We start from the raw sequence: 230686 nt of genomic DNA on the forward strand, positions 1-230686 counted from the left end.
CGCCACTTCGTGCGGCCGACAAATCTCGTGACGGATCGCTGGCCCGGCGGTAAATCACCGCATCATGACTGGACTTACCCTTCGCCACGCCCTCCTCCCCGCCCTCCTGCTCGCCGCTTGCGGGGGCAAGCCCGGCAGCACCGACGCCACGAGCGATGCCACGGACGCCACCACCGACGCCACCACGGAGCTCGCCACCACCGCCCCGACCGCGACCGACACCGGCGCCCCCACGACCACCATGACCAGCGACGTCGGGGGCAGCACGACCAGCGCGGCCACCACCGACGCGACCACCACGATCGGCGTCGAGACCCTCAGCTCCAGCGACACCGGCAGCGAGAACCACCACCAGCACCACCAGCACCACCGGCGTCGACACCACCACCGGCGGCGACTTCGGCGGCGACGCGGCCATCTACAACGACTGCGCCCCCAACGACGGCCCCGCCTTCCGCGTCGAGGTCGGCCTCACCGCCGCGATGTGCAAGGCCACCTGGCCCGGCGACGAGAAGCTCCTCATCCACGTCTACACGATGGTCCCCGCGGCGCCCGGCGAATACCCCCTCGTGTTCCCCAACGAGGGCGACGCCCAGTACGACAACGGCTCCGGCAATCTCATCCAGGCCACCGAGGGCACCCTCGTCCTCGAGTCCTGGGCCAACGACGTCGTCAGCGGCACCTACGACCTCAGCTTCGACGGCGGCCTCCACTTCGTCGGCGCCTTCTCGGGCCCCTACTGCGCCGGCCCGGCGCTGTGCGGCTAGCGTCGCTCATGAGCCGATCGGGCGGGTCTCCTCGGCAACCCACCCTCGACCCTTACCAGACCAGGCAGAGCCCGAGCGTCTCCCTGAACGGATCCTCACCGTACGGGGTCGGGTGCAACGCGACCCACATCGGGTCGAGGTACGGCACGCACTGCTGATTCGCGGCCGGGCAGTTGTTGGCCAGCGACGTGTCGCAGAACGGGGTGCAGCAGCCCACAGACCCCGGATCGCAGCCCGCCCCGACGATGGCCGTGTCGACGCACGCGAGGCCAGGATCACACACGTTGACAAACTCGCACGGATCGAATGCCTGCCCACTATCATAGGGCGCCGCATCGACAACGCAGAGGAAACTGTCCAATCCCCCCCACGCGATGCACACCTCATTCGCACCACAGTCGTCCGCGAGGGGGTTGCAGTCGGGGAGACAGAGGTTGAGCACGCCGTCGTTCTCGGTGATGGGGGAGGTGCCCGGCTCACAACTCGGAGCCTCCGGGCTGCCCGAGCTCTGCGCGACGCAGGTGCCGTTGCCGTCCATATCGACGTTCCAGCACATCGCGCCCTCGACGCAGCTATCGCTGCCGCTGGCGATATCATCGGTGTGGCACGGGTGACCAACTTGGTCCATGCCGGTCACGGCGACGCACTTGTTCGCGTTCCACGCGGGCCCACCGTCGTCGATGAACGGGGCGCACTTCTGGCCTTCCGGGCAGTCCTGCTGATACGCATCGCACTCCATGCTGAGGGTCGACACTGGCCGCGGCTGGAGGTCGTTCGACGCCGATGGGCGCTGCCGCTGGGCGGGATTCACGGTGAACGGCGCCAATGCAGTGATCGAGAGGGTATCCAGCGTCGTATGCTCGGGCCCTTCGGGGACGTCGCAGGCGCCGGAGAACACCAGGGTGCCGCAGAGGATGCTCAGGAGGTTCAAGGTGGAGCTCTTCATGACCGTGGTCTTCTTTCTGCGAGCGGCCTCCGTGATTGAGGGACCGTGTCGCTCTTGTCCTGGTAGCGACGCGACGCGGGAGCGGGATTATTACGGCCCATTACAGGCCGGACGCGCAGCATCGGCGGCGAGCCGCTCGCGGTCGCCCCCGGCGGCCTGCTTCACCGCCCCCAAAGCTACCTGTCCCGCAGGACAGGTAGCTTCATCCGGCGGCCGTACCGCGGTTGGCGCCCCGCGCAGACCCGGGTATAGACCGATCGCTGCCATGTGGAACCACCCCTCGATCGGCGACGCGCAGCACCTCGCCGAACTCCCGATCCTCCCGCTCACGCGCGTGGTCCTCCTGCCAGGCATGACCCTCCCGGTCAACCTGCACACGCCCGCCGACTGCGCCCTCGTCGACCACGTGCGCAGCCACGGCGATCACCTCGGCGTCCCCCTCGCCCTCCAGGGCGCCGCGCTGCCGCACGTGTTCACGCTGGCCCGCCTCCTCTCGAACGTCCACCTCGCCGGCGATCGCCGCCTGATCCGCGTCGAGGGCCTCGGCCGCGTCGAGACCGTCGCGGAGCGGCCCCAACGCCACCTCTTTCGCGAGTTCTCCGTGCGCCCGCTCGGCGAGCCAAGGCCGCAGGACCGCCGCCAGCTCGATATCCTCCGCGCCCAGGTCGAGCGCATCCTCGCCGACGGCGGCGAGTCCGGCGTCGACCTCCGCACCCTCCTCAACGTCCGCGACGACCGCGTCTTCCTCTACGCCCTCACCGCCTGCCTCCCCGTGCTCGAGCTCCTGCCCCACCGCGACGCCGAGCTCGACCTCGACGAGCTCGCCGCCGTCCAGCAGCAGAGCCTCGCCGCCGCCACCGCGGACGACCGCGCCGCCGTGCTCGTCGTCCGCACCGCCACGATCCTCCGGACCCTCACTCGCCCGCGCCGCGAGCTCCTCAACTGATCGACGGCATGTCCCTTGCGACATGTCTATGAGGACAGATGCGGCCCTGCGGCACCAGCGACGAGGCCCTGCGACCTTTCTGGAGTTAAGCCGAACGCGCCACCCACGGACCCCCCCAGGCCGCGGCCCCGCGGCCGGAGAAACGCCGATACGCCGCCGATCTGGGCGTCCCCCTGCGCGCGCGCTTGCACGCCCCCGTGAAGCTCGCCACCCTCGCGGGCGATGGCCCTCATGCTCGTGCACACCCTCGCCGTCCTGCTCGCCACCCCGGTCGCCGCTGCGCCGCCCGCAACTTCTTCGGCCCCGACCACGCGGGCCCCCACCGCGCGAGCGAACGCCGGCAAACCCGCCCAGCCGATCGCGCTCGACTGGCGCGCCCGCCTCGCCATCGCGATCAAGGCGCTGCAGGCCGCCGACCCCGACCGCCTCGCCCGCCTCGACAAGCTGCAGCCGACCCGCAGCGGTCGCGACGACGACCTGTCCTTCGGGCAAGCCGAGCTGCAGGACCCGCGCGCCGCCGCGGTGCTGCTGCGCCGCCTGCTGCGCGGCGAGGAGCCGATCGCCGTCCGCTGCGCACTCGTCGACGCCCTGCCGACGACCGGCGGCGACTGGCAGGAAGGCGCCGCCGCCCTCGTCGGCATCGACGCCGCCCCGCAGGTACGCAAGCGCCTGGTCGAGATCATGCGCTACGCCGACGCACCCCACAGCGTCCACGGCCTGCGCCTCGGCTTCAAGGACGAAGACCCCGAGATCAAGGTCGCCGCCGCCCGCACCGCCGGCTTCAGCCGCCAGGGCCCGGAGCTCTTCACCGAGCTCTACTCGAGCACCTTCGACACCGACTGGGACCTGCGCGCCGCCGCCGTCCAGGCGCTCGGCATGCTGAAGCTCCCCCAGTCGCGCGAGGTGCTGCTCAAGGCCCTCTACGACGAGGAGCGAGATGTCCGCCTCCAGGGCCTCCTCGCGCTCGAGCAGCTCGACCCGGACGGCGTCATCTACCTCCCCGAGATCGACCGCCTCGCCCGCGACCGCAAGAGCCACCGCATCGCCCGCACCGCCGAGCTCATGCTGCAGCGCCGCCGCGCCGCCCTGAAGGCCGGCAAGGCCCCGGTCGTCACCGCCGCCGCCCCCTGATCTACTTGTCCTCGACGCACGCAACCGGCACCCACGGCGCCGCCAGGTTGTCGCAGTGGGCCTGCTTGTTCTCGAGGTTCATCGGTCCCACCACCGTCACGGTGCCGTCCTTCTGCTCCACCCGCAGCAGCTCCGCCGGGTTCGAGCACGCGAAGATCTCGTGCGTCTTCGGGTGCCACTCGATGCCGACGCTGCCGAAGTTGTAGTTCGTCTGCACCAAGAACGTCGCCTTCCCGGTCAGGTGGTTGATCGTGTACAGCCGGTCGTCGGTCCCGTTGATCGCGAAGGTGTCCTTCAGGTCATCCGACCACGTCAGCCCGCCGGTCCCCCAGTCGATCCCCAGCGGCCCCACCGCGCTCGCGTTGCCGTTCACCGTGCTGATCACCATGAACTGGTCGACCGTCGTCTCGAGCCCGTAGAGCCCGAGCGCCTGGTCGGTCGTGATGCCCGGCAGCGCCGCCACGTTGGTCGGCCCGATCACCGTCCGCGCGCAGGTGCAGGGATCGATCGACTCGAGGTTCTTGGTGACCGCGTTGGCCGCGTAGAGCGTCCCGTCGCGCCCGAAGGTGCTCGTGTTGTAGTCGTTCGTGGTGTCGAGCGAACACAGCAGCGTCGCGTGCCCGTCCAGCAGATCGATCTTGTAGAGCCGCGTCGGGCTCGAGGTGTCCTCGAGCATGATCAGCCACAACCCCTCCACCGGCCCCATCTCGGTGTCCGTATCCACGACCCCCGTGCTCCCCGACCCAGTGCTCTCCGCACCCGTGCTCTCCGCACCCGTACTCCCGGTGTCCGCCGCACCCGTGCTCTCCGCCCCGGTACCCCCCGTGTCGGTCGCCGACACCCCCGCGGTCGTCTCACCGACGCCACCGCTCGACGCCACGTCCGTCGTCGGCCCCGATCCCGTACTCGCCGCCCCGGTGCCTGACTCGGCCCCTTGCGTCGCCCCGCCCCCTGTCTCGCTCGCGCCAGTCGGCGAACCGCTGGTCGGCACCCCGCTCCCGCTGGTCGTCAGCTCCGACCCGCTGCTCCCGCTGCCGCTGCTGCTCCCCGAGCTGCCACTCGAGCCGCCGCCGCACCCCACCACCGCCAACGCCACCATCCACCCCGTCCAGCGTGCCACCATGGCGCCACTCTACCCGCCCGCCTGCCCGACCGCATCGACCTCGACTCACACCCCGCGCGCGCGCCCGCCCGACCTGCCAGCGCGATAAGCCGCACCCGACACCTGCCCTCGCCGACTCGCCGGGACCGCGATCGCGATCCCAGGAGCACCCATGAACCACGCGCAACCCGACCCTCCGACGCGGAGCCTGGAACGCCACGCATTCGTGGCCCTGGTGGCCTGCCTCCTCGCGCCGGTCCTCGCCCACGGCCTGTGGCGCCCCCTGGTCCACATCTTCGGGCCGTCCGGCGACGCCGCCACGATCACCGTCGCCGCCCTCGCAATCAGCGGTGTACTCGTCGTCGCCAATTACTTCGCTCCGGCTCGCTCCCCCCTGCTGTCATTCGCGGTCGGCGCCCTCGCCGCCCTCGCCGCCTCGCTCGGCCTCTCGCTCGGCGCCCCCGGCCTCCTGACCCTGCTGCTCGTCGCCGCGAGCCTCGCGCTCGTGATCCAGCGGATTCCCGCTCGCCTCCCCTCGGCCCTCGATGGCCTGGCCAAACGCCACAAGCTCCTGACCGCGCTGTATGTGCTGCTGGCCCTGCCTGCGGTCGCCTCGACCGCCCGACTGAGTATCTTCATGGGCGACGGGACCCAGGTCCATCACCAGGTGATCCCGGGCATCGATTTCCTCGAGACCCACAGCTGCCTCACCGCCTACGTCCGCGCCGACACCCTGAGCCGCGCGGGCGCCCCGAACCTCTACGATACGCAATGGTGGCACGGCTCCGAGGGATTACCACCGCTCGCCGCCGGGGTCGTCAATCCCTACCACCCCTTCGCCCTCGACTATTACGCCTATCCTCCCCCGTTCTTGCTCGGCATGCTGCCGCTCGCCGCCTTCGAGGGGGACTTCGCGGCCCAGCGCGCCCTGTGGTTCGGCCTCAACGCTCTGTTCCTGGCCGCCGCGCTGTGGATCGTGGCGCGCTGGATCGGCGGTCCGAACGCCCACCGCGTGCTCCTCCTGGCCCCCCTCTTTCTCGGCAGCATGCCGGTGCTCGTCACGCTCCAGGTCGGCAACTTCCAGATCGCGGTGGTGATGCTCGCCGTCCTCGCCATGGTGGCCTTCGACCGCGACCGCCCCGCGTTGGGCGGGGCCCTGCTCGCCTTCGCCATCCTGGCCAAGATCTCGCCCGGTATCCTCGGTATCGTCCTCCTGGCCCAGCGCCGCTGGCGTGCCGCCGCCTGGACCGCGGGCTTCGGACTGCTGTACTTCGCCCTGTCGCTGCTCCTCATCGGCACCGACCCGACGATCTCCTTCCTGACCTACGCGCTCCCCCGTATCAGCTCAGGCGAGACCTTCGCCTTCATGGACGACCGCGACTTCAGCATCCTGACCAACATGGCCCCCTTCGGACTGCCCTTCAAGCTCCAGCTCATGGGCCTCGATGTCGGCGATCCCTGGGTCGTCGGTCGGCGTCTGGGCCACGTCTATTCCGCCGTGCTCGTCATCCTCGCCGTCATCGCCGTTCGCCGCCAGGGCGACCGCCGCAGCCAGGCCCTGACCTGGATGGCGCTGCTGGTCCTGGCCTCCCTGCAGAGCCCCTTCGCCCCCGGATACACGGCCATCGGCCTGCTCTGGGCGATCAACCTCCTGAGCGTCGAAGTGCAGCGATTCCGCGGGGGCGTCGGATTGGTGCTGCTCTGGCTCGCGCTCACCTTGCCAACGCCGGGTACCAGCATCTCGGTGTATCTCGCCCACAGCCTGATGCAGGCGAGCCTCACCATGGGCGCCGCGATCTGGCTGGTCGTCCGTGCCACGCGATCGCCCGCGTGAACGCGGGGAGCGATATCCGACGAATCTGCGCCTGCATATCCATGCATCCGCAATCACATCGCGGCGGGTAGCGCCTCGCCGTTATCGCACTCTCGTCGAGCTCGCAAGTGCTCCTCGTCTACCGACAATCGGCGCACCCTCGCCCGCCGCGATCCGCTATGGTGGCGCCGCGGCGACGAGCCGCAGAAAGCGACAGCGCATGGAACCATTCATCGCAGAGATCAAGATGTTCGGCGGCAACTTCGCCCCGAGGGGCTGGGCCTTCTGTAACGGCCAGCTCATGTCTATCGCCCAGAACACCGCCCTGTTCTCGCTGCTCGGCACCACCTACGGCGGCGATGGCCGGACCACCTTCGGCCTCCCCGATCTGCGCGGCCGCTTCGCCATGCACGAGGGTCAGGGTCCCGGCCTCAGCAATCGCGTGCTCGGCGAGCAGGGCGGCAGTGAGAACCCCGAGACCGTCAAGGCCCCCGGCCACGGCTTCGGCCCCGGCGACGGCGGCATCTCGGCCTTCCCGCCCTACACGGTCGTCAGCTTCATCATCGCCCTCGAGGGCATCTACCCCTCACGCAGCTAAGAACTCTGGTAGCGTCGGGCTCGCTTGCCCCGCGCTCGCAGCCCCGGCCCCCTCGCGCGCCTCGCCTTGATGGCAGTGTCCCTGCTGCCCGCGCGCAGCCTCGCCGGGGCACCTCCTGCGTCGCCGGCCGCCCCTTCGCCGGCCACCGCTGTAACAGCCGCCGCATCGCCGGCCGCCCCTTCACCAGCCGCCGAATCGACAGCCGTCCCCGCGACCGCTCTCCCATCGCTGGCCCCACCGCTGTGCCCCACGATCGCCGGCGGTGACGCCACGCTGGCCGGCAGAGATCCCGCGGCGCGGCTCGCCTTCATCCGCGAGCGCATGCGCCACGACGCCTGGCGCGCGCGCCAGTGGAGCCTCGCCTTCGGCACCAGCTACGCGCTGATCACCGCCGCCTCCGGCGTCGCCGCGCCGCTGATGCGCGACCGCGCCTCCGTGCCCGACGTGTACGTCGGCGGCTTCTCGGCGATCATCGGCTTCGGCCTCATCGCCGTCTCCCCGCTCAAGGTCATCCACGACCGCGAGGCCCTCGAGGCCCGCATCGCCGCCGACCGCGGCGCCGATCGCTGCGCCCTGCTGGCCCACGCCGAGGCCGTACTCATCGCCGACGCGAAGAATGAGGCATTCGGCCGCGGCTGGCTGATCCACAGCGGCAACGTGCTCGTCGGCGTGGGCGCAATGTTGGTCCTCGGCCTCGGCTACGAGCGCTGGGGCTCGGGCATCGCCAATGGCCTCGGCAGCATCGCCGTCGGCGAGCTCATGATCCTCACCCAACCACACGGCCTCGTCCGCGACCTCAAGCGCTACCGACTCGGCGATCTGCGCGAGCCCCAGCGTCGCCGCCGCCGCGCCTCCTTCATGGCGACGCCGACGCTCCTCGGCAGCGGCTACGGCGTCGCCCTCGTCGGCCGCTTCTGAGCGCGATTCCAGCGCCCGCGTCCGCATTGGCCGCCCTTGTAGCGAAGGGACCCTTGTACGACCCTCCTTCCATGAAATTCGCTTCTTGGATGGGGATGGGGGCCGCGCTCGCGGCGATGCTCGCAGCTTGCGGCGATGACAACACCGGCACCACGACCTTGCCTGGCACCACGACCGACGTGGCGACCAGCGGCGAGACCACGACCACCGCGTCGACCACCGACACACCGACCACCGACACACCGACCACCGAAGGCAGCGCCACCGACAGCAGCGCCACCACCGACCTGAGCACCTCGTCGGGCCCCGGGAGCACCACCGACGTCTCCTCCACCGGCACCCCCGGGGTCTGCGGCGACGCCATCGTCGACGACGGCGAGGAGTGCGACGACGGCAACCAGGACGACACCGACGTGTGCACCGCCCTGTGCAAGAACGCCATCTGCGGCGACAGCCTCGTCATCCTCGGCGTCGAGGAGTGCGACGACGGCAACCAGGACGACACCGACGCCTGCACCAACGCCTGCAAGAACGCCATCTGCGGCGACATGATCGTCGGTCCCGGCGAGATGTGCGACGACGGCAACATGGTCGACACCGACGACTGCACCAACATGTGCGCCCCGGCCGACTGCGGCGACAGCGTGGTCCAGGAGGGCGTCGAGGAGTGCGACGACGGCAACGCCGACGACACCGACGCCTGCCTCGTCACCTGCCTGAACGCCAAGTGCGGCGATATGGCGATCCAGGCCGGCGTCGAGGACTGCGACGACGGCAACATGGTCAACGACGACGCCTGCAGCAACATGCAAGGCCCCCAAGTGCGGCGACATGATCAAGCAGATGGGCGAGGAGTGCGACGACGGCAACATGGCCGACACCGACGCCTGCCTCAACAGCTGCAAGAACGCCAAGTGCGGCGACACGATCGTCCAGATGGGCGTCGAGGAGTGCGACGACGGCAACATGGTCGACACCGACATGTGCATCAACACCTGCAAGACCGCCAAGTGCGGCGACGGCAAGGTCCAGATGGGCGTCGAGCAGTGCGACGACGGCAACATGGTCGACAACGACGCCTGCTCGAACACCTGCAAGTCCGCGGCGAAGATCGTGTTCGTCACCAGCACCCTGCAGACCGGCAACATGGGCGGCCTCGCCGGCGCCGACGCCATCTGCGCCGCGCGGGCCACCGCTGGCGGCCTCGCCGGCACCTACAAGGCCTGGCTCTCCACCGACCAGGTCAACGGCACCCCCGCGACCCGCTTCACCCAGGCCGCGGTGCCCTACGTCAAGGTCAACGGGGTCAAGGTCGCCAACAACTGGGCCGACCTGATCGACGGCACGCTCCTCAGCCCGATCGACGTCACCGAGCTCAACGGCCCGGCGCCCCAGGGCAACGTCGGCTGCCCGCAGGGCAACCCGACCGTGTGGACCGCGACCAACGCCAACGGCACCCTGTCCAACGCCCTCAGCACCTGCACCAACTGGACCTCGACCAACAACGGCTCGCTCTGGGGCCGGACCACCGTCACGGATACCGGCTGGACCGCCTGGTGCTCGGGCGGCACCTGCAGCTGGACCGCGCCGATCTACTGCTTCCAGCAGTGACCCGCGGCCATTGACGGGCCCTACACCATGAAAGCCCGTGAGTCCCCCAAGGACTCACGGGCTTCGATCAATTTCGGCGCCGAAGCGCTGGCGAGCGGCGCTAATGTCCGCGCACCTCGAAGCCAAGGAAGACCCGGGTGATATCGAAGTTGGTCGCCAGCGAGATCTCGTGCGTCATGTTCGAGTTGCGCGAGACGTGGGCGCCGAGGAGCGAGATGAAGAAGTCGTGCTCGCGGTACTTGCCCTTGATCGTGTGGACCCGCACCGCGGCCTCGAGGCTCGCCTCGATCTCGGTGTCGAGGCGCAGCTGGCCGGTCCAGAAATTGTCGACGTCGCGGGCCTCGTAGACGTCGAAGTGGCGCACCCAGGCCTCGGCTGAGGCCGCCAGGTGCAGGCGATCGCGGAAGTCCCAGGTGATCCCCAGGCTCACGCGATGACGCCGGTAATCGTAGTAGCCGCGGAAGAAATACGGGACCAACGAGGCGAACTCGTCGCGGCCGGTCATCACCCGGTTGTAGTGCTGGGTCTTCTGGCGCTCGAAGGCGTAGCGCCCGCGGATCCGCAGGCCCCGGGTGGGGCGCAGCTGGATCTCGGCGAAGGGGATGTAGTCGATGTAGTTCTTGCTCTGGGCGGCCCGGACGAAGGTGCCATCGGGGGCGATCGCGTTGTAGCGGGAATCGAGGTAATGCGTGTAGTCGATGCTGAAGCCGGCGGCGAGGCGGGCTAGCTTCGCGAAGTTGTAGCCGATCCGTGCGACCGGGATCGCCCCCTCCTGATCGATCCGCCGGGTCGCTACGAGGTAGTTCGGGAACTTCTTGAAGAAGAGCTGATTCTCGAGCTCGCCGAAGAGCCCGGTGGTCTTGCCGATGTGGATCCCGGAGTTCATCCGCACCGCCCAGCGATCGTGCTGCTCCTTGCTCGGCCACCAGGCGTCAGCGTGCAGATCGAGGCTGGTGGTCACCAGCTTGCCCCACACGATCCGGCGCGAGGCGTTGCCCTCGATGATGTGGATCGGCTGGACCAGGGTGCGGTTGAGGTCGCCCTGGGTCTCGTCCTCCTCGGGGAAGCCGAGGGTCTTGGTCGAGAAGGGCTCATACTCGTAGCCGAGGCCGAGGACGATCCGCTGGTTCTTTCGCGGGTCGAGGGTATGGCGCAGGCCGGCCTGGGCGCCGACGCTCACGGTCTGGTCCTGGGCGTAGCTCCCGGGGAACAGACCGAGGTGATAGTCGGCGCCCCGGTTGACCTTGTGCTTCTCTGTCGGCTTCTTCGGCGCCTTTTTCTTCTTCTTCTTCTTCTTTTTCTTCTTCTTGGTCGGCTTCGCGGGTGGGTCGGTGGCGACGGGGGATTCGACCAGGTCCGGGCCGAGATAGACGCGCCCCGCGTCGGCGGTGGATCTGGCGACTGGCGCGTCCTCTGGCGGCGCGTCACCGGCTGGCGCGGCCCGGGCGAGGCCCGGCAGCGATGCGACGAGGAGGCTCACCGCCCAGCGCGCGAGGCCAGGTGGCACGATCGACGGCGAGCGCATCGGGTCAGCACCCACCCGCGAGGGCGTAGTCCTGGGCCTTGACGGTGTAGGTGCCGCCGGGGAAGCGCTTCTGGAGGTCGGTGAGCACGGTGACGGCGGCCGGGCAATCGACCTGATCGACGTAGATCCGCACCTCGTAGTAGAGGGCGTTGTCCTCGAAGACCCCGCCCGGGAACTTGCTGACGACGTCCTTGAACCACATCAGGGCGGCGGGCAGCGCCCCGAGCGAGTACTCCGAGCGACCGAGGTAGTAGGTCGCATCATTGATGTAGATCGAGTCGGCGAAGTCGAAGACGTGCATGAGGGCGATCTTCGCCCCGGCCGCGTCGCCCTTCGCGAAGCGGGCGCGACCGAGGTAGTAGGCCGCGTTGTCCGCGTAGGAGCTGCCCGGATACTTGGTCTCGAAGCTCGCCAGGACCGTCTCGGCGCCGGGGTAGTCGGCGAGCTCGAACTTCGTGCGGCCGCCGTAGTAATAGGCGTTGTCGGCGTAGGTGCCGGCCGGGTCCGCGGTCAACGAGGCGTCGAAGTGCGTCAGGGCGGTCGGGTAGGTGAGCAGGCGGAACAGCGCGCGGCCCCAGAAGTACTGCGATTCGTCGACCCAAACCGACTTCGGATAGTCGGTGATGACCGTCTGGAAGGCGGTACCGGCGCCCGCGTAGTCGACGAGGGCGTAGAGGCAGCGGCCGTGGAGGTAACCCGAATTGTCGCGGCGCGCCGACATCGGGTACGTGGTGTAGAGCTGCTGGAACAGGGGGTCGGCGCCGGCGTAGTCGGCCGCGTTGTAGAGGGCGAGCGCCTTCTGGAACAGGATCTCGTCGTCCCCGTTGGGGTCGATGGCGCCGCCGGTGGTCGCCTCCATCCCGCCGCCGCTCGTTCCGTCGGTCTCACCGCCGCTGTCGGTCGCGGTCGCGCTCGAGGTCGGGGCGGCGGTGGGGTCGGTCGCGCCGCTGCTCGCGTCGGTGTCCGAGGTCGTGGTGGTCTCGGGGGTGAGGCATGCGCTCGCGAGCAGCGAACCGCCGAGGAGGGCAAAGTGGGCAATCTTCGTGGACACAATGTTGATGGTTGGGCGATTCATGGCTTCTCTCAATCCGGGGTTGCGCACTTCTCCGAGCAGCTCCAGGGCCGCGCGGTCATCTGGCTGTTGGCGGAGCACCGCCTCGACGTGGGTCTTGCATGTGGTCGGGTCGCCGGCCCGACGGGCGATGTCGGCGAGCGCCTGGCGGATCTCCGCATCGGCCGGGCGGAGCTCGAGGGCCTCCATCAGCTGCTCACGCGCTGGCTCGACGCGATCGCGGCGGTGGAGCAGGAGGCCGAGGTTCTTGCGAGCGCCGAAGTGGGCTTGATCGTGGGCCAGCGCCTGCTCATAGGCGGCCACCGCCTCGTCGTCCTTGCCCTCGGCCGCGAGGGCGATCCCGAGGTTGAACCAGGCCTTCACATAACGGGGGTGCTGCTCGAGCAGCGTCCGGTACTCGGCGATCGCCTCGTCGACCTTCCCGGCCTTGCGGAGGGTGACCGCGACCTGCAAGCGGGCGCTTCGATCGCCGGGGTCGATCTCGAGGGCGCGGCGATAGGCGGCGAGCGCCTCGTCGTTGTGACCGCGGGCCGCGTGGACGCGGGCGAGGTTGACCCAGGCCCCTGTGTAAGTCGGCTTGATGTCGAGGGCGAGGCGGTACTGGGCCTCGGCCTCGTCGTGGCGCTCGAGGTCGCTGTAGACCAGACCGAGGTTGTTGATCGCCGCGAGGTATTTCGGGCGGGCCTCGAGCGCCTTCTTGTAGGCAGCGATCGCCTCTTCGGGGCGCTCCGCCGTCCGCTCGAGCAGGCCGAGGTTGTACCAGGCCTCGGCGTAGGGCGTGGGCGACGCGGCGATCGCCTCCTGAAAGTGGGTGCGGGCCTCCGCGAGGCGGCCCGCCTTGAACTCGACCAGGCCGACCAGGAAGTTCGACTCGGGCCGCCGCGGGTCGAGGGCGAGGATCCCCTGCGCGCTGCGCCGTGCGGAGACGAAGTCCTCGCGCTCGAGCGCCATGTGGACCAGACGCTGCCGGGGGTGGCGCAGCCCGCCGTCGAGCTTCTGCGCCTGCTGGTAGGCGGCATAGGCCTCCGTCTCGAGGCCTGCGCGCTCGTAGGCCCGGCCGACCACGTCGGCGATGTAGGCCGAGTCGGGCGCGAGACGAACCGCTTGCTGCGCGTAGCGCAGGCCCTCGGCGGCCGAGCTCTCGTCGCTGAGTTGGCTCAACTCGAGGGCCGCGCGGGCCCAGATCGAGGCGACGGCCGGGGCCCGCTCGACGGCCTTCTCGAAGGCGTCGCGCGCCTCGGCGCCGCGTCCGGCGACCGCGTAGGCCTGGCCGAGAGCGGCCAACGCCCGCGCCCGGCCGTCGTTGCTGCCGGCCTCGGTCACTGGCCGCAGCAGTGCGATCGCCTCGTCGTGGCGCTTTTGCTCGAGCAGCTCGCGGGCGTAGGCGATGCGGGTCGCCGCGTGCATCGGCCGCAGGCGCAGCGCCTCCTCGAACGACGCGAGGGCGGCCTTGCTGTCGCCGCGATCGCGGGCGAGCAGGGCGCGGTCGAGGTGGGCTGGCGCGCTCTCGGGGTTTCGCGCGAGCGCCCGCCCCAGGGCCTCATCGGCCTCGGTGCGCCGACCGGCGCGGCGCAGCCAATGACCATACTCGGCGATCAGGGCCGCATTCTCCGGCGCGCCGGCGATGGCCGCGGTGAAGCGGACCAGCGCCTGTTCATAGTCGCCGCGGCGGGCGAACAGGCGCGCCTCGGCGTGGGCCTCGTTGACCGCCTCGCCGGCCTGCCAGGCCTCGTCGGCCTCGTCGTCATCCTGGCCCTCACCGTCGACGACGACCTCGTCGCCGCTGATCTCCCAGGTCATGACGCGGCCCTCCGCGTTGCGGGCGAAGACCTCGATGGCAGCGGTGCCGCCGAGGAAGAGGACGAGGGCGGTGACCATCGGCCACAGGCGTGTGCTCTTCATGACATCCCCTCGCGCCGCAGCGCCTCGCCCAGGGTCTGGCCGCAGATGTTCTGGATCTCCAGGCCCGGCCTGGCATTGATCTCGAGGATCACCGGTCCCCAGCGATGATCGACGCAGATATCGACACCGAGGTATCCGAGCGGGACCGCGGACGCGGCTCCGAGCGCGACCTTGACGCAGGTCGCCCACTCCGGGAGCTGGCGGCCGATCAGCGGCTCGCCGCTCTCCGGGTGGATCGTGACCGCTTCGCCGCGGGAGATGGCGCGGTATGTGATGCCCTCGCGGAGATCGACCGCGACGCCGATACCACCCTGGTGGAGATTGGCCCGTCCCCCCGAGCGATGCGTCGGCACCCGCACCATCGAGAGGATCGGCCGCCCACGCAGCACGATCAGGCGGAGGTCGCAGACGCCGTCGGACCAGAAGGCGTGGTAGAGCGCGTGGGGCTCGATCCGCTCCTCGATCAGGATCCGGTCCTCCATCTCCTTCGAGAAGCACCCGAAGGTGATGTTGGCGAGGTGCTGGCGCATCTCGTGGAACGCGATCTCCCGCCCCTTCGGAGTCCGCCAGCCGCTCTCGGTCCGCTTGCCGACCACGACGATCCCGTCGCCGCCGCTCCCACTGGCCGGCTTGACCACGAAGTCCTCGCGCTCGCGCAGCTGGTCCAGGAGCGCGTCGACCTCGAACAGGCCGCGGCCGATTGCGATGGTCGGCGCCACCGGGACACCGATCGCCTGGAGCAGCTCCTTGCAGACGATCTTGTCGTCGGCGAGGGGGTAGTGGCGGCGCTCGTTGTGGGCGTACACCAGCTCGACGTTGCGGCGGTTCATGCCGAACACCGGGGCGAGGCGCTCACGCGCCCGCTGCAGCCGTCGCCACCAGCCCTCGCGCGGGGCAGTTGCCATCGCATCATTCATGTCCGTACCTCCGCGCCCCGCCACAGCCGGCGGAAACGCCAGATCTCGATCAGGCGGACGCCGACCCAGCGACCGAGGTAGATGTTGGCGGCGATGACCAGCAAGAGGACCTCGGGGAAGCCGCTCACGAGCACCTGCATCGCCGTCGAGTTCATCACCAGGTAGCAGGCGAGGACGACCAGGAGGGTGCCGCCGTAGTGGATCATCCCCGAGCGAAACCCGCGCTCGGTCAGCACGAGGTAGAGGCGCTCCGAGGTGATCGCCATCACCGCGATCGGGAAATAGGCGACCCGGGCGAGCTCCTCGAGCGCGAGGTAATCCGCGAGCAGGCTGGTGCCGAGCATCGACATCACGACCACGGTCAGGAGGATCGCCAGGGTCGGCGAGTGCAGCAGCTGGAGGCGCTGGAGGCCGAGGCGGGCGAAGAGCACCGAAACAGTGACGATCACCAGGCTGACCATCCCCCACAGGAGCCCGGTGGCCGCGACCGAGGCAGCGATGAGGGCGGGCAGGAAGGTGCCGAAGGTCGGCACGCCGATCACATTGCGGAAGAGGACGACGACGAGGGCGCCGATCGGCAGCATCAGCACCGTCTGAAGCAGCGAGAAGGGCAAGCGGAGGCGGGCGAACAGGTCCCAGACGTTGAACGCCGAGAACGACGCCCGCGCCTCCGGCGAGGGCACCAGGCGCTCGCGGGTCGTGAACAAATAGTCGAAGTTGATCTCGCCGGTGTGGCGGAACAGCGCCTCGTCGCCGCGGTACAGCGCGAGGTAGTGACCCGGCAGCGCGGCGTAGTGGTGATTGGTCGGGTCGAAGGGGATCCAGTGACCGGCGACATAAGCCTCGACCCACTGGTGCGAGGTCCGCTTGCTGCCCGCCTGAAGCACCAGGCCGCCGACCAGGCGCGCAGGGATCCCCGTCGCCCGTGCGAGCGCAACCAGGAGCCGACTCTTGCCGTTGCAGCTCGCCTCACCGAGGCGCAGCGCGGTCAGGGCGTCGGTCGTCCCCTTGAAGGTACGATACCCGAGCCCGGCGGTATCATCGTAGATCCGCTGGACGCGCTCTCCGAGCGGCCCGCGATCGGCCCCGATCGCATGCAGGCGTTCACGGATCTCCGGGGCATCGACCTGGATATCCTCGGTCGGCTGGAGAAATTCGCGGACCGCCCGGGGGTAGCTCTCCGGGACCTCGAGATCCGGGGCGATCGTGAAGCTGACCGCCGAGAGCAGGGCCGAGAACTCGTAGCGGATCTCGACCCCGTCGGGCACCGGCGCGCCCAGCCATATCGCCTGGCGGTTGAGGCCCTCGGCCTCGATCGAATAGTGGAGGGCCTGCGGCGCCGTCTGGCTCTCCTCGCGGATCGTCTGCCGGACATCGTCGACGGGCGCGTAGGTGGCGACCCGGACCCGCCCGTCGCCGCCGTCGAGGGTCATCCGCAGCCCGACCCGGTATTCGGTCCGGGGCAGGATATTGGCGATCCGATAGTCGAGGACGGTCACCTTGTAGATGAAGGCCGCCGTCGGGATCAGGATCAGGATCGCCAGGACGACGGTGGTCAGGAGCCGGAGGCGTTGGTGGTTCGAGGTCGACATCGCGAGGCGAGGCGTGAGCAGCGCCAGCGGGCGGGCCACGATCCGCAGAACGCGGCGTGGCCCCCCGATGACGGTGCTCCAAGCGGTTTCGCCTCAGTGCCCGCTGCCCCGCCGGTGTTACAACCCGCGACGACAAACGGCCGTGCGACGACATGTTACAGCCCTGTCACAGCCGCGGCTCTCTCGTTTCAACTGCTCGAGGTCGGCGCTGTCCGCCAGATCCGCGGACATTGACAGCAACTCGAACGCCCGCGAGTCCGAAGAATCGCGGGCGTCGATCGCTATCGTGACACAAAGCCCGCGGAGCTCACACCGCCGAGCGCCCGGCGGCGATGTCCCGCGGCTCGCGTCCGTGCGCGACCCGGGCCTCGCCGATGTGGCTGAGCGCGCGCAGCAGGTCGCGCCGCGTGATCAGGCCGACGACGCGACCGTCCTCGACCACCGGGACCCGCCGCACGGCGTTGTCCTCGAAGATCGAGATGATGCGAAACAGCTCGGCCGTCGGCTCGACGCTGAGGACCTCGCGCGTCATGTGGGCCTCCACCGTCCCCTCGGGCTGGTTATGGAACGCGGCGCTGGCGAGCACGCGCAGGCAGTCGCGCTCCGAGACCACGCCGCAGAGCTTGCCGTCCGCGTCGACCACGGGCGCGCCGGAGAAGCCCCGACGCAGGAGGGTGTGGATCGCCGCCTCGATCGGCTCATGACAACCGAGACAGCTCACCGGGGAATTCATGATCTCGCGAGCGAGCGGGATGGTCGGCGCCGGGTGCATATCAGCCACGCTAAGGGCCCTGCGAACGCCGACGAAAGCGCTGATTCTGCGCGCCACCGGCGATGACCGCGCGGCCTCAGCGCCCGCGATCGATCCGCTGCAGCGACCACGCCGTCAGGGCCAGGCAGATCAGCACATAGGCCAGCAGGACCCCCCACACCATCAGGATATGCCCCGATCCCGGGTCGTAGTTCACCGTCGCATAGGCCTCACAGCTGAACACGTCCCCCGGCACCAGGCAGGTCGTCATGTCTCGCGGCTCGAGCAATTGCGCGATCGACCCGAGCCCCTCCATGCCCCAGCGCGCGCCGGTCGCGTACGACAACGGCGCCAGCGCGGCCGGCAGCGGCATCAGGGCCAGCGCGAACACCAGCTGGGGGATCAGCGCCAGCGGCACCACGCTCATCGCCTTGTCCGACGACGACACCGCCGTCGAGATCAGCAGCCCCAGGCCCACCCCCGAGAGCGTCGTCAAGAACACCGTCACCAGCGACGCCCCCCACAGGCCCAGCGGCGGCGCCCGGATCACGTCGACGAAGCCTTCGGGGGTCAACGCCGCGAATGCCGGCGCGAAGTCGACGCGCACCGCGATCACCGCCAACAACACCAGGGACTGGACCAGGCAGAGCCCCGCCAGCACCGCCAGCTTCGAGCCGAGGTACGCCCCGATGCGCAGGTTCGCCAGGCGCTCGCGGCGATAGATCTTCGCCTCCTTCGTCACCTCGCGCACCGAGTTGAGCACCCCGAACCACACCCCAATGACGCTGAGCAGAAACAGCACCAGGCGGCCATTGCTCGACACCGGAGATTGCAGCGCGTTGGCGCGGGCCGCCAGCAAGATGACCACGCCGATGATCGGCGCCTGCATCAGCAAGATCATCAGATTGCGCCGGTCCGCCGCCAACAGGCGGATATAGCGGGTCGTCAGGATCCCGAGCTGACGCAGCAGTGACGCGCTCGGCGGCGGCGTCGGCGGCGGCGCGTCGATCGCCGGCGGCGCGTCGTCCGGGCTGAAGCGGTACTGCCCCGGCGCGATCGAGGCGACCCCGATCCCCGACGCCTCCGCGTCCGCCCGCCGGCCGCGGCTCTGCTGGCGATCGTACACATAGGTCTGATAGTGCTCCGAGCTGCGATAGCGGATCTCCCACAGCTCGGCCATCGTCGGCGGCCCCTTCGCCTTCGGGTGGTGTTGCCGCCACACCGCGTACTCCACCGCCAGCTCGCAGCCGGTGCCGACATACTCCTCGCTCGCGCGTCCGTTCAGGCGTGTATAGATATCGGCGAAGTCGTTGTTCGCCCCGAACATCTGCAGCGCCGCCGCCGGCGGCCCGTAGTAGACCAGCCGCCCCGCCGCCATGAACGCCACCAGATCGCACTGCATGATATTGGCGGTCGCGTGGGTCACCAGCACCACCGTGCGGCCCGAGTCCGCCAGGTAGCGCAGCGTGTACATCATCCGCTTCTCCAGCCCCGGGTCGAGCCCCGAGGTCGGCTCGTCCAAAAAGAACAGGCTCGGGTCGGCCAGCAGCTCCGACGCGATCGAGACCCGCTTGCGCTCGCCGCCCGACAGGTCGACGATGCGCTGCTGGCGATGCGCGCTCATCTCGACCTCCTCGAGCACCCGCGCGATGCGAGCCGAGATCTCCGCCGCCGTCGTGTCCGCCGGCAGGCGCAGCTTCGCCGTGAAGGTCAGCGCGTCCTCCACGCGTAGCGTCGCGTGCAGGATGTCGTCCTGCGGCACGTACCCGAGCACCCCGCGGTAACAATCGTAGTTCTTGTAGAAGTCGTCGCCGTTGACCCGCAGCGCCCCGCGGTCGGCCCGGCGGTACCCGGCCAGCGCGCCCATCAACGTCGACTTGCCCGAGCCCGAGGGCCCCACGATCGCCACGAACTCCCGCGGCTCGATCACCAGCGACACCTGGTCGAGGATCACCCGGCCCGCCGCGTTCACGCGGGTCAGCCCGCGCGCGTCGATCCGCATCACCCCCACCTGGTCGAGCTGGTCGAGCGAGCGCCCGGTGTAGGTCAGCTTGAACGGCCCGATCTGGACCACGTCGCCGGGCCGCAGGCGGTGCAGTTGCACCCGCGTCCCGCCGACGAAGGTCCCGTTGGTGCTCCCGAGGTCGACCACGTCGTGCCCGTTGCCCGCGCGGCGGATCTCCGCGTGCATGCGCGACACCTGCAGGCTCGGCAGCGTCAGGTCGCAGGCCTCGCGCCCGATCGTCGTCACCTCGCGGTCGAGGTGGACCCGCTGCACCGGCGCCGACTGCTGCGTCTGCGCCCGCTTGCCGAGGTCCTGATAGACTAGGCTGATGAAGTTGCCGGTCGCCCGGTCGCCGATGCGGATCACATCGCCGTCGGCGAACACGTGGCTGCGCACCCGGTTGCCGCGGAACAGCAGCCCGGTCGTGTTGTCGAGGTCGACGATGCGATGACCGCTGCCGACCGGCTCGATGCGCGCGTGGTAGGGCGCCACCCCGGGCGCCGCCACCACCACATCGTTGTCCGGGCGCCGGCCGATCCGCAGCGGGCGCGGCCCGAGCCGCACGTCGCTGATCTTGCGCCCCCGGTCCTCGACCGACAGGTACGTCGTCGAGGACCGGATAAGGACTGTGTCCTCGCCGACGCTGCCCGCCATTGCGGCCATCCTAGCCAGTTTGTCCGACGCCGCGGAAGCTCGGCGCGGCGCCGGGGCCTCGCGCGAGCCCGCGCGGTTGCGGCCCGCCAGCGGGTTGCGACCGGCTGTGATAGGCTGGCGCACCGATGACGGCACATGCGAGATGGACGCGGATGTTGGCCGGGGCGCTACTCGCCTGCGATCTCGGCTGCGATCTCGACGAGGTCGAGGTCAAGAACGACAAGGGCGCCACCTATCAGACCGAGTCCGAGTCCCGCGGCACGCGGGTGCTCACCGCCCCGGACGGGACCAAGGTGACGCTGCAGCGCGACGGCACGATCATCAAGCCCGACGGCAGCAAGATGCAGGTCAAGCGTGACGGCACGATCGTCATGCCCGACGGCAGCCGCGTGCGCGTCTTCCCGGACGGCTCGAAGTCCACCCTCACGGTCGAGCGCACCGAGTTCCGCGCCGACGGCTCGACGGTCGTCACCGCGGAGGATGGCACCCGCACGGTGATCAACGCCGACGGCTCCGTGTCCCGCGAGTTCGCCGACGGCACCAAGTCACGGCTGACGATCGAGCGCCCACCCCAGCCCACGCCCACGCCCACCGTCACGCCCACGCCCACCGTCACGCCCACGCCCACCGTCACGCCCACGCCCACCGTCACGCCCACGCCGCAGCCGCCCATGCCAGTGCCGCCTACCTGAGCCGCGGCCTGCGTCTGCCAATACTGAAGCCGGCAATAAAAAAACCGGCCAGTGCGAGCCCGCAGACCGCGGCCTCGCAGCGACCGGCGCTTGGGCTCACACCGCGTGGGCGGCGTGGTGCTGGTTGCTGGCCGAGGGCCGCACGTAGAACAGCGTGATCGTCAGACAGTGAAACTCGCTGTCCGAGCTCTGGGTGACCACCTTGTCGACGATGTCGACACCCGGGTTGGTCTCCAGCCACTCGTTGATACGATCACTGATCTGCTCGCGCTCCCAAGCCTTGGTCGCCGAGAACACTTTGACTCCGGTAAACGCCACCATTGATCCTCTCCCCGCCGCAGGCTTGGGGGTGATGCGCCTGCGTCCCTCCTCGCATACACCCCTGCGCGAATTTACAAAAGACCAAATTCTCGCCCTGGCGCTCCGCCACGCCGGACCCCGCCCACGCTCACCACCAAACACCCGCTGCACTTTTAGTAATCCCGTTCACAACCCGCCCATCGCCAGACCGTCGTTCGGACCGTCGTTTGGCCCGTCGTTTGGCCCGTCGTTTGGCCCGTCGTTTGGCCCGTCGTTTGGCCCGTCGTTTGGCCCGTCGTTCTGGCCCGTCGTTTGGCCCGTCGTTCGGGCCTCTCACCGCAGCGCCCGCGTGACCGACCCGTCCGCGCCACCTGCCGCTACACTGCGCGCCGCATGAGCACCGACGCCGAACCCTGGGCCACCCTGGAGATCCGCCTACGCGACGCTGGCGACGGCGACTGGAACGCCGCCGGCGAGCGCCTCGAGGCCCTCGCTGCGCTGCTCGCCGACGACGACCGGGCCCTCGGCGTCGAGACCCGCGACATGTCCACCCTCGGGCAACAGACCCTCCACCCCGAGCTCGTCGTCTACACCCGCCCCGACGCGCTCGAGGGCCTCGGCGAGCTCGCCACCCGCCTCGCCGACGACCTCCGCCTCGACCTCGCCCTGGTCCCCACCGTCCGCAACGACGACGACTGGCGCGACACCTGGAAGCAGTTCTACGCGCCGATCATCTTCGGCGACGGCGCCCTCCTGCTGCGCCCCAGCTGGCTCGCGCGCCGCCCCGGCGACCCCGCGCTGGAGCTGGTCCTGGACCCCGGGCGGGCCTTCGGCACCGGTCAACACGAGACGACCCGCCTGTGCGTCGACGCCCTCGTCGACCTGTCCGTCGGGACAGCCCCGGCCAGCGTCCTCGACCTCGGCTGCGGCTCCGGCATCCTCGCCCTCGCCGCCGCCCGACTGTTCCCCACGGCCCGCATCACCGCCGTCGACAACGACCCCGAGGCCACCGACACCACCCGCGAGAACGCCGAGCACAATGAGCTCGGCGCTCGCCTCGAGATCCACACCGGCACCGCCACCGAGCTGCCTGGCCGCCACGACCTCATCCTCGCCAACATCCGCCCCTCCGTGCTCATCCCGATCGCCGATCAGGTCGCCGCCCTCCTCGCTCCCGCCGGCCTGCTCGTGCTGAGCGGCATCCTCGGCGACGAGGCCGACGAAGTCCTCACCGCCTACGCGGCCGTCGGCCTGCACCTGCACCTGCGCGCCGATCTGAACGAATGGTGCGCCCTGCAGCTGCGCGCGGGAGATCCCGCGTGAGCCTCCGCGTGTTCGCCCCGCGGCCACCCGCGGGCGAGCCCGCGGTGCTCGGCCCCGACGAGAGCCACTATCTTCGCCGGGTCCGTCGCGCACCCGACGGCGCCGCGCTCGAGCTCATCGACGATCACGGCGACCTCTGGCGCGCCCAGGTTCGCAGCGGTGACGCCCGCCGCAGCGAGGTCGATCTGCTCGAGCGCCGCGACGTCCCCGCGCCCGCGCGCGAGCTCGTCCTCCTGCTCGGCCTCCCCGACCCCGCCGCCGTGCTCGAGCTGCTGCCCGGCGTCATCGAGATCGGCGTCGCCGCGATCGCCTGGGTCCGCTGCGCCCGCAGCCAGTCCGGCCCGCCCGGCGCCGCCCGCCTCGAGCGCGTCGTGCGAGCCGCCCAGCGCCAGTGCGGCCGCCCCTGCGCCCCGATCTTCCTCGGTGAGCACGAGCTCATCGCGGTCCCGCAGCTGCGCCCGGAGCTGCCCGGATTCTTCGCCTGGGAGCAGCGCCGCGGCCTCGCGGACGATCTCGCGCTGAGCCACGGCGCCCGCCTGCTCATCGGCCCCGAGGGCGGCCTCACCCCCGACGAGGCCGACGCGCTCACCACCGCCGGCCTGCACCCTCTCGGCCTCGGCCCTCACACCCTGCGCACCGGCACCGCCGCCCTGGTCGGCCTCGCGCGCCTGATGTTCGCGTCAGCGCCTCGCTGACCGCTCGACCGTCGCATCTGCACCGATCTTGAAGCGGCCACCCAGGCACGCCGCGAGGATCGCCGTGTTACTGTGCGAGCCCCATGATCTTCGGCTCCAAGAAGGGCGTGCCGGGGCCCTGCCCCGCCTGTGACGCGCCGCTCGACGCCGCCGTCATCGCCCAGCCGCAGCCGCGCTGCCCGGCCTGCGGCCAGTCGCTCGTGCCCGTCCGCGTCGCCGGCTTCTGGCGGCGATCGATCGCCGCCCTCCTCGACACTCTGGTCCTCCTCGTCACCGCCGGCCCCCTCTTCTACATCCTGCTCCGCGTCACCGATAACCCGGGCCCGCTGCGCGGCGGCCTCAGCCTCGACGGCGTCCTGCAATTCCTCGCCGTCGATCCGATCGACATCCTGCTCTGGGCCGCCCCGCTGCTCGGCATGGCCGCCCTCTACTTCATCCTCTTCATCGCCCTGTCGGGTCGGACACCCGGACAGAAGCTGGTCGGCATCCGCGTCATCAACCGTGCCGGTGGCCCCCCCGGGCCTTGGCGCGCGATGCTCCGACTCGCAGGCACCGCCCTCGGCCTCGCGCCCGGCGGACTCGGATCGCTATGGATGGCCTTCGACCGCGAGAAGCGGGCGTTCCACGATTACCTGACCGGCACCTACGTCGTGAGGGAAACTTGAGCCTCCTGCGCAGCTACCTCGAGTCCAACGCCATCCTCAGCGCCGCCGACCTCGAGGTCGCGGCGCGTCACCAACAAGCTCAGGGCGGCAGCCTCGACACCGCCCTGCTCGAGCTCGGCCTGCTCACCGCCGCCCAGCTCGACGCGCACCTCAGCAAGGCCTGCGGCCTGCCCACGGTGCCCGCGCGCCTGCTCGAGACGGGCCCGACGCGTCCATGGTCGCTGGTGCCCAGGGCCCTCGTCGACATCGGCTGGGCCATGCCCCTCGCCCTCGAGGACGGCCACGTCCTGGTCGCCGTCCACCCCGACCTCCCCGACGCCCGCCTCGGCCAGCTCTACCGCCAGATCCGCGGCTTCATGCCGATGGTCGCCCCCGAGTGCTGCCTCGCCAAGCTGGCCGCCGAGCGCAGCGGAGGCATCGTCGCCCCGCGCCACGCGATGCTCCTGCTCGACATGCTAGAGGCCCTCGAGGCCCGCGACACCCGCGACATCCCGCTGGGCGTCCCGCAGATCGCCGGCTCCCAGTCCGCGGCGCCGCTCCCCGACCCGCCCACACCCGCACGCGCGCCCGCACCCCAGGGCCCGGCTTCGCAGGCCCCGCTCCAGGACCCCCGCGCACGCGCCCCGCAAGAGACCACCGCTCGTCGTCCGCTCGCCGACACGAGCGCCCGCCGACCCGTCGACGCGGCGCCCCGCGCCCCGCTCCCCGACCTCGAGAACTCCTTCCGCGAGCCCCCGGCCGACAGCGCCGCCGCCACCGTCGTATTGCCGGTCGCCCCGGCGGACGCCGCCGAGAGCCTGAGCGCCACGATCATTCGCCCCGCCGCCACCGACGACCCCAGCAGCTCCGGCAGCTACCCGATCAGCGCGGCCTTCAACGCCGCCAGCTCGGGCAGCTTCGCCGCCGCCCACGACTCCGGCAGCTTCCCGATCTCCAACTCCGGCAGCTTCCCCGACCTCCGCAGCGTCGGCGCCCAGTCCAGTCGCCGCAGCGCCGACGCCCGCGCCGCGCTCCCGCCCAGCGAACGCCGCGCGACACCTGTCCCTTCGGACACCCGCGCTGCCACCCCCGCTGGCCCCGCCACACCTGTCCCTTCGGACACCCGCACAACCACGCCCGCTGGCCCCGCCACCGCAACACCTGTCCCTCCGGACAGCCGCACAACCACGCCCGCTGGCCCCGCCTCCGCCACACCTGTCCCTCCGGACAGCCGCATCAACAGCCCCGCCTCCGCAACACCTGTCCCTCCGGACAGCCGCATCACCGCGCCTGGCGGCCCCTCCTCCGCCCGCGGCTCCGGCCCCAGCCCCGCAGCTGTCGCGCCGAGCCCCACCGCGCCTGGCGGCCCCTCCTCCGCCCGCGGCTCCGGCCCCAGCCCCGCAGCTGTCGCGCCGACGCCTGCGGACCCGCGCGGCCGCCTCGCCGACACGCGCCCGCTCCCGGCCGCGTGGGAGACCCGCGGCCCGCTCGCCGCGTCACCTGGCCCTTCGGACAGCCAGACCCACGCCCGCGACACCGACCCCGGCACCTCGCTGAGCGCACCGATCGCCCACGATCCGGGCCGCGCCGAGCGCCTCGCCGAGCGCATGGCCCCGGCCCTCGCCACCCTCGCGCAGGCCCGCGAGCGCGACCGCATCACCGAGGCGATCGTCCAGGCCGCGATCCAGATCGCCCCGCGCGTCGCCCTCTTCGGCGTCAAGCGCGAGGGCCTGCGCGCCCTCGCGGCCCCCGGCAGCGCCCTGCAGCTGGCGACCAACGTGGTCATCCCGGTCCCCGAGGCCAGCCTGCTCGAGCGCGCCGTCCTCGGCCAGATCCGCCTCAAGCTGCTCACCGAGCCCAAGCTCGCCGCCGCCGTCGGCCGCCCGCTCGGCATCCCCTGCCTGTTCGAGCCCGTCTACGCCCAGGACCGCGGCGTGCTCATGTTGTACATCGACCGCGACGGCGGCCTGTTCGACGTCGCCGACCACAACGCCGCGCGCCAGCTCTGCGACCTCGCCCGCGGCAGCCTCGAGGCCCTGCTCCGCCTGATGGGCCTCGCCGGCTCGCGCTCGGCCGGCGTCGTCGTCGACAGCGGCCTCGTCCGCGTCGGCACCGGCCCCGCTGTTGCCGCCGATGCGAAGCACCCCACCAGCGAGGCCACCACCGCCGCGACACCCCGCGAGCCCGAGCCGACCCTGCCGCCAGTCGGCGACCGCCCGCGCCTGGAGCCCGAGCCGCGCGAACGCTCGGGCCGCGCCAGCAAGCGCCAGGTCATCGCCCTCGTCAACCCGATCCGCCGCGACTCGGGCCCGAACCCCACCCGCGATCCCAGCCAGAGCGCGCTGACGCCTGTCCCCGAGGACAGCTCCATCACCCGCAGCGAACACCCCTCGGACCCGACCACCGCCGCCGCGATCGCCAGCACGCCCGCCGCCACAGAAACCACCGCGCCACCGGTCGCCGCGGATGCACCGATCGCCGCACCTGTCCCCTCGGACAGCCCCACCGCACCTGTACCCTCGGACAGCCCCACCGCACCTGCCCCCACGGATGCCCCGATCGCCACCCCGATCGCCACCGCGCCGGCCCCCGTGAGCGTGCTGCACGTGCCGAACCTGGTCGCCCCGCCAGGCGCGCGCCGGATCGCCGGCAAGAAGGGTGAGCGCGCACGCATCGGCAACGAGCCCGGCCACGTCGTGCCGACCGACCTGCGCCGCCCCGACGCCCCCACCAACCCGCCTACCACCCTCTCGATCCCGACCTCACTGATCGCCCCCGCACCGCTCCCCGGGGCCAAGCGCCGCGGCAGCAAGACCGGCCTCCACCCGGTCCCCCCACGCGCCGACGAGATCACGCTCAACATGCCGCGGTTGGTCCGCTCCGAGGCCCGCAGCAGCGAACCCGCCGGCCTCACGCCGGGCGCCGATGCCGACGCCCAGCGCGGCCCACCGGTCGCCACAACCCCCAGCAACCTGTCCCCAGAGACAGCCCAAACCACCGCGACCCCCAGCGACCTGTCCCCAGAGACATCCCAAACCACCGCGACCCCCAGCGACCTGTCCCCAGAGACATCCGAGCCCGCCACCAGGGGCCCAGCCGCGACCCCCAGCGACCTGTCCCCAGAGACAGCCGAGCCCGCCGCCGGGGGCCCAGCCGCGACCCCCAGCGACCTGTCCCCAGAGACAGCCGAGCCCACCGCCGGGGGCCCAGCCGCGACCCCCAGCGACCTGTCCCCAGAGACAGCCGAGCCCACCGCATCAACCCCCGCCGCCGCCCCGAGCGACCTGTCCCCGGGACCGCCGAAGTCGCCGCGCCCCCAGCGACCTGTCCCCAGAGACAGCCAGTGAGGTCACCGCCCCCTCGGCCACTCCCTCGCCCGCCCCCGCCAGCGAGCCGACCGCCGCGATGGCCCCGGAACCCGCGACCCCGGTCCCCGCGAGCCAGCGGAAGACCGCGCCGCTGCCCGGCGCCGACGTCGACGCCGCGATCGAAGCGTACCTGCAGACGCCCGACGACCCCAGCGCGCTGGCCCGCCTGCGGGCCTTCGACATCGAGGGCCTCGCCCGCCTCGCCGCCCGCTTCCCCGGCCCGATCGACCCCGGCAGCCACAGCGACGTGCGCTCCTTCCCGCCGCCCAGCGCCCACGGCCCGCTGCTGCGCGCCTGCGTCGAGATCGGCGCGGCGATCACCCCCTTCATCCTCGAGCTCATCGACCACCCCCGCCCGCAGATCCGCTTCTACGCCGCGTTCCTGTTCCAGGACCTCCGCGACCCCCGCTGCCTGCCCCCGCTCGCCGCCCACGCCTTCGATCCCGACCCCGACGTCCGCCTCATCGCCACCCGCGTGCTCGAGTCGTACAGCCGCTCCCCCGGCTTCGCCCCGGCCACCGAGATCGTCCGCGCCGAACTCAAGGCCCGCGACCGCGACCGGGCCCTGCTCGCCACCGAGGCCGCCGGCACCCTGCGCGACACCCGGGCCGTGCCCGTGCTGATCGACCTCCTGTCGGTCCGCGACAAGCAGCTCCGCGAGACCGCCCTCGAGTCGCTGTGCTCGATCACCGCCAAACACCACGGCTACCGGCCCGCCAAGTGGAAGTCGTGGTACGCCGAACACGGCGAGCAGACCCGCATCGAGTGGGTCCTCGACGCCCTCCGCCACCGCGACACCGCCGTGCGCCGCTGGGCCGCCGACGAGCTGGTCCGCATCACCGGCCACCGCATCGCGCCCCCACCGGACGGCGAGAAGCCGACCGCCAAGTACGTGCTGCTGCAATGGACGGCCTGGTGGGAGGCCCACGCCGCCGAGCTCGCATCGTCGTGATCGACACCGGCGCTAGCCCGCCGCGCGCAGCGAGTGCGCGAGGATCCCGAGCCCCATGTTGATCGTGTTACACGCGATCATCACCACCCCGACCACGCGAAAGCGCCGGCGCAGCCCCGGCAGCTCCGCCGGGCTGGCGAACACACGCCGCGGCCACAGCACCCACGACACGTAGAAGAACAGCGCCAGCGAGCAGACCAGCAGCGCCACCTTGGCCGCCACGATCGCCGTCCACACCGGCCCCACGCCAGGCCCCAAGCCAGACCCGCTGCCCGCGAGCGCCAGCGCCACCCCGCTCGCCACGATCCCCACGATCCCCGCGACGACCTTCCAGCGCGCCCCGTGGACCACCGTGAACAGCAGATCCTCGAAGGTGCTGCTGCCCGCGAAGAACCGCTCCGCCCGCGGGTGCAGCACGAACACGCTGAAGGCCATCGCCCCGATCCACACGCCCCCGCCGAGCACATGCACCCCGAGGATCAGCGCCCTCGTCACGATCTCCAGCACCCCCGCAGCATGCCCGAGCGAGCGCCCGTGATAAAGTCCGCGCCCGCCATGACCCAGGCCCGCGCCGGCAACTTCGAGTTCGACTACGTCATCATCGGCGGCGGCTCATCCGGCTGCGTCGCCGCCGGCCAGCTCTCCGCCGACCCCCAGGCGCGCGTGCTCCTGCTCGAGCTCGGCGACCGCGCCGAACAACACCCCGAGACCCTGCGCGCCGACGGCTACAAGGACGCCTTCATCAACGACGCCCTGATGTTCGAGCGCTTCTCGGTGCCGCAGCCCGGCTGTCGCGGCCGCCCGCTGTTCATGGGCTCGGGCCGCGGCATGGGCGGCAGCGGCTCGATCAACGCGATGGTGTACCTCCGCGGATCGGCGGCCGACTTCCGCGCCTGGGATGAGCCCACGTGGTCGTGGTCCGCCGTCGAGCCCGCCTTCACGGCGATCGAGCGCACCCTCGACGTCCACCGCCGGCCGCCCACCGAGTTCACCGAGGCCGCGATCACGGCCGCCGAACACGCCGGCTTCCATCGCCAGCACGACCTCAACGACGGCGACTTCCTCGGCGGCCTCGGCTACGAGTGGATGAACTACCGCGACGACGAGCGCCGCAACGCCTACGTCGGCTTCATCAAGCCCCACCTCGATCGCCCGAACCTCGTCGTCCTCACCGGCGCCGCCGTCCAGCGCCTCGTGTTCGACGACCGCCGCCGCCTCACCGGCGTCGAGTTCATCCACGAGGGCGCCCGCCACACCGCCCGCGTCCGCCGCGAGGCCGTCCTCTGCGCCGGCGCGCTCGAGTCACCCAAGCTGCTCATGCTCTCCGGCGTCGGCCCCCGCGCCCAGCTCGTCGCCCACGGCGTCCCGCCCGTGTTCGACCTCCCCGGCGTCGGCGCCAACTTCCAGGACCACCCCAACGTGACCCTCTTCCACCTCGCCCGCCGCGACGTGGATTGCTTCTACCCCCAGGTCTACGGCTTTCACCGCGCCAACCGGGCCAGCGAGCTCCCGCCCGACCAGGCCGACACTTGCTACGTCGTCTACCCCGCGCGCTCGAGCTTCCGCGAGGCCTTCATGCGCATGCTCCCCGCGCTCATGGTCCCGCCCGCGCTCTACCACCGCACCCGCCTGCCGCGGATCGTCCGCGCCGGCGTCTCGCTGGCCTTCAAGCCCGGCTTCGTACGATCGATCGTCCGCCGCCTCTACGGCCTCGTCGTCATCCTCGGCAAGCCGCGCAGCCGCGGCAGCGTCCGCCTCGCCTCCGCCCGCGCAAGCGACCACCCGATCGTCGACCCGGCCTACTTCGCCGACCCGGAGGACATGGACACCATGATCGCCGGCGTCGAGCGGGCCCGCCGGATCGCCGACGCCGATCCGCTCAAGGACTACGGCAACCGCGAGCTCCTGCCCGGGCGCTGGACCAGCAGCCGGGCCGCCACCGACGCCTTCATCCGCAGCATGGCGATGACCACCTACCACTACGCCGGCACCTGCGCGATGGGCCGCGGCGCCGACGCGGTCGTCGACGCCCAGCTGCGCGTGCGCGGCGTGACCGGCCTGCGCGTCGCCGACGCCTCGATCATGCCCGTCGTCCCCGTCTCCGCCCTCAACGCCCCGAGCATGATGATCGGCCACCGCGTCGCCGACTTCCTCCGCGAGGCCGCCGCCCCGTGATCCTCGCGACGCGATCAATTGCCCCCCGCACGAAGGTCAGCGCACACCCTCCCGCGTGATCGAAGAAGGCCCGCGCGTCGCTCTCCAGCCATGATCTGGGACACCATTGTTATCGGCGGCGGCTACGCGGGTGTGCGAGCCGCGTGGACCCTCGAGCAGCTGCGACCCCACGCCCGCGTCCTCGTGCTGGAGGCCGCGCCCGAGCTCGGCGGGCGCGCCCGCTCGGTCGCCTGCGGTGAGCGCTGCGCGCTCGACCTCGGCGCCCACTACTTCGGCGCCGACCACCGCCGTGTCGGCGCGCTCGCCGGGCGCCTCGCCCCCGACACCGTGTACAGCCACCTGCCCTGCTACGGCGCCGACCCGGCCAGCCGCACCTGGCTCGAGGGACAGTGGCGAGCCGTGCGGCGCAGCGACAGCTACCTCGACATTCAGGGCCTGTCGAAGCGCGTCGGCTGGGAGCACCGCGTCCGCATCTTCGAGTCCCTGCTGCGCTACCTCGAGCTCGAGGCTCGCGTCGACGTCCAGGCCCCCTGGGCCACGCCCGGCGCCGCCGCCCTCGACGGCCTCACGGTCGCCGACTGGATCACCGCCCAGCGCTTGCCGCGGTGGATCCACGAGATGTGGACACTCGGCGTCCTCAACATCCTCAGCGTCTGGCCCGACCAGATCTCCCTGCTCTACTGGCTGTGGTACACCGCCAGCAATGGCGGCTTCCTCAAGGTCGCCAACGACTTCATCGGCGGCCCCCAGGAGTTCGCCCTGACAATCGGCATGCAGGGCCTGCTGCTGCGCCACGCCGCCGAGCTGCGCACCACCCCCCGCTGCGCCACCCCCGTCCGCAGCATCGACCACGCCACCGAGCTCGTCCGCGTCGACATCGGTGAAGCGCAGCCGCTGCTCGCCCACCACGTCATCGTCGCAACCACCCCCGCCGCTGCCGGCCGCATCGCCTTCACCCCCGACCTTCGCCCCGAGCGCCTCCGCCTCCACGCGCAGCCGGTCGGCCACTCCGCCAAGGTCGTGCTGCGCTACCAGGAGCCGTGGTGGCGCGACTCCCTCGGCGAGCACTTCAACGTCTACTCCGCCGGCGCCGCGGCCACCCGCCTCGAGTGGTTCCTCGACACCTCGCACCCAGAAGGTCACCAGTTCACCCTCTCGGGCTTCGTCAGCGACCGCCTGCTCGACGCCGCCGGTCACGACCCCGCGGCCCGTCGCGCCGCTGTGCTCGCCGCCGCCGTCGAGGTCTGCGGCGACCCGCGGGCCGCCGACCCGATCCAGGTCGAGATCTGGGACTGGCGCGACCAGCCCTTCGTCCGCGGCGGCCCCAACACCTGCCTCGGCCCCGGCGTGCTCAGCACGCTGCGCGACGTCTTCGACGCCCCCGAGGGCCCGCAGGGCCGCGTCCACTTCGCGGCCTCCGAGTACGCCCGCGAGTTCACCGGCTACGTCGAGGGCGCCCTCGCCTCGGGCGAACAGGTCGGAGAGCGCGTCGCCAGGGCCCTCGCAGGCGGCGCCTTGCAGCCGCTCACGCCCCCGCGCCCCGCCGCACGCGCGCGCCGGCTGAAGGCGCTCGGCTGGCGCGCCCTCGCCACCGCCAGCCTACCTGCGCGCTGGCTCGCCGACCTCGCCCGTAGCCTGCGCGGTACCGAGGCCACCCTCGACCCGCGCTGAACTCAACGACGGCGCCGCAACAGCCCGAACAAGCCGAGCAGCAACCACGCCGGACTCGCCTCCGCGTGCAGCGAACACCCGCCCGACTTCACCGGCTCCGACTGCACCGGCCCCGGCTTCACCGGCTCCGACTTCACCGGCTCCGGCGTCACCGGCTTCACCGGCTCTGGCGTCGGCGTCGGCGTCGGCGTCGGCGTCCCCCCACCCGCGGACCACGTCCCAGTCGCCCCCTTCGGGCAGTACAGGTTCTGCCCGCTGTAGTTTCCGCCGTTGCGGCAGCGCAGCTCGAGCCCCTTCGCCTCCGCCTCGCTGCGACAGCCCTCGCCGACCTTCTCCGCCTCGCCGTCCTTCGCCCCGGGCCGCCACGCGTAGTCGCAGAACACCCCCGCGCTGCACTGCTCCGCCTGCGTGCAGTGAGCGTCCGCCGAGTCAGGATCGGGCGGGATGTCGGCGCGGGCAGGCGTGGCGATCAGGACAAGACCTGTCCCGAGAGACAGCAACAAAAAGCGGGCTCGCATCCTCGATCCATACCAGATCTCCCGCCCTCACAGCGCCCCCGCCGAGACCAGCGCGCGCAGCCCCGCACGCATGTTCGCCCTACGCGACAACGCGCCCGCGATCGCGCTCAGCCGACCACCCACCGCTGCACATCGGCCGGGAAGTCGAGCCGCACCAGCACCCGGTCCTGCAGCTTGATCGCCCCCGCCAGCGCCCGGTACGGCGCGATCCCCCAGCGGCTCGGCGTCAGCGACACGCTGGCCCGCAGGCGCCCGTCGGCCGCCTCGATCGGCACGTTCAGCGCCACCGCCTGGCCCACCATCGTCAGGCTGCCCTCGACCACCGCCCCGCCCGCCCCGATCGACCCGACGAAGCCGAACTCCGGGAAGCGGTCCAGCAGCAGCACCTTGTCGGCGATGTTGGCCTTGATCTTGTCCCGGTCGCCCTCCGACAGCGCCCGCGTGTCGACCTGCCCGCTGCGCTCGACCACCCCGTCGACCACCAGCGACGCGGGCCAGAAGCGCCCCGTGATCCGGTCCCCTGCGCGCACCACCTCGAAGCGGTGCAGCGACAGACGCAGGTCGTGGGCCAGGCGGGCGAGCAGCCCGTCCTTGTAGGTGAACACGTGGATCGTCGGCGGCGCTGTCATGTCGGCTCTCCCATCACGAACGGGGGGTCAGCGAGGCGACGCCGGCCATCGGCACCGCGATCTGCTCGGCGTGCAGGCGCCGATGTAACCGCTTCATCAGCGCATGGCGGAGGAAGAAGCGGTCCTGAAAATTGAGGATCTCCACGAAGGCCTTCCACTCGAGGCCCCAGTCGCCGAACTCACGGAAGCGGACCACCGCCGGCGCGTCGCCGCGGATCCCCGGCAACACCGCCGCCGCCTGGACCACCTCGTCGAGCACCACCGCCTCGACCCGCTCCGGGTCGACGTCGAAGTTCGTGCGAAACGCGAGCTCGACCGACATCCCCGGATCGCGCGTGTAGTTGATCATCACCGTCTCGGCCAGCTTCTTGTTGGGGATGAACACCCGCAAACCCGTCAACGAGCGCAACGCCGTCGCCCGCCAGCCGATGTCGACCACGAAGCCCTCGAACTTGCCGGTGTCGAGCTCGACATAGTCGCCGACCCGGATCTGCCGCGACAGCGTCAGGTTCAGCCCCGAGAACACGTTGGCCAGCGTGTCCTGGAACGCCAGCGCGACCGCCAGGCCGCCGATCCCGAGCGCCGTGATCGCAGGCACCACCGAAACACCGAACAGCGCCAGCACCGATGCCACGCCGATGAACAGCAGCAGCACCGTCGCGATATAACGCACCAGCGTGGTCCCGCCGACCCCGGCGGCCCGCGTCTGCCCGTACGCGTGCACCAGCGCCGACACCATGCGCATCAGCACCAGCGTCACCGACACCACCAGCATCGCCGCGACGATGTCCTGCGCCCACGCGATCATCCGCGGCCGCCACGGCAGCTCCTCGATCTGCACATACAGCGTGCCGAGGATCGTCCACGCGACCACCCGCCCCATGAGCCCGGCGAGGATGATGTCGTCGTAGGGCCGCGTGGTCGACGCCGTCAGCCGCTTGAGCCAGCGAAACAGCGTGAAGCGAGCCACCACCCCGATCACCGCCGCCGCGATCAGCACCAGCGCCGGATCGAGGTAGCCCCGCAGCGCCCGCGGCAGCGCCCGCGCGATCGCCATGTAGAGGTCGTTGAGGAACGGGATGTCGCCCATGGCCCGCGCCTCTGATAGCACACGCGCGCGCGCTCAGGGCAGCACGAGCTCGACCAGCGCCTCGATCTGCTCCGGCAGCAGCACGTACTCGAACGCCGCGATCGCCAAAAACGGCCCGAAGGGCACGCGCGCGCCCATCACCCCGTCGCCGTCCTCGCCGAGCTCCGGGTCGTCGCCGTGCACCTCCTGCAGCTCGCTGCTCGCCACCCGCTTGCCGAGCAGCAGCAGCGGCACCGCGACGACCAGCCCCTGGATCGCCCCCGCCGCCAGCGCCCACACGAGCCCTTTCGCCCCGCAGAACGCCCCGATCATCAGCAGCAGCTTGCCGTCGCCGAGCCCGAGCGCCTCGATCTTTCGCCAGCGCAGGTACACCCAGCGCAGCCCCGCCACCAGCAGATAGCCCGCCGCCCCCGCCGCCATCGCCTCGATCAGCCCGACCCCGAGCACATCCCGGTCGATCCCCGCCACCAGCAGCCCCAGCGCCGCCACCGGCAGCACGACCTCATCCGGGATCACCCACAGGTCGATATCGGTGTAAGTGACGATGAGCAGCCCGAGCCCGAACACCAGCCACAGCAACCACGCCCCGATCGCCGGCCCGCCGCCGAGCACCAGCGGCCGCATCACGTGCTGCATGTACAACGCGAAGCTCAGCACCCCCGCCAGCAGCTCGACCACCAGATAACGCAGGGCGATCCGCTCGCCGCAGCGCCGACAACGGCCGCGCACCAGCAGGTACGACAGCACCGGAATGTTGTCGTACCACGCGATCGGCACCTCGCAGGCCGGGCAGCGCGACCCGGGCCGCACCACGCTCAGACCCCGCGGCACGCGATAGATCACGACGTTGGCGAAGCTGCCCCACAGCGCCCCGAACACGAACGCCAACATCGGCGCCCACGGGGCCAGCAACAGCCACACCAGCGCAGGATCGACGTCGACGGGCAGGGTGTCCGGCAAGGCCCGCACTGTAGCTCGCCCGCCGCGCCCGCGCACTCGCGCCCCGTGTTAGGCTCCCGCCCCGTGACCCGCCCCGCCCCGCGCACGGCCCTCGCGCTGGCCCCGTCCCCACGCATCGCGGCCAGCAGCACGGCCCTCGCGCTGGCCCTGTCCCCACGCATCGCGGCCAGCAGCACGACCCTCGCGTTGGCCCTCACCTTGGCCGCCTGCGCCAGCGAGCCCGCGACCGAGTCCGCGAGCGCGTCCGTCGACCCCGCCGCCGAGGCCGCCGCCCTCGCCCTCGCCAGCGACCACCCCGACCCGCGCGCCGAGCAGGCCCGCGCCCGCGTCGACGCCCTGCTCGCCGAGCCCGGCCCGCGCACCCTGCTCGCCGCGCTCGCCCAGAGCCACACCAGCGCCCGCGCCCTGCTCGGCCCGCATCGCCTCCACTACAAGGCCAGCTTCTCGCTCCTCCCGGAGGCCCCCACCCGCCCGGTCGTCGACCAGCCGATCCAGCAGGAGCAGGTCGTCGGCGACGAGCTCACCCTCATCCTCGGCTCCGCCCTCCGCGATCCGCTGCGCATGCACCTGTCCCAAAAGACAGACAAGGGTGAGGGCCGCGAGGTCATCATCCTCGACGAGCAGGTCTACACCCGCCTCGCCTACCGCAGCTGGCACGCGCGCGCGCTCGACTCGGAGCTGCATCAGATCTGGCTCGACGAGGCCCAGCACTGCGTGCACGACTTGGTCGAGCTCGCCGCCCCCGCGCTCGCGCTCGACATCCAGGACACCGGCGACACCCTCGAGCTCACCCTCCGCCGCGCCGACGCCCTCGACCCCACTCTGGTCGCCGCCGGCCACGGCCGCGAGTGGCGCCAGCGCAGCGAGATCGGCGAGATCCACGGCAGCATCAGCCTCGACCGCGCCACCGGCCTGTGGCGCAAGGCCGAGCTGTCCGTCGCCTACGTCGTGCGCGACGTGTTGGACCGCCCACAGCAAGGCAAGGCCGAGCTCCACGCCACCGTCGAGCCCGCCGCCGCCGCCGACCTCGTCATCGAGGCCCCCGCGCTCGCGACCCCCCTCCCCGAACGCACCCGCCCCGAGCTCGAGCGCCAGCACCTCCTCCACGGCCTCGTCGGCGCGTGACAAAGGCCGGTTGTCCCCGGCCCGAAGCCGCGCTACAAGGCCCCCCGTGACCAAGGCTGAACTGCCCGCGCTGCTGCAACGCGCCCTCGAGATCGCCATCGACGCCAAGGCCGTCGGCCCCGTGATCCTCCACCTCACCGAGGTCGCCGGCTACACCGACTACGCCCTCATCGTCTCCGGCCGCTCGGACCGCCACGTCGGCGGCATCACGGACGCGCTGCTCGCCGGCCTCAAGGCCCAGGGTCTGTCACCGATCGGCAGCGACGGCCTCGACGAGCACCTGTGGGACCTGCTCGACTACGACGATTTCCTCATCCACATCTTTTATCACCCGGTCCGCAAGCACTACGACCTCGAGAGCATGTGGAACGACGCCCCCCGCGTCGAGCTCGACCTCCCGGCCGATGTCATGGACACCTCCGGCCTCGAGGGCCTCACCCCGCCGGACCCCATGCCCAACTTCCGCGGCGGCAGCTTCGGCGCCTTCGAGGGCGAGCTCGACGAGGACGACCCCGACCTCGTCGGCATCACCGGTGAGCTCGACACCAACGCCGTCGACGCCGCCGTGGACGCCGACGATGACTTCGATGACGAGGATGAGGACGACGACTTCGACGACGAAGACGACGCCGACTACGACGACGACGCTCCCGAAGCCGCAGTGCCCGACGCCGACGACACAATTCCTCCCGCGCCCGCCGGCCCGGCCCGCCGCAAGTGACACGGCTCGCCGTCGTCGCCGCCGGCAAGCTGCGCGACGCCGGCCTGCAGGCCCTCTGCGACGACTACGTCCGCAGGATCCAGCCCTTCGCTCCGCTCGAGCACCTCGAGCTGCGCGACGCCCCAGGCCTGCGCGCCCGCTGGAATGACCGCAGCCGCGGTCTCGGCCCCCGCGTCCTCCTCGACGAGCGCGGCGAGCAGATCGACAGCCGCGGCCTCGCCCGCTGGATCGACACCTGGCGCAGTGGTGGCGCCCGCCAGGTCAGCTTCTACATCGGCGACGCCGACGGCTTCACCGGCGAGGACCGCGACGGCGCCGACCGTCTGCTCGCCCTCTCGCGCCTCACCCTGCCCCACCGACTCGCGCGCCTCATCCTGCTCGAGCAGCTCTACCGCGCCGCCACAATGCTCGCCGGCCACCCCTACCACCACGACTGAGGGATCGCGTAGGATGCCCGCGATGTCGCCTCGCCGGCTCGCGCTCGCCCTGGCCCTGCTCGTCTCAGCCGCCTGCAACGACGGCGCCGTCACCAGCGAGTCCGCCAGCACGGGCAGCAGCGCCGACACCGGCGAGCCCACCGGCGGCCCGTTGCCGGACCCCTGCGACCCCGCCCTCCCGCCGATCCCCGAGGCCGAGTTCGCCGAGCGCTTCGCCGAGACCATCTGCGAACAAAAGCTCGCCTGCGGCTGCAACCTCAACGTCACCTGCTCGCTCGACTTCTTCGACGGCTTCGCCCTCATCCGCGACGACGGCCAGAACCTCGGCCTCACCTACGACGGCGCCTGCGCTGCGCGCAAGCTCGCCGGCCTGGTCCAGTCCCGCGGCTGCGCCCACGCCTCCGAGATCGACGTGAGCCCCTCCTGCACCCTCGACTGCCTGGTCTACCGCGGCGCCGTCGCCCCCGCCGGCGCCTGCACCTCCTCGTCCGTCCTGCTCACCACCCTCTTCGCCGACAAGTGCGCCGCGCCCGACAACTGCAGCGCCGACGTGTGCTCCCCGCCCCTCCCGACCGTCGCCGAGGGCCAGCCATGCGTCACCCCGCTCGCCAATTGCAAGGCCAACGCCGCCTGCGACTTCGCCGGCTCCAAGCTCTGCGAGCCGCTCCGCGGCGTCGGCGAGGCCTGCCTCGACAACGGCGTGTGCCGCCAGGATCTCTATTGCGCCGGCGACGGCAAGTGCCTCGCCCGCGCCGCCGCCGACGCGCCCTGCACCGATAACAAGGAGTGCGCGTCCCGCCGCTGCACCGCCAACAAGTGCGAGGAATGGGTGTGGATCTGCGCGATCGACGAGGAGATCGATATCTTCGGTCGCCACCCCAGCGACTTCTGATCGCAGGTGGCATCACCGGCAGGACATTCCTCCCCGCACGCCACCCACGGGTGAATCCACGGGTCCGAGCCGTGCACACCGCACGACCCGTCGGTCGCGCTTTACCGGCACGGACACATGTGATTGATTACGCGCATGATCGCGCCTCCTCGCCGCCTCCCTCTCGCATTCCTGCTGCTCGCGGCCTGCGGCGATTCCACCGCCGGCAGCGCCGCGCAGACCGGCAGCAGCGAGCCCGGCACGAGCGGGGGCAGCACGGGCGGCTGTGTCGGCGGCGGCTGCAGCTCGGGGCCGACGAGCGGCGCCGACGACAGCACCAGCACCGGCATACCGACGAGCGGCGACGCGAGCGGCACCGCGAGCAGCGATGACAGCACGACCGGCGCGCCGCTGGCGTGCCCCTTCACCCCTGGCTGCCACAAGCCCGCCCCCTTGCCGGCCGGCGTCGGTCGAACCAGCGAGGTCCCGCTCGGCTGCGACGGTGGCTCCTTCACTGCGGCGTGGTCGATCGGCGTCGGGATGACCGGCCTCGCGGACCCCGAGGCGCCGCGGTCGATCCCGCTGCTCGCCGACTTCGACGCCGACGGCACGCTCGACCTGTTCGTCAACATGCGCAAGGCCGCCGCCGCGTATGTGCTGCACGGGCTCGGGGACGGCAGCTTCGACCTCGGCGCGCCGTCGGTGCTGAGCGGCGGGCTGTTCGCGGGCGGCTGGGGCGGCGACGCTGGCGACTTCAACGGTGACGGCGTGCTCGACGTGCTGGTCGGCGATCACGTGCGCGGCGCCTACGCGTGGACCGGTCCGGGCTTCGCGGCCGCGATCACCGGGTTCCCGGACGCATCGAATCTGTTCAGCGGGGGTGGGCTGGCGGACCTCGACGGCGACGGCAAGCTCGACGCGATCTTCGGCGCGGACCAGTTCGGCGTCGGGCTGCGGACCTATCGCGGCGACGGCGGCGGCGCGTGGTCCGAGATGGCGGGGCCGCAGTCGGCCAACGCGCACAACACGGGCCACTTCATCTTCGCCGACCTCGACGCCGACGCCGACCTCGACGTGTTCGCCTTCGGGGAGGGCAGCGGTGTGGCGCTCGACGTCCACGTATTTCGCAACGACGGCGACAGCTTCAGCGAGGCCGCGGCGCTCGCCGCCGGTCCCGCAAATCAGCTCAACGCCGACCCGGTGCAGGGTGGTGTCGGCGACATCAACTGCGACGGTACCCTCGACATCGCCGCCGGCGGATCGATCTACCTCGGCCAGGGCGACAGCTGGTCGCTGGCCGCGATGGTCGACGGCTCGCACATCGCTCACCTCGCCGACATGAACGGGGACGGCCACCTCGACCTCGTCACCCACGACCCTGGCACCGGCCTCGCCGTCTACCTCGGCGACGGCACTGGCACCGCCTGGACGCCGCAGGCCACGGGCCTGCCCGATCTCACCTACACCTTCAACGGCGTGGCGATGGACACCGCCTACGGCATCGACGTCGGCGACCTCAACGGCGACGACAGCCTCGACATCGTCCGTCTCGCCGGCTTCGGCCGCGAGTACGCCCTCGAAGCCTGGGTCCGCTAAAGCGCCCCGAGCAGCACATCCCCAGCCGCCGCCGGGCACTCGTCCCCGAACATCGCCAGATAGCGCTCGCGAAACGCCGCGTTCACCAGCCCCGTCTCCGCATCCACCAGCTCCGGCCGGATCCCCCGGACCACGAAGACCGCGACCTCGCCCGCGTTGCGGACCACCGTCATCGCATCGAAGCTCAGCTCGAAGAATGCATCGATGAGCTCCGCCGTCGCCCCGGACACCGACACCACATCGGCGCGACCGACCCGCTGCACGTGGGCCGCCACGCTCACCGTATCGCCCCACAGATCGAAGACGTGCCGGCGCGCCCCGGTCACGCCCGAGATGCAGGGTCCCGAGTGGAGCCCGATGCGGAAGCTCCACTCCCATTCATCGACCACTGGGCCCGGGCGGGTCGCCACCGCCTGGGCCAGTCGGAGCGCCGCCAGGGTCGCGTCGACCGCGTGCGCCGCTCGTCGCTGCGGCACGCCGGCGACCGCCAGGTACGTGTCGCCGATCGTCGTGACCTTTTGGACGCCGAATGCGCCGTGATCTGGTCGAACAGCGAGAAGTAGAAGTCCAGCTGCCGGATGCAGCTCACCGGGTCGACGCGGCCGGCCAGGCGCGAGAACTGGACCGCGTCGACGAACACGATCGTCGACTCGCGGTACGCCTTGGGCTGCAGGCCGCGCCCCGCCATCGCCTCGGCGGTGGCCGCTGGCAGCACGTTGAGGATCGCCTGCTTGGTCTGCAGGCTCGACAGGCCGACCCGCTCCGCGATCGTCTCCCCGCTCTGCCACGCCCCGCCGATCACCAGGTATTCGCCGCCGGGCAGCGGCAGCGAGCGCCACGGGCCGTCGACGCCGACCAGCGCCGCCGGGTCCGCGACGCCGCACAGGCGCAGCAGCGACCGGTCCCACGCCTCGACCGGGCCGGCCAGGCCCGCGATCTCCTGCGCCTCGAGCCACGCCGCGGACGGCTCGTCCGCCGCCTGGACGTCGCCGTCGGCGTCGATGCGCAGGAGCACGGGGGTGATCAGATCGAGGACGGTGGGCATCTGGGACACGCGCCTAGATCTCTCGCACGTCCTCGAACGAGGTGCGAGCGGCAACCGTGGCCTCATCGAGGTTGAGCAGGATCGGCAGGGTCTCCTGCTGCCAGTCGTCCTCCTCGAGTCGGCGCACCAGCACCGGGCCCTGGACGGTCGCATAGACCAGCTCGATCACATCCATGATGCTGTAGAAGCCGTTGGAGTTGCAGAACTCGAGCTCGGTGAAGTCGATGACCGTGCGCTCAATCGCCCGGCCCGGCAAGATCTGACGCAGATCCGTCAGCATCTCCGACAGGTGCCGCGCCGGGTTGTCGACGCGGACCACCCCGCTGAAGGTCACCAGCAGCGAGCCCTCGTCCTCGCGCGCCACGCAGTGGAACACGCTGGCGCCGCCGTCCATGATCTCGCAATAGGTAAGGATGTTCATACGATACCTCCCAGCGGAAAAACCGCATATACGGTCAGATGCTCCTGCTCATAGCGAGCCGAGAGCCGGAAGCGGTTCTCCGAGACCAGGCGCAGCAGGCCGAGCCCGCCCTTGAGGCGGTCGGCCCGGCGGGCGCGCAGCGTCTCGCCGAGCAGGCGCCGCGGATCCGCCGTCTGGGCGACCGCGTCGATGCGGTCGCGCACCGCCTCGTACTGCGTCTGCGTCGCCTTGTTGCGCACTTGCACCTCGAGCGCCTCGGCGTCGACGCGCAGCTCGAGCTGCAGCTCGCTGTCCGGATCGACGATGTTCTCGACCACATTCTGGATCAGCTCGGTGACCGCGACGTTGGCCTTCTTGCCGACGCTCGGCGGGTAGAACATGCCGATCAGCGCCGGCAGCGACTCGCCGAGCAGCGTCGCCAGGTTGCCGCGAATGTCGCCGAGCGGGGCGACGCGGAACGAGACCCCCATCCGCGTGGACGGGGCCGCCACCCGCTCCGCCTCGCTCATGCCTCGCGCCTCCGCAGCAGGATCAGCGTGATGTCGTCGGCGTCGCTGCGGCGAAACCCGTGGTAGTCGTCGACGCAGCGGCGCAGAATCTCGGTCACCGGCTCGTGCGCGTGGGCGCAGATCAGGGCGTTGAGGCGGCGCGAGCTGTAGCTCTCGCCGGCCGCGTTCTGGGCCTCGACCAGCCCGTCCGTGTACAGCGCCAGCAGGTCCCCCGTGTAAAACGACAGCTCGAACTCCGTGTACGGCCGGCGGCGGATGCCGATGAAGGGGTCGCCCTTGCTGAAGGTGTAGATCTCGCCGCCACGCACAAGAACGCCGTACCCTCCGCCACAAACGTAGCGGATCGAGCGCTCGCCGAAAACGACGAAGTTGACCGTGGCATAGCGACGGACCTCGCGGAGGAAGCCCAGCGACGCCTGGTTCACCCACTCCACGATCTCCTTCGGCCGCGCCACCTGCTCCATCGTCTGCATGAACTGCGCCTTGAGGAACGCCATGATCAGCGCCGCCGACACGCCATGCCCGGAGATGTCGAACAGCCCGATCGCGTGGTGGCCCTCGCGCGTGCGAAAGAAGTCGTAGTAGTCGCCGCCGACCTCGGTGAGCTGCTTGTGATAAACGGCGAGGTCGAGCTGGGCCAGCATGTCCGGCGGCTGCTTCGGCAGCAGCGCGTGCTGGACCTGCTGCGCGATCTCCAGGTCCTGGCGGATCGTCTGGTACGCATGCGCCAGCTCGCGCTCCTGCTCGTCGAGGCGCTCGTAGGCCGTCTTCAAGGTGTCGTTGGTCGCCTGCCAGAACGCAGTGTCGCGCTCGACCTGCTTGCGCAGCCCGCGGTACTTCCACAGCAGGCGCTCAAGCTCGGCGCGACTCAGCTCGTGCACCGCCGCGGCGTCGCCTTCATCGAGCACATCTTCGAGGCGGGCCATGTTCCGGGGCGTCCTTGGCGGGGGAGTGGTCAGTGGAACTCGACCACGAGCAGGTCGGGGTCCCCGTCATTATGCACGTTGACGTAGTCGAGGTCGCCCGGGGCCAGCAGGCCGCCGATGAGCACGCCGCTCTCGATCTTGCGATGGAACGGTGTTGTCGAGTGGATCACGGCCCGGCCCGCCGCCGCGTCGAACTCGCGCAGGTCGAACGATCCGACCAGATCCTGCGGCCCCCGGATCACGCTGACGATCCCGGTGCTGCCGGTCTGGAAGTGCAGGAAGTCGACCCCACGGCGGATCACGTCGCGCCCCGGACCGCGGTGATACCACAGCGACATCATCTCGATCCCGAGCTTGAGCCGGATCGGATCGACGTTCTGGTAGGTCACGCCGATCATCTGCTCGAGCTGGACCCACCGCCGCAGCGGGTACCACTCGCTGACGTCGAGGTCGGCCAGCAGCTCGCCGACCTGCCTCCCGGCCACGATCTTGAGGTTGATGCACGCCTGGGCGAAGCCCGCCATCAGCGTGCCATGGACCATCGGCTCCGGGTCAGCGGCCATCACAGCACCTCCGGGCAGCGGTAGGCGAAGGCCGCGATCAGGGCCTCCCCACGGTAGCCGAGGCGCACCAGCCCCTGCCGCTCGATCGCCCAGCAGTAGTCCGGCAGCTCGATGTCCAGCGGGATCGCCGGGTACGGCCGCAGGCCCGCCTTCGCCAGCCGCAGCAGCCACGAGTCGTACAGCTCGTGGCGCTCGCAGCGGAAGATGTCGCTGGTCCCGAGGATGTCGCGGACCTCGCGGCCGACGAACTTCGCCTTGATCGCAAACTTCTCGAGCGGCGAAACATCGCTGCGGTCGACCAGGTCGAACACCGCGCCGAAGTGCTGCCAGCAGCTGTGCACCCGCTTCGTCAGCTGCTCGGTGTCGTGGTTCGCGTTCGGCTCGACCAGCGTGAACACCCGCGGCCGCAGCCCCGCCAGCCGGCGCAGCAGGTCGGTGCGCAGGCCCTGGTCACCGGGCGCGTGCGCCGTGTGGTGCAGGGCGTAGGCCGCGTTGATCACCACCCCGTCGACCCCGGCCACCGCCGCCTGCAGCATCGACGGCTCGCAGCGCTCGACCAGCCCGCGCAGCGCCACCACCTCGACGCTGAAGGGCAACCCCCGCGCCGCCGCGTCGATGACCATCTGCGCCTCGATCAAATTGGCCGCGCTGGGGTCCAGAGCCACCACCCGCAGCCGCCGCAGCCGCCCCGGCGCCGCCGCCAGGATCGGCATCAACATCGCCATCTGCGCCCCTTTGCCGATCCCGATGTCGAGCAGCGCCGCGCTGTCCAGCTCCGCCAGCGCGTGGGCGAGGTGCTGGTTGGCGATCGCGTAGCCCTGCACCAGCGGCGGCAGCGCCTTGCGTAGGAGGTCGAAGAGGTCGATCTGCGCGACCTCGTAGGACTGAAGGTAGATGTTCCTGCCCCCCAACAGGTTGCGGTCGACCCGCCGCAGCAGCGCCTCCGAGACGATGTGCGAGAGCAACATGTCGCTTGGCACGTCCATCCCGACCTCGTGCAAGAGCTGCCCAGCGATCACCGGGCCGACCAGCTGCTCCCGGTGTCGGCTGAGGTCCTGGCACGCGGACAGGATGATGTTGTAGCGATCCGCGAAGATCATGTCGCTGGGCCCAACCACCGGCCTCGTTGCCGCCCAAGGTCACACACACCCCCGAGTCTTGGCAAGGTCGGCATGTACCTGTCCCAAGGGACATCCACGCCGGCCGCCACGGCGGCCGGTCGGGGGCGTGGATCCGAGCGAATTCACGGCCCCAGGGGTCCCCACATGGCCCTGGCCACGTCTGGCCAGGTCTGGCGGCGGCCCGGCGCGAAGCCGCACCTTGGCTCCCCGGGCCGATTCCGGTATTGCTAGGATCTCGCGTAGCGAACGGGCCTGGGCCTGGGCCCTCGCCAACCGCACGGGGCTCGACCGCCGACCCGCACCCGCCGCCATGTCGCATGACCTCTCGCCCGACCCCTCCTCGACCCCCGGGTCCGTGCCCGGGGCGGCGTTCGCAGACCAGCGCGACGGGCCGGACAGCGCCGCGACCCCCGTCGTGACCGCCACCCTCTCCATTGCGGGCTTCATCGACGGCTGGATCCACTGCCAGCACGTCGCCGACTACCTCGCCCGCTTCGCCGCCTCCGACCGCTTCGACCCGGCCCAGCTGACCACCCGCCTCTCCACCTACCTCAACGAGGCGCTCGAGCTGGTGTTCCGCAGCCAGCCGATCCCCCCCGCACCCGGCGCCCCCGGCGAGATCGTGGTGGCGATCCACCGGCTCCCGGACCGCCTCCAGGTCGAACTTCGATGCCCCGCGGGACCGGCCGCGGACCTGGACAGCCATGCCGACCCCAGCGGCGCGCCCGCCGGACCCGGAGTCACCCGCCTGCGCCGCGGCATGCGCCGGGCCGCCGAGCCCGACGCCGCGGCCGCCTACCGGCGCGACTTCTCCCAGCTCCTGCGCGACACGGCGACCGACACCCGCGAGGGCACCGACGAGGGCACCCGCGAGAACGGCGCCGACGCCGGCCTGCTCGAGCTGGTCGCCCTCCACGGCATCGGCCTCGAGCTGAGCGAGGGCAGCGACGCCGTCGTGCTCCGCCTGATCGTCCCGCACGAATGACGAGCCCGACCCCGCCCATGGACAGCGCGCAGGCCTACTCGATCCGCTACCACGAGAACAACCAGGAGGTCGCGCTCGAGGGCTCGCTGCGACCGCAACACGCGGGCGACCTCGACCCCGTCCGCCAGTGCCTGGCCGAGGCCGCCGCCAGCGTGCGCGGCACCCTCTACCTGAACCTCAAGCGCCTGCGCTACCTGAACCACCTCGCCTTCCTCGAGCTGGCCCGCTTCCTCGACCACTGCCAGCGCGAGTGGCCCGACCTGCGGCTCAAGCTGGTCGTCTCGAGCGCCGTCCCGTGGGCCCCGATCCGCTTCGGCCACCTCACCGAGCGCTTCCCCAACGCGATCGTCGAGCAGTACGACAAGGCCTTCTACCCGGGCCAGGGCGTCATCGAGAACGACCAGCTCATTCCTGTCCTGCGGACCCAGACCAACATCGTGTGGGCGCACGAGCGCGAGCTCCTGCACCGCCACGGCCTGCGCCACGGCCTGCGTGTGGCCGACATCTGCTGCGGCATCGGCGACTTCGCGGTCCTGCTGCACAAGGAGTTCAAGCCCGAGGTCATCGTCGCCGTCGACCACTCCCGGCCCTTCCTGCAGTACGCGATCCAGATGGCCAAGGAGTTCGGCATCGCCGACATCGAGTACCACTACGGCGACGCCGCCAACCTGTTCCTCAGCTCCAACACCTTCGACTTCGTCACCTCGCGCCTGTCGCTGCAGATCTTCAACCGGCCCGAGCTCATCCTGCGCGAGCTGCTGCGGATCTGTAAGCCGGGCGGCCGCGTGTACCTCACCAACGAGATGATGAGCCACAACTACGGCTACCCGCGCCACGAGTCGGTCAGCTGGACCTACGCCCAGACCCTCAAGATGCTCGCCAGCCTCGGCATGGACCTCAGCATCGGCCCCAAGATGTACTCGCTGCTCACCGACCTCGGCTTCGAGGACGTGCAGATGGAGCAGATCGGGATCACCAACACCAACACCGTCGTCGAGGACTTCGCCCGCGTGATCGAGTCGTGGGAGGAGTACATCACCGGCGAGCTCTCGACCGCCACGCAGACCCCCCGCGAGGTCGTCGAGCGCCTGCACGCCGGCTTCCAGGACCACGTCTACGCGATCCGCAGCCGCCGCGGCTTCGCCATCTGGCCGATCTTCGTCGCCTCCGGCCGCAAGCCCCTGCCCACGCGCTCCACCTGACCACACGCCTGGCCGTAGCAGGCCAGGGCGCCAAAGGGTCGGGCCCGCGCACGAGCGCCCGCCCAGCGCTTGCGTGACCCCAGCTGCGGCGGCTGTGTTACCGTCCGGCCAGCACCGACCAGCAGCACGCGGGACGACAGCCATGAACGAGAGCATCGGTGACTTCAGGGACCTCTCGGGCGGCGGCGCCCGGGTGTCCCTCGTCTTCTACCCGGGCGACTTCGCGGTGCGGTGGAGCCAGTGCAGCGCGACCGCCGACTTCTTCGCCGAGTACTTCGCCGCCGTCCACGCTTGCCGCAACGAGGACGAGGGCGCCCGCTCGGAGTTCATCGGCACCATCAGCTACATCGTCAACGAGCTGGTCGAGAACGCGGTCAAGTTCAGCGTCGGCGAGACGGTCGAGGTCACCGTGGTGGTCGAGGACGACGAGCTGGTCGCGTTGGTCGCCAACCAGATCCTCGCGGCCACGGTCGAGGCGCTGGTCGACAAGTTCCGCGAGCTGGTCTCGGGCGACCCGCAAGAGATGCTGTTCGCGCGGGTCGAGGCCAACGCGGAGAACCCCGAGTCAGGGGCCTCGGGCCTCGGCTTTCTGACGATGATGTCAGACTACGGGGCCAAGCTTGGCTGGCGCTTCGACGCCGTCCAGGACAACCCCCACAACGTGCTCCTCAAGACCATGGCACGGTTACAGGTGAGGAACCAATGAGTGATACGGAGATCAAGGGTCCAGGCTACCGCGTGCTCTACGACGCCAACAGCGCCACCGTGCACTTCGAGGGCTCGCTCCGCCTCGGCACCGCCGAGTACGAGCCGATCGCGGCCCTCCTCAACTCGGTGCTCGAACAGCGCCCGCAGGCGATCACGCTGCGCATGACCGACCTCGTGTTCCTCAACAGCTCGGGCATCAACACGCTCTACAAGTTCGCCATCGCGATCCGCAAGCTCGGCGGCCTCGCGGTCCACGTCCAGGCCTCCTCCACGATCTCCTGGCAGAGCAAGTCCTTGCCCAACCTGCGCAAGTTCTTGCCGACCATCACCCTGACGATGAACTGACGCGGACGGAGAGGACGGCGGGATGGCGGAAGCGGACGACGAGCACGAGGACGCAGGGGCCCCAGAGGCCCAAGTGACCCAGGTGGCCGAGGACCCGTGGCAGCGCCTGTGGGACGACCCCGACGCCGCCGCCGCCGAGCTCCAGGCCGACCCGCAGGCGCTCGCCACCTTCGTCCGCGCCATGGCCGAGCTGAGCCGCGAGCACGCCGAGCTCACCATGCTGCACGAGGCCACGCTCGAGCACGCCAACGAGATCGAGGACCTTCTGGCCGTCAAGATCGACGAGGTCGAGGCGCTGGTCGTCAACCTCGAGCTCCGCAACGGCTTCATCCGCGAGGTCTTCGGCCGCTACATCACCGACGACGTCGTCAACACCCTGCTCGCCTCCCCGGCCGGCCTCCAGCTCGGCGGGGAGAAGCGCAAGATCACGATCCTCATCTCCGACGTGCGCGGCTTCTCCTCGCTGTGCGAGCGCCTCAGCCCGGAGCAGGTCGTCACGATCCTCAACATCTACCTCGGCGCGATGGCCGAGGTCATCGAGCGCTACCGCGGCTCGATCAACGAGTTCATCGGCGACGCGATCCTCGCGGTCTTCGGCGCCCCGATCGCCGGCGAGGATCACCCCGAGCGGGCCGTCGCCTGCGCCCTCGCCATGCAGCTCGCCATGGGCGCCGTCAACGACACCCTCCGCGAGCAGGGCCTGCCCGGCCTGGAGATGGGCATCGGCGTCCACACCGGCGAGGTCGTCGTCGGCAACATCGGCTCGCAGAAGCGGGCCAAGTACGGCGTCGTCGGCAGCCACGTCAACCTCACCAGCCGCATCGAGAGCTACACCGTCGGCGGCCAGGTGCTCATCTCGCAGTCCAGCGCCAGCGAGATCGGCGACCGCCTGCGGACCCGTCGGAGCTTCCAGGTCCTGCCCAAGGGCGCCCGCGAGGCGCTCACGATCTACGACGTCGTCGGCATCTGCAACGTCGGCGGCGAGGACCTCGCCCTCCCCGACCGCGCCGCCAGCAAGCGCACCCTCGCCGCCGGCGTCCCCGTGCGCTTCACCGTGCTCGAGGGCAAGGACGCCAGCGGCGAGCCGCTCCCCGGCACCCTGCTCAGCCTCGACGACCGCGGCGACGCCGAGATCGCCGCCGCCTACGTGCCCGATCTGCTCGCCAACGTGAAGCTCAGCCTCGACGGCCTCGACGAAGAGCACGCCTACGCCAAGGTCCAGAGCGGCTCGCCCGACCACGGCATCTTCTCCGTCCGCCTCGCCGCCGTCCCGCCCGCCCTCGCCGCCGCCCTCAGCGCGCTGCCGTGGCGGACCGGCGCCTGAGACGGGACCACCGCGTCATGGATCCGCCGCTGACGCGTCTGCTCAGCGCGCTCCCGTGGCCGACCGACGCCTGAGACCCACGCGCCTCGCCTCACTCCCGCGGCGGCGGCGGTTTGCGGGTCCACGGGCCGACCAGCCGCGTATCGGCGTCATCGACCTCGTCCTCGGCTTCGTCCTCGACGCACGACACGTCGGCGTCCGTCATCGTCGAGATCGTGACAGCCGCCCGCGGCGCATCGTCGTCGTCGTCGGCGAGGTCGATCATCACGCTCTCGCCCGTCGCCGCCAGGCTCGGGTCGTCGTCGCTCCCGCCCGTCTCGGCCATCAGGTCCGCGACGACGGTGACGTCCGACCTGTCCTGCGGGACAGCCGCAGTGTCGAGCTCCCGACTCGGCTCCGCGCCCGAATTCCCGCCTGCTCTCGTGGCGCTCGTGTGCCACTGCGTCCCTGGCCGCGCGTTGAGCGGCGAATCGGAGGGCCCGCTCAGCTTCGAGTTCGGCGGCGAGTGGTAAGTGGTGTTGAGCGGCGACACCACCGGCGACACCACCGGCTCAGGCCCACCGCCTGGCACGCCTGGCACGATCGGCAGCGCCGCCGACACCGACGGCACCGCGTGCGTACGGGCCCGGCGCTCCTCCTCGAGCCCGCCGAAGCGGCTGGCCAGCGTGCGGATGAACGCCCCCATCCACGGCTTCATCGACGTCAGCTCCTGCTCGATCACCTCGCTCGTCACCACCACCAGCGACGCGTCCTCACCACCACGACGCTGGCCGTCCGCGGCGACGCGGCGAAGATCGCCGTCTCGCCGAACATGTCGCCCGGCCCGAGCATCCGCAGCGCGACCCGCTCGCCGTCGATCGTCTTGTAGACCTCGAGCTTGCCCGACACCACGATGTACGCGGCGTCCCCGACCTCGCCCTGGCGGATCACGTGCGCCCCGCGAGCCACGCGGATCGTCGAGAAGTTGCCGCCGCCGCGCATCAGCTTGAGGATAGCAAGCTTGAGCCCCGCCACGCTCTGATAGCGGTCCTCCGGGCGCTTGGCCAGCGCCTTCATCACGATGCGCACCAGCTCGCGCGGGAAGGTGTTGGGCGGCACATGCGGCAGCTCGTCGGGCGACCGGATGTCGCACAGCTGCGCCAGCAAGATCGCCTCCAGCGCCGTGCTCCCGTGGTAGGGCGGCCGCCCCGTCATGATCTCGTAGAGCAGCGCGCCCATCGAGAAAATGTCGCTGCGCTCGTCCATCGGTTCACGCCCGGCGCTGGCCTGCTCCGGTGACATGTACGTGGGCGTCCCGAACACCAGCCCCTTGGTCTCGGACGCCGGCAGCGGCGGCAGCGAGTCGCGCACCCACTTGCGCGCGTCGACCCCCGGCCGCGGCGGCAGCAGCTGCGCCCCGCCCCAGTCCATCAGGTACACCTGCCCGAACTCGCCGACCATCACGTTGGCCGACTTGATGTCGCAGTGCAGCACGCCCCGCGCGTGGGCGAAGCCCAGCGCGTCGCACACCTTCACGAAGATCTCGAGCAAGTTCAGCAGGCGATCCGAGTCGAGCGCCACGCCGCCGCCGATCATCATCTTCAGGCTCTGGCCCTCGACCAGCTTCATCGTGAAGTAGAGCTCGCCCCTGGCGTCGCGCCCGAGCTCGTGGATCGGCACGATGTTCGGGTGGTCGAGCTGGCCCGTCACCTGGGCCTCGCGGAGGAAGCCGTGCACGAGCATCAGGTGCTCGTAGGTCGACGCGTGCATGGTCTTGGCCGCCATGCGCCGCTGCAGGGTCGCGTCGAAGGCGGCGCGCACCGCCCCCATGCCGCCGCGGGCGAGCTCGCCCTCGAGCCGCAGGCGGCGCTCCGGGTCGGGGATCGCCGCCAGCACGAGCTGCTGGATCCGCTCCTCGTGGCTCAGCTCGCGGCCGTCATCGACGAGGCGATCGAGCAGCAGACTGGTCGACGACGGCTTGTCGCCGCGAGCGGGGGGATCGGAGACCGGGTCACGCATGCAGGGCGCCAGCTGTCCAGAGCGGGCTCCACGATACTACAGGCCGGGCCAAGCCGCGGGCCGACAATTCCCCAGCAGCCCGAGCCGCAGCGCCGGATCGCTCGCCGAAGTCACGCGCCCAGTGGACCCGCGTGCTCAGGCCGCGGCCGGAGCCGCGTGCCGCAGCTCGAGCCCCGCCTCGAAGCCGAGCAAGGTGGTCCGCCGCCCGCCCTGCCAGCGGTGCAGCTCGACCTCGACGGTGAGGTGGGTCGAGCCGGGGTTACGCTGGCTGCGGAACCGAACCTCCGCGGTGCCCGTGATCGGCTCGCCGACCATGAGCTCGCCGAGCGCGCGGACCCGGCCCACGCTGCGGACCACCATCGAGTGCTCGCGCAGCGCCTCATGCCGGGCCAACGCCGCCAGCATGCGGTCGATCGCCACCGAGGTCGGACACACCCGGCCCCACGGCGAGCCGCCGCCGCCGTCGCCCGCCAGCGAACCGGTCGACAGGCACTCCTCGCAGGTGCCGATCACCTGCCCGAGAAAGCTCGACTCCACGTGGGCGGTGAGGTCCGAGGGACGTACCGCGAATTCCTGCGTCGTCAAGGTCTTGCCGACGCCGAGAGAGCCCAGATCGTGCACGGTCATGGATCGCCTCCTCCTCTTGAACGATGCCGACCGACCGCGCCCGATGCACGCGACATCGCAGCCACGCGAAGCGACCTGCGCAGGCGTGGCAAATTTTCAGCGATTCGTAGCTACACCGCCAAATTCACGCGTTCACGCGTGAACCTGGCCAATCATGGCACTTGTCAGCAACCGTAACATCAGCTCCATACACGCGATCTCCCGGCGAAACTCGCGCGATCTCCTGCAAGATCTCCGCACCGCTGCAGCTGCAACGATCGCGGACCTCCGGCCGAAGCGGCCGCGTGCTCGCCGATCTGCTCTTCCCCCCCGTGTGCGTCGCCTGCCGCCGGCTCCTCCGCGGCCCGCAGGCGCTGCCGCTGTGCTCGCTGTGCCGTCCGGAGCAGCAGCCCTTGCCGCCGGCGCAACGCCACGTCGGCGGCGTCGAGGCCGTGCACGCCTACCACGGCCCGCTCGCCCGCGCCGTGGCCGCGCTCAAGTACGAGGGCCAGTTAGAGCTCGCCGGCCCGCTCGGCCGTCTGCTGGCCGCCGCCGATCTCCTCCACCGCGACTGGGACGCCCTCATCCCGGTCCCCCTCCACCCCTGGCGCGCGCTGCTCCGCGGCTACAACCAGGCCGCCCTGCTCGCCCGCTGGGCCCTCCCCGCCGGTCACCGGCTGCGCCCGCGGCTGCTCCGCCGGGTCCGCGCCACCGCCCCGCAGACCGGGCAAGACGCCGCCGCCCGGCGACGAAACCTCGAGGGCGCCTTCGCGGCCGGGCCAGCGGTCGCCGGCCTGCGCCTGCTCGTCCTCGACGACGTGACCACCACTGGCGCCACGCTCGCGGCCTGCATCACGGCCCTGCGTGCGGCCGGGGCGCGCGAGGCGGCCGGGCTTGCCCTGCTGCGCTCGCTTGCGTAGCGTGGCCGCTCCGCCGTGAGCAAGACACCCCAGATCAAGGATGGGCACGCGTTCGTGCAGCACCGCCGCGCCCTCTTCGAGTACGAGGTGCTCGAGCGTCACGAGGCGGGCATCGCCCTGATGGGCAGCGAGGTGAAGTCGATCCGCAACGGCAAGGCCAGCCTGGCCGAGGCCTTCTGCCAGTTCAACGCCAGCGGCGAGCTGTTCCTCCACCAGGCCCACATCGGCGAGTTCCCGATGGCCCACGCCCGCAACCACAGCCCGCTGCGCCTGCGCAAGCTGCTGATGCACCGCCGCGAGCTCGAGCACCTCGCCGAGGCCGTCGCGCAGTCCGGCCTCACCCTCATCCCCCTCGACATGCACGCCCGCGCCGGCAAGATCAAGCTCGCCCTGGCGCTGTGCCGCGGCAAGAAGACCTACGACAAGCGCGCCTCCATCAAGGAGCGCGAGCAGAAGCGGGAGATCCAGCGGGCCGTCCGGGAGCACAAATGACGCAGCCCCGCCTCCGCCTGGTCCGCCCCGGCGAGGCCCTCCCTGTCCCCACGGACAGCCCGAGCCCGGCGACCGTCCCACCTGTCCCCACGGACAGCCTCCGCCCGGCCACACCTGTCCCCACGGACAGCCCAGCCACACCTGTCCCCGCGGACAGCCCGGCCACACCTGTCCCCGCGGACAGCCTCGTCTTCCACCTCCGCCTCGCCCCGCCGCCGATCTCCGCCGTCGTCGTCCCGGCGTCGGCCCTCGCCGAGCTCGACGCCCTGCTCGCCCGCGACCACGTTGGCCTCGACGACCTCGCCTGCGCGCGCCTGGCCGAACTCGCCGCCGTGGTCCCCGGCCGCGTACGCGCCGTCACGGCCGCCCTCGCGCGCGCCGCCAGCCCCGCCGCCGTGATCGCCCTGCGCAACCTCCCACCCGGCGCCCCCGGCCAGCTCGACGCCCTCCTGCGCTGCTTCAGCCGCGGCGTCGCCCGCGGCTCACCTGTCCTCGCGGACAGCCCCACCTCACCTGTCCTCGCGGACAGCCTCGCCGTCCTGCTCGCGCTCGACTTCCGCAGCTCGCGCGCCCGCGGCTTCCCCGACCTCGTCGCCCGCGCCCAGGCCCTCGCCGCCCGCGGCCCGGCCGCCGAGTTCGCGGCCCTCGACGTCGACGGCCGCCGCCACTACCGCCTCGCCTATCACGCCGGTCGCTGCCCGCCCGCCGCCCTGGCCGCCCAGCTGCGCGCCGCTCACCTCGACCTCGCCTGGTTGCACGCCCGCCTCCTGCGCCTGCGCGGCAGCCGACTGTGGCTCGGCGGCTGGCGCTTCGACAGCGACGATCGCCTCGGCCCCACGGCCCAGGGCCACCTCCTCCAGGCCTGGCTGCGCTGGGCCGAGCGAGGGCCGAGCGCGTGACCGAGACCCCGCTCGCCGCCCTCGCCCGCAGCCTCCGCGCCGGCGCCCGCGGACTGGTCCTGCGCAGCGACGACGAGGCCCGCGCGATCCGCCTGCTCGAGGACCTCGGCGCCCAACTCGGCTGCCCCGTGCACACCTGGAGCGCCGTCGCCGGCTGCGACGGCATCGGCACCCCCGCACCCCTGCCCGCGCTCCTGCGCGACCTCGCCGGCCGCCGCGAGCCCGCCCTGTGGCTGCTCCTCGACCCGCCCGCCGACCCGCTCGCGGCCCGGGCCCTGCGCGAGCTGGCCCAGCACAACGCCCCCGGCCCGGCCGCCATTGTGCTCGGCGAACCCGCACCCACCTTCGCCCAGATCCCCGAGCTCGCCGACCACGCCCTCGCGCCGCCCGAGCTCGCCGAGCTCGCCGAGCTCGCCGCCGCAGAAGCCGACTCGCTACGCCACGCCGGCCACCACGCCGCCGCCGACACGCTCGCCGACCTGTCCCCGAGAGCCAGTCCCAGCCCACCTGTCCCAAGCGCCAGCCCACCTGTCCCAAGCGCCAGCCCACCTGTCCCAAGCGCCAGCCCACCTGTCCCAAGAGCCAGCCCACCGTCCCACGCGCCCGCCCACTTGTCCCCAGTGCCCGCGCCGCTCGATCTGCTCCGCCTCGCCCTCGGCCTGTCCGAGCACGCCGCCCGCCGCCTGCTCCGCGAGGCCGCGCTCGCCGGCGCCGGCGACCCGGTCCGCGCCGCCGCCCGCCTGGTCGCCGCCAAGGCCGAGGCGCTCCACCGCGGCGCCCTGCTCGAGCTCGCCGAAGCTGTCCCCGAGGACATGCTCGGCGGACTCCCCGGCCTCAAGGCGTGGCTGCGCCGCCGCGCCCTCGCGCTCCGCCCCGCGGCCCGCGCCGCCGCGATCGCCGACCCGCGCGGCGTCCTCCTGGTCGGCGTCCAGGGCTGCGGCAAGAGCCTCGCCGCCCGCGTGTGCGCCGACATCCTCGGCCTCGGCCTGGTCCGCCTCGACCCCGGGCGCCTGTTCGGCGGCACCGTCGGCGAGAGCGAGGCCAACCTGCGCCGCCTCACCGCCGCCGCCGAGCGCCTCGCCCCGGTCGTGCTGTGGATCGACGAGCTCGACAAGGGCCTGGTCGGCAGCGAGGGCGCCGCCAGCGACGCCGGCACCGCCGCCCGCGTGCTCGGCGGCCTGCTCACCTGGCTGCAAGAGCGGGCCCGCCCGGTCTTCGTCGTCGCCACCGCCAACCGCGTCGACGCCCTCCCGCCCGAGCTCCTGCGCCGCGGCCGACTCGACGAGACCTTCTTCGTCGACCTCCCCGGCCCCGACGAACGCGCCGCGATCGCCGAGATCCACCTCCTCGCCGCCCCTCAGCGCCGCCTCGGCCGCGCCCCGCCGCTCGCCGACCCGCTGCCCGACTTCCTCGCCACCGCCCGCGCCGCCGACGGCCTCAGCGGCGCCGAGATCGAGGGCGCCGTCACCGAGGCCCGCCTCGACGCCTTCGCCGAGGCCCGCCCGCTCGCCGCCGCCGACCTCCACCGCGCCCTCGCGGCCACGATCCCGCTGTCCCGCAGCCGCGCCGCCGAGGTCGCCGCCCTGCGCAGCTGGGCGACCCGCTTCGCCCGCCCCGCCTGATCCTCACCCACCATCGACCTGTCCCAAAGGCCATCCCAACCTGTCCCTACGGACACCTCATCGATCTGTCCCCCCGGACAGATCCACGAGAAAATCGCCGCCGCGATCTCGGCGTGTTAGCCTGCCCGCGTGCGTCGCCCCGCCAGCACCGCGCAGCTCGAGCTACCGCTCGCCGCCGAGCCCACGCCTGCCCCGGTCACCCCCAGGCTCGCCCACGCCTGCCCCGCCTGCGGCTGGTTTCGCGAGGGCTTCGCCCCCTGCCCCGCCTGCGGCGACGGCCCCGTCCTGCGCCTGCCGCCGCGTCGCCGCGTCCGCCCGGAGCCGCCGTGAGCCGCTACCAGCGCGTCGAGCTCGCCCCCCAGACCCGCGACGAGCTGGCCGCCGGCCTCGCCGAGCTCGGCCTCGTGCCCGAGTGGGCCGACCCCGCCCTCGGCCTCATGCTCACCGGCAGCCTCGAGTGCGCCGGCGAGCCCGTCGACCTGCGCCTGCCCGCCGGCACTCTCGGCGCCATCGAGGACCTCGGCTTCAGCCTCGCCGACGGCCAGCTCGCCCTCATCTGCGGCGAGCTCGATCGCAACCTCCTCACGCGCCGCCTCGTCACCCCCCTCATCGCCGCCGTCACCACCGCGCGCGCCCGCAGCTTCGCCGCCGCCGCCGACCTCGATCTGGAGGAGAGCCTCGCCGCCGACGGCACCCGCCGCCTCCAGCTGCGCCCGCGTGGGCCCCGGTAACACCGCCCGCCGGCCCTGCGTTGCAGCCCTGTCGCCCCGCGCGCGAGCTCCGGTGGTCCAGATCGCCGAAGCTCACGTACGCTGGGCTCCCCGAGGTCGTCATGTCCAAGCCAAGCCCCGAGGTCCAGGCGTCGCTCACCCGCCGCAACTTCATCGCCCGCGCCGCGTCCGGCACCGTGATCACCGCGATGGGTGGCGGCCTCCTCTACACCCTCAGCGACCGCCTCACCCGCGAGGCCAAAGCGATGACCACCATCGACGGCCGCCCGCGCCTCCCGCCCGGCCAGCGCGCGCTCGAGGCCCTGCGCCCGATGGGCGGCACCCCCGGCTCGCCCAGCATCAGCGACTTTCGCCTCAAGATCCACGGCGAGGTCGACAAACCGATCGAGCTCGACTGGGCCGGCCTGCTCGCCCAGCCCCAGGCCGAGCTCGAGCTCGACGTCCACTGCGTCACCGGCTGGTCGCTGCTCGGCGCCAGCTGGAAGGGCGTCCGCCTCGCCGACCTGGCCAGGGCGGCCGGCGTCAAGCCCAGCGCCCGCCACGTCATCTTCGAGGCCGCCGCCGGCTACACCGCCAACGTCCGCCTCGCCGAGGCCCTCGCCCCCGACGTCCTCATCGCCCACCGCCACGACGGCAAGCCGCTCGCCCGCCCCCACGGCGCCCCCGTCCGCGCCGTCGTCCCCAGCCTCTACTTCTGGAAGTCCCCCAAGTACCTGAGCGGGATCAAATTCGTCGCCCGCGACGAGCCCGGCTACTGGGAGACCCGCGGCTACCACAACCACGCCGACCCCTGGCTCGAAGAACGCTATGGCTGACCCAAAGGACAGGCCCGCCCCGCGCCGAATCGGCGCACCACCATGACCCGCCTGCGCCCGTGGCTGCGGGCCCTCCACCGCGACCTCGGCTACCTCGCCGTCGGCCTCACCGTCGTCTACGCATTGAGCGGCATCGCCGTCAATCACATCGCCGACTGGGACCCCAACTTCGACAACTACGAGGCGCAGCACCAGCTCACCCTCCCGCTCCCCGCCAGCGACGCCGCGATCGCCGACCAGCTCCTGCGCGAGCTCGCCGTCACTGCCCCGCCGACCGAGGTCTACCGCAGCGACAGCAACGAGGTCTCGGTCCTGCTCGAGGGCCGCAGCTTCCACGTCAACACGGACACCGGCGCCGTGCTCGAGGACGGCCAGCGCGAGCGCTTCCTGATCCGCGTCGCCAACTGGCTGCACCTGAACCGCGGCAAGAAGGCCTGGACCTACATCGCCGACGGCTACGCCGCCTTCCTCCTGATCCTCGCCACCAGCGGCCTCTTCATGATCCCGGGCCGCAAGGGCCTGATCGGCCGCGGCGGCCTCCTGGTCGCCCTCGGCGTCGCCGTGCCCGTCCTCTACGTCAGCCTCTCCGGCGGCCCCTGACAAGCGAGACAAGCGAGACAAGCGAGACAAGCGAGCCGAGCGCCCGCGATCAGCTCCGGCGATCGAGCCGCTCGTGCAGGAACGCGATCACCCGCTGCAGCGCCTGCTCGGTCGGGTGCCCCGCCTCGCGCACGAGGTCGATCGTCAGCACGCTGTGTGCCCCCGCCTTGATGCCGTGCTTGTTGCCCGGCCCCGAGTCGATCTCGATCGCCTCGAAGCCGCCGCGCAGCTCCTGCTTCAGCGTCGCGAAGCGCTCGCGCGGCACCTTGCCGTCGTGCGTGAAGCACAGGCCGAGCACCTTGTAACCGTCCTGCTCGACGCGCCGCTGGATCGTCGCCAGCTCGCCCGACGACACCGCCAGCGCCGCCCGCCGATCCTTGCTGGTCGGCAGCGGCAGCGCCGGCTGCGACAACACCGGGGCCATCAGCGCCGGCTCGACCGCCAGCGACAGCGCGAAGTTGCCGGTCAAGCACATCCCGACCGCGCCCACCCCGGTCCCGCCGAGCTCCGCGTGGATGTCGCGGACCAGCGCGCGCAGCCAGTCCGTCACCGGGCTCGACTCGTGCGCCGCCAGCAGCTTGAACTCGCGGCTGACGCACAGCTTGAACATCGTCGCCAGCGCATAACCACCGGTCGCCTCCTTGCCCGCGGTCCCGAACAGCTCCGGCAAGAACACCGTGAAGCCCGCGGTCACCAGCGTCTCGGCGAATGCGATCACCCCCGGGTGGATCCCCGGCACCTCCGTGATCACCACGACCCCGGGCCCCTTCCCCTTGCGATAGACGACCTTGGCGACGCCTCCGTGCGTGAACTCTTGCTGGGCGAACCCCGGGATTGCCATGCGCGCAGTCTACCAGACCCCGCGCGACGCTTGTCAATTCCTCCGGGTAATGCCAACGATTCCTCGCGTGTCCTACGAGTTTTACAAGGTCCTCCACGTCGTCGGCATCATCCTCGTGTTCATGACGCTCGGGGCCAGCATCCTCCACGCGGCCAACGGCGGCACGCGCGAGCAGAACACCTCGCGCAAGCTGATCGCGGCGCTCAGCGGCATCGGTCTCCTGCTGATCATCGTCGCCGGCTTCGGCATGCTGGCCCGCATCCAGTCGATGAGCGCCGGCATCCCGGGATGGATCCACCCCAAGCTGCTGATCTGGCTGCTCCTCGCCGCCGCGCCCAGCGTCATCGCCCGCAAGCCCAGCAGCGCCAAGATCATGTGGATCGTTGTCCCGCTGCTCGGCGCCGTCGCGGCCTACCTCGGGATTAGCCACAAGTAATCCGCGTGCTCGCCTCGCTGCCGCCGCCGCCGCGCCGTCACGTCCCCGCCGAGCTCGAGCTCGCCTCGCTGCCCGCGCTCACCGGCTGCTACGACGAGCTCGCCACGCGGCCCCTCCCGCCCGGCGATTTATGGGCGCTCGAGCAATGGTTGCACGACTGGAGCGAGCTCGAGGCGCTGCTCCACGAGGAGCAGACGCGGCGAGAGATCGCCATGAACCGCGACACCGACGACCCCGCGCGGCTCGCCGCCTACCTCGACTGGATCGATCGCGTCGCCCCGCCCTGCAAGCCGCTGCGCGACCGCCTCGCCCGCCGCCTCGTCGCCCACGAAGACGCCGCAGCCCTCGCCCCCGAGCGCCACGCCTGCATGCTGCGCGAGCTGGCCAATCAGGTCGCCCTCTTCCGCGACGAGATCGTCCCGCTCGAGGCCGCCGAGCAGCGCCTCTGCGCCGAGCACCAGACCCTGCGCGGCGGTATGCAGGCCGAGTTCGCCGGCCAGCTGTGCACTCTGGAGGCGCTCGAGGCCGAGGAGGAGCACCCCGACCCCGCCCGCCGCGAGGCCGCCTGGCGCAGCCTGTCCGCCCGCTTCCTCGCCGAGAAGCCCGCCCTCGACGATCTCCTTGATCGCCTCCTCGACCTCCGCCTCGCCCAGGCCGCCGCCGCCGGCTGCCCCGACTACCGCGACTACCGCTTCCGCAAGCTCGGCCGCCTCGACTACAGCCCCGCCGACTGCCTCGCCTTCCACGCCGCGATCGAGGCCGCCGTCGTCCCCCTCGCCAGCGAGCTCCTGGCCCGCCGCGCCGCCGCCCTCGGCCAGCCGACCCTGCGCCCCTGGGACCTGCTCGCCCCGCTCCCGGGCGAGACCCCGCTGCGCCCCTTCACCGACGAGGCCACCCTCGTCGCCGGCTGCCGTCAGGTCTTTCACGCCGTCGACCCCGAGCTCGGGCGCCAGTTCGCCGGCCTCGCCGACCGCGGCCTCCTCGACCTCCTGGCGCGCCCCGGCAAGGCCCCCGGCGGCTACCAGGTCAACCTCGAGGCCAGCCGCCTGCCCTTCATCTTCGCCAACGCCGTCGGCCGCCACGACGACCTCCTGACCCTGCTCCACGAGGGCGGCCACGCCCTCCACGCCCTCGCCTGCGCCGACGACCCGCTGATCTGGAACCGCAGCCCCCCGCTCGAGTTCTGCGAGGTCGCCAGCATGGGCATGGAGCTGCTCGCCAGCGATCACCTCGCCGCTTTTTATACTCCCGCCGAGCAGCGCCGGGCCCTGCGCCAGCAGCTCGAGTCGATCGTCCTCTTCCTGCCCTCCATGGCCTGCGTCGACGCCCTGCAGCACTGGCTCTACACCCACCCGCAGCAGGCCCGCGGCCGCGAGCGCGACGAGATATGGCAATCGCTGCACGAGCGCTTCTTCCCGACCGTCGACTGGTCCGGCCTTACCAGCGAGCGCGCCGCCCTGTGGCAGCGCAAGCTGCATATCTTCGAGCTCCCCTTCTACTACATCGAATACGGCATCGCCCAGCTCGGCGCCCTCCAGCTGTTCGCCCACCACCGCCGCGATCCGGTCGCCACCATCGCCGCCTACCGCCGCGGCCTCGCCCTCGGCGCCCGCGCCGGATTACGCGACCTCTTCACCGCCACCGGCTTGCAGCTCGATCTCTCGCTGCCGGCGCTGCAATCACTGATGGACCTCATCCGCGCCGAGCTCGCCCAGCTCGAGTGACCTGGCGATATCATCACACCACCCGCCCACGATATCTCCACAGAATATCATCACATTTTCCATCGCCACGTATCCTGGCACTCGCGCCCGACTTCTCCGCCTCCGCCCCGCGTCCGTGCCCCGGTCGAGGCTCCCCGCCGCCTGACCCCCAGGTCATCGACCCGACCCCGCGCCGAAGCTGGCATACTCCGCCCCGCATGCGCCGCCCGCTGCTCGCCCTCCTCCTCCTCCTCGCCTGCCGCCCCGCCGCGTCGACCACGCCGCCGCCCGCGGACCCCGTCCAGGCCACCCAGCCCGCCGCCGACCCCTGGCTCGCCGTCCACCTCGACGAGCCCACCGTCCGCGCCCACCTCAACTACCTCGCCGACGACGCCCGCCAGGGCCGCGCCCCCGGCAGCGACGGCGATCGCGAGTCCGCCGCCCACGTACAAGCCGCGTTCACCCAGCTCGGCCTGCAGCCGGCCTTCGGCGCCAGCTACACCCAGCCCTTCACCCTCACCGACGGCGTCCGTCTGCTCCCCGACCAGCGGCCCAGCCTGCGCATCGGCGCCGCCGATCTGCCCGTCGATCTGCTCCCCTTCACCCAGTCGACCACCGCCCCGATCAGCGCCCCGCTGGTCTACCTCGGCCACGGCGTCGACGACTCGCCCGCGCTGCACAAGGCCACCAAGGGCGCGATCGTCGTCGTCCGCGCCGGCGCCCCCGACGACCCTCACCTCGACCCCACCCGCACGCGCACCCAGAGCAAGCTGATCGCCGCCCGCGATCACGGCGCCGTCGGCTTCATCCTCTGGGACCCCGACAGCGACCTCGCCTTCCCCAACCACGGCGAGGCCAACGACCTCAAGCTGCCCGCCCTCGCCGTCGGCAAGGCCGGCACCCCCGCCCTGCTCGCCGCCTTCAACGTCAAGCCGACAACTAGCAAGCCCACAACCAGCAAACCCGACGACGTCCACCACGGCCTCGTCCCCGGCAAGCGCGCCAAACAAAAAGCCAGCCTCCACACCCCGGTCGAGCGCGTCGAGCTCACCACCCAGAACATCGCCGCCGTCCTCCCCGGCAGCGGCGGCGGCAAACGCATCGTCATCGGCGCCCACGTCGACCACCTCGGCCTCGGCACCGGCAGCTCGCTCGCCCCCGGTGAGTCCGCCGTGCACAACGGCGCCGACGACAACGCCTCCGGCGTCGCCACCCTGCTCGCCCTCGCCGCCGCGATCGCCAGGGTCCCCGCCGCCGCCCGCCCCTACGACCTCGAGTTTGTCGCCTTCGGCGCCGAGGAGATGGGCCTGCTCGGCTCCAAGCACTACGTCGGCGCCCTCACGCCCGAGGCCCGCGCCCGCATCGTCGCCATGCTCAACTTCGACATGGTCGGCCGCCTGCAAGGCGACGCCGTCGTCGTCTCCGGCGTCGGCACCTCCTCCGTGTGGTCGCCCCTCCTCAACAAGGTCGCGGCCCCGCTGCAGGTGCGCCCCAGCGAGGACGGCTTCGGCGCCTCCGACCAGGCCAGCTTCTACACCGCCGGTCTGCCCGTCCTCCACTTCTTCAGCGGCACCCACGCCGACTATCACAAGCCCAGCGACGACCTCGACAAGATCAACTTCCCCGGCGCCGTGGCGATCGGTGATCTCTCGCTCCGCGTGATCGCCACGCTCATGCAGGAGCAGCCCACCCTCGACTACCTCAAGGTCAGCGCCGCCGCCCCGCGAGCCGGCGGGTTTCGCGTGTCCCTCGGCACCGTCCCCGACTACGCCGCAAAGGTCGACGGGGTCCAGCTCGCCGACGTGCGCGCTGGAGGAGCCGCCGCCGCCGCCGGCATGCTGGCCGGCGACATCATCACCAAGCTCGGCACGCGGGAGATCCACAACTTCGACGACTACATGGCGTGTTTCGCCGAGCTGAAGCCCGGCGTCGCCGTCCCGGCCCAGGTGCTCCGCGCCGGCAAGCCGATCGATCTGCAGATCACCCCGTCCGCCCCGCAACGCCGCTAGCACCCGCCCACGGCCCTCCGCGGCCCAATCACCGACAGCAAGATGGGCGCAGCCCCGGTCCCACCAGACCCGGGCTCGCCGACCTGCGTGAGCCGCGCCGCCGCACCTCGCCCTGCGATCCATGTACATGCCAGCTTGACCGCGCGACCTCGCCCTTTGTATGACCAAGGGAACTAGCGGAGGCTCGGCATGCGAACGATCCGGACGAGACTGGGCAGCGGCTCCTATATCACCGTCTTGTTGTGCCTCCCCTGCGGGGCCTGCGTCCTCCAGCAGCCGAACGGCACCACCGACATCAACCTCGACACCGGCAGCGAGACCACCCAGATCTCCGGCGCCGACAGCAGCAGCGGCGACACCGGCAGCAGCAGCAGCGGCGCCGAGGCCAGCGGCAGCTCGTCGGGCGCGAACGACAGCGACGCCGACAGCAGCAGCGGCGCCCCGAACCTCTGCGGCAACGGCAATATCGACCCCGGAGAGGCCTGCGACGGCAACCTCAACCCCACCAACTGCACCGACCTGGACCCCGAGTACAACGGCGGCACCGCCATGTGCGGCCCCGACTGTCAGTACGACATCAGCATGTGCGTGCGCTGCGAGGCCCCCGAGCTGGCCCCCTGCGACGCCGACAACGACGACCCCTTCAACGCGATCGAGCTCGACTGCGACCTGAACCCCGGCTGGGATCACGGCAACTCGGTCTCCCTCAGCGCGCGCAACCTCGACTCCGGCGATCCCACCGCCCTCCGCGTGCTGTCCCGCTACGGCAACCACCCCAGCGCCTTCACCCCGCGAGCGGGTGAGCGCGCCCTCCTCATCAGCACCAGCAGCCTCCCCCCCGTCGACCCCGACACCGGCGTGCTCACCCTCGACCCCGGCAGCATGAGCCCCGGCGTCAACAACGGTAACCCGGACTCGAACACCGGCCTCCCCGACAGCGTGATCGTCAAGGCCCAGCCCGGCGGCAACCCGGCGCTCATGCAGTGCGCCCCCGACAAGGACTGCTCCAACACCCTGCAGGGCCAGTGGGACGACACCAGCAACGTGTACGACCTCTTCTACGTCGAGTTCGAGACCGTCGTCCCGCAGGGCACCCACGGCTACGAGCTCGACCTCGCCTTCTTCACCGCCCACTACCCCGACTACAACGAGAGCGACCACAACGACATCTTCGTGCTGTGGTCGCAGAGCGAGCGCTACGTCGGCAACGTCACCTACCTGCGCGACGGCGACAAGCTCGAGCCGATGCGCCTCCCCGAGCTCGTCGCCGCCGGCTGGCTGACCCTCGACGGCACCAAGGCCCCCGAGCTCGCCGGCACCGGCTTCCACGGCCAGGACAAGCCCGGCGGCGGCACCCGCTGGCTCACCGTCGCCGGCCCCGCCACCCCCGGCGAGAGCCTCACCCTCGCGATCGCCGCCTTCGACCTCAACGAGGCGATCTTCGACTCCGCGCTCCTGGTCGACAACTTCCGCTGGACCTGCAGCGGCTGCGACCTGGGCGTCGACTGCGGCCTGCGCTTGCAGCAGTGACAGCGCGCCCGACTCACGCGGTGGCCTTGCCTCGGTCGATGCCCCAGGGGCCCCCAGGCCGCCCGCGTCGCCCCGCGAGCAGGATATCCTGCTGCCATGCTCCGCCCTGGCTTTGTCCTCGCCCTCTCTCTGCTCGTCGCCTGCGGCGGCGGTGACACCAACTCGAGCAGCGCCTCGACCACCGACGCCTCGACCGCCACCACCACCGCCAGCGAGACCGGCTCCGCCGCGACCGGCAGCGGCGACAGCAGCGGGGACACCCCGACCACCGACACCCCGACCACCGCCGCCCCGACCACCGGCGACGAGTCCGGCACCACCGGCGGCGCCGCCTTCTGCAACGGCTGGCAAGGCGACGACGGCGAGCCCGACCTCGTCCTCCACGACAAGGACGGCAACAAGTTGATGGACGGCAGCACCCTCCCGCTCGAGTGCGGCGCCCAGGGCATCTTCATGTTCGGCCTCTACCCGACCTTCGGCGGCTTCACCCCGGCCAGCGACCTCATCGACTTCGCCGCGGTCGTCGACGTCGACGGCTTCAACACCAACCCCGAGGGCCACTTCTACAGCGCCGACCCGATCGCCTACTACCTCGGCTGCGAGCCCCTCGACGGCGGCGTCTCCGGCGTCGTCCCGATCTTCCCGCTCGACAACCTCGCCGACCTCACCGCCCTCAACGGCCTCTACGCGGCCCTCCACGTCGTCCTCCACACCCCGGACGGCGACATCACCCGCGACCTCCAGGTCAAGCTGTCCGTCGTCAAGGACGCCTCCTGGGACTTCTGCGGCGGCTGATCCGCGCCCCGGCGGGGGGGGGGGCAGCACGCCGCGGCCAAGCCGACTCACCAGCTCGGCTTCTCCACCTCGGGCCCCGGATCAGGCTTCGCCGAACCACCGCCGCTCGCAGCGGCCCCGGCCGTCGCCCCCGCGCCCGCGGTGGCCGCCGCCGGATCGACCGGCGCCACCGCCGGAGCCGGCGGCGCGACGGGAGGCTGCGCGGTGGCAGCGGGCGCAGCCGGCGGCGTCGCGGCCTTGGCCTCGACCTTCGCGTCGGCCTTCTTCTCCTCGCCCTTGCACCCGGGGGCGCCCGCAGCGGTGGCCAGCAGAACGGTCATGGCGAGGAACTTCTCGGCGTCGATCTTCATGCCCGCGAAGCTACCAGACCTCGCCGCGACGGTCACGATGCCGACTGGGGCGGGGGGGCCGGGGGGGGGGGGGGGGGGGGGGGGGGGGGGCCCCTGGCGATCGACGGCGACCGGGACCCCTCCAGGGCGCACCGCGGCCCGGCTCACTCGCGCGGCCGCTGCTCGGCCACGTACTGCGCCAGCGCCTCGATCTCCGCCGGGCTCAGCTTGCCCGCGAACTTCGGCATCTCCGCCGTATCCCCGTACAGGTCCTTCGCGCTCGAGTCCGCGATGCTACGGGCGATCCACGCCGCGGTCCCGCGACCCGCCAGAGTCGGCCCCGTGCTGTCTTTCCCGGCCTCGACCTCGTGGCAGCTGCTGCACTCGAGCTTGCCGTCCCACAGCGCCTTGCCCTTCGCCACCAGCGCCGCGTCGCTCGCCCCCAGCTCCGGCCCGCCGAGGCTATGCACATACTCGACCACCGCCGCCAGCTCCGCGTCACTCACCGCCTCGACCGACAGCGGCTCCATCGTCTTGTGCGCCTTGGTCCCGCCGTAGAAGCGCTTGTCGCCCGGATCACGAATCAGCGCCGTCAGCCACGCGCGCCCGCCGTAATCGACGAAGCTCGGCGCCTCGGCCCCGCCCTTGCCCTCGATCGTATGACAGGTCGCGCAGTGCTCCTTGAACAGCTTGCGCGTCTGGTTCTTCGGGTCGTTGTCGAACACCGCCACCCCGCCCGCCACCGGCACCCCGAGCAGCGCCAGGGCCCGCGCCTGCGCCGACTCCTTCTCGGCCACCTCGAGCCCGTGCTGATAGCTCTCGTTGGCCGCGTCCTCCGCCATCGCGATCCCCGTCAACGCGGTCACACCGGCCATCAGCAGCCCCACGATGGTCAGCACCGGCCAGCGGCTGCTGGCCTTGCGCGTCTTGGCCCGGTCGATCCACGGCAGCGCGAACAAGGTCACCGCCACCGCCCCCGGCAGCAGCACCGTGGCGACGATCTGCAGCGGCCCCTCGAAGTACTTGAGCAGCTGATACAGGAACAGGAAGTACCACTCCGGCCGGGCCACGAAGTTGCTCGCCGGATCGGCCGGCGCGAACAGGTCGGCCCCGTGCGTCTGGTACGTCAGCAGCACCAGCGCCGCCCCGCACAGCGCCATCGCCAGCACGTCGAGGAACAGCTGATTCGGCCAGAACGGCTGCGCCTTGCGCTTCAACTCCGCCGCGCTGAGCCCCGCCGGCGGCGTCACGCCGTGGCGGCGAAACAGCGCCAGGTGGCCGACCAGCAGCAGGGTCAGCGATATCGGCAGCACGAACACATGCAGCGCATAAAACCGGGTGATCGTCAGGTTGCCGTACTCCGGCCCGCCCTGGATCGCCTGCTGCATCGGCTCGCCGCCCGGCACCGAGCCCATGATCCCGGTCGCCACCTGCGTCGCCCAGTAGCCCTTCTGGTCCCACGGCAGCAGATATCCGGTCAGCGCAAAGGCCAGCACCAGCCCGCCCATCGCCAGCCCCGTCCACCAGTTCACCTCACGCGGCGCGCGATAGGCCCCCGCCCACACCACCTGCAGCATGTGCAGGATCACCGCCACCACCATCGCCGACGACCCGTGGTGATGCAGCCCGCGGAGGAACCACCCGGCCGCGACCTGGTCGTTCAAATACGCCGTGCTCGCCCACGCCGCGCTCGCCGACGGGCTGTAATAAAACCCGAGCAAGATCCCCAGCACCACCTGCTGCATGAACAGATAGGTCAGCACCGACCCGAACACATATTGCACCCGGGCCCCGCCCTCCACCTCCTCATTCAGCGCGTGGCCCATCAGGGTCCTTAGCCCCGTGCGCGCCTCGATCCAGTCGAGTATGCGCATTACACCGGCTCCTTGTGCGGCACGCCCTGGCGGAAGCGCTGGAAGCGGATCGCCACCAACCCGTCCTTCTCCTCGATCTCCAGCGTGTCGAGCGGCCGCGGCGACGGCCCGCCCTCCACCACCCCGGTCGCCGTGAACGCCGAGCGGTGGCACGGACACTTGAACTTGGCCTCCCCCGGCTCGTAATCCACCGCGCAGCCCAGGTGCGGGCACGCCGTCGAGAACGCCTGCAGCTTCCCGTCCACCTCAACCACCCAGCACGACCCCAGCTTCACGTCGCGCTCGCGGCTCCACGCGTCGACCCGGTCCGCGTGCAGATCGATCCGCACCGGCGTCGCCGAGAACTGCGTGCGCGCCCCCACCGGCAGGAACGCCCCGACCGCCCGCTCGCGCCCCAGCGGATACAGCAGATACCCGACCGCCGGCGCCGCCGGGATCGCGGCCAAGCCACAGCCCAGCACGCCGACGCCGAGCTTGAGCAGCCCCCGCCGCGACGCCGCCTCGGGCGACCTGTCCTCGGGGTCATGTGCCGCGCCGTCCGGCGCCCCTCGATCATCGCTGCTGCTCATGCAAGCACCTCGGTCGCCGCAGCATACCTGGAACAACGTCCCGCGTGCGGCCCCGTACGCGACGGCGCAGTGACTGCGCGCTACCATCGCCGCGTGCAGCGCCTCCTCCGCCCCGCCCCCGGGCCCAGCACCCTCAAGCTCACCCGCTGGGGCGGCACCCGCCTCGCCGCCCTCCGCGACCATCCCGACCCCACCGCTCGCGTCGGCGAGTCCTGGGAATTCTCGACCCTCCCCGATCACACGAGCCGCGTCGGCGATCGCCCGCTCACCGAGCTCCTCGGCGGCCCCCTGCCCTTCCTCGCCAAGCTGATCGACACCGCCCTCCCGCTCAGCGTCCAGGTCCACCCCGGCGACACGGCCAACATCCCCGATCGCCCCGACCGCCCCGGCAAGGAGGAGGCCTGGGTGATCCTCGCCGCCGACCCCGGCGCGACCGTCTGGGCCGGCCTCGCCGACACCTGCACGCCCGCCGACTTCCGCAGCGCCGTGGCCGCTGGCGCGCCCCTCCTGGCCCTCCTGCGGGCGATCCCCGTCGTCACCGGCAGCGTCGTCCTGGTCCCCGCCCGCACCGTCCACGCGATCGGCGGCGGAATCCTGCTCGCCGAGATCCAGCAGCCCAGCGACTGCACCTACCGCTTCCACGACCACGGCAGCGAGCGCCCGATCCAGCCGCGCGAGGCCCTCGCCGCCGTCGACCTCGAGCAACAACCCCACGTCTGGCAACCAGGCAGCCCGCCCGCCACGCTCCGCGGCCGCCACCTCCAGCTCGAGATCCTCGGCCCCGGCGCCCACCGCCGCGACCGCCCGCGCGCCCCCACCCTCGTCATCCCTGCCCGCGGCCACCTCGACCTGCACGCCCCCGGGGAGCACCAGCAGCTCGCCGCCAGCGACCTCGCCCTCGCCCGCAGCGGCCCGTTCTGGCTCGAGCTCCCGCCTGGCTCCCTCGCCGTCCTCGGCCACATCTGAGCGGCCGCATTTGCGGGACCTGGACGACAGTCGAGCCCCCCTGCGATCCGCCCCCGATCCGCCACCAGGCCCGCGCTGCGTGGCGATCCGCCGCGTCGCGGACCACCACCCTCGCCTGCCTCCAGACCGGCCAAGTCCGCGACATCCCTCGCCCGCGCGACCGACACGCGGCTTGCTACCATCCGCCCCGGAGACCGCCACCATGTCGCTCGCTCGCAGCCTGTCCCTCGCCCCGCTCGCCCTGCTCCTCACCGGCCCGGGGTGTTTCCTCGCCAACAGCGACCAGCTCAGCAACATCGAGATGCGCGAGGCCCTCGACGAGGTCGTGCTCGAGGGTCAGGGCCAGTCCGTCGAGAACGAGATCATCGAGATCACCACCGACTTCACGATCGGCGCCGGCGTGGCCGAGGCCGCCGCCGCCCTCCGCGACGCGATCGCCAGCCAGATCCCCTGCTCCACGATCACCGCCGACAACGACACCCTCACCATCGACTTCGGCGTGCTGGGGGACGAGTGCGTCTACAACGGCCACACCTTCGCCGGCGTCGTCACCATCACCATCGCCCACGACCCCGCCAGCAAGCAGACCACCGTCGATCACAGCTACCAGGACCTCACCAACGGCGTCGTCACCCTCAACGGCAGCAAGCTCGTCACCTGGACCGACGCCGCCCGCCACGTCGTCAGCGACCTCGACGTCGAGCGCGACGGCAAGACCGCCCACACCAGCTCCGACCGCACGCAGACCCTCCTCGACCCCGCCGCCGGCCTCCTCGGCGGCATCGAGATCAACGGCGAGCGCGACTGGGACAACGACAAGGGCAACTGGAAGCTAGCGATCGATGGCGTCGAGCTGCGCTGGATCGACCCGGTCCCGCAGGCGGGCAGCTACACCCTCACCACGCCCAAGGGCAAGACCGCCGTCCTCGGCTTCAGCCGCGTCGACGACGACACCATCGCCGTCACCCTCAGCGGCGGTCGCACGGACCGCGTCTTCCACGTCACCAGCACCGGCGTCGTCAGCGACGAGGGCGACGCCTGAGCCGGGCGCCCACGCGCCCACGCACCCGCCACGGCCGACCCCCCGCCGGCCCCGCCGGTTCGCGTATCATCGCCGCATGACCCTACCTGCGCGCCTTGCCCTGCTCCTGCTCCCCTGCCTGCTCCCCGGGCTGCTCCCCGCTTGTGGCGACTCCGGCGACGCCGGCGAGACCAGCTCCACCACCGCGCCCGCCACCACCACCGGCGAACCCGCGAGCAGCAGCGGCCAGACGCCCACCACCAGCGGCGACGCCAGCTCCTCCACCGGCGCCCCGCCCAGCGACTCCTGCATTTACATCAAGACCGAGTCCGAGTGCGCGATGGCGACAGACTGCACCTGGAAGGGCGTCGTCCAGTACACCTACGGCGCCCAGGGCTGCGGCGGCAGCATCGCCAACTTCTGCGTCGACAAGACCCCCACCGGCGTCGCCTCGGCCTGGTACCGCGAGGTCGACGGCGACGCCCAGGTCCTCGAGTTCGGCTACACCCCCGACGACCTCGGCGCCGACTGGCAACCCTGCACCTGCGACGGCCCGCTCGCCTGCCTCTGCACCTCCGTCACCGAGTCCTGCCCCGCGCGCCTCGGCGAGTTCTGCGGCGGCATCAGCACGCAGATGGGCTGCAGCAACGCCAACGTCCTCGGCGACGCCCGCTGCGCCTGGCTCTCGGTCTCGCCCGAGGGCCCGCTCGATGCCAACTGCGCCGACGATGCCCAGGTCGAGCTCTGCCTCCCGGCCGACATGGCCAGCGCCCAGACCTGCACGCCGCCCGCCTACACCTTCGGCAGCTGCGCCGGCTTCAACCAGGAAATCTTCTGGCGCGAGGTCAACGGCGTCGTCGAGATCACCGTCGCGTGCGGCCCCCAGCCGATCGGCTTCACCAAGTGCGAGGCCGACGACACCCCGCAGCAGCCCGACGAGTGCAGCTGCCGCTGCCTGTAGTTTTCTCGTATCATGCCGCCATGATCTTCCCTCGCTTGCTCCTCGTCGTCGGCGCCTGTTCGCTCCTCCCCGCCTGTCCCAAGGGCAATGAAGGCACCGCCAGCGACGCGAGCTCGAGCGGTGGCAGCACCGCCGAGGCCACGACCACCCCGGACCTGACCACCACCACCCTCCCGACCACCACCGTCGACGCGAGCACCAGCGACAGCACCGTCGCCACCACCGCGGCCAGCACCACCGACGCCACGACGGACGCCACCACCGGCGGCGCCTGCGTCGACTGCCTCGCCCTCGCCAACGAGATCGACTGCGTCAACACCCCCGAGTGCAAGTGGGCGGGCGTCGTCAGCTACGGCTACAGCGCCCAGGGTTGCCAGGGCAGCATCGCCAGCTTCTGCGTCGCCAAGCAGCCCACCGGCGTCGCCACCGCGCTCTACCGCGACCTCGACGGCGGCGGCCAGCAGGTGCTCGAGTTCGCCTACACCCCCGAGTGCCTCGGCGCCGAATGGAAGCCCTGCGACTGCGACGGCCCGCTCGCCTGCCTCTGCACCTCCGTCACCGAGGACTGCCCCGACCGCCTCGAGGAGTTCTGCGCCGTCAACATCACGGAGATCGGCTGCAGCAACGCCACCTTCAAGGGCAACCCGGTCTGCCACGAATTCAAGGTCGCCCCCGAGGGCCCCTTCGACGACAAGTGCGAGGTCAAGCAGGCCAAGACCAAGTGCCTGCCCGCCACCGATACCGACAAGAACACCTGCACCCAGGTGCACTACACCGATTACCCCAATTGCGCCAACCAGGACGTCGACCCCGTATACTGGCGCGATAACATGGGCACCGTCGAGCTCATCCAGAGCTGCGGCCCCGTGCCCACCGGCTTCACCCCCTGCGAGGCCATGGACACCCCGGACCAGCCCGACGAGTGCGGGCTCTGCATCTGCCTGTAAGGAGGCAAAGTGCATCCATTGCTGGCCCGTCGACTCCCCGCGCTGACCGCCGCGCTGACCCTGCTGGGGAGCCCGCAGCCGGCCGGCGCCCAGGAGCCCACGAGCGAGGCGAACGACGCAAAGGCCACTGCGCCTGCGCCTGCGCCTGCGCCCGCCGCGGCGCCTTCGGCCCCGATCCGGGGGCCGATCGTGCACGTCGTCGTCAAGAACGCGGACCCGGACAAGGGCCCGGTGAAGCTCGCGCGCTATCGCGGCGCGCGGCCGACGACCGTCCCAGCGGGGAATACGGTCGTCATGAGCACCTACTTCGACGAGCTATGCACCGAGCCCTGCGACGTCGCGGTCGATGTCTCCGAGCGGCCGATGTTCTTCTTCGTCCGCGACGGCACCCCGGTGTCCAACACCTTTCGCCTCAACAACCTCGCGGGTCACATCACGCTCAAGGTGCAGACGACCCGCCGCGGCCTGATGGTCGCCGGTACCCTCACCCTCCTGTTCCTGGTCGGGATCCCGATGTTCATCGCGGCCACACCGAAAGTCTGGATGGCGGAGGGCCGACCAGGCCCTGACCTCAAGTTCAAGCGGCTCTGGCGGGCCCGCCTGTGATCCGCGCCGCAAGGCCAGAGCCTGGCGTTCATCAGCCAGCCAGCGCAGGCCATGGGACGCTCAGGTCTCCGACGGATCGTCGTCTGGCGGCTCGCAGCCGGACATCAGCGCGAGTCCCAATACGACAGCGGTCCAAACACATCTCGGGCTAGCCACGAACATCTGTTTCACGGGTCGGTCTCCTGCCTGTGAAGTTGTGACCCGGCCCCACTCTGATCAGTTCACCCCCCGACGCTCAGGTCAGCAGCACCAGCTTCCCGACCGTCCGCGCCGACTCCAGGTCCGCGTGCGCCCGCGCCACCTCGTCCATCGCATACGTGCTCACCGCCGGCATGCGCAGCTCCCCCGCCGCGAACCCGCCGAGGATCCGCCCCATCGCCTCGCGCAGCAGATCCCCGCGATGAAACATATACGACAGATTAAACCCCAGCACCGACCTGTTCTGATTCACCAGCCCCATCGCCGAGAACCACGGCGTCCGCAGATAGTCGATCGCCAACTTAAGATAGTTCGGCCGCCCGCCGCGCCGCGGCAGCATCGAATGAAACCCGTAGATGACCAGCCGCCCCGCCGGCGCCAGATGCTGGTAGCTCGCGCGCAATGTGCTCACCCCATTCGCGTCAAAGATCGCCGCATACCCGCCCGGCGCCGCGGCCCGGGCCCGCCCCCACAGATCCTCACACGATCGATCGATCACGACCTCCGCCCCGAGCTCCCGCGCCGCCGCGACCTTGTGCGCCCCGCCGACCACCCCGACCACGTGGCACCCCGCCTGCCGGGCCAGCTGCACGAGCGCCGAGCCCACGCCGCCCGCCGCCGCGTGCACAAGCACCCACTCGCCCGCCACCGCCCGCGCCAGTGAGTGCAGCGCGTGGTCGGCGGTGAGGAAGATCGTCGGCAGCCCGGCCGCCTCCGCCAGCGACAGCCCTTGCGGCACCGCGAACACCTGCGACGCCGGCACGACAAGCTGAGTCGCGTAGCCCCCGAAACGGGTCACCGCCATCACCGCGTCGCCGATCGCTCGTCCCTCCACCCCGGCCCCGATCGCCGACACCACCCCCGCCACCTCGAAGCCCGGCGTGATCGGCCAGCCCACGTACTCACGCGCCGACGCGTAGAGGCCCATGCGGATCACGCAGTCCGCATAATTCACGCCGATCGCCGCCACGTCGATCCGCAGCTCCCCGGGCCCCGGCGTCGGCGTCGGCGCCTCCTCGATCTGCAACCGTTCATGGCCGCCGGCGCGGTGGATCACGACCTTTCGCATGCGCCGACCCTCGCCCGCGCGCCGCCGTGCGGTCAAGTCCGTGTTAGCCTCCCCGCCGCATGAGCAGCACCGGCGGAACGACGCGCAGCGAATCCGACAGCATGGGCCCCATCGAGGTCGAGCAGAGCCGCTACTGGGGCGCCCAGACCGAGCGATCGCTGCACCACTTCAACATCGGCGACGACCGCTTCCCGCGGCCCATGATCCGCGCCCTCGGCCTGCTCAAGAAGGCCGCCGCGCTCGCCAACTTGGAGCTCGGCATGCTCCCCGAGGCCAAGGTCTCGCTCATCCTCCGCGCCGCCGACGATGTCATCGCCGGCAGCCTCGACGAGCACTTCCCCCTGCGCGTGTGGCAGACCGGCAGCGGCACCCAGACCAACATGAACGCCAACGAGGTCATCAGCAACCGCGCGATCGAGCTCGCCGGCGGCGTCCTCGGCAGCAAAAAGCCGATCCACCCCAACGACGACGTCAACCGCGGCCAGTCCTCCAACGACACCTTCCCGACCGCGATGCACATCGCCGCCGCCGAGCAGGTCGTGCATCACCTCCTGCCCCACGTCACCGCCCTGCGCGACGTCCTCGCCGACAAGGCCCAGGACTTCGCCGATATCATCAAGATCGGCCGCACCCACCTCCAGGACGCCACCCCGCTGACCCTCGGCCAGGAGTTCTCCGGCTACGTCCAGCAGCTCGACTACAGCCTCGCCGCCGTCGCCCACGCCCTGCCCCACGTGTACCAGCTCGCCCTCGGCGGCACCGCCGTCGGCACCGGCCTCAACACCCACGTCGACTACGCCGTCACCAGCGCCCGCCACATCGCCAGCCTCACCGGCCTGCCCTTCATCACCGCCCCCAACAAGTTCGCCGCGCTCGCCGGCCACGAGGCCCTGGTCGGCCTCCACGGCGCCCTCAAGACCCTCGCCTGCGCGCTCATGAAGATCGCCAACGACGTGCGCTGGCTGGCCTCCGGCCCGCGCTGCGGCCTCGGCGAGCTCAGCATCCCGGAGAACGAGCCCGGCTCCTCGATCATGCCCGGCAAGGTCAACCCGACCCAGTCCGAGGCCCTCACCATGGTCTGCGCCCAGGTGCTCGGCAACGACGTCGCCGTCAACATCGGCGGCGCCTCCGGCAACTTCGAGCTCAACGTCTTCAAGCCCCTCATCATCCACAACGTCCTCCACTCGCTGCGCCTGCTCGGCGACGCCTGCCGCAACTTCCGCGAGTTCTGTGCCGAGGGCATCACCGCCAACCGCGAGCGCATCGCCCACAACCTGCGCGAGAGCCTCATGCTGGTCACCGCACTGAACCCCCACATCGGCTACGACAACGCCGCCAAGATCGCCAAGAAGGCCCACCACGACGGCACCTCGCTGAAGGCCGCCGCGCTCGCCCTCGGCCTGCTCAGCGCCGAGCAGTTCGACGCCTGGGTCCGCCCCGAGACCATGACCGGCCCCGAAGGCGGCGCGTGAGCCCCTCGCTCCACGCCGAACAATTCGTGACCGGCCGCGAGGGGCACGCGTGAGCCCCTCGCTCCGCGAGCCCGCGCTGTCGATCGTGCTGCCCCTGCGCGAGGGCGCCGCGATCCCCGAGCTCTACATCGCCGTCACCACCGCCTGCGAGCGCCTCGATCGCTACTACGAGCTCCTCCTCGTCGACGACGGCGCCCGCGACGGCTCCGGCCACATCCTCGACGCTCTGGTCGACGAGGACCCGCGCGTCCGCGTCGTCCACCTGCGCCGCCGCATGGGCCGCCCCATCGCCCTCGCCGCCGGCCTCGCCCGCGTCCGCGGCGACATCGTCCTCACCCTCGAGGCCGACGACGACGACCCCGCGATGATCGCCGACTTCGTCGCCCGCATCGACGCCGGCGCCGACATCGTCACCGGCTGGCGGCAGCGCCCCGGCGTCGGCCCCGACCTGCGCAGCCGACTCCTCCGCCGCCTCGCCGAGATCGAGCTCCACGACCCCAGCTGCGGGCTCCGGGCCTACCGCCGCAGCTGCCTGCTCGCGCTCCCGCAGCCGCCCGGCGGCGAGCGCTTCCTGCCCCTCCTCGCCCACACCCAGGGCTTCCGCGTCGAGGAGCTGGTCGTCCACCCGCGCGACCCGAAGCGCCGCAACGACGAGGGCGGCCTGCTCGCGGCCCTCGCCGACCTCCTGCAGATCGTCCTGCTCACCCGCCACCCGCACCGCCCGCTGCGCCTGCTCGCCGTCCCCGGCCTGCTCTGCGCCGCCGCCGGCCTGCTGCTGCTCCTCCTCGCCCCCTTCCTCGGCGCCCTCGCCTTCGCCCTCGGCCTGCTCGCCGCGATCGTCGGCAGCCAGCTCGTGATCGCCGGCGTGCTCGCCGAGCAGCTCGCCAGCTCCCGAGCCCCCGCCCACTACGCCGTCCGCGACGAGCGCGAGGCCAGCGACGAGGCCCGCGCCGCCTTCGCCAGCGGCACCCCACGCCCCATCACCGCCCCGCACCGCCCCACCGCGCAGCCCCAGCTCGCCGACCCGCACCTCGCCGCGCCCAACTTCCCCGCGCACCCCACCTACGCCACCCCGGGCCCCGCCACCGGCCCGACCCGCACCGTCGTCGCCCCCGTCGTGCCGACCGAGATCAGTATCGCCGAGGACGACGAGGACGAAGAAGACAGCGGCCCCGCCACCGTCGCCCTCGATCGCAACCCCTTCCGCCCCTCGCACTGACGCCCCCCGCCTTGCTACCTTCGCGCCCAGTGCCCCGCGTCGCCCTCGCCCTCGTCCTCCTCGCCGCCTGCGGCGCCCCCGACCTGCAGCCGCTGAATGAGGCCAAGCGTCGCGAGCCCGACAAGGCCCCCGGCAAGCCCGACGCCCCCGAGCCCGACGCCCCGCCGCCGCCGCCGCCCGAGCCGTACTCCCGCGCCGGCGACCCCGCCGAGCAGCGCGACGAGCTGCGCTTCTGGGGCTTCTCCGCCGACGGTCTGCGCTACGCCTTCGAGACCTTCGACAGCGGCCCCGGCGCGGTCAAGTGCGAGGGCGAGGCCAGCCTCTTCATCGTCGACGCCGGGCGCGACGCCTTCGTCGACGGCCTCCCGCTGGTGCTCAAGCACCGCCAGCCCGACGCCGAGCGCTGTGACCCGCCCGACCTCCGCGCCGAGCTCTCGCGTCACCGCGACGAGCTGTTCCACCGCCACGGCATCGTCGTCGGCAACCAGGGCCCGGCGATCGTGCCCCGCCCCGCGGTCACCATCGAGGGCACCGCGCGCGCCTCCACGATCGACCTCCGCTCCGGCAAGCAGCTGCGCGCCGAGATCGAGGTCCTGGACGGCGACCGCGAGAAGGTCGGTGAGCGCGGCGCGGGTTACCGCCTCACCCTCAGCGCCGACGGCGACGCCGCCCCGCGCGTCGTCGAGTCCGGCGCGCGCCGCCGACCGTGGATCTGGGACTACAACCTCGACGAGGGCCTCGCCTTCATCAGCCCCGACGGCCACCACATGGCCCTCCTCATCGGCACCGCCCGCCGCAGCTTCGAGGGCGACCGCCACAGCTACATGAGCAACGGCCTGCGCCTCGACGACAGCTGGCTGACCCCGAACCCCAGCACCCGCCCGCTGCGCCCGGCTCGCACCCCGCCCTGACGCGCCTCCGCGAACGCCATCGGTCCGCCGACACTCCGCCCCGCTTCTCCTCCGTCATGGCCACGATCGACTATCCCGTCCGCACCAGCCCCCTCTACTGGGTCGTCGTCGCGGTGCTCGTGGCGATCGGCCTGTTCGGTCTCTCCACCATCGGCTTCACCCTGCTGTACGGCGGCCCCTGGACCCTCACCCTCCTCACCGCCGTGCTCGTCGCGCTCCCGCCGATCTACATCCTCGGCACCCCCGAGTACCGCGCCCGCGGCCAGATCCGCGTCGGCCTCGACGCGGTCGAGGTCCCCGGCCCCGGCGACCAGCCGCTGCGCTTCGACCCGCGCACCCTCCAGCTCCACCTCACCCGCGTCCGCGTCCGCTACACGATCGCCATGCTCCCCGTCGCTGACGTCCAACGCGGCACCGTGCTCGAGCTCCGCGACGGCCACCTGCGCCGCCGGATCTCCAGCCTCACCCTCGTCCACCCCGAGCACGCCGCCGCCCTCATCGACGACCTCGAGCGGGTCCGCCGCGGCGAGCCCCCGCAGGGCCCGCAGACCCGCCCGCTCGACGCCCCACCGCCCCCACCGCGCCCGCAGAGCGAGCTCGAACGCCAGCTCGAGCGCGAGCTCGCCGCCCTCGATTGACCTGTCCCTTCGGTCATCCCACCTGTCCCGAACGACAGCTACGCCTGTCCCATCGGCCAGCCCACCTGTCCCACGGGACAGCCCCACCTATCCAATCGGACAGCCCTCAGCGCGGCGCCCCGCGCCGCTTGCCGCGACGCCCCCGCTCGGCCCGCACGAACACGTAGCGCTCGTCGTCCACCCGCGTCAGCCCCATCGCCTCCGCCACCTCGCCCGCCTCCGCCTGCGAGCAGCCGAGCCACGAAGCCAGCTCCGGCGGCAGCGCCGTCGGCCCCGCGCTGGTCGCCTGCAGCAGCCGGCCGAACATCCGCTCGGCCTGGTCGGCCCGCACTGCCCGTGGCCCGAAGGGCGGGTAGCCGATCGCGTGGTACCACGACGCCGGCACCTCCTCGTCCACCGGCAACGACACCCGCCCCGCGGCCGGCAGCGCCGGCGGACGCCCATTCGCCGCCGACCACAGCGCCGCCCGCCGCAGCAGCGCCGCCGGCTCGAGCAGCGCCGGCACGAACACCACCAGCGCCCCGAGCTGGATCTTGAGCTGCCCACACAGCTTGCGATCGTCCGCGTCGAGCCCCTGCACCTGCGCCTCGCAGCGCGCCCGCAGCAGCGAGCCGAGCCCCTGCTCGAGCTGGTACACGAGCCCCTTCCCCGCCGCCTTCAGCCGCCCCGCAGCCTCGGCCCGCAGCGGCGCCAGCAGCTCGGCCACCAGGTCGCGCGTCCACGCCAGCAGCCGCCGCCGTACCTGCGCCTGGGCCCCCGCGCCGAAGCCCTCGGCGAGCATCAGCTGCACCTCCGGTCGCAGCAGATCAGCGCCGCGGCTCATGCTCGCGACCACCAGCTCGCCCAGCCGGATCTGCCCGCGCGCGTCGACGGCGAAGGCCTCGTGCGGCGCCTCGACGATCCGCGCCGCCTCGTCCGCCAGCGGCCCCTGCTCGACCACCTCGGCCAGCCGCAGCGCCGCGAGCTGGCGAAACGGATGGTCCGGCTCCACGACTCGCCCCCGCGCCCCCGCGTCCACCACCCGCCCCCGCGCCGGCGTCCGCGGCTCCACGCTCGCCGCCGCCGAGAAGCTGCGCCCCCGCGGATCGACGAAGCGCTGGGTCAGCCGCTCGTGAAGCGCGTCGCTCAGGCGATCCTCGATCGCCCGCGTCAGCCCCTGCCAGTGCTCGGGATCCGCGACCCAGTGCCCGTGATGGCTGATGTACGTCCAGGTCCTCACGAACGAGATCCGACTCATCAGCGCCTCGATGTCCCCCTCGTCGTTGTCGAGGTGACGGATCCGCCGATCCATCCACGCCGGATCGAGCCGTCCATCGCGCGCCAGCTGCGTGAACACCCCGGCGAGCAGGCGCACGTGGCTGCCCTCGAGCAGCTTGCGAAAGTCCGGGATGCGACACACCGCCCACAGCAGCTCGACCTTCTCCGGCCCCCGCGCCAGCGCCTGCACCTCCGGCAGCAGCGCCAGCTCGGCCAGCGCGTCCGCGTCGTCGCTGCGCTCGACCAGACGCAGCTGCGGCAGCGTCGGCCGCCGCTTGAGCGAGGCCTGCAGCGCCGCCACGCTCGCGTAGTCGAACTCGCTGCTGCGCCACACCAGCCGCTCGATCGCCGGGAAGCGGTGCCCCTCGATCTGCGCCACCACCGAGTGCGGCAGCGCCGGCAACCCGCTCAGCAGCCCGAAGCTCCCGTCCTTCGTGTAGCGCCCCGCCCGCCCGGCGATCTGCGCCAGCTCGGCCGGCTCGAGCGGCCGCATCACCTTGCCGTCGAACTTGCTCAGCGCCGCGAACGCGACATGGTCGACGTCCATGTTGAGCCCCATCCCGATCGCGTCGGTCGCCACCAGGTACGCGACCTCGCCCGCCTGATACATCGCCACCTGGGCGTTGCGCGTCCGCGGCGACAGGGCCCCCAGTACCACCGCCGCGCCGCCGCGCCGCCGCTTCAGCTTCTCCGCCAGCTCGTACACCTGCGCCGCCGAGAACGCGACCACCGCCGAGCGCGGCGCCAGCTGGGCCAGCTCGCACGCCGGCAGCGACTTCAGCCGCGAGAACCGCGGGTGCCGCTCGACCTGCACCCCCGGCACCAGCTCCTGCACGATCGCCGTCATCGTGTCCGACCCGAGGAACATCGTCTCCAGCGCCCCGCGCAGGTGCAGCAGGCGATCGGTGAACACGTGCCCGCGCTCGCGGTGAGCCGCCAGCTGGACCTCGTCGATCGCCACGAAGTCGACCGCCTGCGTCACCGGCATCGACTCCACCGTGCACACCCAGTAGCGCGGCCGCGCCGGCACCCGCTTCTCCTCGCCGGTGATCAGCGCCACCGCGGCCTCGCCCACCTGGGCCGAGACGCGGTCGTACACCTCGCGCGCCAGCAGCCGCAGCGGCAGCCCGATCATCCCGCTGCGATGCTCGAGCATCCGCCCGATCGCCTGGTGCGTCTTGCCCGTGTTGGTCGGCCCGAGCAGCGCCCCGACGGCCCCGCCACTGGCCCCCGTACTGGCCCCCGAGGTGGTCCCTGCGCCCAAACCTGCATTTTCGCGCTGCACGGGCATTCGGGCGCGCGACCATGCCACGACCCGCACCGCGATGCACGCCCGGGGCCTGCTATCTTCGCCGCGTGCTGGAAAGCCCCCTGCTACAGATCCCCCTCCGGGTCCCCTTCGATCGCATCAGCCCCGAGCACATCGAGCCCGCGATCACCTCGCTGCTCGCCCAGGCCCGCGCCGACCTCGCGGCCATCGTCGCCGAGCCCGGCCCGCGCAGCTACGACAACACCCTCGGCGCCCTCGACCGCCTCACCTGCGCCCTCGACCTCGCCATGAACGTCGTCGGCCACCTCGAGTCCGTCGCCACCACCCCCGCCCTGCGCGCCGCCCACAACGCCGTCCAGGGCCCCGTCGCCGAGTTCTACGCCCAGATCCCGCTCGACCCCGGCCTCTGGCAGGCGCTGCGCAGCTACGCCGCCAGCGACGACGCGAAGGCCCTCCAGGGCGCCCGCCTGCGCTTCCTCACCCGCACCCTCGACGACTTCCGCCGCCACGGCGCCGAGCTCCCGCCCGCCGGCAAGACCCGCCTCGCCGAGATCCAGGTCGAGCTCAGCCAGGCCACCACCACCTTCGCCGAGCACGTCCTCGACGCCACCAACAGCTACGAGATCCTCCTCAACGACCCCGCCGAGCTCGCCGGCCTGCCCGCCTCCGCCCTCGCGGCCGCCCGCGCCAGCGCCGAGGCCCGCGGCCTCGCCGGCCACCGCTTCACCCTCCAACAGCCGAGCCTGCTCGCCTTCCTCACCTACAGCGAGCGCGCCGACCTGCGCGAACGCCTCTACCGCGCCGCCAACATCTGCGCCGAGCCCGGCCCCCACGACAACCGCGAGCTGCTCGCCCAGATCCTCCGCCTGCGCCACGAGGAGGCCACCCTCCTCGGCTTCGCCGACTTCCCCGACTTCGTCCTCCACAACCGCATGGCCCGCCGCGGCGCGACCGCCCGTGACTTCGTCACCACCCTCCGCGACAAGGTCACCGCCGCCTTCCTCGCCGAGAACCACGACCTCCAACAATTCCGCCGCAGCCTCGAGGGCCCGGACGCCCCGCCCCTGCAACCCTGGGACATCACCTACTACGCCGAGAAGCAGCGCCAGGCGCTCTACGACTTCGACGACGAGGCCCTGCGCCCCTACTTCCCCGCCCCGCAGGCGCTCGCCGGCCTGTTCGCCGTCGCCGGCCACCTCTACGGCGTCCGCGTCGCCGAGGTCGACGACTTCCCGACCTGGCACCCCGACGTCAAGACCTACCGCGTCGACGACGAGCACGGCGCCGTCATCGGCTACTTCTACGCCGACCTCTACCCCCGCGACGACAAGCGCGCCGGCGCCTGGATGAACGCCCTCATCACCGGCGAACCCGACGCCCGCGGCGACTTCAGCCCGCACCTCGGCCTCATCTGCGCCAACCTCACGGCCCCCGTCGGCGACGCCCCGGCCCTGCTAACCCACGACGAGGTGCTCACCCTCTTCCACGAGTTCGGCCACCTGCTCCACCACCTGCTCACCCGCGTCCCCGTCCGCAGCCTCGCCGGCACCAACGTCGCCTGGGACTTCGTCGAGCTGCCCTCGCAGATCCTCGAGAACTGGTGCTGGCAGCGCGAGACCCTCGACCTGTTCGCCCACCACTGGCAGACCGGCGCCCCGCTGCCCGAGGAATTGCTGGCCCGCATGCTGCGCGCCCGCAACTTCCGCGAGGCCAACGCCACCATGCGCCAGCTCGGCTTCGCCGCCACCGACCTCGGCCTCCACACCGGCGCCCCGCCGCCCACCGGCGACGAGATCCTCGCCCGCGCCCGCGAGCTGGCCGCCCCCTTCAGCGCGACCACGCTGCTCCCCGACCACGCGATGATCGCCCGCTTCACCCACCTGTTCGCCGCCCCCGTCGCCTACGCCGCCGGCTACTACTCGTACAAGTGGGCCGAGGTCCTCGACGCCGACGCCTTCTCCCGCTTCCAGCGCGAGGGCGTGCTGTCCCGCGCCGTCGGCGAGGCCTTCCGCGCCGCGATCCTCAGCCAGGGCGACAGCCGCGAGCCCGCCGACCTGTTCCGCGAGTTCATGGGCCGCGACCCCGACCCCGACGCCCTGCTCGCCCGCGCCGGCCTGCTCCCCACCACCTGATCCAAGCGCCAGCCTGACCCAAGAGCCAGCCTGTCCCAAGAGACAGACTGTCCCAAGCGCCAGCCCGACCTGTCCCAACGACCAGCCCCATGTCCACCGCCCGCCCCGTCGTCCTCGGCCTGTCGTGCGGCATCCTGCCGCCGAACCCCACCAGCCCGCTCTTCAAGGGCAAGCCGCTGCACTACTGCGAGGGCAGCCTCGGCGCCGCCGTCGCCCGCGCCGGCGCCCTGCCGATCCTCCTGCCCGCGCTCGCCGAGCCGGCCCAGCTGGCCGCCCTGCTCGACCTGGTCGACGGCCTGGTCCTGAGCGGCGGCACCGACGTGAGCCCGCAAGTCTACGGCGAGGTCGCCCTCGAGCCCGCCTGGGCCGGCGACCCCGAGCGCGACGCCTACGAGCGCGCCCTCATCGCCGCCGCCCTCGCCCGCCGCCGACCGATCCTCGGCGTCTGCCGCGGCGCCCAGATCTTGAACGCCAGCTTAGGCGGCGCCCTCTACCAGGACATCCGCGCCCAGCTCCCCGGCGCCCTCACCCACCGCGACTGGGACCGCTACGAGCGCAACGGCCACCGCGTCACCATCGCCGCCGACAGCTGGCTCGCCGCCACCCTCGGCGCCGGCGAGCACGCCGTCAACAGCGTCCACCACCAGGCCATCCGCCGCGTCGCCCCGGGCCTGCGCTGCGTCGCCGTCGCCCCCGACAGCGTCGTCGAGGCCGTCGAGCGAGTCGACGCCGAGCAATTCCTGGTCGGCGTCCAGTGGCACCCCGAGTGGCAGACCGCCGACGACCCCGACGACCCAAACGCCGCCTCGCGCGGCCACGCCATCTTCGCCGCCTTCGTCGCCGCCGTCGTCGCCCGTCGCTCCTGATCGACCCCGCCGCCTTCACCGTCGTCGCCCGTCGCTCCCCGGATCGACCCCGCCACCGAAGCCCTGTAGAGTCGCCGAGCATGCCGACCCCGCGCCGCCTCCTCCTCCTCTGCTCAACCGCGCTCGCGCTCGCCTGCGGCGGCCCGGCCGGGCCCAACGCCGACGACCAGAAGGCGAAGCAGGCCGCCGCCAAGCAGGCCGAGGACGACGCCAAGGAGGCCGCCGGCGTCGCCGAGCGCAAGGCCAAGCGCGAGGCCGAGGACAAGCTCAAGGCCGAGGCCGAGGTGAAGATCGCCGCCGAGCTCGAGCGCCTCTCCGTGCTCCCCGACAAGCTCCCGAAGGGCGTCACCTGCGACACCGTCGGCACGGCGCAGGACGCCTTCGTCCGCCGCCTCGGCGACGCCAAGGCCATCGCCGCGTGGGACGCCGGCGGCAAGGACAAGGCGATCCCGATGACGATCGTCCAGTGCACCCAGGCCGACAGCGTCAAGACGGCCGTGTGTCAACAGAACATGTTCGACAGCGCCGGCCCCGAGCTCAAGGACGAGACCCGCAAGATCATGCAGGTCTGCATCGACAAGTACGGCTCGACCAAGAAGCCCCCCGCCGGCATGCCCCAGAAGCGGCCCGGCTGAGGCCCGCGACCGGCCCGCGATTGGGAGCCGTAGGCACGCCGCGACGTCTGCGGTACGACTGGCCCCACTTATGCGCAGCGCCCTCGTCCTCCCCTTGCTCGTCCTCACCGCCTGCGGCGACAGCTCCCGCGCCAGCGACAGCGACGCGGCCACCACCACCGCCACCGCCACCGACCCCGGCACCAGCGACGCTCCCCCGACCAGCACCAGCGGCGAGCTCCCGAGCACCAGCGGCGACGAGGCCGGCATGAGCACCGGCGCGAGCGCCCCGGACTCCACCAGCGACGCCCCGACCACCGCCGACCCGGCGACGACCACCGGCGACGACACCACCGGCGGCAGCGGCCCCGTCCCGGGGGCCTTCTGCGCGCCGATCCCCAAGTGCGACGCCACCCCGCCGACGCTCCCCGGCCAGGGCGCCGAGAGCAGCGGCTACTCGCGCGGCCGCGACATGTTCTACGTCGAGGGCCAGCCCCAGTGGGTCCTCGCCAAGTTCACCAAGTGGGGCTTCCCGATCGACAAGGACGTCGTCGGATCGACCGTCCACATCTTCCTCGACCGCGACTGCGCCGGCGCCTGGGAGGAGCTCGGCACCACCGTCACCACCGACGACGGCGAGCACGCGATCGTCGAGGGCGTCGAGGACTCCGGCGGCCGCGTCTACTTCCAGATCCCCGCGGACAAGCTCCTCGGCCCCGGCCGCCACCGCGTCCACATGGTCGACGAGGACGAGTGGGAGACCGCCACCGCGATCATCGACATCGTCCCGAAAGGCGCCCCCTTCTTCGTCAGCGACGTCGACGGCACCCTCACCACCTCGGAGAACGAGGAGGCCTACGACTTCCTCCTCGACAACCTCCCCGACGCCAACCCCTTCTCCGCGCAGGCGCTCGGCATCCTCGCGTCGAAGGGCTACCGGCCGATGTACATCACCGCCCGCCCCGAGTGGCTCGACCGCCGCACCCGCGAGTTCGTGACCATGCACAACTTCCCGCAGGGCATCATCCACACCACCACGATCTACGAGGGTGCCACCGGCGCCCCCGCGGCCGCCTACAAGACCGGCGAGTTCGCCCAGCTCAAGGCCAAGGGCCTGGTCCCCACCTTCGTGTTCGGCAACCGCGACAGCGACGCCCTCGCCTTCGACAACGCCGGCGTCGAACCCCCCGACCACCGCTTCTTCTTCCAGTTCACCGACACCATGTTCGGCGGCCGCCGCATCGACAGCTACGAGGAGCTCCTCGCCGAGTTCGAGGCCCTGCCCGACCTCTGCCACTGACCCGACATCGGCCGAACCTCGGCCCGAACATCAGCCCCGCAGGCCCGACAATCGGCCCCGCCGCTCACGCCCGCGACCCGGACCAGAGCCCGGCGGACCTCACAGCGCCAGCTTCTCGCCGTCGCCCCCGCCGACCAGCACCTCGCGGATGCGGGCCTGCAGCAGGTCATCCTCGTAGGGCTTCATCACGTAGCCGTGGGCCCCGTTGCGCAGGCCCCAGTAGCGGTCGCTCTCGCGGGCCAGGCTCGTGATCAGGATGAAGTGCGGCGCCGTCGGACCCCGCGCCCGCCGGACCCGCCGCAGCAGCGCCAGCCCGCTGATGCCCGCCAGCAGCACCTCGCACAGCACCAGCGCCGGCTGGTGCGCCTCGATCAGCGCCAGCGCCTCGCGTCCGTCGCTCGCGCTGTGCAGCACCAGCTCGCCGAGCCCGGCGTCCGCCGTCGCGAGCAGCGCCTCGATCGCCGCGATCGCCCGCTCCCGCTCCCGCGGGTCCGGGTCGGCGATCACGAGGTGACGCGGCTCCGCCATGCTGTCCACCCGCTCACACCGCGACCGGCATCACCCGCTTGCGCACCAGGTTGGCCTTCGCGTGGCGGTAGATCACCCGCGCCACCGCGAAGGTGCCCGTCCGCGTCTTGCGGGCGATCTCCTTGACGCTGTTGCGGCCGTTGACCAGCTCGAGCACGGCCAGCTCGTCGCGCGGCAGCGCCTCGCGGGCCAGCTTCGCCACCTGCTCGTCGACGCGGAGGTACACGTCCTCCACGTCGGGCATGTGCGGCCCCATCACCGTCGTCTCGTCGAGCAGGCGCAGGCCGTCGAGCAGCGCCTCCGAGACCAGCAGCTCCGTGCGCCCCTGGGCCTGCGCCGCCGCGGCCATCGGGTCGAGCTCGGTGGTCGGCGTGAACGTGAAGGTCCCGGCCTTCCACGTGAGCAGGTGCGAGGTCACGGCCCGCGCCTGGTCGACCACGATCTGGGCCAGATCGGCCGCGCTGATGAACCCCGCCTCGAGCAGCCGGGTCCCGAGCGGCCGCTGCTCCGGGTCCTTGCCGACGATGAAGGCCTCGAGCTGCTCGTCGCGCATGAAGCCGCCCTCGACCACGAAGCGCCCGAGCTTGAGATCCTCCTCGGTGCCCTTGACCTCAGCGAGGCGGATGCGTCCGGCGTCGAGGTGCAGCTTGCCCCACCGGTTGCCCTCCTCGACCTTGAGCACCCCGCGGACCCCCGAGTTGCCGAGCATCTCAAGCACCGCCTCGAGCCGGGCCGCCCCGAGCGCGCCGCGGATCACCGGCCGATCGCTCGGCAGCGCCAGCTCGTCGTCGCTGCGCAGCGCCTTGGCGAAGTGTTCGATCTCCGCCTCCGTGAAATCCTGGCCAGGGAAGTGCTCGAACAGCAGCTGCTTGAGCCGCGTGACCGCGAGGTCGACCGAGATCCGACTCGACGATCCGCTGGCCCCCGCCTGGTCCTCGAGCGCCTCGTGCACGACCTTCACCAGCGCCGGCGTGCTGAACGGGCGCCGCAGCGAGGGCAGGCCCTCAGCCCCCGGGATCGGGGTCGGGTTGCTGCGACTCACCAGCAAGATGCCGGGCAGCTGGGCACCACCGGGGATCTGAACCAGGGCCTTGAGCACCGCCGCCGCCGCGACCGGATCGCTGGCCGCGTCGAGCAACAACGCGTTGACCGATCGATCCCCCGCTGGACCGTGCTTTTTACACAGCTCGACCGCCTCTGCCAGCGCGTGGGCATTAAACACCTGAAAACCGGCGAGTCGCAGCCCCGCCGTGGCGAGCCTCGCAGCCGTCGTATTCGGGTCGTAGTACAGGATTCCGGGCAAAACAGGGCCAGGATGGAGGCCAGAAGCAGGGGGCTGGGAGGCCATGGATGCAGCAAAGGATACTCGGATTTGCCGGAGTCGTGGTAGCGTTTGGTCCAGACCATGGTCATGGGCGAGATTGAGCGACTGGATCCCCCGCGCCAGCTGGGCAACGTGACCCTGCTTGCGGTTCTGGGCGAGGGGGGCATGGCGACCGTGTACCTCGCCTCGATCGGGACCGGCGCGGCCGCCCGTCTCGTCGCCGTCAAGCTGCTGCGCCCCGGTCTCCCCGACCACGACTACCGCACCCGCTTCAAGGACGAGGCCAAGCTGGTGCTGCGCCTGCACCACCCGAACATCGTCGAGGTCCGCGAAGCCGGGGACCTCCACGAGCAGCTCTTCATCGTCATGGCCCTCGTCGAGGGCCGCGATCTCGCCGACATCTGGGACCGCTGCGCCGCCGTCGGCAAGGCCTTCCCGGTGCCCCTCGCGGTCCACATCATCCGCGAGATCCTGCGCGGTTTGCACTACGCCCACACCTTCCCCGGTCTGGGCCTCGTGCACCGCGACGTCTCGCCCTCCAACCTCCTGATCGACTGGACCGGCGTGGTCCGCCTCGCCGACTTCGGCCTCGCCACGTCCACCTTGAAGGGCAGCCTCACCGTCCCCGGCGTGGTGTTCGGCAAGGTCGGCTACATGTCGCCGGAGCAGGCCCGCCACGAGACTCTGGACGGCCGCGCCGATGTCTACGCCTGCGGCGCCGTGCTGTGGGAGCTGCTCACCGGCCGACCCCTTCGCGGCGGCGACGGCGTCGACACCGAGGACGTGTCCAACTTCAACGCCCCGCCGGCCAGCAGCTACAGCAGCCGCGTCGACGCCGAGCTCGACGCGATCGTCGCCAAGGCCCTCGCCCGCGACCGCGAGGACCGCTACCTCTCGGCCCACGACTTCATGGAGGCGCTCGGCGTCTGGCTGGCCAAGCGCGGCATCGTCGGCAACGCCGGCACCGAGCAGATGGCCGAGTTCCTCGCCATGCTCTTCGGCGACGCCGCCGCCCGCGAACGCGAGAGCCGCGACGCCCTGCTCGGCGACCTCAGCCACGCCGCCACCACGGCAGCCCCGAACCGCAGCGCCGAGGCCAACAAGGACACCCTCGGCGACGCCTTCAGCGCCGACGAGGAGTTCGACCTCTCGCTCTCCGACGACGACGACGACGACGCAGGCGACCGCGCCAACATGAAGATCATCCCGCTGCCCGAGCGCCCCGATCGCCTCGAGCGCAGCGCCGCCGACAAGGCCCCCAACTCGGCCGTGCGCCGCCCGCGGGCCAAGGACGAGCTCGGCTACGAGAACCCGCAGAACGACGTCGAGCACATCGAGGCCGGCACCATCATCGCCGACCGCTACCGCGTGGTCAGCCGCATCGGCCGCGGCGGCATGGGCACCGTGTACCTCGGCGAACACACCACCGTCGGTCGCCGCGTCGCCATCAAGGTGCTCACCCACCAGTGGTCGCGCAGCGAGCTGGTCGCCAAGCGCTTCCGGGCCGAGGCCCGGGCCGCCTCCGCCGCCGGTCACCCGAACATCATCGAGGTCTTCGACGCCGGCCAGCTCCCGGACGGCCGCCTCTACCTGGTCATGGAGTACCTGACCGGGCGCAACCTCTACGAGGAGATGGAGGAGCTCGGCACCCTCGCGGTCGGCCGCGCGTGTCGCATCATCCGCGCCGTCGCCCGGGCCATCCGCGCCGCCCACGACGTCGGCATCATCCACCGCGACCTCAAGCCCGACAACGTGATGTTCGTGCCGCTGCCCGAGGGCGAGGGCGAGACCGTCAAGGTCCTCGACTTCGGCATCTCCGCCGGCGCCGAACGGACCGAGGCCGAGGCCCGCCTCACCGTCCCCGGCCACGCGCTCGGCACCCCCGAGTACATGGCCCCCGAGCAGGCCAAGGGCAAGGACGCCACCGAGCTCTTCGATATCTACGCCCTCGGCGTGATGCTCTACGAGTGCCTGGTCGGCGAGCCGCCCTTCGTGTCCAACAACCTCGTCGAGATCATGGCCCGCAAGAGCACGGAGAAGGCCCCGTCGCTCGGCGAGCGCCGCCGTGATGTCCCGAAGGCCCTCGTCACCCTCGTCGACTCCTGCCTCGAGGTCAACCCCGCCGACCGCCCGCAGTCGGCCCGCGAATTCCTGCAGCGCCTCGAGGAGGTCATCCGCGTCCTCCCGGCCGACGGCGACCCCTCCGACATCAGCTCCGACACCTCGCTCGTCGGCGTGCCCCTGCCCGCCCCACGCGGCAACTCCGGGGCCTCGCGCAAGCCCTCCGGCCCCAAGCTGGGCGCCAAGCTGGGCCCGGTCCCGCTGCCGCACCCGGTCCCCCCAGTCACCCTCCCCTTACGGCGATCCCAAGCGCCTGCTCGGCATCGGCGCCATCGCCCTCGCCGCCGTCGCGCTGCTGTACGTCGCCTTCTCGGGCGGCCCCGGCGAGGACCCGACCAAGCTGGCGAGCAACACCTCGCAGGGTCAGCCGCCCGAGCCCCCGACGAAGGAGCCCACGCCGCCGGTGAAGGTCGACCCGATCAAGAAGATCGTGCCGCCGCTCGACCCGACCAAGCTCGACCCGACCAAGCTCGACCCGACCAAGCTCGACCCGACGAAGACCGACCCCACCAAGCTCGAGCCCGGCGAGACCGACCCCAACAAGAAGGGCGTCGAGGTCCCGCCGGTCAAGCCCAAGCTCGACCCGGCCAGCGAGCAGTGCAAGAAGACCCGCGAGAAGGTCGGCACGGCCCGCAACGCCCTCAACTTCCACGACATGCTGCGCCTCCTCAACGACAAGGGCTGCTGGCAGTCGAAGGGCGAGCACGGCAAGCTGAAGACCCTCGCGTACAAGGAGCTCGGCAAGTTCCGCGAGTGCGCCGCGGCGGGCCGCGGCAACACCGACCCCGAGGTGGTCAAGTGGGTCCGCCTCTGTGAGAAGCGGGCCGAGTCGGGCTGACGCTCACGGCCCGCGCTGTCGACCGGGCCCACGCGCAGCAACTTGCACATGCGACGGTCGCGCTCGCTAGCGCGCCCAAGACCCCCCTACCTGGCTGATCTGGCCGGGATCAGGGCCGTGGGCGGGGGTGGACGCCGCCCCGACGAGCGGGCATCATGCGTGCCGGTTTCGCTTCGCGGCCTCCGGGCCGTCTCTCGCTCGGCCCGCGCCGCAGCCGCCCAGGTGGTCTCGCAGCCCATGTTCGTCGCCACTACCCTCGCCCTCTCGCTCGCACTGTCGCCTGTCACCACGCTGGCCCAGAGCGGCCAGCACGTGTGGGCTGGGCCGCGGGCCCACGCGTGGATGGCAGCAGCGCCGGCTGGGGCCGGGCCCGCCGGGACGCCCGGCAAGTGCGACAAGCTCGAGTTCCGGGCCGTCCTGCAGGTCGACACCACGAGCCTCGCGGACGACGCCGAGGGCGTCGGCAGCCGCACCCGCGCCAAGGCCGAGCAGGCCATGCAGAGCTTCGACGTCCTGGTCGGCACGGACGCGGCGCGCCTGCCCGTCATCGTCGTCAAGGTCGTGCCCATCACCGGCGAGGACGAGGGCTTCAGCTTCACGATCGACATCAACCACGCCGCCGAGAAGCCGATCCGCGACGGCAGCTCGGTCGGCGAGTGCAAGCTGTGCACCGAGAGCGAGCTGCTGGAGAAGGTGTCCGGCTCGACCCGCGCCCTGATGCCCAAGCTGCGCGGCTACATCGCCGACTTCAACAACAAGGCCTGCGAGGTCGCGCCGCCCCCGGAGTGCGAGGCCAACGCGCAGTGCAAGGACCCGAACCTCCCGATCTGCCACCGGATCGAGAAGCGCTGCGTCGCCGATCTGAGCCCCGGTTGCAAGCTCGACGCCGACTGCGTCAAGAGCCCCGTCGGACCCTACTGCAGCACCGACAGCCACAAGTGCGTCGCCAGCCTCGCCGCCCCGCCGCCGACCGGCATGAACGGCAAGCAGAAGGCCGGCATCGGCCTGATGATCGCCGGCGCGGTCGGTGTGGGCGTGGGCGTCGGACTGGTCGTCCGCAAGCCGCAGGTGCCCGACGCGATGATGGCCTGGGACACCCGGGAGACGCAAAAGCCCGGCTACGCGGTGCTCGCCGTCGGCGGCGCGGCGCTGGTCACCGGTGTCGTCCTGTTCGTGCTCGGACGCCGCCAGGCGAGCAAGCAGCTCAGCCGCCTGAGCCCGATGGTCGACCTCGCGGGCACGGGGGCGAGCGCGGGGGCTGCTCGTTCGGGGGCCTACGGCCTCAGCTGGTCGACCCGCTTCTAAAGTCACTCCGGCGGGCCTTCTCCCGCACCTTGTGCCACCCGGGCCGCGCCGCCCGTTTATGCCATTCTAGCGAGCCTACTGCCATGCGATCGACTTGGACCAAGACGTTGAAGCACCGCATCGGTTCGGCCGGTTCGGCCCCCACCCTCGCGCGCGCGTTGGCTCTGGCCGGCTCGCTCGCCGGACTCGCCGGCTGCCTCGTGACCAACAAGAATCACTGCGGCCTCAACCAGGGCGCCTGCGGCGACGGCCTGATGTGCAGCGTGTGCGCCGTCGACAACAACGGCTGCGTCCAGCCCGACGAGATCGTCGACGCCGCCTGCATGTTCGGCGGCGAGACCACCAGCGGCCCAACCACCGCGACCGAGCCGCTCACCAGCTCGACCTCCCCGACCACCACCGAGAGCACCGTCGACCCCACCGGGACCACCACCGCGGTCAGCCCGACCACCACCAGCGACACGACCACCGACGACACGGTCACCACCGAGGACCCCACCCTCACCGGCAGCGAGACCACCGTCGGCCCGGACTGCATGGGCGACGTCGTCGGCAACCCGATGTGCGGTGGCGACCTGCCCTACTGCATCGACCTGAAGTGCGTCGGCTGCATGGGCCAGAACTGCGGCCTCATCGAGCCTGGCAAGCCCGCCTGCGAGGAGACCTCCGGGCTGTGCGTCGAGTGCCTCCAGCACAGCGACTGCCTCAACGACGACAAGCCCGCCTGCGACAAGGACACCGCGACCTGCAAGGCCTGCAGCGATCACGACGAGTGCCCCGCCACCGCCTGCGACCTTGAGACCGGCATGTGCCTGCCCGAGTCGTGCGTGTTCTACGTCGACCTGACCAAGAGCGGCGAGTTCCCCTGCGACGACGCCGGCGCCGGCACGACCCAGCAGACCCCGCTGTGCACGCTGCAGAAGGCCGCGACCCTGCTGCAAGTGGACAAGCCCTGCACCATCAAGGTCAAGGCCGGCACCCAATTCCAGACCGCACCGACCATCATCCCGGCCGGCAACATCACCGTGGCGATCATCCACTACGGCAACACCCTGCCCTCACTGCAGGTCCCCATGGACCCCGCGCTCACGGTCCAGGCCGGCAACCGGGTGTACATGCGCCGCATCGCCATCACCAACTCGCCGCCGACCGCCAACCCGGCGATCGAGTGCACCGGCGCCGCGCTGTGGCTCGACAACCAGCGCATCTCCAACACCCGCACCGCGCTGCACGCCCTCGACTGCAAGGTCCACGTGCGCCAGAGCATCATCTTCGGCCACACCTTCGGCGGCCTCGACATCCAGGGCACCGACATCAACAAGGCCCAGCTGTGGCTCGAGAACAGCTACATCACCTCGATGATGAGCAGCATCTTCGGCGCGGTCCGCTTGATCGGCGCCGTCAAGGCCGACGTGCTCTACAGCACCATCGCCCTGGTCAAGAGCGTCGTCCCCCCCTTCGAGTGCATCGGCGGCTTCTCCGGCACGATCAACGTCCGCAACTCGGCGGTCATCGGCCCCGACCCGCGCTTCGGCGCCGGGTGCATGGGCAAGGTCACCATCACCACCACGTACGAGTCGACCGAGTCGATGCAGCCGGAGCTGATCGGCACCTTCTCCACGTTCAACGGCGGGCAGCTCCAGGCCAAGATCGACGGGCCGCTGACCGACGGCGCAGTCTGGAAGACCGGCGACCCGAAGGTTGACCAGGACGGTACGCCGCGGCCCAAGGTCGACGGCGCCGCCGACTACGCAGGCGCAGACCGCCCGGTCCGCTGAGCTCGCTGGGCTCCTCCGGCCAGGGCCGACAGGCCCAGATGTCGCCCAGATGTCGCCCAGATGTCGCCCAGATATGGCCCCACCGCTGGCCCACAGATCTGGCCGTCTGTTCAGAGACACGGACACAGCGGCGACGACCGCGTACATGTAGTCAGCGATCGTCGCTGTACATAGTGTCATCCAGTTCACAGAGCTTGCACATCCAAAGGCTCGCCGAATTGCTTCTGGCGCTTATCCCGACCCGGGTCCCGGCCGAGGCGCGGAGGCGGTTGTCTCCGCCGGAGGGCTCAGCGATACTGGCGTGGTGATGCCTCTCGCTCGCCCTCGCCTCGCGGTCGTCGCCTCGCTCCTGATGGCCGCCTGCCCAACCGTCGGCATGGGCACCGGTGACGACTCACAGACCGAGACCGCGCTGCAGACCACCGACGATCCGTCGGGTACCACCCAGACCTGCCCGATCGGCTCGGAGGGCTGCGCGTGTACGGGCGGGGGCGGCTGCGACCTCGGGCTCACATGCAACCTTCAGACGATGATCTGCGAGGCGGGCGGGGGCACGAGCGCGAGCGACACCACCGGCGATCCACCGGAAACAAGCATCGCCAACACCGACCCGGGCCACACCAACACCAGCACCGGGGACACGGCGGCGCCCGAGTGCACCGCAAAGGGCGACGGCAAGGAGAGCGCCGAGTGCGTGGCGATCGACGCCAACCGCCCCTTCTGCGTCGACGACGCCTGTGTGCCCTGCGGCGAGCTGGCGATGGACGCCTGCAAGCTCGGCACCGGCGCGGCCCGCCCGCTGTGCCTCGAGAGCGGCGCCTGCGGCCAGTGCGACGTCGCGGCGGCGGTCGACGCCGGCCAGTGCAGCGAGGAGATGCCCCACTGCAACCTCGACAACAACATGTGCGAGGGCTGCCTCGAGCACAGCGAGTGCCCGGCGACCGCCTGCAAGGTCGCGGCCCGCAAGTGCTTCCCGACCGACAACGTCCTCTACGTGCGCCAGGGCTCGCTCAAGCTGAAGTGCTCCGACAAGCCCGGCATGGGCGGCTCCAAGGACCTGCCCTACTGCGACTTCGCGCTCGCCGCCGCCGCCGCCCAGCTGGGCGGCTTCAACAGCGACTACACCTTCGTGCAGATGGGCAACGACGACGCGCTCGGTTACCCCGGCGCGGTCAACATCACCGGCGGCGACGGGGCGGTCTCCTACGCCTTCGTGCACGAGCTCGGCACCCCCTTCGACAAGCACACCCAGCTGATCGGCATCGGCCCGATGGTCACCGTGCCGAACAACGTCACGCTCTACATCAACAACTTCGGCATCGTCGTCGAGAACGGTCAGGCCGACTCCTCGATCGGCGTCTCGTGCAGCGACGGCGCGGTGTGGCTCGACGACTCGCGGGTGCACCACGCCCGCGGCCCGGGCATCCGCTCGAACAACTGTGACATCCACCTGCGCCGCACCTCGGTCGCGTTCGGCAGCACCGAGGGCATCGACATGACCGGCGGCTCGCTGCACACGGTCAACAGCTTCATCTCCACCAACCTCTCCAAGCCGAACCTCGGCGGCGGCGGCCTGCACCTCCGCGCCGGCGCGACCGTCGACATGCTCTACACGACCATCGCCGACAACAGCAACGAGGCCGGCAAGAACCTCGGCGACTCGATCCACTGCGACGACAAGGTCTCGATCAAGCTGCGCAACTCGATCCTCGCCCGCCGCCCGACCGGCGCCAACCCCAGCATCGTCTGCCCGGGCAGCACGCTCAACGTCACCTGGTCCGTCATCGACAGCAACCTCGATCTCGTCGACGGCAACAACAACAGCAAGTTCGCCGCCGAGGACCTGCTGATGGCGCTGGTCCTCGACAACAACTTCGGCGTGTTCCGCATCAAGGACAGCGCCGCCGGTGAAGAGTACTTCTGGATGGCCGCCCAGTGGAACACCGGCGACCCCCACTACGACTACGACATGAACAAGCGCAACGCCGTCCCCGGCGGCCTCGACTACGCCGGCGGCGACGTCTACTCCAACTGACCCGGCTGGCCCATCGCCAGGGTTTCGGCGAGCCTTCGCCGCGGCTTGCACACCGACGAGCGCTGGGTGGCGCGGGTGGCGGCCCATCGCCACGACATCGCCAGGCCCTTCGCCGCTGCCAGCGATCGCCTGTCGCGGCCGCGATCCGTCGCTCGTGGCGCGTGACCTGGCGTGTCGCCGCGTCGCCGGACTGCGGACTGCGGGCCTGGACGGGGCGCCCGCTGGCCGCACGCGGGCGCGGCCACGCGATGCCTGGACGAGGGCGCTTGCGCGCATCTGCTGTGCCCGAGCTTGCACGGCCAGCGCGCGGAAGGTTGCATTGATTGTTGCGCGGCGCTTCTGGAATACTGCCGCGTGATGCGAATTCCCCTGATTCTCTGCGGTCTAGGGCTCTGTGTCGGGATCCTGGCAGGCGGGGCCTGTCAGCCCGCCGACGGGCAACACACCGATGCGGGGACCACCGAGGGGAGCGAGACTGGCTGTACGCCCGGTTTCGCGAACTGCGCCTGCGCCGACGGCGAAAGCTGCGAGCCGGGCCTGCGCTGCGCCTCGCAGCACTGTGTGCCCGACGATTCGGTGACGACCTCCGACACGCACCCGCCGGTGACGACCACCAACGACACCGGTGACACGGGGGTGCAGACCACGACCAGCGGGGACTCGACGGGAGCCTCGGAGACTGGGACCAGCGAGTGCAACGCCGCGACGCCGCTCGACCCGGCCTGCACCGACCCCGCGCTGCCGTACTGCGGCCCGGACGGCAGCTGCGTCCCCTGCGGCGCGATCGACTGCGGGGTCGTGACGCCCGCTACCCCGAGCTGCGACGCCGCCTCCGGCAAGTGCGTGCAGTGCACGGCCGCGGCCCACGAGGCCTGCGGCGGCGCCACCCCGATCTGCGACGCCGCGACCGCGAAGTGCGTCGGCTGCACCCGCCACGACCAGTGCGACAGCAAGGCCTGTCAGCTCAAGACCGGCGCCTGCTTCGAGCAGGTGCTCTACGTCGACCGCGGACTGCCCTGCGACGGCGCCGACGGCTCGATGGAGCTGCCGTTTTGCGAGATCAACGACGCCGTCGCCAAGATCGGCGCCGGCGATCCGACCGCCGTGCTCGTCAAGGCCAACGCGATCGCGTACTCGGAGCAGATCCAGGTCGCCGCCGAACGCACCCTGGCGATCGTCCGCCTCGGCAGCGGCACCGCCAAGCTCGAGGTCGGCGCGCTCGACTCGCTGGTGGTCAACGACAACTCCGTCGTCTATCTCGACCAGCTGCAGATCAGCAAGGGCGACGTCAGCAAGGGCATCTTCTGCAACGGCGGCTCGATGTGGATCGACCGCACGCAGATCGTCGACCGCAAGGGCCTCGGCGTCGAGGGCCTGAACTGCGCGCTGCGGCTCCGGCAGTCGCGCATCTACCTCAACCTCGGCGGCGGGCTCAAGCTCACCGGCGGCAGCGTCTACCTCGAGAACAGCTTCATCGTCAGCAACGGCGGCTCCTTCGCGGCGGTGTCGGGGGTCGTGCTGAGCAACGGCGCGACCCTCAACGGGCTGTACACCACGCTGGCCGACAACGACGGCAAGGCCGGCGTCGAGGACTCCCTCGACTGCAGCAACGCTGGACCGGTGACGCTGCGCAACGCGATCCTGTTCGGGCAGAGCGCCGCGACTTCGGTCGACTGCGCCAACGCCACGGCGATCCGCAGCGTCGTCGACGCGATGGCGCTGAAGGGCGCCGACACCCAGCTCATCGACGCCCTCGACCCGGCGTGGTTCGTCAGCCCAGAGACGGGCAACTTCCAGATCAAGGCCGGCATGCCGTTCGAGGACGTGGCCGTGTGGATGACCGGCGATCCGCTCGTCGACTACGACGGCGACCCGCGACCCAAAGCCGATGGGGACCCCGACTACGCGGGCGCCGATCGCCCGAAGTGATCGATCCGCGGCCCTGCCGAGGACGTGTTCACGCGCGCTGGACCCGCGCCGCGAGCTCGCGTGCATGCACGCGCGCTCGCGCGCTCACGCCGTCCTTGCGGCCGCATTGTAAGGCTGTGGGCCTTCGGGCAATACTTGCCCCATCATGACGCGGTCCACCGGTCTGCTCGGTCTGCTCTTCGCCGCCGGCGTCACCTTCGGCGCGTGCACCGGGCCCTACGGTGACAGCGACAGCGACACGGCGAGCAGCAGCACCGGCGGCGAGTGTCCCGTCGGCAGCCTCAACTGTCTGTGTACCACCGGCAAGTCGTGCGACAGCGGCCTGGTCTGCGCCTCCGACCGCTGCGTGAAGCTGGACGGCGACACCTCGACCAGCGACGCCAGCACCAGCCTCGACCCCACCACCGGCGACCCGAGCACGGGGGGCGGCGACTGCGACGCCAACGGCGACGGCAGCGTCGACCCGGCCTGTCCCGAGAGCCAGCCGTACTGCGTCGCCGGGGCCTGCTTCGGCTGCGCGCAGCTCGACTGCGAGGCGCTCTCGCCAGCGCAGCCGCTGTGCAACGAGGCCAGCGGCCTGTGCGTCGCGTGCCTGTGCACCGACGCGAAGCCGGTGTGCGACCCGGACACGCACAGCTGCCGCGTGTGTACGGCCCACAGCGACTGTCCCGACAGCGCCTGCGATCTGTGGACCGGCGCCTGTTTCCCGGCCGCCGCGACGCTTTGGGTCGAGGATGGCGGCGAGTGCAGCGACGCCGGCCCGGGCGACGCGAGCGCCCCGTTGTGCAGCCTCGACGCTGCGTTCGAGCGGATCAACGCCGCCGGCCCGGGCCACCAGGCGGTGCGCGTGCGACCCGGCAGCTACACCGTCAAGAGCCCGCTGCGCGCCCCGGCGGACCACGTCGTCGCGCTCGTGCACGCCACCGGCCAGACCGGCGACCCCACTGTCACGATCGCGGCCAAGAGCTCGGCCGCGATCGCGATCGACCCCGGCGCCAAGCTCCTGGTCGACGCGCTGCGCCTGACCGACAGCGGCGGCGACGCGCTCGAGTGCACGAACGGGACGGCCTTGCTCGACCGCCTCACCGTGACCGCGTCGAACCAGCGAGGCGTCATGGCCGAGGGCTGTGAGCTGGTGCTGCGCCGCGGTGTGCTGTTCGGAAACGCCGTCGCCGGGGCCCGCCTGAACGGCGGCAAGCTGCGCCTGGAGAACACCTACTTCAGCGGCAACGGCAACCCGCAGACCGGCGAGGGCGGGATCTATCTCGCCGACGGCGCCGCGCTCGACGCGGTGTACAGCACCTGGGTCGACAACCGCGGCCAGGCGGGCACACCCTACGCGGTGGCCTGCAGCGACGACAATCCCAAGGAGAAGGTCGGCGTGCGCAACTCGCTTGCGATCAACATCGGCTTCAACACGCTGTGCGACGGTGCCAGCGTCGCGCACACCGGGTGGTCGACCGACATGGTCGCCGGCAGCAACATGGCCATCGCCTCCGCGGACCTCGGCAAGTACCTCAAGGTCGACCCCGATCTGCCTGGTGTGTACCGCGTGATCGTCGGGGCTGGCCTCGACAAGCTCGGCGCGTGGGAGCAAGGCGACCCGGCGATCGACTTCGACGGTGATGCCCGGCCCAACACCGCTGACGCCCCCGACTTCGCGGGTGCCGACCGCGTCGCCAGGTAGACCCTGAGCTCGGCACCGGGCCCACGGGCCTCGCTCGCCTCCAGCTGGCCTCCAACGGGCCTCCAACGATCGTGCAACGGAGCTCAGGGCGCCTCACGTGAGCCTCACTCGGGGCGACACGCCCCCAAGTCACGGGCCATCCGCACCAGTCCCGAAGGTCAGGTTGAGCCGAGCGCATGCCGGCGTAAACTCGCAGACAAGTCCGCGGGCAAATCCGCAGATAGCTCCGAAGATTGACTCGTAGGACCGCCGTACGGCGGCGCCTGGACAAGCGAGGGGAGGCAGGGAATACTGCGCCGACCCCTGATCCCTAGGACGTAAAACCATGCAGAGAGTGCACCTTCATACTGTTTCTGTGGCCACCTTGTTCATGCTCGCGGGCTGTCCGCCGATCGACAACACCACCAGCGAGACGGCGACCGAGACCGAAAGTGCGAGCGGCACGGCCACGACCAGCGACGATGCGAGCGACACTCAGCCGACCGACACCAGCCCGCCGGTCACGACCACCGCCGACACGGAGACCTCGGGGAGCAGCTCGGCCAGCGAGTCGGCCACCAGCAGCGAGAGCATCAGCGGCGACCCCAGCACTGGCATGGTCGAGCCCGAGTGCTCGGACAGCAAGAAGTGCGGCGCGGGCCTGTTCTGCGAGGCCGAGAAGTGTGTGACCTGCGATCAGACGCCCGACGGCGACGTCGCCTGCGCCGGCGAGGACCCGGGCACGCCGGTGTGCGCCGACACGGCCTGCGTCGAGTGTACGACCGACAAGGCCAGCCAGTGCATGGGCAACACGCCGGTCTGCGTCGACAACGCCTGCAGCGCGTGCACCGAGCACGCCGAGTGTCCTGACAGCGCCTGCAACCTCGAGACCGGCGCCTGCTTCGGCCTCGAGTACGTGCTCTACGTCGACCGCACGGCCCCCTGCGACGGCGCCCTCGGCACGATGGAGGCCCCGTTCTGCAAGATCGCCGACTCCTTCCAGGCGATGATCGACGGCGACGTCACGCTCGGCTGGACGGTGAAGATCAAGCCCGGCAACTACATCGAGGTGCCGCTGGTCGTGCCGGACGGCGCGCTGGTCACCTTCACCCGCTGGGGCGACGGCGCGGTCAAGATCCGCGCGGCCGACGACGCCGGCGACACGCTCACGATCCAGAACGCGAGCAAGGTCTTCCTCGACCGCCTCGAGTTCAAGAGCAACGCCGACTTCAACGGCGTGGTGTGTGCCAGCGCCGACGTGTTCGCCGACGACGTGCGCTTCACCGCCAACCGCCTGCAGGGCTACGAGTCGACCGACTGCAACACCAAGATCAACCGCTCGGTGCTGTTCGACAACGACGGCGGCGGCCTGGCCTCGTACGGCGCGGGCACCACCCACGTCATGAACAGCTACATCAGCGGCAACGGCACCCAGAACTTCGGCGACTACGGCGGCGTCCGCAGCGCGCAGGGCAACGAGATGCACCTGGTGTTCTCGAGCGTGGTCAACAACCTGAGCCAGACCGGCCCGCGCTCCCTGCAGTGCGTCGACGACGGCCCGGTCGAGGTCCGCAACTCGGTGATCATCGGCTTCGCCCCGCCCTCGGTGGACTGCCCGCAGGCGGTGATCACCAACTCGGCCGTCGACGAGGGCGCGATGGACGGTGATACCAACCTCATCGCCGTCAACGCCGATATCATGAACTTCTTCGACATGCCGACCGCTGGCGTGTACCCGGCCAAGATGGACTCGCCGATCAAGGACCTCGCGGTGTGGAAGACCGGCGATCCGAAGGCCGACTTCAACGGCACCCCGCGCGTCAACACCGACGGCGGCACCGACTACGCCGGCGCCGACAAGCCCTGACGTCCGCAGTGGGCCCTGAGGGGCCTGCGGCGGCCCTGAAGCGGGCCTGAAGCGGGCCGGTCGACGGCGCCGCTGCAGCAGAGAGGGTCCGGGCGCTCCGTCGAGGGGCGCCCGTCGCCCGTTAAGCGGGCTGCGGTCGCGCACCTGCCTGCGGTATACCCGAGGACATCGGGATGGAACGCAGCGGGCACATGCTCGACCAGCGCTATCGCCTGGGCCGCCTGCTCGGGCAAGGCGGGATGGCCTGCGTGTACCTCGGCGAGGACACCCGGCTCGGCAAGGCGGTCGCGGTCAAGGTCCTGAACCACGAGTACGCGCTGCAGCCGAAGGTGGTGCAGCGCTTCTCGCAGGAGGCGCGGGCCATCTCGCGGGTGCGCCACGCCAACGTCGTCGACGTCACCGACCACGGGGTCACGCCGGACGGCACCGTGTACCTGGTGATGGAGCTGCTCGACGGCGAGGACCTGTCGGCCACGCTCGAGCGCGAGGGGCCGCTGCCATGGTCGCGGCTGGGGCCGATCGCGCTGCAGATCTGCGCCGCGCTGGCGACGGTGCACCGCGCTGGCATCGTCCACCGCGACGTCAAGCCGTCCAACTGCTTCCGCGTGCGCGTCGCGGGCAACCCCGACGTCATCAAGGTCCTCGACTTCGGCATCGCCAAGGTGCTCGAGGGGCCGGCGGCGCCAGGCGCCCCGCAGTCGACCACCGGCTCGCTGCTCGGCACACCCGAGTACATGGCGCCCGAGCTGCCGAAGGGGCTGCGTGCCGACGCGCGCGTCGACATCTACTCGCTGGGCGTGCTGCTCTACAAGCTGCTCACCGGCAGCGCGCCGTTCACCGGCGAGGGCTACATGGCGGTGCTGACCCGGCACATGTTCGACCCGGTCGAGCCGCCGCGCGAGCGCGCCCCGGAGCGGGCGATCACGCCGGAGGTCGAGGCGATCGTGCTGCGCGCGCTGGCCAAGGAGCGGGACGACCGCTGGCCCAGCATGGTCGCCCTCGCCGACGCGATCGCGGCGAGCTTGCCCGGACAGCCCTCGGCCCGCGCCTGGCTCGAGGGCTCGCGCGACGCCCCCGCGGGGGCCCCCGCGGCCCCTGCGGCAGGTGAGGCGCCAGATCCCGCGCCAGCGCTGGTGCGCGAGCTCCCTGTCGACCTCGCCCACGCCGACACCAGCCCGCGCCACGGCCCGGAGACACTGGCCCAGCGCCGCTGGCCGCGGGTCCCGCTGCGCACGGCGCTGCTGGCTGGCGGGGCGGCGCTGGCCGTGTTCGCGGCGCTGCGGCTGTGGCTCGGGCCCGACGCCGAGCCGTCGGACGCGGGGCGAACTGCGAGGACGAGCGGGCCCGCCGGCGTGACTCCGGTGGAACGAAGGTCCCCCGCGAAGCTGTCCCCGGGGACAGCTTCGGCAGACAATCAGGATCTGTCCCCAGGGACAGCCTCCGCAGATCGCCCGGGCCTGTCCCCAGAGACAGCCTCCGCAGATCGCCCGGGCCTGTCCCCAGAGACAGCCTCCGCAGGCCCTGCCGCGCTCGACGTGGCGGCGTGTCAGGCGGTGCTGCGGCCGCTGGCGGAGCGGCTGCGCGGCTGCGCCAGCGCGGGCGGGCCGGACGATGAGGAGGCCGGCGGCTTCGAGCTGCAGCTGCAACTCGGGCCGTATGGGCGCGCGACCCTGGTGGAGGCCGCGCCTGGCTCGCGCAAGATCGGCGGCGAGGCGCTGACCTGTATGCGAGTGCTGATCGCCATGCAGAGCTTCCCGAGCAGCCAGGCCGGCGGCTCGTTTCGCATGCGTTTCTAGCTCGCCCGGCTCACTCGGGCTGCTGCGGGGGCCGTTTGGGCACGCGCACGCCGAGCTCGCCGAGCATGGCCTTCATGCGGATGTTGGCGTCCTCGAGCGCTTGCCGATCCTCCGCGCTGTTCTCCGCGTCGAGGGTGGCCGAGAAGGCCGCGAAGGCGTCGTTGGTGTTGCGGTAGATCTGCTCGCGGCGGGCCCGGGGCACCCGCTTGCCGGCGTCGGCGAGCGACTCTAGGGTCTGCATCATCGACTCGAAGCTCTCCTCGGCGGCCCGGCGGGCGGCCGCAGGCGGGAGCTTCAGATCGGGCTCGGGCGGCGGGAGCAGCACGCGCTGGAGGGCGTCGGCGACGCTGCGCTCGGGGTCGTCGCGGACCGATCGCTCGCCCGCGATGGGACTCTGGGCGGCGCCCGCTGCAGGTCGGACCGGCGCAGGTCCGGGGCCCGGCATGACCGCGATCGCGTAACCCGCGAGGCCGAGGGCCACGGCGCCGAGGCCGATGAGGACGCGGGGCTGCATGTGCCGGGAGGGTGGCGCAGGCGCGTCGGCGAATCAACCCTCGCGCTCAGGCCAGGCGCGCGAGCAGGGCTGGGCCGACCCGCGGCGCCGAGGCGCCGCGCTCAGGCCAGGCGCGCGAGCAGGGCCACCACCGCGGTCTCGACGCGGAGGATCCGCGGGCCGAGATCGATGCTGGTGCCGAGCTCGGCCAGGCGCGCGACCTCGGCGGGGAGGAAGCCGCCCTCGGGGCCGACGACCAGGGTGATCGGGCCCGCGACGGCGCGCGGGCAGGCGACCGCGCCGGGCCCGGGGTGGGCGATGAGTACCTGTCCTTCGGGCAAGGTCGGCCAGACCTCGGCGAGGAAGCGGTGGAAGGGCTGCGGGTGGACCTCGACGGCGGGCAACACGGTGTCGCGGGCCTGCTCGAGGCCGAGGCGCAGCTCCTCGCCGATGCCCGGCGGCTGCGCGGCGGAGGCGGTGAAGAAGCTCGGCTCGACGCGGGCGCAGCGGAAGCAGACGAAGCGCTTGACGCCCATCGCGGTGGCCTGCTGCAGGACCTTGCGCAGCGAGTGCGGCCGCGGCAGCGCGAGCACCAGGGTGAGCGCCAGCGGCGGCGGCGGGTCGTCGTGCAGCGAGACCGCGAGCTCGAGGGTGGCGTCGTCGAGGGCGAGCACGGTGCCGCGGCCGACGCGGCCGCCGACGAGGCCGACGCGGAGGCTGTCGCCGACGGCCGCGCGGTGGACCTGCTGCACGTGGGCGCGTCGCCGGTCGCGCAGGACGACGCGGTCGGTCGCGACAAAGTCGGAGGGGTCGAGGAGGATGAGGTTCATCGCGGCGCCGGGCCGGCGAGTATAGCCAGCGCTGGCGGGTCGCGCTGAGCTGGCTTTGGGGACAGGTGATCGCGGTCGGGTTGAGTTGGCTTTGCGGACGGATGATCGTGGCCGCGTTGAGCTGGCTTTGCCGACAGATGATCGCGGCAGGACGAGCTGGGCGCGGTGAGGGAATCGCGGGTCCGGGTCGTGCGTTCGTGCGGCATGCGATTCGTGCTGTTGTTGCTGCTGCTCGCCGGCTGCGCCGAGTCTCCCGCCGCCGCCGCGACGCTGCCGGCCGCCGTGGCGGCGCCGCACGACGCGGCGGCCTACGAGGCGGCGCTGGCGGGCATCGAGGCGCGCCGGCTGGCGCTGGCGCGCCGGCTGAAGGCCGCGGACAGCGGGGCCGGGCGGGCGGCGGTGCTGGCCGACGCGCGGGTCGCCGCGCTGGCGGCGATGCGCGAGGTGGTGCTGCCGGCGTGGCTGGGGATGGCGTGGGGGCTCGGGCCGAACAGCACGCCGACGCGACCGCACGAGCCGGGCACGGTGATCGCGTGCGGCTACTTCGTGTCGAGCGCGCTGGAGAACCTCGGGCTGCGCCTGGGCACCCGCTTTCGCTTCGCCCAGGCGCCGGCGCTGCACGCCCAGCGCTCGCTGGCGCCGGCGGCCCGCGACCTGTACGTGTTCTTCAGCATCCCGGGCGACGATCTGGCGCGCAAGATCGCCGGGCTCGGCGAGGGGCTCTACATCATCGGCCTCAACAATCACATCGGCTTCGTCGACGTGCGCGGCGAGGAGGTGCGCATCATCCACGCCAGCTACACCGGCGAGCAGGTCGTCAGCGACGAGCCGCTGGCGAGCGCCGAGGTGATCGCCAACTCGCGCGCGGCCGGGTACTTCGTCACGCCGCTGCTGCAGGACGACCGCCTCGTCGAACGCTGGCTGCGCGGCGAGACGGTGCCCCTGCAGACGCTCGGTCCGCGACCCTGAAGCGACGCGCCGCCTGCGAGGCCCACCCTCGCACACCGCCGTCGCGGCCGCGGCCTGCGATCAGCCGACCTGGCGCTGCTGCTGCTGCTGCTGCTGGCGCTGGATGTACGCGAGGGTCGTGGCGATCTGGAAGCCGAGCAGGCGGCCGACCCAGGGCAGGGTCTCGGCGGACTCGCTGCTGCGCAGCTCGCCGGCGAGGGCCAGCACCTGGGCGGCGGGCTCGTCGTGACCGTTGAGCCACAGGCCGCTGGCGGCATCCTCGAGCAGGTTGGCGACGATGCCCTGGAGCGCCTCGCGGACGACGGTGTCGCCGGCGACGGCGGACATCAGGGCGTCGTAGCGATCGGACTCGGGGGTCTCGGCGCTCATGTTGGGGTGGGCGTCGTTGACCTTCTTGAGCGTCGGCTCGACGTCGAAGAGGGGCGGCCAGGCGAGCGCGCGGGCGGCCATCAGCGGGGCCTCGACGTTGTCGCGGGCGCCCTTGAAGTCGGTCGCCAGCTGAAGGAAGCAGGGCGGGCGCGCGGCGGGGGCCGGGCCGAGGTGGACCAGCATGTCGTCGAGCTGGTTCGGGACGCCAAAGCCGGAGGAGAGGGTCTGCTCGCGGGCCCAGCGGATGCGGGCGCGGGCCCACTCGGCGGGGACGCGGCGGCCCTTGAAGTCGCGCTCCCACTCGCGGGTGAGGCGGGTGCGCTGGCCGTCGGTCTGGACGTAGGCGGTGAAGTTGGCGACGCGGTCGTGGCCGGTGAGGGCGGCGACCCAGAGGAAGCCGCGGCCCTCGGCCCGCGGGGCGGCGAGCATGAAGTTGGTGAGGCCGGGGCTCGAGGTCGGGTCGAGCATCGCCACCTCGGCCTGGTCGCGCTGGGCCTCGGGGTCAGGGGCGACCCAGCTGCGCGCCGCGCTGGCGGCGGGGATCGCCACGCCCTTGCTGCGCAGCGCGTGGATCGCCTTGCGCGCCGACTTGCGGACCTCGCGATCCTCGTGGTCGTGGAGGGCGACAAGGGCGGTCGCGTCCCGGGCGGCGACGAGGCCGGGGATCGACTGGAGGATCTGGGCGGAGCTGTGGGCCATGGCGGCCGCAGCCTTACCGCACGATCGCCGCGGCCGACAAGGGGCCTCGGGCGGCGATGGCGATTGCGTTCGGTGGCCAGCCCTCAATGCCGTGGTCGACGGCGATGGCGATCCGGTGGCGGCCGGCCTCACATGCCGTGGTCGACGGCGAAGGCGGGGCGCAGGTCGGCGCCGGTGCCCCAGCGGGCCCGCTTCCAGGTCTGCCCGGGCGCCGCCAGCTCCCAGGCCAGCGCGCTGCGGACGATGCGGAGGCCGACGCCGCCGCTGCCGAGGCGGTCGACCTGCTCGCCGGGGTCGAGGCCGAGGTCGTAGAAGCGCTGGCTGTCGCGGCCGCTGCCGAGGATGAGCTTGAGGTCGCCGACGATCGCCGCGCGCGAGCCGTCGCCGAGGTAGGCGACGACCAGGCGGGGCGGGGGTTGGGGGTCGTCGATCACGGGGACCAGGGTGTCGCCCTGCCAGGCCGCGGGGAAGGGCAGGCCGAGCAGGTCGGCGAGGGTCGGCGCGAGGTCGAGGAGGTCGACCGGGGCGGAGACGCGGCCGGGGGCCAGCAGCGCGGGGGCGCGGATCGCCAGCGGCACCCGCAGGCTCTCCTCGTGGAGGGTGAAGCCGTGGCCGACGCTGCCGTGCTCGAAGAACTCCTCGCCGTGCACGCCGACGAGCACGACGATCGCCTCGTCGAGGCTGCCGTCCGCCTCGAGCGCGTCGAGCAGCTGGCCGAGGGCCGCGTCGACGCGCTGCAGCTCGCCGCGGTAGAGGCGGCGCAGGTAGTCGCGCTGGGCCGCGTCGGGGACGATCGCGCCGGTGCGCACGCGGCCGAGCCACAGGTGGGTGAGGTGCGGCAGCGGGGCGCCCTCGGGCGGGAGCAGGCCGGCGAGCAGCTCGCGCGGCGGGTCGTAGGGGGCCTGCGGGTCGACCAGGTCGGCGTAGACGAAGCGCGGCGGACGGGCGCCGCGGCCCGCCAATACCGCGGCGATCACGGCCTCTGCGTCGTTGCCCGCACCTGTCCCACGGGACAGGCTGACGCTGGCGTCGAAGCCCTGGGTCAGCCCGCGCTCGCCGCTCAGGTCGGGGTTGGCGGCGACGACGAGGCCGTGGTAGCCGGCGCGGTCGAGCAGCTCGGGGAGCAGCTGCTGGCCGGCGGCGACGTAGGTGCCACCCACGGTCGCGTGCACCGGCGGGGCCATGGCCGAGAGCAGGGCGCTGTGGCTCGGGACGGCCCAGGGGGCGCAGGCGTAGGCGCGTTCGAACACGAGGGCCGAGTGGCTGAGGCGCTCGACGGCGGCGAAGCGGGGGCCGCGGAGGAGCACGCCGAGGAGGTCGTCGGGGCGGGCGCCCTCGACGGCGAAGATGTAGAGGTCACGCAGCTTGCGGCTGCGGTGGTCGACCGGGGTCGACCTGCGGGCGATCAGATCGAGGGCGCGGAGCCGGGCGCCGGCGCCCTCCCCTGCCCCGCCGACGGCGATCTCGAGGCGCAGCGGGACCCCGCCGTAGCCGGACAGGTCGAGCTCGTGGCGGGCGCCGGTCGGGCGCAGCGGCTCCTCGAGCAGGGCGGTCGGCGGGCGCCCCTCGCGGTGGTCGGCGTCGCTGCTGACGCGCACGCGCAGGCTGCCGCGGCCGCGGATGTCGAGGCGCAGGCGGCCGCGTCGGGGCGGCTGCACGTAGTAGACGAGGGCTGTCCCCGGGGACAGGTCGAGGGCGAGCTCATCGGAGTCGCCACGGACGGGGGTGACGGCGGTGACGGCGGTGACGGTGGTGGCGACGGTGGTGGCGACGGCGGTGGCGACGGTGTAGCTCGGCGCGCTGCGGGCCGGACCGGCGACGATGACCGCGCGCGGGCCGAGCTCGACGCGCTGGATCGCCGCGGTCGCCTGGCCGCCGCCGGCCGGGCGGGCGAAGTGCAGGCGCAGGCGGTTCTCGCCGGGCTTCACGGCGGCGGCCGGCAACGAGAAGGTGCGGCGCTCCCACAGCTCGCCGACCTGCAGGTGCGCGAGCGGCAGCTCGTTCCACAGCACGGTCATCGCCTGCCCGGGACGCAGCGCCCGCAGGGTCAGCGCCAGCGCGAGGCCAGGCTGGTCGCCGACGTCCGGGTGGAGCGCGGGGGCGAGGTCGCCGTCGAGCGGGAGCGAGAGGCTGCCGCCGGCGCCGACGATCAGGCCCGTGCGCGCGTCGCCCAGATCTTGCGCGAGGCGCCACGGTGAGGTGGGCACAAGCTCGAGCACGGCCCGCGCGCTGGCCCGGCCGAGGTCCACGACCAGGCGATCGTCGGCGAAGCTCAGCGCGCTCGGGCGCTGGGCGAGCAGGTCCTGCCAGCGGTCGGCGGCCTCGATGCGGGCGACCGGCGCGAGCGAGGGCGGAGCGGCAGGCGCCGGCTCCGGGCTCGGCGTGCCGGGCACCGGCGTTGCGTTCGGGAGCGCCGGCGCCGGCGCGCTGCAGGCGGCGAGGACCAGGCTGACCGGGAGGACATGTCGCGTGAGCCAGGTCGAGATCGGCTGTCTCGGAGGACAGGTCGGGCGCGCGGGGCCGGGCTGGCCCGTGAGACAGGTTGTGGGCGCAGCAGGCGGCTGTCCCGGAGGACAGGATCTGCGCCCCGGCTGCTGCGGCGCGCCGCCCACGGTCACTGGCCCTTGATCTCGCGCGGGGCGCGGGCGGGCTCGCGGACGAGGCCGAAGACGAGGGCGAGGAGCTCGTCCTCGCCGGGCACCATCGCCTCGCTGCGCTCGCCGGCGGCGTCGAGGCCGGCGAGCAGGAGGTCGACGACGACGTCGCGGCGGACCGGGTCGCGGCGGGCGAGCTCGGCGAGGAGCAGGCGCAGGGCCTCCACGCGGGCCGCGGGCTCGCCAGTGGTGGCGACGGCGATGGCGCTGCGCAGGCGCTGCTGCGGATCGGCGTGGTGACGGGCCAGCTCGAGGCGGACCGGCTGGAGCTGGTCGACAGGGACGAAGCCCAGCGCCGCCGCGGGGAGCTCCGGGGCGGCGTCTCCGGGGCCCGCGAGCACGGCGAGCCCCGCCGCGAGCTCGGCCGGGGCGAGCGGCGAGCTGGACAGCGGCTCGGCGGCGCCTCCGAGCGCGCGCTCGAGGCGGGCCGCGGCGGCGGGGTGCTGACGCTGGAGCGCGGGCTCGGGCCACAGCGCGGCGCGGATCAGCAGCGCCGCGTGGAGGTCGACCCAGGCGTACTCGGAGAGCGCGGCGGCCAGATCGTCGCGCGCCTGCCAGCGACGCGCCGGGGGCTCCGCCTCGAGGTAGCTCTCGACGCTGCGCAGCAGCGCCTCGCGGCCGACATCGGACTCGCGCACGGCCCAGGCGTCGTTGGCGTCGCGCAGGGCCCGGACCATCAGGGCCAGGCGCAGCGGCGCGGCGTCGCGGGCGGGCACGTGCATGAGGCTCTGGCGCAGGGCGAGCAGCTGATAGTGGCGCGCGTCGACCCGCGCCGCGAGGCGAGCGGCGCGGCCCCACACCGCGACGGGGTCGCTCGCGGCGCCCGCCGCCGCGATCAGCATCTGTTCGGCCTGGTCGCGGCGGCCGAGGCCGAGGGCCAGCTCGGCCTGCAGCGTCAGCACGCCGCCCGCGATCTCCTGCGGGACGTGGATCAGCTCGTCGGCGAGCGCGGTCGCGGCGACGCGGTGATCGCCGGCATAGAACAGCGGCCCGGCGATCCGCCCGGCGCACGCGAGCGTGGGGTCGGCCTCGACGGCGCGGCGCAGGGACTCGCCCGCGCCGCTGCTCGCGGTCGGGGGCTGCCCGTTTGGTTGAGTCGATGGCTGACCCATGGCTGCGATGGCTGGGGGGGGGGCCGGGGGGGGGGCGGGGGGGGGGGCCGATGCTTGACCCGATGCTTGGCCCGATGCTTGACCCGATGCTTGACCCGACGGCGGACCCGATGCTTGACCCGATGGCTGACCCGACGGCTGACCCGATGCCTGCCCTCCGGCCTGTCCCTTGAGACCTGTCCCGGCAGACAGGCGATGCGAGCGCGTGAGCTCGTCGCGGATCTGCGCGAGCGCCTCGGGCAGCGGTCCCCGGGCGTCGGCTGCGAGCAGCTCGGGGAGCTCGGGGCAGCCGCTGCCCGCGCTGAGGTTGTGCCCCGGCAAATGATCGCGGGCGAGGGCGAGGTCGCGGACGCGGGCCTCCTCGGCGAGCAGCCACGCCTCACCCAGCACCTGACGCACCGCGACGCGGTCCCGCGGGCCTTCGCCGCCGCAGCCGCCCTCGCAGGCCGCCGCGGACAGCAAGATCGCGGCCCCCGCGGCCCGGCCGAGCTCGGAGGTGGTCTCGCCGGGCACCGCCGCTGCGACGGCCAGCGCGGCCCAGGGCTGACCAGCCGCGAGGTAGCGGCGGCCCTCCGCGCGGGCCAGCGCCTCCGCGTCGGCGAGGCCCTGCGCGTGCGCCTCGGCCAGTGCGAAGCGAGCGATCTCGAGGGCCTGATCGTCGTGGCCGCCGAGCGCCCGCAGACGCGCGAGCAGCAGCAGCTTGGGCAGGCTGCCGGCGTCGACGCGGCGGCGCGCGGACCACAGCGAGGGCACAGGCACGGCGAGCTGGGTCGGCGCGAAGCCGGGGCCACGCGCGGGCTCGGGGAGCTCGGGCGCGCCGTCCTGCGCGCCGGGATTGGACCTGGTCTTTGAGTCAGCTCGCGAAGCTCCCGCGGCTGACCTGGTCTTTGGGTCAGCTCGCGAAGCTCCCGCGGCTGACCTGGTCTTTGGGTCAGCTCGCGAAGCCGCCGCGCTGGAGCTCGAGCGCTGCGCTTCGCGGGCGGGGTCCTCGAGCAGGGGTGGCGAGCCCGAAGCTGGCGGAGATCCGGCGCCGACGCCGAGGCCGGCGGTCAGCGCGAGCTCGGCGCTCGCGAGATCGCCGATCAGCACGAAGACCCGCCAGCTCATCGCCGCGGCCTCGGGGTCGGCGTCGAAGAGCTCGAGCAGCTTGACCACCAGGCTCGCGGTCGAGCGGGTGGCGTCGCCGCCGGGCAGCTCGTAGTCGGGGCCGAGCTGGGCGAGGCGCATGCGGGCGTAGGTCTGGAGCGCCGGGGCCAGCGTGCTAACGGCGTCGTGGATGCTCGCGGGCGAGGACTCGCCGATCCACGCGCGTAGCTCGTCGTGGGTGACGATGTCGAGGCCGAGCTCGCCCTGCAGCTCGGCGCCGAGGAGCGTGGCGACGTCGCCGGCCGCGAGCTGGACGCGCAGGCGCCGAGCCGCGCTGCGCAAGGGACCCGGACCGGCGCCGCGGGCCACCGCGAGCTCCGCGGAGAGCGTGCGCTGCTCGGCGTCGCTGGCGGGGGCCCGGCACGCGCCGTCCTTGCAACCGACGAGCGTGCGCTGGGCCCGGGCCTGACGCTTCGCGGCGGCGACGATCTCGAGGTGCAGGGCGCGGTCGGAGGCCTCGATCGCGGCCGCGTCGGGACCGCGCGGCTGCGGGCAGATCACGGCGATCCGGCGCATGTCGAGGTCGGCCGCCAGAGCCTCGCCCTGGGCCAGGTAGCGGGCAGCACGGTCGCGGAAGAGGGCGCACACGTCGTCGCGGCCGCGCAGAACATCGACCTCGAGGCTGGCGGCGCGGGCATAGTGGGCCGCCGCGACGCCGCGCAGGCCCTCGCGCAGCTCGAGGTCGGCGAGGGCGACCAGCGAGGCCAGCTCGGCGCCGGTGCGAAAGTCGCGGAGCAGCACGGCGCGGGCCTCCTCGACGCGGCCGAGCGCCACCAGCGAGCTGGCCCACGCGCGAGCCGCCTTGCGTCGCGGCAAGTAGCGGGCGCTGGCGGCCCGCTGCACGACCTCCTCGTGCTGACCCGCAGCGTTCAGGCGCGGCAGCTGATGGTTGCAGGCGAGCAGCGCGACGAGCACAGCGGCCACCCCAAGACCGAGACCGCGGCTGCGACTCGTGCGGGGCTGGCTGGGCTCGCGGGTCGCCACGGTGGTCTCCCTATCAGCCGGCCGGCACCGCCGCGGACCCAGGCCCAGGCCCAGGTGCAGGTGCAGGTGCGGGCGCGGCCGCTGGCGCTACGGGAGCACAGCTGAGCTCGCCGACACCGGGCAGCAGCTTGGCGAGCAGACGAGCGTCGCCGGCCGCGAGCGTGGCCGCGTGCTGCTGGACCACGCAGAGGTGCTCCTTGGCCGGCTCGGGGTCGTTGAGGGCGATGTACGCCTCGGCGAGACGCAGACGCCCGAGCACGCGATCGGGGTGGGCCTTCACCTCGGCCTCGAGCAGCTCGAGGCCCGTCTCGGAGTCGCCGTGCGCGACCAGGCTCGGCGGCGCGAGCACGTAGAGCGTGCCGAGCATGCGGGTCGCGGCGCCCTCGCGATAGTCAGGATCCGCGGCACGCACGCGACGGGCGTAATCCTCGGTCTCGGTGACGAGGCCCAGCGCCTGCAAGCCGCGGTTCTCGGCGAGGCGCCCCGCGACGGCCGCGCGCGCGAAGTAATAGTCCGTGTTGGTCTCGGCGCGCTGGACCACGAGGGCGTACGCGTCCTCGCGGTCCTGCTTGCTGTCCTTCTGGGCGTCGATCAACCGCTCGAGCTGCTCGTAGACCTCGATCGCGGTCTTCGTGCTGGCGAAGCTGGGGTTGTTCAGATCGCCGCCGTGGGGCTTGCAACCCGGGCCGGCGAGCGTTGCAACGAGGCCGGCAGCGAAGACTGCGACGAGGAATGAACGACGCATGCCGCCCCCTCATACCACGCCCCGCACGCGCTGTCGCGGCGCCGCGACCACCGCAAACGATCCCGCCGACGACCCCGCCAACGATGCCAACCGCGATGCCAGCCGCGGTGAGACGCCCACCGAACGCGCGAGGGGCCGACGCGTACGTCGACCCCTCGTGAGCCCGCGGGGCGCTGCGCCTCACTTGCCGTAGGCGTCGATGACGCTCTGGTAGTCGCCGCTGCCCGCCGCGCTGAGGTCCTTGATGCCGACCTCGCCGCAGGCAGCCTTGCCCTCGCCGCTGCACACCTTGGCGAGCGCGCCCTTGAAGGTCGCACGCTCGGCGGCCGGGGCCGACGGGAACGCGACGACCACCATCGGCGGGAGCTTGTCGGACTTCCACACCGACTTGAGCGCCGCGCCGCCCTCGATCTTGCTGAGCTCGGCGTACTGAGCGTCGTCGATGAGGGCGCACTCGGCCTCGCCGGCGATCACCTTCTTGATCGTCTGCACCGGGCGGGTGGTGACGACCATGGTGAAGTCGGCGAGCGCGAACTTGCCGCCCGCGACGACCTTCTCGACGAAGCGAAGATCGCCGGCGTGGTTGCTGGCGAGGGTCTTGCCCTTGCAGCCGGCGAGGTCCGTCGCGGTCTTGCTGACGATGTGATACTCGCGGCCGCCGGCCTGACTGACCTCGGCCTTGCCGACCACCTCGAGGCGATGCTTGCCGCGCAGGCCCAGGAAGGCGCCCAGCGACATGATGCCGTAGTGGGGGTCGTCGCCGTGGATGACGACTTCGGCGGCCTCGCGGGTGGTCGCGTACTTGCCGACCGCGCCGGCCCAGCCGTTGGCCTTGCCCGCGGCGGCCACCAGCTTGTCGACGAAGGGCTGGGCCTGCGCCGCCGAACCGACGCCCTGCTCCTTGATGACCAGGACATGGACCGTGTCACCGGCCTGCGCTGGACCGGCAGCGAGGGCGAGGCACGGGAGGACAGCGGCGAGGCAGAGGGCACGGTGAATTCGTGAAGATCGCACTTGGAGGTCTCCTGGGCGGCCTTGGACGCCCGATGCCCTGAAGTATGCACGGGTCGCGGGTCCCGCCGAATAAAGCGGATGGGCTCAGCGATGCCTTGGAGGGGCGATCGGAGCCATTTTGTGGCGATGGACGTGATGCACCGCAAGCCAGGCCGCGGGCGCCGCACTGGCAGATTCGCCGCCAAACGCCGCCTGTGTGGCGCAGGCGGGTTAGCTCTCGGGCAGGGGCGAGTCGACGTAGGTGAACTCACGGCCCTCGCCGTTGCGGAACACCATGCGCGTGCCCTCGCGACGGACGAGGCGCTCCGGGACGAGCGTGACCTTGCCGCCGCCGCCGGGCAGATCGACGACGAGCTGCGGGACGCCGAGGCCGCTGACCCGGCCACGCAGCGCGTCGAGGATCTCCACCCCGGCCTGCACCGGCGTGCGCAGGTGCGCGGTGCCGCCGACCGGGTCGCACTGGAGGATATAGTACGGTCGGCAGCGCTGGCGCAGCAGCCAGCGGTTGAGCGTCTCGACGACCTCCGGGTCGTCGTTGATGCCGCGCAGCAGGACCATCTGATTGCCGACGGCGAAGCCGGCGTCGGCGAGGCGGTTCAGCGCCAGCGCGGCCTCGGCGGTGCACTCGCGCGGGTGGTTGAAGTGGGTGTTGACGAAGATCGGGTGGAAGGGGCGCAACGCCTCGAGCAGCGCCGGTGTGATCCGCTGCGGCAGGGTGACCGGGTTGCGCGTGCACAGGCGGAGGATCTCCACGCTCGGGATGCTGCGCAGGTCGGCGACGATCTCGACCAGGCGCGCGTCGCTGAGGCTCAGCGGATCGCCGCCCGAGATCAGCACGTCCTTGATCGCGGGGGTGCGGCGCACGTAGTCGAGGGCCAGCGCGAGGGCGGCGCGGTCGGGGCTCGAGGTCGCGTCGCCGACCTTGCGCTGACGCGTGCAGTGGCGGCAGTACACCGGGCAGTTGTGGGTGACGTAGAGCAGCGCGCGGTCCGGGTAGCGATGCGAGAGGCCAGGGACCGGGCTGTGCTCCTCCTCGGCGAGCGGGTCGGCGAGGTCCCACGGGGTGGTGATCGTCTCGTCGATGTGCGGCACGGCCTGGCGGCGCACCGGGCAGCGGGGGCCCTGCGCGAGCGACAGGTAGTAGGGGGTGATCGCGAAGGGGAAGGCGTCGGCGCGGGCGAGGATGCCGGCGCGCTCGTCGGCCGAGAGATCGACGAGGCCCTCGAGCTCGGCGAGCGTGGTGACGCGGTTGCGCATCTGCCAGCGCCAGTCGCTCCACTGCTCGTCAGGGATGGCGGCCCAACGCGGGTGGCGTGGCGTGTGCTCGGGGGCCGTTCGCGGGTCGGTCATGCAGGCGGCGTAGTATGCCGCCGCCAGGGCACGAACGCGACCGCGGCGACCAGGACCACGGCGCCGAAGATCACCGCCACGGCGCGCAGGCCGGCGCTGCCGCCATCGTCCGCGCCGACGACCTCGGCCAGCTGTCCGCTCCAGGTGCCGAGCGCCGCGACGCCGAGCAGCGGCGCGAGCATCAGGTAGGCGACGCCGGTGGCCAGCGCGTAGGCGAAGGCGAGGATGTAACTGCGGTACCGACGATCGAGTCCGGCGCCGGCGATCTGCACCGGCGCGGCAGCTCGCAGGACGCGGTCGGTGAACAGCGCGTCGCTCCGCTGGCGCACGCTGCCGAACAGCTCGATCTCCCGGTCGACGAAGCGGCGCAGCTCGTCGCGGCAGGCTGGTTCGGCGTCGACGAGGGCGCGCAGCTCGGTCGGCAGCCAGGTCGTGCCCTCGGGGTCGCGACGCAGCACGCCAGAGGCGATGTCGGCCTCCTCGAGGAAGCCGCGCAGGCGAGCGACCGATGCGGGCAGCTCAGCCATCGACCTCGGCCTCGCCGGCGACCGGCGCCGGGTCGCCCCAGCCGTGGAGGTGCTCGCGGAGCAGGCGCTTGGCGCGGTGCAGGTGGGTCTTCACCGTCCCGAGCGGGAGGTCGAGGATCTCGGCGATCTCGGGGTACGAGACGTCCTCGAGGTAGTAGAGCATGACAACGGCACGGTAGCGCTCGGGCAACGCGGCGATTGCCACGTCGAGGTCGCGGCGGAGATCGGAGCGTGAGGCGCTGAGCGCCGTCTCGGGCGCCATGGCCCCGGACTCGAAGCCCTCGGGCAAGGAGGCCAGCTCGCGGACCCGCGTGCGGTGGTTGAGGTAGACGTTGTAGGCGATGCGGTACAGCCAGGTCGAGAAGCGGGCCCGACCCTCGAAGCCGGCGAGGCCGCGGTAGGCCCGGAGGAACACCTCCTGGGCGAGGTCGTCGGCGAGGGTGCGGTCGCTGGCGAGGCGCAGCAAGAGCCCGCGGACCTTGCCCTGGTGGCGGCGCAGCAGCTCGGCGAAGGCGCGGTCACCCTCGCTGTGACTGGCGCGGGCGACCAGATCCTCGTCGCTACAGTCGGCGAGGGAGGGCGCCTTGACGGTGCGGCCGAAGCCGAACCATGTCAGCGCGGCGGTTGCAGTCAGCTTGCTCATGGGACCTTCTTCCCTCGTACCGCGCAGGCGTACGAGACCAGGTAGCCGAGGCCGATAAACCCGGGGATGAGCCCCGCGGGTCCGAGACCTTGCACGCCGTTCGACCACCCGCTCGCGGCGAGCGACGCCACCAGGAGTCCCAGGCCGGTGAACACCAGCACGATGCCGCGGCGCAGGTCGTTGCCGGCCGCGGAGGGGAACAGCGCCGGCGGCGGGTTCATTCCCTTCTCGATGTACTGGCGTGCCAGCTCGAGCCGGTTCTGCTCGGTGCGCTGACGGATGCGGACCACCGCGATCACGCCGATCACCAGCAGCGACAAGAAGGCGACGTCCAGCACCAGCGAGCCGCCACTGTTACACGCGCCCGGGCTGCGCGAGGGATCGACGCCGCCCCAGAAGGCCCCGAGCAGGCCGGCGTCGGTGAGACAGCCGCGGATCGACCCGGCCACGCCCGAGACCAGATCGCTGAGGTGCAGGCCGCTCCACTCGAGGTCGAGGGCCAGCGTCGGCACGGCCGCGTGGGCTTCCGTCGCGGCGCCGAGGAAGGCGAACGCCGCCGAGGCGACAGCGAGCACGATCGAAGGGGTATATGGACCACAGCGCATAGGGGCAGCCAGCGTGGGACCCGGCGAGTCTCGCCGCGGTTTCACGGGCTGACAAGGTCGCTGCAGCCAGCTGGAAGCGCTACTGGGCGTGATCGGCGCGAAACCGGGCCCAGAGCGGAGAAAATTGCAGGTGAGCCCGCGGGCTCGCACCCGGGCCGGCCCCGACCCGGGCCAGACAGCGCTCGACCTCGGCGTAGGCAGCGGCGATCACGGCCTCGAGCTCAGCGCCGTGGGCCGCTACGATGCGATCGACGACGGCGAGGAAGCCGGGCTCATCGTCCTCGTGACCGAAGAAGACGCCCTGGATCCCGACCTGCTCGGCGAACCACGGGGCCTCGGCGGCGGGCTCGAGGTACGCGCAGGACACGACGCAGCAGGCCAGCTCCTCCCACAAGAACCGGCGCTGCGCCGGGTCGGCGAGGTCGAAGGGGATCTGACCGTAGTCGACGCCGTGGTCGTCGGCGAGGCGACCGAACTGCAGCACGTGGACGAGCTCGTGCAGCAGGTTGGGCAGGCCGGCGGCCTCGACGATGAACGGGGCACGACCGGGGTCGCCGTCGCGGCGGCTGCGGACCAGGTTGTCGTCCCGGGTGTGGATGACGACCTCGCCGCCCATGTCCTCGAGGACGCGCGCGGCGAGGGCCAGCAGCGGGTGCGCGGCGTCGGGGTGGCCGGCCTCGAGGTGCACGCCTACTTGATGCTCTTCACCCAGTTGATCAGCAAGCAGAGCTTGTCGTCGGCGAGCTTCATGCCACCGAGAGGCATCTGGCTGCCGCCGCCGCCCGGCGCGTTGGCCTGCTGGCCGTGGACCTTGTAGAGGAGGTAGCTCTCGTCGATCTTCCCGGGGGTGATCCGGTTCATGTCGGCGTTGGTCGCCTTCACGTTGACGGTCGCCGCCTTGAAGGTGGCCGCGTCGTTGAACTTGAGGCCGCCCGAGCCGCCGCCGTGGCAGCCGCAGTTGCCCATGATCGCACCCGCGAAGGCCGCGTCGATCCCGACCATCGCCTCGGCGCAATTGCCCGGCATCAGCGTCGGCCCGCCCTTGGGCTCGCACACGCCGCCCTTGCACGCGCCGCTCTGGCAGTCGTCATTGCCGCCGCAGGTCTGGCCGTCGACGCAGGGCCCGCAGCTGCCGCCGCAGTCGATGTCGGTCTCGTCGCCGTTCTTCAGCTTGTCGTCGCAGCCCGGGGCCACGCCGCCGAGGGTGCAGGCGTTGGTGCAGCCGTCGTCGTTGACGACGTTGCCGTCGTCGCACTCCTCGACCCCGGTGTGGACCACCTTGTCGCCGCACTTGGCGACCTGACAGGTGTTGAGGCAGTCGTCGCCGTCGATCTCGTTGCCGTCGTCGCAGGCTTCGCCGATCTGGGTCTGGCCGTCGCCGCAGCTGCTCGGCGCGCAGTCGTTGGCGCAGTCGTCGTCGTTGATGTCGTTGCCGTCGTCGCAGGTCTCGCCGGGGGCGAGGAAGCCGTCGCCGCAGGTCGCGAACTTGCAGCCGGCGACGCAGTCGTCCTGGTAATTGACGTTGGCGTCGTCGCACTCCTCCTTGCCCGCCTCGACCAGGCCGTCGCCGCAGTTGGCGTTCTTGCAGACGCTGGTGCACGCGCCCTGGTCGGAGTTCGCGGCTCCGGCGTCGCACTGCTCGTCGGGGTCGACGTTGCCGTCGCCGCAATTGGGGGGGACCTCGCCGGTCGGATCGCCGGTCGGATCGCCGCTGGGATCGCCGCTGGTCGGGTTGGCGGTGTCGTCGGTGGCTACGCCGCCCGTGCTGGCAGCGGAGTCGCTCACGCTGGCGCCGGTGCTGCCCGGTTCGGTGGTGGCTTCGTCGTCACCACAGGCGAACGGCAGGAGAACCACGGAGAGAGATAGTGCGAAGACGCGCATGCCGGCGAGGATGCCTGGACGGGCCGGGAGAGCAAGCGCGAAAATGCAAATGCCGGCCGATGCCGGGCGAATTCAAAAGCGCAGCGTGAGGCCCAGCGCGAAGCTCTGGCGGTCGGCCCGCACGCTGGCGGCGAGGCGCTTCTGCTGCCGCTTGCCGACGGTGAGCATGGCGATGCCGCCGCCCAGCAACAGCGCTCCGGGCACCACCAGCGCCGCCGTGGCCCGATTGCGGCCGCCCTCGGTGCAACCATTCCCGGCCGGGTCACCGAGTCGATTGCAATTCATCACCCCGGTCTCGGGGTTGTTGATCTTGGCCTGACTCATCGCTATCCCACCGATCGTGAGCACGACCCCGAGGGCCAGGAACACCGCCCCGCTGCGCACCCAGTGGCGGGCCCGGATCGCCTCGGGGCTGTCGACCAGCGGGTCGTACGGCACTTCGTCGGCGGCATCCTCTTCTTCGACGGGACCCTCGACGACATCAGGGGTCGTCGACGCGGGAACGGAGACGGGCGGCGAAACCGGTGCTGTCGGGGCGAGCTCGGACGGCGGCGAGAGATCGCTGCCTGATGGCTCCGTGGCGGCTGCCTCGCTGGCTTCGGTCCCTGCATAGTCGCGAGGCTGCGGGCTCGCCTCGGGGGGCGCGGCCAGAGCCAGGGCGATGGAGCTGCGCAGGATCAGGGCGAGCATCAGCGGCGCCAAGCTATCACACCGCCCCGACGAGCCGCGCCGGAACCCACCCTCTTGTCAGCGACCGGGGCTCCCGCCAAAGTGGGTCCCGTGCTCGCAGCCCTGCTCCTCGCGCTGCTGGCCGGCGCGCCCGCGTCGGCGCCCGACTGCAGCGCGGCGGCCGACCCCGGGCTCGGCCCGGTCGACGCCCCGCTCGAGCTGACGGTGTACCTCGACCCGCTGAGCCGCGACCCCGTGCCGCCGCTGGCGCTGTGGATCGAGCTGCGGCGCCTGGTCAGCGATCACCGGGGTTCGTTGCACGTGCGCATCGAGCCGGTCGCCACCGGCATGGTCCGTGACCCCAACACCCTGGCGCTGCTGCGCTGGTTCGTCGCCGCCAGCGAAGACGGCGCCCAGGAGGCCGCGCTGCGCCTGCTCGACCGCGACGGCCGCGATCGGCTGGCGCTGCGCCTGGCCCGGCCGGGGGGTGCCGCCGCCCTGGCAGCCGAGATCGGTCGACCCACCACCACCCGCCCGCAGCTGTGTCTGGAGCGCCGCCTCGAAGCCGCCCAGCTGGCGCTGAGAGTGCAGGTGCAGCGCGCCGGCGGATATCTCGGGCGACCACCGCTGTTCGTGCTCGGGGATCGCCTCGCCTTTGAGGACACCGTCGCGCTCGAGCGCGTCCGCGGTGAGGTCTCGCGTGAGCTCCAACGCCTGCACGCCGGCCGTCCCCTCCCCGGCCGCGGCAGCTGGCCGCCGTCACGGCCGGGGGTGAGCCTGCGGCTGATCCGGCCGCCGGCCGCCGCCGGCATGCTGGTGGGCGGGGTCGGCCTGCCGCACCGCCTCGTGCTGTTCGTCGAGCACGACGAGCATCCGAACCTCACCAACCTGGCCCCCGTGCTCGAGTACCGGCGCCAGCACCCGGGTCAGCTCGCGGTCCAGGTCATCGCCCGCGGCACGACCATGGCCGCCCGGCAGCTGCGCCTGCGCCTGTGCGCCGCGCAGAAGCTCGGGCTGGAGCTGGAGTACCTGCGCCGGCTCGCCCGCGACCCGATGACCCGGGGCCTGAGCGCTGCCGAGCCGATACCCCTGGCCGAGCGCCTCGACGAGGCCGCCGAGGCCCACAGTTGCGAGCAGGACGAGCCCGAGCTCGAGCCCGGACCCGCCGGGGCGCGCGGTCTGCCGGACGGCGTCTGGCTCGACGGGACCGCCGTCGGTCAGGGCGATCTCGAGGCGATCGGCGTGCGGATCGTCGGCTTGGAGGCCGCCCAGCGCCCGCTTGATGCCGTATTCTCGGCGGCGGCCCCCGCGGAGCTGTAACGCGGCGCTCCCACGAAGTCCCCCCGAAGCCCCCTGAAGCAGGTCGCACCACGATGGAGATCAAGCACTGGGCAGCCACCGACGTGGGACGTAAGCGGTCCCAGAACGAGGATAACTTCCTCATCGACAAGAACCTCAACCTCTACGTCGTCGCCGACGGCATGGGAGGTCACGCGTCCGGCGAAGTGGCCAGCGCGATCGCCGTGCACACGATCCGCGACGTCGTGTTCACCGAACGCGACCTGCTGAGCACCGCCGACGTCGATGGCACGGGCCAGATGGAGCTGGTGGCGCTGCTCGAGTACGCGGTCCACAGCGCCTCGGCACGCATCTTCCACAAGGCCCAGCAGGAGCCCGAGAAGCGCGGCATGGGCACCACCGTGGTGGCGCTGCTCACGATCGGCGCCCGCGGATTTATCGCCTACGTCGGTGACAGCCGCATCTACCTCAGCCGCAACGGCGTGGTCTACCCGCTGACGGAGGACCACAGCCTGATGAACGAGCTCATCCGCAGCGGCAAGGTCCGCGCCGACGAGTTCGCCGTCAGCCCCTACGCCAACTTCAAGAACGCGATGACGCGGGCGGTCGGCGTCTACGAGATGGTCGAGGTCGACATCCTCGACTTCGAGATCCTGCCCGGCGACGCGTTCCTGCTCTGCTCCGACGGCCTCTACGATTACCTCGACGACGCCGAGATCGCCAGCAACCTGGCCCTGACCAACATCGAGGAGATCCCCGGACGCTTCATCGATCTGGCCAACAGCCGCGGCGGCAAGGACAACATCACGGCGCTGGTCGTCCAGGTCTCGCACGACGAGAGCTCGGCCAGCCGCGCCGCCCAGCTCAACTTCACGGTCGAGACGCTGCGCCGGATCCCGCTGATGGACCAGCTCTCGTACCAGCAGCTGGTCAAGATCATGAACATCGCGCGCATGCAGCAGTGCCGGATCGGCGAGGTGCTGTGCCGCGAGGGCAGCAGCGGCGGCGACCTCTACGCCGTGCTCGAGGGCGCCGTCACCCTCTCGCGCGGCGGCACCACGATCGCCACGATCCACGCCGGCCAGTGCTTTGGCGAGACCGACCTCATCGCCGGCGACATCTCGCGCGCCACCGCGATCTCGGACAAGACCGGCAAGCTGCTGAAGATCGCCCGCCGCGACATCCTCGAGATCCTCCGCCGCGATCAGGCGCTCGCCTCCAAGCTGCTGTGGAACCTCGCCAGCGAGCTCGGCAAGCGCCTAGAGGACGCCCAGATCCAGCTGAGCAAGACCCTCGGCGAGGACAAGACCATGGTCGTCGACATCGACGAGGCGATGGACACCCCGGACAACGTCGAGGACACCAACCCCCGCGGCGTCGTCGTCATCCCCAAGCTCACCACATCGCGCCAGAAGACCACCGGCGAGCCCGAGATCGTCGAGGAGATCGACGACTTCGAGGACGTACTCGATGAAGGCGGCTGAGCCCCATCCCCGCGAGGCCGAGCTGCTGGCCGCGGCCGCCGAGGCCCGCGCGGGCGCGCTGTGCCCCTTCAGCAAGTTCCCCGTGGGCGCCGCGATCCTCGACGGCGCGGGTCGGGTGTGGACCGGCGCCAACGTCGAGAACGCCAGCTACACCCTCGGCCTCTGCGCCGAGCGGGTCGCCCTGTTCTACGCGCTGGCCCACGGCGCCCGCGACATCCAGCACGTGGCCATCGTCACCGGCGCCGCGGCGCCGAGCAGCCCCTGCGGCGCCTGCCGCCAGATCCTGTTCGAGTTCGCCGCCGCCGCGACCGTCTCGAGCGCAGTGCCGGATGGCCAGCTGCTGCGCACCAGCGTGCGCGAGCTGCTCCCCCACGGCTTCGACGCCTCGTCGCTGACCTAAGAAGTCATGTCGCTCCCAGGTCGCGTGTCTATCGGCGACGGCCTGGACGCCGGCCTGGGCGACGGTCAGGCCACTGGCCTCGGCACCGGCCTGGGCGACGGCCTGGCCACGCGGGACACGCTGCCGAGCCCCGAGCTCGAGCACGCGACCCCACCCGCGACATTGCCAGGCGACGACGACCTGTCCCCGGGGACAGATGAGTCCGCGCGCCTGCCGATCACCGGCCGCGGCAGCTACGAGATCGCCGGCAAGTTCGCCCAGGGCGGCATCGGACGGATCCTCCGCGCCCACGACCCGGTGCTCGGCCGCACCGTCGCGCTCAAGGAGCTGCTGGTCGCCGGGCGCCGCACCGACGAGCGTCGCTTCGTCCGCGAGGTGCTGTTGACGGCGCGCCTGCAGCACCCCGGCATCGTGCCCGTGTACGCCGCCGGACGCTGGCCCTCGGGCGAGCCCTTCTACGCGATGAAGCTGGTCTCGGGCCGCTCCTTCGACCGCGTCATCGCCGAGGCGCACGACCTCCCGGCCCGGCTCGCGCTGCTGCCCCACGTGCTGGCGATCGCCGAGACCCTCGCCTTCGCGCACGCGCAGGGCATCATCCACCGCGACCTCAAGCCGGGCAACGTGCTGGTCGGCGAGTTCGGCGAGACCGTCGTGATCGACTGGGGCCTGGCCAAGCAGATCGACGAGCCCGACGACGAGCCGGGCGAGGCCGGGCCCGAGCCCGCGAGCGCCGGGGAGCTGACCCGCGTCGGCTCGGTGGTCGGCACCCCCGGCTTCATGTCCCCGGAGCAGGCCACCGGCGCGCCGGTCGACGCCCGCAGCGACGTCTACGCGCTCGGCGTGATCCTCTACCAGACCCTCAGCGGCAAGCTCCCGCACGACGCCGACAACGCCGCCGAGCTGCTCTACAAGGCCGTCTACGACGATCCGGTCCCGCTGCTGCGGCGCGAGCCGCAGGCGCCGGAGGAGCTCGCCGCGATCGCCGACAAGGCGATGGCCCGCGATCCCGCCGCGCGCTACCCGACCGCGAAGGCGATGGCCGACGACCTGCGCCGCTTCCAGACCGGACAGATCGTCGGCGCCCACCGCTACACCGCGTGGGAGCTGCTCCGGCGGCTGCTCCGGCGCTACCGCGCGCCGCTGGCGGTGGCCGCGGTGGCGCTGCTCATCGTGGTGATCACGGCGAGCGTCAGCTACCGCAGCGTCACGACCCAGCGCGACCTCGCCGTGATCGCTGAGCGTGAGGCCCGCGCCGCCGAAGCTGAGGCGCTGCAGGCCCGCAACGACGCCGTCACCGCGCGCAACGACGCCGTCGTGCGGGCCGACGACCTCGCGCTCGCGCAGGCCCAGCTGCGCATCGACAGCGACCCGGTGCTGGTGCTCGACCTGCTGCATCGAACCTCGCCCGGGGCCGACTGGCGGCGGATCCGTCAGATCGCCGCGGCGATCGAGCAGCGCGGCATCCCGACCGTGCTCTACGGGCACGAGGCCTCGATCAGCCGCGCCGTGTTCTCCCCCGACAGCAAGCGCCTCGCGACCACCAGCGACGACTGCACCCTGCGCGTGTGGAACCTGGCCGATCGGACATCCCGGGCCTACTTCGGCCACAGCGACGAGGTGTGGCGCGCCGCCTGGTCGCCCGACCAGCGCCGGGTCGCGACCACCAGCCGCGACGCCACCGTGCGCGTGTGGGACCTCGAGACCGGCGCGGCGCAGGTGCTGGTCGGCCACCGCTCGGGCATCCGCAACGTCTCGTTCTCGGGTGACGGGCGCACGCTCTACTCGGTCGACGACAGCCGCGGCCTGTTTCGCTGGGACCTCGCCAGCGGCACCAGCGAGGTCCTCGATCGTTGCATCGGCAGCGCCTTCCCGTGGGACGAGCGCCAGATCTCGTGCATCGCCGAGGACCCGAGCGAGGTGCACGTGCACGACCTGCGCAGCGGCAAGCTCGAGCGCTACCGCAGCGACGGCCCGCCGCTGGGTCGCATCGGCGCGACCTCGCCGGACGGCCGCTGGATCGCCGCCGGCGGCGCGCACGATGCGACCGTGCTCCTGTGGGACCGGCACAGCGGCGCGGCGCGGCGGCTCTCGATGCCGACGGTGGTCCCGGGCGAGCCGCGAGAGATCCGCTTCTCCGCGGATTCCCGGCGCATGCTCGTGCCCACCGCCCAGACGGTGCTCGCTGTCCACGATCTGGTGGCCGACACCGTCGTCGAGCTGCAGCCACACAAGGGCTACACCCGCCGCGCCGTGTTCTCACCGGATGGCGCCCAGATCGCCTCCGTGGGCGGCGACATCGGGGTCAAGCTCTCCGACCCCGACAAGCTCGACGAGCGCAGCCTCGCGGGCGCCCAGGCGCTCATGATCGACGTCCAATTCTCGCGCGATGGCACCTACCTCGCCACCGCCGGCAATGATCCGCGGGTGTTCCTGTGGACCGCGAGCGAGCAGCGCGGCGATCGCTGGCGCATGCCGGGCGGCGCGGAGGCCGTGCGCCTCGCCGACGCGCCTGCGGCCGACGAGGTCCTGATCAACCGCGGTGAGGCCCTCGTCGTGCTCGACACGGCGACGCTCCAGGCCCGCCTGCAGCTCAAGCTTTCGGGCGCCCTCGACGACCTCGCGCTGGCGCCCGACGCGAGCGTGGCGATCGGCCGCCGCGGCCTCGAGTTGTCCGCCTGGGACGCCCGCAGCGGCGCCCTGTTGCACAGCTACCGCGTCCCGCCGAGCGACGGCCTCTGCCACCTCGGCCGCGGCCTGCCGGACCCGTTGCAGGTGCTGCTCATCTGCGCCGAGGGCGTCCACACCGTCGATCTCCGCGATGGTACACGCGTCGATCTGGTGGCCGCGCTCGCGGCCCGAGCCGCCTTCGTGGCGACCAGCGGCGAGCTGGTGATCGGCGGCAAGGCGGGGCGCCTGGTGGTCCGAACGCCCCGGGGCGGCCCCATGCGGGAGATCCACAACTACCACGGCCCCGTGCACACGATCGTGGCGGTGCCCGGGCAGCGCCAGGTCGTCGTCAGCAGCGATCGCATCGCCGAGGTGTGGGACCTTGAGCAAGGGCGCCGCTGGCCGCTGCCCGGGCATTCCCTCAACCTCAGCGTGATCGCCGTCTCCGGCGACGGCCGGCGGGTCGCCACGATCAGCCGCGACAACCTGGTCCGCGTGTTCGAGCGCGAGACCGGCGCCCTGCAGCAGACCCTCGCGCCGCGGGTGCCGCTCGGCAACATCGCCAGCCTGTCGCCGGACGGCGAGCGCCTGGTCATCAGCACCCACGACCATCGCCTGCTGCTGTGGGACCTCGCCGCCGGGCCCGAGGCGCTGCTCGAGCCGCGCGAGCTCGCGGGTCACCGCGCACAGGTGTTCGTGCTGCGCTTCGCGGCCGACGGCGCCAGCGTGATCTCGGTCGACTTCGACGGGCGGGCGATCCGCTGGGCCGACGACCTCCCGCGCGACCGCGAGGGCGTGCGCCGCTGGGTCGCCGGGCGCCACGACCCGCGCATCACAAGGCCGACCAGCCGCAACGGCTGCACGCCGGCGCCCGATGACCTGTCCTCGGGGACAGCCCCCGCGCCGACGCCGGACGACCTGTCCCGAGCGACAGCCCCCGCGCCGACGCCGAGCGACCTGTCCCGAGAGACAGCCCCCGCGCCGACGCCGGACGACCTGTCCTCCGGGACAGCCCCACCCCGTGCGGATGGTCCGGCGCCCTGAACTTCCGCGGCCGCGCTCAGCCGCCGAGGCGCGCGCGCGTGCGCCCCAGCTTCTCGATGTCGACGCGGATCTCGGCGAGGCGGGCCTCGTCCTTGGCGATCACCTCGGGCGGGGCCTTGGCGCGGAAGCCGGCGTTGTCCAGCTTCCTGGCCAGGCTATCGCCCTCCTTGCCCAGCTTCTCGAGGTCCTTGCCGATGCGCACGCGCTCGGCCGCGAGGTCGACCAGGCCGATGAGCGGCAGCACGACCTCGACGCCGCGGACCACCGCGCTGCCCGACTCGCGCGGCACCTCGGCGGCCTCGACCACGCGCAGCGACTGCAGGCGGGCGAGGTGGACCACGCAGGCCTGCATGCGCAGCACCCGGGCCTGCGCGGCCGGGTCCTCGGCGCGCAGCAGGATCTCGACCCGCTGCGCCGGCGGCAGCTTGAACTCGGCCTTGAGCATGCGGGTCGCGGTGACCACCTCGATGATCGCCGCCATGTCCTCGCGGGCCGCCTGCACGCCGCTGTCAGCCAGCAGCGCGCCCGCGCCGGGCACCGGCCCGGCCATGGTCAGCGGCGCCCCGGCGGCGTCGCGCGTCAGGACCCGCGGGTAGGCGGCGAGCATCAGGCTGTCGCCCTCGCCGGCCGGCCGCGGCAGCGTCTGCCACAGCGCCTCGCTGATGAACGGCGTGATCGGGTGCAGCGTGCGCAGCACCAGGTCGAACACGGTGGCCAGGGTGCCCTGGGCGGCGCGGCGCAGCGGATCGGCCGCGTCGCCGCGCAGGCTCAGCTTGGCCGCCTCAAGGTACCAGTCGCATAGCTCGTACCACACGAACTGGTAGATCGCGTGGGCCGCGAGATCGAGGCGGTAGCTGGCCAGCAGCTCGCCGACCTGGATCGCCGTCTCGAGCGCGCGCGCGAGGATCCAGCGGTCGGCGGTGGCCAGCGCCGAGACGTCGCCCCGATCGATCACCGCTGCACGCCAGCTAGCCAGCTCGGCCGCGTCGAAGTCCTCGAGGTTCATGCCCGCGAAGCGGACCGCGTTCCACAGCTTGTTGCAGAAGTTGCGGTAGCCCTCGACGCGCGCCCGGCTAAAGATGATGCCCTGGTCCTGCCCGGCCATCGTCGCCAGGTAGAAGCGCAGCGAGTCGGCGCCGTACTGATCAATCAGCTCGATCGGGTCGACGACGTTGCCGCGCGTCTTCGACATCTTCTTGCCGTCCTCGCCGAGCACCATGCTGTGCAGGAACACGGTCTTGAACGGCACCTCGCCGGTGAAGTGCAGGCCGAGCATCATCATGCGAGCGACCCAGAAGAACAGGATGTCCCAGCCGGTCTCCATCAGGTCGGTCGGGTAGAAGCGCTGCAGGTCGGCGGTCTTCTCCGGCCAGCCGAGCGTGGTGAGCGGCCACAGGCCCGACGAGAACCAGGTGTCGAGCACGTCGTTGTCCTGCGCGATCGCGGCCGAGCCGCAGTGCTGGCATGCGCTCGGGTCCTCGCGGCCGACCGTGATGCCCTTGCACGCCGCGCAGTGCCACGCCGGGACGCGGTGGCCCCACCACAGCTGACGCGAGATGCACCAGTCCTGGATGCTCTCCATCCAGCGGTAGTAGTCGGCCGTGCGGTGCTCCGGGAGGATCCGCGTGCGCCCGTCCTTCACCGCCGCCAGCGCCTTCGCGGCCAGCGGCGCGGTGCTCACGAACCACTGGTCCGAGGGCAGCGGCTCGCAGACCACGCCGGTGCGCTGCGACACGCCGAGGTTCAGCTTGTGCGGCTCCACCTTCACCAGCGCCCCGGCGGCCTCGAGCGCCGCGACCACGGCGGTGCGCGCCGCGGCCACGGAGAGCCCGCGGAACGCCTCCGGCGCGTTCGCGTTCATGTTGCCGTCGAAGCCGATGACCGTGATCACCGCCAACTCGTGGCGCTTGCCGGTCTTGAAGTCGTTGAAGTCGTGGGCCGGCGTGACCTTCACCGCGCCTGTCCCGAAGGTCATGTCGACCAGGATCGCGTCGCCCACGATCGGCACCCGCCGACCGGTCAGGGGCAGGATCACGTGGCGGCCGATCAGGTGCTGGTAGCGCGGGTCGTCCGGGTGCACGGCCACGCCGCTGTCGCCGAGCATCGTCTCCGGGCGCGTGGTCGCGACCACCAGCCGCTCGTCGCTGCCCTCGACCGGGTAGGCGAGGTGCCACAGGAAGCCGTCGACCTCCTTGTGCTCCACCTCGAGGTCGCTGAGCGCCGTCTGGCTCGCGTGGTCCCAATTGATCAGGCGGTAGGCGCGGTAGATGAGGCCGTCCTCGTGCAGGCGACAGAACGCCTCGCGGACCGCCCGCGACGACACCTCGTCCATCGTGAAGCGGTCGCGCGACCAGTCGAGCGAGGCCCCGAGCGCCGCGTGCTGGGTGTCGATGATCCCGCCGTGGCGCTCCTTCCACTGCCAGGTGCGGGCCAGGAACGCCTCGCGGCCGATGCCCTGGCGCGTCTTGCCCTCCTTCGCCAGGTCGCGCTCGACCATCACCTGCGTGGCGATGCCGGCGTGGTCGGTGCCCGGCAGCCACAGGGCCGCGTCGCCGGCCATACGGTGCCAGCGGACGTACGCGTCCTCGATCGTCGCCGTCAACGCGTGGCCCATGTGCAGGCGCCCGGTGACGTTGGGCGGCGGCAGGACCACGGTGAAGGTCGGCTGACCCGCGTCCGCGGCGGGCTTGAACTGACCGGCGTCGCGCCAGCCCTCGTACAGTCGAGTCTCGACCGCCTTGGGATCGTAGACAGTGCGGAGCGGTTCCATGCGCATTCCTCGAGCGTTCTTTATCAGGGCCGAAGGCCAAAAAAAATACAGGACGCCAGGCCTCGTCGACCCGCGTCCCGTACGTGCAGCAGCAATGAAGGCGGCTCTCGCCTCGCCCCTGCGGCGAGCCTGAGGCGGCCCAGCGCCGAGCGCTACGCCTTGCTCTTCAACGCCTGCTCGGCCAGGTCGGGGACAACCTCCCACACGACCTGCTCGACGACATCACGACTGAGGGCGAGGAGCGCCTCGACGGCCCGCGGGTCGAGACCCGAGGCGGCACCACCCGCGGCTTGCAGGCGCTTGAGCATGCCCGGGGTGGCCGAGCCGGCAGAGGTGAAGGGGATCGGGACAGCGATCGGGATCTTGTTGGCCATGTCTTCCACCGAGGTGAAGGCTGCGGGCAGGCGCGAACCCTGACCGGAATGCGAGGGTGCGACGGAGGCGGCGGCCGGCTTGGCCGGGGAAGTGGGTGCGAGCTTGGGGATCGGCGCCGCGACGGGCTGGGCCGGACGCACGGCCTGAGCCGGCTGCGCGGGCTGGGCCGCTGCCACTGGCGGAGCCGCGATCGGAGCCGCGACGGGCCGCGCCTGCGGGGTCGCGGCGGCGGCAGCGGGCTGGCGCGCGGGCGCGGCCTTGCTGACGACCGCCTTGCCGGACACCAGCGCGTTGACCTTCTCCATCAGCTCCTGCGTGTCGAAGGGCTTGGTCATCGCACCGTTGGCGCCGCTGGCCTGGACCTGGGCCTCGTCGATGCCGGTCTGGTTCGAGACCAGGATGAGCACCGGGATGTGGGCCGTCTCGGGATCGGCGCGCAGCTGGCGGGCGACCTCGTAACCGGACGGCTCCCCGGCCGCGAGCACCGAATCGACGATCAGCACGTCGGCCGGCATCTGCTTGGCGCGCGCGACGGCCTCCGACCCCTTGCTCACGGCGACCACTTCGCAGTCCTCGGCCGCGAAGGTGATCTTGATGGCCAGGCGCATGGTCTTGCTGTCGTCGATCGCTAGGATCTTGGTCGGCATCGAGGCTCCTTCGAGGCAGCAGGGGTACCATGGAGCCCATGATGGGGTCAACGAAACCAGTGCCCGCGGGCCGGCACGATCCCGCCAAAGTGCCGATCCAGGCCGCCCATGGGCCCCCGGGCGCGCGCGAGCCGGGTGTTAGCGCGACCTGGTGGGGCGGCCCACAGCGCGCCGGCAACCCCTCCGATCGCCTCTCCGGGCTCGCCCAGGCGCTGGTCGGCGAGGCCCTGCTGCGTCACGTGCCCGGCCGCCGCGTCCTCGACCTCGGCAAGGGCTCGCCGGAGATCGCCCACTGGGTTCGTCCGCTCTGCGCCTCGCTCGACAGCGTCGACCTCGGCCTGTGCACCACCGACGCCGGTGAGATCCGGCTGCCGCAGCAGGGCGCGCGCTACGACGTGGTCTACGCCCTGCGAACCGTGGCCCACCTCGGCCACGACGAGGCCTCCTCCGATCTCGGGGTCCGCAGCCTGCTCGCCGAGGCCGCGCGGGTGGTCGTCCCGGGCGGCGTGGTCCTCGTCGACATCAACAACCCCCGCAGCCTGCGCGGCTTCTTCTACGGCATCCGCCATCCGATCACCGTGGTCGCCACCGGCGGCGTCGTCGCCGACGAGCAGCGCCGCGTGACTCGCCACGACACCCTCGCTCGCCTGCTCCGCATCGCCCCGGCGTGCCTCGATGTGGTCGCCGTCTACGGCGTCCGCGTGCTCGTCCCGATCGCCCGCGCCCTGCGGATCCCGGTGCTCGGCCGCCTGCTCGCGGCGGGCGAGTGGTGGGCCCGCGACAGCTTCCTCCGCGGCTTCGGGGCCCACCTCCTGGTCGTGCTGCGCAAGGACGAGGACGCCGACCGACCCCCGCGTCCCGGCGCGTAATCAAGCGACCTACATGGCCTCACTGTACAGGCAGGATCCTTGCGCCACGGCCCACAGTAGACGAAGTTCAGGATCCGTTTACCTAGGATGCCCTCCCACCTCCCACGCCGAAGCTCCCGCGGCCTCTCGCACCTCGAGCTGCTGATCGTGCTGGCGATCCTCGGCATCCTCGCGGTGCTCGCGGTCGGTGAGCTGACGACGCTGTCGCGTCGCAGCAAGACGGAGGAGGCGGTGCGTGGGCTCGCCGACATGTTCAACGGCGTCGCCGCCTACTTCAACGAGCTGCGCCCCGACTACGGCGTCGCCGCCGGCCTGCCGCCGCACCGCTGCCCCCACCCCGAGGGTGCGCCCTTCGCCGGCGAGCAGGCCCCGACCCCCGCGCTCGCGCTCGCCTGCGCCGACGGCCCGAGCGGGCGCTGCACCCCGCGTCAAGGCGCCGACGCGCCCGGCACCTACGAGCTGTCCGAATGGACAGCCGACCCGGTGTGGCAGGGCATCGGCTTCCGCCACACCGGCGGCCACTACTTCCACTACAGCTACAGCTTCCGCAACATCATCACGCCCGACGGCCACGGCGCCTGCGACTTCACCGTGCGCGCCACCGCCGACCTCGACGGCGACGGCATCTGGTCGGTGTACGAGCGCAGCGGCCACGCCGACATCAGCGGCGTGAAGGCCGAGGCGGGCCTGCGGATCACAAACCCGCTCGAGTAGCTCAGCCGAGCCAAGCAGCGACAGCGCGAGCGCACGGCTCCGATCCCGACCCACGCTTGCCTATCCGGCAAGAACAATCGGGACGCTCCCACCTTCCTCTCACCGAACAAAAAAGGGGCCCCGCATCGCGGAGCCCCCCTTGTTCACCGGCCGGCGTTCACCGGCCGGCGTTCACCGGCCGGCGTTCACCGGCCGGCGTTCACCGGCCGGCGTTCACCGGCCGGCGTTCACCGGCCGCTGCGGCCTTAGCTGCGGTCCTTGAAGCGACCGGCGAACACGTCGCCGAGGGTCGCACCCGCCTCGGAGGCGTTGGTGAAGCCCTGGGCGTCGGCGAGGTCGTCCTGACGGCGAGCCGACTTGATCGACAGACCGATCTTGCGCTCCTGCGGGTCCATCTGGATGATCTCGGCGCGAGCCTTCTGGCCCGGCTCGAGGTGCGTACGCGGGTCCTCGACGCGCTCCTCGGAGATCTCCGAGATGTGGATGAGACCCTCGATGCCGGGCTCGAGCTCGGCGAAGGCGCCGAAGTCGGTCAGCTTGAGGATCTTGACCTCGACGATCTTCCCGATCGGGAAGTCGTACGGGATGCGGTCCCACGGGTCCTGCGCGAGCTGCTTGAGGCCGAGGCTGATCTTCGGCTTCTCGCCCGTGTTGTCGATGTTGAGGACCATCGCACGGACCTTGTCGCCCTTCTTGAACAGCTCCGACGGGTGGCGCACGCGCTGCGTCCACGACAGGTCGGTGATGTGCACCAGACCGTCTATACCGGGCTCGAGCTCCACGAACACGCCGAAGTCGGCGATGTTGCGGATGACGCCCTCGACCACCGCGCCGGGCGGGTAGGTCTCGAGCACCTTGTCATACGGGTTCTCCTCGAGCTGCTTCATGCCGAGGGAGATGCGGTTCTGCGACACGTCGATGTCGAGGACGACCGCGCGGACCTCGTCGCCGATCTTGAGGATCTGCTTCGGGTTCTTGATCTGGCGCGTCCACGACATCTCGGAGACGTGCACCAGGCCCTCGATGCCCTCCTCGAGCTCGACGAAGGCGCCGTAGTCCTTGATCGACACGACCTTGCCCTCGACGACGGTGCCGGGGATGTAGCGGGTCTCCGCGTTGACCCACGGGTCCGCGGTGATCTGCTTCAGGCCCAGCGAGACGCGCTCGGAGTCGCTGTTGAACTTGAGGACCTTGACCTTGACCTTGTCGCCGACCTGGAACAGCTCCGACGGGTGGTTCACGCGGCCCCACGACATGTCCGTGATGTGGAGCAGGCCGTCGATGCCGCCGAGGTCGATGAAGGCGCCGTAGTCGGTCAGGTTCTTGACCACGCCCTCGACGATCTGGTCCTCCTGGAGGCGATTGAGCGTGTCGCTCTTCAAGTTGGCGCGCTCGGCCTCGAGCAGCACCCGGCGGCTCAGCACGATGTTGCCGCGCTTCTTGTTGAACTTGATGATCTTGAAGCTGAACTCTTTGTTGATGAAGGTGTCGAGGTTGCGGACCGGGCGCAGGTCGACCTGCGAGCCGGGCAGGAAGGCCTTGACGCCGCCCTGCAGCAGGACCGCGAGGCCGCCCTTCACGCGCGCCTGGATGATGCCGTTGACCAGACCCTCGGCCTCACAGGCGCTCTGGATCTCGTCCCACACCTTGCGCTTGCGGGCCTTGTCCTTGGACAGGATCACGAGCCCGTTGGCGTCCTCGGTGGCCTCGAGCAGCACCTCGATCTTGTCGCCGACGTGGACGTTGATGCTGCCGTCCTCCTCGGCGAACTCGCGCAGCGGCACCTGGCCCTCGGCCTTGCAGCCGACGTCGACCACCGCGTAGTCGCCGATGATGTCGACCACCGTGCCGGTGACGATGCTGCCCTCACGGATCTCGCCGTTCTCGAGGGTGTTCTTCTCAAAAAGCGCGGCGAAGTCGTCGTCGTCCGCGGAAAAATTCTGTTGTTGTTGCATGTTGGAGTTTGGGTTCTTTCTCGTGGAGTCCCAGGCGGACGCGGTGACGACGAGCCGCCAGCGGCGCCCGTCATCATCCCACCCGCAAGAGCGCGGGGACCGTAGGGCCCTTCCCAAAAAAGGTCAACCGACCTTCCACGGGCCCTACGCTGGGCTTTGGCCCGGCCTCGACCTGGTCGCGAGCCTGGCCTTCGGCCCGGCCTCAGCCTGGCGGCGCCCGATCTCGGCCACGATGGCGTGGACCACCGCGTCGAGGTCCTTGCCAGTCGAGTCGACGAGGACCGCGTCGGCGGCCTGGACCAGCGGCGCCGCCTCCCGGCTCTGGTCGCGCTCGTCGCGGCTCTGGAGGTCGCGCAGGACCTGCTCGAGCGGCAGCTCGCGGCCCTGCTCGCGCTGCTCGTGCTGGCGACGCGCGGCCCGGACGCGGTCGTCGGCCGTGAGGAAGAATTTGAAGGCGGCGTCGGGGAACACCACCGTCCCGAGGTCGCGACCCTCGGCGACGCAGCCCCGCGCGCCGAGCTGGCGCTGGATGCCCAGGAGTCCCTCGCGCACCGCCGGGTGGGCCGACACCTGCGAGGCGCCGTCGGAGATCTCCGGCGTGCGGATCGCGGCGGTGACATCACGACCGGCGAGCAGGACCCGCTGCGCCGCGCCAGGCGCGTGCGCCGGCACGAAGCGGATCCCCGGCGTCGCCGCCTCCGCGGTGATATTTGCGTCCGAGGCCGCGTTTGCGTCCGAGCTCACGGCTGCGTCCGAAGCCGCGTTCGCGTCCGAAGCCGCGTTTGCGTCCGAAGCCGCGTTCGCGTCCGAGGCCAGCTCCGTCGTGAGCCTGGCCAGCCCGCTCGCGTCGGACCAGGCCACCCCGCGCTCCCTGGCGAACAGCGCGAGCGCGCGATAGATCGCCCCCGTGTCGAGCACCGGCAGGCCGTACCGTTCGGCCAGGCGGCGCGCCACGGTGCTCTTGCCCGCGCCCGCCGGCCCGTCGATCACGATGAGCAGACCGCCCGCCATCCGCAGGGCCTTAGACCACAACGCCCGCCCCGCGACAAGGCCCGCCGACCCCCTTGTGGGAACTCGCCGCCTGCGGCAGCTTTCTCGCCCATGTCGACGGCCCGCAGAACGATACTCACCGTGGCTGTGGCCGCCTTCATGGCCGGCTGCGCCACCGTCAAGCCCTCCGAGCGCGAGGTCCTCAGTCGACCCGAGATGAACCCGGCCAGCGAGGGCCTGGAGGAGCAGTTCCAGTCGCACGTGGAGTCGGCCCGCGAAGGTGGCATGGGCGGGCACGGCGCGGCGGGTGGCGGATGCGGCTGCGGCTGACCACGCCGACGCGCCGTGTACGCGGCCGCAGGCTCGCGGGGGTGGGCTGCGCACTGGGCCTCGGCGCCGCCGTGCTGCTGTCGGCGCGCCCGCTGGTCGCCGAGGACCGCATCGTCCTGCGCGGCAACTACTACCGCGAGCAGTCGACGCGGGTCCTCGCGCCGGTCGTCTACATCGAGAAAGACCTGCCCGACGAGCGCTTCACGGTCGGCGCCGAGTACCTCCTCGACGCCGTCACCTCGGCCTCGATCGGCGCCGGCGCGGCGGCGGTGACCGGCGGCGACTATCTGTTCACCGAGTTCCGCCACGAGACCACGCTGCGCCTCGCCTCGCGCCTGCGCAATTGGAGCCTCGGCGGCTTCTTCCGCTACTCCACCGAGAGCGACTGGATCTCGCGCAGCTTCGGCCTCTCGCTCGCACGCGACGTGTTCGACCGCGCCGGCACCGTCGCGGTCAGCTACACCGGCAACTTCGACTCGGTGAACAAGATCTTCGCCGGCCGCGTGCTGCCCCACAAGTCGACCGGCGACACCAACCTCCAGCAGGTCAACTTCCTCTCGCTCGGCTACACCCACGCGCTCACCCGCCGCCTGCTCGGCGGGGTCCTGCTCGAGGGCATCATCGCCACGGGCCCGCAGGACAACCCCTACCGCCAGGTCCGCGACGGCCTGCCCGAGACCCACCCGCTGCTGCGCCACCGCGGAGCCATCAGCGGCTTCCTGCGCTTCGCCGTGCCGCGCACCCCGCTGGTGCTCGAGCCGCGTTACCGCCTCTACGGCGACGACTGGGGCATCGTCGCCCATGGCCTCGACCTGCGGGCCCACGTCCGCTTCCTCAAGCGCGTCGTCCTGCGCGCCCGCTACCGCTACTACACCCAGAGCGGCGCGTCCTTCTGGGCCGCGGACGGCTACTACGGCCCCGACGTCGCCTACCGCACCGCCGACCCGAAGATGAGCAAGTTCCACTCGCACACCCCCGGCGCCGAGCTGGTGCTCGAGCTCGACGGCCTCGCAAGCCGCGTCCGCGGCCTGCGCTGGCTGCAAGGCGCGTGGGTCTCCGCGACCTACAATCACATCTTCCAGACCAACCGCTTCGGCAACGCCCGCCTCGGCAGCCTCGCCTTCTCCGTGCCCTTCTGATCGCTCACCGAACAACTCGCCTCGTTGCCCGCCTCGTTGGCCGCCTCTTCACCCGCCTCTGCTCTTGGCTGTCCTTTCGGTCATGTCTCAACCACCCGCCGACCCGAGCCCCGAAGCACCGCGAGCCCGCGACGGCGAGCCGCTTTTCGCGGGCTTTAGCGAGTTCGGCGAGGTGCTGGCGGCCTACGTCGACCGTGAGCCAGCGGCCCGCGGCGCGATCCTCACGGACGCCGAGGGCGACCCCGTCGACTTCGCCCACCGCCCGGCCGAGGTCTCGGCCCTCGACCTGCAGATCGTCGGCGCGCAGATCGAGCAGACCACCCTCCGCGCCCAGGCGTGGTGCAGCTTTCGCGGCCTCGGACGCTGCGAGATCCTGATTGAGGCAAGTCACGGCATCGTGCTCAGCACCTCACCAGGCGCCGGCTGCGTGCTCTCCAGCCTGCAGCGCCCCACCCGCGACGCCGACCCCGAGCGCCTGCTCGCCAGCTTCGCCGCGCTGCGTCGCCGCGTGGCCGATCTGATCGCGTGACCTTGCGGAGCGCATGGACATCAGCGCCGCGCTGGTCTAGAAGTGCCGACCTTCGCGGCGGGCCGGCGAACTTGACCTACAGGCAGGTTTCCCTAGACTCGTCCGCGGCTAGCAACGGTCAAGGAGCCCGTCCGACCCCATGGCAACCCATATCACCGAAGAGTGCATCAATTGTGGCGCGTGTGAGCCGGAGTGTCCCAACGAGGCCATCTCCGAGGGCGAAGACACCTACGTGATCAACCCGAGCCTGTGCACCGAGTGCGTCGGTTTCCACGGCTACGAGGCCTGCCAGGCCGTGTGTCCGGTCGAGTGCTGCCTCCCCGACCCGAAGATCGTCGAGGCGGAGGAGCTCCTGCTCGAGCGCGCCCGGGAGCTGCACAAGGACAAGAGCTTCCCGGCCGTCGACAAGCTCACCGAGGACCTCAGCCACTTCCGCAAGAAGAGCAAGGGATAGGCCCGCAGGTCCGCGTCGCGCGAGCACCCTGCTGATGGTCGCCGCGCCCGACCCCGTACTCGCCAGTCCCGGGCGAAGCCCCGCCGCCTCTCCGCGGCTCGGGCTTCGCCTCGTTTTTTCGCTGCTGATCACCGCGGTGATCGTCGTCCTCGTCAGCCGCCGCGTCGACGCCATCCCCGACGACCTGCGCGTCCCGCTGTGGGTCGTGCCGACCTACCTGGGCACCCTGCTCCTCTACTTCGTCGCCCGCGCCGGCCGCTGGTGGTTCTTGGTCCGCCCGCTCGGCGCCGTGCCGCCAGCCACCGTGCTGGCGATCGCCTGCGCCGGCTTCCTGTGGATCTTGCTGCTCCCGTGGCGGCTCGGGGAGTTCGTGCGCCCGCTGCTGCTCGCGCGTGGCTCGACGATCCCCTTCAGCCAGGCGCTCGGCACCGTCGCGCTCGAGCGCGTCGTCGACGGCCTGCTCGTGTGCGGCATGTTCTTCGCAGCCACCGCCGCCCTGCCCGCCGCGCCCGCGCTCGCCACCCTCTACACCGCCTGCCTCGGCGTCGCCGCCCTGTTCGGCGCGGCCCTGCTGGTCCTGCTCGCGCTCGCCATCTGGCCGCGAGCCGCCGGCGAGCTGGTCCGCCGCAGCCTCGGCCGCCTCGCCCCCGGGCTCGCCGAGCGCCTCGCCGGGCTCGCCCGCGGGGTCGCCGAGGGCCTCGCCGCCCTGCCCTCCGCCCGTCCGCTGCTGCTCTTCATCCTCTTGACCCTGGCCTACTGGGCCGCCAACGCGCTCGGCATGTGGCTGCTCGCCGTCGGCTGCGGCGTGCCGCTCGGCCTCGCCGAGACCTTCGCCGTGCTCGCCGTCCTGAACCTCACCCTGCTGGTCCCCGGCCCGCCGGCGCACCTCGGCACCTTCCAGCTCGGCGTGCTCGGTGGCCTCGCCCTGTTCCTCCCGCCCGGGCTGATCGCCGACCGCGGGGCCGTGTTCGCGTTCTATCTCTACGTCTGCCAGCTGGCCTTGATCGTCGCGCTCGGCCTGGTCGCCAGCCTGCGCCTGCGCTGGGGCTGGCGCGAGACCCTGGCCCACCTCCGCGGCGCTCCGCTGCACGGCCCCGCCGCATGAGCCACGCCGCATGAGCCGCGCCGCTGCTACAGTGCGCCCCATGTCGATCCGCGTCTCCGCCCTCGTGCTCTGCGGACTGGTCGCCTGCAGCGGCCCCGCCCAGCCCGCGCCCGCCGCGACCTCCGCCACGCCGACGAGTCCCGCCACGCCCCCGGCCGCGCCCCCGCCGGCCAACGACGGCAAGGTCAACCTCATGCCCGCGGTCAACAGCCCGGCCCCCGCGAAGGAGCCGCCGCTCACCCAGGAAGAGATCGACCTCATCGCCGCGGACCCGGCGACGCTCACCCCCGACATGCGGCGTCAACGGGCCTTCGCGCTGCGCCGCAAGATCCTGCAAAACCCCGACTCGCCGACCGCGCGCCAGCTCGAGGCCCTGCGCCTCGCCTACGAGCGCGGCGAGCTGCAGCCCCAGCTGCCCGACAGCAGCAAGTCCGCCGACACCGGCCTCACCCTGCACGCGCGCACGCCCGCGAGCACGCCCGCGCCCACGCCCACGCCCACCCCCGCGACCACGCCGACCCCCGCCCCCGCGAAGACGCCATGAGCGAGCGATCCACCGCCGACGGACGCGTGCGCGAGGAGCAGCTCGCCCCCGGCCTGCTGCGCTGGACGCTCGACCATCCGCGCAAGCGCAACGCCCTCACGCCGGCGATGCTCGCCTGGCTCGAGCGCCGCGCCGGCGAGCTGCGCGGCGAGGTCGTCCTGCTCACCGGCGAGGGCGAGCACAGCTTCTGCGCCGGCTTCGACCTCGACGCCCTCCCGCAGCAGGACCCGGGCGCCCTGGCCGAGGCGCCCGACGCCCCGCTGTTCGCCGCCACCGCGGCCCTGCGCCGCGCCGACGCCACCACCGTCGCCATCCTCCACGGCCACGTCTTCGGCGCCGGCGTCGAGCTCGCATGCAGCTGCGACCTCCGCATCGCCCGCGCCGACGCCCGCTTCGTCATCCCGGCCGCGCGCCTCGGCGTCGTCTACCACGCCGACGGCGTCGCCCTGCTGCAGCGCTGCTTCGGCGCCGCCCTGACCCAGCGCCTGCTCCTGCTCGGCGAGTCGGTCAGCGCCGACGAGGCCATGCGCGCCGGTTGCCTGCACGGCGTCCACTCGCCGCCCGATCTCGAGGGCGCCGTGATGGCCGTCGCCGACAAGCTGCGCTCGGGCGCCCCGCTGAGCCTGCAGGCCCACCGCGACCGCCTGCGCGCCCTCGCGGCCGGGCACCCCTTCACCGCCGACGACGCCCGCCGCTACGACGACGCCCGCCGGGCCGCCTATTTGAGCGACGACCACCGCGAGGGTCGACTGGCCACCCGCGAGCGCCGTCCCCCCCGCTTCACCGGCGCCTGAGGGCTGCTCGCGCCGCGGGATCTCGGCTATCGTCGCGCTCCCATGAGCACCATCAAAGAGCAGATCGAGGCCAAGCTGCGCGAGGCCCGGATCGCCCGCGACGAGCGGGCCAAGAACGTCATCGGCATGCTCAAGAGCAAGGTCCTGGTCGAGCTCAAGTCGGGCTCGGGCGCCGTCGAGAACGACGAGCTGTGGCTCGCCACCATCACCAGCTACGCCAAGCAGGTGCGCAAGGCCATCCCCGAGTACGAGAAGGCCGGCGAGCGCGGCCTCGAGATGATCGACGAGGCCCGCTTCGAGCTCGGCTTCTGCGAGCAGTTCCTCCCGCGCAAGCTCGACGCCGCCGCCACCGAGGCGATCGTCCGCGAGATCGCGGCCGCCAACGCGATCAAGGACCCGAAGATGATCGGCAAGCTGGTCGGCCTGGTCATGAAGGCCCACAAGGACGACATCGACGGCGACACCCTGCGCCAGGTCGCCCAGCGCGTGCTCGCCGAGTGAGCTGGCCCGAGAGCCAGCCTGTCCCGAGGTCCTAGCTCCGCGGATCGGCCGCGCAGCGGAACCCGATCCCGTGCGTGTACGCGTCCGCGTCGTAAGGCAGGCGCAGCGCCGGGTCGGTGTGCTCGGGCTCGAAGCTGTTGAACGCGCCGCCGCGGATCACCCGGTTGTTGGTCACGGGCTCCACCCCCGCGGGGACATCCGGCTGCGGGTACGCGCGGAACGGGTCGGCCGTCCACTCGAACACGTTGCCGACGAGGTCGAACAGCCCCGCCTGCGTGCGCCCCTCGGGGAAGCTGCCGACCGGCGCCGTGCCGACGTAGGCGTCGGAGCCGGGGTACAGCGGCGCGACCGCGGGCAGGCCCTGCTCGGCGCGCCAGTCGACGCACTCCTGGCCGCAGCCGTTGAGGTGGCGCTCGCTCGGCGGCGCGTCGCCCCACGGATACACCCGGCCATCCGAGCCGCGGGCCGCGTACTCGAACTCCGCCTCGCTCGGCAGGCGCTTGCCGAGCACCTTGCAGTACTCGCTGGCCTGGGCCCACATCACGCAGTTGATCGGGTGACGCCCGCGGTCCTCCGCGCCGAAGTTGCACAGCGGCGAGAACGCGGCCCGCGCCTTCTCCCACTCCGACTTCTTCATCGACCCCTGCGGCCAGAAGCTCTCGGGGAAGGCCCGCTTGCACTCGCCCTTGTCCGAACACTTCACGTAGTCCTCGGTCGTGACCTCGTGACTGTCGATGCAGAAGCGGGCGACCTCCACCTTGTGGGCCGGCCGCGCCATCGCCAGCACCGCCTTGCCCGCGTCCGTGCCCATGAAGAAGCGCCCGCCCTCGATCAGCACCATCCCCGCGGGGCACGGCGTCGGCGGCGTCGCTGGCACCACAGCGACCTTGGTGTCCGTCGTGGCGTCACCCGACGGCGGTGGCACCACCGCAGCGCCCGTGTCGCCGGTCACCGACTCGCCTGGCGTCGGCGGCCTCAGCAGCTGCACCACCGCGAACGCGACGCCCGCGGCCAGCAGCGCGCCGCCGATCACGTAGCCGACGATCGAGCCCCGCGCCCGCGGCCGACGCACCCGCGGCCCGGTGCTGTTGACCGTCGGCGGCCCGCGCATCGTCGGCGGCCCGATCAGGTCCGGCGGGAACGCGGTCGGTGACGCTACACCGGTCGACGGCGGCGCCCCGGGCAGCGTCGTGACCGCCCGCGCCGTGCTCGGCCCCATGCCCATGCCGCTCATGCCGGTGACCGTCGTGATCGTCGAGGTCAGCGCGTCGCCGGTGGGCAGCGGCGCGTAGTCGCGGTAGCCCAGCGCGGCCGCCAGCGCCATCCAGAACTCGGCCATGCTCGCATAGCGATCGCTGACCTGCAGCGCGACCGCCCGCTGGAACACCGCCTCGACCGCGTCGCTCACCTCGATCCCGAAGGTCCGCGGCGTCGGCCGACGGTCGGGGTGTTGCGAGGCGAACGCGAGCTGCATGAACGCGTCGCCCGCGAGCGCCGGCAGCCCGCCGCGCATCACCTCGAGCATCACCAGCACCATCTGGTACACGTCGGTCCACGGCCCGGTCGCGCCGTAGCTGCGGTCGAACTGCTCCGGCGCGCCGTAGCTCGGGGTGAAGCTCGAGATCTGCGTGCCGGTGGCCTTCAGCGCCGCCCCCGACTGCGACTGCATCACCTTGGCGATGCCGAAGTCGAGCACCTTGATCACCACGCCCGGCACCAGCTCCGGCCCGAGCACGAAGAAGTTGGCCGGCTTGATGTCGCGGTGGGCGACCCCGCGGGCGTGCGCGAGGGCCAGCGCCCGCGCCACCCCGTCCATGATCTGGAACACCTCCACGGCGCTCCGCGGCGGACCGAGCGGCTTGCCATCTGCGTGCCCGAGGAAGTCCTCGAGCGTCTTGCCGTCGAGCCACTCGAGCACCATGTACGGCAGCCACGCCCCGCCCGGCGTCGTCAGCGTGCCGATGTCTCGCGCCTGCACGATTCCGGTCGTGCGGCTCGACAGCGCGGTGAGCAGCTTGCCCTCCTGCACGAACTGATCGAGCAGCTCGTCGCGCATCTCCACCGGCGCGTTCGACAGCGCCGTGAAGCACTTGAGCGCCACCGGCTCGTCCCAGATCCGGTGCATCGCGCGAAACACCACACCGAAGCCACCCTCGCCGACGACCTTCTCGATCGCGTACTTGTCGGCGACGATCGTGCCGACCAGACCGAAACGGTCGCTGGGGTCGCTCAAGGTGCCGGGATTGTATGCCAAGCCCCTGGCGCCCGCATCGCAGGAAGTCCCCGCCCGCGCCGGCTTCTGCCCGTCGATCGTCGGTTTTTTTGCTGCGCCGACGGGCGACCGGTAGCCTCGCCCCGGTTCTCATGCCCGCCACGCGCCGTACCGTCTCCCTCCTCGCCTCGCTGCTGGGCACCGTCATCCTGGCCTCCCCGGCCCAGGCCGCGCCCCGGCGCGCCACCGCGCAGCCGGCGCCCTCGACCGATCCAGCCCCCCGCAAACCCGCCACCGATCGATCGCCAGGCAAGGACCGTCCCGCCCCCGACAGCGCGCGCGTCACCGACGATCAACCTGTCCCCAAAGACAGCCCCTCCGCCGGCCCCGCTCGCAAGCGCAGCAAGCCCGGCTCATCTGTCCCCAAGGACAGCCTCACCGCCGACGCCCCGCAAACCAAGCCCGACGCCCCGCGCACCAAGCCCGCCGCCGACGCCCCGCGCACCAAGCTCGCCGCCGACGCCCCGCGCAAGCCCGCCGCCGACGCCCCGCGCACCAAGCCCACCGCCCGCCCGCTGCGCCCGCGCCGTGAGCCGCTGCTCGCCCGCCACCCCGCCGCCAGCTGCGCCCTCGACCCGCTCGAGGCCGTCGGCCTCGGCCAGCACGGCCGCGCCCGCGACTCGCTGCGCGAGTTCTACTGGTCCGACATGGCCCGCTTCTTCGAGGGATCGCTCGACCTCGCCGAGCCCGTGCCGCAGCAGGTCGCCGACCCCGCCTTCACGCCCAGCGACCAGGTCCTGCGCGAGCTCCCGACCGGCGTGCGCAGCCAGCTCGCCAGCATCGCCGCCGCCCGCGTCGTCGACCGCCTCGGCGAGCGCGAGTTCACCAGGGTCAGCAAGCTGCTCGCCAGCCTCTCGCCGGCGCAGGTCGCCAGCCTGCTCCGCGCCGACGCGCCGACCCTGCGGGCCTACGTCTGGACCTGGCTCGCGACCACCAAGACCGGCGGCTGCCACCTCGGCCACCTCGATCTCGAATTCATCGAGGCCGCCGTCGGCGACCGCAGCGTCGCCGTCGAGCACGGCGACGACCTGGTCTACCGCTCGCTCGGCGACTACGCCCTCGCCGCCCGCGCCCGCCTCGCGACCCTCGACCCGGCCCGCTTCGACGCCTTCCTCGTGCGCCTCACCACCGCCGGCGAGATCGACCCGCTCGCCAGGGCCACCGCCCACGGCATCCTCCTGCGCCGCGGCCACTGGGACACCCTCGCGCTCGGCCTGCGCGACGCCAGCCCGCCGGTGCGAGCCGCCACCGCCGCCGCCGCGATCGAGATGAACCGCGACAAGGTCGAGGCCACCATGCTCGAGCACGCCGCCGGCGACCCCGCCGACCTCGTCAGCGAGCAGATCGTCGGCGCCCTGCTCGGCGTCTTCGACCCCCACAGCCACGGCCGCCCCCAGCTCCGCGGCCCCCTCGGCAGCACCCGCGACGAGCGCCTCGCCGCCGCCGTCGCCCGCTGGCGCGGCCACGGCGACGCCTCCGAGCCCCTCCCCGCGCCCGCCCGCCCGCTCAGCTTCGTCGCCGTACATGTCCCCACGGACATGTCCCCCGCGACCGCGACCAAGCCAGCCCGCGACGGCCAACCTGTCCTCACAGACAGCTCAGCTGCCCCGTCGAACAGCCGTGCGAGACCTGTCCCCGCGGACAGCCAGCCTGTCCCCGCGGACAGCCAGCCTGTCCTCGCAGACAGCTCACCTGACCCTTCGGACATCCGGGCACGACCTGTCCCCGCGGACAGCCAGCCTGTCCCTCCAGACAGCCGCGCCGCCGCCCCCGAGCCCCGCGAGCCGTCCCTCCCCGGCGTGCTCGACGACCCCGGCGAGCCGCGCCACCGCAGCCCCGCCCGCCCCTGACGACACCCGCTACACCCGCACCTGCGCGCACGGCGACGGCGCCCCCGGCAGCTGCAGGCAGTACGCGACGAAGGCGTCGAACACCGGCCGCGGCGCCCCCTCGGTCGGCAGCGCGTGCAGGTGCAGCGCCGGCAGCACGTTGACCTCGAGCAGGCAGGCCCCGCCCGGTCGCCACGCCGGCTCGGGCGCCCGCATGAACGCGTCGATCGGCCCGCGCAGGTCGACCCCGCCGACGTCGACCCCGAGCAGCCCGCAGGCCCGCTCCGCGAGCTCGATCCACCCGGCATGCAGCGCCTCGCTGCGATCGATCACCGCGCTCTCCTCCGCCGTCACCTCGATCTCGAGCCCCTCCGGCACCACGCCGCCGAGCTTCAGCCCGTACACCGCCAGCTGCGCCGCGAGATCCTCCTCCGCCTCGATGCGGTCGAGCGGCTGCAACCCCGGCGCGTCCCACGAGCCGCGCCGCGGGTCCTCGTTCCACGCCGCCACCTGCGCGGCGATCGCCAGCCCCGCGCGCAGGAGCGGCCGCTGCACCTCGCACGCCGCCGCGAAGCACCCGCCGATCACCGCCACCCGCAGGTTGGTGCCCGCCACGAAGGGCTCGACCACCACCTCCTCGTCCAGGTCCAGCGCCCGCGCCCGCGCCCGCGCCCGCACCAGCCGCTCGAGCGTGCGCACGTCGGTCGTGACCCCGACCCCGCGGTTGCCCCAATTCGGCTTCACCACCACCCGCCCGTGCTGCGCCAGCATGGCCGCGACCGTGGGCCCGCGCGGGTCGTCGCCCTCGTCGAGCAGCAGGCCCTGCACGCAGGGGACGCCGTGCGCGGCCAGCAGCTCGCGCCCGACGTGCTTGTTGTTGGCCAGCCCCTGCGCCACCTGGGTCAGGAAGGGCGAGCGCGTCTTGCTCACGATCACCGAGCGCTCGCCGTGGACCAGGCGCACGAAGTAGTCGGTGTGGCGCGACCCCAGCGGCAGCGCCCGCGCCCCGAGGCGCTCCGCCGCGGCGACGATCAGCTGGTTGGTCCGGCTCCACCTGGTCATCGGGACATGTCCTCAGGCACCTGTCGTATAGGTCAGCGGCTCGCCCTCGCCGGTGAGCACCCGGCCCGGCTCGTCGAGGCGCGCCTGCAGGTACGGCGGCAGCTCCAGCATCGCCCGGTGCGCCGTCGGCGTGTACACCCGCAGCGGCCCCAGGCGGGCGATGCGGGCCACGAGGTCGGCCGGCTCGCTGGCGAAGGGCCGCTTGCCGACCAGCGCGAAGCCCCACAGGCAGTGGAACGAGGGCACGTAGGTGTAGGCGAAGCGGACCCACGGGAACACCGCCTGCAGCGTGCTGCGGACCGCCCGTGACATGTGCGGGTCGATCGGGTCGAGCTCGCCCGACTGCAGCACCGCGATCCCGTCGTCGGCCAGCGCGCGCGCGACCTCGGCGAAGAAGCGGGTCGAGAACAGCGCCACGCTCGGGCCGTCCTCCACCGGGTCCGTGATGTCGAGGAAGATCGCGTCGTACTCGCCCGGCGCCGCCGCGGCCAGCGTGACCTGGATGTCCTCCGTGCGCAGCTCGACGCGCGGGTCGTCGAGGCTGCCCGCGCTCCACGCCGGCAGGTGCTGCTTGCACAGCGCGACCACCTCGGGATCGAGGTCGACGCTGACGATCCGCTCGACGCTCGGGTGCCGCAGAATCTCGCGCAGGCTGGCGCCCTCGCCCGTGCCGCCGACCAGCACCCGGCGCGGCGCCCCGTGCATCACCAGCGCCGGGTGCACCAGCGGCTCGTGGTACAGCGGCTCATCGGCCTCGGCCGACTGCACCAGCCCGTCGAGGAAGAGCATGCGCCCGTAGGCCGGCGTGTCGGCGATCAGCAGCTCCTGCCCCGCCGCGGTCCGTCGCTTGGCCACGATCTCGTCGATGCCGATCTGCATCGATACGCCGTCGATCTCCGGTTCCTGCAGCACGATGTGCATTGGTCGATCTCCTATCACTTTCAGCCCATCACGTCCGCCGCGCACGGCGGCGCGAAACGATCATCGAAAGCCCGCTGATCACCAGCACGACCAGCGAGGCCCCGCCGAGGAAGCTGAGCACCTCGCCCGGCGTGCCCGCGATCTCGCCCGTGTGCAGGCGAAACACGAATTGCGTGAAGCCGCCCGCCGTCGCCCGCGAGCCCAGCAGCGCGCCGTCCCCCGCCAGGTACACGACCGTCTCGGCGTCGTCGTCGAGGAAGAACTCGTAGGGCCGGTCCGGCGCGCCCGGCAGCGTGATGTCCGTGACCGGGTCGCCCGGCCCGACCGCGACCGCTCGCGCTATCAACTGCTCGAGCGCCAGCGGCCGCGCCACCACCGGAGCCGACGGCGGCGGCCCAGCCTTGAAGTAGCCGCGAAACACCAGCAGCGCCCCCGTCAGCGCCGCCAGCAGCAGGAACGCCGCCGCCGCCACGCCGACCGCCTGGTGCAGGCGAAACAGCCGCCGCCGCGCGCTCATCGCCTGTCCCTCCCGACATGTCCCACGAGACCTGTGCTCACAGCCATACCGCGATCGTCCGGCTCTGCCGCTGACGGCCTGCCCCTTCGGACATGTCCCACCAGACCTGCCCTCACAGCCAGGCCCCGATCATGCGCATCATCTGCCGCTGGTTGCGCCGCTCGGTCGCCGTCCAGCGCCGCGGGTCCGGGCGAGCTGTCCCCGCGGCCAGCCCGCGCCGGCGCGCCTGCTCGCCCGCCCGCCCGCGGATGAACTCGTGCGCGAAGCCGAGGTTGAAGTAGAAGGTCCGCGGCCGCATCGCCAGGATGCCTCCGTTCAGATCGTCGCTGCGGGTGAACCACACGTGATTGAGCAGGTTCTTGGCCCCGACCGTGAACTCGAGCCGCCAGCCCTGCGGCAGCGGGGCCTGGAGACCGATGAACGCGCTCATCAGCGTATACGCCGGCATGATCCCCAGCTCGCCCGTCGCCCAGCTGGTGATGTTGCCGTAGTCCGTGAATTGCTTGCCCGTGTAGTCGAGCGTGCTGCCGAACTTGAGCCCGAACGGGAACCTGTACGACGCCTTGCCCCACGCCTCATGCACCGGATACCACGGCATCCGGTTGCCCTGATAGATATCGGCGAGCACCTTGCTGCCCGTATACGCGTAGCCGGCGTTGAGCTCGAGCCCGTCGACCTTCTCCCACACCTCGCCCGGCTCCCAGGTGAGGTCGGCCTCGACCCCGTAGGCGTGCGCCGCCGGGATGATAGCGATCGAGTTGTCACCCTCGTCGCGCAAGAAGCGAAAATACTTGTACCAGCCCGTCACGTCCGCATACACCCCGCCGAGCTCCATCAGCTTGATCCCGCCCTCCACCATGTCCGCGAGCTCGGGCTGGATCCACCGACTGTTGTCGCTGGTCGGCATGTTGATCGTCGCCGAGAAGTAGCTCGGCGCGCCGAAGCTGCGCCCGTAACCGATGAAGCCCGCCACCTCGTCGCTGCCGTACCACAGCGACAGCCCCGGCAGCGCCCCGCCCTGCAGCGGCCGCGGCACCGAGCGACGATTGAGCAGGTCGTAGAAGCCCTGCTGCATGATCTCGCCGCGCACACCGGCGGTGATCACCAGCCGCGAGTCGAGCAGGTACAGCTTGTCCTCCGCGTACAGCGAGAAGCCGGCGGTGCGCCCGTCGAGGCAGCGCCGCCCGAGCCGCTCATACGCGACCCCGATCCCGCGCTCACAGCCAGTCGCGTCGCCGAGGTACTTCACCGGCTGGCTCGCGTCCCACGACCAAGTCTCGCGCAGCTTGGCCCACTCGAACACCCCGCGCACACCGAACGCGAGGTCCTGAAACATCTTCTTGTGGTTGACCCGCAGCACGTAGCGCGGCTCCAGGCCGAACACGTCGAAGCGCCGCGGCTGGACCGTCAGCAGCGTCTGCTCCATCGCCAGGTTGCGGTCCTCGTTGGTCGCCATCACGCTGCGGCGAAAGCTGTGGCTGTAGAAGCTGATCACCTGCAGCTCGTGCTGCTCCTTCGGCCGATAGCGCAGCTTCACGCTGGTCGCCTCGCGGTGGCCGTCGAAGCGGTCGTTGGGGCGCAGGCTCTGGAAGCGATCGAGCTCGTAGTCCTTGGTCCGCAGGCCGCCCGGGAGCTTGGTCTGCTCCCAGAACAGGTGCGAGCTCGACTCGAGGTCGAGCCGCTTCGTCACCGGATAGGCGAACTTGATGATCCCGCCCTGACTCGAGAAGCTGCTGTTCTCGCGGTAGGTCTTGCCGAAGCGCGGCGCGTACTCGAAGTACATCCCGAGCTTGCGGTGGGTCCCGCCGTACGAGGCCGCCACCCCCGAGTCGCCGAACTGGTCGGTCTGCCCGGTCACCGCGATCGTCGGGTTCTCGGGGATCGGGTGCGAGACCAGGTTGAACACGCCGCCCGAGGTCCACGGCCCGAAGCGCACCGAGGACCCGCCGCGCACCGCGTCGATCCTGGCGATCTGAAACAGCGACAGCGGGAACAGGCTCAGCGACGGGTTGCCGTACGGCGCCGGCGCGATCGGCACCTCGTCGAGCAGCACCGTCGCCTGCTCCGACAGCCGCGGGTTGGCCCCGCGCACCGCCACGTTGAGCTTGGTCGACGAGGTCGAGAGCCCCGAGTTGCCCTCGACCGCCCGCACCCCGGGCACCTTGTCGAGCATCTCCGCCACGCTGCTGGCGCCCTGCTCGATCGCCTTCTGCGTGTCGACGATCGCCCGCCCGCCCGCGTGCCGCTGGACATCCAGGCGACTGCTGCGCCCGAGCATGTTGCTCGTCACCTCGATGTAGCGCACCTCGCGTTCGATGCCGGGCGCGGCCGCACCCGGCAGCCTCGCGGCCTCCGCGTCACCTGCCCCGAACTCCACCACGCCAGCCCCGGATGTCCCCGCGGACATGTCCGCCTGGCCATCCGAGGCTGTCCCTGAAGACATGTCCTCCCCGCCAGATCTGGATGTCCCCGGAGACATGTCCCGCCCGGCGCCCGGCGGCGGACCGGCCGACGCGGGCCAGCCGGGCACCGTCCGGGCCGGCCGCGGGCGCTCGGCGACCCCGACCGGACCGTCGTAGGGGCGCGGTCCCGCCGTCGCCAGCGCGACCACCACGAGCGCGGTGTGCAGCACGATCGCCATGAGCCGCTAGCCCTGGCCCATTCCGCCGTCTCGGGACCTTCGGATCATGGCGCTCACTCGACGACCACACGCGTGGCCCCACGGATACGCAGGCTGATCTCGCTGGCCGTGAACAGCGGCGCGAGCTCGTCGTGGACCGTGACCTTCCAGGTGGCGGCCTCGCCCGCGCCCTCGTCGATGCGGTACACGGTGCCCGCCGTGTTGATGCCGTAGAGCACGCCGCCGACGCGGGCCAGCCCCTCGACGTCGAGCCCCGCGGCGATGTCGGCGATGTACGGCCCCGACGCCACCGGCGGGCGCCCGGGCGCGGCGAGGTCGACGGCGAAGAGCAGGTTCTGCCCGGCTGGCAGCACCGCCGGATCCTCGGCGCGCACCATCGCCAGCATGCCGCCACCTGGCGCCTCCGCGAGGTCGCCGGCCACCCCGGCCTTCTCGTCGAAGCTGGTCCACACCGAGCAGATCGATCGACACGCGTAGTACTCGGGGTCCTGCGTGACGTCGCTGGCGAGCACGCAGTGCTCCGGCGCGGCGACGAAGTCCGGGTCGATGCGGAACACCGCGCCGCGGGCGTCGAGCCCGTTGCCCGGCTTACCCGCCGAGCCAGCCCACAGCTCGTCGCCGACGAAGCCCAGCGCCGTCATGCTCTGCCGCCAGTAGCAGGCGTCGGTGTCCTCCGCGTCGACCTGCCCGTAGCGAAACGCGTAGCGCTCGACCGCGACGCGGTTGTCGCTGCGCGTCCAGTCGGGCACCTGCAGGTCGGTCAGGCCCCACTCGTCGTTGAGCGGGTCGTAGCTGAGCCCCCACAGCCCGCGCTGCGGGTGCCAGGCCAGGTCGCGCACGCTGAAGCGCTGCAGCGACTGGTCGTCGAGCGACAGCGGCCCCATGCGATCGTCGAGCCAGAGATTGCCGAGCTTGGCCAGACGACAGCCCGCGCCGCCGTCGTCGCACACCGCGTCGGGATCGTAGAGGTAGAGCGCGTTGCCGACGTAGCGGCCCTCGTTGTCGAGCGGGTAGTTCGACGTGAAGTTCGCGTCGGCGCCGGTCAGCTTGGTGTTCACGAACAACATCAGCTCGCCGCGCAGCGACTGCTCCGCGAGGCAGCCCTCGCACAGCGCGACCGCCTCCGGCAGCCCGTCACCGTCGAAGGGGTCGACCCCCATCGGCCCGTAACCAACACAGCCGGGCGGCGCCCCAAGAGCGAGCATCACGGCTATTTTGATAATGACTTTCATTACTTTTGCCGTGTGTAGCACCGTGTTTTGTGGGGGTCAAGCCCCGCCCACCGGACATTCTTGCCGCTTGCCCCTGAAACCGCCTTTCAGAATCGGGCAAATCGGGTCACCGCGAAGACTCACGCAGCATGGCCCCGACACAGCCACCTCGCGTGCCCCCAACGGTCCGACGCAGGCACGAGCTCGCGGCCGACGATCGCAATCGCGGCGGCGATCACCACCGGGACCACCGAGCGGAAGACCCACCGGTTGACCCGGTCGCTACGCGCGGCCACCATGGCCGCGCGTGTCCTCGCTGCTGCTCATCCGCCACGGCCAGGCCTCGCTCGGGGCCGCCGACTACGACGTGCTCTCGCCGCTCGGCGTGACCCAGTCCCGCCGCCTCGGCGAGCACCTGGCCGGCATGCTGCGCCCGGACCTCATCGTCACCGGCCCCCGCCTGCGCCAGCGCGACACCGCCGCCCACCTCGTCGGCGCCGCCCGGGCCCGCGGCGCCGACTACCCCGACCCGATCGAGCGCGCCGAGTTCGACGAGTACCCCGCGCTGGTGATCATGCAGCGTCACCTCCAGCGCCTCGCCCAGGCCGACGACCTGCTCGCCGCCCCGCTCGCCGAGCTGCAGCGACACCCCCGCGGCAGCCGCGAGCAGCGGCGGGCCTTCGAGGCCGCGTTCCAGCGCATGATGCGACGCTGGCACGACGACGAGCTGGACGACCCGGAGATCGAGCCCGCCGCCGCCTTCGCGGCCCGCGTCGAGCGCGGCCTCGTCGAGCTGCTCGCGCCGCGCGGCCGCACCGTCCTCGTCGTCAGCTCGGCCGGCCCGGTCGGCATCGGCCTGCGCCTCGGCCTCGGCCTCGATCTCTGGGCTGGCCTCAAGGCCAGCTTCGTCGTCCACAACAGCTCGATCAGCGAGCTGCGGACCCGCGGCGAGGAGCCCGTGCTGACCATGTTCAACGCCCTCCCCCACCTGCACGACCCCGCCGAGATCACGCTGCGCTAGCGTGCCCCCGATGGACGTCTCGATCCCCCACCTGCACGACCCCGCCGAGATCACGCTGCGCTAGCGAGGCCCCGATGGACTTCTCGATCCCCGCAACGACCACCGAGCTGCTCCGCCGCGTGCGGCGATTCCTCGATGAGCACCTGTTCCCCGTCGAGGCCGAGCTGCTCGCCCTCGGCTTCCCCGCCGCGCTCCCGCGCCTCGCGGCCCTGCGCGCCGAGGTCCGCGCCGCCGGCCTGTGGCTGCCGCAGATGCCCGCGACGCTCGGCGGCCTCGGCCTCTCGCTGCAGGAGCACGGCCTCGTCAGCGAGCAGCTCGGCCAGAGCCCGCTCGGTCACTACCTGTTCAACTGTCAGGCGCCCGACGCCGGCAACATGGAGATCCTCCACAAGTTCGGCACGCCCGCGCAGCAGCAGCGCTTCCTCGCCCCGCTGCTCGCCGGCGAGATCCGCAGCTGCTTCTCGATGACCGAGCCGGACAGCCCCGGCAGCAACCCGACCCAGCTCGCCTGCCAGGCCGTGCGCGACGGCGACGACTACGTGATCAACGGCCGCAAGTGGTTCACCTCCGGCGCCGACGGATCGGCCTTCGCGATCGTCATGGCGATCACCGCCCCCGAGGCCGAGCCGCACCGCCGCGCCAGCATGCTGCTGGTCCCCACCGACACCCCCGGCTTTCGCGTCGTCCGCAACATCCCGATCTTCGGCCACGCCGGCGCCGACTACGACTCGCACGCCGAGATCGCGTACGAGGACTGCCGCGTCCCCGCCGCGAACCTGCTCGGCCCGGCGCACGCCGGCTTCGCCATCGCCCAGGAGCGCCTCGGCCCCGGGAGGATCCACCACTGCATGCGCTGGCTCGGCATCTGCGAGCGCGCCCTGGCCCTGCTGTGCCGCCGCGCCGTCGCCCGCCAGCTCGGCCCCGGCGAGGCGCTGGCCGACAAGCAGATCGTCCAGGTCTGGGCCGCCGAGTCGCGCGCCCACATCGACGCCGCCCGCCTGATGGTCCTGCGCACCGCCTGGCTGATCGACCAGCAGGGCTTCGCCGCCGCGCGCGAGGAGGTCTCGCTGATCAAGTTCCACGTCGCCGCGGTGCTCGCCGAGGTGCTCGAGCGGGCGATCCAGGTCCACGGCGCGCTCGGCCTCACCGACGACACCGTGCTCGCGTGGTTCTACACCCGCGAGCGCGGCGCTCGCATCTACGACGGGCCCGACGAGGTGCACAAGATGGTCGTCGCCCGCCGGATCTTCCACCGCTACAGCAAGGCAGGCGCCCCATGAGCGCGGCGTGGATCGACGCCGCCCGGCCGGTGCGCAGCGGCGAGGCCCTCGACCTCGATCGCCTCGCGCCGTACCTGCAACAGGCCCTGGACATGCCCGGCGCGCCGGTCAGCGCCCTGCAGTTCCCCGGCGGCCACTCCAACCTGACCTACCTCGTCCGCATCGGCGAGCGCGAGCTGGTCCTGCGCCGCCCGCCCTTCGGCGCGCAGATCAAGACGGCCCACGACATGGACCGCGAGTACGCGTTCCTCAGCCGCCTGGCGCCGGTCTACCCGCGGGTCCCGCGGCCGCTGCTGCTCGGCGACGAGGCTGTCCTCGGGGCCAGGTTCTACGTGATGGAGCGGGTCCGCGGGGTCGTGCTGCGCAGCCGCCTCCCGCCTGGCTTGACGATCGGCCCGGAGCTCGCGCGCGGCCTGTCGGTCGCCGCGGCCGAGACCCTCGCCGAGCTGCACGCGCTCGACATCCACGCCGCCGGTCTCGCGCCGCTCGGCCACCCCGACGGCTACGTGCGACGTCAGGTCGAAGGCTGGACCCGACGCTACGCCGCGGCCGTCACCGACGAGATCCCAGCGATGGAGCGCGTCGCCGCCTGGCTCGCCGAGCACCTCCCCGACTCGGGCCCGCCGACCCTGATCCACAACGACTTCAAGTACGACAACCTCGTGCTCGACCCCGACGACCTCACGCAGGTGCGCGGCGTGCTCGACTGGGAGATGGCGACGATCGGCGACCCGCTCATGGACCTCGGCACCGCCCTCTGCTACTGGGTCGAGGCCAGCGACCCACCAGAGCTGCGCGCCTTCGCCTTCGGCCCGACCGCGCTGCCGGGCAGCTACACCCGCCGCGAGTTCGCCGAGCACTACGCCCGCGTGACCGGCCGCAGCCTCGCGCAGCTGCCGTTTTACAGCGCGTTTGGCCTGTACAAGACCGCCGTCGTGGCCCAGCAGATCTACCTCCGCTACGTCCGCGGCCACTCGCAGGACGCCCGCTTCGCCATGATGATCGTCGGCGTCCGTGCGCTCGCCGACCAGGCCGAGCGCGTGCTCGCCGGGGCCTGAACGAGCGACGCTGACTTCGTGCGAATCGCCGCGACGCGTTGTAACTTGCGCCCGCGGCGAGCCGTTGGCGAACGCATGCGCCGCGCCCTGCTCCGCTCACTCGCCCTCCTCCCTCTCGCCTGCGGCGCTCCCGACGACGGGGCCTCGGACGCGACCACCTCGGCCGATGGTAGCACGTCGACCGCCGGCGACCCGACCACCGGCAACCCGACCACCGACGCGCCGACCACGACCGTCGACGCGAGCACGAGTACGCCCGCGACCGAGACCGGCGCACCGACCACCAGCACCGATCCGGTCAGCACCAGCGCCACCAGCGACTCGAGCGGCGACACGTCCGCCACCAGCGATACCACCACCGGCGCCGCCGAGTCGCTCCCGCCGATCGACAGCGCCTTGGTGCTCGAGGCCTGGCTCGCCGCTGGCGAGTACAAGCAATGGGCCGTCGAGTCGCAGGTGCACCCATCGACGGGCCCACACGGCGGCAACGTGCGCACCTACGTCAACGCGATCGCCCTCGACTCGCTGGCGGCCGCGAACCCGGAGCACCCGCAGGACGCCGCGACGGTCAAGGAGCTCTACGGCGCCAGCGTCGACACGATCATCGGTTACGCCGTCTCACGCAAGACGACGCCGACGAGCCAGGGCGGCGCGACCTGGTACTGGTACGAGCGGATCAACGATACCACCTACGGCGGCGACCTCGGCGTCGGCCTCTGCACCGGCTGTCACGGCGGCGGCGCCGACTACATCCTCACGCCCTACCCGCTGCAATGATCACGGCGCGAACTTGCCTGGTTTCATCCCGATCAAACGCTGCTATGGTGGTGTTCGAGCGGGCTGCTCAGACGGAGGCCACAAGTTCTACCTACATCGTTCAGCCAGGGGTCCGTCTCTGTCCGCAGGTGTGCAGGCTCGTTCGACGAGAAGCCCGACGCGGGTACCATAGTCCCCACCTACACATGTGTAGGGGTTGAACTTCTTGGCCAGACGTGGAGCAGCCCGCTCTCTGAATTCAGCGCGCTGGCTCGCCGCGTTGGGCTCACCCGCGCTGGCGCAGCAGCCCGCTGAGGTCGCGCAGGCGGGTGCGACAGCGGTCCTTGCCGCACAGCGCCATCGTGTCGAACAGCGCGGGCGAGGCGGTGCGTCCGCTGACGCCGAGGCGCAGCAGCATGAACAGCTCCTTGGGCTTGACCGCGTGGCGCTGGCAGAAGTCGCGCGAGAAGGCCTCGAGCGCCGGCGCGGTGAAGCTGCGCGCCTGGTTGTCCCGCTCGATCTCCTGGGCGTAGTCGTCGAGCAGCTGCGCCGCCTCGGCGTTCGACTTGCCGGCTGGCGCCTTGATCTTGTCCAGCACCGGGGCGTAGTCGAGGCTGCCGCCGAAGAAGAAGCTGAGGTAAGGGATGAAGTCGTCGAGGCGATGCACCCGCTCCTGGGCCTGGGCCAGCAGCGCCTTGATGCGCGCCGGGGCCAGCACGCGCTCCTGCAGGCGATCGTAGAGCGCGTCGATCGACATGGCGCGGATGTCGGCGCCGTTGAACGCCTCGAGCTTGGCCGGGTCGAACACCGGGCCGCCGACGCTGACCTTCGACCACTCGAAGGCCTCGATCATCTGCTCCACGGTGAAGCGCTCGACGTCCGCGCCCATGCTAAAGCCGAGGTTGGCCATGAAGTTGAGCAGCGTCTCGGGCATGTAGCCGAGCTCGCGGTAGTGGAAGATCGAGACCGGGTTCTTGCGCTTCGACAGCTTGGTCTTGTCGGCGTTGCGCAGCAGCCCGAGGTGGTGCCACGCCGGCGGCTCCCAGCCGAAGGCCTGGTACAGCAGCACGTGCTTGGGCGTCGACGTGATCCACTCCTCGCCGCGGATCACGTGGGTGATGCCCATCAGGTGATCGTCGACGACGTTGGCGAGGTGGTAGGTCGGGTAGCCGTCCGACTTCTGCAGCACCTGGTCGTCGACCAGGCGGTTCTCGAACTCGATCGGCTCGGGCCGCAGGTGATCGACGAAGCGGGTCACGCCGTCCCGCGGGACCCGCAGACGGACCACGAAGGGGGTCTCGGCGACCAGCAGCGCGGTCTGGTCCGCGACCGAGAGGTCGCGGCAGTGGCCGTCGTAGCCGAGGTGCGAGGACTTGCTCGCGGTCTGCTCGGCGTGCAGCTTCTCCAGCCGCTCCCGCGTGCAGAAGCAGCGGTAGGCCCCGCCACGCGCGAGCAGCAGCTCCACGTGCTCCTTGTAGATCGCCAGCCGCTCCGACTGCCGGTAGGGCCCGCAGGGGCCGCCGACGTCCGGACCCTCGTCCCAGCGCAGCCCGAGCCAGCGCAGCGCCTCGAAGATCGCCGCCTCGCTGCCGGCGGTGTAGCGCTCCTGGTCGGTGTCCTCGATGCGCAGGATGAAGGTGCCGCCCTGCTTGCGGGCGAACACATAGTTGAACAGGGCGATGTACGCGGTGCCGACGTGCGGGTCGCCGGTGGGGCTCGGGGCGATGCGGACGCGCAGCGGCCGTTGTGCGGTCGAAACCGCGTGTAGGGCCTCGGTCATGCCGACCTGCCTACCACGCCGTCCGGAAGGCCGTTACACTGCGAGCGCGTGAGTGATATGACGACCGATACTCAGATCTTCAGCGCCGTATGGTCGGTGATCCGGCGGCGAGCGCTCGACCGCGGCATCGCAGCGACCGAGCTGTGCGACCAGGTCATCCGCAGCCACGGCCGTCTGCACCGCGTCGACGGCAAGCTGTGCGCCGGGGACACCGTCCTCGACGAGGGCAACATCATCCTGCCGACGCTCGCGCGGGCCACCTCGCTCGGCTTCTCGCTCTACCTCGGCAACCGCCGGATCTCGTCGGTCAGCGTGCTCGGGGCCGGCAAGCCTGGCGACATCGGCGCCTACGCCGACGCCGAGCTGGTCGACATCGTCCTGCGCAAGCGCGAGGTGTTCAAGGGCACCATCCAGCGCGGCGGCCAGGCGGTGCTATCGATGGCCCGCCCGCTCTACCTCGGCGACAGCCCCGACGAGGCCGGCCCGATCGGCATGCTCGAGGCCTTCATCAATGAGCAGGCCTTCTTCGAGTCGCTCGCGGCGGCCTCCCGCATCAGCGCGGAGCAACGCTCGGCGGCCCAGGAGGAGGCCGCCGACAGCATGGAGGGCGTGATCCACTTCCTCGACGACGTCGCCCGTCGCCTCCAGCTGCTGGCGCTCAATGGCAACATTATCGCCGCACAGGCCGGTGAATATGGTCGGGCATTCCGCGTGGTCTGCCGCGAGCTGGGGATCCTCGCCGACCGGGCCAAGGGCACCGTCACCGATGTCCGCAAGCTGATGCACACGATGGGGCTCGAGGCGGCCGACGCCCACGCCCTCGGTGAATCGCCCGATTCAACGCCGCGAAACGAGACAGCGAGCTCCGTCACCAGCGGCGACAGCCGGGGACGGGCGGAGCGCCCCGGGGGCGCGCGGACGACCACAGGGACGGGTCGCGGCGGCTCCGAGTGAGCTCTTTGGTCGTCCGGCGCAGGTGTCCCCGGGGCCAGGTGACAACGATCGGCGCAGCCCACGTCGAGATCGTCCCTGGCCTCCAGGGCAGGATCTCCGGGCCAGGATCTCCGGGACAGGATCTCCAGCCAACGGCCGGAGCCGGCCTCTCCGAGCCGTCATTTGCCGAGCCTATTCTGGCCTATTCGTGCCGATAAAGCCGCCTAGGTCCCCGTCTGCGCCTGATCCCCGCCACCTCCCAGGCGGTCGCGATGGCCTTCCTCGCGGGTTCCGGGCGGCGCGAAGGTGGGCCCCCACGGAGGCCACGCGAGGCCCCAGGTCCGTACATGGGACCGTTTTCTCGTGCCTCTGCGGGGTTTTGACTTGTACTCGCAAACCTGGACGTGCTAGTTGAAGTTTGAAGGCACCGTAGAGTTCGGAGATTGACGATGGACCAGATCTTCGAGAGCCATTTCGGTGGCAATCAAAGCTCCAACGGCGGCGAAACTGAGGGCTACTGCCCGAAGTGTCGCGCAGACACCACTCACGTTATCCTCGAGAGCTACGGCGACGAAGTCCGCCGCGTCCAGTGCGGAGTTTGTGGCGATATCCACTCATTCAAGCCTCCGCGGGGCCGGGACGAAGAGAGCCCGGAGCCGCTGAGCGTCAGTCGGCGCAAGAGCATGAAGAAACTGTCCTGGCACGACGGGGTGCACCAGTACGACGTTGAAGACGCCGTACGTTACAGCCCCAAAACCCTGTTCCAGATCCACCAGATCGTCGTACATCCAACCTTCGGCGTCGGCTTCGTCAGCGAAGTGATGGGCGACAATAAGGTGGAGTTGACCTTCCGCAACGATCTCCAACGCCTGTTCTTGCACGGCCGTGGCGAGCACGAGGAGGAGCGCCGCGGCGAGCGCGTCCCGCCCGACGAGGTCAAGAACCTGCTGGGGCTCGAGCTCGGGCCGGGCCCGGAAGAGATCGCGGCCGAACGCGAGAAGCGTCAGGCTGATGAAGAGGCCGAGGCTTCCTGCCGCAAGGAGGAGAAGCGCCTCGCTGCCGAGCAGGCCCGCGCCGCCGCTGCCGAACGCCGCGAGGAGGAGCGCGTGCGCAAGCAGCAGGAGAAGGACACCCAGCGCAAGGCCAAGGAGGACGAGAAGAAGCGCCGCGAGGAAGAGCGCGAGCGCCTCCGCCTCGAGAAAGAGAACGCCCGCAGCGCCGCCAAGCAGGCCAAGGAGGATGAGAAGAAGCGCAAGGAGGACGAGAAGACCCGCCTCGCCGAGCAGAAGAAGTCCGAGGCCGAGCAGAAGAAGCACGACACCGTCGCCGCCCGCGAGGCCGCCCGCCAGGACGCCGAGAATCGCAAGCGCGACGCCGAGGCCGAGCGCGAGCGCAAGCTCCACGAGAAGGAGAGCCAGCGCAAGGCGAAGGAGGCCGAGAAGGCCAAGAAGGCCAAGGACGCCGAGAAGGCCAAGAAGGCGAAGGACGCCGAGAAGGCCAAGAAGGCGAAGGACGCCGAGAAGGCCAAGAAGGCGAAGGACGCCGAGAAGAAGCAGAAGGCCAAGGAAGCTGAGCGGGCGAAGAAGGCCAAAGAAGCGGCAAAGAAGGAGGCCGCCAAGAAGGCTGGCGCCAAGAAGCCGACAAAGAAGGCCGTCGCCAAGAAGCCGGGCAAGAAGCCCGCCGCCAAGAAGCCCGCAAAGGCGGTCAAGAAGCCCGCTGCCAAGAAGCCGGCAAAGAAGCCGGCAAAGAAGCCGGCCAAGAAGCCGGTCAAGAAGCCCGCCGCCAAGAAGCCGGCAAAGAAGCCGGTCAAGAAGCCGGTCAAGAAGCCTTCTGCCAAGAAGCCCGCAAAGAAGCCCGCGAAGGCGGCCAAGAAGCCCACCAAGGGCAAGCCAAAGCCGAAGAAGAAGTAGCGGGCCTGTCCCCTACCCCGCCCCGCGCGCCCCGGCGTCGCGGGGCGTCGCTATTTGTGCCGACCGAAGATGAATCGGGCCTGTCCCTTGCGACGCCCCACGCGTCGCGGGGCGTCGCTATTGGTGCCTACGCCGCGCGCCCGAACAGGCCGACGACCGCCGCGCCGATCACCACCATCAGGACGCCGCCGACGAGGTGGAGGGCGAGCTGGGTGGCCAGCGGGGCCCAGCGGCTGGCCTGCGCCAGCTCGACGCTCAGGAGGGCGAAGCTGCTGTAGGTCGTGAAGCCGCCGAGCAGGCCCACGAGGGTGATCGTCCGCAGGGGACCAGGCGCCAGCGCGGCCGCCAGCGCGCCGATCGCCAGGCAACCGAGGAGGTTGACCAGCAAGGTGCCGACGTGCGGCAGGCGGGCCGCCAGCGCGGCGTCGAAGCGAGCGCTCAGGACCAGGCGCAGGCAAGCCCCGGCGCCCCCGGCGGCGAACAGCCCGGCCCACTGCGGCCACGTCTTCACCTGGCGGCTATAACCCGTCCGCGTCGCGGGTGAAAGTTTGCCGGGACCGGCCGGTGGGCGCACCCTTCCACCGCAGCATGGCCCGCGCACCCCGAGACGCTCGCCCCGAGCCCCCACCCCGCCGCCGCCCGCCGAGCGCCCTCGGGGCGCACTTCGGCGGGCGCATCGACCCCTTCACCAGCGCCGTGCTGGTGTTCCCGCTGTTCCTCACCTACCAGCTCGGCATCCTCGGCCGCGGCGGGAGCGGCCAGAACGGGGTCGACTTCCTCACCCGCGAGCTCATCGAGCTGTGCGCCCGCGACCTCGGCAACTACCTCGGGGTGCTCGGCGCGGGCCTGCTCGCCTACGCGGCGCTGCTGGTGATCCTGCGCCAGTACGGCCGCTTCAACCCGCGGGTGTTCCTGCCGATGCTCGCCGAGTCGGCCTTCTACGCCGGCACCATGGGCACGCTGATCCTGTTCGCTATCCACCGCTTCGCCGAGGTGATGCCCCAGCTCGCGCTCGCCCAGGTGCCGCTCGCCGACGTGGTCGTCATCTCGGCGGGCGCCGGGCTGCACGAGGAGCTCATCTTCCGGGTGATCGGCATGGGCGGGCTCGGCTTCCTGCTGGCCGGCATCACCGGGCCGCGGCGCGCGTGGGTGTTCGCGCTCGTGCTCTCATCGCTGGTCTTCAGCCTGGCGCACCACATCGGGCCGGCCGGCGAGGCCTTCACCTTCGCGGCCTTCGTCTACCGGACGCTCGCGGGGGTGTTCTTCGCGCTGGTGTATCAGCTGCGCGGCTTCGCGGTCGCGGCCTGGACCCACGCCCTCTACGACGTGTACGTGCTCAGCCTGCACGGCTAGCCGGGTCGCGGGTTGTCCCCAAGGACAGGTTGACGGAACGCAGACGGTCGACGGCCGGTGGGCCATCGACCGTCTCAACGCAAGGACGCGCAGCTCAGCTAGCGGCGGCCGCCGCCGCCTTCTCGGTCACGCTGAGGTGCAGGAGGTCGACGAGCTCGTTGATGTTGGTGAGCTTGTTGAGCTGGTCGCGCGGGACCTTCACCTTGAGCTCGCGCATGCTGCAGGACACGACCTCGACGATGTCGAGGCTGTTGGCTCCGAGCTCCTTCATCGACTTGGACGGGTCGATCTCCTTGCCCTCGATGCCCTCGACGGTGTCGGCGAGGTGGCGTCGAACGACGGCAAGGACTTCTTCACGTGTGCTGATCATCGTTTCTCCTTCAACGAAGGATCCTGGGGGTACAGGACCTTGAGCCCGCGCTGCTCTCGCTGCGAGAACAGGCGGACGACGTTGTCGGCGAAACCGAAGCCCCTGTCCAGTAGTAGGACCTGGCCCTTGACCCCGTCCATGAGTCCGCTGCAGAGACCGAGGGCGGCGGCCGCGACCTCCTCGGGGCTCACGAAGAAGCCCTCGCCGTAATATTGTTTGCAGAACGGGGCGAAATCCGGGCCGAAGGTGGCCTCCAGGGAGCGCGTCTCGACCGGGTTGGCGCGCACGACGTTGATGCGAATATCCTCACTGAGCAGATCTGCAGTGAGGTAGCGGCAGAAAGTCTCCATCACCGTCTTGCTGGCGGCGACGAAGTCGTAGCCCGGGAGGAAGTACTCGGGGCCGCGGGAGGACATGCCGATCGCGTAGCGCGGGTAGCGGCCGAAGGCGGCGTGGGCGGCCTGCAGGTAGCCGACGAAGGGCCAGGCGCTGTAGCCGAGGCTGCGCAGGAAGCTCTTCTTGTCGAGGTCCTCGTGCTGCTGGCTGACGTGGGCGAAGGAGACGTTGCTGAGGATCGCAAACAGGCTGTCGTGGTCGCGCTTGATGGTGGTCATCAGCGCGTCGGTGTCCTCGTCTTGCGAGACGTCGGCCTCGACGATGACCGGGGCGCGGGCGCCTGCGCTGCGAAACTCGGCCTGCAGCGTGTCCTCGTCGGCGCTGCCCCAGCGGTGGGTCAGGTACACGTGGGCGCCGTGGCGGGCGAACAGCAGGCCGCAGGCGCGGCCGATGCCGTCGGTGCCGCCGGTGATGATCACCGCCTGGTCCTTCAGGTCGTTCTTGAGCATGGACATGATCAGGTGGCCTCCGTCTCGGGCTGCAGGAGGCGGGGGCCGAGGGTGGCGATGTTGTCGACGAAGGCGGCGCCGCGATCGAGGGTGACGACCTGGCCGGACATCGCATCGAACATGCCGCTGCACAGCGCGAGGGTGGTGTCGGCGATCTCCTCGGGGGTGCAGGCGAACTCGGCGAAGCGGCGCCCGAGCTCGACCTGCTCCGGGCCGAACATGTCCTTGTAGGACTCGGTCATGACCTGGCGCGAGCGCAGGGCCTGCACCTTGCAGCCATCCGCGAACAGGTGGGTGGCCATGTAGCGGACGAAGGTCTCGAGCACGGCCTTGGCGACGGCGACGTAGCCGTAGGCCGGGTAGTGGGCGTCGGGGCCGTCGGAGGACATGGCGACGGCGTAGCGGGGGTAGCGTCCGAAGGCGCGGTGGATCGCGTGGAGGTAGCCGACGAAGGGCCACGAGCTGTACTCGAGGCTCTTGTAGAGAGAGCGGCGCTTGAGCTCGAGGGTGCCCTCGCCGCGCTGGACGACGGCGACGTTGGAGATGAACACGTCGACGTGGTCGTGCTCGGCCTTGACGCGCTCGAGCAACGCCGCGGTGTCCTCGTCGCGCGAGACGTCGGCCTCGACGATCATCGGCGCGGGGGCGCCGATCGCCGCGAAGCGGGCGCGCAGGGCGTCCTCGTCGGCGCTGCCCCAGCGGTGGGTGAGGATCGCCCGGGCCCCGTGGCGGGCGAAGGCGAGGCCGCAGGCGAGGCCGATGCCGCGGGTGCCGCCGGTGATGAGCACCGCCTTGCCAGTGAAGTCGTTGAAGTGCATCGGTCGGTACCTCGGGCTAGGGGCGGTAGTTCTCGCGGATGAGGGCCTTGGTGGCCGGGTCGGCGAAGCAGAGCTCGTGCATCAGCGACTCGAGCGTGCGGGCCTCCTCGAAGGCCACGCGGCGCGGCAGGCCGAGGGTGCGCTTGAGCAGCAGCAGGGCCGCGCGCGGCTTTTCGCACAGGCGGGCCGCGACGTCCAGCGCCCGCACCTCGACCTCGGCGCGGGGCAACACGGCGTTGACCTGGGCCCCGCGGGCCGCGAGCTCCTGGCCGCGGAAGTACTGCGCGCCCAGCATCATCTCGGCGGCCACGTAGGGGCCCACGGCGGCCTGCAGGAGGCGGGTGGTGCCCATCCCGGGCGTGAAGCCCAGGTCCATGAAATTGCAGCCGTAGCGGCTCTCGCGGGCCATGAACACGAGGTCGCAGGCGAGGCCGAAGACCAGGCCGCCGCCGACGGCCGCGCCGGCCATGGCGGCGATGCTGGGTTGCGGCAGCTCGAGCAGGCTGCGGGTGAGCAGGAGGTCGTAGGGGGCGATGCGCCCCTCGGCGAGGCCGAGCAGGACGCTGCGATCGCCGCCGGCGGAGAACAGATCGGGCAGGCCACACAGGACCACGACCTTGACGTCGGCGCGGGCCCCGAGGGCGCCGAGGGCCTGGACCAGGGCGGCGACGAAGGGCTGGCTGAAGGCGTTCTTGCCGGCGCTGTCCTGCATGCGCAGGACGGCGCAGCCGGCCTCGTCGACGCGGATGTCGAGGATGTCCTCGGGGACAGGTTGCTGTGGCTGGTTCATGGCCGGGCTCCGGGGCGGGTGGCCCAGGGTGGGAGCTCGCCGGCGAGGAAGCCGGCGATCGCGGCGCGCAGCTCGGGGCGCAGGACATCGGCGCTGGTGCGCGCGACGCCGGCGGCGAGCGCCTCGGGCAGCGCCAGGCCGGCGATCTCGGCGGAGAAGCGCTTGAGCCGGGCGACCGCGTCGGGGCTGCAGCGCAGCAGGTACTTGAGGCGGGCGGCGAGGCTGCGGGCCGGGTCGTCGCTGCGCTCGTCGACGAGGCCGATGTGGAGGGCCACGTCCGCGTCGATCGCGTCGCCGGTGAGGGCGAGGGCGCGGGCGCGGGCCGGGCCGACGCGCTCGCCGAGCACCGGCAGCACGACCGCGGGGATGAGGCCGAGGAACAGCTCGGGCAGGCGGAAGCTCGCGCGCGGTCCGGCGATCACGAGGTCGCAGGCCGCCGCGAGGCCGACCCCGCCGCCCGAGGCCGCGGCCTCGACGAGGCACACGCTGGCGAAGCGGGAGCCGCGCAGGAGGCCGAGCACGCGGGCGTAGCAGGCGATCGCGGCGGATGGATCGCGCTCCGTGATCTCGACTGTGCTGCTGTCGCGCGTGGACACGTCGGTGTCGCCGTCCGGTGCGATGGCGAGGGCCTGGAGGTCCATGCCGCGACAGAACTCCTCGGCCTCGCTGGCGAGCACGAGCACGCGGCAGCGAGGGTCGGCCTCGGCGCGCAGGAGCAGCTGCTCGAGCGCGGCGAGGCCTGGGCCACCGAGGGCGACGACACCAGTGCCAGAGCCAGTGCCAGTGCCAGTGCCAGTGCCAGTACCAGAGCCAGTACCAGAGCCAGTACCAGAGCCAGTACCAGAGCCAGCGCCAGCCTCGTCGGCGCCGAGCCAGGCGCGCCAGACGGGCGTGTCGAGGGCTTCACAGCGCAGGTGCATGATGTCCTCGGCGGCGCCTAACTCAGGCGGTACGCGCGTTGAAAGGCCGTCACGCCGTCGAGCACGAGGCGGCCCTTGCCGGCGTAGACGCGCTCGTAGAGGTCGTGGAGGCCGGTCTTGGCGACGCTGTAGTCGGGCTGGTCGACCAGGCTCATGCGCAGGCGCTCGACCGCCTCGTACTCGGGGACGCTGAGCTGCAGGCGGGCGTCGAGGCCGGCCTGCAGCGCCGCCGCGGCGACGCGGGCGTGCGCGTGTGCGCCGATCTTCGCCGCGTAGAACTCGGCGCAGGAGCCCGAGCCGTAGGAGAACATCGACACCCGGTCACCGGCCTGCAGCTCCGGCGAGCTGTCGATCAGGCCCATCAGGGCGATGAAGGTCGCGGAGGTGTAGCTGCCACCGAACTGGCTGTTGTAGATGAGGGCCGACTTCGACTTGCGCTCGAAGTGCTCGCGGGCCGCCTTGACGCCCATGTCGGCGCGCCAGTGGCGGAGCATGGCCCGGTGGGCGCGGAAGGTCATGCCGCCGAAGGGCACGTGGTAGATGTGCCTGGCGAAGTAGCTGTCGTAGTCGATCGGGCCGACCTTGCGGATGAAGTGCTCGTAGGCGCCCTCGAGCGCCTCGAGGTAGCCGTAGAGGCTGGTGTCGGCGTGGCCGACCTCCTGCATCGAGGTCGGGCGGTAGGTGTCGAAGATCTCGTGGGTCCAGTAGCCGGTCTTGTCGAGCTCGAGCTCGAGGACGTCCGGCGTGGCGCTGACCAGCATCGCCGTCGCGGCGGCCCCGAGCACGTACTCCCAGGGCTGGCCGAGGTGCATGCGGCTCTGGTCGCTGGTGACGACGAGGGCCTTCTTGCCGGGCGCGGCCCCGGAGGCGACCCAGTGCGCGGCCATCATCAGGCCGGAGGTGCCGCCGTAGCAGGCGTGCTTGGTCTCGAAGTTGCGGCAGTTGGGCGTGATCTGGCACCAGCGCTGCACGTAGGTCGACATCGGCTTGCCGAAGTCGGTCGCCGACTCGCTGCCGACGATGACGAGCTCGATGTTCTCGCGGTCCTCCGGGGTGACGACCTGCAGGGCCGCGTTGACGGCCATGGTCACCGGGTCCTCCCACGGCGGGTTGAGCGAGCGGGCGCGGACCCACAGCTCGCCGATCGGGTGGTTCGGGTCGTGGTCGCGGGCCTCGGCCAGCACGCGCATGTCGAGGGCGAGCGTGCAGGGGTAGGCGGCGATGCGCTCGATGCCGACGGCCATCAGTAGGTCCAGTCGAGGCCGCCGGTCACGGGGATGACCTGGCCGTTGATGTAGCTGCCGCCGGGGCCGGCGAGGAAGGTGACGACGGTGGCGAGCTCGTCGATGCGGCCCATGCGGCCCTTGGGCATCGGGCAGTACTGGGCCCAGTACTCCTTGGCCTGGGCGGGCATCGACTCGCGGGTCATGTCGGTGTCGAAGAAGCCGGGGACGACGACGTTGGCGGTGATGCCCTTGCGCCCGTACTCCTTGGCAAGCGAGAGGGTGAGGCCGTGGAGGCCGGCCTTGCTGGCGGCGTAGTTGGCCTGGCCCGCGGCGCCGCTGTGCTGGATCGACGAGACGTTGATGATGCGGCCGAAGCGGCTGGCGAGCATCGACGAGAGGAAAGCGCGAATGACGTAGAAGGGGCCGTGGAGGTTGGTGGCGAACACGCTGTGCCACTCCTCGTCGGACATCGAGATGACGAGGTTGGCGCGGTTGATGCCGGCGCAGTTGACGACGACGGCGATGCTCTCGAAGTCGGCGAGGACCTGGTCGGCGACCGCGGCGACGGCCTCGGGGTCGCCGACGTCGAGGACGTAGCCCTTGCACAGGGCGCCGGGGCGCAGGGCGCGGGCCTCGGCCTCGACCTTCGCGGCGGCCTCGCGGTTGCCCTTGAAGGCGAAGGCGACGTCGTGGCCCTCGCGGACGGCCTGGAGGACGATGCCCGCGCCGATGCCGCGAGAGCCGCCGGTGACGAAGTAGTTCATGACATCCTCATAATCCTTAAGGGGCCCGGGCGCTGGGGCCTACAGCTTGCTCGGGTCGAAGCGGCGATAGAGGGCGCAGCAGTTGAGGCCGCCGAAGCCGAAGGAGTTCTTGACCATGAGCTGGATCTCGTGGTCGACGGGGACGTTGGCGCACACGTCGAGGTCGACCTCGGCGTCGAGCTTCTCGATGTTGATCGAGGGGTGGAGCTTGCGGCCCTGCATCTGCAGCATGGCGGCGACGGTCTCGACCGCGGGGGCCGACCAGCAGGTGTGGCCGAGCATCGACTTGGGGGCGTTGATCTTGAGGCGCTTGGCGTGGTCGCCGAACACCCGCTTGATCGCGTTGAGCTCGGAGAGGTCGCCGAGCGGGGTCGAGGTCGCGTGGGCGCTGACGTAGTCGATCTGGTCGGGGCGGACGCCGGCGCGGCGGAGCAGGCGCTCGATGGTGCGGGCCTGGCCGTCGGTCGAGGGCGAGGGCAGGTGGCTGCCGTCGGAGGTGGAGGTGCAGCCGAGGATCTCCGCGTAGATCTTGGCGCCGCGCTTGAGCGCGTGGCCGAGCTCCTCGAGGACCAGCACGCCGGCGCCGTGGGACGGCACGAAGCCCTCGCGGCGGGCGTCGTAGGGGCGGCTGGCGAGCTGCGGCTCGTCGTTGAAGCTCTCGTAGGTGATGGCGCCGAGCAGGGCCATCGCGTGCACACCCATCTGCGAGAAGTCGAGCACCGGGCCGACGACCATCGCCACGTCGTGGTCGTGGTGGCGGATCTCGTCGAGGGCGGAGCGCAGGGCCACGTTGGCGCTGGCACAGGCGCCGCCGAGGGTGTAGGCCGCGCCCTGCCAGCCGAGCAGCTCGCAGACCGAGCCGGCGTGGTCGGTGTCGAGCATGTGCAGCGCCGCCATCGAGTCGATGTAGTCGGGCTCCTCGTGGAGGAAGGTCTCGTAGTTGCTGGCGAAGTAGCGCTCGTTCAGGTTGTGACCGCCGACCAGCACGGCGCGACGGGTCGGATCGCCGCCCTCGCCGAGGCCGGCGTCGAGCCAGGCATCGGCGGCGCACAGCACCGACAGCGAGGTCGAGAACGGGGCCTTGTTGCACAGCACGCGGGCGCGGCGGTGCATCTCGGCGGGCAGGCGGTCGCGCAGGCGGCCGAGCTTGGCCTTGACGTCGTACTCCGAGAGGTCGCCGCCGACCTTGGAGTAGACGGCGTCGTTGCGCAGCCACTTCCAGCGCGTGATCGCCGACTTGCCCGCGAGCAAGCTGGCATAGAAGGTCTCGAGATCGTCGCCGATCGGCGTGTTGATGCCGAGGCCGGTGATGACGATGCGTCTGTCATTCGCCATGAACAATCACTCCGGGTCAATCGAACTCAGTCCGCCGTCGGTCCAGCATCACACCCAAGCCTCGGTCCTGGCCCCTGGTCAAGCCCCTGGTCAAGCCCCTGGTCAAGCCCCTGGTCAAGCCCGGTCAAGCCCTTAGTCAAGCCCCTAGTCAAGCAGGATGACCTCGAACACGGCCAGGGCCTTGACCTCGTCGCCGTGGATCACCTGGCCGATGCAGGTCGAGACGTAGTCGCTCTGCTCGAGCGAGCGAGCGAGCAAGGTGACGCGCTCGCCGGGTCGCACGGCGCCCTGGAACAGCGCGTGGTGGACCTTGAGCAGGCGCAGGCGGGCGGGCTGGTCGGCCGCGTCGACCAGCTGGGCGGCCCCTGGAGCGACCTGTGGCCGGCCCTTCGCCAGCAGGTGCTGCAGGCAGATGCCGAGCTGGCCGATGGCCTCGACCAGGAGCACGCCGGGGTAGACCGGGTCGCCGGGGAAGTGGCCGGCGAGCACGGGGTCGTGCGGGTCGATGCTGCGGCGACCGACGACGGCGGCCTGCGTGAAGTCGACGGTGTCGATGGTGTCGACGAGCAGGAAGGGGTCGCGGTGCGGCAGCATGCGCTCGAGCTGCGGGCGGCCGAGCTCCACGCGCAGGCTGTGCTCGCCGGGCGCGAAGACCGGCCGACGACGGTAGGTCTTCACGAGATCGAGGAGGTCGCTGGCGGGGTCGAAGGCGCCGGCGAGCGACTCGAGGGTCGTCACGCCTGCGGCCATTCACGGACCTCGAGCGACCCGGACATGGGCGCGGGCATGGAACCAGACATCGGCCCAGGCATAGAACCAGCCATGGGGCCAGGCATCGCTGCGGCGCCGCCGGTGGTGGCGCGATGGGAGCGCAAGGTCGCGAGCACGTCGGCGAGGTGGCCGGCGGCGTCGTCGCGGCTGTCGGTGCAGTAGCGCGGGCGGGCGACCCACTTGCGGTCGAGCAGGTTGAACAGCACCTGGCGCGGGCCGACCTCGACGAGCACGGCGTCGGGGTGGAGGGCGACGACGTGCTCGATGGAGCGGCGCCACAGCACGGGGGTGTGCACATGGGCGGAGAGCATGGCGACGTAGTCGTCGTGGGTGGCGGCGAGCACGGGGGCGCCGACGCGGTTGGGCAGGTAGGGGCGACGAGCGGTGCGGAAGCGGGCACGGCGGAGGTGCGGGCGCAGGGCCTCGCCGACCGGGGCGAAGATCGAGGCGTGCATCGGCACCTGACGCTCGATGATCGCGGGGACCACGTAGTGCTCGTCCTCGAGGACGGCGACGGCGGCCTCGACCGCGGCCTGCTCGCCCGAGAGCACGTGTTGGCGCGGCGAGTTGAGGTTGACGATCTCCAGCACGCCGAGGCCGCGGGCGCGGACCGAGTCCACGACCTCTTCGAGGGTGCCGAGGTCGAGCGGCTGGACCGAGGCCATGTAGCCGCGGGGGCCGGCGTCGTAGGCCTCGCCGCGGGCCTTGACCAGGCGCAGGGCGTCGATGAAGTCGAGCGCGCCGATGTGGGTGAGGTGGTTGTACTCGCCGAGGCTGAGGCCGAGGGAGAGCTCCGCGTCGACGCCCTCGGCCTGGAGGATCGAGAGCATCATGTGGTTGGCGATGAACACGCCGAGCTGGACGTCGACGTTGCGCTCGAATGCGCCGGGGTTGTCCTCGCTGTAGTGGCTGCGGAGGTCGCGGCCGAGAGCCTCGCCGGCCTGCGCGAGCACCTCGTCGGCGCGCGGGTGCAGACGAGCCAGCTTGTCCAGCATTCCGGGGTACCGGGAGCTCTGCCCGGGGAACATGAAGACCAGAGTCATCGCCGGGTCATGCCTGCCTGGAGGTGCGGACCACCGTGTCCTCGAGGATCTGCAGCGCGAGGTCGAGGTCCTCGCGGGAGTGGGCCGCGGTGATGGCGACGCGGAAGCGCAGGCCGTCTTCGGGCACCGATGGGTAGTCGACGGGCGCGAGGAAGAGGCCCTTCTCGTGCATCTCGCGGGTGAGCTCGTAGAGGCGGCGACGGTCGGAGCCGATGATGATCGGGACGACCTGGCTGGTGGAGTGGCCGAGGTCGAGGCCGAGGCCGAGCGCCTGCTCGCGGAAGTAGCGGGTGTTGGCCCAGCAGCGCTCGCGCAGGCTGTTGTCGCGGGTGGCGACGTCGAGGGCCTTGCTGACGCCGGCGACCACCGATGGCGGCAGCGCGCAGCTGAAGCCGTAGGGGTTGATGTAGTAGCGGATGTACTGCAGCAGCTTGCGCGGGCCGACGGTGAAGCTGCCGGCGCCGGCGAAGGCCTTGGAGAAGGTGGCGAACTGGAGGGCGACCCGCGACTCGGCCCGCGACTCGGCGTCGTGGTGCTCGAGCACGCCGCGGCCGTGGGCGCCGTAGACGAGGATCGAGTGGGCCTCGTCGATGAAGACGCCGACGCCGTGGCGCTCGGCCACCGGCAGCAGGTTCGGGAGGTCGGCGATGTCGCCGTCCATCGAGTAGACGCCCTCGAGCACGATGAGGCGGCGCTGGCCCTCGCTGGCCTGCAGGGCCTGCTCGAGCGAGGCGGGGTCGTTGTGGTCGAAGAAGACCAGGCGGGCGCGCGCCAGCTTGGCGCCGTCGATCGAGCAGAGGTGGCTCTTGGCGTCGAGGATCGCCACGTCGCCCTTGCGCAGCAGCCCGGTGAGGGTGCCCATGCCGCCGGCGAAGCCGCTGTTGAAGATGATGCAGTCCTCGCGCCCGGTGAAGGTGGCGAGCTTGTGCTCGAGCTCGCGGTGCAGGTCGCTCATGCCCGACAGCAGCGGCGAGCCGCACGCGCCGGTGCCGTAGTCTCGTAGGGCCTTCTGGGCGGCCTCGATGACCTCGGGGTGCATGGCGAGGCCGAGGTAGTTGTACGAGCTGAGGTTGACGACGCGGCGGGTGACGCCGTCGCGGCGGATGTCCATGCGCGGCGCGACGCCGGAGAGCATCTGCGGCTCGTACATCGCCATGGCCCACGCGCCTTCTTCGGCCCAGCGCGTGAAGCTCTCTGGCGGGATCAGCGGATCGTCGCTGTCCGAGAAATAGAAGTCTGCGAGGCTAGATTCGGCTTCGCGGCCCATGCGCGGTCCCCAAGAGGAGTCAGGGCGTAGTTACAGCGAAAGTAGCGTGGGTGTCACGGAAATTCAGCGCTGCACCGCTATTTACACACGCGTTTGAATGGAGTGTCACACGCATGTACAAAGAGAACGCACTCGCCTGCGCATTCGCCTGCGCACCGCGGACGCGTGTCGCCGCGACTGGGCTTGCGCACCCGCAGCGCGGCGGCTATCTCGGCCGCGTGAGCACGCAAGTCCTCGTCACTGGCGCCAACGGCTTCATCGGCAGCCACCTCGTCGAACGCCTGCACGAGCGCGGAGAGGCCGTGCAAGCGATGGTGCGGGGCAGCTCGAAGCTCGCGCACCTCGAGGGCTGCGCGGCGCCGCGGGTGCACGCGGCGCTGGACGACGTCGCGGCGATGACGACGGCGATGGCGGGCGTCGAGGTCGTGTATCACGTGGCCGGGCTGACGGCGGCGTTCTCTCGCGCGGAGTTCGAGCGGGCCAACGCCACCGGCACCGCCAACGTGTTCGCGGCGGCGCGTGCGGCGGGGGTGCGGCGGGTGGTGTACGTGTCGTCGCTGATGGCGGCCGGGCCCTCGCACCCGGAGGTCGCGCGCCGCGAACACCACGCGCACCGCGTCGGCTTCACGCGCTACGGCGACAGCAAGCTCGGGGGCGAGGCGATTGCGTGGGAGCAGGCCCAGAGCGGGGCGATCGAGGCGGTGATCGTGCGACCGCCGCTGGTCTACGGGCCGCGCGACACCGACGTGCTGCAGATGATCAAGTCGGCCGGGGCGGGGATCATCGCCCAGCCGGGCCTCGGACGACCTGCATGGCTGTCAGCGATCCACGCGCTCGACCTCGTCGAGGGGATCATCCTCGCGGGCGAGCGCGGGGTCCCGCTGCCGATCCTGGCTGACGTCGGTGGGCACGTGCTGGCCGGACACGGGGCGGCGCACGACCACGTGTCCGAACAGCCCGACGAGCCGGCGGGCCGCGGGATCTACTACTTCAGCGATGGCGGTCAGCACACGGTCACCACCTTCGGCCAGGTCGCCGCGGCGGCGCTCGGGCGCCGCGCCCTGGCCCTGCGCTTCCCGGGACCGGCGGTGATCACGGTGGCCGCGATCAACACGTGGCTCGGCAAGCTGCGCGGCAAGGCCCCTGCCCTCTCGCTCGACAAGGCCCGCGGCAGCCTGGCGCCGGGCTGGTGGTGCGACGACGCCAAGGCGGTGCGGACGCTCGGGTACCGCCCGCAATTTCCGCTCGAGCAGGGCCTCGAGCACACGGTCCGCTGGCTCCGCGAGCAACGCTGGTTATGATGCGGGCGGATGCTCCGCCCCTCCGTCGCCCACGCCGCCTTCGACCCCGAACAATTCGCCGAGCTGCGCGCGGCGCTGCTGCGCGGGGCGCTGAGCCCGGAGCGCACGCGCCTGAGCCACGCGCCCGAGCGCCTGACACCGGAGGCCATGACCGCGGTGGCGGGGCTCGACGCGGCGACGCGGGCCCGTCTCACGGCGCGCGGCGAGGCGGCGATCCGTGGGCGTGAGGTCGCGGCGCTGGTGCTCAACGGCGGGATGGCGACCCGCTTCGGCGGGGCGGTGAAGGGCGTGGTGCCGGTGCTCGCGGGCCCGGGCGCGCCGTCCTTCCTCGCGGTCAAGCTGGCCGGGCTGCGCGGCGTGCCGGTGGTGCTGATGCACAGCTTCGCCACCGCGGCCGCGAGCGCGGAGCACCTCGCGGCGATCGACTGGTCGGGGGTGCCGCACGGCGATCGCCTGGTGTTCGAGCAGTCGCTGCTGCCGCGCATGCTGGCCGACGGCACGCCCCTGCCGGCGCTGCCGGAGGCCGAGAGCTGGGGCGACACGCTGGTCTACGCGGCGCCGGGGCACGGCGACACGCTGCGCCGCCTGCGTGACAGCGGCACCCTGGCGAGCCTGCGAGCGCGTGGCGTGCGGCACCTGCTGGTGTCGAACGTGGACAACCTCGGGGCGACGCTCGACCCGCTGCTGCTCGGGGCTCACTTGGAGGCGCACGAGCGCGGCAACTCGCTGAGCGTGGAGGTGGTGCTGCGAAGCCCGGACGACGCCGGCGGCTGCGTGGCGGGTGTGGGTGGCAGGCCGCAGATCATCGAGGGCTTCCGCCTGCCGGCTGGCGTGGCTATCGAGCACTACCCGCACTTCAACACCAACACCCTGTGGGTCGCGCTCGACGCCCTGACCGAGGCGCACCCGCTGACCTGGTTCGCGGTGCGCAAGGCGATCGATCTGCCGGAGGGCGGCGCGCGCGAGGTGCTGCAGTTCGAGCAGCTGATCGGGCAGCTGAGCGAGTTCGTGGCGACCACCTGCCTGCTGGTGGATCGCGCGCGCTTCCTGCCGATCAAGAGCCGCGAGGAGCTGCGCGCTGCGGCGCCGCAGATCGCCGGGCTGGCGCGCGCGGCCGGGTTGGCCGCTGCGGCCGCGGGCTGACGGGCTGTCCCCGGGGACAGGTCATTCCACGAGCTCGCCGAGGCTGCGCTCGCCGTCGAGGGCGGTGAGGCGCAGACGGACCGCGCGACCGAGCAGCGCGTCGGGGCCGTCCAGCTGGACCTTGATGTAGTTGTCGGTCAGGGCGACGAGGCGGCCGCTGTGGCGGTCGCGGGCGCGGTAGACCACCGCCGGGGCGAGGACGCCGAGCTGCGATCCGCGGAACGCGAGGCCCTTGCGCTGCGAGAGGGCGCGCAGGACCCGGGTGCGACGCAGGCGCTCGCCGGGAGGCACGGGGTCCGGGAGCTCGGCGGCCGCGGTGCCGCGGCGCTCCGAGTACGAGAACACGTGCAGGCTGGCGAGCGGGGCCGCGTCCAGGAGATCGACGGTGCGCGTGAAGGCGGCGAGGCTCTCGCCGGGGAAGCCGGCGATCACGTCGGTGCCGAGGTGGATGCCCGGGACCGCGGCGGCGAGCCGGGGCAGGAGCTCGCGCAGGTCGGCGACGCTGTGACCGCGACGCATCGCTCGCAGCACGCCGTCGTCGCCGCTCTGGACCGGGAGGTGGAGGTGGCGACACAGCCGGCGATCGCCCGCCAGCAGGGCGATGAGACGGTCGTCGACCTCGTGCGGGTCGACCGAGCCGAGGCGCAGGCGGGCCGGGCCGAGCTCGGGGAGGAGGACTGCGAGCAGGCCGCAGAGGTCGCTGCGCGGGGCGAGGTCGCGGCCGTAGGTGCCGAGGTGGACGCCCGTCAGCACGACCTCGGGGACACCGGCGGCGATCAGCGCCCGCAGCTGGGCGCGGGCCTCGGCGAGCGGGAGGCTGCTGCTGCGCCCGCGCACCTGCGGGACGATGCAGAAGCTGCAGCGGTAGTCGCAGCCGTCCTGGATCTTGAGGTAGGCCCGACTGCGCCGGGGGTCGGCGGCGGGCTGCAGACGGGCGATCCGCTGGCGCCGGGCGAGGTCGACGGCGGCGACGTGCACGCGATCGTCGCCTGTCCCGAGGGCCAGCTCGAGGAAGCGCTCCTTCTCGCGGTTGCCGAGCACGCGCGAGACCTCGGGCATGGCCGCGAGCGCGTCAGGGTCGGCGGTGGCCATGCAGCCGGTGACGACGATGCGGGCGCCAGGACGCTGCCGGGCCGCGCGGCGCACCAGCTGGCGGGTGTCGGCGTCGGCGTCGTGGGTGATCGTGCAGCTGTTGACGACGTAGAGGTCGGCGGCGCGGTCGTCGAAGCCGACGACCTCGTGCCCGGCGGCGCGGACGACCCGCTCGAGCGCGTCGGTCTCGAACTGGTTCAGTCGGCAGCCGAGCGTGGCGAAGGCGACGCGCATCGCGTCACAGCGAGAAGCGCCAGACGAACTCCTGCGTCTTCTGCTTGAAGCGGTCGAACTTGACCTTGGACTTGACCGACTTGGCGATGCAGCGGGCAGCGGAGCTGGTGTCGGCGGGGGACATCTCGAGGACCCGGCCGGTGGCGCCCTCGACCTTCATCTTCACCAGCGCGACGGCGCCGCGGACGGCCCCGGCGGAGACCCGGCAGGCCTCGACGTCCTTGACGATGGCGGAGCTGGTCAGCACGCGGCGCTGATCGAAGGGCTCGAGCTTCTCGAGCGTGGGCGAGGCCAGCGGCTCGGTCTTCGGGTCCTTCTTGACCGGCGGGTCCTTCTTGACCGGCGGGTCCTTCTTGATCCGCGGCGGCGGGTCCTTGATCGGTGGGCCCTTCTTCGTCACCTCCGGATCGTCGTCGTCGACGATGATGTCCGCGGTCTCCTCGCCCGGGACCGGCGTGGGCACCGGCTCGGGCACGGTCGGCTCGGGCGGCGGTGTCACGACCTGGACCGGCTCCGGTGGGCCTTGCTTGTCGACCGGGGCCCCGGTGGCGGCGACCGTGTCACCAGCCTCGCCGCCGCGGTTGAGCGCGAAGACCAGCCCGACCACCAGCAGGAGCACGGCCGCGAGCAGGCCGATGACCAGCTTGGTGAGCAGCTGCGGGTCGCGCACGGCCTCGGGCCAGTGGCCACCGGAGCCGACGGTGACCTGGTTGGCGATGTTGCTGTTGCTGAGCGGGCCGGTCGGGCTGCCGGGGAAGGTGACGTCCTGCGGGGTGCTGCTGCCGTTGGCGCTGCTGGCACTGCCGCTGTTGGCGGCCGCGAGGGCCTGGGCGCTGGCGGCGTTCATGGCCGCAGCGATGCGGGCGGCGGAGGCGGCGGCGTCGAGGTTGCTGGTGGTGCCGGAGCGGCCGTCCGAGAGGCCGCGCGGGGCGGCGACGATGCCCTCGATGAGCTCGGCCATGGTCTGGAAGCGCATGGCGCGGTCCTTCTCCATGGCCTTGAGGATGATGGTCTCGACCTCGACCGGGATGTCGGCGTCGGGGGCGAGCTGACGCGGCGGCACCGGGCGCACGTTGACCTGCTGCGACAGGACGCCAAACATGGTCTTGTCGCTGAAGGGCAGCTGACCGGTGAGCAGCTGGTACATGATGCAGCCGAGCGCGTAGATGTCGATGCGCACGTCGCCGGCCTCGCCCTGGACCTGCTCGGGGGCCATGTACTCGGGCGTACCGATCAGCGCGCCGGCCTGGGTCAGCGTGTGCGAGATCTGGCGGTTCTCCTCGTGCATCTTGGCGATGCCGAAGTCGAGGACCTTGACGAAGTCCCGCATGCCGTTGCGGTGGATGATGAAGCAGTTCTCCGGCTTCATGTCGCGGTGCAAGATGCCCTTGGCGTGGGCGGCCTGCAGCGCGCGGCAGATCTGCAGCAAGATCCGTCGGGCCCGCGACCACGGCAGCGAGCCGCTGCGGCGAAGCAGCTTGCCGAGGTCCTCGCCCTGCAGGTGCTCCATCACGAAGAACACCGCGCCGTTGGGCATCTCGCCGTAGTCGATGACGTCGATGACGTTCTCGTGGCCGATCTTCGAGGCCGCCTGGGCCTCCCGCAGGAAGCGCTTCACCTGATCAGGGCGGTGGGTGTAGGCGGGGTTGAGCACCTTGACGGCGACCCGCTTGCCGAGCGCGACGTGCTCGGCGAGGTAGACCTTGCCCATGCCGCCCTTGCCGATCAGGTCGAGCACGCGGTAGCGGTCGGCGAGGACCTGGCCGAACAGCGCGTCGCGCCGCGGCGACAGCGAGCCGGAGCCAGAACCGGAGTGCGAGCCGGAGCCGGAGCCGGAGCCGGAGCCGGCCTCGCCTTCGCCGCTGGGCGTGGCCTCGACGCGGGTGCCGTCGTCGGAGGAGTCGCGCGCGCGGCTCGGCGGGGCCTGACCGTTCTGCGTGATGTGGATGACGACGTCGCCGGAGTCACCGCCCGAACGTCCGCGCTCGAAGCTGGTGGGCGTGCCGGTGGCGCGATCGTCCTCGTCGATGTCATCGCCGCCGAGGCCGACGTCGGGGTCGATGTCCTCGTCGTTGCCGTCGTTGCCGTCGTTGCCGTCGTTGCCGTCGTCGTCGCGGGAGGCCTCGTCGTGCGTGCCCGTGTCCACGTTGTCGGCGTCGTCCACGTCGTCGGGGTTGGCGTCGACGTCGGCGGTGTCGTCGTAGCGGGCGTCGTCGGTGTCCTCGTCGACCTCGATCGCGGTGTCGAGCGAGTCGCGCGGGTCCTCGACGTCGCCCTCGTCGCTGGCCTCGCTGTACCCGACGGTGTCCGGGTCGGAGTCGAATTCCAGATCGGTGTCGAGCTCGGCGGCGTCGGTGATCCCGCTGACGCTCTGCCAGCCGCGGATCGCAAGCGAGTCGGGGACCGCGTCGCTGTCGGGCGCTGGCACGACCTGGGTGACCGAGGGCTGCAGGGTGACGAGGCCGGAGACGGTGCTCGGCGGGTCGATGAAGGCACCCGGCTGCGTGCCGGTCGGGCCCGCCACCGGTGTGGTCCCCGGCTGCGTGCCGGTGCCCGTGGACTGCGTGGACCCGGCGCGCCGAACGGACTGCGTGCCGGACTGTGTGCCGGGCTGCGTGCCGGTCGGGCCGACGCTGGCGACGACGGTGCCGGTCGGACCGATGACGGGCGTGGTACCTGGCTGCGTGCCCGTCGGGCCGACCGATAGCGTGCCGGGCTGCGTGCCAGTCGGACCGACCAGGAGAGTGCCGGGCTGCGTACCGGTCGGGCCGACCGATAGCGTGCCGGGCTGCGTACCGGTCGGGCCGACCGATAGCGTGCCGGGCTGCGTGCCAGTCGGTCCGCGACGCAGGCCCAGCTGGCTGCCAGACTGACTGCCTGACTGACTGCCTGATGCGCTGCCTGATGCGCTGCCTGATGCGCTGCCTGATGCGCTGCCTGCGCTGCCTGATGCGCTGCCTGACGGGCTGCCAGAACCAGAGGGGCGGCTCGTGAGGCCTGGCTGACCGCCGGGTTGCATGACTGGTCCGCGTGAAGGTGCAGCGGGTGTGACCGACGCCTGGTTCGGCGCCTGGTTCGGGGGATGAAACGACGGTGCCTGGTTCGGTGCCTGGTTCGGCGCCTGGATCGGTGCCTGGATCGGTGCCTGGTTCGGCGGCGTGAGTGGCCGCGACGAGGGGCCGAGCCGCGGCAACGCGGGGACATGTGGCTGCCCGAGCGCGGGCGGCTGTCCGATGGTTGGTGGGAGCAGCGGCGATGCGCCGGGCGGCGACGGCACCAAAGGTGGTGCGAGCGGTGCCGGCGTGGCCGGGGTGGACGCGGGCTGGGCCCCTGGCACGGCGTTCAAAGGTCGCGCGGGCGCATCGTCGCTTTTGCGGCCCTCGCGGCGGCCTTCGGGAGTCGTGCCCATCGGACTGGCAGCACGCTAGCACGGTGCTCGCGGGCGGAAAAGCTGAACACTTCCTCGCCGGGGCGGCGCTCTGACCCGGTTTTGCGGGGTCTTTTGCCGGCTTGTTGCGGGCCAGCCCGTGCGCGTGTGTGGGCGAGTATGAGGCAGCACGGCGAGGTTTTGGGCCCCGGCGTCACATTTGCAGCGATCTCCAGGTGCCGGGGGCGAGGCCCTCGAGGTCCCAGTCGGCGAGCGACCAGCGCACGAGGCGGAGCGTCGGGAAGCCGACCGCGGCGGTCATGCGCCGGACTTGCCGGTTGCGGCCCTCGTGCAGGACCAGCTCGAGCCAGGTCGTCGGGATCGCGGCGCGGAAGCGGATCGGCGGATCGCGGGGCCACAGCGAGGGGGGCGCGATCACTCGGGCGCCTGCCGGAGCGGTCCAGCCGTCGCGCAGCTCGAGGCCGTCGGCGAGGCGCGCGATCGCGGCGGCGTCGGGGATCCCCTCGACCTGCGCCCAGTAGGTCTTGGCCTGCTTGTGCCGCGGATCGCTGAGGCGGTGCTGCAGGCGTCCGTCGTCGGTGAGGACGACGAGGCCCTCGCTGTCGGCGTCGAGGCGGCCGCAGGGGTACACGTTGGCGACGGGGATGTAGTCGGCGAGGGTGGCCCGACCGGCGGCGTCGGTGAAGCGCGTCTGCACTCCGAAGGGCTTGTTGAAGAGGACGATGGTGGCCACGGCGCTTCGGGCTCCGGCTGCAGCTGGGCCGCAGCTGGGCTGTGGCGCGGCAAGCGTGCACTTGTAGCCCGCGCGCGGCAAGACCAGCGCGCGCGGCCACTGGACGCCCCTGGCAATGCGAAGTATGCAGGCTGGGTGAGCAGCACCAGTTTCGCCGTCGATCTGCAGGACATCCACTTCGTACTGTTTGACCAGCTGGAGATGCAGCGAAAGCTGGGCCAGCACGGCCGCTACGCCGAGCTCGACCGCGACGTATACGAGGCGACGCTGGCCGAGGCGAAGCGGCTGGCAGAGGAGGTGCTGGGGCCGATCAACAAGACCGGGGACCGCGTCGGCTGCAAGCTCGACGGCGACGGCAACGTGACCACGCCGCCGGGCTACAAGGAGGCGTGGAAGATCATGGCGGAGGGCGGCTGGGTGGCGGTGTCGGCCCCGAGCGAGCTCGGCGGCGGCGGCATGCCGTTCACGATGGCGATGATCGTGAACGAGATCCTGTGCGGCGCCTCGATGGCGTTCATGATGTATCCGGGGCTCACGGCCGGGGCGGCGCGGGTGATCTTGAGCACGCGCCGGAGCGGCTGCGGGTGCCCTTCGCGGGCAACATGTTCAGCGGCAAGTGGGGCGGGACGATGTGTCTCACCGAGGCGGGCGCGGGCAGCTCGGTCGGCGACAACCGCTGCAAGGCGACGCCGACCGACGACCCCGAGGTCTACCTGCTCGAGGGTGAGAAGATCTTCATCAGCGGCGGCGACCAGGACCTCACCGAGAACATCTGCCACCTGGTGCTCGCGCGCACGCCCAACGCGGGCCGCGGGACCAAGGGGCTCAGCCTGTTCGTGGTCCCCAAGTACCTGACCGATGAGACAGGTGCGCTCGGCGCCCGCAACGGCGCGCACGTGCTGGGCATCGAGCACAAGATGGGCATCCACGGCAACGCGACCTGCACGCTCGGGCTCGGCTCGCGCGGGCCGTGCAAGGGCTTCCTCGTCGGGCAGGAGAACCAGGGCATCGAGCTGATGTTCCTGATGATGAACGAGGCGCGCATCGGCGTGGCGGCGCAGGGCCAGGCGATCGCGGCGGCGGCGTACGGCTTCGCGCGAACCTACGCGAAGGACCGCGTGCAGGGCCAGGCGCTGCAGAGCGGCAAGAACCCGGACGCGCCCCCGGTGGCGATCGTGCAGCACCCGGATGTGCGGCGGATGTTGATGCTGCAGAAGGTGTACAGCGAGACGATGCGCTCGCTGCTGTGCAAGCTGGCGCTGGACTTCGACCTGATGCACGAGTCCGCCGACGCGGCCGAGCGCGAGCGCCTGAAGGGTCGGGTCGACCTGTGGACACCGATCGTAAAGGCGACCTGCACGGACCTCGGCTTCGAGGTCGCCACGCTGGCGGTGCAGACCTACGGCGGCTACGGCTACATCGGCGAGTACCCTGTCGAGCAGCTGGTGCGCGACGCCAAGATCGCGTCGATCTACGAGGGCACGAACGGGATCCAGGCGATGGACCTGGTCGGCCGCAAGCTGCGGGTCGGCGGCGGGGCGCTGTTCATCGAGTGGATGAACGCGGCCAACGCGACGCTCGCCGAGGCGGCGGCGGCGGGCCTGGGCGCGGCCGCGGAGGCGCTCGGCAAGGCGGTGCAGATGCTCGCCGGCTCGGCGATGCACCTGGCGGGGCTCGGCAAGGCGCGCAAGGTCGAGGCGGCGATGCTGCAGGCCTCGCCCTTCCTGCGGATGTTCGGCACGGTGCTCCTGGGGATGGAGGCGATCGAGCAGGCGATGGTCGCCCGTCGCCTCGCGGGCGAGCGCGGCGAGTCAGCGCTGTTCACGGGCAAGCAGCGCAACCTCGAGTTCTTCGTCGCTACCCTGCTGCCGCAGGCGATCGCGCTCGGCAAGACCGTGCAGTCCGGCGACGAGAGCTGCCTCGACCCGTCGCTGTTTTGAGCGGCCGCGCGGAGGCGCAGAGCTGCCTCGACCCGTCGCTGTTTTGAGCGGCCGCGTGAGGCCTCGACCCGTCGCTGTTTGAGCGGCCGCGTGAGGCGCTGCGCTACGACCCGAGCCCGCGGGCTCAGCCTGCGGGGGCCCAGGTGCCAGTGAGGCCGTCGGGGCAGATGGCGGTGAACTGGTCGACGGGGACCAGGGAGGTCCCGTCGTCGGCGAGGCCGAAGGCGACGAGATCGCCGCAGATGGTCCCGTCGGAGCGGTAGTCGAGCGGGCCGCTGGCGCCGACGACGTCGATCGTCTTGCCGGCCTTGATCTCGGCGATGGCGGCCTTGACGAAGGTGGCCGGCGGGTCGCCGAAGGACACGGCGGTGCTGGTGGCGTCGTTGAGGCGGCTCATGGCGCTGCGGATCGCCAGGCCGGTGATGGTGTCGGAGCCGTTATGGGCGCTCATGCCGAGCAGAGTGACCATCGCGGCGTCGTACGCGAGTCCGGCCTCGACGCGGGTCGCGGCGGCGCCGATGCGGGCCTTCACGGCGGCGTAGTTGGCGGTCTCGAGGTTCGGACCGATCGCCCGCAGGTTGGGGAGCAGGCTGGTGTCGGGGGACTTGGTGATGGCGGCGAAGGAGCGCTCGGCGACGTAGACGCGGGTCGGCCACGGCTTGCCGCTCTCTTTGTAGTGCGCGAGCAGGTCGGCGACCTCGGCCCCGCCGAGGACGATGAGGACGTCGGTGTCGCCGAAGCTGTCGAGCTTGGCCTTGCCGTCCTCGAGGTCGCGGTACGAGGAGATGACCTGGCTGCTGACCTCGGGGATGCGGTTGATCTCGCCGGCCTTCTTGTCGGTGGCGAGCGCGTAGTACATCGCGTAGCCGTAGTCGTCGAGGATGAACAACAGGGTGACCTTGGGCGAGGCGGTGCTGAAGGTGTCGGCGTCGATCTCGTGCTTGAGGTAGGTGCCGAAGGCCCGGCCCTGGATCGTGACGCTCACGTTCGACTGCCAGATGAGGTCGCTCGAGTCGCTGAAGTCGAGCGGGATCGCGGCGGTGGGGCTGTTGGTGTAGGCCAGCACGCCGTTGATGACGCTGACCTTCTCGGCGACGCGGGTGAACTCGTCGTCGGCGAGCGGGCCGAGGATCGCGGGGACGTTGAGGGTCTGGCCGAGGTGCTTGGCGGCCGACTCGGCGGTGGTGACCGAGCCGGCGGAGTCGCAGGGGATGATCGCCACCTGCTTGTTGTCGTGGAGGCTGCCGCCGCCGTCGTGGAAGTCGTTGAGGGCCTGGACGAAGGCGGCCTCGGCGGCGAGGCCGAGCTCCTTCTCCTCGCCGCTCTTGTCGACGATCGAGCCGATGAACACGACGTCGTCGCTGGGCTTGCCGCCGGCGTAGATGGGCGCGGCGCACTGCGCGTTGGTGGTGGCCGCACACGCGCCCGAGAGGCCGCAGATGAACTCCTCGCCGAGGCCGGCGCACTGCGAGTTGGAGCTGCACTTGCGCGGCTCGCACTGGGCCGCGACGCAGTGCATCGGCTTGTTGTCGACGAAGAAGTCGCTGCAGTCGCTGTCGTTGCGGCACTCGGTGAAGTCGAGGACCGCGGAGCAGGCGCCCGCGACCAGCCCGAGCCCGGCGGCCAGAGACAGCAAGAGGACGCTACGGAGGGAGGTGAGCGATGACATGTTAAAACCGGTGGGTGAAGCCGAGGCCGACGTGGGTCGGCGAGACCTGGGGCTGCAGCGCCTGGGCGGCCCGGGACTTGCGGACCGCGGGGACGATGAGGAGGACGATGCCGACGGCCGCGATGACGCCGCCCGCGATGAACAGGCCGTCGGCGGTGGCCGCGAGCGAGCGGCCGCGGGTGGCCGCGGTCTCCTTTTCGGGGAGGGTCTTGGCGGCGACGAAGTCGTTGTGGGCGCCGCGAGCGACGCCGCCAGCGATGGCCCCGCCGATCACCAGGGCGGCGCCGGTGCCGAGCATGACGCCGCCGATCGGTCGCAGCAGGCGGCCGGACTTTCCGGGCTTGCTGTCGGTCGGGGGCGGGTTGTTGGCGGGCGGCTGCGGGCCGACGACGGGTGCGGGCTCCGTGACGGGAGCGGGCTCGGCCGGCTTGGGCTTGTTGCGGTTCTTCTCCTTCTCGCGGATCTCGACGATCGTTCGCAGCATCTGCAGGCGGGTGACGGCCTTCTCGCGGTCCTTGAGCTCGAGGCTCTCGTCGGCGATGAACTTCTCGTAGTAGCCGATCGCGGCCTCCGCGTTCTGGGCCTCCTCGTAGATGCGGCCGATGTTGAAGAGGATCGCCGGCTCGGGCTGGACGGCGTAGGCGCGCTCGAACAGGGCGACGGCGCCGGCGTAGTCCTTGTCCTTGAACTTGGCGGTGGCCTGGCCGACGAGGGTGTCGAAGGTCTCGGTCTCGCCGCCAGAGCTGGCGGGTGCGGCCGGTGTGGCCGGGGCTGCCAGTGTGGCCGTGGCCGCCGGCGCGTACGCGTACGCGACGAGGCCGGTCGTGGTCAGCGAGCCCATGGAGATGTTGCGGTGGACCGGGAGCGAGGCGGCCTTGGCGTCCGCGCTCGACGCGAGGAGCGAAGCGGCCAGGAGCGTGGCGACGAATCTGTGCATGGCGATCACGAGGGCGGGCGGAGGGCGAGCGGGGGGTCAGCGAGAGGCCAGCGAAACGCGAGTGGAGGGCGGTCTACTTGCCGCGCTTGATCGGCATCAGCATGTCGTCGTCGTCGGGCTTGGGCTTGGGCTTGGGCTTGATCGGCGGCGGGTCGCTGACGGTGGGCGGGGGCTTCTTGGTGGGCGGGGGGGTCGTCGTCGGGCCGCGCTTGGTCGGGGGCGTGACGGCGGACCGGGGCTCGAGCGGGATCTTGAGGGTCTCGTCCTTGCCGGCGGTGACCGGGTACGTGGTGGTGTAGTTGCGGTAGCCGTCGGCCTTGACGATCAGCTGGTGCTTGCCGACGGTGAGCGGGTGGGTGATCGGCGTGACGCCGATCTCGGCGCCGTCGATGCTGACGGTGGCGGTGACGTCGTCGACGGTGAAGGTGACGAGGGCGAAGTTGGCGTCGCCGACGAGGGCCCGGATGCGGGCGGTGGCCTCGGCGTTGCCGGCGTCGGTGTCGAGCACGCTGCGGTAGATCTTGAGGGCGGAGACCTTGTCGCCGCTCTGTTCGAAGCCGCGGCCGCTGGCGAGCATGCGCGAGGTCTCGAGGCGGACGCTGAGCTCCGTGGCGCGGACCATCAGCGGCGGGTAGCGCTTGAAGTCCTCCTCGTAGGCGTCGAGCATGCGCTGGGCCTGGCTGAACTTGCCGTCGTCGACCAGGTTCTCGGCCGAGCTGAGGAGGTCGTCGAAGCGGGCCTCGCTGTCCTCGCCGTCGCCGCCGCGGGTGTCGGCGCCGCGGACGTCGTTGGCGTCCGGGGTCGGGGTCTCGTCGCCGCGGCTGGTGAACGCGAACAGGGCCAGGCAGATCACAGCGAAGCCGGCGGCGCCGCCGTAAATGATGTTGCGTCGGCGCTCGAGGGCCTGCTGTTGCTGGTTGCCGACGAGCACGACGGTGCGGCCGTCCTGGACCTGGAACACCGAGGAGTTGTCGACGGCGATGCCCTGGGCCTTGAGCTGGTCGGCGAGGGCCGCGTTGCTGAACATCGGCGGCAGGGTGCTGGGGCGGCTGTCGCGGAGCGCCCCGGCGCCCATATTGCCAGCCATATTGCCAGCCATGTTGCCAGCCATATTGCCAGCCATGTTGCCAGCCATATTGCCGGCGTTGCCGCCCATGTTGCCGCCCATGTTGTTGAGGCTCCCGCTGTTGATCGCGGGCATGACGTTGGGCGGCATGGTGGCGGACACCGAGACAGGCGCGGCGTCGCGGTCGCGGCCGAAGCTGCCGACCTGGATCTCGTGGGCGGCGAGGACGGGCTTGCTGCGCTCGCCGGTCGGGTCGCGCGGCTCCTCTTGTTGCTGCTGGGTGTCGGCGGTCTCCTCGGACTTGGGCTGGGCCCGCGGGAGGCGGAACATCGAGAAGGGGACCTGGTCGATCAGGCCCTCGACGACCTCGTTGGCGTCGCGTGGGCGACGCTCGCGGGACTTCTCCATGCAGCGGGCGATGAGGTCGAGCACGCCCTCGGGGACGCCGTGGTCGGCGGGCAGGATGTCGACCAGCGGGGTGGCCTTCTCGTGGACGTGCTTGTAGAGCACGGAGGCGTCGTTGTCGGCCTGGAAGGGCATGACGCCGGAGAGCATGAAGTAGAACAGGATGCCGACGGCGTACACGTCGACGCGCTGGTCGACCTTCTCGCCGAGGATCTGCTCCGGCGACAGGCAGGTGGGCGTGCCGAGGACGTTCTGCTTGGTGATGTCGGACGAGCCGGGAGACCAGCTTGGCGAGGCCGAAGTCGAGGATCTTGACGTAGTTGGCCCGGCCCTGGCGCTCGCAGAGCATGATGTTGGCGGGCTTGATGTCGCGGTGGATGATGCCGCGCGAGTGGGCCTCGCCGAGGCCCTTGAGCACCTGGGCGGCGATCGGGACGAAGTCGGCGAGGCCGAGGCGGGTGCGCTTGCGGACGAAGCGGTCGAGGGTGTCGCCCGAGACATTCTCCATCACGATGAAGGCGCGGCCGTCGACGCGGCCGAAGTCGTGGATGGTGACGATGTTGGGGTGCTGGAGGCTGCTGAGGCCGCGGGCCTCGCGTTCGAAGCGGGCCAGGGCCTCGGCGTCGCCGATCCAGTCGGGGGCGAGGACCTTGAGGACGACCTGGCGGTTCAGATCGATCTGGGTGGCCTGGTAGACGACCCCCATCCCGCCGCGACCGAGCCGTCGCTCGATCAGGTAGCGGCGCGCGAAGGTCTGCCCCAACAGGGGGTCTGCTTGCGGGTGGTCGTCCGTGTTGCTCATGAGGTCGCTCGGGTCGCGAATCGCGGTGGAGGCCGCTGCGAGGCCCCTGAGGGCGAGGAGAGGCGTGACGTTAACACACCTTGGCCCGCAGGGGCGCATCTTCGGCGCGGGCCGACCCTATCACGCACGGGAGTTGTCCGGGATTTTCTGCACGAAACCACGGGACTGCGGTGCAGCAGGCGGGCCTTGTGCGGCACCCAACCCCCAGGGCTCTTCGGGCATACTGCCGACCGTGCCGACCCTGAGCTTCGCCCCGAACATCGCCTCGCTCGTCCAGGATTGCCGCGCCCTCTTGGTGGTCGCGCCGGCCGGTGTGTTCGCGGCGGAGGGCTTCCCGGAGCTGTTGCCGGCGCCGCAGCAGGCGCTGCTGCTCGAGCTGGCGCGCGAGCAGAAGCCGGGCGACCTCGGGGTGGTCGCGGCGACGCTGACCGGCGCACAGGCTGCACCGGCTGCAGGGGCCGCGGTGGGGCCGCGCAAGCTGTTCACGGGGGTGCTGCCGGACCAGGGCTCGCGCTACAACTCGCCAGCGCGGGCGGAGAGCGTGCGTCGGGTGGTCGCGGGGGCCGATCTCGGGAGCACGGGCAAGGCGGGGATCGTGCTGGTGCTGACCGACGCGGCGCACCTGCTGCCGGCCGTCAACGCGGTCGGGCGGGCCATCCCGGTGTACACAGCGAAGTCCTCGCCGGCCTCGACGCTGGCGGTGCAGCTGCTCGCGCTCGACCGGTCCGGCCAGCCGATCCCGATCGGGCCGGAGGTCCTGGCGACGCTGCACGCGACGCGCACGGCGGCGGCCCTGGTCGACACGCCGCCGAGCGAGCTGCACCCGGGGGCCTTCGCGGCGCGGGTGCGGGAGGAGCTGGCGGGGCTCGCGGGCGTGGAGCTGCGCGAGATCGTGGGCGACGAGCTGCTGGTGGAGAAGCTCGGGGGCATCCACGCGGTCGGTCGCTGCGCGGTGGAACATCCACGGATGGTGGTCGCCAGCTACACGCCGAAGGCCGGCGGCGGGCGGCACGTGGCCCTGGTCGGCAAGGGCGTCACCTACGACACCGGCGGCCTCAGCATCAAGATCAGCGGGGCGATGGTGTCGATGAAGGGCGACATGGGCGGGGCGGCGGCGGTGCTCGGGGCCTTCAAGGTGCTCGCCAGCAGCGGCTGCCAGCACCGGGTGTCGCTGGTGCTGTGCATCGCCGAGAACGCGGTCGGGCCGACGGCGTACAAGCCCGACGACGTGCTGCGCATGCACTCGGGCAAGACGGTGGAGATCAACAACACCGACGCCGAGGGCCGGCTGCTGCTGGCCGACGGGGTCAGCTACGCGGCGCGGGTGCTCGGCGCCGACGTGATCCTCGACGCGGCGACGCTGACCGGGGCGCAGCTGGTGTCGACCGGGCTGCTGCACGCGGCGATCGTCAGCAACGACGAGGCGCTCGAGCAGCTGGTGATCGCGGCCGGCAAGGCGAGCGGCGACCTGGTCCATCCCCTGCCCTTCGCGCCGGAGTTCTACAAGCAGGAGTTCGAGAGCGCGGTGGCCGACATGTGCAACTCGGTGAAGAACCGGGCGAACGCGCAGTCGGCCTGCGCGGCGCAGTTCGTGTACTGGCACATCGACGACGCGCCGGTGCGCTGGTGTCACGTCGACCTGGCCGGGCCGTCGTTCCCGAAGAACCGCGGCACGGGCTTCGGCGTGGCCCTGCTGTCCGAGGTGGTGCGTCGGATCGAGTAGCAGGAGGAGGCGCGATGTATTACGGGAGCAGCTGGTCGTTGCCGGGCTCGTGGGCGTCGGTGCTCTGCGACGAGACGAGCAAGCCGTACTTCACGGAGCTGATGGAGTTCGTCAACGCGGAGCGCGAGCAGGGCGTGGTGTTCCCGTCCGAGGAGGACATGTTCCGCGCCTTCGAGCTGACACCCTTCGAGCAGGTGCGGGTGGTGCTGCTCGGGCAGGACCCGTACCACGACGAGGGCCAGGCGCACGGGCTGTGCTTCTCGGTGCTGCCCGGAACCAAGCCGCCGCCGTCGCTGGCCAACATCTTCAAGGAGCTGGAGGCCGACCAGGGCCACGCGCCGCCGGGCCACGGACACCTCGAGCGCTGGGCCTCGCAGGGGGTGCTGATGCTCAACACGGTGCTGACGGTCCGCGCCCACGCGCCTGGGTCGCACAAGAACAAGGGCTGGGAGAAGTTCACCGACGCGGTGATCAAGACCCTCGGCGCGCGCGACGAGCCGATGGTGTTCGCGCTGTGGGGGGACTTCGCGAAGAAGAAGGCGAGCCTGGTCGACCGCGAGCGCCACCGAGTGGTGTTCGCGCCGCATCCTTCGCCGATCATCGGCAAGGGGCCCAAATTCGCGGGGAGCCGGCCGTTCTCGGCGATCAATGCGGCGCTCGAGGAGCTCGGCTGCGCGGGGATTGACTGGGACCTCGGGTAGCGTTGATCGCGGTCGTGGATCGGTGCGCGTGTTGGGTGCGTGCGTGGTCGGGGATCGCGGGGCGAGCACGCGATCCACGGCGGGCGGGGCCCGGGGCAGGGTCCCTCGCGACGGCGGCGCCCCCCGCCGGGGGGGGGGGGGGGGCGCCCGCTTGTCGATCCGCGGGGAACCTTCGTCGGGACCACAACGGGCGACGCGAATGACTGGCTGTCCTTCGGGACAGCATGCCCGCGAAGTCGCTACAGGGGCGACCGAAGCTGTCCGTTGGGACAGCATGCCGCCGAACCCGCGAGCGGGCGACAGCAGCTGTCCTTCGGGACAGCATGCCCACGCACCCGCATGCGGGGCGACAGCAGCTGTCCTTCGGGACAGCATGCCCGCGAACCCGCTACCGGGGCGACAGCGTGCTGTCCTTCGGGACAGCATGCCCACGAACCCGCTACCGGGGCGACAGCAGCTGTCCTTCGGGACAGCATGCCTGCGAACCCACAAGCGGGGCGCAGACGATTTTCTCGGCGCAAGGCGGGGCGCGGCAGGGACGCAGGCGGAGGGTCCCGGCGAGGTGGGCGCGCAGGCGCGTCAACTTATCGAAGCCGACCTCGTGTGCGAATGACAGGGTGAGCACGGAGCCGACGAGCGCCGAGCACCCGCCTTGACGGGAGGCGCCGCCGTCGCGAGGGACCCTGCCCGGGCCCCGCCCGGCGTGGATCGCGTCCTCGCCCCGCGCTGCCCGGGCCCCGCCCATGATCCTCCCGAGCCCAGCCCAGCCCAGCCCAGCCCAGCCCAGCCCAGCCCAGCCCAGGAGGATCACGGACGGGGCCCCCCTGAGCTTTCGCCGCTTTCTTGGCGTGGGAGAAGGAAGGCGTTTATCCTACATCTCGCACACGGAGGAGAGACCATGGAGGAACGACGTCAAGCACGCAGTGAGAACCCCTGGATGGCCGGCGACCTGTTTTTGCAGGCGGTGGCCGAGGACCATGGGCTCGATCATCTGACCCTGGCGACCCGCGAGGGCCTGTTGCTCTCGAGCACGGGCGACCAGCACCTGAGCAACCGCCTGGCCGCGGTCGCGCCGGTGTTCGCGGAGGAGCCGGCGACCCTGCGCCCCGGCATGCTCGAGGATCTGGCCGAGGGCCAGCCGCTGCAGCTGTGGCGGGTGACGATCCGCGAGCGGACCTTCTACCTGATCGGGATCGGTTCGCCGACCGACATGCCGGAGTCGGTGCAGGGCGCGTTCGACCGCATCTTCGCCCGACCGGCGCAGCGCGTCGCCAATTGATCGCGATCGTGATCGCAAAGCAGCCTCGCAGGTGTACGCCTGCGGGGCTTTCTTGTTGTCAGGGTGCGCTGTAAGTCGGCCCGCGAGGGCGGCGTTTCGGTCGCTGCCATGCTGACCCGCCGCCCTGCCCTGCCCCTCACCCTCCTCGTCCTCGCGCTGTCCGCCTGCGCCAAGCGTGCCGGGCACTACGACCACTCGACGCGCTCGATGGCGCCGGGCATGGCGGCGGCGTACGGGCCCACGGCGGCCCCGGACGCCAGCGGCGAGGGCTACGCGGCGATCGAGGAGAACGCGTTCAAGCAGGTCGCCGACGACGCGCGCTCGACCTTCTCGGTCGACGTCGACACCGCGGCGTACAGCAACGTGCGCCGCTTCCTCGAGGACGGCAGCTTGCCGCCGGCCGACGCGGTGCGCATCGAGGAGATGCTCAACTACTTCAGCTACGCGTACGCCGAGCCGCGCGGGCCGCAGCCCTTCGCGGTGCAGACGGAGGTCGCGGCCTGCCCGTGGAACGCGCAGGCGCGGCTGGTCCAGATCGGCGTGAAGGGCCGCACGATCGCCCCGGCCGCGGTGCCGCCGCGCAACCTCGTGTTCCTGCTCGACGTGTCGGGCAGCATGATGGCCGAGGACAAACTGCCGCTGCTCAAGCGCTCGCTGACGCTGCTCGTGGCCGAGCTGCGGCCCGAGGACAGCGTGGCGATCGTCGTGTATGCGGGGGCCTCGGGGGTGGTGCTGCCGCCGACGCGGGGCAGCGAGCGCGACGCGATCGTGACGGCGCTGGGGCAGCTCGAGGCGGGCGGCTCGACCAACGGCGGGGCGGGCATCGAGCTGGCCTACGCGCTGGCGGCCCAGAGCTTCAAGGCCGGCGCGATCAACCGCGTGATCCTGGCGACCGACGGCGACTTCAACGTCGGGCCGAGCAGCCAGGGGGCGCTCGAGCGGCTGATCGAGGAGAAGCGCAAGAGCGGGGTGTTCCTGTCGGTGTTCGGCTTCGGCACCGGCAACCTGCAGGACCGGGCGATGGAGCTGCTGGCCGACAAGGGCAACGGCAACTACGCGTACATCGACAGCTTGATGGAGGCGCGCAAGGTGCTGGTGGAGCAGGCCGGCGGCACGCTGGTGACGATCGCCAAGGACGTGAAGATCCAGGTCGAGTGGAACCCGGCGCGGGTCGGGGCCTACCGGCTGATCGGCTACGAGAACCGGGTCCTGGCCCACAGCGACTTCAACGACGACAAGAAGGACGCGGGGGAGATCGGGGCGGGGCACACGGTCACGGCGCTGTACGAGGTGCTGCCGCCGGGCGCAGCGGCGCCGGGCGTCGACCCGCTCAAGTATCAGCGGGCGGTGGCGACCCCGGCGGCGGCGAGCGACGAGCTGATGCAGGTCAAGCTGCGCTTCAAGCAGCCCGAGAGCGAGACCAGCGAGCTGCTGTCCTTCGCGGTCGCGGACCGCGGCAGCAGCCTCGATGCGGCCTCCAGCGACCTGCGCTTCGCGGCCGCGGTGGCGCTGTTCGGGATGAAGCTGCGGGGCTCGAAGTACGCCGGGACGCTCGGCTATTCGGCGGTGCGTGAGCTCGCCGCGGGGGCCCTCGGGGAGGATCCGAACGGGCACCGCCGCGGGATGCTGGCGCTGGTCGATCGCGCCGCGGCGCTCAGCGGTGAGGCGACTGGCGGGCCGGCGCTACGCGCCGAGTGAGTGCTCGTGGCGACGCAGACGCAGGAACATGGCGGCGAGCAGCGTGAGCGCGCCGCGTGACTGCGCGGGCGCGGCGAGCAGGGAGCGCGCCGAGTGAGTGCTAGCGCCGACGCCGACGCAGGAGCACCGCGCCGAGCAGCATGAGCAGGCCGCCGCCGAGGCTGTTGTTGCGGTCGCTGCGGCAGGCGCAGCCGCCCTTGTCGTCGCCGGTGTTGCCGTCGCCGGTGCTGCCGCCCCCGCCGGTCTCGCCCGCCGTGGTCATCTGGCCCACGGAGGTCTCGCCTGCCGTGCCGCCGCTCTCGCCCGCCGTGCCGCCGCTCTCGCCCGCCGTGCCGCCGCCGCTCTCGCCCGCCGTGCCGCCGCTGGTGGTGACCGCCTCGGCGTTGACGCAGGTCAGGCAGGTCATCTGCGGGTCGCTGTCGCAGGGGAGGTTCTGGCAGGTGCCCGTGTAGAACTCGTCGATGGTGCTGACCTGGCACGCGGCGTCGACGGCGAGGCCGTCGCAGGCCATGTACTTGTCGGCGTCGGGGGGCACGTCCGCGTGGGCGACGGTCGGAGCGACCAGCGGGAGGACGAAGAGCGAGGAGATCAGGAGAGTTGCTAAACGCATGAAGCCGCGAGTGTAAGCGACGCGGCGATCCGGATTCCAGTCGCGGGTGCTGGTTTTACCGGCGACGCAAGGCCTTCGCCAGCCAGCCGCCCTTGGCCCGCGCGTCGAGCTCACGCATCGCCTGGGCTGCGCGGGCGTGGGAGATCCTGCGGGCGACCAGGTCACGCATGACCTCGCGGGCGCGGGCGTGGCGGCGGGCGCCGTCGAGGAAGTCGACGAAGCCCTCGAGCCAGCCGAGGATCGCCTCGCCGCGGCCGCGACGACGACGCTGGGCGAGCGCGGCCCGGTGGGTCGCATGACGCTCGTGCGCGCGGGCCCGGGCCCGCTCCTGCAGCTCCGCCTCGCCGGGCGCGGGGCGACGGACGGCGAGGGCGTGGGCGACCAGGCCCGCGTCGAGCAGGCCGGGGTCGTCGGGGCTCTCGAGGCGCAGGAGGGCGGCGCGGCGCAGCTGCGGGTCACGGGCCTGCAGCGCGGCGAGGGCCTGCTGGGCGGCGTCGAGGGCGAGCCAGCGGTACACGAAGTCGAGGCCGGTGCCCTTGATGTTCTGGGTGCCCATGGCGGCGACGCGGACCCCGGGCGGCACGGCGAGGGCGCAGCGCAGCACGACCTGGTCGCCGCTGCTGGCCGGGTCCTCGACGAGGTCGATGAGCTCGAGGAAGAGGCCGCGGTAGGCCGTGCGCAGGTGGACGTGGAACTCGTCGATCGCCGCCTCGCCGCCGCGGATCGTGCGCGCGAGGCCGGCGCGCAGGCGGCAGGCGATCGCGCTGCGGGCCAGCTGGCGCACGAAGTGGGCGGCGACGCTGGCGAAGCTGGCGGGCTCGTCGACCTCGGGCGGGTCGCGCAGCTCGAGCACGGGCGCCGCGGCGAGGGCCGCCTCGATCCACGCGCCGAGGTCCGCCTGAACGGCGGCGAGGGTCGGCGCCAGCGCCAGCTCGCCGATCCCGTCGCCGAGGGCCGGCGCCAGCGCCAGCTCGCCGATCCGGTCGCCGCGCAGCCACGGCGCGCTGCGCTCCTCGGCCGCGGCGAGGGTCGCCTCCGGCAGCGCCCGCCCGGCCCCGCGGGCGAAGATCTCGAGCTGCTGCGCCAGCGCTCCCGGCTCGCCGGGCACGATCCGGAGCCGTCGCAGCAGCTCATCGAGGCGCCGCGCCGCGGCCACTTCACCGGCTGTCCCGAGGGACAGGTCCTCGCGGCGCAGCACGACCTGGCGGGCGAGGAATTCGTCGAGCGCGTCGCGGATGTAGCCGAGCAGGCCGTGGGTGTTGCTGCCGATCAGCACGTGACGGTCGGCGGCGGCGTCCTCGACGAGCACGCGGGCGAACACCTGCGAGCGGCCGACGCGGTCGTCGCGGTTGTTGACCACCGTGATGAGGTAGTGGTCGGGCTCGGCGGCGAGGTCCTGGGTGGCGCAGCCGGTGCGGCGCCAGTTGGACAGGAAGCCGGTGCGCTCGTTGGCCGAGCAGCCGTTGATGAACTCGAGCAGGCGGCCGCGCACGCGGGCCGGGCCGAAGCGCTTGAGCACGCCGAGGTCCGGGACCACGTGCTCGGCCATCGTCACGATCGCGAGGTCGGGATCGAGGCCGAGCTCCACCGCGAGGCGGGCGACGAGGGCGACGTTGCGGGGGTGCTCCTCGTAGGGGAACAGGGCCAGCAGGTCGGCGGGCAGCAGCTCGCCGGCGAGGGCGGGCAGCTCGATGACGCGGGTGCGCTGGCGTCCGGCCTCGGCGCGCAGCAGCGGCAGGAAGTTCAGCTCCGAGGTGATGAGGGTCGCGTCGGTCGGCACGAAGCCGGCGATCACAGCGGCGACGTCGACGCCCGCGGGGCCCTGGATGTCCTCGTGATCGGGGTAGGCGTTGGTGATCGTCGAGAGGTCGTCGCGCATCCAGGCGCGCTGGAGGATCTGCACGTAGGCGGGGGACAGCGCCATGCACTCCCACAGGAACACCTCGCTGCCGAGCGCACGGGCGAGGTGCAGCAGGGTGCGCTGCTCCCAGATCGTCGCCTTGCCCTGCGGGCGAAAGCTGTAGATCTCGCGGGCGGGGCCGCCGGGCGGGGCGTGGATGAACATCGCCTCGCAGCCGGTGGTCTTGGCGAACACGCGGTGGCCGAGCCCGTGCAGCAGGCCGGCCTTGAGCCGCTCGGTGCCCGACTTGCCGCGCGTGCCCCAGCCGCCGATCACCAGCGGGATCGCGGCCCGGTCGCGGGCGATGCCGCGGCTGCGCAGGTACGCCGCGAGCAGGCCCAGCGCCGCGACGCCGGCCAGGAACAGCGCCAGCGCCTGCTGGCTGTTGCTGCTCACGCTGATGAAGTAGGGCGCGTGCAGCCACAGCCAGTCGAGCAGGTCGGGGCTCAGCAGCACGGCCGCGTGGGCTGCGGGGGCAACGGGGCCAACGGGGCCAACGGGGCCAACCGACGGGCTACCAGGGCCAGCGGAGTCAACGGGGCCAACGGGGCCAACGGGGCCACTCGGCGGGCCTGGGCGTGGGTCCGTTGGCGGGCCGATCGCAGCGGTCCGCGGGACCGCGACCCCGCCGGGGAACAGCGCGCGCAGCTGCAGCGGCAGCGGGCGACGAGCTGGCCCTTGGGACATGTCAGTGGTGGCTGTCCCCGGGGACAGCCCGGGCGTGGGGTGCGGGGCGAAGCGCAGCTCGACGCCGAAGCTGGCGCGCAGGGCCGCCGCGTAGCGGCCGCGCTGGGCCCGCTCGCCGCTGGCGAGGCACTCGTCGCGCAGGGCCGCGAGCCAGGCGTAGTGCAGCTGCAGGCGGGCGCGCGCGGCCAGGCGCCCCGGCAGACCGACGCACCAGCGCAGGCTGGTGACGCCGTGGCTGCTAAACAGCAGGATCGGGCGGGCGCGCAGGAGCGGCATGCCGAGGATGTCGTCGACGGTCGGGAGGTGGCGACCCCAGCCGCCCTCGCGCTCGCAGTGCACCGGCTCGCCCGGGACGCCGGTGGCGGTGACCTCGTGCAGCCGGCCGGAGTGGGCGCGCAGGGCCCCGCGGAGCACGCGACCGCGGGTGTGCGAGTGGGCCTGGCGCTTGTTCGCGGAGGGCGTGCGCAGCTCGTGCAGCAGGCGCCACAGGCGGCCGCGCCAGCGGTCGCCGCGGCGGATCGTCAGGCGATCGCGGGCGAGGTCGACGTCGACGCCCCAGTCGTCGCGCGTGAGGGCGGCGAGGATCCGCCCGAACCAGCGGGCGTCACCCGGCGGCGGCAGGTCGGCGCGGCGCAGCGCGACCCGCCGGGTCCCGCCGGGCCGGGTCGCCGCCAGCTCCGTCGCCAACAGCCGGGTCCAGGCGGCGCGCGCTGGATCGTCGATGCAGTCGATCGCCTCGAGCGCGGCGGCGGCGGCCTCGTGCAGCGCCGGCGAACGATCGTCGCGCGCGGCCAGCCGCGTCAGCGCCGCGACCAGGGCCGCCCCGCCCTGCTCGCCCGCCGCGGCGCAGGCGACCTGCAGCACGAGCTCGGATGTCTCTTCGGACAGGCTGCGCAGGAGCAGGAGCTCGGCCGCCGGACCGCCCGCCGCGGCCAGCAGCGCCGCCGCCCGGACCGCCGGCGCCGGCTCGCGCGCGGGGTCGGCGAGGGTCGCCAGCATCCGCACGACCCGCGGCCCCGGCGGCGACCACGAGCCGGCGGCGCGGGCCAGACCGACGCGCACGTGCTCGCTGGGATCGCCGCGCGCGGCGGCCTCGGCCAGCAGCGCGAGCGCCTCGTCGTGGTGACGCCCGCCGGCCTGCTGCGCCAGCCAGTCGACGACGAGGCGGCGCAGCAGGAAGCCGCCCCGCCCGAGGAAGCGCGGCTCGCCGGGCGGGGGCGCGATCGCCTGGCCCTTCGGACAGATCGGTGGCGGGCTCGCCGGGCCCTGGCGCCGCGCGATCACCTGGCCCTTCAGACAGATCGCGCGGGTCCCCTTGCGGGCGCGGGTTCACATGGCCCTTCGGCCAGGTCGCCCACAGAGCCATCACCTGTCCTTCCAGACAGGTCGTGCGGCGCCCGCAGGATCGCCGCGCCCAGGCGCGAGCCCGCGGCCGGGGCGACCGCGACGAGCACCACCAGGGCGGCCGCCTGGACCCACGGGTGCTCGTCGGGGTCGTGCACGCGGGCGTCCATCGCCGTGGCGATCGCGGCGTCGGGGTCGGCCGGGCCGAGCGCCTCGCACACGCGCTGCAGGGCCGTGAGCGCCGCGAGGCGCAGGGTGAAGCGCGGGCGCCAGCCGGGCTGCGGCAGGGCCTGCGCGCACAGCAGCGCGGGCAGGCCGGCGCGGCGGAGGATCGGCCCGGCGCTCGGCTCACTGGCGAGGGCCGCCGGGGCGTTGCCGATCAGCGCGAGGGTCAGCTCGACCTGCGTCTCGAGCTCGTCGAGCTCGCCGGCGAAGCGCTCGCGGATCGCCTCGAGGTCGAGGTCGCGTCGCAGCGCCCGCAGGTCGCCGCGTCGACGCCCGCGCGGCTTGACCTCGCGGCGGATCGCCCGCGCGAGCGCCTGCCGGCGGCCGGCGGCGTCCGGGGCGGCGTGGACCTCGACCTCGATCGCGGCCAGGCGGCGCTGGGCCGCCGCGTGCTCGTCGCGCAGCCCGGCGACCACCCGCGGGGCGGCGGCCACCAGCCCGCCGAGCCCGGGCCTGGCGCCCGCCGCGGCCATGCGCCCGGCCAGCGCCGCGATCGCCGGCCCGCGCAGGCGCGCCGTCAGCGGGCTCTGCTGGGCCCGGATCGCGGCCGCGATCAGCTCCGTCTCGCTCACCGCGAGCCCCCCTCGCCGGTCCACAGGCGGTGCTCACGAACTGGCCGGAAGGACAGGTCCAGGGGGCCATAGTCTCGCAGCGCCCGACCGAACACCAGGTCGACGCGCAGCCAGGCCTGGAAGACGTTGCGTAGCGGGAACGGGGCGGCCGCGTAGAGCGTGTCGCTGGCCCCGAGGACCACGCGGGCGGCCTGCCCGGTCCAGATCGCCAGCCCGATCGCGGCGGCCAGGCGGCTCTGCACGAAGCTGCTGCGACGGTCCGCGTCGCGCAGGCGCAGCGAGGCCTCGTAGGTGAGCGCGAACTCCGGGACCACCCGACGGACCAGCGCCACCGCCCCGAGCAGCCCGCCGCGCAGGTTCCACTGGTCGAGCCCGCGGAAGTCGGAGTTTGGCACGAGGTCGGTAGCGACGAACACGCGGGCGTCCTGCAGCGGCTGCCAGCGCGCCTCGAAGCCGGGCCGCAGGGCGAAGGGGTGGGCCGCCGCGTAGGGCGTGAAGATCTGCGGGTGCACCGGCGCGACAGCGGCCTGCGCCGGCGTCAGTGACACGTGGCGGTAGCTCAGGCCCAGCGAGGGCAGCACCTGCCAGCGCGGCGCGACCCAGGTCAGGCGGTCGACGTACAGCTCAGCCCCGGCTGTCCACGCCTGCCTGTCGGCGAAGGCCTGCGTGAGCCCGACCCCCGCGAGCCGCGTGCGCAGGCCGACCCGCGGGAACACGGCCTGCAGCGCCAGACCGCCGCCGCCGGCCGGAGCAGTGCCCTCGCGGGTGCGCAGCTCGGGCGTCGCGGCGATCCACAGCCGGCGCGCGAGCAACTCGCGGGCGTAGCCGAGGCGCGTGCGGGTGCCGGCGCGCGGGCGCAGGTCGTCGCTCTGCTCGAGGTCGTCGACCCCGCCGCGCAGCTCGGCCCAGACCGTGCCGAAGCGCCGCGGCAGCGGCGGCGAGGCGATCGGCGGCAACGCGGCCGGCGGCAGGCCGATCGGCGCGACGGTGTCGACCAGCAGGCCGAGATCGAGGGTGCGGATCGGCGGCCGCGGCACGGGCGTCGGCTCGCCGTCGAGGCGCTGCTGCAGGCGCACGAGCACCGCGCCGCTCGTTGGTTGCAGCAGCACGCGCTGCGGCCCGGCCTCGGGCAGGTTGAACAGCGCGCTGCGGGCCGCGCCGGCGCGGATCGTCCGCGAGCTCTCGACCTGGGCCCGCGGATCTTCCGCGGCCTCGACGGTGATCACGCCGCGCGGCACGAAGGGTCCGTCGCCCTCGGCGATCGACACCTGCACGGTGGTCGGCGCCGCCGGGCCGCCGCGGCCGATCAGCGCGCGGGCCTCGATCGCCACCATGGTCGGCCCCAGCACCACGACCTCGGCCGGACTGCGGGCCCGGGCCACGCGCCAGCGCGTCGGTCGCAGGCTGCCGACCGGACCGAGCTCGTCGCGCAGGCGCACCGAGCACAGCTGGCCGCGGCTGGCCGCGTCGAGCCCGACCTCGAGGCGGTGACCACCCGCGGGCACCGCCTCGATCGCCGCGCCGCCGACCACCTCGACCGCGACCGGCTCGTCGATCACGACGGCCCCGTCGAGCACCACCCGCACCCGCGGCGGACCTGCGCCCGCGAGGTCCGGGCGCACCGTCTGACACCACAGGTCGACCGCCAGCGGGCCCGCGGCCGCGCGCTGCAGCTCCAGCACCGTCGCGTAGCCCGGCCGCAGCAGGGTCGCGTCCTGCGGGTCCCACGGCGTCACCATCAGCGCCTGCCGCACCGCGGCGTTCGGGCTCGGCAAGCTCGGCAGGCGCGGGACCTGCAGCGCCTCGCTGCCCGCGTCGCGCTCGCTGCCGCCGACCCGCGACCACCGACTGCGGGTCGCCGCGACCGTCGCCAGCCGCTGCAGCGCCGGCGTGCGCACCAGCGGTTGCAGCGACAGCGCCAGCCCGTACGCCAGCCCCGCCCCGTCGGCCGTCGGCGCCTCGGCGTCGAGCACCGTGAGGTAGCTGCGCACGCCGCGAAGCCCGGCCTGCCACAGGCCCGCGCGCATCGCCAGCCGCGCCCACACCCGCGCCGCCGCGCCCGGCTGGGCCTGCGCGTCGAGCCAGCTGGCGCGCAGCGCCGCCGCGGCCACCAGCGCCCCGGACTCCGCGGACCACGAGCCTGTCCCTCCGGACAGCTCGCCCGCGCCGGCCGCTGCGGGCCCGCCGGGCGCGGTCTCCGGGCCTGTCCCTCTGGAGCTGTCCCGAGAGCCACTACCGCCTGTCCCTCCGGACCTGTCCCGAGAGCCATCACCGCCTGTCCCTCCGGACCTGTCCTCCGAGCCATCACCGCCTGTCCCCTCGGGGCTGTCCCGAGCGCCGTCCTTCCCGCCTGTCCCTCCGGACCTGTCCCCGGGGCCAGCCTCGGCGAGCCCGCGCCAGCGCGGCTCGCTGTCGAGGCCGAGGCGATCGAGCGCGCGCAGGCCCGCCGCCGGGCCGTCCGCGCGGGCCGCCGCGATCGCGGGCAAGAGCCGGTCGCGGCGCGCCCGATCGGGGCCGATCGCCGCGGCCAGGGCCGGCTCGACGAGCGCCGGACCCGGGATCGCGAGGTCGATGCTGTCGGGGGCGTCGAGCGCGTCGAGGCGCTCCGCCAGCGCGGTCGCCCGGACGGTCAGCGGCCGCGAGAGCGGCCCGCCCGCGGTCACCTCGCGCCAGTCGACCAGCGCGTAGCCAGGCTGGTCGAGGTCGAGGAGCAGCTCGGCGCGGTCGAGGCGCAGCCCGATGTCCGCGGGCGCCTGCACGATCGCCGCGCTGAGCTGCGCGAGCCGATCGATCGGCAGCTCGTCGCGCGCCCGCGAGGCGGACGTCGCCGCCGGCTCGTCGTCGCCGCGGGTCGCCCGGATCGACGCCGCGATCGCCAGCTGCGGCGCACCCTCGGCGACGCGCACCCGCAGCGTGCGCGTGTCCGGGCCGATCGGGACGACGATCGTCGCCCGCCCGCCGACCCCCGCCGGCGCGTCGACTGGCACCACCTCGGGCGCCTGCGCCGGCAGCCACAGGTCGACCGCCCGCTCGTCACCGTCGTCGCGCGCCAGGTACACCCGCGCCGCCTGCGGGGCCGTCCTGTCACCGACCGCCCGCAGCTCGACCCGCACGAAGCCCGGCTCAGCCCCCGCCGGCAACAGGAAGCGCAGCGCCGACCCCCCCGCCGCGGGCCACATGCGCAGCAGGTGGGCGTCGGGCGGCCCGCCCTCGGCCGGCGGCAGCGACGACCACAGCCGCGTCCCCGCCGGCGCCGTCATCCGCACCCGGTGCGACCCCGTCGGCAGCGCGGCCCGCCACGTCTCGAGCCCCGCCAGCGCGACCCCGTGCCACACGCGGGCGCCGACCGCCAGCGACAGCCCCGCCGCGCCCAGCACCCCGCGCGCCGGCGAATCACCTGTCCCTCCGGACAGCTCCTCCGCGCCTGTCCCTCCGGACAGCTCCGAGCCCCCGGCCACGTCCATCGCCCCCTGATAGCCCCGCCCGTCGCTCGCGCGGTTACCTGTCCCTTCGACCAGGCCTGTCTCGCCGCCGCCCGCCCCGCCCACGTCCGCTTCGGCCAGCGCTCCCTCCCCGCCTGTCCCTTCGGCCAGCTTCACATACATGCGCAGCAGCGCCGCCCGCCCGGGCATCGGCGGCGCGACCAGGGTCCGCTCCAGCCCGACCGGCCAGCGCCACAGCGCGCGGGTGCCCGGCGCCCGGTCGTCGCTCGGGGTCCACGGCTCGATCCACGTCCACGCCGCGCCGCCGGACTCATCGGCCCGCAGCGCGGCCCAGCGGGTGCCCGCGCGCCAGTGGTCGCGATAGGCCGCGCGCAGCCGCGGGTCGAGCGGCGCGCGGCGACGGGCCAGCTCGAGCAGCGCCACCGCCGGGCTGCGCAGCGCCACCGCCGGACCGCCGATCTGCCGGGCCAGGCGCTCGAGCAATTCGACCGGCGCCTCCGCCGGGCGCGGCCCGACCAGCGTCCGCGCGAGCGCGGCTTCACCTGTCCCTTCGAGCAGGTCGAGGCCGCGCTGGCGGGCCCGCCACGCCAGCGCCCCGGCCGGGGCCCGCCGCGCCCGACGAGCCAGCGTCCGCGCCAGATCGACGCGCGCCGCGAGCTCCAGCCCCTCGGCCTCGGCGGCCAGGCAGCTGCGCGCGAGGGCGAGGGCCGGGCTCGCCTCGCCGCCGCGCAGCTGCGGCGCCGGACGCCCCTCGACCGCGGCCAGCAGCGCGTCGACCAGCCCGGCCCGCGGCGACGCGCTGGCGGCGAGCGCCCGCCGTCCGCCGCGCAGCAGCGCCGCGACGTCCTCGCGTCGCAGCAGCCCGGCCAGCCGCTCGTTGCGCTGACCGACCCGCAGCAGCAGCACCGCGTCGGCGCCGTCGAGCTCGATCGTATAGTCGTGACTGCCCGGCGCCAGGGCCACCTGCAGCGCCGCCCGCGGGCCCACCGGCGCGCCCACGGCCGCCGCGAGGCGCAGCCCCATCGCCAGCTCCGGCGCATCGCCGTCCGCCGCCCCGCCGCCGAAGTCGCTGTCCTCCGCACCGCCACCGCCCGCCGCCCACCTGCGCGCCGGCGCCACCCCGCGTGAGCCCGCCGCCCCCTCGCCGCCGTCGCCGCTCACACCTGTCCCTTGGGACACCCCGCTTGGCGCCCCGCCACCTGTCCCTTGGGACACCCCGCTCCGCGCCCCGCCACCTATCCCTTGGGACACCCCGCTTGGCGCCCCGCCACCTGTCCCTTCAGACACCCCGACCGCAGCGGCCTCGGGGCCCAGCTCGCCCTCCTCGCGCCCGACCACCGGCCGCCGCAGCGCCGCGCTGCCCAGGCGTCGCCCGGCCGCGTGCACGCGCAGCGCCCCGTCCGTGCCAGCGCCGACGCTGCGCGCCTCGATCCACAGCACGCCTGGCCCGGTCAGCGTCCACACCGCGCGCCGCTCCCCGCGGACCCGCTGCCAGCCTGGCAGCTCGGGCAAGGGCGTCGCGTCCGCCAGCGCCCGCGGCCGCCGCTCGAGCGCGAAGGCCGGGCGGATCGGCCGGCGCAGCGCGTCGATCCGCTGCACCGCCGCCGCCGCGCGCCAGGCCGCCACCGCCTGGCGCAGCGGCTCGTCCATGGGGTCGAGGCGGCCGATCTCCGCCGCGATCTCGGCGTCGGCGAGCAGCTCGCGGCGGGCCTCCTCGGCGCCGTGCACCGCCGGCAGCGGCGGCACCGGCCCGCCCTCGTCGACCCACGCCAGCGCCGCCGCGATCGCGTGCTCCCAGATCAGATCGCCGGTCCGCGGCTGGACCGTCTCGAGCACCACCTGCTGCTCGCGCGCCGCCGCCACCAGCCAGTACGAGGGCCCGCCGGGCGGCTGCTCCAAGAGCCATGTCCCCGGGGACAGCTTCGCCGGCTGCTCCTCGGCCGCCGTCCACGCCGCGCCCGCCTCCCCGCTGACCCGCAAGAAGCGCAGCTCCGCGTCGGCGCCCGCGGCCAGGCGCACGCGCGCGGTCCCCAGCGCCTCGAGACGCAGCATCACCGCCGTGCGCGGCCCGATCCGCACCGGCCCGCGCAGCTGGGCGCCCGACGGCGCCGCCAAGGCCGCGAGCTCGCGCAGCGCCGCCGGCACGCCGACCGCCGTGACCGCGACCGGGTGCTGCACCCACGCCGGCTGCCACGCGTACGCGGCCCGCCGCTCGCTGTCCTCGAGGACAGCCGCGGCCCGCCGCGTCCGCGGCCCGCCCTCGTCGGCCCGCGCCACCCCGGCGAGCACGACCAGCCCCGCCGCGACGAGCAGCGCCAGCCCCCGCGCGCGCGCAGGACCCTGCGACCCGGCCTCCGGCGCGAGCCGACGCGCAGCGCGTGCGGGCGAGGAGATCACGGCCTGCCTGTCGGGGGGTCGACGCGCAGCGCGTCCGCGAATTGAGCCCGCGCCGCCGGGTCGTCGCGCAGCCGCTGACGCAGCGCCGCCGACATCTCGAGGTGCACGAAGCTCGCGCCCTCGCGCTGCTGCACCGCCCGCCCCTGCACGTTGGTGGTCGCGCCCAGGCGATCGGTGTCGACCGGGAACAGCCCCACCGCGACCCCGAGCCCCTGCGCGAGCCGCTGCGCCACCACCCGGCTGCGCGGCGTCGCGGCCTCGGCACGCCCGCCGCTGACGATCGCCGCCGGCATCGCCCCGGCCTCCGCCTCGTCGTCGCCGAATCCATGCAGCTGCACCACCTCGACCCCCGGCAGCGACTCCACCGCCGCCGCCGTCGCCACCGCCAGCAAGTGCCCCGGGCTGTGACACGGGTCGGCCGGGCTCTCGGCCTGCCGCCGCTTGACCCCGTCGGCCCCGAGGTAGCGGTGCACCGTGTTGACGAACAGCGCCCGCGGCCAGCCCCGACCGGCGACGAACAGCTCGAGGGCGATGCGCTCGGTCCCGAGGTCGAAGAAGCCGTGCGGCGCCTCGAGGATCACCGCCGAGCTCGCGCGCGCCTCGGCCCGCACCAGGTACGCCCCGCCGCCGCCCCGCCGCTCCGCCAACTCGCGCGCCGCGAGGTAGCGCTGGCCCGCGATCGTCCAGCCCTCGACCACGAAGCCGGCCGCGCGGGCCGCCTCCGCGAGGGCCGCGGGCGCCGGCGACGGCTCGGCCAGCATGCCCCGGATCAGCGCCGCCACGGCCGCCTGCTGGGCCGCGTCAGGCGCGAGGTAGGCCCGCGGCGGCGGATCGGGCCACAGCCGCCGCCGCGCCTCGGCGAGGTCGATCGCCACGAACTCGCCATCCTCCACTGGCCCCGCCCCGACCCCCACCTCGGCCCCCGCCGCGACGGCCGGCGGCGGCGCGCTCAGGCCCGGCTGCGGCGCGCAACAGCCGGTCGCCAGCGCCGCGAGCATCGCCCACGCGCCCGCGCGGTCGCCTGTCCCTCCAGACATCCCGTGCCCACCTGTCCTTGCAGACACACAACCTGTCCCTTCAGACATCCCGCGCTCACCTGTCCATTCAGACATCCAACCTGTCCCTTCAGACATCCCCGCGCCCTCGACGACCGGCGGCGGGCGCCCGGCGGCGCCACGGCTGCGTTCACTCCTCCTCGTCATCGCTGTCCTCCAGGCTGACGCCATCACGGCGCTCGTTCCATTGCAAGGCGCCGCCGCGGACATCCGCCACGCCGACGCGGAAGAAGCGGAGCCAGGTCGCAGGCCCGCCGATCGCCGTGATCTTGATCGTGTGCCGCCCCGGCGCGAGGTCGTCGCCGAGCGCCACCGCGACCCGCGCGACCCCTGCCGTCGCCACGCCGCGGCGGTCGGGCAGCACCACCTCGACCCGCCGGGTCGGCAGCGCCCGCAACACCCGGCTGCCCGCCGTGACCCCCTGCACGGTCGACCCCTCGCGCCGCCGCGGCTGCCCGCCGTCGATCTCCACCCGCAGCGTCGTCGGCTCGCCCGGGGGCCCGCCGATCCAGTACAGCACCGCGTTGACGACCACCGGCGCAGCGTCGGGCTTCTCGATCGTCAACCCGAGCCCGCCGGGGCCGAGCCGGTGGAGTTGGCGGTGCTCGTAGAGCGGCGCCCCGCTGCGCCCGCCCGGCGGACGATCGACCAGCACCAGCAGATCGTCCGGCCCCTCGCTCCACCGCAGCTCGACCGCCCCGCGACCCGGCAACGGCCGCCGCCCCTCGCGCGCGCTGATCGTCCAGCGCAGGGCCTGCCCCCCGAGCGCCAGCGCCATGCTCGCCCCGACCACCGCGCTCCCCGACCCGGTCGCCTGATACCACGCCCGCGCCGGCCGCGGCCCGCCCGCCCCGAGATCGATCACCTCGGCGCTGCCGCGACGCAGACGCATGTACGTGCCCGGACCCCAGTGCGCCAGCGTCTCGCCGCGCCGCTCCGCCGGTACCCGCTCCAGCAGCCGCCACCTGGCGCGCCCGCCCCGCGGGTGCTGGGCCCGCCACTGCGAGCGCTCACCCTCCACCGCCACGGCCGGCTCGGCCCGCACCTGCGCCTGCAACAGCATCAGCTCGCCCGCGGCCACGCGCGCCGCGTGATCGTCGGCCCGCCGGGGAAACCCCCGCGGCGCCGCCCGGGCCACGTAGCGCCAGCGCAGCGCCGGATCTTCGACCTGGTCATAAGGCCAGGTGTAACGCGGCCCCAGGTCGCTCGCCAGCGCCGGCGCCGGCAGCCGCCCGTGCACCGCCAGCAGCGACGGCGCCACACTCCACAGCTGCACGCCGGCCGCCCCGAGCGGCGCCAGCAGGCGCAGCCGCGCCGGCTCCGACACCGCGAGCTCCGCGAGCGCAAAGCCAGCCACCCCCACCGCGCCAGACCTGTCCTCCGGGACAGCCTCCCGCACCGGGCGCAGCCGATCGAACGGCGCCGGCACGCCCGTCGCCGTCAGCGTCGCCCCGCTGGCCAGGGTCCGCCCCTCGCCGTCGACGAAGCGGTAGTGCAGCTCCACCGGGGCCATCGTGGCGAGCGCCCGCAGCTCGACCTCGAGCAGGCGCGCGTCGACATCCCCGGCCGCCTGCAGCGCGAAGGCCAGCGGCGCCGAGCCCGGCCCGCCGCGGTACAGCGGCAAGCTCCGCAGGTCGACCGGCACGAAGGCCCGCCCGGCGTCGTCGCGGTGCTGCGCGTGCACATCGGGCCCAGCGTGCCGCTCCACCGCGTCGGCCCGCAGCTGCACCGCCACCGCCGGCAGCTCCGTGTGCAGCTCGATGGTCCACCAGCCCGGCCCGAGCGCGATCGCCTCGCGCACCCGCTCGTTGCCCGCCAGGCCCAATGTCCGCCGCTCCTCGACGGCCTCACCCGCACCGGCCGCCAAACTGTCCCCCAGGACTGCCTCTCCAGACCTGTCCCTCGGGCCAGCCTCCCCTGACCTGTCCCCAAAGCCAGCCTCCCCAGACCTGTCCCCAATGCCAGCCTCTCCAGACCTGTCCCTCGGGCCAGCCTCTCCAGACCTGTCCCCAAAGCCAGCCTCTCCAGACCTGTCCCCCAGGCCAGCCGCCTCCGCCAGGCTCGCCGCCGTCGGCCCCGCCGAGATCCGCCGCATCCGCAGCTCGATCGCCCCCGCCGTCACCTGTCCGATCGGCCAGGCGTGCAGCTCGAGCGCGCCAGGCCCGACCACCTGCAGCGCGACCGGCTGCCCGCGCCCGATCGTCAGGCTCGGCTCCACCGGCGGCGGTGCCACGGGCGGATGCGGCGGCGCCAGGTAGATGCTGCGCACCTCGTAGTCGACCCCCGCGCGGCCCTCCGCCGCCAGCCGCTCCCACGCGCTCGCCAGCCGCTGCAGCTGCTGACCCTCGGGCAGCGCGTACCACGGCAAGTACGTCGCCGCCGCCAGCCGCCGCACGCCCGCGTCGCCGGCCAGCGCCAGCCGCCGCAGCTCGGTCTCCGCCGGGTCGACCGCGATCCGTCGATATGCTCGCACCAGCGCGGTCGGCCCCGCGATCGCCGTCGCGATCTCCGCCGCGTCGTCCGCCAGCAGCCCGGCCTCGTCCGCCAGACGCAGCTCGAGCACCGCACCCACCGGCGCCGCCGGCACGCTCAGCTCGACGCTCACGCTGTCCGACAGCTCGAGGCGCCCCTCCGGCGCCACCGCGGCCTCGTAGTTCCAGCCCTCGCCACTGCCCGCGTCGCGGGTCTGGCGGGTCCGCTCCGTCAACGTCCGTTCCCACAGCGGCTCGCCCGCGCCGGTCCGCAGCGTCGCCACCACCCCGAAGCGGTAGCGGCCCTCCGGCGCCGCCTGCGTCAGCGCCTGCGGCAGCTCCAGGTGCACGAACAGGTGCACCTCCTCCGGTCCGCCCGGCAGGCGGAAGCGCGGCCCGCTCGCGCGGGTGAGCTGGTACACCACGACCCGGTCGGCCTGCGCCAGCTTGCCGCCGCCCAGCGCCTCGCTCGCGTCGCCGTCGACCAGCGTGCGCGTCGCCTGGGCCACGCCCACGAGCGCCAGCAGCAAGGTCGGCAGCGCGAGCACCCGCGTCTTCATCGCGTCGCCTCCCCGCGGCTCGGCCACCGCACGCTCCACCGCGACGACGTCGCCGCGCCTGGCTGCTTCGCCGTCATCGCGCCGCCTCCCCGAGGATCAGGCTGCGCCCGCGGAGCCACAACGCCCGCCGCCACGCGCTCGGCGCCACCCCCAGCAGCGCCCGCCCGCCGAGCGAAGGCCCGAGCCACACCAGCGCCCGCGGCCCGCGACGACGCGCCAGCACCACGAAGCCGCGACCCGTGGCCTGCCCGAGCCCCGCCCGCAGCGTCCACCCGCCCGCGATCACCCCGCGCAGCAGGTGCAGGTCACCGTTGTCGGCGAAGCGCTCGACCTGCTCGAGCGCCGCCGCGAAGCGCAGCCTCGCCTCGCCCTGCTCATCCTCGTCGCGCGCCGCTGTCGCCAGCACAGCCAGCTCATCAACCGAGGCGCACACCGGCCCCGTCAGCCCGAGCCGCGCCACCCGGGCCAGCTCCACGCAGGGATCGTGCGGCACATGGGCCCGACGCAGCCCCGGCGGGAACCACAGCACCGCCGCCGACGCCCCGACCAGCGCCCGCGCGTACTCCAGCTGCGCGTTGCCGACGCCCGACAGCGACGCCAGCTCCGCCGACCCGTCCGCCACCCGCCGCGCCGGCACCCACGCCAGCGGCCCGCCCGGCAAGAACATGTCCGTGAGGCCAGGTGGCAGCGGTCGCGGATCGAGGGCCGGCTGCCCGAGCCCGATCACGACCTCGTCCGCCCCGGCCCGGGCCCCGAGCCCGCGGATCTGCAGCACCGCCGCGCCAGCCCCCGCGGCCACCGCCGCCTGATGCAGCGCCTGCACCGGCGCGTGCGCCCCGAGCGGCGCCGCCCCGCCGATCACCAGCGCCCGCCCGCCGCTCGCCGCCCACAGCTCCGCCGCCAGCCGCCCGCTGCCCGGCTCGTCGCTCGCGTGCGGCGCCTCGACCACCAACCCCGAGTCCCCGCCGCCGACCACCAGCGTGCCCCAGCCGACCCCCGCCGGCCGCCACGCCTCGGCCAGCACCCGGCACGGCCCCGCGTCACACACCTGCATGTCCCAAAGGACATGGTCGATGAGACCGGCCATGCGCCCCGCGATCGCCAGCTCCTCCGCGCTCGCCCCCGCCAGCAGCGGCGCCGCCACCCGCCGCTCGAGGAACGCCAGCTCCGCCGTCGACGGCGCCGCCGCCGGCCCCAGCGGGCGCACCCCGTCCCCGCGCTCGCGCGCCCCGAGCCACGGCAGCAGCGCCGGCGCCGTCCGCCGCGCCGGCGCCCCGCGAGCCAGCGCCGCCCGCAGGTCGTCCGGATGCACCCGCAGCACCAGCCGCTCCCCGCTCCCCCACGCCGACCCGTCAAGCCGCGGCGGCTCCGACCACTCGAGCCGCGGCGTCGGCAACGACCCCGCCCCGACCAGCCCCGCCGCCAGCCGCTGAAGGTCGAGCGACGCCGGCAGCTCGCGCTCGACGTGCAGCAACGGCCCGCCGCGCTCCACCTCCGCGTCGCCGCGCAGCTCGAGGTCCCCATGCGGCGCCAGCCGCTCGCGCGCCCGCGTGAAGCGATCGTCCTCCTCCGCGCTCGCGTCGCGCTCCGCCACCACCAGCGCCCGCGCCCCGATCGCCTCCGCCAGCAGCGCCGCGACCTCGGCCGCCGGCGCCTCCGCCACCGGCCGCGGCACCACGATCACCGGCCCCACCTCGCCGCCCTGCGGCCACAGCACCGTCACCCCCTGCCCGTCCGCCCCGCCCCGCTCCGCCCCGAGCACCGCGTGACCACCCCGCGGATCCTCGACCAGCGCCACGACCACCAGATCCGCCGCCTCCGCCGCCCGCGTCGCCGCTGCGAGCCCCGCCTCGTCCGGCACGGCCTGCCAGCGCGCCAGCGCCGTGAACGCGTCGGCGTGGGCCAGCCGCGCCTGCGAGCTGCGCGGCGCCGGCTCGGGCGGCGCCAGCTCGGCCTGGACCCGCGCCAGCGCCGTCGCCCCGAGCGGCGTACGCAGCAGCCGCTGACTCGCCGCCTGCGGCCCGGTCGGCGCCGACGCCCGCAGCGGCGCCACCAGGTCGAGCCCGAAGCCGATCGCGCTGCCCAGCGCCCACCCGAGCGCCGCCGTCGTCAGCGTCGGCAGCAGCACCCGCACCGCCGACCTGCGCTGCAACATCCGCAGCGCCAGCAAGCTCGACAGCAGATACCCAAAGCCGAACAGATCCCGCGGCCGCAGCCCGACCAGGCGATCGCCGACCCCGAGCGACAGCAACCACTTGAGCACCACCGACAGCGTGAACACCAGCGCCACCTTGCGCGGCCCCTCGAGGTTCATGCGCCCGAGCGGCGTGAGCCGCAGCAGCGCCAGCGCCGTGACCCACAGCAGCAGCGCCTCGCCGATCGTGATCGCCAGCTCGGTCGGCGTGAACAGCAGCAGCCCGAGCAGCGCCGGCACCAGGATCCCGCCGAAGTCCCAGCCGAAGCGCAGGTTGAAGCGAGCCGCCAGCGCCGCGGTCGTCAGCAGCAGCAGGTACGACTTCGCGTTGCCGAGGAAGTCCAGCGCCGTGTCCTCATAAAGCAGCTCGAAGCTGCTGAGCGACAGGTTGGTGTACGCCAGCAGCACCGCCGACAGCCCGAGGTAGGTCAGCCCCGTCACCACCGCCAGCTGCGACAGCCCGCGCAGCGCCCCCGGCTTCCACAGCAGGTTCGCCGTCAGCGGCACCAGCACCAGGCCGATGCTGTAGAACTCGCGCACCGGCGGCAGCGCGTAGCCCAGCTGGCGCTCGAGCCAGCCCGACAGCGCCGGCAGCAGCCACAGCTGGTCGTGCTGGCGCACCAGCACGCTGGCCACGACGATCAAGAAGAACCGGTCGCGCCCGAAGAACGGCGCCCACACCCGCGTCGGCGCCAACCCGTAGGCCAGCCCGCGCGCCAGCAAGTACGTCAGCAACGCCTCGGCCACGATCACCAGCGCCGTGGTCGGCTGGACCACCAGCACCGACGCGAGATATCCCGGCACCACCAGCCCGACGAACACCCAGCCCAGCGTCTCGGTGAACAGCAGCGTCACCCACACGCCCAGCAGCACCGCCAGCACGATCGACTGATCGAGGCCGCCCGGGGGCAGCAGCTCGTGCACCGGGCTCACGCGTCGGACACCTTGTGCAGCCCGCTCGCCGAGCCCGCGACGCCTGTCCTTTCGAGCAGGTCCGCGGGCAAGGCCCGCTCCGTCAGGCCGAGCAGGCGCGCCGCCGCCGTGACCAGCACCACCGTCACCGCCACGCCCGCGCCCAGGCGCAGCAGCCCGGCGGCGAACAGCCCCGCGTCGAGCACCAGCGCCCCCGCGATCGCCGCGCCGGTGATCGCCAGCACCGCCGCCAGCCCGCGCCCGCGCAGCGCCGCCGTCAACGCCAGCGCCCACGCCGTGGTCGCCAGCAGCCCGAGCCACCACGCCGGCGCCGGGGCCCACAGCGCCCCGTCGAGCGCCCCGAGCAGCGCCTGCGCCTCGACCTGCGCCGGGCTCATCAGCCCCAGCGGCGTCGTCACCGTGCTCGCCGCCGCGTCCGTGCGCCCGACGACCACCACCCGGTCGCGGAAGGTCCCCGCCGGGATCTCCCCCGCCGCCACCCGCAGCGCCGACACCGTCGGCAGCTGGGCCACGTAGCGGGTCGGCAGCGGCCCGCCCCGCGCCGCCAGCCCCAGCGCCGCCAGCACCGGGCCCGGGAATTGCGGGTCGTCCACCCGCCGCAGCGGCGCCCCGACCAGCGGATCGACCCCGCCCCCCGGCCCCTCGCCGCGGACGTAGCCCGGATCTCCAACCTGTCCCTCAGGCCAGGTCACCGCCCCTCGCCCACCTGTCCCTCAGGCCAGGTCACCGTCCCCTCGCCCACCTGTCCCTCAGGCCAGGTCACCGCCCCCTCGCCCACCTGTCCCTCAGGCCAGGTCACCGCCTCGCCGACCTGTCCCTCAGGCCAGGTCCCGCTCGGCCAGACCACCAGCCGCGGCGCCCCGCCCGCGATCGCGGCCGCCAGCGCCGCCCGCTCGCTCGCCGGCGGCGCCCCGCCCCAGCGGGCCAGCGCCGCGTCGTCGATCGCCACCAGCAGCGCCGCCTGGGTCCGGCTCGGCCCCGCCAGCGCCCGGGCGTAGCGCGCGTGCAACCCCCGCTCGGCCGCCACGAACAGCCCCGAGCACGACCACGCCGCCGCCACGGCGAGGCCGGCGATGGCGACGAGGCGGTGCGAGGGTCGGGCGGAGATCGGCATCGGTACAGTCTGCGTGCCCGTCAGGGCACCCCGGTCACGGGCGAGTCACACGCGCGCCGATCACGGCAGCGAGTCGGCCAGCTTCTTGGCCCGCGGCGCGCCCCAGCCGGTCGGGTAGTCCCAGCCCTTCTTGGCCGAGAACAGGTCGGTCGCGCCCATCGTCACGTCGCGGAAGCTCGCCTTGACCAGCGCGTCCGTGTAGATGACCGGCGTCAGCAGCCCCACCGGCGGCAGGCCCTGGTCCGCGCGGTAGCTGTTCACCGTGGCGATCAGCCCCGCGAACACCGGCGCCGCGAACGAGGTCCCGCCGTAGCTCTCCCACGCGCCGATGCGGCGGATCCAGTAGCCGCCGCTCGAGAAGCCGGCGTTGAGCGCCACGTCGACCGTCGCGCGGCGATCGTTCGGCACGATGCCGACCTGCCAGTCCGGGACCAGGAAGGTCTTGGCGTCGCCCGAGCCCGACGAGTCCCACGCCGTCTCGCTGATCACCCCCCGTTGCCGTTGGTCAGCAGGTCGGTGCCGCCGACGCACACCACGTAGGGGCTGGTGCACGGGATGTCCGGCCGCGCCGAGTCGCCGCTGGCCGAGATCACCGTGATGCCGAGCGAGGCCCCCATCAGCGCCGCGTGGTTGTACTGGTGGCGCAGCGGCAGCGGCTCCGAGTCCTCGCGGTGGGCGAACGAGTCGGTCAGCACCTGGACCTCGCCGAGCGCGATCGCCTCGTTGAAGCCGTACAGCAGCGAGGTGTTGCGCGAGTCCGGGCCCTCGTAGGTGATGATCTCCGCCCCCGGCGCGATCGACGACGACCACTGCACGTCGAGGATCGTCTCGGTGATGCGCGTGACCACCGGCTCCATCATCTGCTTGCGCTTCGGCAGCGCCCGCGTGATCCCGAAGGTCTTCCAGAAGGTCTGGAGGTCCTTGCTGTGGTAGGTCGCCGCCGCGATCACCCCGATCTTGATGCCCTGCCCGTTGAACCCGACCGCGTACAGATCATCGACCTCGTACGCCGCCGCGACCTCCTTCGGGTCGAGCGCGCCCGGCCCCGGCGGATCGTTGATCACCGCGCCGGCCTCCCCCGGCAGGCTCCCGGTCGCCGCCGGCAGGTCCGCCGTCAGCAGCCCCGTCGTGCGGTCGGCCACGAACTTCGGCAGCGTGAAGCTGTCGACCGTGCAGTACACCTCGAACGGCGGGTTGCCCTGCTGCGGGTTCTTGCGCAGGCAGATGTGCAGCGTCGTCTTGAAGGTGTCGTTGAAGTCCTTGACGCTGCCCTTGAACGCCACCACCAGGCGGTTGCTCGAGTCGAAGGTCACCGCCAAGTTGCGGAACTCGAGCCACTCCTTGATCAGGTCGTAGTCCGCCTGCGTCGGGGCGTGCGCCGCCATCCACTCGGCCACCGTCAGGTACTCGCCAAAGCTCGGGCTGTTCGGGTCGTACATCGCCGCGACCTTGCCCTCGAGCGTGCCGAAGCTGCGGGTCGGGAACCCGATCAGCCCGCGCACCTGGTTGTCCAGCGGCGCCTCGCCCTGGTCGTCGTACACCCCCGGCAGCGGGCTCGGCAGACCGTCCGGCTTCTCCGTCGGCACCTGCTCCTCCGGCGGGATGTCGCACAGCGGCCCGTCCGTGTCGCAGGTCGCCGTCGTGCTGCCGTCGCCGGTGGTGGTGCTCGGGTCGACCGTCGTCGTCGTCGTGACGTCCGTCGTCGACACCGTCACGGCCGTCGTCGTCGGCGGGTCACCCGTGGTGTGCGTGACGCCGCTGTCCGGATGGCTCGGGTCGACCGTGTCGGTCTGGCTATCAAACGTCGTCGTCGGCAAGGTCGACGACGCCTCGGTGGTGGTGGCCGTGATCCCGCCCGTGCTCGACTCGGTCACCGAGCCAGCCGAGTCGTCGGAACACGCTCCCGCGAGAGCGAGGAGAGAAAGCAGGGTCAGGGGGGCAAGGGTGAGGCGGAGGCCGCCAACGGGGGGAGTGTGGGGCATGACAAAACCTCGAAAGCTGTGAATTCACCGCAGGGTAAGGCGGCAAGGCTGGGGCAATCCAGTGCCTCGCGCGGGGGCGGCTGACCCCGCAGGCCACGATGGGCGCATTCGGCCGATCGTGCACGGACCGTGAACACACAAGGAAAAAGCCCGCTGGCCGTGGGTGTCCGCCTCCCACCCGAGATTTCGTCCCCAGCACCGGCTCATTACAGTGATGTTCCTCTCGTCACCCTGAACGGCGTCCACTTGGAACCCGCGGCGCAGCTGGCCAATAGAGCATGTCCCTTCAGACATGTCACCCGGACCCCCGGTGCCCGCCAACGCCGCGATGTAATAGCGTGGGGCCCTCCAAGGACCACCCCCATGCGCCTGCGCCCCGCCGTCACCCCACCCCTCCTCGCCGCCCTCCTCCTCACCGCCTGCGGCGACAGCACCAGCGGCACCAGTGAGACCGCGACCGGCACCGCCAGCGCCAGCACCGGCGCCTCGGTCGGCCCGACCACCGACACCCCGACCAGCGTCGGCCCGACCACCCCGACCAGCGACGTCACTGACAGCGGCATGAGCGGCTCGGCGACCATGGCCACCACCGACCCGCAGCCCTCGACCGGCACCACCAACCCGACCACCGCCACCACCAGCGGCCCGGGCACCAGCACCGGCGCCGTCGACCCCGACACCGGCACCGGCAGCACCAGCACCGCCAGCACCGGGGCCGAGTCGAGCACCGGTGAGGACCCCAACTTCGGCCAGATCCCCGAGACCTGTGAGCAGTCCGAGCTGTCCAAGAGCACCGTCGGCTGCCTCTTCTACGCCATCGACATGGACTCGCACGACCTCGCCGAGACCGGCCAGTACGCCGTCGCCGTCGCCAACGTCCAGAAGCTGACCCCGGCCAACGTCACGATCGAGCGCAAGCAGGGCAACGTGTGGAACGTGATCGCCGGCCCGACCCAGATCACCGCCCTGAACCTCGGCACCTTCAACCTCCCCGACCAGCACACCGACGACAGCCAGCTCGGCAAGGGCTTCGCCTACCGCGTCAAGTCGGACGTCCCCGTCATCGCCTACCAGTTTAACCCGATCGACGGCCAGAACTCCTTCCTCTCCGACGCCGCGATGCTCTACCCCGTGACCGCCTGGGACCACATCAACCACGCGATCACCTTCACCTCCACCACCGACAACACCAACACCCCCCAGCGCAGCTACGCCAGCGCCGTCGCCTTCGTCGACAACACCAAGATCACCGTCACCCCCAGCGTCGCCACCAAGGCCGGCGCCGGTGTCCCAGCCGGCGCCCCGGGCGTCCCCTTCGACGTCGTCCTCATGGAGGGCGACGTGCTCAGCGTCGCCATCAACAACATCGGCACCTCGCTGTCCGGCACCACCTTCGAGAGCGACAAGGCCACCCCCTTCGCCATGTTCGCCGGCCTCGAGTGCGCCCTCATCCCGACCCAGACCTGCTGCTGTGACCACATGGAGGAGCAGATCTCCGGCGTCCGCCTGTGGGGCAAGAACTTCGTCGCCGCCCGCGTCCCCGTCCGCAACCCCGCCATGCCCGAGACCTCGCTCTGGCAGCTCTACGGATCCGAGGACAACACCGTCGTCAACATCGTCGCCGACCCCCAGGTCACCGGCCTGCCGCCGAACCCGATCAAGCTCAACAAGGGCCAGGTCGTCGAGTTCTACGCCGGCGGCACCACGAAGGAGCCCGGCGACTTCGAGATCACGTCCGACAAGCCGATCGCCGTCATGAACTACATGACCGGCGCCGAGAACCTCCCCGGCAACCTCAACACCACCGGCGACCCGCTCTCCGTCCAGATCCCCGCGGTCGAGCAGTACCTCCCCCGCTACGTCATCCTCGTCCCCGGCACCTGGATCAACGACGTCGGCGTCTTCACCCGCATGGCCGGCGCCATGATCAAGATCGACGGCGTCACCATCCCCGACATGGCCTTCAACCCCGTGGGCAACTCCGGCTTCGAGGTCGCCCGCGTCCCCCTCGCCGACGGCATCCACGTCCTCGAAGGCGACGAGACCCCCTTCAGCGTGATCGTCGTCGGCTACGACCAACACGACAGCTACGGATACCTCGCCGGCACGGGCACGAAGATCATCAACCCCGATCCACAGTGAACGCGAGCGCGACGCGCTCCACCGCGGCCACGAGCGCCCTTGCTGCGCTCGCGGCCGTCAGGTCGTCGTCTCTCGCATCGTCAGCGATCCATCGCGCGCGATCCACACGATCCATGTGGGCCGACTCGAGCAGCCATCGGGATCCTTGCAGCCACGGACGAAGGTGTAGACGCGGTTGCCGGCGGCCTTCAAGCGCCGGATCTCCGCGGGATCGCCGACAAAGAAGTTCCTGTACGCCAACTCGACCGAGGTCGAAGTCGCCTGGACGACCGAGCTCAGCCGACCGACGTTTAACCACTGCGCAAAGGTGACCTCGAAGTTCATGCCGAACGAACAGCGCACGCTGACGGCATTGAAGTACCGTAAGAGGGCGTCGAGCTCCGCCTCCCCGGTCTCCAGGCGCCCCGCGCTCCACGCGTCCGCGAACGCCACGCCCGGCTTGAGAGTCACGAGCAGCATATCGGCGGGCAGGATCGCCAGCTCGACCTGGGCGACCACCGGGTAGGTCTTGCGGATCAGCGCGAGTTCACCCTCGATCTCGCTCAACAAGGCCAGCGGGATCCAGATATCGTCGGCCTCGCGCGACCCCAGCGTCATTATCTCGGGGGCGAAACGCAGCTGCTGCTCGCGCAGCAGCACCCCCGCAGGAACCTCGCCGATCTCTGGCATTCGCACGTCGGCCTCGCCCGCACCCGACGTCGATCCTCGGCAACCAACCATCGCCGCCGCCAACGCCATCACCCGTAGCGATCGATTTATCAGCACACCACCCCCACCGACTGAAAAAGTGTATCACAGGTCCCGCCCACCACGTGGGTCCGCGCTCGAAGACCGGACTTGCCCCGATCACCCCGCGTCCCCGATGACCCCGGCAGCGAATCACAGATCATGCGTCGTCGATCCCCGGCGCTTATGTGGGCACCGTCGATCAGCTGCCATTCGGCGCCGGCGGCGTACAAGCAGGACAACTGCATCAAGGTCGTCCTGCGGCCCTGAGGCAAGCGCGCCGATGCCCGGCGCTCCGGCCTGCTGGCCGCGACCGCCACGATCGTCCCACCCCGCTTCGTCGCACTGTCGTCCGGCTCTCCCGTGTAGGATGGTTCGCTCGGGGGGGGGACGGGAAGGGCGGGGAACGGACCAGGGGGGGGCACACCGGCGCCCCCCCCGCGGCCCGCGACAGGGGGGAAGAGAGGGGCCCATGCCGGCCCGGCTCGCGCCTGATCCCGCGAGCCGTGGCGAGCCCCGAAGACCCCGCCCGCGTCGCCCAGCTGCTCGGCTGGCACGACCAGACGCTCGCGCTCGACTGCAGCTTCGCGACCACCGTCGACGGCGACATCCGCTGCGTGCCGATCGACACCCTGGCGATCCGCGGCTTCTCGAGCCCCGACTGCGCGCCGGGCACCGAGATCGTGATCATCGCGGCCCAGCAATTCGACTGCGACCAGGGCCTGGTGACCTACTGGCAGAATGCCCCCACCGCGGACGAGAGCTGCGGCCAGTGGTTCCCCGAATACGGCGCGATCAAGCTCGGCCAGAAGCTGGCGATCACCCAGGGCTATCGCAACGACGGAGGCGCGTGCGTCCCCCAGTGGAAGCCCTCGCCCGACTGGACCGCCAACTATTGCCAGTACAGCGAGGCGCCGCTCGCCGACTTCGTCCGCGCGGACACCCTGTCGGAGCCCGTCGGCGCGGTACAACGCCAGACCCTCGTCGGCGAGGACGGCAGCCGTCAGGTCTGGCGCGGCTACGACCCCGAGCTCAAGCACGAGGTCTACCCCGACCGCGGCCGCCTGCTGCCGCCCGTCGGGGGCCAGGCCGAGGCATTCTCCGATCCCGGCTGCACGACCCCGGCGGCCTGCGGGACGCCGTGCCGCGGCGGCGTCACCTTGTTCTGGGACGATGAGCTGTGCGCGGCGGACGTCGCTCGCCTCGGCGTCACCGAGGTCGACGGCTATGCCGGCGACACCTGCATGGCGATCACGCTGGGCCCTGGATCGACGTGCTACGAGGTCGTCGAGCTCCGGCCGCCGCTGCTCTACGAGCCGCTGCAGGTCGGTGCGGGTCGACTCCAGCTCTCGTGGGCGCGCCACGCCGATACCCTGCTCGTGCCCGACGGGTACTTCTACGACACGGTGCTCGAGACGCCCTGCTTCGCAATCGAGGCGAGCCCGGGCCAGTTCCAATGTGAGGCCTCCGCCGCGCAAATGCACTCTGTATTCTCCGACCCCGAGTGCCTGGTCCGACTCGGCGCCGAATATGAGAATAGCTGCAAGCCGCCGCCCGGCGCCGTCGGCAGCCCCGACGGGCCCCTGCGCGTGATGCCGCTGCCCGCGGTGGAGGGCCCGACCTACACCCGCAACGGCCAGCCCGACGATGGCCCGGCCTTCAACTGCAGCGCCCGGCCAAACCCCACGCCACTCTACGATCTGCTCCCCGCCGAGGTCGGCTGGGCGCCCATGATCAAGCTCCCGTGATCCAGGCCGCCGCTGCGGGTCTTGCAGGAGGTATGCACGCAGATCCTGCTGCGGCGGCCCGCCCCGCTCTGCGGCATCATCTTGAGATGGTGATACTCGACGCGCGCATCCTCGCCCCCTTCGCTGTGCTGCTCTTCGTCGGCTGTCCTGGACAGCCCGGCGGAGACGACAGCGGCACGTCGACGGGTACGGGCGCCAGCACCATGACGCCGACAAGCACCACCAACAGCACCACCAACAGCAGCCCGACGGGCAGCAGCACCGCGGACACACCGGACCCCACCACCGCAGGCAGCACGGCAGGCAGCACGGCAGGTGATACCAGCGGCACCACGGGGGCCGTCGACACGACCGGCGGCGATGAGACCTCCGAGCCGATCGACGTCACCTGCACATACCCGGGCTCGACCTCGGAGGGTCCGCTGGCGCCGGATGTCGCGCCCGAGTGCGCGTGCGTGGACGCGCAGGGGTCTCTGGTTTGTAAGTCCCCGCTTTGTCCTTCTATCAGCGGCAAGTGCTCCGGCGGTGACATCTTCCAGCAGCAATGTCACGGGTCGTGGAGCTACGACGAGGCGGCACTGGATTGCGCCCTCGCGGCGGCCCGCGATGGCCTCGAGGGCACGCTGTACTGGTACTTCGCGCCCAACAACGGATTCTCGGAGCACTATGGCTTCCTCCACATCGTCTCCGAGCGCCGCGCCATCCGCCAGGACGTGAATTGGATCGACCTCGGCGGCGAGGTGAGCGATACGCAACTGTGGCAGCTCAAGGACGCGGCGTACTTTCAAGGGTGCATCGATCTGCCGACATTCTGCGAGCGGCTCGCCTGCTTCTTCGCGGGCACGGAGGCAATCGCGCTGTCCCTGTGCCTGCCCGGCTTCTACGATCGGGAATTCTGATCACGGGCGCGCGGCACCACCTGGAAGCGTGGAGGACCCCGCGAACCCGTCTCGCCTCAGCGCTGGGCCTCGCCGCCCTCCTCGGCCCACGCCCGCAGCTTCTGCTTGAGCTTCGCCTCGGCCTTGCTGCCGACGTGCTCCCAGTCCTCGTCCGGTTCGGCCTCGGCCCACTGGCGGATCTTGTGTTGCAGTTTGTGCTCGACCTTCTTGGCGATCTCCTCCCACTCCTTCTGGTCGCGCAGCGATCGCTTCGGCGGCCTGGGGCGATACGAGCGTGAGCCGCCGCCACAGATGCAGCCGATGCCGAGGAGAAAGCCGAGGTCGTACCACCCGCCGGTATTGTGCAGCTCATAGACGCGGACCTGCTCGCTGAACAGGCCGATCACGAGCGTCACCCACGAGATCATCCCGTGCCACAGCCCCTGCCAGAAGCCGGCCGGCGCGTCGACGGTGAAGCGCGGATCGCCAGCGGCGCAGCCGAGGACGAGCAGAGATATCAGCGCACACGCTAGGAGAGGCGCCGCGGCGCCGTGGCGCCTCTTGGGAATTCGGGCGGGACAGTGGTCCATGGCAATGTTGGCAATCCCAGAGCAAGGCCTGTGCCAGCGGGCCGGGTTGTAATCTGTGGGCTTTCGATGACCGCCGCCGGTGGCCGGCGAATGGCTTGCACCTCCGTGCAAGCGCTTCATCGGCTGCGGCCGTTGCTCGAGCGGCGCGCCCATGATGTGCGCAGATTCTGCTGCTGCTACCCGCCGCGCCCCGCGGCATTCTCCACTGAAAGCACCATGAACCTTCGCACCATCGTCCTCCTCTCGTTCGGCGCCTTCCTCACCGGTATACGGCCGGCGCACGCGGCCCCCCCCCGGGCGGGGGCAAGGGGGAGAGGTCGCGCCGGAAGGTCCACCGCGAGGTGCACCCGGGTGGGCCCCAATGCGAGAACACTCTGCGATGCCTGTCGACCCGGCGCGTCTGGCCGCAGGGGGTGAGGGCCCCGGAGCCCCGCGCGGGGGGGGGGGGGGGGGGGGGGGGGGGGGGGGGGGGGGGGGACATGGTGATGCTCGACGCGCGATCGCTGACCTCGCTGGCCTCGCTACTCTCGCTGCTGATGGCAGGCTGTCCAGGACAGTCAGAAAGCGACGACAGCAGCACGTCGACGGGCACGAGCGAGGGCAGCACGACGCCCACGAGCACCACGGCGAGCACCACAGCGAGCACCACCAGCACCACCACCAGCACCACCAGCACCGCCAGCACCACCAGCACAGCGGACAGCACGTCGGGCAGCACGGCGGGTGACACCAGCGGCACCACGACCGGGGCGGTGGACACGACCGGCGGCGATTGGACCTCCGGACCGATCGACCCCACTTGCACAAACCCGGGCTCGACCTCGGAGGGTCCGCTGACGCCGGATGTCGCGCCCGAGTGCGCGTGCGTCGACGACCAGGGGTCCTTGCTGTGCGACTCCCCGCTTTGTCCGAGTATCGGCGGCAACGACGAGGCCGCCCTCGACTGCGCCCTCGCGGCAGCCCGCGATGGCCTCGAGGGTACGCTCCGGTGGTACCTCTCGGCCGACGGCGGATTCACGTCACACGATGGCTTCCTCCACATCGTCTCCGGGCGCCGCGCCATCCGCCAGGACGTCTACTGGCAAGACCTCAGCGGCGATGTGAGCGACACCCAGCTATGGCACCTCGCCGACCCGGCGTACTTTCAGGGCTGCATCGATCTACCAACATTCTGCGCCCGCCTCGCCTGCTTCTTCGCCGGCACGACCGGGAGCGCGCTGTCGCTCTGCCTGCCCGGATTTAACAAACGCGGCTTCTAGCTAGCCCCCCTACCCCCGCGCCACCACCACATGAAAGCAGGCCCCCCCGCCCTCGCGCGCCGTGACGAAGGCCCGCCCCCCGTGCGCCTCGGCCACCTCGCGCACGATCGCCAGCCCGAGCCCCGCCCCGTCGCTGCCGCGTTGCAGGCGGTGGAACGGGGCGAAGATCGCCTCGCGCTCGCTCGCCGGCACCCCGGGTCCGCGGTCCTCCACCGTGATCGTCAGCCCTGACTCGCCGGGTCGCAGCGTCACATCGACCGCCCCGCCTGGCGGCGAGAACTTGATCGCGTTGGCCAACAAATTGTCGACCGCCTGACGCAGCGGCCCCGGGTTGGCGCGCAGCGGCGCCTGCTCCGGCCCGTGCACATGCAGCGTCACGCCGCGGCGCTCGGCCGGCGCCCGGTGCCCGTCGATCGCCGCGCGCACCAGCTCGGCCGCGTCGATCGGCACCCGCTCCCAGTCGGCCCGGCGCAGGCTCGCCATGTCGAGCAGCTTGCTGGCCAGCGCCCCGAGGCGGTCGACCTCGGCCCGCACCCGCGTCAGCGCCTCGATCAACTCATCCTCGCTCCGCGGCCGCCGCAGCGTCACGTCGATCTCCATCCGCATCGCCGTCAGCGGCGTGCGCAGCTCGTGCGCCGCGTCCGCGATCAAGCGGTGCTGGCCCTCCGCGGCCGCCCGCAGCTTCGCGGTCGCGTCGGCGATCGCGTCGCGCAGCCCCGCGATCACGTCGCTGCCCGCGTCCGACTCCGGCTGCGCCGTGAAGTCGCCGTCGCGCAGGCGCTGCATGTGCGCGTGGAGCCGCTGCACCCGGGCTCCCAGCCCGCGCGCGTGGCCGATCTGCAGCGCCAGCATCACCAGCGTCAGCGCCGCACCGATCAGCCCGGCCGCCCGCGCGTAGGCGGCCAGCGCCGCGTCGTGACTCGCCAGCGAGACCGCCAGCCAGATCACGTGCGGCTCGCCGCGCGGCGACCCGATCGTCACCCGCAGCTCGCGGATCCGGTGGTCGTCCGCCAGCGTCCGGGTCGCCAGCTGCGGCGTCGCCCCGACCGTCGCCAGCTCGATCCGCGGCGGCGCCACCGAGTCGTCCGGGAACGCCAGCAGGCGCCCCCCGTCGGGCCCGTACAGCGCCCCGCGGTGCTGCAGCCGCTGCAGGTCCGCGATCAGCGTCGACTCCTCGAAGTGCAGGTGCGCGTCCTGACCCGGGCGGTCGAACAGGCTCACCGACTCGCTCGCCGCCTGCAGCACCAGCCCGCGGTCCACCGACTCGAGCAGCAGGTGCTCGAGCACGAAGCCGATCACCACCAGCGCCAGCACCAGCAGGCTCGCCGGCAGCGCCGCGCCGAAGATCAGCAGGCGCCGCTGCAGCGTCACCTGCGAACCTCCGCCAGCTGCAGACGGAAGCCGACCCCGCGCTGGGCCCGGATCGTCGGCGCCTCCTCGCCGAGCTCCGCCAGCTTGCCGCGCAGGTAGCCGATGTACACGTCGAGCACGTTCGGCTCGCCGTCGAAGCTCGGCCCCCACACCCCCGCGAGCAGCTCCGACCGCGTCAGCACCTCGCCGACCCGGCGAAACAGCAGCGAGCACAGCGCGAACTCCCGGGCCGTCAGCGCCACCTCCTGCGCCCCGTGGATCAGCGCCCGCTTGCGACCGTCGAGCAGCACCGCCCCCGCCCGCAGCTGCGCCGCCTCCCCGCCGCGACGTCGCCCCAGCACCTCGATCCGCGCCAGCAGCTCCGCGAAGTCGAAGGGCTTGACGAGATAGTCGTCGGCCCCGGAGCGCAGCCCCAGCACCCGCTCCCCGACCGCCCCGCGCGCCGTCAACATCAGCACCGGCGTCGCCACCCCGCGGTCACGCCAGCTCCGCAGCAGCGACAGCCCGTCGCCGTCGGGCAACATCCAGTCGAGCAGAATCACGTCGTACGCGATCGTCTGCGCCTGCCCCAGCGCGTCGGCGCAGCACGAGCATGCGTCGACCACGTGCCCCTCCTCCCGCAACCCGCGCTGCAACAGCACGACCAGCCGCTCGTCGTCCTCCACGGCCAAGATCCTCACGCCTCCGCCTCCCGCAGCCCGCGCCGCGACACGTCCGCGACGGCCACGCTCCTCACGCCTTCGCCTCCCGGCCGGCGAAGAACGGATACAGCGCCGGCAAGATCAGCAACGTCAGCAGCGTCGAGGTCACCAGCCCGCCGACCACCACCGTCGCCAGCGGCCGCTGCACCTCGGCCCCCGTGCCGGTCGCCAGCATCATCGGCACGAAGCCCAGCGCCGCCACCATCGCCGTCATCAGCACCGGCCGCATCCGCGAGTGCGCCGCCGCGATCGCGGCCTCGCGGGCCGGCATCCCCTCCGCGCGCAGCGTCGTGATCTGGGACAGCAGCACCACCCCGTTGAGCACCGCGATCCCGCTGAGGGCGATGAAGCCGATCGCGGCCGACAGCGAGAGGGGGAGCGCGCGCATGGTCAGCGCCAGGATGCCACCCACGCACGCGAAGGGCACGTGCGTGAAGATCAGCAGCGCCGGCCGCAGGCGCCCGAACGCCAGCAAGAGCACCCCCAGGATCGCCACCACCACCGCCGGGATCACCCACGCCAGCCGGGCCCGCGCCTCCGCCAGCGACTCGTACTGCCCGCCCCACACCATCCGCACCCCTCGCGGCGCCGGCACCTCGGCCGCCAGCGCCGTCTTCAGCCCCTCGACCACCTCGCCGAGCGCCGCCCCCCGCACGTTGAAGCCGACCTGATCCTTCGCTGCGCATCGTCATGGTTCACCAGGCTCGCCGCCGGCCCGCGCACGATGTCCGCCAGGTGCTCGAGGTCGATCAGCGCCCCGTCCGGCGCCGGCACCCGCACGTCCTCGAGCAGCGCCGCCGCCGGCGTCTCCCCCAGGCGCACCCGGATCGGCAGGCGCAGCGACCCCTCATACGTGTAGCCCGCGACGATCCCCGTGCGCAGGGCCTGGATCACCCGCAGCACCTCGCGCGCCGTCATCCCGTGGGTCGCCGCGTCCAGCATCCGCGGGTGCAGCTCGGCCAGCGCCGCGTCCGGCGGCGCCATGATCCGCACGTCCACCGCCCCCGCCTGCCGCTCGATCACCGCCGCCGCCGCCTCCGCCAGCCCGCGCAGCTCGTGCAGGTCCTCGCCGAAGATGCTGAGCGACACGTCCGTCACCGACCCGCCGAGCAGCTCATTGAAGCGCATCTGGATCGGCTGCGTGAACACCATCGCCTCCGCCGGCGCCTTCTCTGCCAGCAGCGCCCCGATCTCCGCCACCAGCTCGTCGCGCCCCAGCCCCGGCCGCCACTGCGCGTGCGGGGCCAGCTCGACGAACACGTCCGCCTGCTCGATCCCCATGATGTCGGTCGCCACCGCGGGTGAGCCGATCCGCGAGACCACCGCCCGCACCTCGGGGATCCCCGCCAGCAGCACCCGCTCGAGCGCCGTGGCCTCCTGCGCCGCCGACTCGAGCGAGATATTGGGCGCCCGCTCGGTCTGGATCACCAGATCCCCCTCGTCGAGCTGAGGCACGAACGCCGCACCAATCCCGGCGAACATCAGCCCGCCGCCGACCAGCGCCGCCACGGCCAGCACCGCCACCGCCGCCGGGAACCGCGTCGCCGCCCGCAGCGTCGGCGCATACAACTTCTCCGCCGCCCGCACCAGCAGGGGCTCGCGCGCCGGGATGTCGCGGCTGCGCAGCAGCATCGCCGCCGCCGCCGGCACGAAGGTCAGCGCCAGCACCAGCGAGCCGAGCAGCGCCATGATCACCGCCGCCGCCATCGGCCGGAACATCTTCCCGTCGACCCCGGTCAGCGTCACGATCGGCACGTACACCAGCAGGATCACCAGCACCGAGAAGAACACCGGCCGGGCCACCTGCCGCGTCAGCGTCGCGATCCGCTCCGGCCCCAGCGCGCTCGCCCCGAGCGCCCCGCAGAACACCGCCTCCACCATCACCACCGCCCCGTCGACCAGCAGCCCGAAGTCGATCGCACCCAGGCTCATCAGGTTGCCGGGGATGTCCAGCAGCGCCATCCCGGCCAGCGCGAACACCATCGACAGCGGGATCACCAGCGCCACCAACAGCCCCGCGCGCAGGCTCCCGAGCAGCGCGAACAGCACCGCGATCACCAGCACCCCGCCCTCGAGCAGGTTCTTCACCACCGTCGTCAGCGTCGCGTGGACCAGCTTCGAGCGGTCGTACACGACCTCGACCTGCACGTCCTCCGGCAGCGCCGCGCGCACGTCCGCCATCCGCTCGTGCACCCGCTGCATCACCTGCAGCGCGTTGTCTCCGCGCAGCATCTGGACCATCGCGTACACCGTCTCGCCGGCCCCGTTCGCCGTCGCCGCGCCGATCCGCGGCGTCGCGCCCCAGCGCAGCGTGGCCACGTCCGCCAGCCGCAGCGCCGGCGCGCCCGCCCGCGCCGGCCGCACCAGCGCCCCGCCCAGCGCCCACGGCGTCGTCGGCCGGGCCACCCCGCGCAGCAGCACCTGCTCCGGCCCGTCCGCCAGGCTCGAGCCCGCCGCCGTCCCCGTCGCCGCCATCACGGCCGCCTCGAGCTCGCCGAGGCTCACCCCGAAGCGGGCCATCGCCGCCGGCTGGCCGACGACATCCAGCGTGCGCCGCTCGCCGCCCCAGGTGTTGACCTCGACGACCCCCGCCACGCTGCGCAGCAGCGGCACCACCCGCAGCTCGACCAGCTCGAGCAGCTCCGCCGGTGTCCGCTGCGGCGAGCCCACGGTGAAGTGAAAGATCTCGCCGAGCCCACCGGTTAACGGTCCCAGCTCCGGCGCCTCCACCCCCTCCGGCAGACGATCGCCGACCAGCGCCAGCCGCTCCTGCACCATCTGCCGCGCCAGCCACGGATCGACCTCGTCGGCGAACACCGCCGTGATCGCCGAGATCCCGTAGCGCGAGATGCTGCGCTGCTTGTTCATCCCCGGGATCCCGCCGAGCCCGAGCTCGATCGGCCGCGTCACCAGCCGCTCCACCTCCTCCGGCGTCAGCCCCTGCGCCCGCGTCAACACCAGCACCTGGTTGGTCGTCACGTCCGGCAGCGCGTCGAAGCGCAGGCGCGTGCACACGAACGCGGCCAGCAGCGCCGCGATCGCGGTCAACACCAGCACCAGCCGCCGCCGCGCCACCGACCACACCACGATCGCTTCGATCACCCGCCGCCCTCCTGCGAGCGCGCCACGGCGCGGGCATCCTCGGCCACCCGCATCCCCGCGCGCAGCCCCTCGCCGTCGCTCGCCCGCACCAGCGCCGACGCCCCCGACGAGATCAGCAGCGTCACCGGCACCTGCGTCACCGCCCCATCCTGTTGGCGATACACCACCAGCCCGCTCGCCGCGTGCCCGATCGCCGCGCTCGGCACCTGCACGATCGCCGGGTCGTCGCTCACGCACTCGACCGCCCCGCGCAGCCCCGCGAACGCCACCCGATCGTCCGCCACCGAAAACCACAGCACCGTCGCCCCGTCGTCCGCCTCGACCACCCGCCCCACCGGCGTCGGGTTCAGCGGCCACACCGCCCCGTCGACCGCCACGAAGCGCATCGCGCAGCCCGCCGGCGGCGCGTGCAGGAACCTCGCCTCGACCCGCGGCGGCCCCTCGCCGACGATCACCGCCACCGGCGCTCCTTGCCCCTCCACCACCTCGCCGAGCTGCCCCCCGAGCTCGCGCAGCACCCCGTCGATCGGGCTGCGCAGGCTCAGCGGCGGCGAGCGCAGCTGGTGCTTCGCGCGCGCCGGATCGACCCCCGCCGCGCGCAGCGTGGCCGCGGCCGTCCACGCCTGCTGCTCGGTCTCCGCCGCCTTCGACGCCACATCGAACACCGCCGACTCGGACACCAGCCCCTCGTCTCGCAGCCCGCGCAGCTTGTCGCGACGGGCCGCCTGCACCTCGCCGCGCAGCAGCGCCCCGCGGTAGCTCGCCGCCGCCGCCACCACCTCCGGCATGATCACGTCGACCACCGGGTCGCCCTTGCGCACCCGGTCCCCCGCCTGCGCGTGGAAGCGGACGATCTGCGCCCGGAACAGCGGCCGGATCACCGCCTGGTGCGCCCCCGGCAGCACCACCCGCGCCGTCGCCTGCAGCAGCGCGACGTCCTGCGGCGCCGTCACCAGCACCCACGCGCTCGCCGAGCTCGCCGCGGCCCGCCGCTCGACCTGTCCCTGCGGACAGCTCTCCGCCGCCGGCCGCTCACAGCCCGCGCTCACGACCCCGAGGCCCACGACCAAGCTCCGCCAGCGCATACCCCCCGAATAACAGCGCTCGCCCCGGCTCACCTGAGACTTCCCTGAGAAGCCTCTCAGTCCCGACCACCCGCGCATGCCCCCCGCGACGACGCCCCACGTGCGGAGCCCCCGCGCTACGCCTGCCCCCCGCCCGCACGCCCCCGATCTCCAGCGAGAACCCCGGCAGCCCGCGCACCAGCCCCGCCCCGAACGCCGACGACGGCGTCTGATAGCCCGCCTCCGCCCCGTCCGTGAGCAGCCGCTGCACGCACGCCAGGGCCGTGATCACCGTCGTCTTGTAGCCCTCCGGCGTGCGCAGTCGGCCCTCCACCGTGCGCCCGTCGGCCGCCGTCGCCTGGCCCCACAGCTCCGCGTGGGCCGACTCGCGCACCTGCTCGCTCGGCCCGTGCACCGCCCGCCCGACGATCGCCTGCAGCAGCCTGATCACCGTCGGTCGGCGCAGCAGCGGCGCCAGCAGGCCGAGCACCTTCAGCCCGCGCAGCTGCCCCGGCGGCATCGCCATCGACACCGTGATGTCGCCGATCCCCGTCGAGTGATACGCCGTCGACACGTCGCCCCAGCCGATCGCCACCACCGTCCGCGGCTTGCCCGAGAACTCGATCGTCCGCTGCAGCGAGCCCGCCGCGATCGTCTCGATCTTCCCGCCGCGGCGGACCTGGACCCCGCGACCGATGTGCTCGAGCATCGTCTTCAGCGTCCCGCGGCTCATCGAGCCCAGCGCCTGGAACGCCATCTCCAGCCTCACCGCCCCCGGCAGCGCCTCCGCCAGCGCGCGCGCCAGGCAATCCGACGGCACCACGTCGAAGCCCACCCCCGGCAGCACCACCACCCCGCGCGCCCGCGCCTCCGCGTCGCGCGCCTTGCAGGCCTCGAACACCGCGATCTCACCGGTGATGTCGAGGTAATGCGCCCGGCTGCGCAGGCACGCCGTCAGCATCGGCTCGCTGGTCGCCGAGAACGGCCCCGCCGTATGCAGCACCAGCGCCGCGCCCTCGATCGCCGCCGCCGCCCGCTCCGCATCCTCGAGCCCGAACACTCGGTGCTCGAGCCCCAGCTTGCCCGCGAGCGCCTCGATCGCCGCCTTGTTGCGCCCCGCGAGGATCGGCCGCAGCCCCTGCTCCGCCGCCGCCGTAGCGATCAGCGCACCCGTGTAACCATTCGCGCCGTACAGCAGCCAGGGCTTCGTCATGCGCCCTCGTGTAACCCAGCTCGCCCACCCGCGCCAGCCATCAAGCCACCGCCCTCTCGACCGCCCGGGGCACGTTCACGCCCGCGCCGCTGCGCCAGCCGTCACGCCACCGCCATCTCGACCGCGCGGCGGATGTTCACGCTCACCAGCTTCGACACGCCCTTCACCTCCATCGTCACCCCGTAGAGCCGGTCCGCGATCTCCATCGTCCGCTTGTTGTGGGTGATGATGATGAACTGCGTGTGCTCCGCCATCTCCGCGACCATCGCCCCGAAGCGGCCCACGTTGGCCTCGTCGAGCGGCGCGTCGACCTCGTCGAGCAGACAGAACGGGCTCGGCTTGATCAGGAAGATCGCGAAGATCAGCGACACCGCCGTCAGCGCCTTCTCGCCGCCCGACAGCAGCTCGAGGCTGCGGACCTGCTTGCCCGGCGGCTGGGCAACGATCTCGACCCCGGTCCCGAGCATGTCCGACGGATCTGTCAGCTTGAGCTCCGCCTTGCCGCCGCTGAACAGGCGCGGGAACACCTGCTGGAACATGTCGTTGACCTGCTTAAACGTCTCGACGAAGCGCTCGCGCGTCGTCTTGTTGATCTTGTCGATCGCCTCCTGCAGCTGGGCGATCGCCGTCTCGAGGTCGTCCCGCTGGGTCGTCAAGTAGTTGACCCGCCCCGACACCTCCTCGAACTCCTCGATCGCCGTCAGGTTCACCTCGCCCATGCGGGCCAGCACCCGCTTGAGCTCCTTCTGCCGCTCCACCTCCTCCGGGCCCGCCATCGGCCGGTCGTGGTGGTCGGCCAGCACCAGCGCCAGGTCGGCGTCCTGGCGCTCGCGGATGTCGTCCGTCAGGTGCGTCCGCTCGAGCTGCAGCTCCTTCAAGCCGAGCTCCACCTCCGCGAGCTGCTCGCGCTGCACGTCGAAGCTGCCCCGCAGGTTGCGGACCGCCAGGTCGACCTCGCTCTGGGCCACCCGCGCCGCCTCGTGCGCCTCGCGGGCCGCCTGCAGCAGCTCGCCCGCCGCCCGGTGCTCGATCATCAGCGTCGCCCGCAGCTCGCCCGCAGCCTCCGCCTCCGCCTGCAGCACCAGCGCCCGCGCCTCGCCGGCCTCGAAGCTCTCGGTCAGCCGCGTCAGCCGCTCGCGCTCGCCGGCCACCTGCCGCTCGAGCCGCGCCCGCGCCTGGGCCAGCGCGTCGCGCTGCTGCTGGAACCGGGCCAGGGCGATCCTCGCCTCCGTCAACATCTCGGCGACCCGCGCCTGCTGCTCGCGCAGCGTCTCGATGCGGCCCTCCGCCTCGCGGCACTCCTGCTCCAGCGCCGGCAGCCGCGCCCGCGCCTCGCCGAGCTCCTCACCGAGCCGGTGCCCGTCCTCGCGACGGCTGCCCAGGCTCTGCGCCAGCCGCTCGCGCTCGCGGTTCGCCTGCTCGACCCGCTGCCCCAGCCGCACGATCTCCGACTGCAGGCGGCTCACCTCCTGCGCCCGCGTCAGCTTCATCTTCTCCGCCTCGAGCAGCGCCGCCTCGCTGTGCTCGCGCTCGTGCTCGAGCGCCGACTGCCGCTCGACCAGCCCGTGGTGAACCCCACGCGCCTGCTCGAGCTCCGCCGCGCCCGCCTCGATCTGCGCGTGCAGCTCGCGGATCTCCCGCTTCTGCTGCAGCAGCGCCGCGTCGAGTCCCTTCGCCGACCCGCCGACCACCACCCCGGAAGCCTCGACCCGGTCGCCCTCGAGCGTCACCATCGGCCCGGCATGGCCCTGCTCCCACAGCGCCAGCGCCTGGTCGAGCGTCTCGACCACCAGGGTGTCGGCCAGCAGCGCCTGCGCCAGCGCCAGGTACTCCGCCGGCACCTCGATCAGATCCAGCAGCCGCCCGAGCACCCCCCCCGCCGGCGGGGCACCCAGCGCCGAGCGCTCGGCCAGCGAGATCGCCAGCCCGCCGCCTGTCCCTTGCGACATGTCCTCCGCGACCGGTCCCGAAGCACCTGTCCCCAAAGCCAGCCCCGTCCCCAGCCCGCTCGCCAACCCGGAAGCCAATTGCGGAGCCCGGGCCGCGCGCGGCAGGAAGCTGGTCCGCCCCTCCTGCTTCTGCTTCAGCAGCGCCACCCCGCTGGCCCCGCCCTGCGGCGCGGCCACCAGCACCCCCTGCAATCGATCGCCGAGCACCGACGACAGCGCCGCCTCGAGCCGCGCCGGCGCGCTCAGCTGATCCGCGAGGATCCCCAGCACCCCGAGCTGCTCGCGGTGCTGCATGATCAGCTGCACCCCGCTCGCGCAACCTCGGTAGCGCGCCTGGATCTCCTCGAGCGACTGGGCCCGCGAGCGCAGCTTCTGCAGCTCGCCGCGGGCCGCGTCGAGGGCCGCCTCCGACGCCCGCACCCGCTGCTTGAGCTCCGTCTTCTCGCGATCGATCACCCCGCGCCGCTGGCCGAGCTCGGTCACCCGCTCGGCCGCCACGTCGCGCGCCGCCAGCCCGACCTCGAGATCACTCTGGTCGCGCTCGGCCTGGATCTGCTGCAGCTCGATCTCCGCCGCCAGCCCCTGCAGCCGCTGCTCGAGCTCCACGAGCCCCTCCGCCCGCGCCCCCAGCTGCGCCGCCACGCTGGCCTCGCGCGACTGCAGGCGCGACAGCTCGCCCCGCCGCCGCTCGTGCTCCGAGCTCTCACCGCGCAGCCGCGCGACCAGCGAGTCGTGCTCCTCCTGCAGCCGCTCCGCCGCGTCCGCGTGCCCCTCGTCCCCGCCCGCCAGCACGTCCTCGTGCTGCGCCTGCACCTGCGCGAGCTCCTGCTCCAGCGCCTCCAGACTGCGCGTCAGCACCCCCGCCTCCGCCCGCGCCTGCGTCGCGCTCACCCGCAGCTGCTCCTGCTCGCGCCGACGGTACTGCTCCTCCGTCTCGGCCAGGCGCACCCGGTTCTCGAGGTCGAACACCTGCTGCTGGCGCTCGCCCAGCTCCTGCTCCGCCTGCGTCGCCGCCAGCCGGGCCGCCTCGCCGCGGGCCTCCTGCGCCGCCAGGGCCCCGCGCAGCGCCAGGGCCTGCTCGCTGAGGTCGACCCGCCGCGCCTCGAGCACCCGCGCCGCCATCGTCAGCTCGAGGTAGCGGTGGCTCGCCATCCACAGATCGAGCCCGCGCAGCTCGCTGCGGTACCGCTTGTAGCGCTCGGCCTTCTGGGCCTGGCGCCGCAGGTTGCCGAGCCGCCCCTCGAGCTCGCCGAGCACGTCGCGCACCCGCAGCAGGTTCTGCTGGGTCTGCCCGATCTTCACCTCGGCGGCCTGCTTCTGCGCCTTGAAGCGGGTGATGCCGGCCGCCTCGTCGATGATGTAGCGGCGCTCCTCCGGCTTGCTGCTGACGATGCGACCGACCTGGCCCTGCTCGATGATCGAGTAGCCGCGGGTGCCCGCGCCGGTCCCCGTCATCAGCTCCTGCACGTCGCGCAGGCGGCAGTTCACCTTGTTGATCAGGTACTCGCTGGTCCCGTCGCGCAGCAGCCGGCGCGTCACCGCGATCTCTGCGTAGTTGAGGTACGCCAGCGGCACGTTGCCCGCGTTCTCGAAGGTCAGCGTCACCTCGGCCGCGTTGCCCGGCCCGCGCACGCTGCAGCCGGCGAAGATCACGTCGGCCATCCCGCTGCCGCGCAGGTGCTTGGCCCGCTGCTCGCCCAGACACCAGCGCATCGCGTCGACGATGTTCGACTTGCCGCAGCCGTTCGGCCCGATCACCGCCGTCACGTGGTCGTCGATGTGC

The 230686-nt window shown here is 72.2% G+C and carries 186 protein-coding genes, 1 other RNA gene and 5 pseudogenes (1 of these 192 running past the window's edge); 97 read left to right on the forward strand and 95 right to left on the reverse strand.

What is annotated here, in order from left to right:
• Positions 1 to 54 precede the first annotated feature (54 nt).
• Positions 55 to 333 carry a hypothetical protein gene (locus tag IPJ59_RS12390; protein WP_293271754.1) on the reverse strand — a complete coding sequence of 93 codons (279 nt, stop codon included), beginning with the start codon at positions 331 to 333 and terminating at the stop codon, positions 55 to 57.
• Between the two features lie 149 nt (positions 334 to 482).
• Here IPJ59_RS12390 and IPJ59_RS12395 point away from each other — a divergent pair, with 149 nt between their 5' ends.
• Positions 483 to 767: a hypothetical protein gene (locus IPJ59_RS12395; protein ID WP_293271756.1), complete on the forward strand. Its 285-nt coding sequence runs from the start codon at positions 483 to 485 to the stop codon at positions 765 to 767.
• Between the two features lie 52 nt (positions 768 to 819).
• Here IPJ59_RS12395 and IPJ59_RS12400 read toward each other — a convergent pair whose 3' ends face one another.
• Positions 820 to 1713: a hypothetical protein gene (locus IPJ59_RS12400; protein WP_293271758.1), complete on the reverse strand. Its 894-nt coding sequence runs from the start codon at positions 1711 to 1713 to the stop codon at positions 820 to 822.
• Between the two features lie 265 nt (positions 1714 to 1978).
• Between IPJ59_RS12400 and IPJ59_RS12405 the strand changes: the two genes are divergently transcribed.
• Complete coding sequence (locus IPJ59_RS12405) at positions 1979 to 2659, forward strand: LON peptidase substrate-binding domain-containing protein (protein ID WP_293255595.1); 681 nt, start codon at positions 1979 to 1981, stop codon at positions 2657 to 2659.
• Positions 2660 to 2881: 222 nt separating this feature from the next.
• Positions 2882 to 3790 carry a HEAT repeat domain-containing protein gene (locus tag IPJ59_RS12410; protein ID WP_293271760.1) on the forward strand — a complete coding sequence of 303 codons (909 nt, stop codon included), beginning with the start codon at positions 2882 to 2884 and terminating at the stop codon, positions 3788 to 3790.
• Between the two features lies 1 nt (position 3791).
• Here the strand turns inward: IPJ59_RS12410 and IPJ59_RS12415 are convergent, their stop codons facing one another.
• The gene (locus IPJ59_RS12415) at positions 3792 to 4514 is read right to left on the reverse strand and encodes a hypothetical protein (protein ID WP_293271762.1); all 723 of its coding nucleotides are present in this window, start codon (positions 4512 to 4514) and stop codon (positions 3792 to 3794) included.
• A gap of 7 nt (positions 4515 to 4521) precedes the next feature.
• On the opposite strand from IPJ59_RS12415, the gene IPJ59_RS12420 reads away from it, so the two are divergent.
• The 6 genes and pseudogenes from IPJ59_RS12420 to IPJ59_RS12445 all read left to right on the forward strand — a co-directional run bounded on the left by IPJ59_RS12420 (position 4522) and on the right by IPJ59_RS12445 (position 9832).
• Positions 4522 to 5001, forward strand: coding sequence for a hypothetical protein (locus tag IPJ59_RS12420; RefSeq protein ID WP_293271764.1), 480 nt, complete (start codon positions 4522 to 4524; stop codon positions 4999 to 5001).
• Positions 5002 to 5064: 63 nt separating this feature from the next.
• Positions 5065 to 6726: a glycosyltransferase family 87 protein gene (locus IPJ59_RS12425; protein WP_293271766.1), complete on the forward strand. Its 1662-nt coding sequence runs from the start codon at positions 5065 to 5067 to the stop codon at positions 6724 to 6726.
• A 199-nt stretch (positions 6727 to 6925) separates the two neighbouring features.
• Complete coding sequence (locus IPJ59_RS12430) at positions 6926 to 7303, forward strand: phage tail protein (protein ID WP_293255582.1); 378 nt, start codon at positions 6926 to 6928, stop codon at positions 7301 to 7303.
• A 321-nt stretch (positions 7304 to 7624) separates the two neighbouring features.
• On the forward strand, positions 7625 to 8221 hold the full coding sequence (locus IPJ59_RS12435; RefSeq protein WP_293271768.1) for a hypothetical protein: 597 nt from the start codon (positions 7625 to 7627) through the stop codon (positions 8219 to 8221).
• A 116-nt stretch (positions 8222 to 8337) separates the two neighbouring features.
• Positions 8338 to 8991, forward strand: a pseudogene (locus IPJ59_RS37730) (DUF4215 domain-containing protein); the annotation flags it as partial.
• On the forward strand, positions 8957 to 9832 hold the full coding sequence (locus IPJ59_RS12445; RefSeq protein WP_463673359.1) for a DUF4215 domain-containing protein: 876 nt from the start codon (positions 8957 to 8959) through the stop codon (positions 9830 to 9832). The pseudogene IPJ59_RS37730 and the gene IPJ59_RS12445, both read left to right, overlap by 35 nt.
• Before the next feature lie 100 nt (positions 9833 to 9932).
• Here IPJ59_RS12445 and IPJ59_RS12450 read toward each other — a convergent pair whose 3' ends face one another.
• The 6 genes from IPJ59_RS12450 to IPJ59_RS12475 form a co-directional block, all read right to left on the reverse strand.
• Positions 9933 to 11357 carry a hypothetical protein gene (locus IPJ59_RS12450; RefSeq protein ID WP_293255574.1) on the reverse strand — a complete coding sequence of 475 codons (1425 nt, stop codon included), beginning with the start codon at positions 11355 to 11357 and terminating at the stop codon, positions 9933 to 9935.
• Positions 11358 to 11361: 4 nt separating this feature from the next.
• Complete coding sequence (locus IPJ59_RS12455) at positions 11362 to 14331, reverse strand: tetratricopeptide repeat protein (protein ID WP_293271773.1); 2970 nt, start codon at positions 14329 to 14331, stop codon at positions 11362 to 11364.
• Entirely contained in the window at positions 14328 to 15236 is a 909-nt protein-coding gene (locus tag IPJ59_RS12460) for a sugar-transfer associated ATP-grasp domain-containing protein (protein ID WP_293271774.1), read from the reverse strand. Before IPJ59_RS12460 ends, IPJ59_RS12455 begins: the two co-directional genes overlap by 4 nt.
• A gap of 8 nt (positions 15237 to 15244) precedes the next feature.
• Positions 15245 to 16840, reverse strand: coding sequence for a 7TM domain-containing protein (locus tag IPJ59_RS12465; protein WP_293271775.1), 1596 nt, complete (start codon positions 16838 to 16840; stop codon positions 15245 to 15247).
• A gap of 307 nt (positions 16841 to 17147) precedes the next feature.
• Positions 17148 to 17612 carry a CBS domain-containing protein gene (locus IPJ59_RS12470; RefSeq protein ID WP_293255559.1) on the reverse strand — a complete coding sequence of 155 codons (465 nt, stop codon included), beginning with the start codon at positions 17610 to 17612 and terminating at the stop codon, positions 17148 to 17150.
• Positions 17613 to 17688: 76 nt separating this feature from the next.
• A complete protein-coding gene (locus IPJ59_RS12475; protein WP_293255556.1) occupies positions 17689 to 20250 on the reverse strand; it encodes an FHA domain-containing protein in 2562 nt (853 codons plus the stop codon).
• Between the two features lie 125 nt (positions 20251 to 20375).
• On the opposite strand from IPJ59_RS12475, the gene IPJ59_RS12480 reads away from it, so the two are divergent.
• Positions 20376 to 20942, forward strand: coding sequence for a hypothetical protein (locus IPJ59_RS12480; RefSeq protein ID WP_293271777.1), 567 nt, complete (start codon positions 20376 to 20378; stop codon positions 20940 to 20942).
• Positions 20943 to 21038: 96 nt separating this feature from the next.
• Here IPJ59_RS12480 and IPJ59_RS12485 read toward each other — a convergent pair whose 3' ends face one another.
• Entirely contained in the window at positions 21039 to 21263 is a 225-nt protein-coding gene (locus tag IPJ59_RS12485; RefSeq protein WP_366524582.1) for a hypothetical protein, read from the reverse strand.
• Between the two features lie 372 nt (positions 21264 to 21635).
• Between IPJ59_RS12485 and IPJ59_RS12490 the strand changes: the two genes are divergently transcribed.
• The 5 genes from IPJ59_RS12490 to IPJ59_RS12510 all read left to right on the forward strand — a co-directional run bounded on the left by IPJ59_RS12490 (position 21636) and on the right by IPJ59_RS12510 (position 28224).
• Positions 21636 to 22565 carry a 50S ribosomal protein L11 methyltransferase gene (locus IPJ59_RS12490; RefSeq protein ID WP_293271779.1) on the forward strand — a complete coding sequence of 310 codons (930 nt, stop codon included), beginning with the start codon at positions 21636 to 21638 and terminating at the stop codon, positions 22563 to 22565.
• Complete coding sequence (locus IPJ59_RS12495; RefSeq protein ID WP_293271781.1) at positions 22562 to 23260, forward strand: RsmE family RNA methyltransferase; 699 nt, start codon at positions 22562 to 22564, stop codon at positions 23258 to 23260. The genes IPJ59_RS12490 and IPJ59_RS12495 overlap by 4 nt, the downstream gene beginning before the upstream one ends.
• An 83-nt stretch (positions 23261 to 23343) precedes the next feature.
• On the forward strand, positions 23344 to 23925 hold the full coding sequence (locus IPJ59_RS12500) for an RDD family protein (protein WP_293255541.1): 582 nt from the start codon (positions 23344 to 23346) through the stop codon (positions 23923 to 23925).
• A complete protein-coding gene (locus IPJ59_RS12505) occupies positions 23922 to 27251 on the forward strand; it encodes a DUF2949 domain-containing protein (RefSeq protein ID WP_293271783.1) in 3330 nt (1109 codons plus the stop codon). Before IPJ59_RS12500 ends, IPJ59_RS12505 begins: the two co-directional genes overlap by 4 nt.
• 58 nt (positions 27252 to 27309) lie before the next feature.
• Positions 27310 to 28224: a HEAT repeat domain-containing protein gene (locus tag IPJ59_RS12510; RefSeq protein ID WP_293271785.1), complete on the forward strand. Its 915-nt coding sequence runs from the start codon at positions 27310 to 27312 to the stop codon at positions 28222 to 28224.
• 12 nt (positions 28225 to 28236) lie between these two features.
• Here IPJ59_RS12510 and IPJ59_RS12515 read toward each other — a convergent pair whose 3' ends face one another.
• Complete coding sequence (locus tag IPJ59_RS12515) at positions 28237 to 28731, reverse strand: hypothetical protein (protein ID WP_293271787.1); 495 nt, start codon at positions 28729 to 28731, stop codon at positions 28237 to 28239.
• Between the two features lie 48 nt (positions 28732 to 28779).
• Here IPJ59_RS12515 and IPJ59_RS12520 point away from each other — a divergent pair, with 48 nt between their 5' ends.
• Together IPJ59_RS12520 and IPJ59_RS12525 are read left to right on the forward strand one after the other, a co-directional pair.
• Positions 28780 to 30399, forward strand: coding sequence for a GMC family oxidoreductase (locus IPJ59_RS12520; RefSeq protein ID WP_293271789.1), 1620 nt, complete (start codon positions 28780 to 28782; stop codon positions 30397 to 30399).
• Between the two features lie 90 nt (positions 30400 to 30489).
• The gene (locus IPJ59_RS12525) at positions 30490 to 32070 is read left to right on the forward strand and encodes a flavin monoamine oxidase family protein (protein WP_293271791.1); all 1581 of its coding nucleotides are present in this window, start codon (positions 30490 to 30492) and stop codon (positions 32068 to 32070) included.
• Between the two features lie 2 nt (positions 32071 to 32072).
• On the opposite strand, the gene IPJ59_RS12530 is transcribed toward IPJ59_RS12525, so the two are convergent.
• The 4 genes from IPJ59_RS12530 to IPJ59_RS12545 all read right to left on the reverse strand — a co-directional run bounded on the left by IPJ59_RS12530 (position 32073) and on the right by IPJ59_RS12545 (position 35267).
• The gene (locus tag IPJ59_RS12530; protein WP_293271793.1) at positions 32073 to 32588 is read right to left on the reverse strand and encodes an MYXO-CTERM sorting domain-containing protein; all 516 of its coding nucleotides are present in this window, start codon (positions 32586 to 32588) and stop codon (positions 32073 to 32075) included.
• Between the two features lie 107 nt (positions 32589 to 32695).
• Positions 32696 to 33217 (reverse strand): YceI family protein, encoded by a 522-nt coding sequence (locus tag IPJ59_RS12535; RefSeq protein ID WP_293255520.1) that lies wholly within the window; start codon positions 33215 to 33217, stop codon positions 32696 to 32698.
• A 13-nt stretch (positions 33218 to 33230) separates the two neighbouring features.
• A complete protein-coding gene (locus IPJ59_RS12540) occupies positions 33231 to 34307 on the reverse strand; it encodes a mechanosensitive ion channel family protein (RefSeq protein ID WP_293271795.1) in 1077 nt (358 codons plus the stop codon).
• 33 nt (positions 34308 to 34340) lie between these two features.
• Entirely contained in the window at positions 34341 to 35267 is a 927-nt protein-coding gene (locus IPJ59_RS12545; protein ID WP_293255514.1) for a prepilin peptidase, read from the reverse strand.
• Between the two features lie 63 nt (positions 35268 to 35330).
• Between IPJ59_RS12545 and IPJ59_RS12550 the strand changes: the two genes are divergently transcribed.
• The 5 genes from IPJ59_RS12550 to IPJ59_RS12570 all read left to right on the forward strand — a co-directional run bounded on the left by IPJ59_RS12550 (position 35331) and on the right by IPJ59_RS12570 (position 40017).
• Positions 35331 to 36392, forward strand: a complete 1062-nt coding sequence (locus IPJ59_RS12550) for a hypothetical protein (RefSeq protein ID WP_293271796.1) — start codon at positions 35331 to 35333, stop codon at positions 36390 to 36392.
• 46 nt (positions 36393 to 36438) lie between these two features.
• Positions 36439 to 37113: a ribosome silencing factor gene (rsfS, locus tag IPJ59_RS12555; RefSeq protein WP_293271798.1), complete on the forward strand. Its 675-nt coding sequence runs from the start codon at positions 36439 to 36441 to the stop codon at positions 37111 to 37113.
• A complete protein-coding gene (locus IPJ59_RS12560; protein ID WP_293255506.1) occupies positions 37110 to 37550 on the forward strand; it encodes a 23S rRNA (pseudouridine(1915)-N(3))-methyltransferase RlmH in 441 nt (146 codons plus the stop codon). Before rsfS ends, IPJ59_RS12560 begins: the two co-directional genes overlap by 4 nt.
• Before the next feature lie 22 nt (positions 37551 to 37572).
• Entirely contained in the window at positions 37573 to 38442 is an 870-nt protein-coding gene (locus IPJ59_RS12565; RefSeq protein ID WP_293255503.1) for a hypothetical protein, read from the forward strand.
• Positions 38443 to 38577: 135 nt separating this feature from the next.
• Entirely contained in the window at positions 38578 to 40017 is a 1440-nt protein-coding gene (locus IPJ59_RS12570) for an FG-GAP repeat domain-containing protein (RefSeq protein WP_293271801.1), read from the forward strand.
• On the opposite strand, the gene IPJ59_RS37735 is transcribed toward IPJ59_RS12570, so the two are convergent.
• From IPJ59_RS37735 to IPJ59_RS12600, 6 genes are all read right to left on the reverse strand, one after another.
• Positions 40014 to 40973: an adenylate/guanylate cyclase domain-containing protein gene (locus tag IPJ59_RS37735; protein WP_366524583.1), complete on the reverse strand. Its 960-nt coding sequence runs from the start codon at positions 40971 to 40973 to the stop codon at positions 40014 to 40016. The genes IPJ59_RS12570 and IPJ59_RS37735 overlap by 4 nt on opposite strands.
• A gap of 102 nt (positions 40974 to 41075) precedes the next feature.
• Positions 41076 to 41483: a hypothetical protein gene (locus tag IPJ59_RS12580; protein WP_293255497.1), complete on the reverse strand. Its 408-nt coding sequence runs from the start codon at positions 41481 to 41483 to the stop codon at positions 41076 to 41078.
• A complete protein-coding gene (locus IPJ59_RS12585; RefSeq protein ID WP_293255494.1) occupies positions 41480 to 41992 on the reverse strand; it encodes a hypothetical protein in 513 nt (170 codons plus the stop codon). Before IPJ59_RS12585 ends, IPJ59_RS12580 begins: the two co-directional genes overlap by 4 nt.
• Positions 41989 to 42918 (reverse strand): PP2C family protein-serine/threonine phosphatase, encoded by a 930-nt coding sequence (locus IPJ59_RS12590; RefSeq protein ID WP_293255491.1) that lies wholly within the window; start codon positions 42916 to 42918, stop codon positions 41989 to 41991. Before IPJ59_RS12590 ends, IPJ59_RS12585 begins: the two co-directional genes overlap by 4 nt.
• 29 nt (positions 42919 to 42947) lie before the next feature.
• A complete protein-coding gene (locus IPJ59_RS12595) occupies positions 42948 to 43481 on the reverse strand; it encodes a hypothetical protein (RefSeq protein ID WP_293255488.1) in 534 nt (177 codons plus the stop codon).
• Positions 43481 to 44581, reverse strand: a complete 1101-nt coding sequence (locus tag IPJ59_RS12600) for a GRAS family protein (protein WP_293255485.1) — start codon at positions 44579 to 44581, stop codon at positions 43481 to 43483. The genes IPJ59_RS12595 and IPJ59_RS12600 overlap by 1 nt, the downstream gene beginning before the upstream one ends.
• 331 nt (positions 44582 to 44912) lie before the next feature.
• On the opposite strand from IPJ59_RS12600, the gene IPJ59_RS12605 reads away from it, so the two are divergent.
• The 5 genes from IPJ59_RS12605 to IPJ59_RS12625 all read left to right on the forward strand — a co-directional run bounded on the left by IPJ59_RS12605 (position 44913) and on the right by IPJ59_RS12625 (position 49166).
• Entirely contained in the window at positions 44913 to 45587 is a 675-nt protein-coding gene (locus tag IPJ59_RS12605; protein ID WP_293271805.1) for a hypothetical protein, read from the forward strand.
• Positions 45584 to 46789, forward strand: coding sequence for a class I SAM-dependent methyltransferase (locus IPJ59_RS12610; RefSeq protein ID WP_293255479.1), 1206 nt, complete (start codon positions 45584 to 45586; stop codon positions 46787 to 46789). The genes IPJ59_RS12605 and IPJ59_RS12610 overlap by 4 nt, the downstream gene beginning before the upstream one ends.
• Before the next feature lie 142 nt (positions 46790 to 46931).
• A complete protein-coding gene (locus IPJ59_RS12615) occupies positions 46932 to 47495 on the forward strand; it encodes a DUF6272 family protein (RefSeq protein ID WP_293255476.1) in 564 nt (187 codons plus the stop codon).
• Positions 47492 to 47842, forward strand: coding sequence for a slr1659 superfamily regulator (locus IPJ59_RS12620; RefSeq protein WP_293255473.1), 351 nt, complete (start codon positions 47492 to 47494; stop codon positions 47840 to 47842). The genes IPJ59_RS12615 and IPJ59_RS12620 overlap by 4 nt, the downstream gene beginning before the upstream one ends.
• A 22-nt stretch (positions 47843 to 47864) precedes the next feature.
• On the forward strand, positions 47865 to 49166 hold the full coding sequence (locus tag IPJ59_RS12625; protein WP_293271807.1) for an adenylate/guanylate cyclase domain-containing protein: 1302 nt from the start codon (positions 47865 to 47867) through the stop codon (positions 49164 to 49166).
• A 91-nt stretch (positions 49167 to 49257) separates the two neighbouring features.
• Here IPJ59_RS12625 and IPJ59_RS12630 read toward each other — a convergent pair whose 3' ends face one another.
• The 3 genes from IPJ59_RS12630 to IPJ59_RS12640 all read right to left on the reverse strand — a co-directional run bounded on the left by IPJ59_RS12630 (position 49258) and on the right by IPJ59_RS12640 (position 51791).
• A complete protein-coding gene (locus IPJ59_RS12630) occupies positions 49258 to 49905 on the reverse strand; it encodes a hypothetical protein (protein ID WP_293271809.1) in 648 nt (215 codons plus the stop codon).
• Positions 49896 to 51164, reverse strand: coding sequence for a protein kinase domain-containing protein (locus tag IPJ59_RS12635; RefSeq protein ID WP_293271811.1), 1269 nt, complete (start codon positions 51162 to 51164; stop codon positions 49896 to 49898). Before IPJ59_RS12635 ends, IPJ59_RS12630 begins: the two co-directional genes overlap by 10 nt.
• A 135-nt stretch (positions 51165 to 51299) precedes the next feature.
• Positions 51300 to 51791 carry a hypothetical protein gene (locus IPJ59_RS12640; protein WP_293271813.1) on the reverse strand — a complete coding sequence of 164 codons (492 nt, stop codon included), beginning with the start codon at positions 51789 to 51791 and terminating at the stop codon, positions 51300 to 51302.
• 284 nt (positions 51792 to 52075) lie between these two features.
• Between IPJ59_RS12640 and IPJ59_RS12645 the strand changes: the two genes are divergently transcribed.
• From IPJ59_RS12645 to IPJ59_RS12680, 8 genes are all read left to right on the forward strand, one after another.
• Positions 52076 to 52690 (forward strand): ComF family protein, encoded by a 615-nt coding sequence (locus tag IPJ59_RS12645; protein ID WP_293255461.1) that lies wholly within the window; start codon positions 52076 to 52078, stop codon positions 52688 to 52690.
• Between the two features lie 15 nt (positions 52691 to 52705).
• A complete protein-coding gene (gene smpB, locus IPJ59_RS12650; protein ID WP_293255458.1) occupies positions 52706 to 53182 on the forward strand; it encodes an SsrA-binding protein SmpB in 477 nt (158 codons plus the stop codon).
• Entirely contained in the window at positions 53179 to 54081 is a 903-nt protein-coding gene (locus tag IPJ59_RS12655) for a hypothetical protein (protein WP_293271815.1), read from the forward strand. The genes smpB and IPJ59_RS12655 overlap by 4 nt, the downstream gene beginning before the upstream one ends.
• Positions 54078 to 55703 carry an AAA family ATPase gene (locus IPJ59_RS12660; protein ID WP_293271817.1) on the forward strand — a complete coding sequence of 542 codons (1626 nt, stop codon included), beginning with the start codon at positions 54078 to 54080 and terminating at the stop codon, positions 55701 to 55703. The genes IPJ59_RS12655 and IPJ59_RS12660 overlap by 4 nt, the downstream gene beginning before the upstream one ends.
• Positions 55704 to 55832: 129 nt before the next feature.
• Entirely contained in the window at positions 55833 to 56033 is a 201-nt protein-coding gene (locus tag IPJ59_RS12665) for a hypothetical protein (protein WP_293255449.1), read from the forward strand.
• Positions 56030 to 56434, forward strand: coding sequence for a hypothetical protein (locus IPJ59_RS12670; protein WP_293255447.1), 405 nt, complete (start codon positions 56030 to 56032; stop codon positions 56432 to 56434). Before IPJ59_RS12665 ends, IPJ59_RS12670 begins: the two co-directional genes overlap by 4 nt.
• Before the next feature lie 101 nt (positions 56435 to 56535).
• A complete protein-coding gene (locus IPJ59_RS12675) occupies positions 56536 to 57249 on the forward strand; it encodes a molybdopterin-dependent oxidoreductase (protein WP_293271819.1) in 714 nt (237 codons plus the stop codon).
• 42 nt (positions 57250 to 57291) lie between these two features.
• Positions 57292 to 57849, forward strand: coding sequence for a PepSY-associated TM helix domain-containing protein (locus tag IPJ59_RS12680; RefSeq protein ID WP_293255442.1), 558 nt, complete (start codon positions 57292 to 57294; stop codon positions 57847 to 57849).
• Positions 57850 to 57898: 49 nt separating this feature from the next.
• On the opposite strand, the gene IPJ59_RS12685 is transcribed toward IPJ59_RS12680, so the two are convergent.
• On the reverse strand, positions 57899 to 58690 hold the full coding sequence (locus IPJ59_RS12685; protein ID WP_293255439.1) for a dienelactone hydrolase family protein: 792 nt from the start codon (positions 58688 to 58690) through the stop codon (positions 57899 to 57901).
• Positions 58691 to 58757: 67 nt separating this feature from the next.
• On the opposite strand from IPJ59_RS12685, the gene IPJ59_RS12690 reads away from it, so the two are divergent.
• From IPJ59_RS12690 to IPJ59_RS12710, 5 genes are all read left to right on the forward strand, one after another.
• On the forward strand, positions 58758 to 59126 hold the full coding sequence (locus IPJ59_RS12690; protein WP_293255436.1) for a hypothetical protein: 369 nt from the start codon (positions 58758 to 58760) through the stop codon (positions 59124 to 59126).
• Between the two features lie 5 nt (positions 59127 to 59131).
• Positions 59132 to 60850 (forward strand): M3 family oligoendopeptidase, encoded by a 1719-nt coding sequence (locus IPJ59_RS12695; RefSeq protein ID WP_293271820.1) that lies wholly within the window; start codon positions 59132 to 59134, stop codon positions 60848 to 60850.
• 197 nt (positions 60851 to 61047) lie between these two features.
• On the forward strand, positions 61048 to 62838 hold the full coding sequence (locus IPJ59_RS12700) for a M28 family metallopeptidase (RefSeq protein WP_293271822.1): 1791 nt from the start codon (positions 61048 to 61050) through the stop codon (positions 62836 to 62838).
• Positions 62839 to 63027: 189 nt separating this feature from the next.
• Positions 63028 to 64368 (forward strand): VOC family protein, encoded by a 1341-nt coding sequence (locus IPJ59_RS12705; RefSeq protein ID WP_293271823.1) that lies wholly within the window; start codon positions 63028 to 63030, stop codon positions 64366 to 64368.
• Between the two features lie 96 nt (positions 64369 to 64464).
• On the forward strand, positions 64465 to 65163 hold the full coding sequence (locus tag IPJ59_RS12710) for a hypothetical protein (protein WP_293255425.1): 699 nt from the start codon (positions 64465 to 64467) through the stop codon (positions 65161 to 65163).
• Positions 65164 to 65210: 47 nt separating this feature from the next.
• Here the strand turns inward: IPJ59_RS12710 and IPJ59_RS12715 are convergent, their stop codons facing one another.
• The 3 genes from IPJ59_RS12715 to IPJ59_RS12725 form a co-directional block, all read right to left on the reverse strand.
• Positions 65211 to 65513, reverse strand: coding sequence for a hypothetical protein (locus tag IPJ59_RS12715; RefSeq protein ID WP_293255422.1), 303 nt, complete (start codon positions 65511 to 65513; stop codon positions 65211 to 65213).
• A 143-nt stretch (positions 65514 to 65656) separates the two neighbouring features.
• Complete coding sequence (locus IPJ59_RS12720) at positions 65657 to 67366, reverse strand: cytochrome b N-terminal domain-containing protein (protein WP_293271825.1); 1710 nt, start codon at positions 67364 to 67366, stop codon at positions 65657 to 65659.
• The gene (locus IPJ59_RS12725; RefSeq protein WP_293255407.1) at positions 67366 to 67935 is read right to left on the reverse strand and encodes a QcrA and Rieske domain-containing protein; all 570 of its coding nucleotides are present in this window, start codon (positions 67933 to 67935) and stop codon (positions 67366 to 67368) included. Before IPJ59_RS12725 ends, IPJ59_RS12720 begins: the two co-directional genes overlap by 1 nt.
• Before the next feature lie 93 nt (positions 67936 to 68028).
• Between IPJ59_RS12725 and IPJ59_RS12730 the strand changes: the two genes are divergently transcribed.
• From IPJ59_RS12730 to IPJ59_RS12750, 5 genes are all read left to right on the forward strand, one after another.
• Complete coding sequence (locus IPJ59_RS12730; RefSeq protein WP_293271827.1) at positions 68029 to 68901, forward strand: class I mannose-6-phosphate isomerase; 873 nt, start codon at positions 68029 to 68031, stop codon at positions 68899 to 68901.
• A gap of 202 nt (positions 68902 to 69103) precedes the next feature.
• Positions 69104 to 69943, forward strand: coding sequence for a hypothetical protein (locus IPJ59_RS12735; protein WP_293271829.1), 840 nt, complete (start codon positions 69104 to 69106; stop codon positions 69941 to 69943).
• 76 nt (positions 69944 to 70019) lie between these two features.
• Positions 70020 to 70883: a hypothetical protein gene (locus tag IPJ59_RS12740; RefSeq protein ID WP_293255398.1), complete on the forward strand. Its 864-nt coding sequence runs from the start codon at positions 70020 to 70022 to the stop codon at positions 70881 to 70883.
• A gap of 20 nt (positions 70884 to 70903) precedes the next feature.
• A complete protein-coding gene (locus IPJ59_RS12745) occupies positions 70904 to 71830 on the forward strand; it encodes a hypothetical protein (protein WP_293255395.1) in 927 nt (308 codons plus the stop codon).
• A gap of 9 nt (positions 71831 to 71839) precedes the next feature.
• Positions 71840 to 72436 (forward strand): hypothetical protein, encoded by a 597-nt coding sequence (locus tag IPJ59_RS12750; RefSeq protein ID WP_293271831.1) that lies wholly within the window; start codon positions 71840 to 71842, stop codon positions 72434 to 72436.
• 235 nt (positions 72437 to 72671) lie between these two features.
• Here the strand turns inward: IPJ59_RS12750 and IPJ59_RS12755 are convergent, their stop codons facing one another.
• A complete protein-coding gene (locus IPJ59_RS12755) occupies positions 72672 to 73703 on the reverse strand; it encodes a synaptic vesicle VAT-1 family membrane protein (RefSeq protein ID WP_293271833.1) in 1032 nt (343 codons plus the stop codon).
• 59 nt (positions 73704 to 73762) lie between these two features.
• On the opposite strand from IPJ59_RS12755, the gene fumC reads away from it, so the two are divergent.
• Genes fumC through IPJ59_RS12775 form a run of 4 tightly spaced genes read left to right on the forward strand, consistent with a single transcriptional unit; the run spans position 73763 to position 77943 of the window.
• The gene (gene fumC / locus IPJ59_RS12760; protein WP_293271834.1) at positions 73763 to 75175 is read left to right on the forward strand and encodes a class II fumarate hydratase; all 1413 of its coding nucleotides are present in this window, start codon (positions 73763 to 73765) and stop codon (positions 75173 to 75175) included.
• Positions 75176 to 75224: 49 nt separating this feature from the next.
• Positions 75225 to 76394, forward strand: coding sequence for a glycosyltransferase (locus IPJ59_RS12765; RefSeq protein WP_293271836.1), 1170 nt, complete (start codon positions 75225 to 75227; stop codon positions 76392 to 76394).
• 29 nt (positions 76395 to 76423) lie between these two features.
• The gene (locus IPJ59_RS12770) at positions 76424 to 77305 is read left to right on the forward strand and encodes a DUF2259 domain-containing protein (RefSeq protein ID WP_293271839.1); all 882 of its coding nucleotides are present in this window, start codon (positions 76424 to 76426) and stop codon (positions 77303 to 77305) included.
• A gap of 56 nt (positions 77306 to 77361) precedes the next feature.
• Complete coding sequence (locus tag IPJ59_RS12775; RefSeq protein WP_293271840.1) at positions 77362 to 77943, forward strand: hypothetical protein; 582 nt, start codon at positions 77362 to 77364, stop codon at positions 77941 to 77943.
• A 106-nt stretch (positions 77944 to 78049) separates the two neighbouring features.
• Here the strand turns inward: IPJ59_RS12775 and IPJ59_RS12780 are convergent, their stop codons facing one another.
• Positions 78050 to 80464, reverse strand: a complete 2415-nt coding sequence (locus IPJ59_RS12780; protein WP_293271842.1) for a helicase-related protein — start codon at positions 80462 to 80464, stop codon at positions 78050 to 78052.
• A 92-nt stretch (positions 80465 to 80556) separates the two neighbouring features.
• On the opposite strand from IPJ59_RS12780, the gene IPJ59_RS12785 reads away from it, so the two are divergent.
• From IPJ59_RS12785 to IPJ59_RS12800, 4 genes are all read left to right on the forward strand, one after another.
• Complete coding sequence (locus IPJ59_RS12785) at positions 80557 to 82602, forward strand: M3 family metallopeptidase (protein WP_293271844.1); 2046 nt, start codon at positions 80557 to 80559, stop codon at positions 82600 to 82602.
• A gap of 89 nt (positions 82603 to 82691) precedes the next feature.
• Entirely contained in the window at positions 82692 to 83468 is a 777-nt protein-coding gene (locus tag IPJ59_RS12790; RefSeq protein ID WP_293271846.1) for a gamma-glutamyl-gamma-aminobutyrate hydrolase family protein, read from the forward strand.
• 80 nt (positions 83469 to 83548) lie between these two features.
• The gene (locus IPJ59_RS12795) at positions 83549 to 84103 is read left to right on the forward strand and encodes a hypothetical protein (RefSeq protein WP_293255368.1); all 555 of its coding nucleotides are present in this window, start codon (positions 83549 to 83551) and stop codon (positions 84101 to 84103) included.
• A gap of 70 nt (positions 84104 to 84173) precedes the next feature.
• On the forward strand, positions 84174 to 85382 hold the full coding sequence (locus IPJ59_RS12800) for an LNS2 domain-containing protein (protein ID WP_293271848.1): 1209 nt from the start codon (positions 84174 to 84176) through the stop codon (positions 85380 to 85382).
• 99 nt (positions 85383 to 85481) lie between these two features.
• Here the strand turns inward: IPJ59_RS12800 and IPJ59_RS12805 are convergent, their stop codons facing one another.
• Both IPJ59_RS12805 and IPJ59_RS12810 read right to left on the reverse strand, forming a co-directional pair.
• Positions 85482 to 85910: a response regulator gene (locus tag IPJ59_RS12805; protein ID WP_293255362.1), complete on the reverse strand. Its 429-nt coding sequence runs from the start codon at positions 85908 to 85910 to the stop codon at positions 85482 to 85484.
• A gap of 13 nt (positions 85911 to 85923) precedes the next feature.
• On the reverse strand, positions 85924 to 87213 hold the full coding sequence (locus IPJ59_RS12810) for a DUF4388 domain-containing protein (RefSeq protein ID WP_293271850.1): 1290 nt from the start codon (positions 87211 to 87213) through the stop codon (positions 85924 to 85926).
• 108 nt (positions 87214 to 87321) lie between these two features.
• Here IPJ59_RS12810 and IPJ59_RS12815 point away from each other — a divergent pair, with 108 nt between their 5' ends.
• The 8 genes from IPJ59_RS12815 to IPJ59_RS12850 all read left to right on the forward strand — a co-directional run bounded on the left by IPJ59_RS12815 (position 87322) and on the right by IPJ59_RS12850 (position 102569).
• Entirely contained in the window at positions 87322 to 90171 is a 2850-nt protein-coding gene (locus IPJ59_RS12815) for a serine/threonine protein kinase (RefSeq protein ID WP_293271851.1), read from the forward strand.
• A gap of 259 nt (positions 90172 to 90430) precedes the next feature.
• Entirely contained in the window at positions 90431 to 91498 is a 1068-nt protein-coding gene (locus IPJ59_RS12820; RefSeq protein WP_293271853.1) for a hypothetical protein, read from the forward strand.
• Positions 91499 to 91581: 83 nt separating this feature from the next.
• Positions 91582 to 93276 carry a hypothetical protein gene (locus IPJ59_RS12825; protein ID WP_293271855.1) on the forward strand — a complete coding sequence of 565 codons (1695 nt, stop codon included), beginning with the start codon at positions 91582 to 91584 and terminating at the stop codon, positions 93274 to 93276.
• Positions 93277 to 93583: 307 nt separating this feature from the next.
• Positions 93584 to 95311, forward strand: a complete 1728-nt coding sequence (locus tag IPJ59_RS12830; protein ID WP_293271857.1) for a hypothetical protein — start codon at positions 93584 to 93586, stop codon at positions 95309 to 95311.
• 576 nt (positions 95312 to 95887) lie between these two features.
• Positions 95888 to 97240, forward strand: a complete 1353-nt coding sequence (locus IPJ59_RS12835) for a hypothetical protein (RefSeq protein WP_293271859.1) — start codon at positions 95888 to 95890, stop codon at positions 97238 to 97240.
• Between the two features lie 145 nt (positions 97241 to 97385).
• Positions 97386 to 98927 carry a hypothetical protein gene (locus IPJ59_RS12840; protein ID WP_293255341.1) on the forward strand — a complete coding sequence of 514 codons (1542 nt, stop codon included), beginning with the start codon at positions 97386 to 97388 and terminating at the stop codon, positions 98925 to 98927.
• 355 nt (positions 98928 to 99282) lie between these two features.
• The gene (locus tag IPJ59_RS12845; protein ID WP_293271861.1) at positions 99283 to 100773 is read left to right on the forward strand and encodes a hypothetical protein; all 1491 of its coding nucleotides are present in this window, start codon (positions 99283 to 99285) and stop codon (positions 100771 to 100773) included.
• Between the two features lie 173 nt (positions 100774 to 100946).
• Positions 100947 to 102569: a serine/threonine-protein kinase gene (locus IPJ59_RS12850; protein WP_293271863.1), complete on the forward strand. Its 1623-nt coding sequence runs from the start codon at positions 100947 to 100949 to the stop codon at positions 102567 to 102569.
• A gap of 10 nt (positions 102570 to 102579) precedes the next feature.
• Here IPJ59_RS12850 and IPJ59_RS12855 read toward each other — a convergent pair whose 3' ends face one another.
• Positions 102580 to 103083: a hypothetical protein gene (locus IPJ59_RS12855; protein ID WP_293271864.1), complete on the reverse strand. Its 504-nt coding sequence runs from the start codon at positions 103081 to 103083 to the stop codon at positions 102580 to 102582.
• Between the two features lie 101 nt (positions 103084 to 103184).
• A complete protein-coding gene (locus IPJ59_RS12860) occupies positions 103185 to 103892 on the reverse strand; it encodes a 16S rRNA (uracil(1498)-N(3))-methyltransferase (RefSeq protein ID WP_293255329.1) in 708 nt (235 codons plus the stop codon).
• Positions 103893 to 104096: 204 nt separating this feature from the next.
• Between IPJ59_RS12860 and IPJ59_RS12865 the strand changes: the two genes are divergently transcribed.
• Positions 104097 to 104861 carry a hypothetical protein gene (locus tag IPJ59_RS12865; protein ID WP_293271865.1) on the forward strand — a complete coding sequence of 255 codons (765 nt, stop codon included), beginning with the start codon at positions 104097 to 104099 and terminating at the stop codon, positions 104859 to 104861.
• Positions 104862 to 104921: 60 nt separating this feature from the next.
• Here IPJ59_RS12865 and IPJ59_RS12870 read toward each other — a convergent pair whose 3' ends face one another.
• The 12 genes from IPJ59_RS12870 to IPJ59_RS12925 form a co-directional block, all read right to left on the reverse strand.
• Positions 104922 to 105929, reverse strand: a complete 1008-nt coding sequence (locus IPJ59_RS12870) for a hypothetical protein (protein ID WP_293255323.1) — start codon at positions 105927 to 105929, stop codon at positions 104922 to 104924.
• Positions 105930 to 106057: 128 nt separating this feature from the next.
• Complete coding sequence (locus IPJ59_RS12875) at positions 106058 to 108547, reverse strand: sulfatase (protein WP_293271867.1); 2490 nt, start codon at positions 108545 to 108547, stop codon at positions 106058 to 106060.
• Entirely contained in the window at positions 108544 to 111825 is a 3282-nt protein-coding gene (locus IPJ59_RS12880) for a PT domain-containing protein (protein ID WP_293271868.1), read from the reverse strand. Before IPJ59_RS12880 ends, IPJ59_RS12875 begins: the two co-directional genes overlap by 4 nt.
• 13 nt (positions 111826 to 111838) lie before the next feature.
• Positions 111839 to 112570 (reverse strand): tetratricopeptide repeat protein, encoded by a 732-nt coding sequence (locus tag IPJ59_RS12885; protein WP_293271869.1) that lies wholly within the window; start codon positions 112568 to 112570, stop codon positions 111839 to 111841.
• 180 nt (positions 112571 to 112750) lie between these two features.
• On the reverse strand, positions 112751 to 113584 hold the full coding sequence (locus tag IPJ59_RS12890; RefSeq protein ID WP_293255308.1) for a PhnD/SsuA/transferrin family substrate-binding protein: 834 nt from the start codon (positions 113582 to 113584) through the stop codon (positions 112751 to 112753).
• Between the two features lie 210 nt (positions 113585 to 113794).
• Complete coding sequence (locus tag IPJ59_RS12895; RefSeq protein ID WP_293255305.1) at positions 113795 to 114934, reverse strand: KamA family radical SAM protein; 1140 nt, start codon at positions 114932 to 114934, stop codon at positions 113795 to 113797.
• Positions 114931 to 115461: a hypothetical protein gene (locus IPJ59_RS12900; protein WP_293271870.1), complete on the reverse strand. Its 531-nt coding sequence runs from the start codon at positions 115459 to 115461 to the stop codon at positions 114931 to 114933. Before IPJ59_RS12900 ends, IPJ59_RS12895 begins: the two co-directional genes overlap by 4 nt.
• Positions 115454 to 116104: an RNA polymerase sigma factor gene (locus IPJ59_RS12905; RefSeq protein WP_293271871.1), complete on the reverse strand. Its 651-nt coding sequence runs from the start codon at positions 116102 to 116104 to the stop codon at positions 115454 to 115456. Before IPJ59_RS12905 ends, IPJ59_RS12900 begins: the two co-directional genes overlap by 8 nt.
• Complete coding sequence (locus tag IPJ59_RS12910) at positions 116101 to 116679, reverse strand: DUF6249 domain-containing protein (protein ID WP_293271873.1); 579 nt, start codon at positions 116677 to 116679, stop codon at positions 116101 to 116103. The genes IPJ59_RS12905 and IPJ59_RS12910 overlap by 4 nt, the downstream gene beginning before the upstream one ends.
• Before the next feature lie 109 nt (positions 116680 to 116788).
• Entirely contained in the window at positions 116789 to 117397 is a 609-nt protein-coding gene (locus tag IPJ59_RS12915) for a hypothetical protein (RefSeq protein WP_293271875.1), read from the reverse strand.
• A 2-nt stretch (positions 117398 to 117399) separates the two neighbouring features.
• Complete coding sequence (locus IPJ59_RS12920) at positions 117400 to 118590, reverse strand: DUF4215 domain-containing protein (protein WP_293271877.1); 1191 nt, start codon at positions 118588 to 118590, stop codon at positions 117400 to 117402.
• A 72-nt stretch (positions 118591 to 118662) separates the two neighbouring features.
• Positions 118663 to 119280 carry a hypothetical protein gene (locus IPJ59_RS12925; protein WP_293255288.1) on the reverse strand — a complete coding sequence of 206 codons (618 nt, stop codon included), beginning with the start codon at positions 119278 to 119280 and terminating at the stop codon, positions 118663 to 118665.
• Between the two features lie 90 nt (positions 119281 to 119370).
• Here IPJ59_RS12925 and IPJ59_RS12930 point away from each other — a divergent pair, with 90 nt between their 5' ends.
• The 4 genes from IPJ59_RS12930 to IPJ59_RS12945 are packed head-to-tail and all read left to right on the forward strand — an operon-like array spanning position 119371 to position 126153.
• Entirely contained in the window at positions 119371 to 120579 is a 1209-nt protein-coding gene (locus IPJ59_RS12930; protein ID WP_293271878.1) for a hypothetical protein, read from the forward strand.
• Positions 120580 to 120632: 53 nt separating this feature from the next.
• On the forward strand, positions 120633 to 122042 hold the full coding sequence (locus IPJ59_RS12935) for a protein phosphatase 2C domain-containing protein (protein WP_293271880.1): 1410 nt from the start codon (positions 120633 to 120635) through the stop codon (positions 122040 to 122042).
• On the forward strand, positions 122029 to 122442 hold the full coding sequence (cdd, locus tag IPJ59_RS12940; protein WP_293255279.1) for a cytidine deaminase: 414 nt from the start codon (positions 122029 to 122031) through the stop codon (positions 122440 to 122442). The genes IPJ59_RS12935 and cdd overlap by 14 nt, the downstream gene beginning before the upstream one ends.
• 6 nt (positions 122443 to 122448) lie before the next feature.
• On the forward strand, positions 122449 to 126153 hold the full coding sequence (locus IPJ59_RS12945; protein WP_293271882.1) for a WD40 repeat domain-containing serine/threonine protein kinase: 3705 nt from the start codon (positions 122449 to 122451) through the stop codon (positions 126151 to 126153).
• A gap of 16 nt (positions 126154 to 126169) precedes the next feature.
• On the opposite strand, the gene IPJ59_RS12950 is transcribed toward IPJ59_RS12945, so the two are convergent.
• Positions 126170 to 128923, reverse strand: coding sequence for a valine--tRNA ligase (locus IPJ59_RS12950; RefSeq protein ID WP_293271883.1), 2754 nt, complete (start codon positions 128921 to 128923; stop codon positions 126170 to 126172).
• Positions 128924 to 129075: 152 nt separating this feature from the next.
• The gene (locus IPJ59_RS12955; RefSeq protein ID WP_293255270.1) at positions 129076 to 129945 is read right to left on the reverse strand and encodes a response regulator transcription factor; all 870 of its coding nucleotides are present in this window, start codon (positions 129943 to 129945) and stop codon (positions 129076 to 129078) included.
• Between the two features lie 89 nt (positions 129946 to 130034).
• Between IPJ59_RS12955 and IPJ59_RS12960 the strand changes: the two genes are divergently transcribed.
• On the forward strand, positions 130035 to 130814 hold the full coding sequence (locus IPJ59_RS12960) for a hypothetical protein (protein WP_293255267.1): 780 nt from the start codon (positions 130035 to 130037) through the stop codon (positions 130812 to 130814).
• 87 nt (positions 130815 to 130901) lie between these two features.
• Complete coding sequence (locus tag IPJ59_RS12965) at positions 130902 to 131528, forward strand: type II secretion system protein (protein WP_293255264.1); 627 nt, start codon at positions 130902 to 130904, stop codon at positions 131526 to 131528.
• A gap of 245 nt (positions 131529 to 131773) precedes the next feature.
• On the opposite strand, the pseudogene IPJ59_RS12970 reads toward IPJ59_RS12965, so the two are convergent.
• Both IPJ59_RS12970 and cmk read right to left on the reverse strand, forming a co-directional pair.
• A pseudogene (locus tag IPJ59_RS12970) lies at positions 131774 to 133486 on the reverse strand (30S ribosomal protein S1); the annotation flags it as partial.
• 141 nt (positions 133487 to 133627) lie between these two features.
• A complete protein-coding gene (gene cmk / locus IPJ59_RS12975) occupies positions 133628 to 134494 on the reverse strand; it encodes a (d)CMP kinase (RefSeq protein ID WP_293271884.1) in 867 nt (288 codons plus the stop codon).
• 120 nt (positions 134495 to 134614) lie between these two features.
• Here cmk and IPJ59_RS12980 point away from each other — a divergent pair, with 120 nt between their 5' ends.
• From IPJ59_RS12980 to IPJ59_RS13015, 8 genes are all read left to right on the forward strand, one after another.
• Complete coding sequence (locus IPJ59_RS12980) at positions 134615 to 134803, forward strand: DUF4266 domain-containing protein (protein WP_293255252.1); 189 nt, start codon at positions 134615 to 134617, stop codon at positions 134801 to 134803.
• A 41-nt stretch (positions 134804 to 134844) separates the two neighbouring features.
• Positions 134845 to 135942 carry a DUF3570 domain-containing protein gene (locus IPJ59_RS12985; RefSeq protein WP_293255249.1) on the forward strand — a complete coding sequence of 366 codons (1098 nt, stop codon included), beginning with the start codon at positions 134845 to 134847 and terminating at the stop codon, positions 135940 to 135942.
• Between the two features lie 82 nt (positions 135943 to 136024).
• The gene (locus tag IPJ59_RS12990; protein ID WP_293255246.1) at positions 136025 to 136471 is read left to right on the forward strand and encodes a roadblock/LC7 domain-containing protein; all 447 of its coding nucleotides are present in this window, start codon (positions 136025 to 136027) and stop codon (positions 136469 to 136471) included.
• Between the two features lie 139 nt (positions 136472 to 136610).
• Positions 136611 to 136925: a YfhL family 4Fe-4S dicluster ferredoxin gene (locus tag IPJ59_RS12995; RefSeq protein WP_293255243.1), complete on the forward strand. Its 315-nt coding sequence runs from the start codon at positions 136611 to 136613 to the stop codon at positions 136923 to 136925.
• 34 nt (positions 136926 to 136959) lie between these two features.
• Positions 136960 to 138030 (forward strand): lysylphosphatidylglycerol synthase transmembrane domain-containing protein, encoded by a 1071-nt coding sequence (locus IPJ59_RS13000; RefSeq protein ID WP_293271885.1) that lies wholly within the window; start codon positions 136960 to 136962, stop codon positions 138028 to 138030.
• A gap of 40 nt (positions 138031 to 138070) precedes the next feature.
• Positions 138071 to 138574 (forward strand): hypothetical protein, encoded by a 504-nt coding sequence (locus IPJ59_RS13005; protein WP_293255237.1) that lies wholly within the window; start codon positions 138071 to 138073, stop codon positions 138572 to 138574.
• Positions 138571 to 139368 (forward strand): enoyl-CoA hydratase/isomerase family protein, encoded by a 798-nt coding sequence (locus IPJ59_RS13010; RefSeq protein ID WP_293255234.1) that lies wholly within the window; start codon positions 138571 to 138573, stop codon positions 139366 to 139368. The genes IPJ59_RS13005 and IPJ59_RS13010 overlap by 4 nt, the downstream gene beginning before the upstream one ends.
• 42 nt (positions 139369 to 139410) lie before the next feature.
• A complete protein-coding gene (locus IPJ59_RS13015) occupies positions 139411 to 139869 on the forward strand; it encodes a GatB/YqeY domain-containing protein (RefSeq protein WP_293255232.1) in 459 nt (152 codons plus the stop codon).
• Positions 139870 to 139900: 31 nt separating this feature from the next.
• Here IPJ59_RS13015 and IPJ59_RS13020 read toward each other — a convergent pair whose 3' ends face one another.
• Positions 139901 to 142102 carry an SUMF1/EgtB/PvdO family nonheme iron enzyme gene (locus tag IPJ59_RS13020; protein WP_293255229.1) on the reverse strand — a complete coding sequence of 734 codons (2202 nt, stop codon included), beginning with the start codon at positions 142100 to 142102 and terminating at the stop codon, positions 139901 to 139903.
• A gap of 131 nt (positions 142103 to 142233) precedes the next feature.
• On the opposite strand from IPJ59_RS13020, the gene IPJ59_RS13025 reads away from it, so the two are divergent.
• Entirely contained in the window at positions 142234 to 143991 is a 1758-nt protein-coding gene (locus tag IPJ59_RS13025) for a hypothetical protein (RefSeq protein WP_293271887.1), read from the forward strand.
• Between the two features lie 9 nt (positions 143992 to 144000).
• On the opposite strand, the gene IPJ59_RS13030 is transcribed toward IPJ59_RS13025, so the two are convergent.
• The 5 genes from IPJ59_RS13030 to IPJ59_RS13050 all read right to left on the reverse strand — a co-directional run bounded on the left by IPJ59_RS13030 (position 144001) and on the right by IPJ59_RS13050 (position 150319).
• Complete coding sequence (locus IPJ59_RS13030) at positions 144001 to 145032, reverse strand: hypothetical protein (RefSeq protein ID WP_293271888.1); 1032 nt, start codon at positions 145030 to 145032, stop codon at positions 144001 to 144003.
• Positions 145033 to 145044: 12 nt separating this feature from the next.
• Positions 145045 to 145953 carry a spermine/spermidine synthase domain-containing protein gene (locus IPJ59_RS13035; protein ID WP_293255220.1) on the reverse strand — a complete coding sequence of 303 codons (909 nt, stop codon included), beginning with the start codon at positions 145951 to 145953 and terminating at the stop codon, positions 145045 to 145047.
• 28 nt (positions 145954 to 145981) lie between these two features.
• Positions 145982 to 146470, reverse strand: coding sequence for a PepSY domain-containing protein (locus tag IPJ59_RS13040; RefSeq protein WP_293255217.1), 489 nt, complete (start codon positions 146468 to 146470; stop codon positions 145982 to 145984).
• A 112-nt stretch (positions 146471 to 146582) separates the two neighbouring features.
• Complete coding sequence (locus IPJ59_RS13045) at positions 146583 to 149111, reverse strand: TonB-dependent receptor family protein (protein WP_293271889.1); 2529 nt, start codon at positions 149109 to 149111, stop codon at positions 146583 to 146585.
• A 53-nt stretch (positions 149112 to 149164) separates the two neighbouring features.
• Entirely contained in the window at positions 149165 to 150319 is a 1155-nt protein-coding gene (locus IPJ59_RS13050; protein ID WP_293271890.1) for a hypothetical protein, read from the reverse strand.
• A 310-nt stretch (positions 150320 to 150629) separates the two neighbouring features.
• Here IPJ59_RS13050 and IPJ59_RS13055 point away from each other — a divergent pair, with 310 nt between their 5' ends.
• From IPJ59_RS13055 to ssrS, 5 genes are all read left to right on the forward strand, one after another.
• On the forward strand, positions 150630 to 151343 hold the full coding sequence (locus tag IPJ59_RS13055) for a histidine phosphatase family protein (RefSeq protein ID WP_293271891.1): 714 nt from the start codon (positions 150630 to 150632) through the stop codon (positions 151341 to 151343).
• 74 nt (positions 151344 to 151417) lie between these two features.
• Positions 151418 to 152623 (forward strand): acyl-CoA dehydrogenase family protein, encoded by a 1206-nt coding sequence (locus IPJ59_RS13060; protein ID WP_293255205.1) that lies wholly within the window; start codon positions 151418 to 151420, stop codon positions 152621 to 152623.
• Positions 152620 to 153681, forward strand: coding sequence for a phosphotransferase family protein (locus tag IPJ59_RS13065; RefSeq protein WP_293271892.1), 1062 nt, complete (start codon positions 152620 to 152622; stop codon positions 153679 to 153681). The genes IPJ59_RS13060 and IPJ59_RS13065 overlap by 4 nt, the downstream gene beginning before the upstream one ends.
• Before the next feature lie 75 nt (positions 153682 to 153756).
• Positions 153757 to 154458, forward strand: a complete 702-nt coding sequence (locus IPJ59_RS13070) for a hypothetical protein (RefSeq protein WP_293255199.1) — start codon at positions 153757 to 153759, stop codon at positions 154456 to 154458.
• Between the two features lie 57 nt (positions 154459 to 154515).
• Positions 154516 to 154689: non-coding RNA, 6S RNA (gene ssrS / locus IPJ59_RS13075), on the forward strand.
• A gap of 34 nt (positions 154690 to 154723) precedes the next feature.
• Here the strand turns inward: ssrS and gltX are convergent.
• A complete protein-coding gene (gene gltX, locus IPJ59_RS13080) occupies positions 154724 to 156217 on the reverse strand; it encodes a glutamate--tRNA ligase (protein WP_293271894.1) in 1494 nt (497 codons plus the stop codon).
• A 57-nt stretch (positions 156218 to 156274) separates the two neighbouring features.
• Here gltX and IPJ59_RS13085 point away from each other — a divergent pair, with 57 nt between their 5' ends.
• Together IPJ59_RS13085 and IPJ59_RS13090 are read left to right on the forward strand one after the other, a co-directional pair.
• A complete protein-coding gene (locus IPJ59_RS13085; RefSeq protein ID WP_293255193.1) occupies positions 156275 to 157171 on the forward strand; it encodes a methyl-accepting chemotaxis protein in 897 nt (298 codons plus the stop codon).
• Positions 157172 to 157833: 662 nt separating this feature from the next.
• Positions 157834 to 159060 (forward strand): cell envelope integrity TolA family protein, encoded by a 1227-nt coding sequence (locus tag IPJ59_RS13090; protein ID WP_293271895.1) that lies wholly within the window; start codon positions 157834 to 157836, stop codon positions 159058 to 159060.
• Positions 159061 to 159187: 127 nt separating this feature from the next.
• On the opposite strand, the gene IPJ59_RS13095 is transcribed toward IPJ59_RS13090, so the two are convergent.
• Positions 159188 to 159571, reverse strand: coding sequence for a fluoride efflux transporter FluC (locus IPJ59_RS13095; RefSeq protein ID WP_293255187.1), 384 nt, complete (start codon positions 159569 to 159571; stop codon positions 159188 to 159190).
• Positions 159572 to 159624: 53 nt separating this feature from the next.
• Between IPJ59_RS13095 and IPJ59_RS13100 the strand changes: the two genes are divergently transcribed.
• Positions 159625 to 160413 (forward strand): CPBP family intramembrane glutamic endopeptidase, encoded by a 789-nt coding sequence (locus IPJ59_RS13100; protein ID WP_293255184.1) that lies wholly within the window; start codon positions 159625 to 159627, stop codon positions 160411 to 160413.
• A 94-nt stretch (positions 160414 to 160507) separates the two neighbouring features.
• On the opposite strand, the gene IPJ59_RS13105 is transcribed toward IPJ59_RS13100, so the two are convergent.
• The 11 genes from IPJ59_RS13105 to IPJ59_RS13155 form a co-directional block, all read right to left on the reverse strand.
• Positions 160508 to 160783, reverse strand: a complete 276-nt coding sequence (locus IPJ59_RS13105; protein ID WP_293255181.1) for a phosphopantetheine-binding protein — start codon at positions 160781 to 160783, stop codon at positions 160508 to 160510.
• Complete coding sequence (locus tag IPJ59_RS13110; protein WP_293255178.1) at positions 160780 to 161634, reverse strand: SDR family oxidoreductase; 855 nt, start codon at positions 161632 to 161634, stop codon at positions 160780 to 160782. Before IPJ59_RS13110 ends, IPJ59_RS13105 begins: the two co-directional genes overlap by 4 nt.
• 2 nt (positions 161635 to 161636) lie before the next feature.
• Positions 161637 to 162446: an SDR family NAD(P)-dependent oxidoreductase gene (locus tag IPJ59_RS13115; RefSeq protein ID WP_293271896.1), complete on the reverse strand. Its 810-nt coding sequence runs from the start codon at positions 162444 to 162446 to the stop codon at positions 161637 to 161639.
• A gap of 16 nt (positions 162447 to 162462) precedes the next feature.
• A complete protein-coding gene (locus tag IPJ59_RS13120; protein ID WP_293271897.1) occupies positions 162463 to 163236 on the reverse strand; it encodes a polyketide synthase in 774 nt (257 codons plus the stop codon).
• Positions 163233 to 164156 carry an enoyl-CoA hydratase-related protein gene (locus tag IPJ59_RS13125; protein ID WP_293271898.1) on the reverse strand — a complete coding sequence of 308 codons (924 nt, stop codon included), beginning with the start codon at positions 164154 to 164156 and terminating at the stop codon, positions 163233 to 163235. The genes IPJ59_RS13120 and IPJ59_RS13125 overlap by 4 nt, the downstream gene beginning before the upstream one ends.
• Before the next feature lie 17 nt (positions 164157 to 164173).
• Positions 164174 to 165400 (reverse strand): hydroxymethylglutaryl-CoA synthase family protein, encoded by a 1227-nt coding sequence (locus IPJ59_RS13130; protein WP_293271899.1) that lies wholly within the window; start codon positions 165398 to 165400, stop codon positions 164174 to 164176.
• Positions 165400 to 166146, reverse strand: a complete 747-nt coding sequence (locus IPJ59_RS13135; RefSeq protein WP_293255163.1) for an SDR family oxidoreductase — start codon at positions 166144 to 166146, stop codon at positions 165400 to 165402. Before IPJ59_RS13135 ends, IPJ59_RS13130 begins: the two co-directional genes overlap by 1 nt.
• 39 nt (positions 166147 to 166185) lie before the next feature.
• On the reverse strand, positions 166186 to 167481 hold the full coding sequence (locus IPJ59_RS13140; protein ID WP_293255160.1) for a beta-ketoacyl-[acyl-carrier-protein] synthase family protein: 1296 nt from the start codon (positions 167479 to 167481) through the stop codon (positions 166186 to 166188).
• A gap of 144 nt (positions 167482 to 167625) precedes the next feature.
• Positions 167626 to 168219: a 3-hydroxyacyl-ACP dehydratase FabZ family protein gene (locus IPJ59_RS13145; protein ID WP_293255157.1), complete on the reverse strand. Its 594-nt coding sequence runs from the start codon at positions 168217 to 168219 to the stop codon at positions 167626 to 167628.
• Complete coding sequence (locus tag IPJ59_RS13150) at positions 168216 to 169295, reverse strand: ACP S-malonyltransferase (RefSeq protein ID WP_293255154.1); 1080 nt, start codon at positions 169293 to 169295, stop codon at positions 168216 to 168218. Before IPJ59_RS13150 ends, IPJ59_RS13145 begins: the two co-directional genes overlap by 4 nt.
• A gap of 7 nt (positions 169296 to 169302) precedes the next feature.
• Positions 169303 to 170562: an aminotransferase class I/II-fold pyridoxal phosphate-dependent enzyme gene (locus IPJ59_RS13155; protein ID WP_293271900.1), complete on the reverse strand. Its 1260-nt coding sequence runs from the start codon at positions 170560 to 170562 to the stop codon at positions 169303 to 169305.
• Positions 170563 to 170780: 218 nt separating this feature from the next.
• Between IPJ59_RS13155 and IPJ59_RS13160 the strand changes: the two genes are divergently transcribed.
• Positions 170781 to 171863, forward strand: a complete 1083-nt coding sequence (locus IPJ59_RS13160) for an NAD-dependent epimerase/dehydratase family protein (RefSeq protein ID WP_293271902.1) — start codon at positions 170781 to 170783, stop codon at positions 171861 to 171863.
• Between the two features lie 9 nt (positions 171864 to 171872).
• Positions 171873 to 173006, forward strand: coding sequence for a UTP--glucose-1-phosphate uridylyltransferase (locus tag IPJ59_RS13165; protein ID WP_293271903.1), 1134 nt, complete (start codon positions 171873 to 171875; stop codon positions 173004 to 173006).
• A 21-nt stretch (positions 173007 to 173027) separates the two neighbouring features.
• Here the strand turns inward: IPJ59_RS13165 and mtaB are convergent, their stop codons facing one another.
• From mtaB to IPJ59_RS13180, 3 genes are all read right to left on the reverse strand, one after another.
• Positions 173028 to 174332 (reverse strand): tRNA (N(6)-L-threonylcarbamoyladenosine(37)-C(2))-methylthiotransferase MtaB, encoded by a 1305-nt coding sequence (gene mtaB / locus IPJ59_RS13170; protein ID WP_293271904.1) that lies wholly within the window; start codon positions 174330 to 174332, stop codon positions 173028 to 173030.
• Between the two features lie 4 nt (positions 174333 to 174336).
• Positions 174337 to 176856 (reverse strand): serine/threonine-protein kinase, encoded by a 2520-nt coding sequence (locus IPJ59_RS13175; RefSeq protein WP_293271905.1) that lies wholly within the window; start codon positions 176854 to 176856, stop codon positions 174337 to 174339.
• A 1057-nt stretch (positions 176857 to 177913) separates the two neighbouring features.
• Positions 177914 to 178534, reverse strand: a complete 621-nt coding sequence (locus tag IPJ59_RS13180) for a pseudouridine synthase (RefSeq protein ID WP_463673356.1) — start codon at positions 178532 to 178534, stop codon at positions 177914 to 177916.
• A 318-nt stretch (positions 178535 to 178852) separates the two neighbouring features.
• On the opposite strand from IPJ59_RS13180, the pseudogene IPJ59_RS38685 reads away from it, so the two are divergent.
• Together IPJ59_RS38685 and IPJ59_RS13190 are read left to right on the forward strand one after the other, a co-directional pair.
• Positions 178853 to 178939, forward strand: a pseudogene (locus IPJ59_RS38685) (hypothetical protein); the annotation flags it as partial.
• Positions 178940 to 179037: 98 nt separating this feature from the next.
• Positions 179038 to 180393 carry an acyl-CoA dehydrogenase gene (locus IPJ59_RS13190; protein ID WP_293271907.1) on the forward strand — a complete coding sequence of 452 codons (1356 nt, stop codon included), beginning with the start codon at positions 179038 to 179040 and terminating at the stop codon, positions 180391 to 180393.
• 124 nt (positions 180394 to 180517) lie between these two features.
• Here IPJ59_RS13190 and IPJ59_RS13195 read toward each other — a convergent pair whose 3' ends face one another.
• The 4 genes and pseudogenes from IPJ59_RS13195 to IPJ59_RS37745 form a co-directional block, all read right to left on the reverse strand.
• The gene (locus tag IPJ59_RS13195; protein WP_293255130.1) at positions 180518 to 182062 is read right to left on the reverse strand and encodes an ABC transporter substrate-binding protein; all 1545 of its coding nucleotides are present in this window, start codon (positions 182060 to 182062) and stop codon (positions 180518 to 180520) included.
• A 1-nt stretch (position 182063) separates the two neighbouring features.
• Positions 182064 to 182999 (reverse strand): tetratricopeptide repeat protein, encoded by a 936-nt coding sequence (locus IPJ59_RS13200; protein ID WP_293255128.1) that lies wholly within the window; start codon positions 182997 to 182999, stop codon positions 182064 to 182066.
• 73 nt (positions 183000 to 183072) lie between these two features.
• Positions 183073 to 184734 (reverse strand): PEGA domain-containing protein, encoded by a 1662-nt coding sequence (locus tag IPJ59_RS13205; RefSeq protein WP_366524585.1) that lies wholly within the window; start codon positions 184732 to 184734, stop codon positions 183073 to 183075.
• Positions 184735 to 184756: 22 nt separating this feature from the next.
• Positions 184757 to 185371: pseudogene (locus IPJ59_RS37745) on the reverse strand (serine/threonine-protein kinase); the annotation flags it as partial.
• 133 nt (positions 185372 to 185504) lie between these two features.
• On the opposite strand from IPJ59_RS37745, the gene IPJ59_RS13210 reads away from it, so the two are divergent.
• The 4 genes from IPJ59_RS13210 (at position 185505) to IPJ59_RS13225 (ending at position 190673) form a co-directional block, all read left to right on the forward strand.
• Positions 185505 to 186995 carry a leucyl aminopeptidase family protein gene (locus IPJ59_RS13210; RefSeq protein WP_293271909.1) on the forward strand — a complete coding sequence of 497 codons (1491 nt, stop codon included), beginning with the start codon at positions 185505 to 185507 and terminating at the stop codon, positions 186993 to 186995.
• Positions 186996 to 187009: 14 nt separating this feature from the next.
• Positions 187010 to 187696 carry a uracil-DNA glycosylase gene (gene ung / locus IPJ59_RS13215; RefSeq protein ID WP_293271911.1) on the forward strand — a complete coding sequence of 229 codons (687 nt, stop codon included), beginning with the start codon at positions 187010 to 187012 and terminating at the stop codon, positions 187694 to 187696.
• Between the two features lie 898 nt (positions 187697 to 188594).
• A complete protein-coding gene (locus IPJ59_RS13220; RefSeq protein WP_293271912.1) occupies positions 188595 to 188975 on the forward strand; it encodes a hypothetical protein in 381 nt (126 codons plus the stop codon).
• Positions 188976 to 189083: 108 nt separating this feature from the next.
• Entirely contained in the window at positions 189084 to 190673 is a 1590-nt protein-coding gene (locus IPJ59_RS13225; protein ID WP_293271913.1) for a vWA domain-containing protein, read from the forward strand.
• A gap of 100 nt (positions 190674 to 190773) precedes the next feature.
• On the opposite strand, the gene IPJ59_RS13230 is transcribed toward IPJ59_RS13225, so the two are convergent.
• The 11 genes from IPJ59_RS13230 to IPJ59_RS13280 all read right to left on the reverse strand — a co-directional run bounded on the left by IPJ59_RS13230 (position 190774) and on the right by IPJ59_RS13280 (position 212052).
• Positions 190774 to 191283: an MYXO-CTERM sorting domain-containing protein gene (locus IPJ59_RS13230; protein WP_293255112.1), complete on the reverse strand. Its 510-nt coding sequence runs from the start codon at positions 191281 to 191283 to the stop codon at positions 190774 to 190776.
• A gap of 55 nt (positions 191284 to 191338) precedes the next feature.
• Positions 191339 to 195154, reverse strand: coding sequence for a hypothetical protein (locus IPJ59_RS13235; RefSeq protein WP_293271914.1), 3816 nt, complete (start codon positions 195152 to 195154; stop codon positions 191339 to 191341).
• Positions 195155 to 195162: 8 nt separating this feature from the next.
• On the reverse strand, positions 195163 to 196011 hold the full coding sequence (locus IPJ59_RS13240) for a hypothetical protein (protein ID WP_293271915.1): 849 nt from the start codon (positions 196009 to 196011) through the stop codon (positions 195163 to 195165).
• On the reverse strand, positions 196008 to 201851 hold the full coding sequence (locus IPJ59_RS13245; protein WP_293271916.1) for a hypothetical protein: 5844 nt from the start codon (positions 201849 to 201851) through the stop codon (positions 196008 to 196010). The genes IPJ59_RS13240 and IPJ59_RS13245 overlap by 4 nt, the downstream gene beginning before the upstream one ends.
• Positions 201848 to 203053, reverse strand: a complete 1206-nt coding sequence (locus IPJ59_RS13250) for a hypothetical protein (protein ID WP_293271917.1) — start codon at positions 203051 to 203053, stop codon at positions 201848 to 201850. Before IPJ59_RS13250 ends, IPJ59_RS13245 begins: the two co-directional genes overlap by 4 nt.
• Positions 203037 to 205937 carry a hypothetical protein gene (locus tag IPJ59_RS13255; protein WP_293271918.1) on the reverse strand — a complete coding sequence of 967 codons (2901 nt, stop codon included), beginning with the start codon at positions 205935 to 205937 and terminating at the stop codon, positions 203037 to 203039. Before IPJ59_RS13255 ends, IPJ59_RS13250 begins: the two co-directional genes overlap by 17 nt.
• Positions 205938 to 206010: 73 nt before the next feature.
• Entirely contained in the window at positions 206011 to 209064 is a 3054-nt protein-coding gene (locus IPJ59_RS13260; protein WP_293271919.1) for a poly-gamma-glutamate biosynthesis protein PgsC/CapC, read from the reverse strand.
• A complete protein-coding gene (locus IPJ59_RS13265; protein WP_293271921.1) occupies positions 209061 to 209756 on the reverse strand; it encodes a CHASE2 domain-containing protein in 696 nt (231 codons plus the stop codon). The genes IPJ59_RS13260 and IPJ59_RS13265 overlap by 4 nt, the downstream gene beginning before the upstream one ends.
• Positions 209753 to 210178, reverse strand: a complete 426-nt coding sequence (locus IPJ59_RS13270) for a hypothetical protein (protein WP_293271922.1) — start codon at positions 210176 to 210178, stop codon at positions 209753 to 209755. Before IPJ59_RS13270 ends, IPJ59_RS13265 begins: the two co-directional genes overlap by 4 nt.
• Positions 210179 to 210238: 60 nt before the next feature.
• Entirely contained in the window at positions 210239 to 210667 is a 429-nt protein-coding gene (locus IPJ59_RS13275; RefSeq protein ID WP_293271923.1) for a S8/S53 family peptidase, read from the reverse strand.
• Positions 210664 to 212052: a protease pro-enzyme activation domain-containing protein gene (locus IPJ59_RS13280; protein WP_293271924.1), complete on the reverse strand. Its 1389-nt coding sequence runs from the start codon at positions 212050 to 212052 to the stop codon at positions 210664 to 210666. The genes IPJ59_RS13275 and IPJ59_RS13280 overlap by 4 nt, the downstream gene beginning before the upstream one ends.
• 471 nt (positions 212053 to 212523) lie before the next feature.
• Between IPJ59_RS13280 and IPJ59_RS13285 the strand changes: the two genes are divergently transcribed.
• A complete protein-coding gene (locus IPJ59_RS13285) occupies positions 212524 to 214302 on the forward strand; it encodes an IgGFc-binding protein (protein ID WP_293271925.1) in 1779 nt (592 codons plus the stop codon).
• Positions 214303 to 214359: 57 nt separating this feature from the next.
• On the opposite strand, the gene IPJ59_RS13290 is transcribed toward IPJ59_RS13285, so the two are convergent.
• Positions 214360 to 215034: a hypothetical protein gene (locus tag IPJ59_RS13290; RefSeq protein WP_293271926.1), complete on the reverse strand. Its 675-nt coding sequence runs from the start codon at positions 215032 to 215034 to the stop codon at positions 214360 to 214362.
• A gap of 500 nt (positions 215035 to 215534) precedes the next feature.
• Between IPJ59_RS13290 and IPJ59_RS13295 the strand changes: the two genes are divergently transcribed.
• Positions 215535 to 216776, forward strand: a complete 1242-nt coding sequence (locus IPJ59_RS13295; RefSeq protein ID WP_293271927.1) for a DUF7481 family protein — start codon at positions 215535 to 215537, stop codon at positions 216774 to 216776.
• Positions 216777 to 216862: 86 nt separating this feature from the next.
• Entirely contained in the window at positions 216863 to 217675 is an 813-nt protein-coding gene (locus IPJ59_RS13300; RefSeq protein ID WP_293271929.1) for a hypothetical protein, read from the forward strand.
• 56 nt (positions 217676 to 217731) lie between these two features.
• Here IPJ59_RS13300 and IPJ59_RS13305 read toward each other — a convergent pair whose 3' ends face one another.
• On the reverse strand, positions 217732 to 218244 hold the full coding sequence (locus tag IPJ59_RS13305; RefSeq protein ID WP_293271930.1) for a hypothetical protein: 513 nt from the start codon (positions 218242 to 218244) through the stop codon (positions 217732 to 217734).
• A 485-nt stretch (positions 218245 to 218729) separates the two neighbouring features.
• Between IPJ59_RS13305 and IPJ59_RS13310 the strand changes: the two genes are divergently transcribed.
• Entirely contained in the window at positions 218730 to 219503 is a 774-nt protein-coding gene (locus tag IPJ59_RS13310; protein WP_293271931.1) for a WxL domain-containing protein, read from the forward strand.
• A gap of 9 nt (positions 219504 to 219512) precedes the next feature.
• On the opposite strand, the gene IPJ59_RS13315 is transcribed toward IPJ59_RS13310, so the two are convergent.
• From IPJ59_RS13315 to IPJ59_RS13340, 6 genes and pseudogenes are all read right to left on the reverse strand, one after another.
• Positions 219513 to 220874, reverse strand: coding sequence for a sensor histidine kinase (locus IPJ59_RS13315; protein ID WP_293260400.1), 1362 nt, complete (start codon positions 220872 to 220874; stop codon positions 219513 to 219515).
• Positions 220871 to 221554, reverse strand: a complete 684-nt coding sequence (locus tag IPJ59_RS13320; protein ID WP_293260397.1) for a response regulator transcription factor — start codon at positions 221552 to 221554, stop codon at positions 220871 to 220873. Before IPJ59_RS13320 ends, IPJ59_RS13315 begins: the two co-directional genes overlap by 4 nt.
• Before the next feature lie 52 nt (positions 221555 to 221606).
• Positions 221607 to 224677: pseudogene (locus tag IPJ59_RS13325) on the reverse strand (efflux RND transporter permease subunit).
• Positions 224674 to 225726 carry an efflux RND transporter periplasmic adaptor subunit gene (locus IPJ59_RS13330; protein ID WP_293271932.1) on the reverse strand — a complete coding sequence of 351 codons (1053 nt, stop codon included), beginning with the start codon at positions 225724 to 225726 and terminating at the stop codon, positions 224674 to 224676. Before IPJ59_RS13330 ends, IPJ59_RS13325 begins: the two are co-directional and overlap by 4 nt.
• The gene (locus IPJ59_RS13335; RefSeq protein WP_293271933.1) at positions 225710 to 226954 is read right to left on the reverse strand and encodes a saccharopine dehydrogenase family protein; all 1245 of its coding nucleotides are present in this window, start codon (positions 226952 to 226954) and stop codon (positions 225710 to 225712) included. Before IPJ59_RS13335 ends, IPJ59_RS13330 begins: the two co-directional genes overlap by 17 nt.
• A 101-nt stretch (positions 226955 to 227055) precedes the next feature.
• Positions 227056 to 230686 carry the 3' portion of a chromosome segregation protein SMC gene (locus IPJ59_RS13340; protein WP_293271934.1) on the reverse strand. It continues 59 nt past the right edge of the window, so the window shows 3631 of its 3690 coding nt (coding positions 60-3690); its start codon lies off the right edge, out of view; the stop codon is at positions 227056 to 227058.

Origin of the sequence: Nannocystis sp. (assembly GCF_016714285.1) — a bacterium.
Classification (GTDB): Bacteria; Myxococcota_A; Polyangia; order Nannocystales; family Nannocystaceae; genus Nannocystis.

Coding starts and splice junctions, on each gene's coding strand:
- IPJ59_RS12705 (WP_293271823.1), top strand. CDS start 63,028: ATGCGAACGATCCGGACGAGACTGGGCAGCGGCTCCTATATCACCGTC.
- IPJ59_RS12525 (WP_293271791.1), top strand. CDS start 30,490: ATGATCTGGGACACCATTGTTATCGGCGGCGGCTACGCGGGTGTGCGA.
- IPJ59_RS12585 (WP_293255494.1), bottom strand. CDS start 41,992: ATGAGCGAGGCGGAGCGGGTGGCGGCCCCGTCCACGCGGATGGGGGTC.
- IPJ59_RS12710 (WP_293255425.1), top strand. CDS start 64,465: ATGCTCCGCCCTGGCTTTGTCCTCGCCCTCTCTCTGCTCGTCGCCTGC.
- IPJ59_RS13125 (WP_293271898.1), bottom strand. CDS start 164,156: ATGCACCTGCGCTGTGAAGCCCTCGACACGCCCGTCTGGCGCGCCTGG.
- IPJ59_RS12470 (WP_293255559.1), bottom strand. CDS start 17,612: ATGCACCCGGCGCCGACCATCCCGCTCGCTCGCGAGATCATGAATTCC.
- IPJ59_RS12485 (WP_366524582.1), bottom strand. CDS start 21,263: ATGGTGGCGTTTACCGGAGTCAAAGTGTTCTCGGCGACCAAGGCTTGG.
- IPJ59_RS12905 (WP_293271871.1), bottom strand. CDS start 116,104: ATGAGCAAGCTGACTGCAACCGCCGCGCTGACATGGTTCGGCTTCGGC.
- IPJ59_RS12460 (WP_293271774.1), bottom strand. CDS start 15,236: ATGGCAACTGCCCCGCGCGAGGGCTGGTGGCGACGGCTGCAGCGGGCG.
- IPJ59_RS13155 (WP_293271900.1), bottom strand. CDS start 170,562: ATGGGCCGCGAAGCCGAATCTAGCCTCGCAGACTTCTATTTCTCGGAC.
- IPJ59_RS13065 (WP_293271892.1), top strand. CDS start 152,620: ATGAGCGCGGCGTGGATCGACGCCGCCCGGCCGGTGCGCAGCGGCGAG.
- IPJ59_RS12870 (WP_293255323.1), bottom strand. CDS start 105,929: ATGGCCCACAGCTCCGCCCAGATCCTCCAGTCGATCCCCGGCCTCGTC.
- IPJ59_RS12795 (WP_293255368.1), top strand. CDS start 83,549: ATGCCGACCCCGCGCCGCCTCCTCCTCCTCTGCTCAACCGCGCTCGCG.
- IPJ59_RS13085 (WP_293255193.1), top strand. CDS start 156,275: ATGACGACCGATACTCAGATCTTCAGCGCCGTATGGTCGGTGATCCGG.
- IPJ59_RS12425 (WP_293271766.1), top strand. CDS start 5,065: ATGAACCACGCGCAACCCGACCCTCCGACGCGGAGCCTGGAACGCCAC.
- IPJ59_RS12900 (WP_293271870.1), bottom strand. CDS start 115,461: ATGGCTGAGCTGCCCGCATCGGTCGCTCGCCTGCGCGGCTTCCTCGAG.
- IPJ59_RS13195 (WP_293255130.1), bottom strand. CDS start 182,062: ATGTCATCGCTCACCTCCCTCCGTAGCGTCCTCTTGCTGTCTCTGGCC.
- mtaB (WP_293271904.1), bottom strand. CDS start 174,332: ATGCGCGTCGCCTTCGCCACGCTCGGCTGCCGACTGAACCAGTTCGAG.
- IPJ59_RS12860 (WP_293255329.1), bottom strand. CDS start 103,892: ATGAACCTCATCCTCCTCGACCCCTCCGACTTTGTCGCGACCGACCGC.
- IPJ59_RS12725 (WP_293255407.1), bottom strand. CDS start 67,935: ATGAGCAGCAGCGATGATCGAGGGGCGCCGGACGGCGCGGCACATGAC.
- IPJ59_RS12965 (WP_293255264.1), top strand. CDS start 130,902: ATGCCCTCCCACCTCCCACGCCGAAGCTCCCGCGGCCTCTCGCACCTC.
- IPJ59_RS12640 (WP_293271813.1), bottom strand. CDS start 51,791: ATGACCGTGCACGATCTGGGCTCTCTCGGCGTCGGCAAGACCTTGACG.
- IPJ59_RS12580 (WP_293255497.1), bottom strand. CDS start 41,483: ATGAACATCCTTACCTATTGCGAGATCATGGACGGCGGCGCCAGCGTG.
- IPJ59_RS12945 (WP_293271882.1), top strand. CDS start 122,449: ATGTCGCTCCCAGGTCGCGTGTCTATCGGCGACGGCCTGGACGCCGGC.
- IPJ59_RS12410 (WP_293271760.1), top strand. CDS start 2,882: ATGGCCCTCATGCTCGTGCACACCCTCGCCGTCCTGCTCGCCACCCCG.
- IPJ59_RS13045 (WP_293271889.1), bottom strand. CDS start 149,111: ATGGCGATCGTGCTGCACACCGCGCTCGTGGTGGTCGCGCTGGCGACG.
- IPJ59_RS12925 (WP_293255288.1), bottom strand. CDS start 119,280: ATGCTCGCCCTGATCCTGCGCAGCTCCATCGCCCTGGCTCTGGCCGCG.
- IPJ59_RS12480 (WP_293271777.1), top strand. CDS start 20,376: ATGACGGCACATGCGAGATGGACGCGGATGTTGGCCGGGGCGCTACTC.
- IPJ59_RS12615 (WP_293255476.1), top strand. CDS start 46,932: ATGAACGAGAGCATCGGTGACTTCAGGGACCTCTCGGGCGGCGGCGCC.
- IPJ59_RS13310 (WP_293271931.1), top strand. CDS start 218,730: ATGCTCGACGCGCGATCGCTGACCTCGCTGGCCTCGCTACTCTCGCTG.
- IPJ59_RS12685 (WP_293255439.1), bottom strand. CDS start 58,690: ATGGCAATCCCGGGGTTCGCCCAGCAAGAGTTCACGCACGGAGGCGTC.
- IPJ59_RS12405 (WP_293255595.1), top strand. CDS start 1,979: ATGTGGAACCACCCCTCGATCGGCGACGCGCAGCACCTCGCCGAACTC.
- IPJ59_RS13225 (WP_293271913.1), top strand. CDS start 189,084: ATGCTGACCCGCCGCCCTGCCCTGCCCCTCACCCTCCTCGTCCTCGCG.
- IPJ59_RS12475 (WP_293255556.1), bottom strand. CDS start 20,250: ATGGCGGGCAGCGTCGGCGAGGACACAGTCCTTATCCGGTCCTCGACG.
- IPJ59_RS12530 (WP_293271793.1), bottom strand. CDS start 32,588: ATGCGAGCCCGCTTTTTGTTGCTGTCTCTCGGGACAGGTCTTGTCCTG.
- IPJ59_RS12500 (WP_293255541.1), top strand. CDS start 23,344: ATGATCTTCGGCTCCAAGAAGGGCGTGCCGGGGCCCTGCCCCGCCTGT.
- IPJ59_RS13105 (WP_293255181.1), bottom strand. CDS start 160,783: ATGATCAGCACACGTGAAGAAGTCCTTGCCGTCGTTCGACGCCACCTC.
- IPJ59_RS12805 (WP_293255362.1), bottom strand. CDS start 85,910: ATGGCGGAGCCGCGTCACCTCGTGATCGCCGACCCGGACCCGCGGGAG.
- gltX (WP_293271894.1), bottom strand. CDS start 156,217: ATGACCGAGGCCCTACACGCGGTTTCGACCGCACAACGGCCGCTGCGC.
- IPJ59_RS12625 (WP_293271807.1), top strand. CDS start 47,865: ATGGCGGAAGCGGACGACGAGCACGAGGACGCAGGGGCCCCAGAGGCC.
- IPJ59_RS13040 (WP_293255217.1), bottom strand. CDS start 146,470: ATGAGCGCGCGGCGGCGGCTGTTTCGCCTGCACCAGGCGGTCGGCGTG.
- IPJ59_RS12920 (WP_293271877.1), bottom strand. CDS start 118,590: ATGCGCGTCTTCGCACTATCTCTCTCCGTGGTTCTCCTGCCGTTCGCC.
- IPJ59_RS13010 (WP_293255234.1), top strand. CDS start 138,571: ATGAGCGAGCGATCCACCGCCGACGGACGCGTGCGCGAGGAGCAGCTC.
- IPJ59_RS13035 (WP_293255220.1), bottom strand. CDS start 145,953: ATGCACATCGTGCTGCAGGAACCGGAGATCGACGGCGTATCGATGCAG.
- IPJ59_RS12745 (WP_293255395.1), top strand. CDS start 70,904: ATGATCTTCCCTCGCTTGCTCCTCGTCGTCGGCGCCTGTTCGCTCCTC.
- IPJ59_RS13135 (WP_293255163.1), bottom strand. CDS start 166,146: ATGAACTACTTCGTCACCGGCGGCTCTCGCGGCATCGGCGCGGGCATC.
- cmk (WP_293271884.1), bottom strand. CDS start 134,494: ATGGCGGGCGGTCTGCTCATCGTGATCGACGGGCCGGCGGGCGCGGGC.
- IPJ59_RS12600 (WP_293255485.1), bottom strand. CDS start 44,581: ATGATCTTCGCGGATCGCTACAACATCATCCTGTCCGCGTGCCAGGAC.
- IPJ59_RS13335 (WP_293271933.1), bottom strand. CDS start 226,954: ATGACGAAGCCCTGGCTGCTGTACGGCGCGAATGGTTACACGGGTGCG.
- IPJ59_RS12395 (WP_293271756.1), top strand. CDS start 483: ATGTGCAAGGCCACCTGGCCCGGCGACGAGAAGCTCCTCATCCACGTC.
- IPJ59_RS12830 (WP_293271857.1), top strand. CDS start 93,584: ATGCCTCTCGCTCGCCCTCGCCTCGCGGTCGTCGCCTCGCTCCTGATG.
- IPJ59_RS12655 (WP_293271815.1), top strand. CDS start 53,179: ATGACGCAGCCCCGCCTCCGCCTGGTCCGCCCCGGCGAGGCCCTCCCT.
- fumC (WP_293271834.1), top strand. CDS start 73,763: ATGAGCAGCACCGGCGGAACGACGCGCAGCGAATCCGACAGCATGGGC.
- IPJ59_RS13285 (WP_293271925.1), top strand. CDS start 212,524: ATGCGCCTGCGCCCCGCCGTCACCCCACCCCTCCTCGCCGCCCTCCTC.
- IPJ59_RS12610 (WP_293255479.1), top strand. CDS start 45,584: ATGACGAGCCCGACCCCGCCCATGGACAGCGCGCAGGCCTACTCGATC.
- IPJ59_RS12540 (WP_293271795.1), bottom strand. CDS start 34,307: ATGGGCGACATCCCGTTCCTCAACGACCTCTACATGGCGATCGCGCGG.
- IPJ59_RS12535 (WP_293255520.1), bottom strand. CDS start 33,217: ATGACAGCGCCGCCGACGATCCACGTGTTCACCTACAAGGACGGGCTG.
- cdd (WP_293255279.1), top strand. CDS start 122,029: ATGAAGGCGGCTGAGCCCCATCCCCGCGAGGCCGAGCTGCTGGCCGCG.
- IPJ59_RS12430 (WP_293255582.1), top strand. CDS start 6,926: ATGGAACCATTCATCGCAGAGATCAAGATGTTCGGCGGCAACTTCGCC.
- ung (WP_293271911.1), top strand. CDS start 187,010: ATGTATTACGGGAGCAGCTGGTCGTTGCCGGGCTCGTGGGCGTCGGTG.
- IPJ59_RS12465 (WP_293271775.1), bottom strand. CDS start 16,840: ATGTCGACCTCGAACCACCAACGCCTCCGGCTCCTGACCACCGTCGTC.
- IPJ59_RS13220 (WP_293271912.1), top strand. CDS start 188,595: ATGGAGGAACGACGTCAAGCACGCAGTGAGAACCCCTGGATGGCCGGC.
- IPJ59_RS12435 (WP_293271768.1), top strand. CDS start 7,625: ATGCGCCACGACGCCTGGCGCGCGCGCCAGTGGAGCCTCGCCTTCGGC.
- IPJ59_RS12735 (WP_293271829.1), top strand. CDS start 69,104: ATGTCGCTCGCTCGCAGCCTGTCCCTCGCCCCGCTCGCCCTGCTCCTC.
- IPJ59_RS12715 (WP_293255422.1), bottom strand. CDS start 65,513: ATGAAGATCGACGCCGAGAAGTTCCTCGCCATGACCGTTCTGCTGGCC.
- IPJ59_RS13255 (WP_293271918.1), bottom strand. CDS start 205,937: ATGAAGACGCGGGTGCTCGCGCTGCCGACCTTGCTGCTGGCGCTCGTG.
- IPJ59_RS13140 (WP_293255160.1), bottom strand. CDS start 167,481: ATGGCGAATGACAGACGCATCGTCATCACCGGCCTCGGCATCAACACG.
- IPJ59_RS12400 (WP_293271758.1), bottom strand. CDS start 1,713: ATGAAGAGCTCCACCTTGAACCTCCTGAGCATCCTCTGCGGCACCCTG.
- IPJ59_RS13200 (WP_293255128.1), bottom strand. CDS start 182,999: ATGCACAGATTCGTCGCCACGCTCCTGGCCGCTTCGCTCCTCGCGTCG.
- IPJ59_RS12720 (WP_293271825.1), bottom strand. CDS start 67,366: ATGCGCATACTCGACTGGATCGAGGCGCGCACGGGGCTAAGGACCCTG.
- IPJ59_RS13025 (WP_293271887.1), top strand. CDS start 142,234: ATGCCCGCCACGCGCCGTACCGTCTCCCTCCTCGCCTCGCTGCTGGGC.
- IPJ59_RS13150 (WP_293255154.1), bottom strand. CDS start 169,295: ATGACTCTGGTCTTCATGTTCCCCGGGCAGAGCTCCCGGTACCCCGGA.
- IPJ59_RS12680 (WP_293255442.1), top strand. CDS start 57,292: ATGACCCGCCTGCGCCCGTGGCTGCGGGCCCTCCACCGCGACCTCGGC.
- IPJ59_RS13120 (WP_293271897.1), bottom strand. CDS start 163,236: ATGAACCAGCCACAGCAACCTGTCCCCGAGGACATCCTCGACATCCGC.
- IPJ59_RS12885 (WP_293271869.1), bottom strand. CDS start 112,570: ATGCGTCGTTCATTCCTCGTCGCAGTCTTCGCTGCCGGCCTCGTTGCA.
- IPJ59_RS12510 (WP_293271785.1), top strand. CDS start 27,310: ATGGCCCCGGAACCCGCGACCCCGGTCCCCGCGAGCCAGCGGAAGACC.
- IPJ59_RS13090 (WP_293271895.1), top strand. CDS start 157,834: ATGAAGAAACTGTCCTGGCACGACGGGGTGCACCAGTACGACGTTGAA.
- IPJ59_RS12590 (WP_293255491.1), bottom strand. CDS start 42,918: ATGGCCCGCCTCGAAGATGTGCTCGATGAAGGCGACGCCGCGGCGGTG.
- IPJ59_RS12700 (WP_293271822.1), top strand. CDS start 61,048: ATGCGCCGCCCGCTGCTCGCCCTCCTCCTCCTCCTCGCCTGCCGCCCC.
- IPJ59_RS12740 (WP_293255398.1), top strand. CDS start 70,020: ATGACCCTACCTGCGCGCCTTGCCCTGCTCCTGCTCCCCTGCCTGCTC.
- IPJ59_RS13030 (WP_293271888.1), bottom strand. CDS start 145,032: ATGACCAGGTGGAGCCGGACCAACCAGCTGATCGTCGCCGCGGCGGAG.
- IPJ59_RS13300 (WP_293271929.1), top strand. CDS start 216,863: ATGGTGATACTCGACGCGCGCATCCTCGCCCCCTTCGCTGTGCTGCTC.
- IPJ59_RS13070 (WP_293255199.1), top strand. CDS start 153,757: ATGCGCCGCGCCCTGCTCCGCTCACTCGCCCTCCTCCCTCTCGCCTGC.
- IPJ59_RS12955 (WP_293255270.1), bottom strand. CDS start 129,945: ATGCCGACCAAGATCCTAGCGATCGACGACAGCAAGACCATGCGCCTG.
- IPJ59_RS13305 (WP_293271930.1), bottom strand. CDS start 218,244: ATGGACCACTGTCCCGCCCGAATTCCCAAGAGGCGCCACGGCGCCGCG.
- IPJ59_RS12790 (WP_293271846.1), top strand. CDS start 82,692: ATGTCCACCGCCCGCCCCGTCGTCCTCGGCCTGTCGTGCGGCATCCTG.
- IPJ59_RS12490 (WP_293271779.1), top strand. CDS start 21,636: ATGAGCACCGACGCCGAACCCTGGGCCACCCTGGAGATCCGCCTACGC.
- IPJ59_RS12775 (WP_293271840.1), top strand. CDS start 77,362: ATGGCCACGATCGACTATCCCGTCCGCACCAGCCCCCTCTACTGGGTC.
- IPJ59_RS12565 (WP_293255503.1), top strand. CDS start 37,573: ATGTCGCCTCGCCGGCTCGCGCTCGCCCTGGCCCTGCTCGTCTCAGCC.
- IPJ59_RS13250 (WP_293271917.1), bottom strand. CDS start 203,053: ATGACGAGGAGGAGTGAACGCAGCCGTGGCGCCGCCGGGCGCCCGCCG.
- IPJ59_RS12570 (WP_293271801.1), top strand. CDS start 38,578: ATGATCGCGCCTCCTCGCCGCCTCCCTCTCGCATTCCTGCTGCTCGCG.
- IPJ59_RS12620 (WP_293255473.1), top strand. CDS start 47,492: ATGAGTGATACGGAGATCAAGGGTCCAGGCTACCGCGTGCTCTACGAC.
- IPJ59_RS13000 (WP_293271885.1), top strand. CDS start 136,960: ATGGTCGCCGCGCCCGACCCCGTACTCGCCAGTCCCGGGCGAAGCCCC.
- IPJ59_RS12520 (WP_293271789.1), top strand. CDS start 28,780: ATGACCCAGGCCCGCGCCGGCAACTTCGAGTTCGACTACGTCATCATC.
- IPJ59_RS13115 (WP_293271896.1), bottom strand. CDS start 162,446: ATGCACTTCAACGACTTCACTGGCAAGGCGGTGCTCATCACCGGCGGC.
- IPJ59_RS12455 (WP_293271773.1), bottom strand. CDS start 14,331: ATGAAGAGCACACGCCTGTGGCCGATGGTCACCGCCCTCGTCCTCTTC.
- IPJ59_RS12450 (WP_293255574.1), bottom strand. CDS start 11,357: ATGCGCTCGCCGTCGATCGTGCCACCTGGCCTCGCGCGCTGGGCGGTG.
- IPJ59_RS12605 (WP_293271805.1), top strand. CDS start 44,913: ATGTCGCATGACCTCTCGCCCGACCCCTCCTCGACCCCCGGGTCCGTG.
- IPJ59_RS12820 (WP_293271853.1), top strand. CDS start 90,431: ATGTTCGTCGCCACTACCCTCGCCCTCTCGCTCGCACTGTCGCCTGTC.
- IPJ59_RS12850 (WP_293271863.1), top strand. CDS start 100,947: ATGGAACGCAGCGGGCACATGCTCGACCAGCGCTATCGCCTGGGCCGC.
- IPJ59_RS12935 (WP_293271880.1), top strand. CDS start 120,633: ATGGAGATCAAGCACTGGGCAGCCACCGACGTGGGACGTAAGCGGTCC.
- IPJ59_RS13165 (WP_293271903.1), top strand. CDS start 171,873: ATGCTCCGCCCCTCCGTCGCCCACGCCGCCTTCGACCCCGAACAATTC.
- IPJ59_RS12675 (WP_293271819.1), top strand. CDS start 56,536: ATGTCCAAGCCAAGCCCCGAGGTCCAGGCGTCGCTCACCCGCCGCAAC.
- IPJ59_RS12990 (WP_293255246.1), top strand. CDS start 136,025: ATGTCTCAACCACCCGCCGACCCGAGCCCCGAAGCACCGCGAGCCCGC.
- IPJ59_RS12855 (WP_293271864.1), bottom strand. CDS start 103,083: ATGCAGCCCCGCGTCCTCATCGGCCTCGGCGCCGTGGCCCTCGGCCTC.
- IPJ59_RS13270 (WP_293271922.1), bottom strand. CDS start 210,178: ATGCCGATCTCCGCCCGACCCTCGCACCGCCTCGTCGCCATCGCCGGC.
- IPJ59_RS12635 (WP_293271811.1), bottom strand. CDS start 51,164: ATGCGTGACCCGGTCTCCGATCCCCCCGCTCGCGGCGACAAGCCGTCG.
- IPJ59_RS12995 (WP_293255243.1), top strand. CDS start 136,611: ATGGCAACCCATATCACCGAAGAGTGCATCAATTGTGGCGCGTGTGAG.
- IPJ59_RS12950 (WP_293271883.1), bottom strand. CDS start 128,923: ATGGAACCGCTCCGCACTGTCTACGATCCCAAGGCGGTCGAGACTCGA.
- IPJ59_RS13110 (WP_293255178.1), bottom strand. CDS start 161,634: ATGTCCATGCTCAAGAACGACCTGAAGGACCAGGCGGTGATCATCACC.
- IPJ59_RS12865 (WP_293271865.1), top strand. CDS start 104,097: ATGCGATTCGTGCTGTTGTTGCTGCTGCTCGCCGGCTGCGCCGAGTCT.
- IPJ59_RS13005 (WP_293255237.1), top strand. CDS start 138,071: ATGTCGATCCGCGTCTCCGCCCTCGTGCTCTGCGGACTGGTCGCCTGC.
- IPJ59_RS13060 (WP_293255205.1), top strand. CDS start 151,418: ATGGACTTCTCGATCCCCGCAACGACCACCGAGCTGCTCCGCCGCGTG.
- IPJ59_RS12595 (WP_293255488.1), bottom strand. CDS start 43,481: ATGGCCGCTGACCCGGAGCCGATGGTCCATGGCACGCTGATGGCGGGC.
- IPJ59_RS12755 (WP_293271833.1), bottom strand. CDS start 73,703: ATGCGAAAGGTCGTGATCCACCGCGCCGGCGGCCATGAACGGTTGCAG.
- IPJ59_RS12815 (WP_293271851.1), top strand. CDS start 87,322: ATGGGCGAGATTGAGCGACTGGATCCCCCGCGCCAGCTGGGCAACGTG.
- IPJ59_RS12840 (WP_293255341.1), top strand. CDS start 97,386: ATGACGCGGTCCACCGGTCTGCTCGGTCTGCTCTTCGCCGCCGGCGTC.
- IPJ59_RS13130 (WP_293271899.1), bottom strand. CDS start 165,400: ATGGCCGTCGGCATCGAGCGCATCGCCGCCTACCCCTGCACGCTCGCC.
- IPJ59_RS12895 (WP_293255305.1), bottom strand. CDS start 114,934: ATGACCGACCCGCGAACGGCCCCCGAGCACACGCCACGCCACCCGCGT.
- IPJ59_RS12825 (WP_293271855.1), top strand. CDS start 91,582: ATGCGATCGACTTGGACCAAGACGTTGAAGCACCGCATCGGTTCGGCC.
- IPJ59_RS13230 (WP_293255112.1), bottom strand. CDS start 191,283: ATGCGTTTAGCAACTCTCCTGATCTCCTCGCTCTTCGTCCTCCCGCTG.
- IPJ59_RS13015 (WP_293255232.1), top strand. CDS start 139,411: ATGAGCACCATCAAAGAGCAGATCGAGGCCAAGCTGCGCGAGGCCCGG.
- IPJ59_RS12800 (WP_293271848.1), top strand. CDS start 84,174: ATGCGCAGCGCCCTCGTCCTCCCCTTGCTCGTCCTCACCGCCTGCGGC.